Source organism: Sphingomonas molluscorum, assembly GCF_039522995.1.
Classification (GTDB): Bacteria; Pseudomonadota; Alphaproteobacteria; order Sphingomonadales; family Sphingomonadaceae; genus Sphingomonas; species Sphingomonas molluscorum.
The window spans coordinates 1-194,233 of record NZ_BAAAEL010000008.1 but is presented as its reverse complement, the minus strand read 5'-3'; the positions used below and the strand labels follow the sequence as shown (position 1 = coordinate 194,233).

Below are 194,233 nucleotides of genomic sequence, written 5' to 3'. Positions count from 1 at the left end.
TCTTCTCCGCAATCGCCCTCGCTGCCACCGTCATCTTCTGGCTGTGATCAACGAGTCCTGACCCTAGAAGCCGTCGGACACGGCCTCCAGGACCGTCCGCATCCGGCGCTCGTTGTCGGCGAGCAGACGCGCCTGCTCCCGCGTGGCGCTCACGTCCTGAACCAGGCTGTAAAAGCCCTCTGTTTGCCCGTCGGACGTCAGCTGGGGCAGGTATTCGGCTTGTACGATACGGCGCACCCCGTCGGGAAAGATCAGCTCCTGCTCGAAGGAGAGGTGCTCGCCCGCTAGCACGCCGTCGATGTTCGCTCTCCCCTGGGCGAGCGTTTCCGGGTCCACAACGTCGAACACGGACTGTCCGATCACGTTCTCGCGCTGCCGGCCAAACCACTGTTCGAAGGTCCGGTTCACGAACCGGTATCGCAGATCCTTGTCGACATGCGTGATGAGCACGGGCAGCGCGTCCGCCAGCATCCGCAACTGCTCCTCACTGTCGGCAAGCGCGGCCCTGGCCTGGCTGGTGGCGAGCTTCGCCTCGAGCACGCGCTCGCGGGACGCTGCTTCGCCGCGAAGGTCCGCCAGCCGAAGCGCCCCGGCCACACGCGCGCGCAGCTCCTGGGCGTTGAAGGGCTTCACGATATGATCGTCGGCCCCGGCCTCCAGGCTTTCCACCCTGGCCTCTTCACCAGCGCGTGCTGACAGAAAGATGATCGGGACGGCGGCCGTGGCCGGGTCCGCCCGCAGCTCCCGAAGCAGCGCGAACCCGTCCAGGCCTGGCATCATGATGTCCGACAGGACGAGATCGGGTGCGATCCGCTTTGCCGCCGCCAGGGCTTCCGTGCCGTTCGCGACCGCCGTCACCTCATAGTCGTCGCGCAACAGGCGCTCGACATAGGCGCGCATGTCCGCGTTGTCGTCGGCCAGAAGAAGATGCGGCCGCGCGTCGGGCGGTGACGTCCGCGACGCTACCGCCTCTCCGGGCAGCCAACGAAGCGCTTCTTCGACATAGGCGTCCGCCCGGGCGGACGCGGTAGCTGAAACCGCTGTGTCGCCGATGGTGCGGCCATAGGGGAGGATCACCCTGAAGGTCGCGCCGCGGCCCGGCCCCTCGCTCTCGGCCGATATCGTGCCACCGTGGAGTTGGACCAGCTTCTGGACCAAAGCCAGGCCGATCCCCGATCCTTCATGGCTGCGCGCGTTCTGGCCCTCGATCCGGTGGAACCGCTCGAACAGCCGGGGCAGTTCCTCCGCCGCGACGCCCTCGCCGGTATCCGTCACGGTCAGTTCGACCCCATCGTCCAACGCGGCCAGCCGAACCCGGATCGCTCCCTGATGCGTGAACTTGAAGGCGTTGGACAACAGGTTGAGCACGATCGTCTCGTACATGCTGCGGTCGACCGCCACGGGGCGAGGAAGGGGCTGAACGTCGACGGTGAAGTCCAGCCCGGCCTTCTCCATCGCGGATCGGAAGTTGGAGGATAGATCGGCGGTCAGCGTCGCAAGGTCCACGAGCTCGAAGCTCGCTTCGGCTCGATCGGCTTCTACCCTCGAGAAATCGAGAAGCGCATTGACCAGCCTGAGCAGACGTAGCGCATTGCGATGCGCCATCTCCAGCTCGCCGCGATGCGCAGGCAGGCGGTCAGGGCTGTCGGCCAGAGCGTCCTCCAGCGGCCCGAGCAACAGGGTGAGGGGCGTCCGGAACTCGTGCGACACGTTGGAGAAGAAGGCGGTCTTCGCCCGATCCAGTTCAGCCAACTCCTCGGCGCGCCGACGCTCGTCCTCGCGGGCGCGCGCGTTGCGCATGGCGACCGAAACCTGACCGGCCAGCAGCTCGAAGAACGAGCGATAGCCTTCATCCAGCGAGCGGTTCGGGGATACGCCCGCAATGATCACGCCCAGCGCCGTTCCCTGCGCCCCGGTGATCGGGAGGACAAGGGCACAGCGGACGGGATCGGCATAGGGTCCGCCGACCAGCGGGACCAGGGTCTGCACATGGTCGACCGGGGTCACCTGGCCGCGCAATGCCGCGGCGACGGGCCACACGGCACCCGCCCCCTGATGCATGCGGGGCGGTGCGGCCACGCTGTGCTCCGGGATGCCGACTGCCGCCGTGCGGATCAGCTCGTCACCCTCGCAGAGGTAGATGGCGGCGAAGGGCACGTCGAGCGGATGTTCGGCCATGGTCTCGACGAGGTCGCGGGCGGCCTCGGCGGGTTCGCGCGCTTCACCCGCCCTCGCACCGAGTTCTCTCAACAGGCGCAGCCGTCGTTCGCTCACCAGCTGCTCGGTCACCTCCGAACACACGGCCAGCATGCCGACGATGTTGCCGTCGTCATCTTCGGCCGGCGCATGGCTGACCGAGAAGTAGGCCTCTTCGCGATAGCCGGAACGATGCATCTCCAGCGGCAGGGCCGCCGTCCAGTTCGCCAGGCCCGTCCTCATCACCCGGTCGATCATGGGCCCCAGCGTGTCCCAGGCCTCGGCAAGGGTGATCCGGATATCGTTGCCGAGGCCCGCCGGATGCCGGTCGCCAATCAGCTTCGAATAGGCATCATTGTAGATCTGGGTGAACGCGCCTCCCCAGGTGAGAACCATGGGATATTGGGACGACAAAAGGGTACGCACCGTCGAGCGAAGGCTCTGCGGCCAGCGCTCGACGGGGCCCAGCGGCGTAGCCGACCAATCGATGACGCGACCAAGCGCGCGGATCTCACCGGGGCCGGCAAACAGTTCTTCCGCGGAGCGGGATCGAAGCGGGACAGGATCAGACAAGCTATCGTAACCTTCGCGGTACATCGGCATCGTTGCTTTAGCGGTAAGCCGGTGGGGCCGCTACAGCGGCTCGAGAATGCGCCGGGGCAAGACACGGGTTGGCTGCTCACCTGGAGGCGAGCACCGCAAAGACGGCGAGCTGAAACAAACCTCCGATCCTTCCACAACTTGGCAGACGGGACTCCTCGCTTATTCGCGAATACCGTGCCTATTAGTAACTCCAAGGGCCCGGCCGGGGAGCTTCACGATCACGTGCGGCATGGGATCAATCCTTCGCGACCGGGGCAAGATACTCCTCGTCCGTCACCTTCTCCATCCAGGTTACGGGGGAGCCGTTCACCGCTTCCTGGAGCGCGATGTGGGTCATTGCTTCGTGCTGGGTCGCACCGTGCCAATGCTTGTGCCCGGCAGGGCACCACAGGATGTCGCCGGCATGGAACTCGAGCTTCGGTCCGCCCTCGATTTGGGTCCAGCCCACGCCCTCCGTGACGATCAGCGTCTGCCCCGCCGGATGCGTGTGCCACGCGGTGCGCGCGCCCGGCTCGAAATGGACGATCGCGCCGCTGACGCGGGAGGGATCCGGGCGCTGGAACTGGCCGGTGATGGTGACCTTGCCCGTGAAATACTCTTCGGAGCCGTCCACGGTCTTCATATCTGCCTTGCGGGTGATTTCCATCTTCGGTTCTCCTTGCTGTGCATGCGCGATGGTCGAGAGAGCCAGTGAACCGGCCAGAATTGCCGGGGCGGAGAGCGAGTTGACGATCATCGTCAGTTCGCCGTGAAGCCGCCGTCGACGGGCAGCGCGATTCCGTGGACGAAGCTGGCGCCGGAACTCGACAGCCACAGGACGGCGGCCGCGACTTCCTCGGGTTCGCCAAGGCGCCCGATCACTTGAAGACGCATGATGTCCTCCATCGCCTCAGGCTGGGTTTCCAGCATGCTCGCCACCATCGGAGTGTTGATCGTGGCCGGACAGACTGCATTGATGCGGATGCCGAGCTTGGCGTAGCGCAGTGCGGCGCTTCTGGTCAGCCCGATCACGCCATGCTTGGTGGCGTTGTACGCGGCGAGATCGAGGTTGCCGATCAGCCCGCCGATCGAGGCCATGTTGACGATCGCACCCGATCCTTGCGCCCGCATCTGCCTCAGTTCGTGCTTCATACACGCCCAGGTGCCGCGCAGGTTGATCGCCATGACACGATCGAAGTCCTCGGTCGGCTGGTCGGCCAGATCGCTTGCGGGCGCCTGCACACCGGCGTTGTTGAAGGCGATGTCGAGGCGCCCGAACTCCGCAACCGTCCGTTCGATCGCTGCCGCCACCTGGTCCTCCTCGCGGACATCGCAGGCAAGGCCGATCGCTCTACCGTCGTGGACGCGAATCTCCTCGGCTTCGGCTTGAACGCGTTCTGCCTGCACATCGGTGAGCACCACGATGGCACCCGCTGCGGCATAGGCCTTCGCCGCGGCCAGACCCATGCCCTGGCTTGCGCCAGTCACGAATGCGACCTGGCCCGTGAAGTCGTAGGTAGGGTTCATTGTTGGCCTCCGAAGCTTGTCACCCGGGACGTAGGCCTCGAACCAGGGCGGGATTAGCCCGGCAGCCGTTCATGAGACGGTGAGCGTCGCTCATCGCCCGCGCTCACAAGCCCAAGGGCCGAACTTCGCGGATGAGCTCGATCAGGAGGCGAAGCGCGGTCGGCACCTGGTGGCGGCTGGAATAATAGATGTGATAGCCTGGTCCCTGGGTAGCCCACTCCTCCAGAACCAGACTGAGTTGGCCGCGGGCCACATAGGGCGCGAAGGCCGGTTCCAGACCATAGATGAGCCCCATGCCCTGCAAGCCCAGCGTCAACAGAGCCTGGGTATCATCCACGGTGATCTTGCTCTGAACCGGCAGGGCGAACTCGCCCTCCGGTCCTTCGAACTCCCAATGATAGATACGCCCGTTCCCTAGCCGCACGCCGATGCAGCGATGCTGCTGGAGGTCCTGCGGCGCACCAGGCACCCCGTAGCGCTCCAGATACGCAGGAGATGCCGCCACGACCCAGCGCAGGTTGGCGGAGAGACGCTGGGCGACCATGTCTTCGGGAACGGTGCCGCCATAGCGGATCCCCGCGTCGAAGCCGCTGCCGACCACATCGACCATGCGGTTGGTCGCAACGATGTCGACTTCGATGTCGGGAAAGCGCTCGGCGAACAGCGGCAGCACCGATCCGAACAGCAACGGGACCGCATCGGCGACGACATTCAGGCGGATGCGGCCGGTTGGCGCATCACGGTAGCGATTGAGATCCTCAAGCGCCCGGTCGATCGCGGTGAACGGCTGGCTGATCGCGTCGCGCAGTTCCTCACCCGCCGCAGTCAGCGTGACGCTACGGTTGGTGCGATTGAGCAGCCTGACGCCGAGGCGCCCTTCCAGTCCTTTCAAGGCATGGCTCAGCGCGGATGCGCTGACCCCTACCTCCAGTCCCGCCAAGCGGAAGCTGCGGTGCCTGGCGATGGCCAGGAAGTAGGTGATGTCGGCGAGATCGGATCGGTTCGCAGCCACGGGCTACAGCCGATCGCCTGGATTGATCAGCGTCTCGAAGGATCGAGCATTTTTCTCGAACGCCGCCTGATACATGCCGAAGCCGAGCACGGTGCTGTCGTCCGCAATCAAACGATGGAGCGCTAGACGGATCATGGCTCTAGATCTTTCTGCGCGTCAGCCCCGCCCCTTCGATAGGAACAACCGCATCGAAGGGGAGAAGCGTGGCATCTGTCCGCATCAGGCGATCGCAGGCAACTTCTCCAGATGCTTGTCGAGCGTGATGGGATAGTCGCGCACCCGGACGCCCGTCGCATTGTAGATCGCGTTGGCGACCGCCGCCCCGACCCCGCAGAGCCCCAGCTCGCCCACGCCCTTGGCCTTCAGCGGGTTCGCCGTCGGGTCCGCCTCGTCCAGGAAGATCACCTCCTGGTGCGGGATGTCGGCGTGGACCGGCACTTCATAGCCGGCAAGATCGTGGTTGACGAAGAAGCCGAAGCGCTTGTCGACCTCGAGCGCCTCCATCAGCGCGCCGCCGACACCCATCGTCATCGCGCCGATCATCTGGCTGCGGGCAGTAATGGGGTTCAGGATCCGGCCGGCCGCACAGACCGCCAGCATCCGCCGCACGCGGGTCACGCCCGTATAGGCATCGACCCCAACCTCGACGAAGTGGGCGCCGAAGGTCGACTGCTGCATCTGCTTGCCAAGGTCGCCCCATTCCATCTTGTCCTCGGCGACCAGCTCTCCGGCAGCAACCGCTTGGGCTAGGCTGGCCGAGCGATTGCCGCCGGTGACCTTGCCGCCGGTGAACTGCGCGTCGGCCGAGTTGAAGCCGAGCCGCTGGGCCACCGCCTCGCGCAGCTTGACGCAGGCGGCGTAGACGCCCGAGGTCGCGCTGGCGGCACCGAACTGGCCGCCCGAACCGGCAGAGATGGGGAAGCTCGAATCCCCGAGCTTCACGGCCACCTGCTCGATCGGCACGCCCATCATCTCGGCCGCGGTCTGGGCGATGATGGTGTAGCTGCCGGTCCCGATGTCGGTCATGTCGGTCTCGACCGTCACCACTCCGTCGCGGCCCAGTCGCACGCGCGCGCCGGACGGCAGGGCGAGGTGGTTGCGGAACGCCGCCGCCACGCCCATTCCCACCAGCCAGCGGCCGTCCCGCACCTGGGCGGGCTTCGCCTGGCGACGCGACCAACCGAAGCGGTCGGCGCCTTCCTCCAGGCAGCGGACGAGGTTGCGCTGCGAGAACCGGCGCGTCGGCGTCTTGGGATCGACCTGGGTGTCGTTCTTCACGCGAAAGGCGATCGGGTCCATGCCGAGCTTCTCGGCCACTTCGTCGATCGCGATCTCCAGCGCCATCATGCCCGGCGCTTCGCCGGGCGCCCGCATCGCATTGCCCTCCGGCAGATCGAGCACGGCGAGCCGCAGCGAGGTCAGCCGGTTGGCGCCGGCATAGAGCAGCTCGGTCTGGTTCACCGCGGTCTCTGGGCCGCCGCCGGGCAGATCGCCCGATCCGCTCTCGTGCGCGATGGCGGTGATGGTGCCGTCCGGGGTCGTGCCGATGCGGATGCGCTGGCGCGTCGCCGGCCGGTGCGTGGTGTTGTTCGCGATCAGCGGCCGCTGCAGCGCGAGCTTTACCGGCCGCTTCGCCGCGCGCGCTCCCAGCGCCGCCAGCACCGCGTCGGTGCGCAGGAACAGCTTCCCGCCAAAGCCGCCGCCGACATAGGGCGAAAGGAAGCGAATCTTCTCCTTCGGCATCCCCAGCGTCCTGGCGAGGTCCGAACGCCCCCAGTCGATCATCTGGTTGGACGTCCAGAGCGTCAGCTCGTCGCCGTTCCAGGCGGCGATGGAGGCGAACGGCTCCATCATTGCGTGGCTGTGGTCGGGCGTCGTGTACAGTGCGTCCAGTTTCACCGGCGCGGCGGCAAAGGCCTCCTCGAACTTGCCGACCCGGTGCTCGGGCGGGGATTCGCTGCCCTCGCCGCTGTTGCCCCCCGTCAGCGGTGCCGTCTTCAGCCCCTCGTCCAAGTCGAAGCGGCCGGCGCCCCGGTCATAGTCGACGCGGACCAGCGCGGCTGCTGCGCGGGCCTGCTCGAACGTCTCGGCCACGACGAGGGCGACCGCCTGGTGATAATGGTCGACCTCCGGGCCGCCCAGCAGCTTGGCCGTGTTGTAGTTGCCCTTGCCGAGCTTGCCGGCATCGGCGGCCGTTACGATCGCGATCACCCCCGGCGCCGCCTTCGCGTCGCGCAGGTTCATCGCGCGGATGCGGCCCTTCGCGACCGCGGCTCCCACCACATAGCCATAGGCTGCGTCGGCAATCTCGCGGTGGAACTCATAGGCATAGGGTGCCGTGCCGGTCGCCTTGAGCGGTCCGTCGATGCGGCTGTGGGCGCGGCCCACGACCTTTTGCTGATCGATCGGGTTGGTGCCCGCGGGCGTATCGAACTTCATGCGGACCTCGCTTCGGTCATCACCGCTGCCAGCGTGCGCTCGGCGAGCGGCAGCTTGAATGCATTGTCGTGCGTGGGCTTCGCCCCGGCGAGCAGCCTCGCCGAAACGGCCCTGGCGCCTTGCGGCATCGCCGCCTCCGCTGCCTCGACCCGCCACGGCTTGTGCGCGACGCCGCCCAGCGCGACCCGGCCCGTGCCATCCTTCTGGACGATCGCGGCGACGGACACGACGGCAAACGCATAGGACGCGCGGTCCCGCACCTTCTCGTACATCTGGAACCCGCCCACCGGCTTTGGCAGCGTCACCGCGGTGATCAGCTCACCCGGGGTCAGCACGTTCTCGATGTGCGGCGTGTCTCCGGGCAGCCGATGGAAGTCGGCGATCGGGATCGATCGCGTCTGCCCCTGCGGGTTGACCGTCTCGACCGTGGCGTCGAGCACGCGCATCGCCACCGCCATGTCGCTGGGGTTGGTCGCGATGCAGGCCTCGCTCGATCCGATCACCGCGAGCTGGCGCGAGACACCCCCGATCGCGCCGCAGCCAGAGCCCGGCTTGCGCTTGTTGCAGGGCAGGTTGGTGTCGTAGAAATAGGGGCAGCGGGTGCGCTGGAGCAGGTTGCCCGCGGTCGTCGCCTTGTTCCGAAGCTGGCCGGAGGCGCCGGCCACGATCGCACGGGCGAGCACGCCATAGTCGCGGCGCACGCGCGCGTCGGTCGCAAGATCGGTGTTGGTGACGAGCGCCCCGATCCTGAGGCCGCCGTCCGCGGTCTTCTCGATCTTGTCGAAACCCAGGCCCTGGACGTCGACGAGATGGGTCGGCGCCTCGATCTCCAGCTTCATCAGGTCGAGCAGGTTGGTGCCGCCGGCCAGGAACTTGGTGCCCGGCCGGGCCGCGGCCTGGGCGGCGGCTACCGGGTCCGTGGCGCGCTCGTAGGTGAAGGCCTTCATGCTTTGGCTCCCGCCACTTCGGCCATGGCCTCGGCGATGTTCGAATAGGCGCCGCACCGGCAGATGTTGCCGCTCATCCGCTCGCGCATCTCGATGTTGGTGAAGCCGGGCTTCTTCGTCACGTCGGCCTGCACATGGCTCGGCACGCCGCGCTTGATCTCGTCCAGCACCGCAACCGCCGAGCAGATCTGGCCCGGCGTGCAGTAGCCGCATTGATAGCCGTCGTGGCGCACGAACGCGGCCTGCATCGGGTGCAGCTTCTCAGGCGTGCCCAGGCCCTCGATCGTCGTGACCGTGTCGCCCTGGTGCTGGGCGGCGAGGCTGAGGCAGGAGTTGATCCGGACGCCATTCACGATCACCGTGCAGGCGCCGCACTGCCCGTGGTCGCAGCCTTTCTTGGTGCCGGTGAGGTGCAGGTGCTCGCGCAACGCGTCGAGCAGCGTGGTGCGCGGATCGAGGGTGAGATCGCGCTTCTGGCCGTTCACCTCAAACGAGACGGGCATGGTCGGCACCGCTTCCGCAGCGATTGTCGCTTGCGCTGCCGCGGCGCTCGCCGGCGCAGTCGCGGCGACCGCCGTTGCCGCCCCGCTGGCAAGAACGGTTCGGCGGGAAATTCCAAATTCAGCCTCTGCGGCCATGATAAAGGTTCCTTCCTTCGCCGGTCCGTCGGCGCCGCGCATACGCATGGCCGCACCGCCGTTGCGCGCACCTTCGGTCCTTCTAACGCTTGGCACAGGCGATCGCGCCTGCAAAGCAACTCAACGAAGCGATGAATGCTGCTCACCGAGAAACGGCACGGTGGGAGATCGCCGTCAGCTCGGACGGGCAGATCGGCGGAGGTGGCCCAGCCGCAGCGACAGGGCGGGTAGGTGGGGTGGGGCGATCAGTCAGCGGGAGGTTGGGGTATCGCTCAGCGGACCCTCGACATGGGTGCGGAGGGGGCCTGTGCCACAGCCTGCTCGAAACGAGTGGCGGCACGGCGGGCCAAACCTGCGTGAGGTGTTGGCCGCATGAGGACACCGGCCATCGGTGACAAACCATTGCGATGCCGGAGTTCAGGCGGCCAACAGGAAAGTTGCGCGCTTCTAGATCTGCACGACTCCCATTAGCGCCAGGATCAGCACGGTCGCGATGGCCGAGATCACCAGCGACCCCAGGCAGCCGATCCGGCGGGAGAAGAGCAGGAACAAGGGCCTAGCCCTTCAGCTGCTCAGCGGCGGCGTCGAGTGCGGCGCGATCATTGCCGATCCGGCCGATGAGTTCGCGGGCCTGCTCCGCATGCAAGCCGTGCTTGCGCGCGAAATACTCGACTTCGTAAGGTTCGTCGGCTGCCACCGTCCGGCGATCGCTGCCGCCAATCTTGGTCTTGTCGTCTGCCATTTCCTGCCTCCTGATAGGTAGAACTGGAATCCACGGCACTGCGGACGGGTTCCCGCGCATCGACCGAAGGAGCGTCAGTCGATCTCGATCCGCACCGTCTGCACCCCAGGCGCAACGACGATATCGACGACCTTCGCCCCGCCTTCCGACTTGATCACGCTGACCTTGCCGTTGCGTTCAAGGTGCGCCTGCTTCACGCCTGCGGGGTCCGCCACACCTTCCTCGCGCAGCGCCTCGCTGAGATCGCGGTCGGTCATATGGGCGGCACGGAGCATGTGCTCGTCGACGACGCCTTCGCGGATCAGGATCTCATCGCCTCCCTTGATGAGATGGCCGAAGCCATGCCACCGCACCGCGACGGCCGAGACCAGCCAGTGCAGCGCGACCACGGCCGCGATGGCTGCAAGTGATGGCAGGATGGGCGCGTTGCCGGTGATCGCGCGGCTGGCGATCGATCCTATGACGATGCCGACGATTACGTCGAACGCGCTCGCCCGGCTGAGGAAGCGTTTCTTGCCGATCCGGACGATCGCGAGCGTGGCGACATAGAGGACGACTGCGCGGCAGGCCATCTGTCCGGCCGAAAGCGCCTGCGCCTCACGCCCGATGCCCAGCAACAGTTCTGCCAAGTCCACGTCGTTCCCTTTCCTGCTGCCAATCCGATCGCTCAACGCGGGAAGCGGGCCGCAGTGCGGGCCGGCAGGAAAATAGAAGGGCGACCGGGCTGCGACGAGCGGGGCTCCGGAGCAAGGTGTAAAGACCGTCGACCCGGATCGGCCCGATCAATCGTCCTTGCGCTCAGCTGTCCCCGCTACTCCGAGCTTTGCCGCGACGCGCTGAACTTCTTCGTCGGAAGGCGCGGCCGGAAGCGCTTCGCCGGGGGCAAGGGCTTCGTCAGGGATGCCGGGACCCGTCCCCGCGATGCTTTCGTCCCGCGCGCGTTCGTTTGGGCCGTTGCTGATCTTGCGCTCGTCCATTGCGAACCTCCGTGTGTATCTGGTCAACGCACAGATGCCGCGGATTGCGCCATCGATGTCGCGGTTTTCGGGTTGGGGCGATCCTTGTCCCAGCATCGCGAAACCTTTGATGCTGCCGCCCGTTCGGGGTTTTCCCAATCAGGAGACAGACAGTGAGCACAGGCGAACCTTCGCGCCGGGCGTTGCTTGGCGGGGCGGCGTTGGGTTTGGCGGCGACTGCCGCTCCCGGATTGGCCCAGGGCGCAGGCCCAGGCGCGGCACCGGCTCCGCTGCGGGATCCGCGGAGCAAATATACAGCCGGGCCTTTTCCCGAACAGCGCCAGCCCTGGCCCGGCCTGCAGAGCAAGATGAGCCCGCGGCCGGATTGCGGGGAGACCAGCTACAAGGGCTCGGGCAAGCTCCTGGGCCGGAAGGCGCTGATCACCGGCGGCGACAGCGGCATCGGACGTGCGGCAGCCATCGCCTATGCCCGGGAAGGTGCCGACGTCGCCATCAACTACCACCCGGACGAGGAGCCGGATGCCCGCGAGGTCGTCTCCCTGATCCGCGAGGCCGGGCGCAAGGCAGTGGCCATCCCCATGGACATTCGCGGCCTCGACAATTGCAGGCGCATCATCGCGCGCGCAGTGGAAGGGCTGGGCGGCCTCGACATCCTCGTCAACAATGCCGCCTACCAGCAAAGCAAGGCCGACATCTCGGAGATCAGCGACGAGCAGATGGTCCGGACATTCGAGACCAACATCTTTGCGACCTTCCGCCTCAGCAAGAGCGCCATCCCGCACCTGAAGCCCGGCGCCGTGATCATCAACACGGGTTCGGTGAACAGCTATGATCCGGGCGAGGAACTGCTCGACTACGCCTCGACCAAGGGCGCGATCCTGATCTTCACCAAGGGTCTCGCCAAGCAACTCGCCAAGAAGGGGATCCGCGTCAACATGGTCGCGCCGGGCCCGTTCTGGACGCCGCTGCAAGTCGCCGGCGGGCAATTGCCCGGGAAGCTTGGCGAGTTCGGCAAGGACACGCCGCTGGGACGCGCCGGCCAACCGGCGGAACTGGCGGCGCATTACGTGCTTCTCGCCTCCGACGATTCGGGTTTCACCACCGGTGGTGTGGTCGGGGCGAATGGCGGGAAGGGGAACCCCTGACGCCGCCGGCCCGGTCGCGAGCGCGGGAACTCCTCTGGTTCCCGCGGCTTGAGCCGGCATGACCAAAAACGAATGGATCGCCGCGGGTTGGACGAGCCGGCAGGTGCGGGCGAACGGCATCGAGTTGCATGTCGTGGAGGCCGGACCGGGAGACGGGCAGCCGCTCATCCTGCTGCACGGGTTCCCGGAATTCTGGTGGGCCTGGCGCAAGCAAATCCAGCCCCTGGCCGATGCCGGCTTCCGGGTGATCGTCCCGGATTTGCGAGGCTATAATCTGAGCGAGGCGCCGCAGGGTCTCGCCTCCTACGATCTCGACGTGCTGGCAGCCGATGTGGTTGCCCTGGCCGAGGCTCTCCACGTGCCGCGTTTCAACCTCGTCGGCCACGACTGGGGCGGGGTGATCGCCTGGTGGGTCGCGGCTCGCCACGCCGGCCATGTCGAGAAGCTGGTGATCCTCGACGCGCCGCATCCGGACGTATGGGGAGCGCAGGCGCTCAAGCACCCGACCCAGGCGCTGCGGAGCAGCTATGCCATGTTCTTCCAGCTTCCGTGGCTGCCGGAAGCCGTGTTCGGAAGCTTCGACTTTGCAGGCTTGCGCACGATGATGGAGGGCTCGGCCGCTCCCGGCGCATTCGAGGCGGGAGCGCTCGACCGCTACATGCAGGCCTGGCAGCGGCCGGGGCGGTTTACCGCCATGCTGAACTACTATCGCGCGCTTCGGCATCGAAGGTCCGGCGGATCGGCGCGGATCGCGGTGCCCACGCGTATCCTGTGGGGCGGGAAGGACAGCTTCCTGGAGCCGCATGTCGCACGTGCGAGCCTGGGGCAGTGCGAGCAGGGTGACCTGGAGATCCTGGAGGATGCGACCCACTGGCTGCATCTGGAGCAGCCCGAGCGGGTGACGGCGCGGATCCTCGATCACCTCCAATCTTGAACCGGTCGCCACGACCGGCTGGCGGGGCGGGATAGAAGCGCCCTCGGGATCGTTCGGACGTCACAAGCTTGGATAGTGGGGCTGACGGCATGCGCTTTTCGGGACAGGTGGCATTGGTAACCGGCGCGGGCTCAGGCATCGGCAAGGCCGTTGCCCTGCGGCTGGCGGAAGAAGGCTGCGCAGTCGGGGTGCTGACCCACACCGCCGAGGATGCCGAACAGGTCGCGCGCCAGATCGCGGATGCAGGCGGTCGCGCTCTGCCGCTCGTCGCGGATGTCTCGGCCGAGGATCAGGTGAAGGCCGCGGTCGCCGATCTCGTGCGCGCCTATGGGCGGCTCGATCATGTGTTCGCGAACGCCGGCATCAACGGCGTCTGGGCGCCCATCGACGAACTCGGGCCCGACGAGTGGGACCGTACCATGAACACCAATCTGCGGGGCACCTATCTCACGCTCCACTATGCCGTGCCGCACCTGAAGCATGCGGGTGCCGGCGCCATCGTCATCACGGCATCGGTGAACGGCACCCGGATCTTCTCGAACGCCGGCGCGACCGCATACAGCTGCACCAAGGCGGCGCAGGTCGCGATGGCAAAGATGCTCGCGCTGGAACTCGCCAAGTTTCGGATCCGCGTGAACGTGATCTGCCCGGGGCAGATCGAGACCGATATCGAGGACAGCACGGTACACCGCGACGCGGCGGTCGCGGGCGAGCCGGTCGAATATCCGGAAGGGAAGATCCCGCTGACCGATGGGGAGCCCGGCACCTCGGACGAAGTGGCGGACCTCGTGCTTTTCCTGCTTTCGGATCAGGCGCGACACATCAGCGGCACACCGGTCTGGATCGACGGCGCGGAATCGCTGCTGGTCGGGTGAGGGAAGCGGTGGACGATCTGCAGCCCCGCTGGCTCGTCGAGCTCTTCCTGCCGACCACCTCCAATGAAGGCGCCCCCTTCGCACGAGAGATGTTCGACCGGGTACGCCATGAGCTTCTGCAGGCGTTCGGTGGCGTCACCCTGTTCAGCCGGAGCCCGGCCGAGGGGCTTTGGGCGGAGGGGCGCGGCGACGGCACCGCCCGTGATCGGATGATCACCGCAGAAGTCGTGGTCGACGACGTGGACCGGGACTGGTGGGCCCGGTACCGACGCGATCTAGAAGCCCGGTTTTCGCAGGAAGAGATACTGATCCGCTGCTATCGCATATGGACGCTCTAGGAGCGGGTAGCACAGCGGTGCGGTTGCGGATCGGTACCGCGGGCTGGTCGATCCCGCGCGAAGCCGCCGGGGTGGTGCCGGGCGAGGGAACCCATCTTCAGCGCTACGCGCGCCGGCTCGACGCCGCGGAGATCAACAGCAGCTTTCATCGCCCGCATCGCTCTTCCACCTACGCGCGCTGGGCGGCGAGCGTCCCGCCGCACTTCCGCTTCTCGGTCAAGCTGCCGAAGACCATCACCCACCAGCACAAGCTGGCCGGCTGTGGCGATCTGCTGGGGCGCTTCGCCGACGAGGTCGCGGGCCTCGGCAGCAATCGGGGGCCGACGCTGGTGCAACTGCCACCCAGCCTTGCATTCGAGCCGGCGGTTGCGACCGCGTTCTTCACGGAACTGGCCGCGCGGCTGGGGCCTGCCATCGTCTGCGAACCCCGGCATCCCAGCTGGTTCGAGGAAGCCGCCGAACGACTGCTCCGCGACCATGCCGTCTCGCGCGTGGCTGCCGACCCTGCGGTTCATCCCCGCGCGGCCGAGCCGGGCGGATGGGCGGGGCTGGCCTATTTCCGGCTGCACGGATCGCCGGTCATCTATCGATCCTCATACGATGCGGGCGCGATCGCTCGCCTTCATGACGCGATGGCCGCGGCGGGCACCACCGCTGCCGAGTGCTGGACGATCTTCGACAACACGGCGTCCGGCGCGGCCCTCGCCAACGCATTGCAGCTCATCGAGTCCTTTGGAAGCGAGGAGGATAGGGTCGATGGATTGGGGCGCAACCATTTGGGATAGTTGACGTTTCAGCTCCTCCGACCCGGCAGGGCAAGGCTGTCCGCCGCCCGTTCCCATCCCCTGTTGTCCGCGAGCGTCCATGCGTATCCTTGTCGCCGAAAGTGAGCCGCCCGCCGCCCGCGAGAAGCGGCGGGACAGTGTCGGCCGCAGTTCCGGCGAGACCTTCCTCAAGCGCCTGGGCGACCTGGCGCCGGACGCCAGTTGTGACCGCGTGAAGCCGGCCGACCGCGGAAGCAGGGTGCCCGATGCCGTCGGGCTGGAGGGCTATGACGCGGTGTTCCTCACCGGTTCGCCGCTGCATCTGTACGAGGACACGCCCGAGACACGGCGCGAGATCGACTTCATGCGCGCGGTCTTCCAATCCGGCACCCCTGCCTTCGGTTCGTGCGCCGGTTTGCAGGTGGCGGTGGTCGCGGCTGGCGGCACGGTTCGGGCGATGCAGGAGCGGCGGGAGGCGGGCTTCGCACGCCGGATCGCGCGCCAACCGGCGGGAGAGGGCCATCTCCTCCTCGACGGGCGCCCGCCGGTATTCGATGCGCCGGCGATCCACACCGACGAAGTCGCCGCGCTTCCCGAGGGTGCCCGGTTGCTGGCATCGAACTCGGTGACGCGGGTCCAGGCAGCCGAGATCCGCCACGGGAACGGCATCTTCTGGGGCGTGCAATATCATCCGGAAATCTCGTTGCGCGAAGTCGCCGCGGCCCTCCGCCGCCAATCGGAAGACCTGATCGAGCACGGTCTCGCCCAGAACGAGCAGGACGTGGAAAGCCATGCCGCGTTGGTGGAGGAACTGCACCGCCAGCCCGATCGGCGCGATCTCGCGTGGCGGCTCGGACTGAACGAGCAGGTGACGGATGCGACTGCGCGCATGACGGAGCTGCGCAACTTCCTCACCCATCTGGTGCTGCCGACCCGCTCCGCTCGCGGCCGCGCCTGAGCGGGGCCGACATCCGCCGGTCCTTCCGGCACGTTCGTGCGTTGAGCCTCGGCTTTGCCGCCATCACCTTTCCGGAAGGGAACCGTCCTACGTGAAATATCGAGCCGTATTCTTCGACGTCGACGGGACGCTGGTCGACAGCAACGACATGCACGTGCTCGCCTGGGAGGAAGCATTCCGGAGCATCGAAGCCGATTTCGACCGCGCGACCATCCACGGCCAGATCGGCAAGGGCAAGGACATGCTGGTGCCGACGCTCATCCCTGATGCGGACGCGGACTTGATCGAAAAGCTCGGGGAGGCGCATGGCGCGGTCTTCAAGCCCGACCTGCTGGAACAGGTGCGGCCGTTCCCCGGCGCGCATGATCTGCTCGCCCGCGTGCATGCGGCGGGGCAGACGGTGGTGCTTGCCTCGTCCGCGTCGGCCGAGGAGGTCGATCATTATCTCGACCTGCTCGATGCGCGCGACCTCGTCCAGGCGACCACGAGCTCCGGGGATGTCGAACATACCAAGCCGGCGCCCGACATCTTCGTGGCTGCACTGAAAAAGGTGGCACCCTTGTCGGCAGAGGAGGTGTTGGTGGTCGGCGACAGCCCCTATGACGTGGAGGCTGCCAGCAAATGCGGCATCGCGACGATCGCTTTGCTTTCGGGCAAGTTCCCCGAGGAGACGCTCCGCGAAGCAGGCGCGATCGCGATCTACAACGATGTCGCGGCGCTGCTTGCGGAGTATGACCGCTCCCCGTTGGGACGCTGAGCAGATGTCCGGCTCGCGCGACGAGGACCTGAAAAGCGAGGGCGGTCCAGAGGCCGAGCCCGTGGAAGGTCTGACCGAGGAGGAGGTTGATTCCGTCGACGAGCGCCGCTCGGGCTCGCCCAAGGTCGTCCACGAGGTTATCCGGCTCCAGGGAGACGAGGAGCTCGGAAGGCCGCTGGCCTCGCTGATCTTCTCCGGTTTTGCGGCAGGGGTGGGCCTCAGCGCGTCGATCCTGGCCGAGGCGTTCTTGCAGGAGAAGCTGCCCAAGGAACCCTGGGCGGAGTTGATCTCCTCGCTCGGCTATTCGGTCGGCTACGTGATCGTGATCCTGGGCAACCTGCAACTGTTCACCGAGAATACGGTGACGGCGGTGCTTCCGCTCGCCACTCACCCGACGCGCCGGAACCTTGCCCGGCTGCTTCGTCTCTGGGTCACCGTCCTCATCGCCAACCTGATCGGCACCTTCTTCGTCGCCTTGCTGGTCGCCCATCAGATCATCGTCGGGCCGGAGCAACTCTCCGCCACGCTGGAGGTCTCGCGCTCGCTACTCCGGCACGATGCGATGACGACGCTGATGCTGGGCATGCCGGCGGGCTTCCTGGTGGCGTCGATCGCATGGATCCTGCCGAATGCGCGAGGCAGCGAGTTCTGGGTGATCGTCCTGATCACCTATGTGATCGCCCTGGGTGGCTTCAGCCATGTGGTCGCGGGATCGGGCGAGGCCTGGCTGCTGTGGCTGCAAGGAGAGGTGGGTCTCTCCGATGCCATCGGCCGCATCGTCCTGCCGTCGTTGCTGGGCAACATCATCGGCGGCACCGGCCTGTTCGCGGTGCTCGCCCATGGCCAGGTGCACGGGGAGCTTGATCCGGACGAGGGCGAATAGCGGCAGTTCCTGAGCGCCGGAACCCTGGCGCCGGCCACGCGTCTGCACGGGATGGCAGCAAGGTTCAGGCACCTCGCCGGGATCGCCGTCCTGGCGCCCGCGGCGCTCCTTCCGGTGCCGGCGCTCGCATGCACCCTGTGTCATTCGCCCCAGGCAGCATCCGTGCGCGAACGCCTGCTGGCGGGCGACCTGTGGTGGAATGCCTGCGCGGTCGCGTTGCCGCTGACGCTCCTGCTCGCGGTGGTCGCTCTGGTCCTTCAAGAGCCTGAGGAAAGGTCCCGGTCATGATCGCCAGCCGCCGACCGCTTCTGTCCGCCGGCCTCGCACTCGGCATGGGCATGGGCGGCTTCGTGGACGGGATCCTGTTCCACCAGATCATGCAGTTCCACAACATGCTGTCCGGTCGCATACCGAACACCGACTATGTCGGGGCCAAGGTGAACATGGTGTGGGACGGCTTCTTTCACGCCGGCGTCTGGATGCTCACGGCCATCGGCATCGCGCTTCTCTGGCGCGCGGGGCGTCGGGGCGACGCCGACCTGTCTGGGCGCCTTTTCGGTGGGGCCCTGCTGATCGGCTGGGGCCTGTTCAACCTGGTCGAGGGGGTGATCGATCATCACCTGCTTCAAGTCCACCACGTCTATGAACCGGCCGGGCTCTCCGTGTGGGACGGCCTCTTCCTGCTATGGGGAGCAGGGATGGTCGCGGTCGGCTGGTGGCTGTGTCGGCGCCGCTGAAGGCAGCGAATGCCGGCCATCTGCCCGGCAGGGCGCAACGCTTGCGACCGCGCTGCGTTCTGGACTGGACGAGCGGCCCTTCAGCCACTCCCTCTCTGTCGCGACGAGGAATCCCCCAAGATGCCCGCGATGAACGATCGTGGCCTGTCGAGCCCGCGCCGAAGAGCCGTCCCCACCATTCCGTCGACTGAACAGGATTTCGGCCGACGACGCAAAGGAGCCGACCGATGAGCACGGAACGTAAGGCAACGCTGTACCGGATGGTGCTGCCGGAACACACCTGCCCCTTCGGCGTTCGCGCCAAGGCCATGTTGGAAGCCGCCGGCTACGAGGTCGAAGACCATCTGCTCCGGTCCCGCGAGGAAGTGGACCGGTACAAGGAGGAGCAGGGCGTTTCCACCACGCCGCAGGTCTTCATCGACGGGGAACGGATCGGCGGCAGTGACGATCTCGAGCGCTTCCTTGCCAGCAACTGAGCCCCGGCCAGAAATCCAGGACGTGAAGATCGTCCTGGTGCTTGGCGGCGGCAACGCGCTCGGCGCCTATCATGCCGGCCTGTACGAGGCCCTCCACGATGCCGACATCGAGCCGGAGTGGGTCGTCGGCACCTCGATCGGCGCGGTCACGGGCGCGATCATCGCAGGCAATGCCCCGGAGGACCGGGTGGACCGCCTCCGCAAGCTCTGGCGCCCAGCGGACGAGCAGGGCTGGCCGATGCCGTGGGACATGCTGCCGGAGGGGTGGCGCCGGACCGGTGCCGTAGTGGAAACGCTTCTGACGGGCCGCCCCGGACTGTTCGGGCCGCTCGGCTCCTCTCCCGCGTGGCGGCAGGGGGACGGGGGCGCCGGCTCGCCCGCCGTCTACGACACCCAGGCGCTGAGCAGCACGCTTCAGGATCTTGTCGACTTCGACCTGCTCAACCGCGGCCCGATGCGCATGACGGCCGTCGCGGTCGATATCGAAACCGGTGAGGAGGTTCTGCTGGATACCGCCCGGCAGCGGCTGTCGGCGGATCATATCCGCGCGAGCGCAGCCCTGCTGACCGCCTATCCGGCGGTGGAGGTGGACGGCCGCCTCCTCGGAGACGGCGGACTGTCGATGAACCTCCCGATCGATCCGGTGATGCTCGACTCCGGTTCCACGCCGATCCTGTGCATCGCGTCGGACCTTCTTCCGCTCTCCTCGCGCCGGCCCAAGACCATCGGTGAAGTTGCCGGGCGGATGCAGGATCTCGCTTTTGCGGCCCAATCCCGCAGGACGCTCTCGCGCTGGCGCACCTTTTTCGAGAACGGCTGCCCTGGGCGGGAGACGTGCCGCTCGGTAGCGCTGGTGACCACCGCCTACCGCGACCAGGAGCAAGAGGTCGCCGGCAAGGCGATGGACTTCTCCCCGCGGTCGGTGCTGCAGCGGTGGAACAGCGGACGCCGGGATGGCGACGCACTTGTGCGTAGACTGCGAACGGGCGAGATCACGGTCGGCCAGACCGGTCTCACCCTCCATGATGCTGCCGGTGACGGCAGGATTCCTGCTTGAACTAACGTACGTTAGAAGGCTCCGACAATTCGTCGTATGTTCCCTTTCCAACGGGAACAACCCGATCGCTGGCGGCATTTGAAAGCAGGGCGAAGCAGATCAGGGAGGTGTTGATGGCGACAACGGCGATCTCGAAGGAGATCCTGCCGGTCAGCCCCTACCTCCTGGCGCTGCGCGAAGATCTTCGTCGCCACAAAAAGCCTCTTTCCCGATTCCGCTCGGGTGAGCTCGAGGTGGAGGTGGTCGCCGCCCGGGACGGCGTCTTTGCGATCGTGCGGCGTCCCGGCAAAGGGGGGCTCGCGCTGCGGGCTGCCTTTATCGCCGCACCGTTCGAATGCGAGGTGCTGGATGCCCGGCCCGGCGAATCCGCTCGCCTTCGGGTGATCAGCGGCATGGGCGAGCATCACATTGTCTTCGGGATCGGATCGGAGGCGCTGGAGATCCTGCGCATCACCGTCTGCCTGACCCCTGAAACGTCGATCCTCATCCCGTTTGCGCCGCGGGATATCTATCCCCTCGGGCGCGAGGATGATCCGGTTGCCGCAAGCGGCACGGTCGAAGCGGCCCAGCGGGGTTTGAACGGCGGGCTGCTCTACTTCCGCATCGAGGAGCCGGACTTCGGCAATGTGCTGTATTTCCAGAACCTCACCGCGCTGAACGACTATTATCGGGACACGGGCACCAAGCCGGATGGGGTAGTGGGCGGGGAATGGCCCGAGCTCGGCTATCTCCTGCCGACGCCCGAGCGCGACCAGGATCCGGCGTCCGCGGCGCTGGAGGCGGGCAAGACCGTCACGATCTCCGATGCGATCGTGGTGTTCCGCTACACGGCACCGCCGGACGAACGGGAGTCCGCGCGCCAGTTCATCCAGATGCTGGGCACCGCCTACAAGGCCCTGGAGCTTCCGCCGGTTCAGTATCGCGACTGGGTGGATCGAGCGGAACGGGCTGCCCGCGACTTGGCGGAGGCGCCGGAGGCGACCATCCGCCACTACGGGCACCGCTACGTCCATCCGTATACCGCAGCGGAGTATCCCGACATCATGGTCCAGATGTCGGTAATCACCGCCTTGCACGACTGGGGCAAGTGGCGGGGTGAACCGCATCCTTTGGAAGCCGAACTGAAGGCGGGCCTGCAGAAGTTCTACGATCCGAAGCTCGCTACACTGCGGCGCTATCTTCCCAACGTCGGCAAGGACAAGGACGCCGACGCGGTCGACAGCTGGTACCTGTACCACCCGCTGCTCAACCTCGGCATCCTGGCGCTGGACGGCGACGCGGATGCGCGGGAGCTGTTCCTGTCCTCGCTCGAGTACGGCATCCGGGCCGCGCAGCATTTCGAATACCGATGGCCGATCCAGTACAACGTCACCGACTTCTCCATCATCGAGAAGACCGCGCCTGCCGACGGGCGGGGGCAGACCGACGTGGGTGGCATTTACGCCTGGGTCATGTTGCAGGCGTTCGAGCTGACCGATGACAAGCGCTACCTGGACGAGGCGCGGGCCGCGATCGAAGCGGCGATCGAGTTGCGGTTCAACATCAACTACCAGGCCAATCTCACGGCCTGGGGCGCCGCCGCCTGCATGCGCCTCTGGCGGATCACCAATCGCGAAGTCTATCTCCAGCAAAGCTACGTCTATCTCGCGAGCTTCTTCCACAACAGCGTGTTGTGGGACAGCCAGATCGGCCATGCCGAGAGCTACGAGACCTTCCTCGGGGTAACCTGTCTTCAGGATGCCCCGTACATGGCGATGTACGAATGCTTCGACACCTTCGTCGCGTTCGAGCGGTTTCTGAACGACAGCGGCCCGGAACTCGAACCCGAAGCGCGCATGCTGATCAGTGAGTATTGCAAATACGTCCTGTCGCGTGCCTGGTACTATTACCCGGACGCACTGCCGGCCGAGGCAGTGGCGGACCAGCAGCGCGAGTCCAACGGACACATCGACCCGAAGCTCTCCTTCCCATTGGAAGACCTGTATCCCGACGGGCAGCAGGCGGGGCAGGTCGGCCAGGAGGTCTATGGCGCCGGCGCTGCGTTCATCTTCGCATCACGAGCCTTCCACGATGTCGAGGGTGCACCCTTCCGGATCTACTGCGACTATCTGCTGCGACGGATCGAGCGCACCGGTGAGCGCGCCGTGACGATCACCCTCGACGGGGTGGAGACCTGTACCGCCAACCTTCGGCTCGTGCGGCTGAAGCGGCGCAAGCTTCCCAAGAGCAGCGTTACCACTGCGGGCGGCGATTCGGTCCGCCCACACAGCAGTTCGGAAGACCGCACCGACTACAACGTGCCGGCCAACGGCCGCATCGTCCTCAGCTGGGAATAGACATGGCGATCGAGCATACGTCGCTTGCGGGCAAGCGCATCCTTCTGACGGGCGGTACCACCGGCATCGGTCGCGCGACGCTTGCGCTCCTTGCCGGGCAAGGTGCGCGTGTCCTCACCTTCGGGCGAGACCAGCAGGCACTGGACCAGGCGCTCGCAAGGGCGGGCGGCGGGCAGGACCTGTTCGGCATCACCGCGGACGCAGCGACCAAGGGGGGGATCGACGCCGTCTTCCAGGCAGTCGACGAGAAGCTCGGCGGCGTCGACATGCTGGTCGCCTGCGCGGCACTGGGCGCCGATCCGCTGGACGAGATGGCGGACGAAGACTGGCGCTACGTGGTCCAGACCAACCTGGTCGGCTACCTTGCGTCGGCGAAGGCGGCGATGACGCGGATGGAGGCACAGGGCGGCGGGCACCTGCTCTTCGTCGGTTCGATCAGCACCGAGATCAAGGCGGAGGGCGAGAGCGTCTATTCCGCGACCAAGGCCGGGGTTCAGGCGTTCGCCGAAACCCTCCGCAAGGAAGTGGCGGACAAGAACATCAAGGTCAGCGTGATCCAGCCTGGCTCGGTCGACACCGACATGCAGGAGTGCAGCCCGGAAGAGAAGCGGGAAGCGGTGGCCAAGCAGGAGATGCTCCAGGCAGAGGAAATCGCCGAGGCGATCCTCTTCGTCCTCAGCCGCTCCTCGGCCTGCGACGTCGTCAATCTGCGGATCGAGCCCCGCGTGCAGAAGACGAGCTGAACTTCCCGCCCCATCCCACAACAAGGAGCCGGCCGCTCGATGAAGGCTGCACTCAAGACCGCCGAAGGCACGTTCGTCGTCACCGAGGTCGAGCGGCCGATCCTGCCCGCATCCAACTTCGTGCTGGCACGCGTGCGTGTGGCAGGGATCTGCGGGACCGACCTGCGCCACTGGAAAAAGCACGAGCCGGAGCTGGAATGCCACATCATGGGGCATGAACTGGCCGGCGAAGTGGTGGAAGTCGGCGAGGGCGTCACCAACGTGAAGCCCGGCGACCGCGTCGTGATCGAAACGGTCATGGGCGATGGCGTCTGCGACTATTGCCGCATCCAGCGCTACAACATCTGCGAGCACCTCTACGACGTGCGGACCCAATATGTGTCGCGTGCCTATGGCGAATATGTCGCCGGCCCGGCCGAGAAGTTCTACAAGCTTCCTGACCATGTGAGCTTCGAGGAAGCGTCGCTGATTGACACGTTCTCGGTGTGCCTGCACGCGCAGCACCTGTCCGGACTGGGCATCAACGACACTGTGGCGGTGATCGGCGCAGGACCGATCGGCCTCGGGCAGATGCTACTCGCGAAGGCAAGCGGCGCCGACGTGATCATCTGCGACGTGGTGGAGAGCGCGCTCGAACTGGCACGGGAACTGGGCGCCGATGCGGTGGTGAACAGCGCCACCGAGGATGCCGTCGAGCGGGTGAAGGCCTTCACCGGCGGACGCGGCGCGGACATCGTCTTCGAATGCGCGGGCGGCGAGTCGATGCCCCAGACGCTGCCGCAAGCCACCAAGATGGTGCGCCGTGCCGGCAAGGTCGTGATCGTCGGCGGCTTCGATGCGGGCGAGATCGCGATCCCGCTCGAATGGCAGCGGATCCAGATGTCCGAGATCCAACTGATCCCCAGCGCCAGCTTTGCCATGCACCAGATCTATCGCGAACAGGGGATGGTGCTGGACCTGATCGCGAAGGGACGCATCGACGTGAAGAAACTGATCACCCATCGCTTCCCGCTCGACCGCATCAACGAGGCCTTCGACACGGCCGATCGCAAGCAGGAAACCGGCGCCGTCTTCGTGGCGATCACGCTATGATCGACGGGGCGATCCTTGCGGGCAGGCGGGTCCTGATCACGGGAGGCGCCGGTGGTGTCGGTCGGGCGGTCGCTGCCCGCATGATCGCGGCAGGGGCGCACATCCTGATCACCGACCGCCCGGAGGCGGACCTTGCCGGCGCGGCGGCGGAGCTCGGCGGCGGCGCACCGCTTTACGCCTTCGCGGCCGATCTCTCCACCAGTGCGGGCATCGCTGCGCTCTTCGGGGCGGTGGACGAGAAGCTTGGCGGTCTCGACATGCTCATCGCCTGTGCCGGCGTCGGATCGGGACCGCTCATGGAAATGGACGATGCGGGCTGGCGCTACGTGCTCGAAAGCAACCTTGCGAGTTATGTCGGCTGCACCCGCGCCGCCATCGAGCGGATCCGCGCGGCCGGGATCGACCATGGCATGATCGTGCTCGTCGGCTCGATCAGCGTCCACATCAAAGCGGCGGGCGAGAGCGTCTACAATGCCGCCAAGGGCGGCGTTGCTTCCTTTGCCGAGACGCTGCGCAAGGAACTGATGCCGGAGCGCATCCGCCTGACGTTGATCGAACCCGGTGCGATCGGATCCGCGATGCAGCCCTATTCGGCCGAGGAGCGCAGCCGCTTCATCGAGGAATTCCAGATGCTGCCGCCGGCCGAGGTCGCCGATGCCATCCTCTATGCGGCGACGCGGCCTCGAGGCGTGGACGTGGTAACGCTGCGCATCGAGCCCCTGCACCAGAAGATCTACTAGGTCGTCCCCCTTCGAGCGGGGCGACGGCTCGCCCGAGACCGCCGCAACCCGCAGTATCGCTGCGCGTTCTGCCGCCATGTCCAGCCTCGCGCCATCGCATGCATCGCCCGCCGATTCGGCGCCTCGCATCGCCGTCATCCTCATGGCGGTTCTGCAGATCCTGACGCCGGTGCTTCCGTCACTGGGGATCGGTGAGCCGATCGGTTCCCAGTCCGACGAGGTCCGGACGCTGATCACGCCGGCAGGCTGGGCGTTTTCGATCTGGGGCCTGCTCTACCTCGGCTCGATGCTGTTCGCGATCTACCAGGCGCTTCCGGGGCAGCGGAACGACGCGCTGGTAGCGGAATTGCGGTGGCCCGCGGCGGGGGCGTTCCTGGGCAACGCCCTCTGGGCTGCTTACACGCAGGTTGCCGGGCTGACGGTGATCTCGGTGGCGATCATCGTCTGTACGCTGCTGTGCCTCCTCACCGCCTATCGCCGCATTTCCGATTGGAAGCCGCGCTTCACGACCGGCCAGCGCTGGCTTGCGGTTCTGCCGCTGAGTGCGCTCGCTGCCTGGCTGACCGCGGCGACCATCGTGAACATCGCGGCGGCGCTGCGCTTTCACGGGGTGGAGCTCGAAAACGGTGCCGTGGTGACGGCGCTGGTCGTGCTGGTGGGCGGCATCATCGCGGCAGCGGCGCTGATCCGCGGCTGGGGCAACCCGCCCTTTGCGCTCGTATTCCTCTGGGCGCTCGCCGCCATCTATGCCTCCGGCGGGCAGCAGGCCGGCGTCGTCGCGGCCTCCACTGCGGCCGCCGCGCTGCTCGTCGTCGCTGGCGCTTTGCTTGGTCTACGGCGTACTGGCGCTTCTCGCTGGTTCGGGTAAGTTCTTGTGAGAACGACTTTCCGGTAAGCCGAACGCCGCAAGAAGCCTTGTGCAGGGAAGCTCCGTGAACCGCAGGTGAGGAGGTACCGTCTGCCATGAGGCCGAGCGACGCACTCAGATATACCGGAAGGGCGTTTTCGCTGGCCCTGCTCGCGACCGGCCCCGCGGCGTATGCCCAGGAGGAGAGCGAGGAACGCGCTCCGTGGAGGACCCGCATCGCACTGGGGCCTCAGCTCGTGCCGAGCTTTCCGGGATCCGACTCGGTCAGCGTGCGCCCGCTGATCGACATCGCCCGAGCCCGGGGCGATGATCCGTTTCCGTTCGAGGCGCCGGACGAAGGCTCCGGCCCCATTCTGGCGCGGAGCAACGGGTGGCAGTTCGGTGTCGCATTCGGGTTCGAAGGCGATCGCTCGCGCAACGATACCGACGGGGTGCTGCCCAAGGTTGGCTTCACCGTCGAACTAGGCGGGTTCGTGCAATATGAGGTGGCGCCGGCGTTCCGCCTCCGGACCGAGTTCCGGCAGGGTCTGGGCGGGCATGAAGGGCTGATCGGTACCGTAAGTGCAGACTATGTCGCGCGCGACGGCGACCAGTGGCTGTTCTCCCTGGGCCCGCGCGCCACCTTCGCCAATGGTCGCTACCACCGCGAATACTTCGGCATCAGCGAGGAGACCGCGGCAACGACGGGGCTGCCCGCATACGACGCGGAGGGCGGCTTGCAGTCGGTAGGGGCGACGACCGGCCTCATCTTCCAGGTGACCCCACGCTGGGGGCTTTACAGCTACGCCAAGTACGACCGTCTGGTGGCGGATGCCGGCCGCTCCCCCGTCGTGCGCAACTTCGGCTCGCGCGACCAGCTGTCGGGCGGCGTCGCCCTGAGCTACACCTTCCGCTAGGCCGGCGCGGCTGACGGGCGCGGCATTGCCGCTGCGCGTCCGGCCGACCTCCGGTGATGCATCGCCCGCACCTTCCATTAAGGCTTTCGCGGGAAGGTGCCGGACATGCACCGTTCAGGATCAGGGCACGGCCTCACCGGATTGTCTTGCGCCAAGGCAGGCGCAGATTGTAACGGGCCCCGCCCGCCACGGAGTTCCCTTCATTCCCCAGATTGCCGCCCTGCCGTATCGTTCCGAAGGTCCCGCCAGGGACGCGTCCGTGCGCGTCCTGCTGGTGACTTCGCGCGAAACCAAGCGGTGGGTGATCCCGAAGGGCAACCTGGACAAGGGCGAGGCGCCGCATGCCGGCGCCGCGCGGGAGGCGGAGGAAGAGGCCGGTGTTCTCGGCCTCGTCTGCCCGACGTCCCTGGGCTCCTATCGCTATCGCAAGCGGCGGCGCAACGGCGCCTCGCTGATGATCGACGTCGAGGTGTTTCCGCTGGCGGTCAGCCAGGAACTCGACAGCTGGAAGGAACAGTCGGAGCGCGAGCGTCGCTGGTTCAGCTTGCCCGAGGCTGCGGCCGCGGTCGAGGAGCCGGACCTGCGCGAACTGATCCGTTCCTTCGGGCCTTCGGAAATGAAAGCAGCAATACGGCGCACCGATCTGCTCAGCACGGTGGCCGAAAAGTCTAAGGTGAATCGCATGTTCGGATGGTTTCAACGGCTGCTTCCGAAGACCGGAAATTTCTTCGATATGTTCGAGGCGCATGCCCGGACCGTGACGGCGGGTGCCGATGCCCTCGCGCGGCTGCTGCAGGACGGCAATCGCGACCACATCCAGGAGGTGATCGAGCGCGAGCACGACGCCGACGACATCATCCGGGAGGTGCTGCGCACCGTGCGCGAGACCTTCCTGACGCCGTTCGATCGCGGCGCGATCATCAGCCTGATCGGCTCGATGGACGACGCCATCGACGAGATGCAGGCAGCCGTGCAGGCGATCGACCTCTACGAGGTCACCGAGTTCGAGCAGGAGATGAAGGACATGGCGGCGATCATCGTCGACGCGTCCCGGATCACGGCAGAGGCGATGCCGCTGCTGCGCGACCTTGGAAGCAATGGCGGGCGTCTTCACGAACTGACCGAACGCCTCGTCCGCATGGAAAGCCACGCCGACGAGATCCACACGGCGGGGCTGAAGCGCGCGTTCAAGGAACTGGGGCCGGAGGATGCGCTGCGCTTCTCGGTCCAGCGCGAGATCTACAAGCATCTCGAGCGCATCGTCGACGCGTTCGAGGACGTGGCGAACGAGATCGACGGCATCGTCGTCGACCACGCCTGACGCACCCCATGCACGAACTTGCCCTGCCGCTGCTGATCGGGTTGATCCTGGTCGCGCTTGCGTTCGACTTTTTGAACGGCCTGCATGATGCGGCGAACTCGATCGCGACCGTGGTGGCGACGCGGTTGCTGCGTCCTGTCCACGCCGTCGCTTTTGCCGCGGTGTTCAACTTCGCCGCCTACTTCCTGACCATCGCTTTTCCGGCGCTGCACAAGGTCGCCGACACGATCGGCCAGGGGCTGATCGACAAGGACCTGATCACGCCGGCGGTGGTGTTCGGGGCACTCGTCGGCGCCATGTTCTGGAACGTCGTAACCTGGCTGAAGGGGCTGCCCTCCTCGTCCAGCCATGCGCTGGTCGGCGGCATGATCGGCTCGGGCGTCGCCCATGCCGGCATGACCGGCATCCAGTGGAGCGGCCTCAACAAGACCCTCATCGCGATCGTGCTGTCGCCCACCATCGGCATGATCCTGGCGATGCTGGTGATGCTGATCACGAGCTGGCTGTTCGCGCGTGCCACCTCGCGCAATGCGGAGCGATCGTTCCGGGTCCTGCACCTTCTCTCGTCCGGCGCCTATTCGCTCAGCCACGGGCTGAACGATGCGCAGAAGACGATGGGGATCATCACCGTGCTGCTCTACTCGACCGGCTATCTGCACGGCGCGTTCGAGGTGCCGCACTGGGTAGCGATCAGCTGCTACATCGCGATCGCGCTCGGTACGCTGACGGGTGGGTGGAAGATCATCGAGACGATGGGCTCGCGCATCACCAAGCTGTCACAGCACCAGGGGTTCAGCGCGTCCTTCGCCGGCTCAATCGTGCTGTTCTGCGCCTCCCTGCTCGGTATCCCCGTGTCGACGACCCACACTATCACCGGCGCGGTGATCGGCGCGGGAACTGCGCGGCGCGCCTCGGCCGTCCGCTGGGGCGTGGCGAGCAGCGTGGTCGTCGCCTGGGTCATCACCATCCCGGCGTCGGCCGCGGTGGGTGCGCTCTTCTACCTCCTGACGCGGCTGTTCTGAACGACAGCCGCGCTCATCGCGGCAAGCTCGCGTCGAGTGCCTGCGCGACGGCCCGCATGCCGTCGCGGTTGGGGTGGTACGGAACCGGGCCCCTTTCTTCCGCGGCATAGCCGGTCGTCCAGGGTTCCGCGTCGCAGACGTCGTGTTCGCGCGACAGTGCGGAGGCGCGGATCAGGCCGGCGCCCGCCCGGCTCGCGGCTGCCGCGGTCGCCTCCTCCAGGTGGCGCGCCGTCCTCCGCAGCTTTTCGGCCTGCTCCGGCGAGACCGGGGTGCCCGCACAGGGCTGACCGTTCGGCAGCAGGCTGAGATAGTCGACAAACACCAGCCTGGCACCCGGTGCGCGCCGATGCACCTCGGCGGCGATGCGATCGAAGCTCTGCGCGAGCCGCTCCCATGCCTCGTTCGTCGGCGGCTGAATCTCGCGTCCGGCCGAGGCGTTCATCAGGCTGCCGACATAGTTCACGTCGTTGCCGCCGATCGTGACCGTCACCAGCGCCGTGTCGGGCGTTAGCGCGTCCAGCTGCGCCGCCAGCTCGTTCCAGGGACCCAGGATATGCGCCGTGGTGGCGCCCGAACAGGTGACGTCGACCAGCGTCAGCCCCCGCATGCGGGCGAACTGGTGCGCGTAATTGTTCGTCGATCGGCCGCAGCGGGCAGCGGGGGTGGCGACAGGCTCGGGGATACCGGGGCCGGCGGCAAAGGAACTGCCCATCGCGACATAGCGGGCGTTCGCGCCGAGCGCCGGGCGGGCTGGCGCGTGCGCGCACCCGGCGAGCGCCGCCAGGGGCAATGCGGATCCGAGCCAGCGGCTGATGGAATGGCGCATGATCCTCTCCTTCTCTGATGCAGAGGGTAGCGGCCCCGCTGAGAGGCATGCAACCTTTCCCCGAGGTGCCCTTGACGTCCATGATACAAAGTATCATCTCCCGCGCTCGTTGGCGTTGAGGTGCAAGCATGGAACGACAGATGGCCGCGCGGCGGCAGCAATGGCTGGACGGCGCAGCAATGGGGGCATCGCTGCTCTGCCTGGCGCACTGCCTGCTGCTGCCCGTGCTCATCGTCGCGGTGCCGATGCTCGCCGCCTTCCTAACGCTGCCGGAGAGCTTCCACGCGCTCGCTTTCGCCTTCGCAGTGCCGACTAGTGCCGTGGCCCTGGGGCTGGGCTTCCGCCGCCATCGTCATCCGCTGCCGCTGGTGATCGCGGCCCTCGGGCTGCCGCTGCTGGGTGCCGGCGCGTTTCTGCCCACCGGACCCGTGGTGGAGACGGCGCTGAGCGTCGCCGGTGCGCTGCTGTTGGCCCTGGGACACGGCTGGAACTGGCACGCGAGCACCCGCCCGCCGGCCGTTGTCGGCTGAGCTAGAGCAGCACCGCATCCTTCGGAAGGAGCGGCGGCGGCAGATCGGTCCGTCCCACGGCTGCCAGCAGTTCCCGCTCCACCGTGCGGACGAGGGCGTCCAGCGGCAGGTCGTTCGTCTCCTGCCCGAACGGGTCTTCCATCTCATCCCCCAGCGCATCGAGCCCGAAGAAGGTATAGCAGACCACCAGTACGACTAGCGGCGTCCACCAGCCTAGCGATTGCGCCAGCGCGAAGGGCAGCAGCAGGCAAAAGGTATAGGCCGTGCGGTGAAGAAGCAGCGAATAGGCGTAGGGCAGGGGCGTCGCCTTGATGCGTTCGCATCCGGCCTGCACCTGAGCCAGGCCGGTCAGCGGTTGTTCCAGCACCGAGTAGCGGATGTCGCTGATGTGGCCGTCCTGTACGAGCCGGCTGCATGTGCGCCCCACCGACCGCAAGGCCGCATCGGTCGGGTTCGGCTGGTCTGCCCAGTCCTTCCCGTCAAACCAAGGGACGATCGCGGCCGCTTCGGGCTTGCCACGAAGGCGCGCTGCCAGACCGTGGCTGAACCCCACGAGCCCCATCAGCAGCGGCGTTCGGATCTCCGGCGAAAGGTGCGCGGTCTGGCGGGCGAAGGTGCGAACCTCGATGATCAGCTGGCCCCAGAGCTTCCGACCCTCCCACCAGCGATCGTAGCACGCGTTGTTGCGGAAGCTCATGAAGATCGAGAGTGCGAGGCCGATCAGGGTGAAGGGTATCGCGCCGAGCTGTGTGAGTATGGCTGGCGTGCGCGCGGCGAGCAGCACGGCGGCGCTGGCGATCAGCAGCATCGCTGCCAGGCGGGGGGCGATGCTGCCGATGATCGATCCGCGTACGCGAAACAGGATATCCCACAGCGTGGGCCGGCGAAGGACGATCATGGGCGATCCTCAGGAACGATCCACGCCGGTTCCGCCATGCGCCTGAGTCGGTGCAAGCCCCTCGTCAACGGCCGTAGATGCGGTCGAGCACCTCGGCACTGCGCACCAGCTCTTCCGCATCCTCGGTGAAGCGGGGCGAGCGGGCCAGGCGCTCGGCCCAGTCCGCGCCGGCGCGACCGCCCCACGCGTCTGGTGCCTCCGCAAGCAGGTGCCGAGTGGTGCCCTCGAAGCGTTCGGCGCGGAAGTCGTAGAAGGAGCCGTTGAGGTTGCGCAGCGCGGCCGCCCCGCCGGTGCCGTAGAAGCTCGCGTCGATCACCGCGTCCTGGCCGGCAGGCAGGCGCCAGGAGCAGGCGAGGCGTACCACCGTACCGCCCGTCAGCACCAGCGTGGCCACGGCATAGTCCTCTACCTGGCGATCTGGATCGGCGAGGGGGTGCCCCCCGCTCGACAGGTGAGACGTGACCTCCCGCACCTCCGGAAAGCCGAGCGTCCAGAGCGCCAGGTCGACCAGGTGTACCCCCAGGTCCATCACGCAGCCGCCGCCCGACAGGGCGGGATCGTAGAACCACGGCTTGTCCGGGCCATAGGCGTTGTGAAAGGTGAGGTCGATCGCGTGGACATGGCCGAGCGCGCCGTCGCGCACCAGCGGCGCGATCTGCTGCATGCCGGCCGTGAACCGGTAGGAGAAATCCACCGACAGCAGCCGGTCGGCTCGCCGCGCGGCATCGACCACGGCGCGTGCCTCGGCGGCGCTGCGGCCGAGCGGCTTCTGGCAGAAGACGGCGCAGCCGGCTTCCAGTGCCTCGATCGACTGGCTGGCGTGAAGCGCGCTCGGGCTCGCGATCACCACACCGTCGAGACCGAGCGCCAGCATCGCGCCGAGCGAATCGACCATCGCTGCATCCGGCGCGAGCTTCTGCGCCTCCGCCACCATCTCGGGTGAGGGATCGCTGATCGCCGCTGCCTCGACCACGCCGGTGGCGAGCATCGCCTCCATGCGGTGACGGCCGATCCAGCCGACGCCCAGGAAGCCGAGCTTCGGGCGGGTCATGCGGCGTCTCCGAACGTCACCAGCGCCTTCACGAAGCCGTCGGGCTTGTCGCGGGTCGCGAGCAGCGCCTCGTCCAGCCGGTCGAGCGGATAGCGGTGGGTATAGAGCGGCGTCGGGTCGAGCCGGCCGGAGGCCACCGCCTCCGCGGCTTCCCGCAGTCCGCGCAGGTTCACCGCTGGGTCGCGCTCGTGCGCGCTGGCGATGTCGATGCCCTTCCAGTTCCACATCTGCATGTTGACCTGGCGGGGACCGTCCTGGTGATAGCCCGCGATCACCAGCCGGCCGCCCTCGCGCACCAGCTCGCCCGCCAGATCGAGCGGCCACTGCTTGCCGACGCATTCGATCACCCGGTCGCAGCCGCGCCCGTCGGTGAGGCGCTTCACGTCCTCCAGGATGCGCCAATGGTCATCCATGACGATCGTCTCGGCCGCGCCATAGTGACGGGCGAGATCGAGCGACGACTGGCGCCGCGAGATCGCGATCACCCGTGCACCCGCCTCCGTCGCCAGCCGCGTCAGCACCGCGCCGAGGAAGCCGATCCCCACGATCGCCACCGTCTGTCCCGCCTGCACGTCCGCGCGGCGGAAGATGTTGAACGCGCAGCCCAGCGGCTCGCCGGGGAAGGGCTTGCCGGCTAGCGACTCTGGCAGCTTCACCAGCGCCCCGACGTCCGCGACGTCATATTCGGCGTAGCTCTTGCCCGACAGCATCGCCACACGGTCGCCGATCGCGACGCCGCTCACGTCCCGGCCGAGCGCGTCGACGATGCCCCAGCCTTCATGCCCCATGCCGCCCGGTTCGCCGGGGAACTGCGACCAAGGCTGGCCTTCGAACGGCTCGACGTTGGAGGCGCAGACGCCGCAGCCTTCCAGCTTCACCCGGACCTGGCCTGCGCCAGGCTCGGGCAGGGCGACCTGCTGCAGTTCCATGGTGGCGGGCGCGGCGAGCACCGCCGCGCGCATCGTTTCGGTCATCGTCATTCCTGGTTGGATCTAGGATCAGGCGCGCACTTCGAGCGCGGGCTCGGCCGTCGCCTGGATGCCGCCCGCGGGGGCATAGCGGTCGATCATCCACGCACAGAAATCGGCGAACTGCTGCGGCTCATACGGGGGGCTGGTGTGATGCTTGCCCGGCCCCAGGTGCTCGGGCGTGAAGCAGAAGGTGACGGTGACGTCGAAGTCGGCGATCGCCTCCATCTGCCGGTCGAACCAGTCGAGCGCGTTGGGGCGGAAGCTGTCGGCCCAGCTCAGGCCTGTGCGCAGCTTCTTCGTGCCCAGTCGCTTCATCCAGGCGACCGCCTCGTCCAGGCGCGGATCCTCATAATGGAACCACTGCATCAGCCCCATCTCGGAGGCCACCTTGGCATAGTCGTCGAGCGCGGGCTTGGGGGTGCCGTCTTCGCGGATCAGCCCCATGTAGAAATGGCGGTAGTAGCTCGACCCTTCCGCCTCGCGATGGCGGGTGGTGGCGCCCCAGCTCTGCGGGAGGTCGTAGAGCGAATACCAGAAGATGCGGGGCACGCGGCCGATCAAAAGCTCCGCGGTCTTGTTGACGCCGAACACCTGCACCTCTTCCGCCCCGAACGATCCGACGCCGACCTCGGTCACCCAGATCGGCTTGTCTGTCACCGCCTCGATCTCGGCGATCTTCTCGGGCCAGGCGTGGATCGGCCACAGGTTCCAGTCGAGCGGAAAGCCGTGCACCGCGACCGCATCGACGGCGTCGAGCACGCCGCGATCTTCCATCCGCTGCACCCAGGCCGGATCGATCGGCGACATGCCGCCGAGCACGCGGGTGATCGCCGGATTGATCGCCTGGATCGCATTGCCCGCCCGAACCATGGTGTCGGCGAAGATCGCCCACTCGGGATCGAGTTCGGGATCCCAGTGCGACTTGTTGTTGGGCTCGTTCCAGAGCATCGCGGCTTCGATCACTTGCTTCCCCCCTGTTCCGGCCCGCGGGCCGGGTAGACTGCCGCAGGGCCGTATTCCGCATAGGGAACCGGCGCCACGCGACACAGATAGACGTCGCGTTCCGGGCGCGCCTCGACCGTGAAGCCCGAGGCGCGCAGCATCGCCTCCGACGCGGCATGGTTGGGTGCCCACCAGTTGGTCCAGTCGTGCGCGTACTCGCGCTCGATGAAGTGCATCTTGGGATAGCCCGGATCGTCGAAATAGGGGGGCGCGTCATAGGTGCCCGGCACATAGAAGGGATGATCCTCCGGCACCTCGCACACCTCGTCCGACCCGCGCTGCAGCGTCTGGAACAGCATCATGTCGCCGGCGACATGCTCGCGGATGAGGTCGAGTGCCAGCAGCGGATGGCGCAGGTGGTAGAGCACGCCCATGAAGATCACGAGGTCGAACTTCTCGCCCAGCGACGCGACGTCGTAGACGGAGAGCTTGGCGAACTCGACGCCGGTGAAGCCCAGCGCTTCGGTCGCCAGCCGCGCCTGCGCCAGATAGCGTTCGTCGCTGTCGATTCCGAGCACACGGCTCGCCCCGCGGCGCTTCATCTCGACCGAGTAGAAGCCGGCGTTGCAGCCGATGTCGAGCACGGTCTTGCCCGTCATGTCCTCCGGCAGGGCAGGGCCGAAGCGCTCGAACTTGAAGCGCGGATAGTCGCCCAGGAAGTGATCGGGTGCGGTCTGGATGCCGTTCCCCAAGTCGATGTTGTGGAACCAGGGCGCGAGCCGCGCCACTTCCTCGCGGAGCCGATCGGTCGGCATCTTCGTCATTGCGGCACCTCGTTGAGCGTGACGATCCGGCCCTGGCCCCCTGCCAGCGCCAGCGTGGTAAGCGAGCCCGGCGCGCAGTCGAACGCGAGCAGGCGGTCGAGGCTGAGCCCCAGGAAGTGCGCTGCGGCCCCGCGGATCACGTCGCAGTGGCTGACGCACATCACCGGGCCGCCGGCCCCTTCGAGCGAGGCGATGTGCGCGACTGCGCGCGTGGTGGCGGCCGCCATGGTCTCCCCACCGGGAGTGGAGGCGGTCGCGCGCTCGGCGTTCCAGCGATCCCACTCGGGGTCGCCGTGGAGGCTGTCGAAGCTGCACCCGGTCCAGGCGCCGAAGTCGACCTCGTCCAGCGCGTCGACCAGCACCACCTCCAGACCGTGACGCGCGGCGACGATCTCGGCGGTTTCGCGGGTCCGCCGGCGCGGGCTGCTGTGGATTGCGGTGAGCGCGGTTCCGGTGAGGCGCTCGGCCAGCCGTTCGGCCTCGGCACGGCCCGCGGCGTTGAGCGCGATCTCCGACCGGCCGCTCAGGATCGCGCCAACCTCATCATGGCTTCCGTGACGCGCAAGAAGGACGGTCGCGCTCAATGCGCGCCCGCGTCGGGCAGGATCAACATAGATGCTGAAAGCGCATTGCGTCGTCCTTTGGTTCCCATTGTCAGGAAAAAGTTTCCGATCCGGAACGAACCTAGGGAACAAAGATGAAGAAGAAGCTTTTCCTCATCACGGACACAAGCCTTTGAACAGGCTTGCGCGAGCCAAGTCAACGCAGGTGCCGCTGGGGGATGCAGCCGGCACCTAGAGCGGGAGGAAGAATGGAACGAGTTCTCATTACCGGGGGGGCGGGATTCATTGGACGTTTCGTCGCCGACGAACTTCTGGCACGCGGCAACGAAGTGCGGGTGCTCGATAGCCTGATCGAGCAGGTCCATGGCGCGACCGACGGCTCGCAGATGCTCAACAAGGAAGCCGAGCTGATCCGCGCCGACGTGCGCGACAAGGACGCGGTGCTGAAGGCACTCGACGGCATCGACAGCGTCGTCCACCTGGCGGCCGAAGTCGGCGTCGGCCAGTCGATGTACGAGGTCGAGCGCTATACCTCGACCAACGACGTCGGCACCGCCGTGCTGTTCGAGGCGCTGATCGACAAGCCGGTGCGTCGCGTCGTCACCGCATCATCGATGAGCATCTATGGCGAGGGCCTCTATCGCGATGCCGATGGTGAGCTCGTCGAGAATGCCGAGCGCAAGACGCTGAAGGACGGGCAGAAGAACTGGGAGCCGACCGACGTGCAGGGCCGCCCGCTCAGCCCCGTCGCGACCCCAGAATGGAAGCGCCCGAACCTCGCGTCGATCTACGCGCTCAACAAGTACGTGCAGGAACGCACGACGCACATCATGTCCGAGCCGTACGGCATCGAGGGCGTGTGCCTGCGGCTGTTCAACGTCTATGGCCCCGGCCAGGCGCTGTCGAACCCGTACACGGGCGTGCTCGCGATCTTTGCCTCGCGCTTCCTGAACGGCCAGTCACCGCTGATCTTTGAGGATGGCGAGCAGCGCCGCGACTTCGTCCATGTCAGCGACGTGGCACGCGCCTTTGCCGACGCGCTGGTGCTGCCGCAGGCAGTCGGCGGCACGTTCAACATCGGCTCGGGCAATCATCGCTCGGTCAAGGAAGTGGCCGAGGAACTCGCCAAGGCGATGGGCAAGAACGACCTGACCGCCGAAGTGGTGGGCAAGGCGCGCATCGGCGACATCCGCCACTGCTTCTGCGACACGACGCTGGCGGCCGAGAAGCTCGACTTCCGCGCGAAGCAGGACTTCCAGCAGGGCTTGGCCGAACTCGCCGAGTGGGTCGCGCAGCAGACCGCCCAGGACCGCGTCGAGCAGATGCGCTCCGAACTGGAAAAGCGGGGCCTGGTGGCATGACGGGCGAGGGGAACGCTGCGGCGGACCCGCGGCCGATCCTGGTCACTGGCGGCGCGGGCTTCATCGGATCCAACCTCGCCGACCGGCTGGCCGGCGAGGGGCATCGGGTGCTCGTTTATGACGCGCTGTCGCGGGCGGGGGTCGACACCAACCTCGCCTGGCTGCAGCAGCGCCACGGCGACCGGATCGACTTCCTGCACGCCGACATTCGCGACGAGGCGCGGCTGGCGGATGCCGCCGCCGGCGCCAAGGCGGTGTTCCACCTGGCGGCACAGGTGGCGGTGACCACCAGCATGGTCGATCCGCGCGACGACTTCGCCATCAACATCGCCGGCACGCTCAACCTGCTCGACGCGATCCGCACGCGCGCGCCCGAGACGCCGGTGATCTTCGCCTCCACCAACAAGGTGTACGGCGACCTGATCGACCTCGACTTCGTGCTGGAGGACCAGGCCTATCGTCCCGTCGACGCGGAAGTGCGCGCGCACGGTATCGGCGAGGCGCGCCCGCTCGACTTCCACACGCCCTATGGCTGCTCCAAGGGCGCGGCCGATCAATATGTGCTCGATTACGCGCGCAGCTTCGGCCTGAAGACGGCGGTGCTGCGGATGAGCTGCATCTATGGCCAGCGCCAGATGGGCACCGAGGACCAGGGATGGGTCGCCCACTTCCTGATCCGCGCGCTCGAAGGAAAGCCGATCACGCTCTACGGCGACGGCCATCAGGTCCGCGACATCCTCGACGTGTCGGACGCGGTGGACGCCTATGTCGCGGCATGGCGCAACATCGATGCGGTCGCGGGTCAGGCGTTCAACCTTGGGGGCGGCCCGGACAATGCGATCAGCCTGCGCCAGCTGCTGGCCTATATCGGCGAAGTGCTCGGTCGCGACGTGGACCTGAGCTTCTCCGACTGGCGCGCCGGCGACCAGCGCTATTTCGTCGCCGACACGCGCAAGGCGCAGGCTGCGTTGGGTTTGGGCAAGCACGTCGACTGGCACGAGGGCGTCGCCCGGCTGGCCCGCTGGCTGGCGGAGGCGCGCGGCATCAACGCGCCCATCGGCGTCCCGGCGGCGGATGCGCCGGCAGGGGCTGCTTAATGGCGGCGCGGATCCTGATCACCGCCGATGCCGTGGGCGGGGTCTGGCAATATGCGACCGATCTCGCCTGTGCGCTCGCTCCCCTCGGCTTGGAGCCGACCGTAGCGGTGCTCGGGCCGGAGCCGAATGCCCCGCAGCGCGCGCCGGTCGAGGCGGCGGGCATTCCGATCCTGGAGACCGGCCTGCCGCTCGACTGGCTGTGCGACGGCCCCGTTCCGGTGCGCGAGGCCGGCGAGGCGCTGGCGGCGCTGGTCCGGGAGCAGGGCTTCGACCTCGTCCACTGCAACATGCCGACGCTGGCGGCGAGCGGCGCGTTCGGCGTGCCGGTGGTCGCGGTGGCGCACGGCTGCCTCGCCACCTGGTGGGACGCCGCCAACGGCACCAAGCTGCCGCCGGACTATCGCTGGCAGCGCACGCTGACCGAACAGGGTTTCCGCGCCGCCAGCCGTGTGGTGGCGCCGACCGCAGCCTTCGCCGCGGTGATCCAGCGCACCTATGGCCTCACCGACCTGCCGCTCGCCGTGCACAACGGCCGCCGGCCGCTGGTCGAAGGGGAGGGCGCGCCCACCGATTGCGTCTTCACCGCCGGCCGACTTTGGGACCAGGTCAAGCAGACGCGTCTGCTCGACCGCGTGGCCGCCCGGCTGCCGGTGCCGTTCCATGCTGCCGGCGCGCTGGTCGGCCCGCATGGCGAGCAGGTGCCCGCCGACCATCTCCAGCCGCTCGGCCTGTTGAGCGAGGCGGAACTGGCCGAGTGGCTCGTCCAGCGCCCGATCTTCGTCTCTGCCGCTCGCTTCGAACCGTTCGGGCTGGCGGTGCTGGAGGCGGCGGCTGCCGGCTGTCCGCTGGTGCTCGCCGACCTGCCGACCTTCCGCGAGCTGTGGGACGGCGCGGCGGTCTTCGTGGCGCCACAGGACGAGAACGGCTTCGTCGCCGCGATCGAGGCGGTCCGGGCCGATCCCGCGCGCCGCACTGCGCTGGGGGAGGCTGCGCAGGCGCGCGCGGGCCGCTACACGCCGGCGGCAGTCGCGCGCGACATGGCCGCAGTTTACCGCGACCTGCTCGAACCCGCCGCAACCCTCACGCGGAGTGCCGCGGCATGAAGATCGCCTATTTCACCCATTCGCTGCTGTCCTGCTGGAACCACGGCAACGCGCATTTCCTGCGCGGCGTGCTGCGGGAGCTGATCGCGCGCGGCCATGACGTCCGCACGCTGGAGCCGGAGGGCAACTGGAGCCTCGCCAACCTGCTCGCCGACGGTGGCGACGCGGGGCTGGAGCCCTATCGCACCGCCTATCCGGAGCTGTCGTCGCAGAGCTTCGCGCCCGGCACCGATCCGGCCGAGCTGGTCGGCGATGCCGAGCTGGTGATCGTCCACGAGTGGAACGACCCTGCGCTCGTCGCCGCCATCGGCGACCTGCGCAAGCGCGGCGGCCGCTTCACGCTCTTGTTCCACGACACCCACCACCGCGCCGTCAGCGATCCGGACGCGATTCGCGCCTTCGATCTCTCGGGCTACGACGGCGTGCTCGCGTTCGGCGAGACGCTGTCCGAGGTTTACCGCCGCTGGGGCTGGGAAGGGCGCGTCTGGACCTGGCACGAGGCCGCCGACACCCGCCACTTCCACCCGCCGGTGCGCGAGGGCACACCCGAGGGGCTGGTGTGGATCGGCAACTGGGGCGACGGCGAGCGGACGCAGGAGCTGGAGGACTTCCTCTTCCGCCCGGCCAATGCCGCGGGCCTGCCGCTCGACATCTACGGCGTGCGCTACCCGGACGAGGCCAAGGCGATGCTCGCCTCCCACGGCGCGCGCTATCGCGGCTGGGCACCCAACGCCAAGGCGCCGGAGATCTTCGCCCGCCACCTCGCCACCGTGCACGTGCCGCGCCGCTATTATGCGACGATCCTGCCCGGCATCCCCACCATCCGCGTGTTCGAGGCGCTGGCCTGCGGGCTGCCACTTGTGTCGGCGCCGTGGGAGGATGCCGAGGGGCTGTTCCGCCCCGGCACCGACTATCTCGTCGCCCGCGACGGTGCGGAGATGACCCGCCACCTGACGGCGTTGCGCGACGATCCGGACCTGCGCGCGAGCCTCGCCGCCGCTGGGCTGGAGACGATCCGCGCCCGCCACACCTGCGCCCACCGCGTCGACGAGCTGCTCGCCGTCGTCGCGAGCCTCGGCGCCCCGCAAGTTGAGAGGAACGTGGCGTGAAAATCGCCTTTTACGGATCGAGCCTGGTGTCGTCCTACTGGAACGGCGCCGCCACCTATTACCGCGGCATCCTGCGCGACCTGGCGCAGCGCGGCTACCAGATCAGCTTCTACGAACCCGACGCGTTCGATCGCCAGAAGCATCGCGACATCGACGCACCCGACTGGGCCCGCTCGGTCGTCTATCCGGCGACGGAAGAGGCGATGCGCGGCGTACTCGCGGAGGCGGCCGACGCGGACATCGTCGTCAAGGCGAACGGTGTCGGCGTGTTCGACCGCGAGCTGCTGGAGGGCATCGTTGAGCATGCCGCGCCGCATGCGCTCAAGATCTTCTGGGACGTCGACGCCGCGGCCACGCTGGACGAGATGCGCGCCGACGAGGATCATCCCGTCCGCCGCGCGCTGCCGGACCTCGACGCGGTGTTCACCTATGGCGGCGGCCCGCCGGTGGTGAACGCGTACAAGGGCTTCGGTGCTGCCGATTGTGTACCGGTCTACAACGCGCTTGATCCCACGACCCATTTTCCGGTCGAACCCGATCCGCGCTTCGCCTGCGACCTCGCCTTCCTCGGCAACCGCCTTCCGGACCGTGAAGCGCGCGTGGAGGAGTTCTTCCTCAAGGCCGCGGAGCGCTTGCCTGAGCAGCAGTTCCTGATCGGTGGCAACGGCTGGGAGACGAAGGCGATGCCCGGCAACGTCCGCCATCGCGGCCATGTCTATACGGCCGAGCACAACGCCTTCAACTGCACGCCGCGCGCGGTGCTCAACGTGGCGCGCGACAGCATGGCCAACGTCGGCTTCTCGCCCGCGACCCGCGTGTTCGAGGCAGCGGGCGCTGCCGCTTGCCTTATCACCGACGCCTGGGAAGGCATCGAGCAGTTCCTGGTGCCCGACGAGGAAGTGCTGGTCGCGCGCGACGGCCAGGACGTGGCGGATCACCTCGCCGCGCTCACGCCCGAACGCGCCGAGGCGATCGGCCAGGCGGCGCTCAAGCGCGTGCTCGCCGAGCACACCTACACGCTGCGCGGCGCGCAGGTGGACCAGCTGTTCCAGGCCCATGCCGAGCGGCAGCGGGAAGTCGCATGAAGCTCGTCGTCCTCGGCCTCTCGCTGTCGTCCTCGTGGGGCAACGGCCATGCCACCACCTTTCGCGCGCTGCTGAAGGCCTATGCCGCGCGCGGGCACGACATCCTGTTCCTGGAGCGGGACGTGCCCTGGTATGCGGCGCATCGCGACCATGTCGATCCCGACTATTGCCGGCTCGAATTCTATGCCGACTTGGACGGGCTGGACGCCTGGCGCGAGGAGATCGCGGGCGCCGATGCGGTGATCGTCGGCTCCTATGTGCCGGAGGGCGTAGCGGTCGCCCGCTATGTCCAGCAGGTCGCTGAGGGCGTTACCGCCTTCTACGACATCGACACGCCGGTGACGCTCGCGAAGCTCGAACGCGGCGACTTCGAATATCTCTCGCCGGAGGTCATCCCCGGCTATGACCTCTACCTGTCGTTCACCGGCGGTCCGACGCTGGAACGGCTCGAGCGCACCTTCGGCTCGCCGGCGGCGCGTGCCTTCTACTGCTCAGTCGACCCGGCGCTTTATGCGCCGACCGGCACGGAGAAGCGCTGGGACCTCTCCTACCTCGGCACCTACAGCGATGATCGCCAGCCCACGCTGGAGCGGCTGCTGATCGAGCCGGCGCGCGCGCTGCCGCACCGCCGGTTCGTGGTGGCGGGGCCGCAATATCCCGACACCATCGACTGGCCGGCGAACGTCGAGCGCATCGACCATCTGCCGCCGTCCGAGCACGCCAACTTCTACTCGGCGTCGCGCTTCACCCTCAACGTGACGCGTGCGGACATGATCGCGGCAGGCTGGTCGCCCTCGGTGCGCCTGTTCGAGGCGGGCGCCTGCGGAACCCCGATCGTGTCGGATCGCTGGGAGGGGATCGAAGACCTGTTCGCTCCCGGCCGCGAGATCCTGCTGGCGGATGATGGTGCCGCGGTGATCGCCGCGATCGAAGGGGCGGATGCCGCGGCGATGGGGGAGGCGGCACGCACCCGCGTGCTGGACGCCCATACCGCTGCGCACCGCGCCGCAGAATTGGAACTGCACCTCACCGAAGCGGCAGAACGACAGGTGCCGCAGTCTGCTTTGGCAGGAGCCGCCTGATGAACGACATAAGGGACAAGAAGGAGCGGAACATGGCGCAGAATGAAGCTGGAGTGGCGCTGGTCGCGGGTGGAGCGGGCTTTATCGGCTCGCATCTCTGCCGCGCGCTGGTGGAGCAGGGCTATGAGGTGCTGTGCCTCGATAACCTCCAGACGGCGCGCCCGTCCAACCTGCGGCTGCTGGAGGCGCTGCCCAACTTCACCTTCGTGGAGGCCGACATCGTCAACCCGCTGCCCCAGGCGGTGCTGGAGCGGGCCGATCGCATCACGCGCATCTACAATCTCGCCTGCGCCGCTTCGCCGCCGCAGTACCAGGCGGATCCCGAGCACACGATGCTCACCAACGTGGTCGGTACCAACCACCTGCTGCGCCTGGCTGAGAAGACCGGCGCGCGCTTCCTGCTGACCTCCACCAGCGAGGTCTATGGTGATCCGGAAGTGCACCCGCAGGCGGAGGGCTATCGCGGCTGGGTGAGCTGCACCGGCCCGCGCGCCTGCTATGACGAGGGGAAGCGCGCTGCCGAGGCGCTGACCTTCGACTATGCCCGCATGAACCGCGCCGACGTCCGCGTCGCCCGCATCTTCAACACCTATGGCCCGCAGATGCACCCGGACGACGGCCGCGTCGTCTCCAACCTGATCTGCCAGGCGCTGTCCGGCCGCGACATCACCGTCTACGGCGACGGCAGCCAGACGCGCAGCTTCTGCTACGTTTCCGATATGGTCGACGCGCTGATGCGGCTGATGGAAAGCGACATCAACCCCATGGAGCCGGTCAACCTCGGCAACCCGACCGAGTTCACCGTCAACGAGCTGCTGGAGAAGGTGCTGCTCGCGACCGGTGTCGAAGGCCGCGTGACCTACACGCCGCTGCCGCAGGACGATCCGCGCCGCCGCCGCCCCGACATCAGCCGTGCCAAGGCCGTGCTTGGCTGGCAGCCGACGGTCCCGCTGGAGGACGGGCTCGCCCGCACCAGCGCCTGGTTCGCGGAAGAGCTCGGCGTCGAGATGGCCCAGCCCGAGATCCAGGAGCCGCTGCGCGCCCGCGCCTGATCGGCCTCCTGAGGACCTACGTGCCCCGCTCCGGCAGCCGCCGGGGCGGGGCGTTTCATATCGGGACCCAGAACGTCGGCGACGAACGTGCAAATCGTAAACAGCGCGTTAAACTGTTCCTATGGAACAACGACACGCGCACTCGCCTGTGGCCGTTTCCGGCCCATCGCATCCTTTTCGCCGCGCCTTGGCGGATGCTCGCAAAGCATCGAAGGACGCCAGCAGCGAAGAGGATCTGAAGCTCTTCGTCCTGAGCTTCACCGCCTTCTTCGTCTGCTTCTACACCCTCCTGCTATAGCCGCGGTCGCGGGCCAGCGCGGCGGTTCAATCGCACGCGCAGTGCAGCTTCCAGGCCAGCCAGGCCGACAGCACGCACATGCCGGCGACCACCAGCAGCATGTCCTCCGGCGTCACGCCCGCCGCGCTGACGGCACTCACCACGATCGCGCCGATCGTCATCGCGCCGGCGTTGACGATGTTGTTGGCGGCCACCGTGCGGGCGGTCTGGTCCTTGGTGACGGTGGTGGTCAGGAAGGCGTAGAGCGGCACCACGAACATGCCGCCGGTGACCGCGACGGCAAGCATCGTCAGCAACAACCCGACCGCGCGCGGCAACGTGATGAAGTCGTAGAAGCCATACAACGTCCCGGCCGGCGCCTGCACCCAGCCACGCGCCTCCAGCGACAGCGCGATCACCGCGACTCCCATCGCGATCACCGAGCCCGGCGCATATTTCGCCGAGACCTTGCCGCGCAGCAGCGCGTTGATGACCACCGAACCGATCGCCACGCCGACCGAGAAGATCGCGATGGTGAGGCTGGCGACCCGCTCGTTGGCGGTGAGCACGTTCTTCACCAGCGGCGGGAAGATCACGATCATCACCGACGCGATCGTCCAGAAGAAGCTGATGGCGAGGATCGCCAGGAACAGCCGCCGGATGTGCATCGTCGCCGCGACCAGCTTCCACGAGGAGGTGATCGGGTTGTAGTTGAGCTTCAGTTCGGCACCCAGCCGGGGGGCCGCGGGCACCATGCGGCCCGTGATCCAGCCGATCACCGCAACCCCGATCACCAGGATCGCCGAAGCCTCGACGGAGATCCATCCTGCGATCACCGTTCCCAGCAGGATCGAGAGATAGGTGCCGGCTTCCACCAGCCCGGTGCCGCCCAGCACCTCATCCTCCTTCAGATGCTGCGGCAGGATCGCGTATTTGATTGGCCCGAAGAAGGTCGAGTGGGTGCCCAGCAGCAGCACGGCGCCCAGCATCATCGCGAGGCCAAGATTGATCCACCCTGCCTGCGCCACGAACACGCCGGCCGCGCCGAAGATCATGATGCCGATCTCGGCCGTCTTCACGATGCGGATGATCCGTGCCTTGTCGCTCGTGTCCGCGAGCTGGCCGGACAGCGCCGAGAGGACGAAGAAGGGGATGATCCCGATCGCCGTCGCCAGGGCGTTGAAATTCTGTTCTGCCTGCGCGTCCGAAAAGATCTGGTAGGTCGCGAACAGCACGATCGCCTGCTTGAACAGGTTGTCGTTGAAGGCACCCAGAAACTGCGTGACGAACAGGGGAAGGAAGCGGCGCTTCCTGAGCAGCCCGAGCGCATTCAGCATCGTGTCGTCAGTACCTTGTGTCGTTGCATCGCGCAGGCTTGATGCCCGCAGCCATAGCCCAGCGTGGCAAGCGGCTTCAATGCGCGATTAAAGCTTCTCCCCGCTCGCGCCCCGGTGCTAGACCCCGGCGGGTGCTGACGCTTCCCAATATCCTCACGCTCTCGCGGATCTTCGCGGTGCCCCTTCTGGTCGCGTTCCTCTGGTGGCCGCAATGGCATGCCGGCTACGCGATCGCCTTCGCCCTCTACTGCCTGATGGGCGTCACCGACTATTTCGACGGGTATCTCGCCCGCTCGAACGGCACGGTGTCGAAGCTCGGGGTCTTCCTCGATCCGATCGCCGACAAGATCATGGTCGCTGCCGTGATCCTGATGCTGGTGGGAACGCGGCACGATACCGCCCTCATCACCGGAATCCACCTGATCGCCGCGCTCGTCATCCTGTTGCGCGAGATCGCCGTGTCGGGCCTGCGTGAGTTTCTTGCAGGGCTGCAGGTCTCGCTGCCGGTCTCCAAGCTCGCCAAGTGGAAGACGACGCTGCAGCTCGTCGCGTTTGGGGCGCTGATTCTGGCGGGTGCGGTGCCGGACATCTCGTGGGTCCGCGCGGTCGGGCTCGCCTGCCTCTGGGGGGCGGCCGTCCTGACCCTCGTTACCGGCTGGGACTACCTGCGCGTCGGCCTCAAGCACATGGACAGCTGATGGCGCTTGCCATGCTTTATTTCGCCTGGGTGCGCGAGACGATCGGGACGGGGGCGGAGAGCGTCGATCCTCCCGCGAACGTGACGACGGTCGAGCACCTCATCGACTGGCTCTCGACCCGCAGCCCTGCGCACGCCGAGGCCCTGGCCGATCGCGCGCGGCTGCGTGCTGCGCTCGACCAGCGCTTCGTGCCGCTCGACGCTTCCATCAGCGGAGCCCGTGAGGTCGCGATCTTTCCCCCGGTGACCGGCGGATGATCTGCGCGCTGGTCCAGTTCGAGCCGATCGACCTCGCCGCCACGCTCGCGGCGGTGGAAGGCAGCGGTTCCGGCGCAGTCGCGAGCTTCTCCGGCTTCGTGCGCGAGGATGACGGCGTGCGCGAGCTCGCGCTGGAGCATTACCCGGGCATGACCGAGGCCGTGTTGCACGCCCTCGCCGAGGAGGCGGTCGCGCGCTGGCAGCTGCACGCGGTTGCGGTGGTCCATCGCGTCGGCCCCATGGCTCCCGGCGAGCGGATCGTGCTGGTGGCGACCGCCGCACCCCACCGGCATGCGGCGCTGGAGGCCTGCGCGTTCCTGATCGATCGGCTCAAGACCGATGTGCCGTTCTGGAAGCGCGAGCGTCGCGAAGAGGGTGCGCGCTGGGTGGCGGCGCGCGACGGCGATGCCGGCGCGGCGGACCGCTGGCGCTAAAGAAGCGGAGGAGGGCGAACCCTCCCCCGATAACGATTAGCCGAGCTTTGGCACCAGCACGCCGTTCACGACGTGGAAGACGCCGTTCGACTGGTTGACGTCATAGGTCGTCACATAGGCCTTGGTGCCATTGGCATCGGTCAGCGTGATCGCGCCGTTCTCGAGGCCCGCGGTGAGCGGCTGGCCGGCGACCGTGGTCAGCGTCAGCGTGCCGCCGGCACTTTCGATCTGCTTCTTGAGCGTCACGGCATCGAGCTTACCCGACACCACATGGTAGTTGAGAATCTTGGCGAGCGTCGCCTTGTTCTCCGGCTTCAGCAACGTGTCCATGGTGCCGGGCGCAAGCCGGCCGAACGCATCATTGTCGGGCGCGAACACGGTGAAGGGGCCGGGGCCGGCGAGCGCCGTATCGACACCTGCGGTCTTCAGGGCGTTGACCAGCGTCGCCAGGTTCGGCGCGGCCGCCAGGTTCTCGACGATCGGCTTGGTGGCTGCCATCTGTGCGCCACCCACGGCCGGGTTCGGCTTGGCGGCTGCTGCATCGGCCGGTGCGGCGGTGGTGCCGGGCGCGGCCGGCGTGGTCTGCGGAGCCGTCTGGGGTGCGGGCGTCGCGGTCGTGGTCTGCGCCAGCGCCGGCACCGCGGTAGCGGCAACGACGGCCAGAGCGGATACGATCGGAAGACGGAACATCAGTTTCTCCTCAACAGGGGCGGATTGCGCGTCAGCAGCGCAACGCCTGGGGAGGACGATCGGAGCTTCCAGGGGACATGCTGTCCACCCCGCCGGGATGAGCCGTGGTCAGTGCGCGGTGGAGAGCACGCCCGCGAGCAGTCGGAAGTCGCGCTCGCGCGGGGAGGCCCGGCGCCACACCAGCGCAATCTCGCGCGACGCTTTCGGAGCGTCGATCTTGCGGGCGATCACCTGCGTATGGTCGAGGATGCCCGCCTCCACCGCCATTTCGGGCAGCATGGTATGACCCAGGCCGTTGTCGACCATCTGGACGATGGTGTGGAGCGAGGTGCCCAGCATCGTCGCCCGTCCGCGCAGCTCCGGATGCGGGCAGGCGCGAAGCGCATGGTCCTTCAGGCAGTGGCCGTCCTCCAGCAGCAGCAGGCGCGCGGCGTCGATGTCGTCCGCCACCATCGGCCCGGCTCCCGGACGTGCCTCGCCCTGCGGCACCGCCAGGTAGAGCGGGTCGTCGAACAGCGGCGCCACCTCCACGTCGCCACAGGCAAAGGGGAGGGCGAGCAGCACGCAGTCCGAGCGCCCGTGATGCAGGGCTTCGCATGCGGCCTGGCTCGGCTCCTCGCGCAGGAACAGCTTGAGGTCCGGATAATCCTCGCGCAGCCGCGGCAGGATGCGGGGCAGCAGGAAGGGGGCGATGGTGGGGATCACGCTCATCCGCATTTCGCCCGACAGCGGCCGTCCGGCCGCGCGCGCCATGTCGGCCAGCTCCTCTGCCTCGCGGATCACCGTGCGCGCCTTGTCGACGATCGCTTCGCCGAGCGGCGTGAACCGCACCACCCGCCGCGTCCGCTCGACCAGCGTGACGCCGATCAGCGTTTCGAGCTCGCGAATGCCGGCCGAGAGCGTCGACTGAGTGACGAACGATGCTTCGGCCGCGCGTCCGAAATGGCCTGCGTCGCGCAGCGCGACGAGATATTGGAGCTGCTTCAGGGTGGGCAGATAGGTGGTGCTCATGGCGCCGTCTTATCGGCGGCGTCGATCAAGTTCCAGCGATTGAGCGAGCAGGGCGTTGATGCTCCGAAACGCCGCGCCGCGCGTTTCATACTGCGGTTGCTGGAAATTCCGCAGGAGGCGCCCTAAATGGCCTCGAAACGGGGAAGGGACTAGCATGGTCGGCCGGCTCGGCGCGTATCTGGATTCGATCAAGGCCCGGGACCCGGCGCCGCGTTCGCGTGCCGAGATCCTGCTGTACCCGGGTGTCTGGGCGCTCGGCTTCCATCGCATCGCACACCGCCTGTTCCAGGCGCGGCTGTTCTTCCTCGCCCGCGCGGTGAACCACCTCGCCCGGTTCCTGACGGTGATCGACATCCACCCAGGCGCGAAGATCGGCCGCAACTTCTTCATTGATCATGGCTTCACGGTGATCGGGGAGACGGCGGAGATCGGCGACAACGTCACCATCTACCAGAATGTGACGCTCGGCGGGACCAGCCCCGACAACGGCATCGCCGGCAAGCGGCACCCGACCATCGGCGATGGCGTGATCATCGGCTCGGGTGCGCAGGTGCTGGGGCCGATCCAGGTCGGCGCGCGCGCGCGGGTCGGCGCCAACGCCGTCGTCACGCGCGACGTGCCGGAGGGGGCGGTGATGGTCGGCATTCCGGCGCGGCCGACCCTGGTCGACTCCACCGCCTACCAGCGCGACTTCGTGCCCTACGGGACGCCGTGCCGGGAGATGCAGGACCCGCAGGCGCAGAAGATCGAGACGCTGCGCTGCGAGCTGGAAGCGCTGCGCCGCCGCCTGGATGCGGCGGTGGCCGAAGCCGAAGAGCATCGCAACCGCGCCTGATGGGAATCGTCACCCCCTTTCCAGCCAGCGCCGGGCGCCCGAGCCAGACGGGGTTCGAGCGTGCCGAACTGGCGCGCATCCTCGACCTCTACGGCCGAATGGTCGCAGCCGGCCATTGGCGGGATTATGCGATCGACCTGGGGCGCGATGCGGCCGTGTTCTCCGCCTTCCGGCGATCTGCCGAGCGGCCGGAGTTCCGCATCGAGAAGCGCCCGGCGCTCCGCAATCGCCAGGGCATGTGGGCGCTGGTCAACGAGGTTGGCGCGGTGCTGAAGCGCGGGCACGAGCTTGGGCCCGTGCTGGCGCCGGTGGAACGCCGCCTGATGAAGCTGGTCGAGGACTGACACCGCACTCGACGCGCGGCGTTCGCGTCCGGCACCCCTGAATGCACAAACGCGCGCCCTCCGCTGGGGAGGACGCGCGCTGCTGGCGTCTTCCGACGCTTGAAGGCTTACTTTCCGCCCGGATTGCGGCAGCTGTCCTTCACGGTGCGCGAGCACACCGGATAGTTCTGCTGTGCGGCCGGCGGCGGGGTGGTCGACGGCGGTGCAAAGGTCACCGGACCGGTGGTCGACGGCGTCATCGTCGACGAGGGCACGCCCGAGGTCGTGTCGGTGCCGGTGGTGGTGGTCGTATCGGTACCGGTCGTCGTGGTCGTGTCCGACGTCGTCGTGCCGGTCATGTCACCAGTGGTGGTCTGTCCGGTGGTGCCCGGGGTCGTCTGGGCAACCGCGGCGCCGCTGAGCGTGAGGGCGGCGGCAAGAGCAAGGAGTTTCATTGTATCTTCTCCTGGAACTGGTTCTGGCCGACCCTCAACGCGCGATTTTCGGAATCTTTCCGTAACGATTCTCAGTTTCCCGCATCCAGCGCATAGCCTGCCGACCGGACGGTGCGGATGATGTCCGGCATCCCTTCGCCATTGATCGCCTTGCGCAGGCGTCGGATGTGGACGTCCACCGTGCGCGTCTCGATCTCCGTGTCCCGTCCCCAAACCGCGTCCAGCAGCCGCTCGCGCGAGAACACCCAGCCGGGATGCTGCAGGAAGTGCTTGAGAAGGCGGAATTCCGTCGGACCAAGCGGGACGAGTTCGCCCGCGCGACGCACCTTGTGGCCCACGGTGTCCATCTCGATGTCGGCATAGCTCAGAGTCTCGCCGGCAAGGGCGGGGCGCACGCGGCGGAGCACGGCCTTCACGCGGGCGACCAGCTCGCGGGGCGAGAAGGGCTTGGTGACATAGTCGTCCGCACCCGTCTCCAGGCCGCGCACCCGGTCCTCTTCCTCGCCTCGTGCGGTCAGCATGATGATGGGCACGTTCGCCGTCTCGGGCGTGCGACGCAGGCGCCGGCACACCTCAATCCCCGACAGACCTTCCACCATCCAGTCGAGCAGCACCAAGTCCGGCGTGCCCTCGCGCGCCAGCAGCAGGGCCTCTTCGCCGTCGGGCGTGTGGCGGACGTCGAAGTCCTCGCGGCGGAAATGATAGGCGAGCAACTCCGCCAGTGCCGCGTCATCCTCGACGAGCAACATGCTTGGCTTGGCCATGGCGGGTCCCTCAGCGGTTCGATGTGTCGGCGGTCTCGCGGTCGGCGAGGTACCGGCCGGTCGCCGCGAAATAGACCATCTCGGCGACGTTCGTGGCGTGATCGCCGATGCGCTCCAGGTTCTTGGCGACGAACAGCAGGTGGGCGACCTGGCCCACGGTCCGCGGGTTCTCCACCATGAAGGTCACCAGCGTGCGGAAGATGCTGTCGTAGAAATCGTCCAGCGCCCGGTCGCGCTCGCACACCGCAACGGCAGCCTCCGCATCTCGTGCAGAGAAGGCATCGAGGACGTCATGGACCATGTCGCTCGCCATCTGCGCCATGGCCGGCAGCAGCGAGACCGCCTCGATGCGGTCGTCGCCCTGGTGGATCATCGGCACGCGCTTGGCGATGTTCTTGGCATAGTCGCCGATGCGCTCGACCACCGCCGCGATCTTGAGCGCCGCGACCACCTCGCGCAGGTCGTCCGCCATCGGCGCGCGCAGCGCGATCACCCGCACCACCAGCCGCTCGACCTCCGCCTGGATGGCGTCGATCTTCGCGTCGGCGCTGCGGACTTCCTTCGCCAGCGTCGGATCGTTGCGCTGGAGTGCGAGCATCGCGTCCGAGATGCCCTGCTCGGCAAGGCCGCCCATCTGCGAGATCAGCGCGCGCAGGTGCCCGATCTCCTCGTCGAACGCCTTGACGGTATGTTCGTGGCCCGTGGGCATGCTCGTCTCCTCAGCCATAGCGGCCGGTGATGTAATCCTTGGTCCGCTCCTGGCGGGGATTGGTAAAGATCTCGGACGTGACGCCATATTCCACCAGGTTGCCTAGATGGAAAAAGGCGGTGCGCTGCGACACGCGCGCCGCCTGCTGCATGTTGTGGGTGACGATCACGATCGCGTAGCGGCCGCGCAGCGCGTGGATCAGCTCCTCGATCTTGGCGGTCGCGATCGGGTCGAGCGCCGAGCAGGGCTCGTCCATCAGGATCACTTCCGGATCGACCGCGATCGCGCGGGCGATGCAGAGGCGCTGCTGCTGGCCACCCGACAGCGCCGTGCCGCTGTCCGAAAGCCGATCCTTGACCTCGTCCCACAGGCCTGCGCGCCGCAGCGAGCGCTCGACGATCGCCTCCAGATCAGCCCGGCTCGGGGCAAGCCCGTGGATGCGAGGGCCATAGGCCACGTTCTCGAAGATCGACTTGGGGAAGGGGTTCGGCTTCTGGAACACCATGCCGACGCGGGCGCGCAGCTGCACCACGTCCATCGACTTGTCGTAGATGTCCTCGCCATCCAAGCGGATGTCGCCGGTCACGCGCGCGTTGCCGACGGTGTCGTTCATGCGGTTGAGCGTGCGCAGGAACGTCGACTTGCCGCAGCCCGAGGGGCCGATGAACGCGGTCACTCGGTCCATGTCGACTTCGATCGACACGTCCTTGATCGCCTGCTTGTCGCCGTAGAAGACGTTGACGTCGCGCGCCGACATCTTCGGCGCTGCGGTGTCGGATGTGGAGCTATGGTTCACCAGCGGGTCTCGAAACGGTTGCGGAGGTAGATGGCAAAGGCGTTCATCGCGAGGAGGAACGCCAGCAGCACCAGGATTGCCGCCGACGTCTTCTCGATGAAGCCGCGGCTGACCTGGTCGGACCAGAGGAAGATCTGCACCGGCAGCACGGTCGCCGGGGCGCTCAGGCCGTCCGGCGCCTGAACGATGAAGGCGCGCATGCCGATCATCAGCAGCGGCGCGGTTTCGCCGAGCGCGCGCGCCATGCCGATGATCGTGCCGGTCAGAATGCCCGGCAGCGCCAGCGGCAGGACATGGTGGAACACCACCTGCACCGGGCTTGCGCCGACACCCAGCGCCGCGTCGCGGATCGAGGGCGGCACCGCCTTGATGGCGTTGCGCCCGGCGATCACGATGACCGGCATTATCATCAGCGCGAGCGTCAGGCCGCCGACGATCGGCGCCGAGCGCGGCAGGTTGAAGGTGCCGAGGAACAGCGCCAGCCCCAGCAGGCCGAAGATGATCGAGGGCACTGCCGCCAGATTGTTGATCGACACCTCGATCAGGTCGGTCCAGCGGTTCTTGGGCGCATATTCCTCCAGGTAGAGCGCGGAGAGCACGCCCACTGGGAAGGCGATCAGCAGCGTGATCGCCATGGTGAGCAGCGAGCCCTTGAGCGCACCCCAGATGCCGACCGCGGTCGGATCGGTGGAATCGGCTCCCGTCAGGAAGCCCCAGTTGAAGCCGCTTCGGATCGCACCGGCTGTCTTCAGGCGCTGGACCATCTGCTCGGCAGCAGGCTCGCCGGACGCCTTATACGCTTCCTCGATCCCGGGGGCCGCGGGCACGTAGAGCGCCGCGCGGCGCGTCAGCAGGGTCGGGTCGGCCTTGATCGCATCCCGCACCGTCAGCCAAGCGCTTTCGGCGATGACCGGCTGGTCCTCGCCAAAGGCCTTCACCGCGGCGAGGCCGGTCACCCCTTCCAGGCCTGCGCCGGACAGCGCCAGGTCGGCGCCCGCGGTTGCGAGCTGGGCCGGAGCCACTTCCAGCTGCGCTGCCGGGAAGTCGATGGGCAGGGCAACCTGCACCCGCTGGAAGCCGCCGATGCCGGCGGTCAGCATCGACACCAGCAGGAAGGCGAGGAAGCCGGCGGACAGCAACACCGCCAGCAGCCCCATCAGCCGGAAGCGACGCTCGGCAGCGTAGCGGCGACGGATGCGCCGCTGCATCGACTGCGTATTCCAGTCCGTCGGGCGGCGCTCGGCCGGCTCGTGGCCAGCGGCGGGGACGCCCGCGACGAGGGGGCTATTCATAGGCTTCCCGATAGCGCTTCACGACGCGCAGCGCGACGATGTTGAGGAGCAGGGTGACGACGAACAGCGTCAGGCCCAGGGCGAAGGCGGCGAGGGTCTTGGGGCTGTCGAACTCCGCCTCGCCGGTCAGCAGGTCGACGATCTGCTTGGTGACGGTGGTGGTGCTCTCGAACGGGTTGAGCGTGATGGTGGCGGCGCCGGAGGCGGCCATCACCACGATCATGGTCTCGCCGATCGCCCGGCTGACGGCGAGCAGCACGCCGGCGACCACGCCCGGCAGCGCCGCGGGGAGCAGCACGCGGCGGATCGTCTCGGACGTGGTGGCGCCCATCGCCAGGCTGCCGTCGCGCATCGAGCGGGGAACCGCCGCGATCGAGTCGTCGGCCATCGACGATACGAACGGGATGATCATCACCCCCATCACCAGCCCTGCCGAAAGCGCGCTTTCGGAGCTGGCATAGGGCATGCCCAGCATCACCGCGAGATCCCGGATCGCGGGCCCCACCGTCAGGGCTGCGAAATAGCCGTAGACCACGGTCGGAATGCCGGCGAGGATTTCCAGGATCGGCTTCATCCAGCGCCGGGTCGTCGGTCGGGCATACTGGGTGAGGTAGATCGCGCTCATCAGCCCGAACGGGATCGCGACCAGCATCGCGATCACGGCGCCGATGAAGAAGGTACCCCAGAACAGCGGCACCGCACCCAGCGTCTCGCCGGGGTCGCTCGCGCGGATCACCTGCGGGCTCCAGCGCGTGCCGAACAGGAAGTCGGTGATCGGCACGATCGAGAAGAACCGTCCGCTCTCGAACAGCAGCGACAGGAAGATGCCGAGCGTGGTCAGGATCGCGATCAGCGAGGCGCCGAGCAGCAGCAGCATGACCGCGCGCTCGACGCGGGTGCGTGCGCGGAATTCCGGGCGGATCCGCGTGAAGGCAAAGGCCGCACCGGCAAAGGCGAGCAGCAGCGCCACCGCCGTCCCGATCCAGCGATAGCGCGCCTGCGCCGTCGCGAAGACCGGTGCCAGCGGCTCCGAAGCGGGGTTGAACGCGCCATAGGCGGTGCCGTTGGCGAGCGCGCGTGCCTCCGCCAGCACCGCCGCACGCTCGAAACCGTCGGTGGGAAGGGTGGCCGCGGCCGGGCTCGCCAGCACGGCCTCCTGCGCCAGCTGCGGGGCGACCGCGGACCAGACGGCGAGGAACAGCAGCGCGGGGATCGCGACCCACATCGCCATGTACCAGCCGTGCTGGCTGGGCAGCGAGTGGACGCGCCCGGCACCAAGCCGCGCGAAGCTGCCGGCGCGCGCGCGGGCGACGATCCAGCCGATCAGCGCCAGGCCGATCAGCAGGAAGAAAAGGGCAAAGCTGCTCATGGGCGGATCAATGCAACGTCGTGGGATCGAGGGGCGTGCTCTGCGCGACCGTCGCGCGGGAAGCGGACCGGACCGCGTCCGGAGCGGCGATCATGCCGCGCCGGGTGAGCGGACCGTCGGGGTTCCAGGAGTCGGCATAGCGCGTCAGGAAGTCGGCCATGCCGGGGACCGCGCGCAGGTGCGCCTTCTTCACATAGATGAACAAGGGACGCGCGCCGGGATAGCTGCCGTCCGAGATCGTCTGGTAGGTCGGCGTGACGCCGTCGAGCGGCACCCCATGCAGGCGGCTGCGGTTTTCCTCCAGATAGCTGAAGCCGAACACGCCGATCGCATTGGGGTTGGTCGAGAGGTTCTGCACGATCAGATTGTCGTTCTCGCCCTTGTCGACGTACGCGGCGTCGTCGCGAATGCGCGTGCAGACGTCTTCGTAGCGTTCCTTGTTGCTTTCCTTGAGCGCCTTCGCCTCGGGCAGACCGGCCTCGCAGGCGGGAACCATCACCAGCTCGACCAGGGCATCGCGCGTGCCGCTGGTGGAGGGCGGGCCGAACACCTGGATCGGCAGGTGCGGCAGCGACGGGTTCACGTCGCTCCAGAAGCGGGCCTTCTGCGGCTTGCCCAGCGGATTGGCGGCGAGCGCCAGATACACGTCGCGGTCGTTGAGCTGGAGCTTGGGGCCGTTGTTCGCCTCTGCCAGCACCACCCCGTCGACGCCGACCTGGACCTCCATCACCTCTTTCACGCCATTGGCGATGCAGCCCTGCATCTCCGACTTCTTGATGCGGCGCGAGGCGTTGAGGATGTCGGGATGCTGCGGGCCGACGCCCGCGCAGAACAGCTTCACGCCGGCCCCGGTGCCCGTCGACTCGATCACCGGTGCGCGCAGCGCGGGATTGGCGTTGATCATCGCCTCGGCAACGGCAGTGGTGAACGGGAATACGGTCGAGGAGCCGACCACCCGTATCTGGTCGCGCGAAACGTTGCGATCGCACGCCGCGAGCGCGAGCAGCGCAGCGGTGGCAATCGCGATACGGCGGATCATCGTCGTCATCTCCACAGCGGGCGAGGGACTCGGCCGTCCGTTGCTGCCGCCCTTCCGTACGTTGGTTGCGCTTTTATGACACTGCGCCGTCATCCGCCCTCGGCAAAATCACGGTGACCGTCGTTCCGACGCCCACTGTGCTTTCGATGTCGAGCCGCCCGCGATGCCGCTCGACGATGTGGCGCACGATGGAAAGGCCAAGTCCAGTGCCGCCGACGGAACGGCTTCGGCCCGCATCGACGCGGTAGAAGCGTTCCGTCAGGCGGGGCAGGTGCTTGGCGGGGATGCCTTCGCCTTGGTCCATCACGCGCAGCCGGACCATGTCCTCCATCGACTCCAGCTCCACGCGCACCGGCGTACCCGGGCGCCCATATGCCATGGCATTGCCGACGAGGTTGTGGATCAGCTGCGACAGCTGGGCGCGGTCGCCCTTCACCGCCGGCACCTCCGCCACCTCCAGCACCAGGTCGGCACCCCGGCCGCCGTGCAGGTCCACCAGCGCGCCGCGAACCTCCCGTACCAGCCCGTCGAGTGCGACCGTCGTATCCGGCGCACGGAACTTGCCCGCCTCGATCCGCGACAGCGAGATCAGTTCGTCGATCAGCCGCTGCATGCGCCGGGTTTCGTCGAGCATGATGCCGAGGAAGCGGTTGCGCAGCTGCGGGTCCTCGCCCGCTTCCTCACGCAGCGTCTCGGCAAAGCCGCGCAGCGAGGCGAGGGGGGTGCGCAGTTCGTGGCTGGCGTTCGCCACGAAATCGACGCGCATCCGCTCGGCGGCATAAAGCTGGGTTTCGTCGACGAGTTGCACCAGGCGCCGCTCGTCGCCCAAGGGCCGCACCCGCATCTCCCAGCGCTGCTCGCGCGTGCCGATGCCGACCAGGTGCGTGGTGCTGCCGGCGTCTTCCGCCGGGTCCGCGATCAGCCGCTCGGCAGCAGCAGGGTGGCGGATCGCGATGCGGACGTCCTGCCCGACGATATGGGCGCCCAGCAGCGTGCGTGCCGCCTCGTTCGCACAAGCCACGCGCGTGCCCGCCGTCACCAGCACCGGGCCCGCCAGCGCGTCGATCAGCGCCTGGACGCTCGGTTGCTCTGGGCGCGGGCGGGTGGGAGGCCGCGGCACGCTTTCGGGCGCCTCGCCCGATGCCGCGATCAGGACGGCGGCGAGCCCTGCGACCGCGGCTACGACGACCGCATTGATGTCGGCGCCCAGCAGGAAACCGGCCGCGGCACCGCCAATCGCGACCCCCGCGGCGACGAGCGTGCGAATCCCTGAACCGATGGCCATGGGCGCCCTATAGGCCAGCCGGAGGCCAGCGGAAACGTCCCGCCGCGATACGGCGTATCCCGAGGCGACCCCGTGCTTGGGGATTGCGCATTCGCCTCGCTTCCAACACACAGGCCCTCGTGAGCGACGAGCAGACACCCGAGGGCCATGGCGCCCGCTCCGGCATGGGCCGACGCACGCTGCTGCTGGGGGCGGCAGGCGCCTCTGCGGTGGTGTCGATCCGCCCGGCGCTGGCGAACACCGCCGCGTCAGTGTCGCTGTGCGAGATCCCGGTGCCCGATCCCGGCCGCGCGGGCAGCTATGTCGCACCCAACGGCGACCTGGTGCCGCCGGGCACCCGCGGTGCCTATCCGGCCGCCCGCCGGCCGTTCAAGGCGGCGGACGTGAAGCGCGCGCTCAACAACGGCATCAACCTGCCGGGCACCACGACCGACCAGTCGCGCGCCTACACCAACTACATCCGCCGCCTGCAGTCGGGAACGAGCGGGTTCACCTGCTTCGCTTCCCTGCAGATGCCGCGCGGCTGAACGGCCCCGCGGCGTCCACCCGCATGGAGGCGGAGGCAGGCGACGGCCCGGTGCGGTTCCGCGCGCCCCCGGCGGGCGTGCTGCGCATCGTGCCGCTCGACGAACTCACGGCGATCTATCATCGCGCTTCCGGCCAGACCCATCTGGTCGCGTCTCCCGTGCCGGAGATCCTGGCCGCCCTGGCCCAAGCACCCGCCTCGATCGAGGATCTGCTCGTCCGGCTGGCGGCGCGCTACGACCTTGCCGATCCGGACGCGGAGGCTTTGGGCGCTCGCGTCGCCGAACTGGTCGGCCTCGGCTTGGTGCAGCGCGGGTGAGGCACGCCTTCCAGCTGCGGATCGGCCCAGTCGGCTTTCGGGTCGGTGCCGACTGGCGCGAACCCATCGAGACGCTGGCCGCGCTGTACGACGGTCATCCCAAGCCGCACGACGGCATACCCGATTTCTCCGTTCGCCTGTTCGCCGCGCGCCGCTGGCGGCGGTGGGTGCGGCCCTCGATCACGATCGGCGGTGACTATGTCCTGCCCGACGCCGCGCCCTTGCCGCTGCCGCTCGGGCTGCTCGCGGCGGAAATGGGCATGAACCTGCAGATGGCGCTCGGCCAGCGCCGCTACCTCCTGCTGCATGCCGCGACAGTCGAGCGCGACGGTCGGGCGCTGCTGATGACCGGCGTCTCGGGCGCGGGCAAGTCGACGCTGGCGGCGCTGCTGATGGCGCGCGGCTGGCGGCTGATGGGCGACGAGTTCGCGCTGCTCGATCCCGCCACCGGGCTGGTGCACGGCTTCCCGAGGCTGGTGAGCCTCAAGAACCAGGCGATCGGTGTCGTCGAACAGGCGCTGCCGGCGGGCAGGTTCGGCCCGCTCCAGCCGGACACCCCCAAGGGCGACATCCGCCACCTGAAGCCGGATGCCGCATCGGTCGCGGCGATGGACGTGCCCGCACAACCGGTGGCGATCCTCTTTCCAAGCTTCGGCCATGCGCCCGACGTGCGGCCGGTGGCGCCTGCCGAGACCTTCGTGCGGCTGACCCAGGCGTCGACCAACTATGTCGCGCTCGGAGAGCGGGGCTTCAACGCGCTCGCCCGTCTCGTCGCAACGGTGCCCGTGCAGGCCATCGACTATCCGAACACCGAGACTGCCCTGGCCATGGTGGAGCGGTTGTGGGAAGAGGCCGCGTGAGCGGCGCCACGCTGGTCCGGGCCCTCCGCGATCCCGCCACGACCCGCGAGCTGGACGCCGCCGGCTGGACCGGCCTCATCGCCGCGGCGCGCGCGGAACAGATCCTCGGCACGCTCGCCCACCGGCTGCATGGGCTTCCCATGCCGGCTACCGTCGAGCGGATCCTGGCGGACGCCCGCGCCACAGCCGAGCAAGGCCGCACGCTTGCGCTGTGGGAGGCGGAGATGGCGGCACAGGCGCTGCTGCCGCTCGGCATCCCCGTCGTGCTGTTGAAGGGGACCGCCTATGTGGCCGCCGGCCTTTCGGCGGGGCAGGGGCGGAGTATCGGCGACCTCGATATCCTGGTGCCCCGCGACGCGCTCGCTGCGGTCGAGGCGGCGCTGCTGGTGGCCGGCTGGGAGTGGGTGAAGCCCGACGCCTATGATGACGCCTATTACCGGCGCTGGATGCACGAGCTGCCGCCGCTGATCCACCGCGAGCGCGACCGGATGATCGACGTGCATCACACGATCCTCCCCCTGACGGCGCGCCGAACCCCCGACGCAGACGCGTTGCTGGCAGGCAGCGTGCCGCTCGCAAACGGCCTGAGCGTGCTGTCGGCCGAAGACATGGTCTGCCACGCCGTCGCGCACCTGTTCGCCGACGGCGATCTTGCCGGCGGGGTTCGGAACCTCTGGGATATTCACTGCCTGCTCGACGCCTTCGAAGCGCCCGAGGCGCTGGCGCGGCTGCGCGCGCGCGCATCGCTGCACCAGATCGCGACGCATCTGGAACGGGCATTGCGCTTGCGGGAGGCGCTGTACGGGGAAGGGGCGCGACTGAGCGCGACCGATCGCCTCTACGTTCGCCGCCTGCTCGCGCGCGACGGGTGGGGGCGACCGACCGCCAGGGCGACGCGCACCGCCTTCTACCTTCGCTCGCACCTGCTGCGCATGCCGCCGGGGATGCTCGCCCGCCACCTGTGGACCAAGTGGCGCAAGGGACATCGGGTCACGCCCTGACCATCATTCCGTGACGATCACCGGCTCGTGCTTGATCGGGAACCGGACCGAACGCGCGAGGAAGCATAGCCGAGCGGCTTCCTCGTGCAGCGCGCGGGCATGCTGGACATTGGCGTCCGCGCCAATGGTGACTTCCGGCCGCAGCGTCACCTGCGCGAACTGCCCGGAGCCATCGGCATTCTCCGCCATCACGCCGGTCGCCGCATCGCGATAGGCGAGCACGCGAATGCCCGCGCTTGCGCAGAGGTGGAGGTACCACAGCTGGTGACACGCGGCGAGCGCGCCGACCAGCATCTCCTCGGGATTCCAGCGACCCGGATCGCCGCGGAAATCGGGATCGGACGATCCCGCGATGTCGGGCTTGCCGGGCGTGGTCAGCAGGTGATCCCGGCTATAGTCGGCATAGCTCCCGGTGCCCGACCCGGTGTTGCCGGTCCATTCGACCGCCACGGCGTAGCGATGCTCCCGGCTGGCCACCTATCGCCTCAGTGATAGCGATCGGCGGTGCGGTCGCGCGAACTGTTGGGAGCGATCTTCGCCTCCGCAGCCATATAGGCTTCCCAGTCGCGAATGTCGGGCAGGGAGGGGATGCACACCGGCTCTTCCATCTCCAGCGCGCGCAGCGACGCGACCACCAGGTCGTCCGCCTGCATCACGCGCTCCGGCGGGAAGTTCTCGATCGCATTGCCCGCCACCGCGTGGAACTCGGTCGCGATCACGCCGGGGATCAGCAGCTGCACCCGGACACCGCTGTCGGCCAGGTCCAGCTGCATGGTGCGGGTGAAATAGGCGACGAACGCCTTGGTCGCGCCATAGCCGGCGTTGCCGGCGAACTGCATGAACAGCGTGCCCGAGCCGACGTTGATGATGGTGCCGCGGCCCTCCGCCCGCATCCGCGCCGCCGCCGCGTTGGCGAGCCGCGCGAAGGCAAGCACGTTCACCTGGATCATCGACTCCAGGGCGGCAGCATCGAGGCCCCCGACCGCGCCCCGCGCGGCGAAGCCGGCGTTGTTGACGAACAGGTCGATCGGATCGCCTTCCGCCAGCCGTGCTTCGACTGCGGCGACGCCTTCCGGCGTCTCCAGGTCGGCAGGCAGCACCTCGACCACGATGTCGTGCGCCTTGCAGAGTTCCTCCGCGAGCGCCTCCAGCCGATCGGCGCGGCGGGCGACCAGCACCAGGTCGTGGCCGGTGCGGGCGAGGTGGGTGGCGAAGCTCTTGCCGATGCCGGCGGAGGCGCCGGTGACCAGGGCGGCGGGGCGGGTGGAATTGCTCATGGGCGGCTCAACGCGCAACCGTGCCCAGCCGCTCCAGCACCGGCAGCAATTCGTCGTACCCGTCGATCACCGCGTCCGCCTCCAGCTCCTCGACCGGCTGCATCAGGAAGCCGAAGCTGCATGCGACGGAGGGGATGCCGGCGTTGCGTGCGGCGCCCGTGTCGTAGATCGAATCCCCGACGAACGCGGCGCGCCCGCCGCCGCAGCGCCGGATCATCTCGTCGATCGGCGCGCGGTGCGGCTTGCCGAAGCCCATGCCCATGGTGTCGCCCCCGATCAGGCAGGCGAAGCGATCGCGAATGCCGAGTTCGCGCAGCAGCTGTTCCGCGAGCGTCTCCAGCTTGTTGGTGACGACCGCCACCTTGACGCCGCGCGCCTCCAGCACGTCGATCGCCTCCATCGCGCCCGGAAAAGGCGCGCTCTCTACCGCGATATGGCTCTCATAATGGTCGAGCAGCAGGCGGTAGAGCCGGTCGAGTTCCATTTCGGAACAGCCGCCGGTGCTCGCCATCCCCTGCATCAACATATGTCGCGCGCCGCCGCCGATCATGGTGCGCACCGCGTCGCGCGCCAGCAGGGGGCGGCCGGCGTCGGCAAGCGCATGGTTGAGCGCATTGGCAAGATCGCCGCTGGTGTCCACCAGCGTGCCGTCTAGGTCGAAGCCGACGATGTCGAAAGGGAAAGCCGTCATGACTGGGCTCATGCGGGCAAGGCACTGGCAAAGGCAAGATCGGCGTGGCAGGGCGCAGATGCCTCGGAGACGTTCATGACCCCTCGACCCATCGCCGCGATCATCCTTGCCGCCGGCAAGGGTACCCGCATGCAGTCCGACCTGCACAAGGTGCTCCACCCCGTTGCCGGCCGCCCCATGCTGCTGCACCTCGTCGACAGCGTCGCCGCGCTGGCGCCGGATCGCACCGTCGTGGTAGTGGGCGCCGGCCGCCAGCAGGTCGAGGCCGCCGTCGCTCCGCTCGGCATCGCCACCGCGCACCAGGCGCAACAGCTCGGCACCGGCCACGCGGTCGCCCAGGCGGAGGCTGCGCTCGACGGCTTCGATGGCGACGTGATGGTCCTCTACGGCGACGTACCGCTGGTCTCGACCGCTACCATGCGGCGGATGCTGGACCGGCTGCACGGGGAAGACGCGCCCGCGACGGTCGTGCTCGGCTTCCGTCCCGCAGATCCGGGCGCCTACGGCCGGATCCTCGCCGAGGGCGACCGCATCGTGAAGATGGTCGAGTTCAAGGACGCGACGGCCGAGGAGCGCGCGCAGACCCTGTGCAATTCGGGCCTGATGGCGGTGCGCTCGTCGGATCTATTCGCGCTGCTCGCGCGCGTGGGCAACGACAATGCCGCCGGCGAATATTACCTGCCCGATGTCGTCATGCTGGCCGCTGCCGACGGGCGTCCCTCGGCCGTGATCGAGACCGATGCGGCAGAGGTGGCAGGCGTCAACAGTCGCGCCGAGCTCGCCGGGATCGAGGCTGCGTGGCAGGCGACGCGCCGTGCGCGCGCGATGGCGGAGGGGGCAACGCTGGCCGCGCCGGAAACCGTCTGGTTCGCGCACGACACGCAGATCGGCCGAGACGTCGTGATCGAGCCGAATGTCGTGTTCGGCCCCGGCGTCCGCATCGCCGACGGGGTGACGATCCGAGCGTTCAGCCATCTGGAGGGCGCGACCGTCGGTGAGGGCGCCGAGATCGGCCCCTATGCGCGGCTGCGGCCCGGTGCGGTCCTGGAGCCGGAGGCGAAGGTCGGCAACTTTGTCGAAATGAAGAATGCGGTGCTCGGCCGCGGTGCCAAGGCCAATCACCTGACCTATCTGGGCGATGCGGAGGTCGGCGCGGGCGCGAACATCGGTGCGGGCACGATCACCTGCAACTACAACGGCTTTCTCAAGAACCGCACGCGGATCGGGGAGGGGGCGTTCGTCGGCTCCAACAGCGCGCTGGTGGCGCCGGTCACGATCGGTGCCGGGGCAATCGTAGCGGCGGGGTCGGTCATCACCCGCGACGTGGAGCCGGATGCGCTGGCGGTGGCGCGGGGAAGCCAGCAGGTGCGGTCCGGCTGGGCCGCACGGTTCCGAGAAAAGATGGCGGCACTGAAGGCCGCGGGGAAGCGATAGCATGTGCGGAATTGTGGGTATCATCGGCGGCGGCGACGTCGTGGACAGCCTGGTCGACGGGCTGCGGCGGCTCGAGTATCGCGGCTATGACTCGGCCGGGGTCTGCACCGTCCACGACGGCGGGCTCGATCGCCGTCGCGCCGAGGGCAAGCTCGCCAACCTGATCCGCGAAGTGCGCGACGCGCCGCTCCCCGGCGCCACCGGCATCGCCCATACCCGCTGGGCGACCCATGGCGCGCCGACCACGGCCAATGCGCATCCCCATGCCACCGACGAGGTGGCGCTGGTCCACAACGGCATCATCGAAAATTTCAAGCCGCTTCGCGATGCGCTGATCGCCCGCGGGCGCGAGTTCCACAGCCAGACCGACAGTGAGGTCGTCGCCCATCTGGTGAGCGAGCGGATCGAGGCCGGCGATAGCCCGCAGGACGCGGTCAAGGCGGTGCTGCCCCAGCTCCACGGCGCCTTTGCCCTCGCGATCCTGTTCCGGCAGTTCCCGGACCTGCTGATCGGCGCCCGCCTCGGGTCGCCGCTGGTGGTCGGTTATGGCGACGGCGAGACCTATCTCGGCTCGGACGCGCTCGCGCTGGCCCCGCTCACCCAGCGCATCTCCTATCTGGAAGAGGGCGACTGGGTGGTCCTGACCCGCGAGGGCGCGCAGGTTTACGACAAGGACAACAACCCGGTGGAGCGGCCGATCACGATCAGCGGCGTCACCGGCGCGCTGATCGACAAGGGCAACCATCGCCACTTCATGCTCAAGGAAATCTACGAGCAGCCGGTGGTCGTCGCCCAGACGCTGCGGTCGTACCTCCGCCCGGTCGAGGAAAAGGTCGCGCTGCCGGACATGGACTTTGACCTGTCCAGCGTCGAGCGGGTCGCGATCGTCGCCTGCGGCACCGCCTCCTACGTCGGCATGATCGGCAAATACTGGATCGAGAAGTTCGCGCGCCTGCCCGTCGAGGTCGATGTGGCGTCCGAATTTCGCTACCGCGATCCGGTCTTGCTGCCGAACACGCTGGGCGTAGTCGTCTCCCAGTCCGGCGAGACCGCAGACACGCTGGCGGCGCTGCGCCACATGAAGGCGAACGGCGTCACCACCGCGGGCATCATCAACGTGCCGACGAGTTCCATGGCGCGCGAGGTCGACCTGCTGCTGTCGACCCACGCCGGGCCAGAGATCGGCGTCGCCTCCACCAAGGCATTTACCTGCCAGCTCTCGGTGATGGCGGCGCTCGCGGTCAACCTCGCCTGTGCCAAGGGCAAGCTGACGCCGGAGGAAGAGCGGGAGATCGTCCGCCATCTGGTCGAGGCGCCCGCGGCGATTAATGCCGCGCTCGGCCACGACTCCGAGATCCAGCGGATGGCAGGCACCATCGCGGGAGCACGCGACGTCCTCTACCTCGGTCGCGGGCCGGATTATCCGCTCGCCCTGGAAGGCGCGCTCAAGCTCAAGGAAATCAGCTACATCCACGCCGAAGGCTATGCCTCCGGCGAGATGAAGCATGGCCCGATCGCGCTGATCGACGAGCATGTGCCGCTGATCGTGCTCGCGCCGTCGGGACCGCTGTTCGAGAAGACGGTGTCCAACATGCAGGAGGCCCAGGCCCGCGGTGCCCAAGTGGTGCTGATCTCGGACGCGGACGGTCTGGCGCTGGCCGGCGAGGATGCGGTCGCGACCATCGAGATGCCGAAGGTCCATCCGCTGATCGCACCGCTCGTCTACTCGGTGCCCGTCCAGCTGCTCGCCTATCACGTCGCAGTCGCGAGGGGGACGGACGTCGACCAGCCGCGCAACCTCGCCAAGTCCGTCACCGTCGAATAGCTTTGAGGCGGCCGCCGCAGAAAAAAACCAATCCGGCGCGACGTTTACCTCGCTGTAACGCGCCGCCCGTTAAGCTTCCGTCCATTTGGTGAGGGAGTCGGGCCGCGGTGCGGGTACTGATTGTAGACGACGAACCGGCGATGCACGAATCCTACCGGCATGCGTTCCGCAGGCCGGAGGGCGAGCGCTCTCTGTCGGCCATGGCCGCCGCGCTCTTCGAGGAAGGTGACGCCGGGGCTGTGCCTCTAGAGCCAGCTGCGGAACTGGAACTCGTGCATGTTTCCCAGGGCCTGGAGGCAGTCGCTGCGGTCGAAGAAGCCGTTCACGCCGGCCGGCCGTTCGCCGTGGCGTTCATCGACGTCCGCATGCCGCCCGGCATCGACGGCAAGGAAACTGCGCAGCGAATCCGCGCCATCGATCCGGACGTGAACCTGGTGATCGTCACCGGCTTCTCGGACTTCGCGCCGGCCGAGATTTTCCGCGCCGCCGGCCCGGCGGACAAGATCTTCTACATCGCCAAGCCGTTCGAGGCGGTCGAGGTGGTGCAGACCGCAACCGCGCTTGCGCACCGCTGGCAACTGGACCGCGAGCTCGCGGCTACCCGCGCGGCCTTGGCGGAAAAGGTCGCGCAACTCGAGGAACAGGCACGGGAACTCGCCGCGAACGAGAGCAAGGCGGCCCATATCGCCAGCCACGATCCCCTGACCGAAGCGCCCAACCGGCTCGCCTTCCTGCGCGCGCTCAGCGAACGCGTGCATGTGCCGGGTTGCTTCGCCGTGGCGATGCTCGACATCGACCGGTTCAAGACGATCAACGACACCTTCGGCCATTTCGCCGGCGATGAAGTGATCCGCACCGTCTGCAACTTCCTTTCCGAGCAGATCGGCGAGGAGGGCTTGGTTGCCCGGCTCGCGGGCGACGAGTTCGGGTTGATGATGTCCGTGTCCGGCGAGGACGAGGCGGTGATGCGCTGCGAGCGGCTGCTGCGCGCCTGCTCGGGGACGCTCAGCATCTTCGGCCAGTCGGTGCAGAACACCGCTTCGATCGGCCTCGTGGTGGCCGACGCGGATCATGAGCGCGACTCGGTCGACATCATGCGCCGTGCAGACCTGGCGCTGAACGAGGCGAAGCGCGCAGGGCGGAACCTGGTCCGGGTGTTCGATGAGAGCATGGACGAGTCGGTCCGCTTCCGCCGCCAGATCGAGACCGGGCTCGGCCAAGCGATGGCTAACGGCGAATTGTCGCTCGTCTACCAGCCGATCTTTGCGCGCGGCGGATTGGAAGTGGTCGCGTTCGAGGCGTTGCTCCGCTGGTGTAGCCCCGAACATGGCATGATTTCTCCGGGTATGTTCATCCCGGTGGCCGAGGAGAGCGGCCTGATCCACGACCTCGGCGACTGGGTCGTGGAGGAGGCGCTGGAGGCGGCGAAGCGCTGGCCCGGACAGTTCGTTTCGGTGAACTTCTCCCCGCGCCAGTTCCGCCGGCAGAACTTCGTTGCGCAACTGGTGGCGCAGGTCCAGCGGGCCGGCGTTTCCCCGAACCAGTTGCAGATCGAGATCACCGAGACGGCACTTGCCGAAAACGCCGAACGTGCCGCCGACACCCTCTACCGGTTGCGGCAGATGGGCTTCCGCGTCGCGATCGACGACTTCGGCACCGGTTATTCCAGCCTGTACAACATCCGCACCTTCGCGCTCGATACGCTGAAGATCGACAGCAGCTTCGTGGACGGCATGGGACGGGAGCGCGAGTCCGCCGCGATCGTGCACTCGATCATCCACCTGGGCCGTGCGCTGGGCCTGGAGGTCGTGGCGGAGGGCGTCGAGAACGAGACGCAGCTCCAGGCGCTGCGCCTGGCAGGCTGTTCTCAGGTTCAGGGCTATTACCTCTCTCCGCCGCTGGTCGCCGATGATGCCGTGCGGCTTGCCCATGGCGGCAGTGTACTCGAACCGCAGACCCCCTGCGCACCCGATGCGCAGGTGCCGGGTACCGGCACTACCGGCTGATGCCGCGGCGCCGGCGCGCGCGTCAGGGCTGGCGCCGCCACCTGCGTAGGGCGGGCCCGACGTCCCTGTCCGGCAAGCTCGTGTGGATCCTCACCGGCATCGGTGTTGCGGGGACGCTCGGCATCGCCCTGATGCTGACGCTGGTGCTCACCCCCGGCTTTCGCCAGTTGGAGGATCAGGCGATCCAGCGCGAGACGGAGCGCGCCGCCGCCGTGCTCGACACGCTGCGCCTGCAGGTCGAGGCGGCTGCGCGCACGGTCGGTGAGACCGGTGGCGCCCAGAAACTGGCAGTGCGGCTGGTGGAGGAAAGCCGGCGTGCCCGGCTGCTCGTGCCGGATGATCCCCTCGACGCCCAGCGTACGGCCGAGGCCTTGCGCGGCATCGATCTGATTACAGCACTGTCCGGGGGGGACGCGGGCAGCTTTTTCGTCTGGAACGGCGGCACGCTGAGTGCCGTCGGCGTCGCGCGCGTGCTCGCGCCCGAAGCTGCCGTCCCCACCTATGTCGCGGTTGCCGAGCCCGTCCATCGCGCCCAGATCCAGCAGCGCCTCCATCGAGCGGTCCGGCTCGTGCCGATGGGTGCCGCCACTCCGCGGGTGGACCGGTACCGCGACGGTCTCGACCTTCGCGTGCCGGTCCCCGGCTGGGACGGCCGCCCCGTCGCGGGCGTTGCCTTCTCCATCGATCGGAACCTCTGGGGGCTCGGCAGCAAGCTGCTGATGTACGCCGCAGCGGGTGTCACCGCGCTGATGCTCCTGCTCCTGATCATGCTGCGGCGCATCTTCCACCGGCTGGTGCTGCAACGGCTGCATTCGGTCGAGCGGCACATGCACCAGATCGGCGACTCCGGCTCGATGGCGGCGCTCCCGGATCCGGTCACCCGGGATGAAATCGGCTCGCTCGTGGCCAGCTTCAATGCGATGCTCGGCCAACTTGCCAGCCTCCGCGAGCAGCTGGAAGTGCAGTCCTTCCGCCTCGGCCGGACCGAAAGTGCGGAGGCCGCGATGCACAATGTCCGCAACGCGCTGAACCCGATCAGCACCATCCTGTCGAAGGGGCTCACCCACGCGCTGCCCATCGAGCCGGCCACGATCGACCGCGCGCTGAACGAGCTCGGCGAGCCGGGGATTGACCCCGAGCGCCAGGTGAAGCTCGCCGCGTTCCTGCGCGCTGCGCTCGACGCCGAGCGGAGCGCGCGCGCGGAGCGGCTCTCCCAGCTCGAAATGGGGCGCGACGCGCTGCAGAACGTGCTGGAGATCATCGGCAGCCGCTCCCAACGGGATCAGGATCGGCTCCCGCTGGAGGTCTGCGACGTCACCCAGTTGATCGCCCGCAACGGCGCGATCGCGCGCTATTCGCGCGAGTTGTCCATCGCCACCGTGTTTCCCTCCAAGTCCTGCCTGGTGCGCGCGAACCGCGTAATCCTGAGCCAGGTCATCGGAAACCTCTTCTCCAATGCGGCGGAGTCGATCGCAGCCGCAGGAACGCCCGGCGCCAGCATCCGCGTCTCCATCACCGAACGAGAGGGGCGCGTGGAGGTGGTGATCCGCGACAATGGCGAGGGCTTCGACCCCGGGGATGCACCGGCGTTGTTCCAGCGCGGCTTCTCGACCCGCAAGAACCGGTCCGGCGGGCTCGGGCTGCACTGGTGCGCGACGTCGATGATGGCGATGGGCGGTGCGCTTCGGCTGGAGAGCGAGGGCTGGGGGAAGGGAGCGCGCGCGGTGCTGACGCTCCAGCGGGCGCAGGCGCCGGCCCAAGCGCCGGAAATCGCCGCCTGAAGAGCGGGGCGCCTGTCGCCTCGTTCCAGACTTTGGTAGGGGGCCCACGAGACGGAATGCCGCATCCGCGCGATGCGGTCGCGCGCCGCCGAGGCGGCGGGCGCATCGAAGAGAGGATGCACGGTGACGGCGATTTCCAAACCAGGCTGGGCGGCGCTTGCGCTGTTGGCGGCGGCCGCGCTCGGCGTGGTCGCCTTTTCCCGCGGTGAGGCGGTCAACGCGCTATGGATCGTCGTCGCTGCGGTCGCGATCTACCTGATCGCCTATCGCTTCTACGCGCTCTACATCGCCCGCCATGTGATGAGGCTCGATCCCGCGCGCGCGACGCCTGCGGTCCGGCGCGCGGACGGGCTCGACTATGTCGCTACCGATCGCAACGTGCTGTTCGGCCACCATTTTGCGGCGATCGCCGGGGCGGGGCCGCTGGTGGGTCCAGTGCTCGCGGCGCAGATGGGCTATCTCCCCGGCACCCTGTGGATCCTGGCAGGCGTCGTGCTCGCAGGCGCGGTCCAGGACTTCATGGTGCTGTTCATCTCGATGCGGCGCGACGGCAAGTCGCTGGGCGAGCTGATCCGCATCGAAATGGGCCCGATACCCGGCACCATCGCGCTGTTCGGCGCCTTCATGATCATGGTGATCATCCTAGCGGTGCTGGCGCTCATCGTGGTGCGCGCGCTCGCCGACAGCCCTTGGGGCATGTTCACCGTGGCGGCCACGGTGCCGCTCGCGATCCTGATGGGCATCTACACGCGCTGGCTGCGCCCGGGAAAGATCGGCGAGGTCTCGATCCTCGGCTTCGTCGGCCTGATCCTCGCGATCGTCTATGGCGGGCAGGTGGCGGCGTCGCCCACCTTCGGGCCGCTGTTCACCTTCTCGGCGGTCGAGCTGTGCTGGATCCTGATCGGCTATGGCGCGGTAGCCTCCGTGCTGCCGGTGTGGCTGCTGCTGGCGCCCCGCGATTATCTCTCCACCTTCCTCAAGATCGGCGCGATCGCCGCGCTGGCGATCGGCATCGCGATCATGGCGCCGCCGCTGCGCATGCCGGCGGTGACCCAGTTCATCGACGGCAGCGGCCCGGTCTGGTCGGGCGCGCTGTTCCCGTTCCTGTTCATCACCATCGCATGCGGGGCGGTCTCCGGCTTCCACGCGCTGATCGCGAGCGGTACCACGCCCAAGCTGATCGCCAGCGAGGGCGACGCGCCCTTCATCGGCTATGGCGCGATGCTGATGGAGAGCTTCGTCGCGATCATGGCGCTCGTCGGTGCCTCGATCCTCGATCCGGGCGTCTACTTCGCGATGAACAGCCCGGCGGCGGTGCTGGGCACCGACGTCCATTCCGCGGCGACGGCCGTGACGGCGATGGGCTTCCCGGTCACGGCCGAGACGCTCGCCCAGACCGCCAGCGACGTCGGCGAGACCACGATCGTCTCGCGCTCTGGCGGGGCGCCCACGCTGGCGGTCGCGATGGCGCACATCTTCAGCCATGTCGTGGGCGGCAAGGCGATGATGGCCTTCTGGTACCACTTCGCCATCCTGTTCGAGGCGCTGTTCATCCTGACCGCGGTCGACGCGGGCACGCGCGCGGGCCGCTTCATGCTCCAGGACCTGATCGGCCTCGTCGTGCCGCGCTTCCGGGAGGCGTCGGCGATCGTGCCGGGCGTGATCGCGACCGCGCTGTGCGTCGCCGCCTGGGGCTTCTTCCTCTACCAGGGCGTCACCGATCCGCTGGGGGGCGTGAACACGCTGTGGCCGCTGTTCGGCATTTCCAACCAGATGCTTGCCGCCGTGGCGCTGGTGTTGGCGACGGTCGTGCTGTTCCGCATGAAGCAGCAGCGCTTCGCCTGGGTGACGATGGTGCCGGCCGCGTGGCTGCTGGTCTGCACGGGCAGCGCGGGCTTGTTGAAGCTCTTCTCGGCCGATCCGAAGGTCGGGTTCCTGGCACACGCGGCGCGGTACGGGGAGGCGCTCACCAGCGGCAAGGTGCTGGCGCCTGCCAAGGACCTCACGGAGATGCGCCGCATCGTGTTCAACGATCGCATCGATGCAGGGCTCTGCGCGATCTTCCTCGCGGTGGTCTTCTCGATCGTCTTCTACGGCATCCGCACTTGCCTTCAGGCCCGCCGGATCCCCCGGCCGAGCGTGACCGAGATCCCGCCGACGCTAGCGCGGGTGGAGGCGGCGCAATGAGCCGGCTCGCGGCCCTTGTCGCACGCGTGCGGGAAACGGCCCACCTGATGGTCGGTATGCCCTCCTATGCTGCCTATCGCCTGCACATGGAGCAGCATCACCCCGAGAGGCCGACCATGAGCGAGGCGGAGTTCTTCCGCGATCGGCAGCAGGCCCGCTATGGCGGCAACAACGGCGGTCGCTGCTGCTGACCGGCGCGTTCGGCCCTTCGTGCGCCCCGGGAACCGTCAAACGGCTTGAGCCGGCCAGCCAAGCGTGTAGGGCCGCACGCCCATGTCGCACGCACGCCCCACAGCCCTCGGCCTAGATTTCGGCACCACCAACTCCGTTGCGGCGTTGGCGCGCGGCGGCGCGGCCGACCTCGTCCTGCTGGACGCACCCGATGGCCCGGATGCGGTGTTCCGATCCGCGCTCTGCTTCTGGCAGGACGACGCGGTGCCCGGCGGCGTCGCGTCCGAGGCTGGCCCTTGGGCAATCGCCGAGTATCTAGAATATCCGGAGGGCAGCCGTTTCCTCCAATCGTTCAAGTCGGTCGCGGCGAGCAGCGCCTTCGAACAGGCGACCGTCTTCGATCGGCGCTACCGCTTCGAGGACCTGGGCCGCCTGTTCCTCGACAAGCTCGCCGCCCGGGCCGGCGGCGCGTTTGGCGGCATCGGTCGGGTCATCGTGGGCAGGCCGGTGGAATATGCTGGCCATAGGCCCGACGAAGCCCTGGCGCGCACCCGCTATGACGCGATGTTCGCCGCGCTGGGGGCGGAGATCCACTATGTCTACGAACCGGTCGGCGCGGCGTTCAGCTACGCGGCGCGCATCGAGGATCCGGCCACCATCCTGGTCGCCGATTTCGGCGGCGGCACCAGCGACTTCTCGGTTGTCCGCATCGCGGCACCGGGCGCCGAGCGCCGGTGCGAGCCGCTCGGCCATGCCGGTGTCGGCATCGCCGGCGATCGCTTCGACTATCGCATTCTCGACCATCTCGTCCTGCCGCTCTTGGGCAAGGGCAGCAGCTATCGCTCGTTCGACAAGGTGCTGGAGATCCCGCGCGGCTATTTCACCGACTTCGCCGATTGGTCGCGGCTCGCGCTGATGCGCAACCGCCGGACGCTCGCCGAACTCGACAAGCTGCGCCGCAGCGCGCTCGATCCGGACGCGGTCGGGCGCATGATCGCGGTGATCGAGGAGGAGCAGGGCTTTCGCCTTTATGACGCGGTCGGCCGCGTGAAGCGCGACCTCTCTGCAGCCGAGAGTGCCAGCTTCCGGTTCGCCGGCGGCGGGCTGTCGATCGAGGCAGAGGTCACGCGCGCGCAGTTCGAGGCGTGGATCGCGCCCGACGTCGCCCGCATCGAGGCGGCCGTCGACGCTGCCCTGGCAGCGGCCGCCGTGCCGCCGACGGCGATCGACCGTGTGTTCCTGACCGGCGGCACCTCGCTCACGCCCCGCATCCGGCGGCTCTTCACCGAGCGGTTCGGCGAGGAGAAGATCGCCAGTGGCGGCGAACTGACCTCCATCGCGCACGGCCTGGCATTGATCGGCGAGCAGGAGGATGTCGCTGCCTGGGCAGTCTGAGGCGTCATCGCTGTAGAAGATGCGGGCGGAGTAGTTATGCTCCCCCTGGGGCGGCCGTGGCGGGTGCTGCGGTCCGCGTCGGGGGAATGGGCGATGGATCGAGGGACCGGCACTTCGCAGCCGCTGGAGCCGGCCGAGCGGCACCGGCCGAGCTTCTCGCTCGGCAATCGGCTGTCGCGGGTGGGGTGGGGACTCTGCTGGCTGTTGCTTGCCCGATGGACGCCGCCGCCGCTCCATCGCTGGCGTTGCATGTTGTTGCGCCTCTGGGGCGCGGAGATCGGCCGCGGTGCGCGCATCTATGGCTCGGTCCGGATCTGGCACCCTGCAAATCTCGTAATCGGTGACGGATCGATGCTCGGCCCGCGGGTGCGCTGCTACAACCAGGGACGCATCACCATCGGGCGGTCGGCGGTCGTCTCACAGGATGCCAGCCTCTGCGCCAGCACGCATGACGTGGTCGATCCCGTGTTCCCGCTCCGCCTGCGACCGATCCGGATCGGCGATCACGCCTGGGTCGCAGCCGAGGCCTTCGTCGGCCCGGGTGTGGAGATGGGGGAGGGGGCGGTGCTCGGCGCGCGAGGCGTGGCGATGCGCGATCTCGCGCCTTGGACCTTCTTCTCGGGCAACCCGGCTCACGCTCTGAAGCCACGACCGAGGTTGCCGTAACGAACCAGAAGGGTACGTTTTCACTTTCCTACATGGCGGCTTCCGGATCACACCTGCCGCGGACATTCATCCCGGGAGGCTCCGCATGTCTTCTTCCATCCCCATCGACGTACCCGCGCCGTTCGTTCCCGCCGTCGGACTTTCCTTCGGCCAGCCGGGAGCGGACGCCGTGTTCGTGGACGCCGCCAATCCGATGCCGGTACGGCTGGCCCGCGCCCCGGCTGCCGCCATCCCGCTGGCCGGGACCGCATCCGCGTCCGGCCGGGTCGGGCCGTTCGTGCCGGAACTCGATCGGCCCATCCACCTCACCCTGTCGGGAAGCTGGTCCGGTACGGTGCGGGTGCTGCGATCTGTCGACGGCGGCACCACGCTCGATCCGCTGACGCTTGCCGGCGAACCGTGGGCCGTCTTCACGACCAACGCCAATGAGCCGGTCGCGGAGGAGAGCGTCTCCGGCACGAGCTATTATGTCGAATTCTCGCTGCTCAGCGGCGCGGTCACCTACCGGGTGGCGCAATGAGCGCGGACCTGCTGGCGCGCGGGATCGGTGCGCGCGCGTATGCCGTCGCCCGACTCAGCGCGCGCGAAACCGCGATGCAGGCGGCTGCGGCTATGCCCATTGGCCCGCTCCCCTGCTTCACCGTGGCAGGAAGTCCGCCGCTCATCACCGTGACGGACGCTGCCGCAACCACCATCTCCGCCGCCGTCCGGGTGACTGCGACCGACGCCTGCTTCCGTGTGACCGGCACCCCGATCGTGGCGGTAGCGGCCGATCCTTCCACCTACGGCGCCTCGGACGGAGCAGGGGGCACCGGCTTCACCCGCCCGATCCAGTGGGAGTGGATGAGCGACGCTGCGCAAGTCGAACTGCTCGTGTTGAAGCACAATGCGCTGTTCGATCTCTTCGTCGACGGGCAGCTCATCCAGGAGGGCGCCTTTGCCACGCCCGCTACCGGAGATCGGCGGCTGGTGAAGCTCGACTGGAATGCCACCGGCGATCCCCGCCGCCCGCGGCACTATCGGCTGGCCGGGATCAACCTCCTGTTCGGTGGCCTGTATCTCGATGCTGCCGGCAGCGCCTGGTTCCCTGGCGACTCGGCGCGACGGGGGCTCATCGCCATTCTCGGCGACAGCTACAGCCAGGGCACCGGCGCACCCTCGGTCGCGCGGGCTTGGGCGGCCGCTGCCGCCGCTCAGCTTCAGATGGATCCGTGGAGCGATGGTGTGGGCGGCGCTGGGTGGAACAGCGGGGGCGCGAATGTCCCGGCCTTGCGGGTGGCGAAGGGCATCGCCGCCCTTACTCGGGCACCCGATCTGCTGGTGGCGGCGATGGGCTACAACGACTTCGCCGCGGATGCGTCCTCTCTGGTCAGCCTGCGCGCGCGCTATGATGCATGCTTAGCAGCGATGCGGTCGGCATGGCCGGCTGCCCGCGTCGTGACGCTCGGGCCGTGGACACCACTTGGGCCGACGATGGCGCTAGGGCGGGTCAAGGCGGCGCTGATCGAAGCAGCGGCTGCCAACCGAGCGGCGTACGTGGATATCGACAACTTCGTCGGCGTCGGCAATCGCGGCATCTACACCGCGCCGGACAACGTCCACCCGACCGCAGCCGGCCACCTCTACCTCGGGCGCCGCATCGGACAGGCGATCACCGAGGCGCTGGCATAGCCAGCTAGAGAGGCACGCCCGCCGGCCGCCCCCACGCCGGTCGGCGGGCAGGCGCCGCCCATGTCGGGGCGCTCGTCTCTGCGACAGGCCGGTACGGGCGAGCCGCGGTCCGACAGGCGACGATAAAATAGTAGGTGAGCAGGGAGGACTCGATCGACAGGAAGCTGCCGGAAAGCGCGGTGGACAGCAGCAGGTAGAGCAGCGCCGCGGCCGCCTCGCGCCGTCCGGAGAACACAAGCGCCGCGACCCCGACGAGGGCGGCGGCGAGTGCAGCGACGCCCAGCACGCCGAAGTAGAGCAGGACTTCGTAGATGCCGTTGGTGATCTTCGCCTCACCAGTGCGCTCGGCATAGCCGGTGGCATCCGCCACCAGTTCGGCCGCACCGATCGCGACGCCCGCCGGATTCACCGCGAGCGTCTCCACCACCGGCGCGAGGGGCGCCACGGTGCGGCGATAGGTGGATGCCTCCGCCTGGACCGCGGCGTCGTTGCGCAGGCGCTGCTCGAACGCGGCACCTTGCACCCCGGCAACCAGCACCGTGAGCGACGCCAGCGCCAGCGCGCCGCGGCGCGACCGGCCGAGCAGGATCGTGCCGATGGCGGCGGCCAGCACCAGCAGGCCGAGTGACTTTGTCAGCAGGAGCGCGGCGAGCAGCACCCCAGCTGCCCGCACCGCGCGGCGGTGCTGGAGGAAGTCGATGAAGGCGAGCGTCCCCAGCACCCGGCCGCACATCGACGGCTCGTAATAGAGGCCGATCGCCCGCACGCCCCAGCCGGGCTCCATCCGGAGATAGCCGTGCACCAGGTCGATACCGAGCAGGGGCGCGACAAGCTCGAACCCTGCGAGGCTCCCGGCCAGTCCTGCCATGAGCCACTGCCCACCCGCTACCAGGAGGATCATCGACGCGAGAGCGAAGGGCGCCGGCAGTTGCACCGGACGGATGCTGAGGAATGCCAGACCGATCAGCATCACGGATGCAGCCCACAGGGCATAGGATTGCAGAAACGCGTCGGCCGTCGGCAGCAGCGTCGCCTCCGTCAGCGAAGCGCCGAGAAACAGCAGCAGCGGGCACAGCAGCAGAACTGCGGCGATGGCCAGGGGCGCCAGCCGCAGGCGAACCTCGCGTAGGGAGACCAGCAGCACGACCGCCGCCGCGAGCCCGCCCAGGGTGACGGCGTAGCTCCCGACTTCCCCAACCCGCACATAGAGGCCTAGCACGCTCGCCCCGGCCAGCAGCCGGAGCGGCACGCGTTCCCGCAGATCGGCAGGGTGGAGGCGCAGCATCAGCGTGCCGATCCACGCGGCGCGATGCTGGTGAGCAGCGTGAACACCGCCGAATGGAGCGCACGCCGTCCGGCGCTCACCGCCACCTTCCATCGCGGCAGGCGCAGCACCGCACGCTGGATGGCAGCCGCTTCGCGGATCAACAGCCGCTTGTTGCTGGACATGGCGCCGCGCTCGAACCGGTTCACGCCGATGATTTCGGCGAAGCTCTCCATCCGCGCGCCCGCCATCGCCATGCGCGTGAGCGCATCATAGTCGCCGCACACCCGGTATTGCTCGCGGAATGGGTAGCGAAGGTGCAGCGTGCGCCGGACGAAGGTCGCCTGGTGCAGCCCGGGCTGGCCGTGCCACAGATACCCCGGTGGCTTGGCCTGTCGGGCAAGGATGCGCCCGCCGAAATCCATTTGCGACCCAAAGAAGGCGATGTCGGGGTCACCCAAGGCTGCCATCGCCGCCGTAGCGCGAGCGAGCGCGTCAGGACCGATCAACCGGTCACCCGCATTGAGGAACAGCACATGCTCGCCGCGGGCAAGCCGCAGCCCCTTGTTCATGGCGTCGTAGATGCCGGCATCCGGCTCGGATACGCCCCGCGCGACCCCCTGATCCAACAGTGCCTCCACCAGCGGCCGGGTTGCGTCCGTCGACGCGCCATCCACGAGGATCCACTCGAAGTCCCGCAGGCGCTGATCGCTGAGCGAGCTTCGGGTCCGCTCCAGTCCCGCCCGGTCATTGCGCACGATCGTGATGATCGACAGCGGGACGCTCATGCCGCGGCCTGCGTATCGGCAGGCGGAAGCGCCCGTGCGTAGACGCCCAGATAGGCGTCGAGCATCGCGGCTCCCGACCAGATCTGCCGCGCCCGCCGTGCCAGTTCGGCAGGGGAAATGCCGTCATAGAGCGTCGCCTCACGGCCGGAGCGGACCAGCGCCAGCGCTTCGTCCGCCGACTGCACGCAGCGCCCGCCGACCTGGGCGAGCATCTCGCGGGCCGCGCTGGAGGGATAGGCGAGCACATAGCAGCCTGCGCTCAGCGCCTCGATGATGGTGAGCGGGGCGTTGTCCATGCGGGAGGGAAACAGCAGCCCGCGCGCGCCTCCATAGAGCGTCGCCAGCGCCGCCCGGGCGCGGACCTCGCCATGCTCGAGGGCCGCGGTGTCGCGAAACGGGTTGCCGCGGCCGATGAGGCCGACCGTGACGCCGGGCTCCGCCGCCAGCGCACGGACGAGCCCGGGGTCGATCTTGCCCGGCGCGGCGAGATCCGATGCGCAGAACAGGTGTCCGCGCCGGTCCGACGTCGGGCGGACAGGGCCGAGCGCCGCTTCGAACTCGCGGTCGAGGGCATTGGGCACGCAGACGACCTCCAGCTCTGGAAGGATTCGGGCGTGGTCCTGCGCGAGGTGGCGGGAAGGGCAGACGATCGTCAGGCGGTCGCCGAGCATCCGCAGCGCTTCGTGCCGCGCCCGGCGAGTTGTCGCGGACCGGTCCAGCAGGCTCGGCAGGTCCTCGAAGCGCCGCTTCCCGCACTCGCCGCAGCGTCGCTCCCAGCCGGAACATTCGCGCACGAAGCCGCAGCGACCTGTCAGCAGCCACCAGTCGTGGGCGGTGATCACCACCGGCTTGCCGCTGTCCCGCAGCATCCGGACAAGGCCTGCCCATCGGACGTACCAATGATGTACCGCGTGCAGGTGGATCACGTCCGCTTCGGCGACGGCATCCCGGATCGCCGCGACTCCGGCCGTCGCGACCTCCCGGCCGCCCAGCAGATGCGCTGCGAAGTTCGCGAGCACGACGGGCCGGGAGCCGATCATCTCGATCTCAGGCTCTGCCAGTACCTGCGGGTCTGGCGCGATTCCTGACCCGTAGCCGTAGAGCAGGCGCGGCTGGTGACCGGCACCTCGTAGCCGCTGGTGCAGATCATAGGCTACGCGTCCGGCGCCGCCCTGAGTGGCGCGGATGTTGAGGGCCAGGATTCGCTTCGATGGAAAGGCCGCGCTGCCGCGCATCAGCCTTGCCGTTCACGCGGGCCGGAAACGGCGCGCAGCGCGAGCGCCGGCGTCCGCTTCAGCGCCCGCTGGGTCGGGCATCGGAGCAGCGAGCGGAGCATGTAGGGGAGCGCCGCGCGCGTGCGTTCGAAGCGGCTTTCGATCTCCGCGAGCGTCCATAGATGCTCCGCTGCGACATAGCGCTGCTCCGCCTCGCTCGACGCCATCGCTGCCGCGCGGCGATGGACCAGCGCATGTCCCGTCTCGACCGCCCGCGCCGAGGTCGTGATGCGGGCGTGCGGCCCCACGTCTAGGAAGGTGAGCGGTTCGGGGAGGAAGGCGAAGCGGCCGCGCCGGCTCAGCCGCAACCAGAGCTCCCAATCCTGGCAGCTCGGCAGTTCCGGATCGAAGCCGCCCACCGCCCGAAAGGCCTCGGCCCGGACGCAGACGCTCGAGCAACTGCCCACGAAGTTCCAGCCTGCGATTGCCACGCGCAGCGGCCACCGCTCGGGCGGCGCACGTCCTACCGTGCCCCGGCCCGTGCCCGCGCCGGACCGCGTGAGCTGGGCGCGGTTGTAGGACAGCATGGTAGCCGGGGAGGCGAGCGCGGCGCGGTGGTTCGCCAGCCGGCGCGGCAGCCACCAATCGTCGGAGTCGAGGAAGGCGAGTATTTCCCCCGACGCCTGTCGCGCCGCGAAATTGCGCGCAGCCGCTCCTCCGGCGCTGCGCTCCTGGCGCAGCAGTCGTGCGGCCGGCGTAGCCCCGACGAGCGCGGCGATCCGCGCGGCTTCCTCGGCGCAGGAGCCATCGTCCACGACCAGGATCTCCTGCGGGGGATCGGTCTGGGCCGTCACGCTGGCAAGCGCGCGGGCAAGCTTGTCGGCGCGATCGCGGGTAGGGATGATGACGGAGATGCGCGTGCCGCTCATGATGCGCGCGCTCCGATAGAGGGGAAGGGGCGGGGCAGGTGAATGTGCGCACCATGGCGCGCGACCGTGGCGACCAGCACCGCAACGCCCAGCGCCTGCCCCAGCAGCGATGCGTGGAGGACTGCCGCAAGAGGAGCACTGCCGGCCCGAGTGAGGATCGCTGCGCCGAGTGCGGTGACGCAGAGCGCGACGCTGCCGCTCGCGCACCGCTGCCACAGCCAGTCTCCGCCCAGCGCTGCTATCGAGCAGTGGCTGTAGGCGGCGACGCAGGCGGTGACCGCGGCGAGCGCGATCAGCTGCGGCCGCAGCGACAGCGCCAGCTGCACCATTGTGAGGTCGCCGATCTGCGGCAGCATTGCCGCGAAGGGCGCAAGCAGGAGCAATCCCGCAGCGTTGAGCGCGAAGACCAGCATTCCGGACGCGAGTGCCGGACGCAGGTCGAGCGTCCGCCGGCTGCCGCTATCGTAATAGCGCTTCAGCCGGGTGGTGACAGTTACCGACAGGAGGGCGACCTCCAGCCCCAGGATGCGCTGATACAGCGCCACCTGGGGTGTTGCCGTGCCGTTCCCCAGGCTCGCCACGATCAGGATCGGCGCGTTGAAGGTTGCAGTCGCGACGAACGTCTCGATGCCGACCAGGCTTGATCGACGGAGTAGGATAGCCAGGCCTGCCGCCACGCGGCGGGCCCGGGCGCGCGCCAGCATCGCCGCACCCTTCGCCCAGCTCGCCCCGTTCCGGGCAGCCGCGATCGACAGCAGGAATCCCACGAAGGTGGCGAGCAGGTACAGCAGCAGCGCCCCGTCGACGTCCAACCGCACGGCCCCCGCAAGCGACAGCGCCACGCCCACGCAGAAGAACAGCGCCGGCGCTGTCTCGACGAGGATCGCGGCGGCGACGCGCTCCTCCAGCAGCAACAGGTGACGGTTGAGGTAGGCCAGCTGGAACAGGAGGTTCGCCGCGAAGCCCAGCAGGAGCGCCGCCGTCGACACTTCCGCCCGCCAGCCGTGCACCAGCAGCAACGGCAGCAGCAATGCCGTCGTGGCAAGCCGGAAGCCAAGGCTCCAGAACACCAGCACTCGTGTCGCTCGGCCGCGATGGGCCAGCCGGAACTGGTAGCGGCCGATCCCGAAGTCGGCGGCTTGTGCCGCGACACTGGCGATCGACAGCATCAGCGAATAGCTGCCGAAGCCCTGAACCCCCAGGACCTGGGTGATCAGCACCAGCGTCGCCGCCTGCGCGGCAAGGCCCAGCGCCTTGATCGCAAAGCTGGCCACAGCCCCGGCCGCCCGCCCGCTCATGCGGCAACGGCCTCCACCTGCGCGACGAAGCCGTCCAGGATCGCCCGGCGGCTCCAGCGTGCCTCGGCCCGCCTGCGAGCTGCGACGCCCATGGCCTCCGACCTGGGACCATCGTCGATCAGCGTGGCGATCGCCTCGGCGAGGGCGGCAGGATCGCCCGGCGGCGTCACCAGCCCGCATCCCTCCACCTCGCGCGCGAGGCCCGACCCGGCGGCTGCGGTAGCCACGACAGGGCGCCCGCTCGCGAGCATGTTCGCGAGCTTGGATGGCAGCACCAGATCGGCTGCTCCGGCGGTCTGCGGCAGCAGGTGCACGCTCGCCAGGCCCAGCAGCGCACCCATTCGCTCGGCGGGTTGGAGGGGATGAAACCGGATGTTGGTGAGGGCCGCGGCCCGTGCTTCCAGCCGAGCCCGATTCGGCCCCTCGCCGCAGATTACGAAGACGATGTCCTCGCGATGGGCGAGCCGGTGCGCCGCCTCGACCAGGATCTCGATGCCCTGCTTGTTGGCGATGTTGCCGGAATAAAGCGCGACGTGCCGGTTCCCCAGACCCCATTCGCTGCGGTATCCGGATGGCACGCCCAGTGGCGTGATCGTATCCAGCTCTGCCCAGTTGCGGAACTCGACCACCCGTTCGGCCGGAACGCCCTTCTGCTTCAGGCGGCGGCACATCTGCGGCGAGATGCTGCTGACGATATGGGCGGATTTCAGCGTCGGTGCCTCGAAGGCGCGTGCCAGTCGCGCAAGCGGCTCCGCGCCCTCCAGCAGGCCCGTCGCAAACGCTGCCTCCACTTCGAAATCCTGGACGTGGATCCACAGCGGCGCGCCCGCGATCCGCGCCGCCAGCTTGGCGACCGGAACCGACAGGAGGGAGGGCGCCACGGTCAGCACCAGCTGCGGTCGAAAGCGGACTGCTGCTGCCAGCATCGGGGGCAGGGCCGCGAGCGCAAAGCTCAGGTGATGCGCCACCCGGCGGGCGCCTGATGGTTGCCTGGGCACATACAAGGGGCAGCGCCAGATCGTCGTCCTGCCACGCGTTTCGCGACTGTAGAGCGTGCGGGAACATCCCGGGGCGAGGGCCCAGCCGGGATAATAGGGCTTGGCGGTGACCAGCTGCACCTCGTGCCCCGCCGCTGCCAGCGCCGCAACGGTGCCTGCCGTATAGGGCCCAATTCCAACGGGTTCCGGCGCATGGTTGATGCCCAGGATCAGGATGCGCATGGCTGTACCTGCTGCTGATAGTGGGCGTACACCTGGGCGACGCCGTCGCGTAGCCCGATCCGGGGCTGCCAACCGGTGGCCCGTAGGCGGCGGCTGTCGAGCAACTTGCGCGGTGTGCCGTCGGGCCTCGTCCGGTCGCAGCGGATGCCGCCCGCGAATCCCACGACCTCCGCCACCAGGCGGGCGAGGTCGAGGATCGAGATATCCTCGCCAGACCCGATGTTTACGTGGCACTCTTGCGAGTAGATGTGCATCAGGTGCACGCACGCATCGGCAAGATCGTCCACGTGCAGGAACTCGCGGCGGGGTGTGCCGCTGCCCCAGAGCTCCAGCGTGTCGGCACCGGCCAGCTTCGCGGCATGTGCCTTCCGGATCAGGGCGGGAAGCACGTGGCTTGTCTCCAGATCGAAATTGTCGCCCGGACCGTAGAGGTTGGTGGGCATGACCGAGATGAAGTTGCAGCCGTGCTGGCGACGATAGGCCTGGCAGAGCTTGATGCCCGCGATCTTGGCGACCGCGTACCATTGATTGGTCGGCTCCAGCGGCCCGGTGAGCAGGGCTTCCTCCGGGATCGGCTGGTCGGCGAACTTCGGGTAGATGCAGCTGGACCCCAGCAGCATCAGCTTGCCGACGCCCGTGCGGTACGCCGCTTCCACCACGTTCGCCTCGATCAGCAGGTTGTCGTAGAGGAAGTCCGCGGGTGCGCGATCGTTGGCGAGGATGCCGCCGACCTTGGCCGCCGCAAGGAAGATGGCATCGGGACGATGGGCCGCCATCCATTGCTCGACGGCGTCCTGCCGCCTGAGGTCGAGTTCGGCACGTCCGGCGGTGAGGATCGTGCAGGCCTCGCGTCCGAGCCGCCGGACCAGCGCGGAGCCGACCATGCCGCGATGCCCAGCGACCCACACACGCTTGCCGGTGAGGGGGAAGCCGTCACTCGGCACTGCAACGCTGCTCCCGTGCGACGGCGACGAGGTCCTCGCGCACCATTTCGGCGCATAGGGCATCCCACTTGGTGCCGTGCTCCCAGCCCAGGCGCTCCCGTGCCTTGCTCGGGTCGCCGATCAGCAGGTCCACTTCGGTCGGCCGGAAGTAGCGCGGGTCGACCTCCACCAGCGTCCGGCCGGTACGCGCGCAGACGCCGGTCTCGGCCACGCCGGAGCCGCGCCATTCGAGCGGGAGTTCGACGAGTTCGAATGCCTTGGCGACGAAGTCTCGCACCAGCGTGGTCTCACCGGTCGCCAGCACATAATCGTCCGCCCAATCCTGCTGCAGCATCATCCACATGCCGCGGACATATTCGCGGGCATGGCCCCAATCGCGCCGCGCATCGAGGTTGCCGAGGTAGAGCTTGTCCTGGAGCCCCAGCTTGATGGCTGCGGCCGCGCGCGTGATCTTGCGGGTGACGAAGGTCTCGCCGCGCAGCGGGCTCTCATGGTTGAAGAGAATGCCGTTCGAGGCATGCACGCCGTAAGCCTCGCGATAGTTCACGACCATCCAGTAGGCGTAGAGCTTGGCGGCGGCGTACGGGCTGCGCGGGTAGAAGGGCGTGGTCTCGCGCTGGGGTACTTCCTGCACCAGCCCGTAAAGCTCCGACGTGGACGCCTGGTAGAAGCGGGTCCTGTCCCCCAGCTTGAGCAGCCGGATCGCCTCCAGCAGCCGGAGCGTGCCGATGGCATCGGCATTGGCGGTATATTCCGGCGTCTCGAAGCTTACCGCGACATGGCTCTGCGCGGCGAGGTTGTAGATCTCGTCCGGCTGCGTCTCCTGCACCACCCGGATCAGGTTGGTGCTGTCGGTCATGTCGCCATAGTGGAGGATGAAGCGCGGGTCCTCGACATGGGGATCCTGGTAGAGATGCTCGATCCGCGACGTGTTGAAGGAGGAGGATCGGCGCTTGATCCCGTGGACGGTGTAGCCCTTGGACAGCAGCAGCTCGGACAGATAGGCGCCGTCCTGGCCGGTGATGCCGGTGATCAATGCGGTCTTGCCGGTGCTCACGGTTCGTTCCCCCCCCCTGAATGATCGTCAGCTTCTGGTTGTCTGCTCCACGTCTCTTGCCCGCACGGCCGGAGGCGCTGCGGCCATCCGGACAATCGTGAGGTCGTCGACCCACACCGGCTGCGCGCCGTGGGTCGGTTGCCGGGCGGCTGCCACGGTCTCGAAGTTTCCGGCACGCGATTCCGTCTCGCTCAGCGGCGCGCAGGCCGCGCGCCACAGGTCAGACGCGGCTTTCCGGTCGCCGCGGTCGACCAGGGTCCGTACCGTCGCCGCGACGGCTTTGCAGTCGACGGGCATGCCGCCGGCGCGGGCCCGCTGCAGCACTGCGATCCGCCGGGCGAGTGCGGTGCCGGAGAGGGCGCCGGTGCTTGCGGTAAATGCTTCCCGCCAGTTCGACGCAACCAGGAGGTGCGCCGCCAGTGCCGAACGGCCGCCGGGCGAGGCTTCCAACTGCAAGATCGCCGCGTCGATCGCCGCGCTGCGCTGCCCGGTGCGCAGCAGCGCGTCGAGCCGCTCGGCCGCGAGCGCGTAGTCCTGCGCCTCCAGGCCGACACCCAGCCAATAGAGTTGCGCGGCCGGATTGCGCCATCCCAGCCGCGCGCTGACCGCAAAGGCTTCGTGCGCAGCTACCGGATTGCCCGCCTTCAAGGCCACCGCACCCAGCAAAGCGCTTGCGCCAGCGTCCATCGGGCTGGCGGCGACCGCGGCCGCCGCGCGAGCGCGCGCCGCCATCGGATCGGCCGAGACGAACGCCTCCCGCGCCGTCTGGATCGCGGCACCGGGCGCGAGACGTGCTGGCAGCAGGCCGAGCGGCACGCCCATACGGTCGGCGGCACTGGCGAGGCACGCAAGCGCCAGCGGCACCGCTCCCACGATCGTAAGGATCGCCCGCGCGCTCATTCGGCCGCCTGCCGGAGCGTGTCGGCCTCGCCATAGTCGTAGTAGCCGTTGCGGTAGTAGCGTTGACCGGCACCCGCCTTCCGCAGGTCGAACTTGGTGAGCACCACCCCCAGTATGGCGGCGCGTTCGGCGCGCAGCCGGCGCAGCGCCGCCTTGGTGGCGCCCCTGCCGCGACGCCCTGCCTCGACCACGAACACCGTCGCCTCCGCCTGCGCGGCGAGCGTCGGCGCATCCGCGAGGCCGAGCACCGGCGGCGCATCGAGCACGATCGCCTCGAACCGCTCGACCAGCCCGACCATCATCTCCGCCATGCTCGCGCTGCCAAGGAGCTCCGCCGGGTTCGGCGCCACCGGACCCGCCGTCAGGACCGGAAAGCCGAGCGCCTGCGCGTGCTGCAACGCGCTTTCCAGCCGTGCCTCGCGGGCGAGCACGTCGCTCACCCCGCAGCCGTTCGGAAGGTCGAGCATCCGGTGGAGCGACGGCCGGCGAAGATCGAGGTCGACCAGCACGACCCGCTTGCCGAGGCGCGCGAGGCCGGCGGCGATCGCATAGCTCGAGGTCGACTTGCCTTCGCCCGGCTGGCTGCTCGTCACCAGTAGCGTGCGGGGAAGCCCGTGCGGGCTGGCATGCAGCAGCGCGCTGCGCAGCGCATTATACGCCTCGCCGGCCGGAGAACGGGGCCGCGCCACGTCGACGGCGATGTCCTGGACCAGCGGAATGGCTCCCAGCAGGGGCAGGCCGAGCTTGCCCTCGACCTCATCGGGTGCCCGCACCGCGTCGTCGAACTGCTCGCGCACCAGCACCGCCGCGCCTGCCAGGATCAGGCCGAGTGCCAGCGCGACGACCAGGTTGAGCGCCAGTTTCGGTGAAGAGGGGGCAAGCGGCGGCTCGGCCATGTCGACGATCGACAGGTTGTTCGCGTTGATCCCCGCTGCGGCGCTCAGCTCCTTCTAGCGCTGGAGCAGCCCGTCGTAGAGGGTGCGATTGGTGTCCGCCTCCCGCGCCAGGATGGCGTAGCGCACGCTGCGGTCCTGCTCGGCAAGCGTAGCTCCCTTCAGCGCGTCCACCTGCTCCGCCAGCGCGCGTTCGCGGCCCTGCGCATGGCGATACTGGTCGTGGATCGAGCTGCGGATGGCCGTCGCGAGGGCGGAGACCTGCCGGCCCAGCTCCGCCTGCTGGGCCTCCAGCTGGCGTACGCCGGGATGCCCGCTCAAGTGCCGTGCGCGTTCACGCTGCAGCTCGGCGGCGCCGGCTGCGCGCTGCTCCAGCAGTCGTTCGACGGCCTGGTTGCCGAGCACCTCCGGTATGTTGAGGACGGGCACCTGCGCGATCGACCGCCACTTCTGCTCGGCGGAAATGCGGGCGGCGCGGGCGTCATTGGCAGCGGCGTTCAGTTGTACGAGGCTGGCCGCGGTGACCGAGCCCGGCATGGCGGTGTGCGATCCCTCGCCGGCGTCTGCGGTGCGGATGAGCCGTGCCGCTCGCGCATAGTGGGTCAGGGCGCGCTCCGACTCCTCCAGCCGCAGCTTTGCAGCCGCCAGCTGGCGCGAGAGGAAGTCGCGCGCATATGCGGAGCTGTCGAACTTCCGCTGAAGGTTCGCCTCGATGAACTCGCCGGCGTAGGCATTGGCGACCCGCGCGGCGAGCTCCGCGTCGGTGCTCTCGAACGCGACACTGGCCACGCGGGAATTGCGCGGCAGTTCGACGGCGAGATGCTCCTGGAGCAGCCGCAGGGTCGCTTCCCGGATGCGCGCGGTTCCGGCTGCGGTCGTCGCCTCCTGCGGCAGCGGAACCTCCATCGCGTGAAAGAAGGCGGAATCGCCGAACAGCTTCAGCCGCTTCGCCACGCGGATCGCGAGCGCCCGGCTCCGCAACACGTCCGCCTGGGTCTGGAGAAAGCGCTCCGCATCGGCATAGCCGGCCTGCGGTTGCACCTCGGCGCCTTCCAGCACGCGATCGGCTTCCTGGTCGATCTGGATGCTGGCGGTCGCGACATATTTGGGGCTGATCAACAGCGTCACGATCAGGCCGCCCAGCAGTGCCGTTGCCAGCGTCGCGGCGATGAGCAGGCGATTGCGGCCGAGCAGCGCGAGCAGCGCCGTCAGGTCGATGCGGAGGGTCGCGTCGGACGCCGGTTCCGCGGCGCGGGGCAAGGGAGCGACTGGCACGGAGGCGAGGGACAAGGCCGGCGCTCCTAGAAGGTGCGAAACGCGCTGACGAGCGGCGCGGTGGTGAGGAAGTCGCGAAAGGCGCCCTTCACGGCATCGAAGCCCACGACCACCACGTCGCCGCCGAGCAGCTCCGGATCGGGTGCCCGGCCGTTGCGGATCGCGGCTACGTCGAACACGGCGCCCGCGCGCCTGCCGTCGATCGTGCGGAACACCACCACTTCCTGCAGCCGCGCGACCCGCGTGGGGCTTCGGGCGCGGGCCAGCGCCTCCAGCAGGGTCGGGGCGCCCGTGATGTCATAGACGCCGGGCATGGTGACGTTGCCCTCCACCGTCACCTGCTGCGAGACGGAGGCGGTGACCGTTACGGTGACCTGCGGGTCGACCAGATACTCGGTGCCGAGTCGCCCGGCGATCTCGCGGGAGAGCTGATGCGCCGTCTTGCCGCGGGCCTGCACGGTTCCGACCAGGGGCATCAGCAGGTTGCCGGACGCGTCGACCTGCAAGTCGCGCTGCGACAGCTCCGGCTCCTGGAAGACGGTGATGGCGAGCACGTCGAGCGGGCCGATGCGGTACGCGCCGCGGGTGGTGCCCGCCGCAGGCGGCGGGATCACTGCATAGGCATCGGGCCCGTGCGGAAGCCCCGCGCGCGGCGACTGGCAGGCGGAAAGCAGCCCCGCGGCGAGCATCACGATCGGACGCAGGCGCATCATGCGACCTCTCCGCGCTGCGGCGGATGGGCGAGCATGCCGACCGCGATTGCCGCGACGCAGGCGAGCGTCATCGCCCGCATCGGGTAATCGACGAAGGCGTGCAGCGCGAAGATGCCGAGTGTGGCGAGCGCAAACAGCAGCTGGGCACGGCGCTCTCGCTCAATGCCGGCGCGCAGCAGCGGCGCGGCGCGCCGAAGGATCGCGGCGACGGCCGCGAGCAGCAGCAGCGGGGCGGCGGCTCCTGCTTCCAGGGTGAACTCCAGATAATCGTTGTGCGCGCGATTGGCGGGGGAAGAGTCCACCGTTTCCAGCCGCTCGGCCGCGGCAAAGACCGGGACGAAACTGCCGATACCGGTGCCGACGGGCCAGCTTCGCGAAATTGCATGCAGCGTGTCGATTCGGAGATCGGCGCGGTTGTCGGGCGCCAGCGCGAACCGGTCCCAGCTGTGGCGCAGTGCCGGACTGCCGCTGGCGAGTGCCAGCGCCGCGCCGCCGATCCCCAGTGTCGCAGCCGCCCAGCCGAACGCCCGCCGCCGGTCGAAGCGCCAGGGCCCCAGCGTCAGGGGCGCGAGCATCACCGGCACGAGCACCAGCATCATCCCGGCGCGCGAGCGGGTCAGCGCCACCGAAAGCAGCAGGAACAGTGCCAGCATCGACCAGGCGAGGCGCGCAGAGAGAGTGCGCAGCAGTTCCGGACGCGAGAAGGCCAATGCGAGCATCGCGACCAGCCCGGCGAGCAACAAGTCGGCAGCGGCGTTGCGATTGGCGAACAAGCCGCTGGCGTACGTGAAGCCTCGGCTGCCGTAGAAGCGGAGCGCTCCCGCACTCCCGCTCGCCACCTGCACCACTCCGACGATGGCCGAGAGCGTGGCGGCTGCGACCACGACCGCGAGCAGCCTGGTGCGCTCGGCGAGCGGAGCATGGATCACGAACGCGAGCACCACCAGCGGCGGGATCAGGGACAGCGTCGAGGCGAGGGTGCGGTCCGGGGTCATCGACAGCGGCATCCACTGCCCGGCCGCTCCGACGAGTTCGAGCGCCGCAAGCTCCGTCTCGCGTCCGGGGAGTCCCTGCCAGAGCTGGGGCGGCAGGGGCACGAGTTGCAGGAGCGCGACGCCCGGCAGTGCCGCGGCGAGGATGATCGGCAGCCGGTCAACGCGGGTAGGAGCCTCCGCGGGGAGGAGCGACCAGAGGATCGCAGCACCGATCGCAGCGAGTTCCACCACCAGTTCCGCACGGGGTGCCGGCGATCCGCCGCCCCCGATCAGCAGCGCGACCGTCACCAGTCCCAGGCACAATGCCGCCCGGACGTCCGGCAGGCCCGTCCTCCCGGCACGATCCGCGCGTGCCGCCGCATTCCACGTTGTTGCCGAGATCATGGACGCAACTCGCGCAAGCACGGTTCCGCTCCGGCTGGAGCGACCGCGACAGGAAGGGAGCGGGCGCCGGCGGTTGCCGGCGCGCCATGCGATGTGCGGATCGCGCCGGTTGGCGGCGCGATGCCGGCGATCAGCCTTCGCTGTCGGGTTGGCCCGAAGCCGCCATGGCGACGGTCACCGCGACTGCCGTGCCGATGCCTAAGCCGAGGAAGAGCGGCAGCCCGATCAGGCGGTTGGCTTCGGCCACCGGCGCGACTGCGCGCTGGGATGCCACCGATCGTTGCGCGGTCGCACGCATCCGTGGAAGCGAATCCTCAGACCTCTGGGCGGCCGCTGCGCTTGCGACGCTTCCAAGCGCCACCGCGATCGCTATGGCTGCTTTCAGCACTCCCCCGCTTTGCGACATCCGATCCCCCGATTCTTTGTCTATAGTTAACACTATCGTAATCGGATCAGTTGGCAACATGTACCAACAAGAAAAACTGCCAGTAAAGCATTGATGGACTGCCCCAAATCGGGTCAGCCTACAGGAGGTGCGGTTTCCTCTTCTTTCCCGTCGTTGCATCCGGCCAAGTAAATCGGAGTTGTGGGTCGAAGACCCGGGACGCGCGAAAGAACCACATCCGGTGCCGCGGATTGCGCGTGGGTAGATGACGCGGCGCTCGGACGGCGCTATCGGCGCTTGCCATGAAACACGCGCTCCCCGTCACCCGTGAGGCCGACTTCGCGGCCTGGTACCAGTCCGTCATCACCGAGGCCGACCTCGCCGAGGAATCCGGCGTCCGCGGCTGCATGGTCATCCGGCCCTGGGGCTATGGCATCTGGGAACGCATCCAGCGGCTGCTCGACGACCAGATTAAGGCGACGGGGCACGAGAACTGCTACTTCCCGCTGTTCATCCCGCTGAGCTATTTCGAGAAGGAAGCCGAGCACGTGGAGGGCTTCGCCAAGGAGATGGCGGTCGTCACCCATCACCGCCTGGTGGCGGACGGCAAGGGCGGGCTAGTGCCGGATCCCGAAGCGAAGCTGGAAGAGCCGCTGGTCGTGCGTCCGACGTCGGAGACGGTGATCGGCACCGCCTTCTCGCGATGGGTGCAGTCCTGGCGCGACCTGCCGGTGCTGATCAACCAGTGGGCGAATGTCGTGCGCTGGGAAATGCGCACCCGCATGTTCCTGCGCACCAGCGAGTTCCTGTGGCAGGAGGGCCATACCGCCCACGCAACGGCGGACGAAGCACGCGAGGAGACGCTCAAGATCCTGGAGCTCTACCGCCGCTTTTCCGAGGACTGCCTGGCCGTCCATGTGATTGCGGGCGAGAAGCCGGAGAACGAGCGCTTCCCGGGTGCGGTCGCCACCTACAGCATCGAGGCGATGATGCAGGACGGCAAGGCGCTGCAGGCCGGCACCTCGCACTTCCTGGGCACTAACTTCGCCAAGGCGCAGAACATCCGCTTCCAGAACGCGAACGGCGAGCTGGAACTGGCGAACACCACCAGCTGGGGCGTCTCGACCCGCATGATCGGCGGCGTCATCATGGTGCACGGCGACGACGATGGGCTGCGCGTCCCGCCCAAGATCGCGCCGTGGCAGGTGGTGATCGTGCCGATGCTGCGCGACAAGCCGGAGGACGAGGAGGTCGTCGCCTATTGCCGCGAGTTGCAGGCGGCGCTGGCCGGCCAGAGTTCGCTCGGCGAGCCGGTACGTGCGCTGCTCGACCTGAAGCCCGCCAAGGCCGCGAACAAGCGCTGGGGCTGGGTCAAGAAGGGCGCCCCGATCATCGTCGAGGTCGGCCCGCGCGATGCGGCGGGTGGCAACGTCTCGGTGCTGCGCCGCGACCGGCTGTACCGCGAGGACGGCAAGCTCGACAGCACGATCCTGCCGCGCGACGGCTTCGTAGGCGACGTCGGCGCAACGCTGGAGGCGATCCAGACCGCCCTGCACGACCAGTCGATCGAGAAGCTGCGCGCGCGCATCACGCCGGTGGACGACTGGGCGGGCGTGGAGGCGCATTTTGCGGAAGGCGTCGTGAACCCGGGTTGGGTGGACGTGCGCTGGGTGCGCCCGACCGGCGCCGAGCTGGACCAGGTCGTCGAGCGGCTAAAGGCGCTGAAGCTCACCATCCGCAACGCGCCCACGGCGCAGACCGGCCATGACGAAGGCCCGTGCGTCTTCACGGGCCGCCCGTCGGTCGAGCGGATCCTGATCGGCCGCGCCTATTGAGCGATCAGAGGTGAGGGGGACGTCCCCTCACCAAAGCCGTGTTCCCGCCTGCGCGGGAGCGCGACAGGGTAGCGGCCACACGGAGCGGGAGCCTCCCGCTCCGTGCCCTCAGCGGTGGTCGTCCGAGGTGTGGCCGGTGTCGCGGCGGCGCCACAGGAACAGGAAGGCCGCCGCGACGACCAGAACGATGAACACGACGATCATTTGATTGGTGGGCATCTACGCACCTCTTCTGAAGCCCCCGCTTCGCGAGCAGGCTAGGTGCCCAGGAGTTAACGGGCGGTAAGTTCAGCGACGGTCACGCAGTCCATTGGCCTTGCGGCCCCGGACGCCTATCTTTGCGCCACATGGCAAAGAAACAAATCGCCCCCGGCCTTCCGACGCGCGAGCAGATCCTCGATTTCATCACCACGTCGGACACGCCGGCCGGCAAGCGCGAGATCGCGCGCGCCTTCGGCCTCTCGGCCCAGCAGAAGATTACGCTCAAGGCGCTTCTGAAGGACATGGCGGACGAGGGGCTGATCGACAGCGCCCCCGGTCGTGCCTTTCACAAGATGGGGGGGCTTCCGAAGGTCACGGTGCTGCGGGTGGCCGATGTCGACGACGGCGGCAGCGTCTGGGCCGTGCCCGAGCGCTGGGAGGCGGAGACGCCCCCGCCGCGGTTGCGCATCCGGGAGAAGGGCAAGCGCTCGGCGCTCGGCGTCGGCGACCGCGTGCTCGCACGCACCGAGGAGGCGGGCTCCGGCTGGATCGCGCATCCGATGAAGACGCTCGCGCGCGGCGAGGAACTGATGCTGGGCGTCCTCCACGAAGAGGGCGGCAAGCTGTGGCTCCAGGGCGTGGAGAAGAAGGAGCGCCGCGACTTCATGGTGTCGGATGCCGGGGACGCAAGTCCGGGCGACCTGGTTCTCGCTGAAAAGGCGGGCCGTCCGCCGCGGATCACCGCGCGCGTCACGCAGCGGCTGGGCGATCCGTTCGAGGCGCGCAGCTTCTCGCTGATCGCGATCCACAAGCACTCGATCCCCGACGTGTTCGGTGCCGAGGTGATCGAGGAGGCGGAGCGCATCGCCAAGGCGCCGCTGGGCAACGACCGGGAGGACCTGCGCGACCTGCCGATCGTCGCCATCGACCCTGCCGACGCGCGCGATCATGACGATGCCGTCTGGGCCGCGCCCGATGACGATCCCTCGAATCCCGACGGCTGGAAGGCGATCGTCGCGATTGCCGACGTGAGCTTCTACGTGCGCCCGGGCGGCGCGCTCGACCGCGAGGCGCGCAAGCGCGGTAACAGCGTCTATTTCCCTGATCGCGTCGTGCCGATGCTGCCGGAGACGCTGTCGGCCGACGTCTGTTCGTTGAAGGAGGGTGTGGATCGCGCCGCGCTCGCCTGCCACCTGCAGGTCGCAAAGGACGGCAAGCTCAAGGGCTGGCGCTTCACCCGGGCGGTGATCCGCGTCGCGGCGAACATCGCCTACGAGGACGCGCAGGCGGCGATCGACGGCACCGGTGACAAGGTGGCGCCGGAGCTGGTCGACACCGCGCTTCGCCCGCTCTGGGACTGCTGGCGCGCGCTCTACAAGGCGCGCGAAGCCCGCGAGCCGCTCGACCTCGACCTGCCCGAGCGGCGGATCGTGCTCGACGAGAAGGGGCGCATCCTCTCGGTCGCCCCGCGCGAGCGGCTCGACGCGCATAAGCTGATCGAGGACTATATGATCGCGGCCAACGTCGCCGCCGCAAAGGCGCTCGAGGCGAAGAAGGCGCCGGTCATGTACCGCATCCACGAGCCGCCGAGCCGCGAGAAGCTGGTCGCGCTCAAGGACTATCTCGAGACCTTCGAGATCCCCTTTGCCCTCGGGCAGGTGATCAAGCCCGCCACCTTCAACCGCATCCTCGACAAGGTGGGGGAGGCGGCGTTTCGCCCGCAGGTGATGGAGCAGGTGCTGCGCTCGCAGACCCAGGCTTATTACGGGCCGGCGAACCACGGCCACTTCGGCCTGTCGCTCGGCAGCTACGCGCACTTCACTTCGCCGATCCGCCGCTATGCCGACCTGGTGGTGCATCGCGGCCTGGTCGCCTCCTATGGCCTTGGTCCGGGCGGCGTCGCCGAGGACATGGCGACGATGGAGCGCACCGGCGAAGTCATCAGCGCGTTGGAACGCCGCGCGATGGAGGCGGAGCGCGAAACGGTGGATCGCTACGTCGCCGCCTATCTGTCCGAGCATGTTGGCAGCGTCATGGAGGCACGCATCACCGGCGTGCAGAGCTTCGGCTTCTTTGCGACGGTGGACGGCATCGGCGGCGACGGGCTGGTGCCGGCCCGCGACCTCGGCCGCGAATATTTCCGCTACGATGAGAAGGGCCAGCGGCTGGTCGGCGACCACAGCGGTGAGGAATTCACCCTCGGCCAGCGCCTGCCCCTTCGACTGGTCGAGGCAAACCCGGTGTCCGGCGCGCTGCGCTTCGAGCTGGTCGACGGCAAGGGATCCGCTGGCGGAGCGCCTGAAGACAGCAGTCGCGGCGATCGAGAGCCGGGCCGCCGGCCGCCGAGGGTGCTGAAGCGCCGCGGACGCCCGGGCAACATCCGCCACCAGGGACGCAAGCGCTAGCCTCTTGCCCGCGCCCCCGCTTCCCGCCACACCCGGTGGCGGGGACATGGGGGGTGTTGATGAAGCGGATGCTGGTAGCCGTGGCCGTACTGATGGCGTCTACGGCCGCCGCCGAGGAGCCTGCGCGTGCTCCCGAGGCGGTGCGACAGCTGGAGGGCTGCTGGACGGGCAGGGGCGAGGTGATGGGCAAGCCGGTTACCATCGCCGTCGAGGCTCGCCCGGTAGCGCTCGGCGCGATGCTGGCCCTCGATGCGAGCAGCGTTGCGGTCGCCGATCCTTCTGACCGCTATGCCGCGCATCTGGTGTTCGGCGGCGGCAAAGGGGCTGGCGAGGTGATCGGTTTCTGGTCCGACAGCTTCGGCGGCAGCATGACGGCGAGCGGCAAGGGCTCTGTCCAGCCCGGCGGCTTCGACATCAGCTACCGCTATTCCGACGCGGAATTCGTCAACCGCTGGCGCCCGGCCGGCGAGCAGCTCGGATGGACCATCATCGCGCGCGACGCGAAGGGCGGCGAGCAGCCGTTCGCGAGCTATGCGCTACGCCGCGTCCGCTGCGCGCCCGCCAAGCCCCCGCAATAGGTCGCTAGCCGTACGGCCTTGGACAGCCCTGGCGCCCCTGCCGGCGAGACGGCAGGGGCCGGGTCTCTGTGCCGTTAGCGGGTGCCGCGCGACCGACGAGCCTGCTCCAGCGCGTCCTGGTTAGCCCTGTCGATCTCGGCCCATTCGGCCTTGGTATGGCAGACGCGTTTTCCCGCCAGGATGCTGCCGGTGACCTGCATTCGCCGGCAGATCTTCTTCTCAGAAGCCTCCGCTCCCGGCTGATCCACCGCCGCGCCTTTGTCGTTCCCCTGCGCGAGCGCGGTGCCTCCGCCCAGCGCGCCAAGAAGAACCGCAAGAATCATCGTCCGCATCATACCCTCCCGAAAGTCCCGAGCGGAAGGTAACGCGGTGACCCGGTAGAGGAAGCGCTATTCGCTTCTACGGTACTAGTGGGTCCTTCAGACGGCCTGGTTGAACTGCAACGCCGCGAGGCGCGCGTAGAGGCCGCCGCGGGCGATCAGTTCGCCATGGGTCCCGCTCTCGACGATCCGCCCTTCGTCCATGACAATGATGCGGCCCGCGGCCCGTACCGTGGCCAGGCGGTGGGCGATCACCAGCGTGGTGCGACCGGTCATCAGCCGCTCCAGCGCGTCCTGCACCAGACGTTCGCTCTCGGCATCGAGCGCGGAAGTGGCCTCGTCGAGCAGCAGGATCGGACTGTCACGCAAAAGCGCGCGGGCGATCGCGATCCGCTGGCGCTGACCGCCGGACAGGCGTGCGCCGCCTTCGCCCAGGAAGGTGTCGAGCCCTTCCGGCAGCGCGCGGAGGAACTCGCTGGCGTTGGCCGCATCCGCCGCTGCCCAGATCGCCTCGTCGCTCGCGTCCCAGCGGCCGTAGCGCAGATTGTCGCGCGCCGAGGCACCGAAGATCACCGTCTCCTGCGGCACCATGGCGATGCGCGCGCGCACTTCTGCCGGATCGGCATCGCGCACGTTCACCCCGTCGACCGACACCGCGCCGCTCGCCGGATCGTAGAAGCGCTGGAGCAGCTGGAACAGCGTCGACTTGCCGGCACCGGACGGCCCGACCACCGCCACCGTCTCCCCGGGCGCGACCTCGAGCGAGAAGTTCGTGAGTGCCGCCACGTCCGGACGGGTGGGGTAGCGGAACGCGACGTTCGCGAAGGCCAACGCGCCCTGTGGCGGCTGCGGCAGCGCCACCGGATCGGCCGGGGCACGGATCTCGGGCTCCTGGGCGAGCAACTCGGCGAGGCGGCCGGCAGCGCCCGAGGCGCGCAGCAGGTCGCCATAGACCTCCGTCAGCGCGCCGAACGAACCGGTCACCAGCGCCGCGGTGATGACGAAGGCGGTCAGCGCGCCGCCGGTCGTGCGGCCCGAGGCGACGTCGCTGACGGCATCCCACAGGATCAGCGTGATCGCACCGAACAACAGCCCGATCACCATCGCGGTCATGATCGCGCGGGTGCCGAAACGGCGGCGCGCCACGCCGAAGCCCGCCTCCACCGCCGACTGGAAGCGCTCCGCCTCGCGCTTCTCCTGCCCGAACGCCTGCACGATCTTCATCGCGCCCAGCGTCTCGGACGCGATCGCGCCGATATCGGCGATCCGGTCCTGGCTGGAGCGCGACAGCTTGCGCACCCGCGAGCCCATCCAGATGATCGGCGTCACCACCAGCGGAATGCCGATAATGAGATAGGCGGCCAACTTGGGTGCCAGCGCGAACAGGTAGATCACGCCGCCGATGCCGATCAGCAGGTTGCGCAGCGCGGTCGAGACGGTGGTGCCGACGATCTGCTCGACGATGGCGGTGTCGGCGGTCAGGCGCGACGCGATCTCGGACGGTCGGTTCTCCTCGAACCAGCGCGGCGGCATGCGCAGCAGGTTGCGATGGACCGCCGCGCGCATGTCGGCGACGGTCCGCTCGCCCAGCCACGACACGAAGTAGAAGCGGCCGGCGGTCGCGAATGCCAGCGCAACGACGACGAACAGCAGCCCTTCGAAGTAACCGCCGATCTGCGACGGATCGGCTCCGGCGGCAAAGCCGTTGTCGACCACTTTCTGGAAGGTGCGCGGGATCCACAGCGTCGCCATCGCAGCGATCAGCAGCGACACCAGCGCCGCGGCAAGCTGCAGCTTGTAGCGGATGGTGAAGCTCCACACGAGCTTGAGGGCGGGCAACATGCGCGTGGTCGGTTCGGCCGATGCGGCGCGCTGCGAGGAACGGAGTGCCATGCCGCCCGACTAGCGCGAACCGCCGCCGGGCGAAACCTCTGCGCGACGGCGTGCGTTCCGGTTGACGAGTGCCCGATGATTGCAGCCGCTTCGAAGTGGCTTATATCGTGGAACAAAGTGCCGTCCTGCGCGGGCGCGCTGGCGAAGGACGGTTTCTTGATGTTGTACGACGCTTACGAATTTCAACGATCGATGCTGGCCGGTGCCAGCGCCATGGCGAACTTCGGCGCGGGCCTGCTCCAGAACCCGGCGAACCCGTTTTCCTATTTCGGCGGCGGGCCGGTGCTTGCGTCTGCTTTGGAAGTCTTCGCGCATGCGGCTGCCCCGCGCGGCAAGCCGGCCTTCGGCATCACCCAGACGGTGGTCGACGGCCGCGAGGTCGCGGTCCGTGAAGAGATCGTGCTGCGGAAGCCCTTCGGCCAGCTCAAGCATTTCGTGCGCGAGGGGGTGACCGGTGGACCCAAGCTGCTGATCGTGGCGCCGATGTCGGGCCATTACGCGACGTTGCTGCGCGACACGGTGCGGCGGATGCTGGTCTCGGCCGACGTCTACATCACCGACTGGCGCGATGCGAAGCTGGTGCCGCTGTCGGACGGCCGCTTCGACCTCGACGACTATATCGACTACCTGACCGATTTCCTGGCTGCGATCGGAGCCGAGGGGGATCCCCGCGCGCATGTGCTGGCGGTGTGCCAGCCGTCCGTCCCGGCCTATGCCGCGACCGCAGCGATGAACCGCGATCGCCATCCGAACCGCCCCTATACGCTCAGCATGATGGGCGGCCCGATCGACACGCGCGAAGCGCCGACCGCCGTGAACACGCTCGCAACCGAGCGCCCGCACGCCTGGTTCGAACAGAACGTCATCGCGACCGTGCCGATGACCTATCCGGGCGCCGGCCGCCGGGTGTACCCGGGCTTTCTCCAGCTCGCCGGCTTCATGAGCATGAACCTCGGCAACCACATGATCTCCCACTGGGAGATGTTCAAACATCTGGTCGAGGGCGACGGCGACAGCGCATCCGCGACCAAGGATTTCTACGACGAGTATCGCTCGGTCTGCGACATGACGGCGGAGTTCTACCTCCAGACGATCGAGCTGGTGTTCCAGACCCACGCGCTGCCGAACGGCACGATGACGCACCGCGGCCGCCCGGTGGATCCGGCATCCATCACGGACACCGCGCTGCTCGCGATCGAAGGGGAACGCGACGACATCTCCGGCCTGGGGCAGACCCGGGCGGCGCTCACGCTCGCAAAGGCGCTTCCCGAGGAGATGAAGCAGTATCACCTGGCCGAGGGTGTCGGCCATTACGGCATCTTCCACGGCTCGAAGTGGCGCAACCGCATCGCGCCGGTGCTGGAGGGCTGGATCGCGCAGCACGGCGGCTGAAGCCGCCGCGAGCTTTCAGTCCCAGGCAGTTCTGGCCCAGTGCCACGCCGTCCAGGCGAGCACCGCCCACAGAATCACCACCATCGCCAGGCCGGCCCAAGAGACCGGGCGGCGAGAGGCCGCCTCTGCCGCGGCGCGGTGTTCGACTAGCAGCGACGCCGGCACCATCCGCGCGATCAGCCAGAGACCTGCAGGGATCAGCAGCGCGTCGTCGATCAGCCCCAGCACCGGCACGAAGTCCGGCACCAGGTCGATCGGCGACAGCGCATAGGCCGCGACCACCAAGCCCAGCAGCCGTGCGGCGAGCGGCGTGCGGGGATCACGCACCGCCAGCCACACGGCGTGCGCCTCCACCCGCACGCGGTGGGCGAGCGAGGGCCCGACGAAACGCCGGGCGCGCAAGCTAGAGCGTAACCCGCGTGTGGCTTCCGGCTTCCTCGTCATAGATGGTGTTGCCCGTCAGCATCTTGAGCTTGCCGGTGATGCTGTGATCGGTTTCCCAGATCTCGGCATCGGCCAGGTCGAAGCGCAGCATCAGCAGGTTCGGATCCTGGCGGCCGCCCTCGTACCAGGCCTCGACCTGCTTGTTCCAATAGCGATCGATCACCGCGGGGTCGCTCTCGGTCGTCAGCGTGCCGCGCAGCGACGCATAGAGGTCGTGGTTCTTGGATACGAACTGGACGGTCGCGGGGCCGCCGGCGGCTGCGCGATTGTCCTTCTTCGTGTAGAACCAGAACTCGCTGTCGGCGTCCTCGTCCAGCACCGCGTACATCGGCTCGAAGTGCTCGCGGTCGGTGGTGGTGCCCAGCATCACATAGGGGCTGGCGGCCATCGCCTTCCACATCTGCTCGCGGATTTCCTTCGGGCTCTTGTCCGGCATCATTGTCCTCCTTGAATGGCTCAGGGAGGACAACGACCGGGGACGCGGCGGTTTCCACGCCGTCCCGCATCACGCCGGGTTATGCTTGGCCAGGAAGCTCTCCAACGCCTTCAGGAACTCCAGCCGGTCCTGCTCGCGGGAGAAATGATGGTCGGCGAGCGGCTGCTCGATGTAGTCGACGGGCTTGCCCGCGCGCTTCAGCCGCTGGACCAGGGTCCGCGACTGCCGCACCGGCACTACCCGGTCCTTGACGCCATGTACCACCAGCAGCGGTGTGCCGAACCCCGTCGGATTGTTGATCGGCGATACCGCCGCCAGGTCCGGTGCCTGCCGCTTCAGCCAATCGCGCCGTGCGCCCGAATAGAGGAAGCGGCTGTCGTAGCGGCGCATCGCATTGAGGTCGGAGACGCCGGCAAAGGAAACGGCGCAACGATAGAGCGTCGGATCGCGCTCGGCGGCGCGAAAGGCCGCGTAGCCGCCATAGGATGCGCCCACCATGCACACCCGCTTCCGATCGGCGATCCCCTGCTTGGCGAGCGCGGACACCGCATCGTTCAGGTCGTCCTGCATCGCCAGGCCCCATTGGCCTTCGCCCTTTTCGGTGAAGGGCGTGCCGTAGCCGGACGAGCCGCGGTAGTTGGGCTGGATCACCGCATAGCCGCGATCGGCGAGGAACTGCGTCCACCAGTCCCATTCCTCGGTGTCACGTGCGAAGGGGCCGCCATGGGGCAGGACGATCAGCGGCAGGTCGCGGTCCGCGCCCTTGGGCGTGGTGAGCACCGCCGCGATCTCCAGCCCGTCACGCGCCTTGTAGCGGATCGTGCGAACCGGATGCAGCCGCTTCATCCCGATCTTGGGGTTGGTAAAGCCCAGGTCGGTGAGTGTGTCCGTCGCCTTGTCGTAGAGGAAATAGGCGCCCGGGGAGTCGGACCCGCTCGCCAGCAGGATCACGCGCGACTGGTCGCGGCTGAACGACACCAGCCGGACCTGCGCGCCGCGGATTCGTTCTCCCAGCTGCTTGGCCAGCTTGGCGATCTCCGGATCCATCCACTGCTGCTGCGGCCGGTCTGTGCGGATGCCGACGCCCAGCACTCTCGATTCGCCGCTGTCGGAGATCACGCCACCCAGGTCGAAGCCCTCGGTCGCCATCAACTGCTTGCCGCGGGTCATCGTCTCCAGGTCCAGCTCGTAGAGCGCGCTGAACCCCTTTTCGTCGTCGGCGATCGTCACCGCCTTGCCGGTGTTGCCCAGGAACAGCGCCGGGACCGTCAGGGAGCCGTCATCGTCGCGGTCGACCGTCCGGAAGCGCCCCCGGTCACCCGCGCGGTACAGCAGCCGCCGGCGGCGCCCGTCATCGGATCGGCCGATGCCCATGCGCACCGCGCCCTTGCCGTCGGCGTACCAGGCCATCACGCCGGGCTGGCCCTCCATCACGCGGGTGCGCTTGCCCGTGGCCAGGTCGAACAGGTCGACCCGCGGCCAAAAGCCGGGATCGTTGCTGTAGATGGACGTCTGGTAGCCCAGCAGCACCCGAGCCGTACCGTCGTTGGCAGCCCAGAGGATGTCGTCGCCGTTCTGTGCCGCGCTGTCCTTTGCCAGGACCTGCACCTTCTGGCCATCGGCGCCCACAGCCACCGCGCGGGTGACGTACCAGTCCTCGTCTCCGACCGGACTGGTCCGACCGATGCCGATCACCAGCCAGTCGTCATTGACCCAGCGCCACCAGTTCAGGTCTGCCTCGCCCAGGCCCGCGTAGCGCGGCGGCCCGCCGTCCACGGGGATGATGGCGAGGTAGAGCGTGCCGTTGAGCGCCACGCGCGCGGCATAGGTATTCCCGTTCGGGGAGAGCTCGGGCGATTGCAGCATCGGCAGGGCGGCGAAGTCCTCGATCGGCCTCGGCGCACGCTTCGCGGCGGCCTTCGTCTCAGCCTGCGCCGCCAAGCCGGCCGGCGGCAGCGGCTGTCCTCCCGCCGCCAGCGCCGCGCTCGCGAGTGCCAGCAGGCCCGCACCGGTCGCGGCTCGACCGGCTGCCCAACGTCCCTTGATCATCGTTCCCCCCTCAGCCGGCGCCCCCGCGCCGGACCCGCCATGCTGGCCAAGCACTCGGCACAAGGCAAGCCCGCGGGCGCACGTCGCCACCGGAAGGGATGAAGAATGGCGAAGGCCGCACGATGTGCCGTGCGGCGGGGAGAGGGTCAGGCGGCCTTGCGCTCCGTCGCCTCCGCCAGAACCTCCTCTTCGACTTCCGCCTCGAGGAAAGCGATCAGGCCGCGTTCGAAGCGGCTCAGATAGCGTTTCGCCCGCGGCAGCCGCAGCGTTTCCCGAAACTCGGTCTGGCCGTGTTTCACCAACTCGATCAGCCGCGGGTGGACATAGGATTTCCGAGCGATCGCCGGCGTGTTGCCGAGCGCCTCCACCACCGGTTCCAGCATCGTCTTGAGGCTGATGTCGTGCGGCGCCGTCGCCAGTGCCTCGAACGCCAGCACGCTCGCACCCCAGGTGCGGAAATGCTTGGCGGTGTAGTCGGCGCCCATCGCCTCGCGGATGTAGCAGTTGACATCGGTGGAGGTGACGGGATGCGTCTCCCCTGCGGCGTCCACCCAGCGGAACAGGTGCTGCCCCGGCAGGTCCTGGCACCGCTTCACGAAGCGGATTAGCGAGCCGTCGGTGACGGTCAGCGTGCGCATCTTGCCCGACTTGGCACGGTATTGCAGCTTCAGCCGATCGCCTTTCAGCGTCGCGTGCCGCTTGCGCAGCGTGGTCGCCCCGAAGCTCTTGTTCTCCTTCGCATAGCCCTCGTTGCCGACGCGTACGCGGCCCAGGTCGAGCAGCCGGACGACCGCCGCGACCGCGCGATCCTTGTCCAACGTGCGGTGGCGAAGGTCCGCTTCGACCTTGGCGCGAAGCTTGGGCAGCAGGTGGCCGAACTGGGCGCAGCGGTCGTACTTTTCCGCCTCGCGCGCTTCGCGAAAGGCGGTGTGGTAGCGATACTGCTTGCGGCCCCGCTCGTCCCAGCCGATCGCCTGGATATGGCCGAACGGGTCGGGCGAGAACCAGGCGTCGCGATAGGCGGGGGGCAGGCCGATCGCGTTCAGCCGGTCGATCTCGTCACGATCGGTGATGCGGGTCCCGTCCGTCCCGAAATATCCCCATCCGTGACGCATCTTGCGGCGGGTGATGCCCGGCTGCGCGTGGTCGATGAACTGGATTTCCCCGCCTGTCATTGAATCCTCTCGATTGTCGCTCCCAATGCGCCGCTCGTCGCTTCGTTCCGGAACCGCGGGGAGTGCGGCTTGTTCGACCTTGGCGTTCCCCAACAGGATAGGAGAATTCCAATGGCAGACCTTGGCGATGCGCGCGTGCTGATCCTGGCGGCCGACGGATTCGAGGAATCCGAGCTGTTCGAGCCGCGGCAGGCACTGCTCGATGCGGGTGCCACCGTCACCCTGGCCTCGATCAAGACTGATGCCATCCAGGGGATGGTGCACGACACGGAGAAGGGAAAGACGATCACGCCCGACCTCAAGCTGGAGGAGGTGGACGTCGACGACTATGACGCGCTGCTCCTGCCGGGCGGCGTCGCCAATCCGGACAAGATGCGGATGCAGGAACGCGCCGTCGAGATCGTCGGCGAGTTCATGGATGAGGGCAAGATCGTGGCCGCGATCTGCCACGCGCCCTGGCTGCTGGTGGAGGCCGACGTGGTCGACGGCCGCCGCGTCACCAGCTGGCCCTCCGTCCGCACCGACCTGGAAAACGCCGGCGCCGACGTGGTGGATGAACAGGTGGTCGTGGATGAGAACCTCATCACCAGCCGCAAGCCGGACGACATTCCCGCGTTCAACCGCGCCCTGATCGAGGCGCTAGAGAACGACCTCGCCGAAGACGAGTACGAGGTGGACACGGAGGCAGGCTCCGGCGACGACTGAGCGTTGCGGGTGGCCGGCTCGCCCGGCCGCCCGTTTCTGCTATGACGGTGGTGGCGGCGCGGGGCCGCTCCAGCTCGAGGATCGCCCATGCGCCTGTCCGCCGTCATCACCGCTGTCCTGCCCCTGTTGGTCGGAGCCGCCAGCGGCCCGCTCGCGGCCCAGTCCGGCGGCCCGTTCACGGTTGCGGAGACCGGCCGCAGCTACGCGCGCCTCCAGGATGCGGTGGGCGCGATCGGCGCCGGTACGGGCACCATCCGGATCGCACCCGGCACCTATCGCCAATGCGCGGTGCAGGCAGAAGGGCGGATCGCCTATGTCGCCGCCGAACTCGGCAGGAGCGTCTTCGAGCGGGTCACGTGCGAGGACAAGGCGGCCCTGGTGCTGCGCGGCGCAGGCGCACGGGTCGACGGGCTGGTCTTCACCCATCTCCAGGTGGCCGACGGCAACGGCGCGGGCATCCGCATCGAGAAGGGCGACCTCGCCGTGGCCAACACCCGCTTCATCGACAACCAGTCCGGCATCCTGTCCGCAAGCGATCCTACCGCCACGATCAGCGTGGACCGCTCGACCTTCGCTGGCTTGGGCAAGGACCCGACCGGCAATGGTGCGCACGGCATCTATGTGGGCGGCTATGGCGCGCTGACGGTCACGCGTTCCCGGTTCGAACGCGGCACCGGCGGACATTATCTCAAGAGCCGGGCCCCGCGCGTGACGATCGTCGACAACAGCTTCGATGACAGCGCGGGACAGGGGACCAACTACATGATCGACCTGTCCAACGGCGCGACCGGGCGCATCGCGGGCAACAGCTTCGAAATGGGCCCGAACAAGGACAACTACTCGACCATGATCACCGTCGCGCCCGAAGGGGCGGAGAACCCCTCGACCGGGCTGGTGATCGAGAACAACCGTGCCTGGCTGACCCCCGCCTTCCGCTGGAAGACCACCTTCGTGGGCAATTGGTCGGGTGATCGCGTGACGCTGCGCAACAACCAGCTGGCCGAGCGGATCGCGCCCTACGCCGATCGGTAGATCACGTCGCCAGCCGCGATCCCAGCCAGCCAGCAAGATACTCCAGGCACGCGATCCGCCGCCACAGGCCGGAATCGGTGATCCGTTCCATGTCGAAATAGCGCCGCATCGCCGGGAACGCGGGGTCGATTACCCGGTGCATATAGTCGGGCGACAGCAGCCCGCCGTGCTCGTCGCCCATCGGCCGCAGCCGGCGCTGGACCGCATAGCTGTGCTGGCGCACCCATGCCGGCCGGATGCGGGAGGACCATTCGTCGAACCGATGGCGCCGGCTCGGCGGCCCGGCGAAATCATGGCCGTAAGCCGATGGATAGCCGGCGAGCACGGGATCGATCGCCGCCAGCAGCCGCGCCTCGAACTCCCCGGCATGCTTCGCGGCCATGGGCAGCGTCAGCGCGGCCGACACCAGCTGATGGTCCAGGAACGGCATCAGATAGGTGCCGTGCTGCGCCTCCAGGCTGATCTCGCGGCCGAACAGCGCCCGACAGCGCACGCGCGGATAAGCCTGCTCGGCATGCGTGCGCGACATGCTGGTCCGCGCGTCCGGCAGGTCCAGGGCATCGGCGATCTTGTCCGCGATGCGGTCCAGGAACGCGCGGCCGTCGAACCCCGGTGTCGCGTCCCCGGGCGTGAAGCGGGCGAAGAAACTGCGGGCGATGGTCCTCGCGGTCAGCCGCCGGTCGGGCAGCAGGAAGAAGTCGCGATAGACCTCCCCACATCCACCGGAGGCGGCGAGCCCGCCGTTCGCATGTCGGCGAAGCTGGGCTGCGGCATGGCCGCCGTTTTCGAAGATGTTGCCATAGGTCGGCAGCCCGTCGAACTGGTGGAAGTTCGCCTCCACCTGCGCCGGGAACGCCTCAGGCGTCATCGGCGCGGCCGATTTGTCGATCCAGTCTACCTCGAAGCCCTCCGCCCGGCCGATTGCCTGTGCAATCCGAACGTCCGCGCTACCCTCCGGCCCATAGACATAGACGGATGGCGTGCTGCCGGCGGCGCGCAGCGCGGCGAACAGCAGCCGCGAATCGATCCCGCCGGAAAGCGGGCAGTGAATGCGGTCGCCGTACGCATCCACATAGGGTGCCACCGTCGCGCGCAGGCGTTCCGCATGCTCGGTCACGCAATCGGGAAGGCGGGCCCGGCTTGGCGCGTGAGGCAGCGGCTTCGCGGTCGCGTGGCGGGTGACCCCGTCGCGGGTGAGCTCCAGCACCCATTTCGGCCCCAGCGTCTTCAGTTCGGCAAACACCGTGTCTTCGCCGATCGGCACCACGTTGAACGCGTGTTCGTACACCCCCTGCGCATTGAAGCGGACGCTCGGCAGCCCCTGCAAGGCGGCGAGCAGCGAGGTCGAGAAGATGCGCTGGTCCGGGTCGTGGAACAGCTGGAACGCCGCGAAATAGTCGCCGAACAGGAACGCGCGGCCGTTCTTGCGGACCAGCGCCACGAACTCGCCGCCGATGCGCGACCAGTCCAGCGCCGGCAACTGCGTCTCGCGGAGCAACGCGGCAAGTGCCGGCGCGCCCAGCCTCCCATCGAACACCAGCGTCCCCGCGACCGCTACCAGGCCGTCGCCCGCGACCAGCAAGCCTCCGGCACCGCCGCTCGGCGGCTCGAAATGTAGCAGCGACCAGCCGGGAAAGCTGTGGCGGGTGGGGGCGGCTAGCCCAGCCCGTGCGCCTTGCGCCTGCGCCGCCGCGAGCGCCTGCTCGCAGGAGGGGCCGCTGTCCGTGCGTGCGAGAAACAGTCCCCCCATCGCTCCCCCTTATCCCTCCGCCGGCTGGAGTGGCGCCACGCCGGGCCTCGGTCGCGCCTGCCGGATCGGGCGCCACTGGCTCTCCGCACGCTTGCGCGCGAGATAGCCGTCGAGCCCCATCTGCGCGCCCAGCAGCATGAAGACGAACGGGTTGAACGCGATCGCAACGAACGCCGCGCCCAGCAGGTAGATGAGGTGCGCGTGCTGCAGCGCCGTCGCGAGCGGCGACGCCCAGGCAAGCTCCGGCGGCGCCTGGGAATAGCGGCGGCGCAGCAGCTCCATCCGGAACAGCCCGCCCAGGTGGATCGCCAGCCACAGTGCCAGCCCGAAATAGCCCTGCTCGCCCAGCATCTCGAAATAGGCGCTGTGGTAGGCGCGCGCCTGGTCGACCTCGAGCGCGCGCTCCACCGTCGCGTTGTTGCGGTCGCCGACGGTTGCGACCGTGTCGTAGCGGATACGGTTCTGGCGATAGGCGTCGAACCCGCCGCCCATCGGGTGATCCCGCACATAGTCGAGCGTCCACTGCCAAACGGCCAGCCGCGTCGAGGCGGACGTGTCGGCCTGATAGCTGCGAATGGTCTCCATGCGCTCGGTGAAGGTGGAGGGAAGCAGCGGCACCGCGACCAGCGCTGCCGCCCCCAACGCCGAGAGATAGAGCACCCGCCGCTTGACCTCGCGCAGCATCAGCACCGCGAGCAGCCCGACGCACAGCAGTCCCGTTCGTGCCGAGGTGCCGACCGGGATCAGCAGGCAGGCGAAGCTCAGCGCATAGCAATAGGTCCGCACGCGCCAGTCCGGCGGAAAGATCGTCCCATGCCGCGTGAACCACAGGATGATCGGAATGATCGCAATCGCGACGGTGGAGATGGTGCTGCTCTCGTAGAGCCCCGAATTGTTGGAGACCATGAGGTTCAGCTCGCCATAGCCGCCGCCGGTCACCAGCGTCTTGATGGCGCCCACCACGATGATCGAGGCTGCCGACAGGAGCATGAACAGCAGCAACGCCTCGATCCGCAGGCGCGTGCGCAGGGTCAGCGGCAGGAAGATGGCGAACGCCATCGCCTTCCATACCCAGTCCCACTTGTACCGCGCCTCCATCGGGAAGTCGGCGTGCGCCGTCGTGTACCAGCACCAGCCGATCAGCATCATCAGCAGCACCTGCCGAGGAGCGATCCGCAGCCCGCGCTTGTCATCGGCGAGCAGCCATCCGCCGACTGCAAAGGCGGCGGCGATCGCGGAGATCGGCACCGAGTTCAGCAGCAGGTACGTCAGTCGCTGCGGCGAGACTATGTCGATATAGGCATAGGCCAGCACGAACAGGAACGGCCGGCGAAAGCCGAAGGCGAACAGCGCTGCCAGGAAGCCGACAAAGGCAAGATCACGCACCGAAGCGGTTCCTGCGCCGCGGCTTGGCCCGTTCGGTATCGGCGTTCGTTTCCCGGTCCAAGTCCGGCCGCCGCAGCAGCAGCCACGCCGCCAGCAGCATCAACCCGTGCGAGAGACCAAGCGAGAAATTGTCGATCATCGTCCCGCTTTCTTACCTCTGGCCGCTCAGCGACTGCACAAGCACGGTTGACGCAGTGTTAAATGCTTTAGAGGCAGGACACCAGCCATGCGGATCCTGCACGTCCTTGATCATAGTCTGCCGCTGCACAGCGGCTATACCTTTCGCACGCGCGCGATCCTGAAGGCGCAGATCGCGCGCGGCTGGACCGTGGCAGGGGTGACGGGGGCACGGCAGGGCGGTCACGCCGCTCGCGAGGAGGACGTCGACGGGCTGCACTTTTTCCGCACCGATCCGCCGGAACCGGCGCGTGCGCCCCTGGGCGAAGTGCGCGAGGTGGCGGCACTCGCCCGCCGCGTCGAGCAGGCGGTCGAGCGGTTCAAGCCGGACGTGCTGCACGCCCATTCGCCGGTGCTCGACGGCTTGGCCGCACTGATCGTGGCACGCCGCCGCAAGCTGCCGCTCGTTTATGAGATCCGCGCCTTCTGGGAGGACGCCGCGGTCGGCAACGGTACCGGGCGGGAGGGATCGTTCCGCTACCGGGCGATCCGCCGCCTCGAAACCTGGCTCGTGCGCCGCGCGAACGCGGTCGCGGTGATCTGCGAGGGGCTTCAGCGCGACCTCGTCGCGCGCGGCATCGATCCCGCCCGCATCTTCGTGTCCCCCAACGGCGTGGACATGACGCTGTTCGGCGACCCGCCGCCGCCGGGCGCCGCGCTCGCCCGCGAACTGGAGCTAGAGGGGGAGACGATCGGCTTCATCGGCAGCTTCTACGACTATGAAGGGCTGGACGATCTGATCGCGGCGATGCCGGCGCTGGTGGCCAGGCGACCCCGGCTGAAGCTGCTGCTGGTGGGCGGCGGCCCGATGGAGGCGGCGCTGCGTGCCCAGGCCGCGGCGTCGCCGGCTTCCGACGCGATCCGCTTCGTCGGGCGGGTGCCGCACGAGGCGGTGGAGCGCTACTATGGCCTGGTCGACGTCCTGGTCTATCCGCGCAAGCACATGCGGCTGACCGACCTCGTCACGCCGCTCAAGCCGCTGGAGGCGATGGCACAGCGCCGGCTGGTGGCGGCTTCCGATGTCGGCGGCCACCGCGAGTTGATCCGGGACGGCGACACCGGCACGCTGTTCCCGGCCGACGATCCGCAGGCGCTTGCCGAACGGGTGGCCGCGCTGTTCGAAGACCGGGGGGAGTGGGACGCGATGCGCACCCGCGCCCGCGCTTTCGTCGAGCGCGAGCGTAACTGGTCGTCAAATGTTTCGCGCTACGAACCCATATACCACGCGCTTTTCAGAGGCTTCGCAACGGACGCACCATGGACGCCACAGTCGCTCCCCGACGCTTGAGCCTGCCCGCCGCCACCGCTGCCGCCGTTCTCGGCGGGGGCGTCGTCGCGCTGATCGTGCTGCTGCTGCCCACCGCGCTCCTGGAGCGGCAGGTCGGGGCTAGCGGGCTGCCGGCCATCCTCGCCGCAGCCGCGCCGCCGCTGGGGATGACGGCGCGCCTCGCGCTGATGCTGTTCCTCGGCGGCATCGCTGCGGGATTGATGTGGGGGCTGGGCCGGATCGTGTTCGGCAAGCTGCCCCTGGTGATGACGCTCCCGGCGATCCGCCGTCCCGGGCGCGCCGCGCCGCGGGAGATCGCGGCCATCCCGGTCCTGCGCCGCGGCGATGCGCATCCGGACGCCCCGGCGCGTGCGCCCGTGCTCGCGATGCGCGACCTCGGCACCCCCTTTCTGGAGGTGACGGCGGCGAACACGGTCGCGGCGGTTCCGGCCGAGCCGATCGAGCAGGCGCTACCGGAAGACCTCGACCTGCCGCTCGCTGCCTTCGACCCGGACGCCATCCCGGTGCCGGTCGAGCCGCCGCGGCCGCTGTTCCACATCGATGCCGCGTCGGGCGAGAGCGCCGACGCGGTGCTGCTCACCCGTCAGATCCGCGCCGGTTTCGCTGCGCCGCCCGAGCCCGAACCTGAGCCGCCGGTCGAGGAAAGCTCGACGCGCGCATTGCTGGTCCGGCTCGAGCGGGGGCTCGCGCGGCGGGAGCGGGGCGAGGGCGCCCCCCAGCTCGCGCGCGGCAGTGCCGGGGACGAGACGCTGCAGGCGACGCTCGCCTCCCTGCGACGCTGGGCCACCAGCGCCTGAGGATCAGCGTTCCTCCACCGTCAGCACTTCGATTTCGGCGCAAAGCCGCTCGCCATCTACCTTGCTCGACAGCAATTCGAGGTCGGCGACCAGGTGCCCACGCAGCGGCAGTTCCGCCTCGGGCAACGCCTGAAGCCACGCCTCTAGTTCCGCTGTCGCCCTCCCGGCCAGCCGGACCCGGTGGCGCGCGCCGTTGAAGGTGGCGCTCGCCCAGGGCGTGCTTTCGATGCCCCCGATCGTGATTCCGTGGCCGCCTGCCTGGCCGGCCAGCAGCAGCCGGCGTTCCAGCAAGGTCGTCACGTCCGGCCCGCGGCTCATGCGCGGCCCTCCTGCTCGGCAATATAGGTTTCGATCCGCGCCACCGTGTCGGGCCGCGGTTCGCGTCCGTTGCGCAGGTCGCCGACCAGTCGCGGGTCGTGCACCGCGTTCCGCCCGAACAGCGTTGGCGGCATGCCGCTCGCGTGCAGGAACCGGTCGATCTTCTGCAGAATTGTCACCTGACAATCTCCTGATTCGCGTCTTTCTGTTCCGGTTCTGTTCTCGCAAATCCAACTTGTCTAGGAAGATTCCTACGGCTAGGGAGAGGCGTGGAACCGGAGCAGCAACGCGCGGTGCTCGCCGCCCTGGCGGCAGAGCGGGGCGAGAGCCTGGCCGCGCTGTCGCGACTGCTCGGACGCAACGCCGCCTATCTTCAGCAATATCTGGAGCGCGGCAGCCCGCGCATGTTGCGCGAGGCGGACCGCGAGAAGCTGGCCCGCTACTTCGGCGTTCCGGAAGCGCGGCTGGGAGGTCCGGCGGTGCCGCACACGGTCGCGATCCCGCGCCTGGACCTTGCGGCGTCCGCCGGACACGGCGCCCTGGTGGAACTGGAATCCGCCGCACCCTGGCGCGTGGATAGTGAGTTCGTCCGCCGGCTCGGCGCGCGGCCGGAGGCGCTGTCGATGATCGCCGTACGGGGCGACTCGATGGCGCCCACGCTGGAGGACGGCGACTCGATCCTGGTCGACACCGGCTCGCGCGATGGTGGGGAGGGCGTCCAGGTCGTTCGCCACGAAGGCGTCCTGCTGGTGAAGCGCCTGCGGAAAACCACGGACGGCACTGCTCTCGTCAGCGACAATCCCGCATACCCGCCGATCCCGGTGCGCCCGGGCGACCGGCTGGAGATCGTGGGCCGTGTCGTCTGGCTGGCCCGGCGCCTGCGCTGACCGTCAGCGGCGGTCGACCAGCCACACCGCCAGCGCGATCGCGACGCCCGCCGCCGCGCCGACCAGAAAGCCGATCGTCGGCTGGTGGAAGCCGACGGCGCCGAGGATCGTGCCGCCGAGCACGCCGGTCGCGATGGCGAAGCCGCCGGCAGCGGTGTTGCGGGAGGGGCGCGGGTCCATGCCCTGCCTCTGCCATGTCGATGCCGCGCGCGCCAGTCATGCGACACCACCCTAGCGGACCGCCCCGTGCGTGCGGCGCATCGCGGACCGTCGTGCCTAAACGATTGGCGGGCGCCGTGGAGTCGGTCTAGGGAAGCCACTATGTCGTGGCCCTCCCGCCGGCTCGTCCTGCTCGCTGCCGCCGGGTGCGTCGCCGCACTCGCGTCCGCAGGCGCGCGTGCGCAGCAGGCGCCCGCTACGGCGGTCCCCTCGGACGACCTGGGCTCGACCCTCGATCCAGCCTCGCCGCTGTCGCCGATGCCTGACATCGGCGTCGACTGGCCCGATCTGTCGCCGGACCCCGCAGAGGCGACCGCTGCGACGGACCAGACGGCCGACCTGGCAACGGTGGAGCGCCGCTACGGCTATCGTGTCCTTGGTATCGAGGGGATCGGCGGCGACTTGTTCCGCGAACGCTTCGACGAACTGTCGACGTTGCGGGCGAACGAGGCGCATGCCGCCAACGTGGCCCAGATCGATCGGCGTGCACGCGAGGATGCGGCGCTGCTCAACGACCTGCTGCGCAACGAAGGTTATTTCGACGCGCGGGTGACGACGACGACGGCAGCGGAGGAGGGCAAGCTGCTCGTCACGCTGCAGGTCGAGCCCGGGCCGCTGTATCGCTTCCAGCAGGTGACGCTGCCGGGCGCCGAGGAGGCAGGCGCCAAGGCCCCGGCGCTCGCGACCGCGCTGGGTGTGAAGCCGCAGGACCCGGTCAACGGCGACGCGATCGAGGCGGGCGAGAAGCGGTTGCGCAGCGCCGTCGGGCGGGAGGGGTTTCCCTTCGCGCGGGTGCGGCCGCCGGTGGTGGTCGTGGATCATGCGACGCGCACCGCCACGCTGGAGATGCCGGTCACTCCCGGCGGGGAGCGGCGCTTCGGCCGCATCAGCACGCCCGACGCGCGCGTGTTCGACGGCGAGCATGTGCAGGAGATCGCCCGCTTTGCTCCCGGCGATCCGTACGACGCGGCGGAGGTGGACGATCTTCGCCGCGCGATCATCCAGACCGGTCTGGTGTCTTCGGTCCGCGTGCGGGAAGTGGAGGGGCTTTCGCCAGGCTCCGTCGACCTCAACGTCTTGCTCGAGCCGGCGCCGCCGCGAACCATCGCCGGCGAACTCGGCTATGGCACGGGGGAGGGCGCGCGCGCAGAAGCGAGCTGGACTCATCGCAACCTGTTCCCGCCAGAGGGGGCGCTGACGGTACGGGGCGTGCTCGGCACCCGCGAGCAGCTGGTTGCGCTCACATTCCGCCGCAACAACTTCCATGCGCGCGATCGGGTCCTCACGGGTCAGATCTCCGCCTCGCACGTGGAGCGCGACGCGTATGAGGCAGATACCTTTTCCGTCTCGGGCGCGCTGGAGCGGCAGACGAACATCTTCTTCCAGAAGACCTGGACGTGGTCGCTCGGTGCCGAGTTGGTCGCCACCGACGAACGCGACGTGATCGTCTCCACCGGCGAGCCGCGGCGGCAGACCTATTTCATCGCGGCTGCGCCAACCTCGATCAACTATGATGGGTCGGACGACCTGCTCAATCCGACCCGCGGCTTCCGATTGGGAGCGCGGGTGAGCCCGGAACTGTCGCTGTCGGGCAAGGCGTTCGGCTATACCCGCGCGCAGATCGACGCCAGCGCCTACCAGCCCGTTCGCGACGGGGTGGTGGTGGCGGGGCGCGTGCGGCTGGGCTCGATCCTGGGTGCGCCGCGCGACGCGGTGGCGCCGTCCCGCCGCTTCTACGCGGGTGGCGGCGCATCGGTGCGCGGCTATGGCTACCAGGACATCGGCCCGCGCGACCCGAACAACGATCCCATCGGCGGGCGCAGCCTCGCGGAATTTTCTTTGGAGGCACGCGTGCGCGCCTTCGGCAACTTCGGCGTGGTGCCGTTCCTCGACGGCGGCAACATCTACACCTCGACGCTGCCGGACTTTTCCGGCTTCCGCTACGGCGCGGGCTTGGGCGTCCGTTATTATTCCAGCTTCGGGCCGATCCGCATCGACGTGGGGACGCCGCTCAACCCGCAAAAGGGCGACGCGCGCGTCGCCGTCTACGTCTCTTTGGGGCAGGCATTTTGAGCGACGAGGAAACGCCCGAAGCGCCGGCCGTCGCCGTGCGTCGGCGCGGACGCTGGGCGCGGCGGATCGCGGGCGCGCTGCTGCTGGTGCTGGGCGCGATCGCGGCGCTCCTGCTGCTGCTCGACACCGGGCCTGGCCACCGGCTGATCGCCAACCGCGTCGCGGCGCTCCAGCCCAAGGACGGCATGCGCTATCGGATCGGCCGCATCGAAGGCTCGATCTACGGCCGGGCGCGGCTGATCGACGTGCGCGTCTACGATCCCAAGGGGCTGGTCTTCCGCGCACCCGTCGCCAACCTCGACTGGAGCCCTTTCGCCTGGTTTTCGAACCGGCTCGACATCACCCGCCTGGTGGTCCCGCGCGGCATCCTCGCGAAACTGCCGCAGCCGCGCCCGACGGGTCGCAAGGGTCCGATCCTGCCCGGGTTCGACATCCGTATCGGCGCCCTCCGCATCGATCGGCTTGAGGTGGGCCCTGCGGTCACAGGCGTGGCGCGCGTTGGCAAACTACAGGGTCGCGCTGACATCCGCTCCGGCCGCGCGCTGGTCGATCTCGCGGCGCGCATCGACGGCAGCGATCTGTTGCGCGTCCATCTGGATGCGGAGCCCGATCGCGATCGGTTCGAGGTCGCCACCCGCGCGATCGGCCGCGCCGACGGCGTGCTGGCCCGGCTCACGGGCATCCGGCGCCCGCTGACCCTGCGCATCGACGGCGACGGCACCTGGACCCGCTGGCAAGGCAGTGCGCTCGGGATCGCCGGCGACACGCGGGTCATCGACCTCACCCTCGGGAATCGTGCGGGCGCCTATACGCTCGGCGGCACGCTCGCCCCGGCATCGCTGCTCAACGGCAAGCTCCAACGGCTGTCCGCACCGCGCGTCCTCGTCAACGGCGCTGCGACGCTGGCCAATCGCCGGCTGGAGGGGCGGCTGGGGCTGCGCTCCCGTGCGCTTGCGCTGGAGGCGGAGGGCGGCCTCGACCTCGCACGCCGCGCCTATCGCGACCTGCGCCTTCACGCGCGGCTGCTTCAGCCGGCGGCGCTGTTCCCCAACATGTCGGGCCGCAACATCGAACTGCGCGCGATCCTGGAGGGGGAGTTCGCCACCGCCACGTTCGACTATCTACTCACGGCCGATCGCCTGGCGTTCGACGACACCGGCTTCGAGGGTGCTCGTGCCAGCGGCAAAGGGCGGCTTTCGGCAGCGCCCGTGACGGTGCCGATCCGGGTGACGGCCCAGCGCGTGACCGGCGTCGGAGACGTGGCGGGCGGCATCCTGCGCAACCTGTCGGTCGACGGCGCGCTGAAGGTGACCGCGCGCACGCTGACGGGCACGAACCTCCGGCTGCGCTCGGACAAGCTCAACGGCACGATCATGCTGGTGCTCGATCTGCGGAACGGCCGCTATGAAGTCGGGCTCACCGGCGGGCTCCGGCGCTATCTGATCCCGGGTCTCGGCATCGTCGACGTCCAGTCGCGGCTGACGGTGGTGCCGGGCCCGAACGGGCGGGGGACGCGGATCGTCGGGCGGGGTGCCGCGCAGATGGTGCGGCTGGACAATGGATTCTTCCGCTCGCTCACCGAAGGCCTGCCCCGAATCACCACCGGGCTCGAGCGGGGCGCCGATGGCGTGCTCTACTTCCGTAACCTCGTGCTGACCTCGCCGGGGCTGACGCTCAGCGGCAACGGCTTGCGGCGGCGTGACGGCACCTTCCGCTTCGTGGGCCAGGGCCGCCAAGGGACCTATGGCCCGGTGTCGCTCGTGCTCGACGGGCGTATCGAGAAGCCGACGCTCGACCTGCGCTTCCAGCGGCCGAACGACACGCTCGGGCTCCGCGACGTGACCGCACACCTCGATCCGACCGCGGAGGGCTTTGCCTTCACCGCTGAGGGCGGCTCTCGTCTCGGCCCGTTCACGGGCGCCGGGCGCATCCTGCTCCCGCGCGGCCAGGACGCGAGCATCGCGGTCGATCGCCTGGACGTGAGCGGCACCCGCGCGAGCGGCGCGATCGCGATCGTCGAGGGCGGGTTCGACGGTCGGCTGGCATTCGGGGGCGGCGGCCTCTCGGGCGAAATCCGCTTCGTGCCCCAGGGTGGCATCCAGCGCATCGACATCGCCGCCGATGCTCGCAACGCGCTGTTGGGCGGGCAGGGACGGGTGCGCACCGGCCGGCTGGAGGCAAGCCTGCTGCTCGATCCGGATGGAACCACGATCGATGCCACCCTGACGGCGCAAGGGCTGCGCCGGGGCGCGCTCTCCATCGCGCGGCTTGCCGCCAACGCCAAGCTGCGGGGCGGCGAGGGCGAGGTGCGAGCGTCCATTGCCGGTTCTCAGGGGCGCGCCTTCGCGATCCAGTCGGTCACCCAGGTCACCGCCGACGAATATCGCGTGCAGGCCCAGGGCAGCCTCGACGGCCGCACGCTCCGGCTCGAGACGCCGGCGGTGATCCGGCGCGAGGCGGACGGCGGCTGGCGGATCGCGCCGACCCGCTTCACCTTTGCCGGCGGGGAGGCGCAGGCGTCCGGCCGCTTCGGCGGCGGCGCCACGGAAGTCGCGCTGCAGCTCACCCGCATGCCGCTGTCGGTGCTGGACATCGGCTATCCCGGGCTGGGCCTCAGCGGCAACGCCTCGGGCAAGCTCGATTATGCCCTGCGCGACGGCGTGCCGAGCGGGCGGGTCAACATGACGGTACGCGGCCTGTCGCGCGCCAGCCTGGTGCTCGCGTCGCGGCCGATCGACGTCGGCCTGGCCGCGGTGCTCGACTCCAACAAGATCGGCGCGCGTGCGCTGCTGGCCAGCGGCGGCAAGATCATCGGCCGTGCCCAGGCCCGGCTCGCGCCGCTGGGGAGCGGCGGCACGCTGGCCAGCCGCATCGCCAATGCGCCGCTCGCCGCGCAGCTCCGCTACGACGGCCCCGCCGATACGCTGTGGCGGGCTACGGGGATCGAGCTGTTCGACCTTTCCGGGCCCCTCGCGATCGGCGCCGATGTCAGCGGCCGGCTGGCCGATCCGCAGATCCGCGGATCGCTCCGGGCCACCAACGCCCGGATCGAGAGCGGTGCCACGGGCACGGTCCTGACCCAGGTGAACGCGCAAGGCCGCTTCGGCGGATCGCGGCTGGTGATCGACCGCTTCTCCGCCAGCGACGGCCGCTCGGGGCAGGTGAGCGGCACCGGCACGTTCGATCTCGCGGCCGTGCGCGGCTTCGGCATCGACCTGGCGCTGGAGGCGCAGCGCGCCCGGCTGATCAATACGGACACGCTGGCCGCCACCGTCACCGGCCCGATCACCATCCGGTCGGACGGATCCGGCGGCACGATCGGCGGCGAAGTGCGCCTGAACGAGGGCCGCTATCAGCTCGGCAAGGCATCGGCGAGCGCACCCCTGCCGCGCATCGCCATCCGCGAGATCAACCTGCCCGGCGGCGACGAGCAGGACGAGGTTCCCCGCCGCCCGTGGCGGTTGAACCTGCAGGCGCGCGCCACCAAGGGGCTGATGGTATCCGGCCTCGGCCTCACCAGCGAGTGGTCCGCCGATCTTACCATCCGCGGCGAGCCCACCAACCCATCGATCCGCGGTCGTGCCGAACTCGTCCAGGGCGATGTCGAGTTCGCGGGCCGCGAGTTCGAGCTGGAGCGCGGCAACATTCGCTTTGATGGATCGGTGCCCGCCAACCCCGCGCTCGACATCTCGGCCGATGCGGACGCCGAGGGATTGAACGCCAACATCCGTGTGACCGGCACGGCGCTCAAGCCGGAGATCGACTTCACCAGCACGCCCGCGCTGCCGCAGGACGAACTGCTGTCACGGCTGCTGTTCGGCACCTCGATCACCAACCTCTCGGCGCCGGAGGCGCTTCAGCTCGCAGCCGCGGTGGCAGCGCTGCAGGATGGGGACACCGGGCTCAACCCGATCAATGCGGTGCGCCGTGCGACCGGGCTCGATCGCCTGCGCATCCTGCCGGCCGACCCGCAGACCGGGCAGGGCACGTCGGTCGCTGCGGGCAAGTATCTGACGCGGCGCTTCTATGCGGAGATCGTCACCGACGGGCAGGGCTACTCGGCGACCAACGTGGAGTTCCGCGTCACCCGCTGGCTCTCGCTGCTCTCCTCCATTTCCACCATCGGCCGCCAGAGCGCTAACCTTCGCGTTTCGCGAGATTATTGATCGGCACCTCCGGCCCGGTCGGGCGTTGAGCACAGCGGAAAACTGGTGCTGGGGGACCCGCGTTCGCATGACAACGCCGCAAATCCTGTCCGTCTGTGTGCTGACGGGCATGATGCTGCTCTTCATCTGGGGGAAGTTCCGCTACGATGTGACGGCGGTCATCGCCCTGCTCGCGGCGATCGGCTTGGGCCTGGTGAAGCCGGAGGATGCCTTCAGCGGCTTCTCCGACGACATCGTCGTGATCGTCGCCTCCGCGCTGGTCATCAGCGGCGCCGTCCAGCGCTCCGGGGTGATCGAACGGATGCTCCGGGTGGTGCAGAAATATGTGACCCGGCTGCCCTCGCAGCTCATGGTGCTATGCGCCTCGGTGGGGTTCGCCTCCGCGCTGGTGAAGAACATCGGTGCGCTCGCCATGTTGATGCCCGCCGCCTTTCAGATGGCGAAGCGTTCGAAGAGCTCGCCTTCCGCGCTGCTGATGCCGATGTCGTTCGCGTCGCTGCTGGGCGGCCTCATGACCCTCGTCGGCACCTCGCCGAACATCATCGTCAGCCGCGTGCGAGAGGACATGACGGGCACGCCGTTCCGCATGTTCGACTATCTGCCGGTGGGTCTGGGCCTGACCGTCATGGGGCTGCTGTTCCTCCGCTTCGGCTACCGCCTGTTGCCGGGCGACCGTCGCGCCGCGCCGACCATGGGCGAGGCGCTGGACATCCAGGACTATGTGACCGAGGCCCGCGTCGCGGAGCGATCCGAGGCGGTGGGGGAGACCATCGCCGCCTTTGTCGCCCGCCACGGCCATGACGTCACCGTCACGCAGGTGCTGCGCGCCGGCATCCGCACGACGCCCTGGCGTGAGCTCGAGCTCCGCGCCGGCGACGTGCTGATCCTCGGCGGCGCCCCCGACACGCTCGAACAGGTCATCGCCGGCGACGGGCTCGAGCTGGAGGGGCACGACCGCGCCCAGCCGCAGGGCAGCGAGCACGACGAGGTCGGCGTGATCGAAGCCGTGCTCGGCGCCGACTCGGTGCTCGTCGGCCAGACTGCGGGACGCATGCTGCTCCAGGCGCGCTATGGGGTGAACCTGATTGCGATCTCCCGCCGGGGCGAGCGACTGACGCGGCGCCTTGCGAACACGGTGCTCTGCCCCGGGGACGTGGTGGTGTTGCAAGGGCCGCTCGGACTGCTGCCGGAGCGGCTTCGCATGCTCGGCTGCCTGCCGCTTGCCGAACGCTCGCTGCGGCTGGGCAACGCGCGCAAGGGGCTGCTGCCGCTGGCCGTGCTGGGCGTGGCCATGGCCGCGACGGCGAGCGGGCTCGTCCCGGTGGCGGTCGCCTTCTTCGCGGCTGCCGCCGTCGTGATCCTCACCGGATCGTTGCCGGTGCGGGACGCCTATAGCCATATCGAATGGCCGATCCTGGTGATGCTGGGCGCGCTGATCCCGGTCAGCGACACGCTGCGCACCACGGGCATGAGCGACATCATCGGCGTCTGGCTCGCGCAGACGGCGGCGTCGCTTCCTGTCTGGGGTGCGGTGGGCCTGATCCTGGTCGCCGCGATGGCGGTGACGCCGTTCCTCAACAACGCGGCCACGGTGCTGGTGATGGCGCCGATCGCCGCCACGTTCGCAGGCGATCTGGGGTACCGGCCGGAGGCGTTCCTGATGGCGACGGCCGTGGGTGCGGGCTGCGACTTCCTCACCCCGATCGGGCACCAGTGCAACACGCTGGTGATGGGCCCCGGCGGCTACCGCTTCGGCGACTACGCGCGGCTGGGGGCACCGCTGTCGGTGCTCGTCCTGCTGCTCGGGACGCCCTTGATCCTGTGGGTATGGCCGGTGCACTGATCCGGCCTGGGAGGGTGCATCGGGTCGCGGCGCTATGGGCCGGGCGCTGTTGGAAACGGCAGGACCCCGGAATAGAGGCTGCCTGACGAAGTCGCTAGCCGCGCATCCGCCGTGCGATCAGGATCGCGACCAGCCCTGCGACGGCGGTGACGGTGCCGGTGAGCACCCAGTCATATTGGTCGATCATGAAGCTGGAGGCCGGCCAGCGGATGATGCCCACCCCCTGGCCGATCCAGAACAGCCCGACGATCGCCGCGACCGCGCCGGCGATCATCAGCAATCGTCGGGATACGCGCATCAGCGCTGGCCGATCTCGACATAGTCGCGCTGCGTCGGGCCCGTGTAGAGCTGACGCGGACGACCGATCTTCTGCGCGGGGTCCGAGATCATCTCGTTCCACTGCGCGACCCAGCCGACGGTGCGGGCAAGGGCGAACAGCACGGTGAACATCTCGGTCGGGAAGCCGATCGCCGACAGGATCACGCCCGAATAGAAGTCCACGTTCGGGTAGAGCTTCTTGTCGATGAAATACGGGTCCTTGAGCGCGATCTGCTCGAGCTCGCGGGCGGTATCCAGCACCGGATCGTTGATGCCCAGCTTGTCCAGCACCTCGGTCGCGGCCTTCGACAGCACCTTCGCGCGCGGGTCGAAGTTCTTGTAGACGCGGTGGCCAAAGCCCATCAGGCGGAACGGATCGTCCTTGTTCTTCGCACGCGCGATGTACTCGGGGATGCGATCCGGGGTGCCGATCTCGCGCAGCATGTTGAGCGCCGCCTCGTTGGCGCCGCCATGTGCCGGGCCCCACAGGCAGGCGATGCCCGCCGCGATGCACGCGAACGGGTTGGCGCCCGACGAACCGGCAAGACGCACGGTCGAGGTCGACGCGTTCTGCTCATGGTCGGCGTGGAGGATGAAGATCTTGTCCATCGCCGATTCGATGACCGGATCGACCTCATATTCCTCGGCCGGCACGCCGAAGGTCATGCGCAGGAAGTTGCCCGTGTAGGACAGCTTGTTGTCCGGGTAGAGGAACGGCTGGCCCACCGAGTACTTGTACGCCATCGCCGCGATCGTCGGCATCTTGGCGATCAGGCGGTGGCTGGCGATCTGCCGCTGCACCGGGTCCGTGATGTCGGTCGAGTCGTGGTAGAAGGCGGAAAGCGCGCCGACGACGCCGCACAGGATCGCCATCGGGTGCGCGTCGCGACGGAAGCCGCGATAGAAGTTCGCCAGCTGCTCATGCACCATGGTGTGGCGCGTGATGGTGTTGGTGAACTTGTCGAGCTCGCCCTGGTTCGGCAGCTCGCCGTTCAGCAGCAGGTAGCTGACTTCCATGAAGCTCGACTTTTCGGCGAGCTGGTCGATCGGGTAGCCGCGGTGCAGCAGCACGCCCTGGTCACCGTCGATGTAGGTCAGGCCCGACTCGCAGCTTGCGGTCGAGGTGAAGCCGGGATCGTAGGTGAAGGCGCCGGTCTGCGCATAGAGCTTGCGGATGTCGATGACGTCCGGTCCGACCGTGCCCGAGAGCACCGGATAGTCACCGTCCTTGCCCGCTACCTGCAACTTGGCGGTCTCGCTCATCGGGTGTCGTCCTTTCGTTCAGTGGTTGGCCGGAACGGCCATCTGGTCGGCGATGCGGCCGAGGCTTTCCTCGCGTCCGAGCAGTTCGAGAACGTCGAAGATGCCCGGCGAGGTGCGGCGACCGGTCAGTGCGGCGCGAAGCGGCTGTGCGACGGCACCCAGCTTCACTCCGGCTGCGTCCGCCACGCTGCGTACCGCATGTTCTGTCGTCTCCGTATCCCACCGCTCGACCGCGTCAAGCGCCGTGTGCAGCTGCGAAAGCAGCGCGGGCGCGTCGCCGGCCAACAGGGGCGCCGCCGACTCCTCGATCGACAGCGGGCGGGTGGCGAACAGGAAGGCGGTGTTGTCCGCAAGCTCGTTCAGGTCGGCCGCGCGCGGCTTCAACGCCGGCATGGCGCGGCGCAGCAGATCCAGCCCGGCTGCCTCCGGGGCCTGGGGCAAGCGAGCCGCGACCAAATCGGCGAGTCGGGCGTCGTCCGCCTCGCGAATGTAGTGGCCGTTGACGTGCGCGAGCTTCTTGAGATCGAAGCGTGCAGGCGAGCGGCCGACGCCGGCGAGATCGAACACTTCCACCGCGCGATCGCGGCTGATGATCTCCTCGTCGCCATGGCCCCAGCCCAGGCGCAGCAGATAGTTGTTGAGTGCCTCGGGCAGGATGCCGAGCTCGTCGCGGTAGGCGTCGACACCCAACGCGCCGTGGCGCTTCGAAAGCTTGGCGCCGTCCGCCCCGTGGATCAGCGGGACGTGCGCATAGACCGGGTCCGGCCAGCCGCCCTCGACCGAGTCCATGGCGCGGATCAGGGCCAGCTGGCGGAAGGCGTTGTTGAGATGGTCGTCGCCGCGGATCACGTGGGTGACGCCCATGTCATGATCGTCGACCACCACCGCCAGCATATAAGTGGGGGTGCCGTCCGACCGCAGCAGCACGAAGTCGTCGAGCTCGGCATTGGCGACGGTGACGTCGCCCTGCACCCGATCCGAGATGGTGACGGCGCCGTCCTTCGGCGCCTTCAGCCGCACCACATAGGGCGCGCCTTCCGGAGCGGTGGCGGGATCGCAGTCGCGCCAGCGGCCATCGTAGCGGATCGGCTTGCCCTCGGCCCGCTGCTGCTCGCGCAGCGCGGTCAGTTCCTCGGCGGTGGCATAGCATTTGTAGGCATGGCCGGCGGCGAGCAGCTGGTGCGCGACTTCGGCGTGGCGATCGGCACGGGAGAACTGAAATACCGCGTCGCCGTCCCAGTCCAGGCCGAGCCAGCGCATGCCGTCCAGGATCGCCTCGATCGCCGGCTCGGTCGAACGGGCGCGATCGGTATCCTCGATGCGGAGCAGGAACTTGCCGCCATGGTGGCGGGCATACAGCCAGTTGAACAATGCGGTGCGCGCGCCGCCGATATGCAGGAACCCCGTGGGGGAAGGGGCGAAGCGCGTGACGACTGCGCCTTCAGGCGAGGTTCCGGTATCCATACTTGCGCGCAATTGCGCCTGCTCCCAAGCTCGAACAATCATGGCCACATCAGCCGCGCCCGCCCCTAGCACGGCCCCTCCGAGGCTTCAAATCAACCGGCGGGTGTATTTTTTGCATGTGGTCGAGCGGTGGCTTGAAGCCGAGCGGGACCAGTTGCCGCTGTGGATCCCCGTGGCACTCGGCACGGGCATCGCCGCCTGGTTCGTGCTGCCCAACGTTTCCTCGTGGATGGCGTTCCTGCTCGGCGCGCTTGGAGTCGGGGCAGCGGGCATCGTCTTTCCGCCGGCCGGGCGGCTCGGCCGGATGGTCGCGGGTGCCGGGCTGCTCGCCGCGCTCGGCTGCGCGCTGGTGTGGTGGCGTGCCGAGCGCGTTGCGGCGCCGGTGCTGGCGCGGCCCGGTGTCTTCGCCTTCACCGCGCGGGTGGAGCGGGTGGAGCCCCTGCCTGCGCGCGAGCTGGTGCGGCTGCGGCTCGCGCCGGTCGACATGCCCACGCTGCCGCCGATCGTGCGGGTCAACGTGCCGCAGGAAGCACTTCCTGTCGGTGCGGGGCCCGGTGCCGTCCTGCGGCTGCGCGCGCGACTCGTGCCCCCGCCGCCGCCTGCCGTACCCGGCGCCTATGACTTCACCCGCGTGGCGTGGTTCGACCGCGTTGGGGCGACGGGCCGTGGCTTCGCGCCGATCGAGGTGGTGACGCCGGCGGTCACCCCCGGCGCTGGGCTGCGCAACCGCCTGACCGCCCACATCCAGCAGCAGGTGCCCGGCAGCGAGGGCGGAGTCGCGGCCGCGCTGGTGACCGGAGACCGGGGGGCCATCGGCGAGGACGCGGACGAGGCGATGCGCCGCGCGGGCCTCGCCCACCTTCTGTCGATCAGCGGCCTGCACGTCACGGCTGTGGTGGGCGCGACCATGTTGCTGTTGCTCCGCTTGCTGGCGCTGGTGCCGGCGCTCGCGCTGCGAGTGCGCCTGCCGCTGGTGGCGGCCTCGGGCGCGGCGCTGGCGGCGATCGGCTATACCTGGCTGTCGGGGGCCGAAGTGCCGACCATCCGGTCCTGCGTCGCAGCCCTGCTGGTGCTGGCGGCGCTGGCGATGGGGCGGGAGGCGATCACCTTGCGGCTGGTCGCGACCGGGGCCTTTCTGGTGCTGTTGCTGCTTCCGGAGTCGCTCGCCGGTCCCAGCTTCCAACTGAGCTTCGCCGCCGTCACCGCGATCGTCGCGCTCCACGAACACCCGCGAGTCCGCCGGTGGTTCCAGGCGCGCGACGAGAGCCTGCCGCGACGGCTACTGCGCGGGCTCGGCTCGCTGCTGCTGACCGGCATCGCGGTGGAGGCGGTGCTGATGCCGATCGGCCTGTTCCACTTCCACAAGGCCGGGCTTTACGGGGCGCTCGCCAACATCGTCGCGATTCCGCTCACCACCTTTGTCGTCATGCCGGCGGAGGCGCTGGCACTGCTGCTCGATCTCCTCGGCCTCGGCGCGCCGGCCTGGTGGGTGGTCGAGCGCGCCCTGTCGCTGCTGCTCTGGATCGCCCGCACGGTCGCAGCCGCCCCGGGCTCCGTCGCGGCGCTGCCGTCGATGCCGGGCGGAGCGTTCGGGCTGATGGTCGCAGGCGGGCTGTGGCTGGCGCTATGGCGCACGCGCACCCGGCTGCTGGGGCTGGCACCGTTTGCGGCCGGGGCACTGTGGGCGCTCGAGACGCCCGCGCCGGACCTGCTCGTCACCAGCGACGGCCGGCACCTCGCCATCCGCACGCCCGAGGGAGGCATGGCGATCCTCCGCGACCGAGCAGGCGACTACGTGCGGGGCACCTTGGGGGAGGGGGGCGGTGTAGAAGGCGAACTGCCCCCGCTCGCCGAGCAGCCTAACGCCCGCTGCACCGCCGACGTCTGCGTCGTCGATGTTGCCGCCCCCGACCGCCTCTGGCGCGTCGTCGCAACGCGCAGCGGCTACCTGCTTCCGGTGCGCGAACTGATCGCCGCATGCCGCGACGCCGACATCGTCGTCAGCGAACGCCGCCTCCCGCGCGGCTGCACGCCCCGCTGGCTTAGGCTCGACCGACCGGTGCTCGCCCAAACGGGCGGAGTCGCCATCCGCTTCGATCCACCCGAGGCGCGCCGCGTCCGCGCCCCTGGGGATCAGCACCCGTGGATCACCCCGTCGACAACGGCGCCCGTGGCAGACCGCTGGCCGCGGCGCAGAAGGAGCGGCTGGCACCGCCCGCATTCCTGACGCCGCACCGCGCCAGCTATCCACCTCCGCCCTCGTCATTCTGACAAAGGCCGGGGTTGCTAGCCTCTCCCACGGCACCTGCCACGCATGCTCCTGCGGAGGCAGAAGCCCAGGTTGGGGTGCTGCACGTCGTTGTCCTGCTTGGAACCGAGCCGCCGCCTACGCAGGGACTCGGCGTATCCGACCTCTGCTCCGATGGCGAGGGTCCCGCCTCCGCCGGGCAGGATGATGTGCGCCGGGCGACCTCCCTCGCGGAGCGAACTCCCACGAGCCGCACGCTATGCCCCTTTGGAGAGCCATCACCCTGCGCCCACACGCGCAATGAAGAGCGACATGAGCCGGGTCGCGGCGCGTCAATGGCCGCAACCCGGCTATAGGAGGATCCCAGCGTCCGCCTCAGTAGCGGCGCAGCAGTCCTGCAAGCTTCCCCTGCACCCGCACCTGATCCGGGCGATAGCGCTGCGGATCATAGCTGCGGTTCGCCGGGTCGAGGCGAATCATCGCGCCCTCGCGGCGGAAATACTTCAGTGTCGCCTCGTTCTCATCGATCAGCGCGACCACGATCTCGCCGTCGCGCGCCGCATCGGTGCGGCGGACCAACGCATAGTCGCCGTCGAGAATGCCGGCCTCGACCATCGAGTCGCCCGCGACCTCCAGCGCATAATGCTCGCCCGAGCCCAGCAGCGCGGCCGGCACCGGCAGCATCTGCTGGCCTTCCATCGCCTCGATCGGGACGCCGGCAGCGATGCGGCCGTGCAGCGGGATCTCGATGACGTCGTTGGCGGGAGCGGGCGGCGCGACCGGCGCGCTTCGGGCGGGCGCCGTCTTGACCGGCGCCTTCTTGGCCGTTTCCGGCCGGTCCGGCATCCGCAGCACTTCAAGCGCGCGGGCGCGGTTCGGCAGGCGACGGATGAACTGGCGTTCCTCCAGCGCGCTGATCAGGCGATGCACGCCCGACTTCGACTTGAGGTCGAGCGCTTCCTTCATCTCCTCGAACGAGGGGGACACGCCGGTTTCCTTCAACCGGTCGTCGATGAAGCAGATCAGCTCGTGCTGCTTGCGCGTGAGCATGCGGTCCTCCGTCGGAACAGATATGGAACCTTTAGGAAACGGAGCCGCCCCCTGTCAACCGATATCCAGGATTTCCACCGAGTCGCCTGCGTTTGCCGCGGCAGCATGGGGAGGACGCACGATCAGGCAGTCGGCTCGGGCGAGCGTGCGCAGCATGGAACTGTCCTGCGCGGGGGCGGGAAAAGCCACCCCGTCGCGCAGCTCCGCGCGCAGGTGATCGGCCCTCCGGTCGTTCGCGGCCAGCGGCGCGCCGAGCGGCACCACCCGCCGCCGCGGCAGCGGATCGGCCGCGCCCGCGAGCGTGCGCACCAGCGGCAGCAGGAACAGCGTTGCTGTCACGAATGCGGACACCGGGTTGCCCGGCAACCCCAGCACGACGGCGTCGCCGAGCCTGCCCGCCATCATCGGCTTTCCCGGCCGCATCGCGATGCGCCAGAAGTCGATCCGCGCGCCTGCCGCCTCCAGCGCCGGCCGCACCAGATCATGGTCGCCGACCGAGGCGCCCCCCGTCGTCACCAGCACATCGGCATCCACCCCGGCGAAGGCGGCGGTGAGTGCGGAGAGGTCGTCCGGCAGGATTCCCAGGTCGATCCGTTCGACGGGCAGCCGCCCGAGCAGGCCCGCCAGCAGCACGCCGTTGGACTCCGGAAGCCCGGCGTCGGGGGGGGAACCCGGCGCCACGAGTTCGTCCCCCGTGGCCGCGATCGCCACCCGCACCCGGCGCCGGACGGGAACCATGCCGTGCCCGCCCACCGCCAGCAGCGCTGCCGCAGCCGGCGTGATCGCCGCACCGGCCGACAGCAGCCGCTCGCCCGCGGTGAAATCCAGCCCGGCCGCACGCACGCTGCTGCCGCGCCGCGGCGGCCCTTCGCCCGCCAGCATCAGACGGCTGCTCTCGCGCGCTGCCTCTTCCTGCACCAGTACCGTGTCGGCGCCCTCGGGCAATGCGGCCCCCGTGAAGATGCGCGCCGCCTGGCCTGCTCCTACCAGGCCGCCGAACGGACGCCCGGCCCCGGATTCCCCGATGACCTCCCACGGTCCCGGCAGGTCGGCGAAGCGGATCGCATAGCCGTCCATCGACGACAGTGCGCGTTCGGGCTGGGTGCGCAGCGCCGGCAGATCGTCGGCTGCCCAGCGGCCGATGGCGTCGCGGATCGGCACCGTCTCGACGGCGACCGGCGCGGCCAGGCCCAATACCCGCGCCTGCGCCTCGTCGAGCGGCAGCAGGCTCACGCCTGCCAGTCTCCGGACTTGCCGCCCGACTTGGCGAGCAGGCGAACGCCGTCGATCACCATGCCGCGGTCGAGCGCCTTGGCCATGTCATAGACGGTGAGCAGCGCGACCGATACGGCGGTCAGCGCCTCCATCTCCACGCCGGTCTTGCCGTCCGTCGCGCAGGTCGCGGTCGCAACGATGCCGTCCGCGTCGATCGTCAGGTCCAGCACCACGCGGGTGAGCGGCAGGGGATGGCACAGCGGTACCAGGTCGCTGGTGCGCTTGGCCGCCATGATCCCGGCGACCCGCGCCACCGCAAGCACGTCGCCCTTCTTCACCAGCCCGTCGCGGATCGCCGCCAGCGCTTCGGCCGACATGGTGATGCGGCCGGTGGCGGTCGCCTGCCGCGCCGTCACCGCCTTGTCGCCCACATCCACCATGCGGGCATGGCCCTCGGCGTCGAGGTGGGTGAGGCCGGTCATCGGGTCAGGGCGCGGGTCGCCGCCTCGACATCGTCCTGCCGCATCAGCGCCTCGCCGATCAGGAAGCAGTGGATGCCGTGCTCCGCCATCGCGTCCAGGTCTGCGCGGCCCGTCAGCCCGCTTTCGGCCACGAAGGTGCAGCCCTCCGGCGCATGCGCAACCAGCTCATAGGTGCGATCGAAGTTCACGGTGAAGTCGCGCAGATCGCGGTTGTTGACCCCGATCAGCCGCGTCTTGAGCTTGAGCGCCCGCTCCAGCTCCGGATAGTCATGGACCTCCACCAGCACGTCCAGCCCGCGCTCCAGCGCCGCCGCCTCGATCTCCGCCATCTGCCGGTCTTCCAGCGCCGCGACGATCAGCAGGATCGCGTCCGCCCCCAGCGCGCGCGTTTCCGCCGCCTGCCAAGGATCGATGACGAAGTCCTTGCGCAGCACCGGCAGGTCGCAGGCCGCGCGCGCGGCGACGAGATACTCGTCGGAACCCTGGAAATACTCCTCGTCCGTCAGCACCGACAGGCAGGCCGCACCGCCCGCCTGATAGGCGCGCGCATGGGCCGGCGGGTCGAAGTCGGCACGGATCAGGCCCTTCGACGGGCTCGCCTTCTTGATCTCGGCGATGATCGCATGCCCCTGCTTGGCGTCGAGCGCGGCGCGAAAGCCCCGCGGCGGCGTCTGCATGCTTGCCCGCCGGTCAAGCTCCTGCACCCCTGCCATGCTCTTGCGGGCGGCGACCTCGGTCCGCTTGGTCTCGAGGATCTTCGAAAGCATCGTGCTCATGCGTAGGCAATCCATGCGTCCAGAAGGCGCCGGGCGGCACCGGAATCGATCGTGTTGGCGGCAAGCACCGCACCCTCGGCAAGGTCGCTCACCTTGTCCGCGATCACCAGGGCGGCCGCCGCGTTCAGCAGCACCGCGTCGCGATAGGCGCTTTCCTCGCCCGCCAGCAGCCGGCGCAACGCCAGCGCATTGTGCGCGGGGTCCCCGCCACGCAGCGCCTCGAGCGGGCTCGCCGGCAGGCCGGCGTCCGCGGGCGTGATGCGGTCGGGCAGGGCGACCGAACCGATGCGCACCACGCGGGTGGGGCCGGCGATCGAGATCTCGTCCAGCTCCTCCTCACCCGCGATCACGGCGGCGGCCGTCGCGCCCAGGCTTTCCAGCGCCTCGGCATAGAGCGGCGCATAGTCCGGCCGGGCGATGCCGATCAGCTGGCGCTCGACGTGCGCAGGGTTGGCGAGTGGACCCATCAGGTTGAAGACGGTGCGCCGGCCGATCTTCTGGCGCAGCGGCTGGATACGTCGCATCGCCGGATGGTGGTTGCCCGCGAACAGGAAGGCGATGCCGATGTCCGCCAGTGTCTGCTCGGCCATCGCCCCGGCGCGCATCATGTCCAGGCCGAGCGCTTCGAGCGTGTCCGCAGCTCCTGCCTTGCTGGATGCAGCCCGGTTGCCGTGCTTGGCCACCGGCACGCCGGTTGCCGCCACCACCAGGCTGACGGCGGTGGAGACGTTCAGGGTATGGTGCCCGTCGCCGCCGGTGCCGCAGACGTCGATCGCCCCGGGCGGCGCGTCGATCGGCACCATCCGCTGGCGCATGGCGCGCGCGGCCTCGGCGATTTCGATGCTGGTTTCGCCGCGCTCGGTGAGCCCGACCAGGAAGGCGATGATCGCCTCTTCCGACGCCTTTCCGTCGAGGATCGCGCCGAACGCTTCGGCCGCGCTCTCGTGCGATAGCGGCGTCTCCGTCGACGGCAGCAGGACGGTGGTCGTCATGCCGCGCGCTGCTTCGGCGAGATGCCGGTGCTCTTCAGCCAGTTCGCAAGCATCGCATGGCCATGTTCGGTGGCGATGCTCTCCGGGTGGAACTGGACGCCGTGGATCGGCAGGCTCACATGGCGCACGCCCATGACGCTGGCGTCACCGGCGGTGCAATTGACCACCAGCGACTCCGGCACCTCCGTCACGATCAGCGAGTGGTAGCGCGTGGCGGTGAAGGGGCTGGGGAGCCCTTCGAACAATCCGGTGCCGTCATGCTCGACCGGACAGGTCTTGCCGTGCATCAGCCCGCCGCGCACCACCTTGCCGCCGAAATGCTGGCCGATCGCCTGGTGGCCCAGGCACACTCCCAGCAGCGGCCGACCGGCCTCCGCACAGGCGGCGACGAGGTCGAGCGAGACACCCGCCTCGTTCGGCGTGCAGGGACCCGGCGAGATCAGGAAACCCGCGGCATTGCTCGCGAGCGCCTCTTGGGCGGTCAGCGCGTCGTTGCGCACGACCTTCACCGGCGCACCCAGCTCCATCAGGTAATGGACCAGGTTCCAGGTGAAGCTGTCGTAATTGTCGATGACAAGGATCATGGCTTTGCCATAGCGCCGCCGCAGTCTGGCGCAACGCTGCGCTGGACCCGATCGTTGGTCGGGCGTGTGTTTTGCGTTCAGGAGGTTGGCATGGTTCGTTGGATTCTCGTGGCGGCGCTGGCGGCATCCCCGGCCATGGCCCAGGAAGCCGAGAAGACCAGCAGCGCGCCCCCGCAGCGCACGCGCAGCGTCACCGTCTATGGCAAGGAGGAATGCCCCAAGCCCGAGACGGAAAATGAAGTGGTCGTCTGCGCCCGCAAGGACGAGAGCGAGCGCTTCCGCATCCCCAGCGAATTGCGCAACCCGCCGTCCCAGGAGGCCGCCGCGCAAAGCTGGGCGAATCGCGCCGAGACGATGATGGAGGTCAACCGCGTCGGCCTGCCCGACAGCTGCTCGCCAGTCGGCACCGGCGGCCAGACGGGCTGCAACCAGCAGCTGCTGCGGCAATGGTACCAGCAGCGCAAGGCGCAGCAGCAGGCGGAGCAGTTCCCCCGCGCCGGCGACTGATCAGAATCGCGAGGGGGACCGGAACCTGCATCGTACCCCGGCGAAGGCCGGGGTCCAGTTGCGGTGACTTGGCAGTCCTCGCTAACCGGCGGCCCGTGCCAGACTGAGCTGGCGTTTGCCGGCCCTCTCCCGATCCCCTGCTGTGCTCCCGCGAGGGGTTGCGAAAGCCAGCCGTCGCTGTCCTGCTAAACTCTGGATCTCCGCCTTCGCGCGCATACAAGATGGGGGGAGGGCCCCCGCTTTTCCGACGTCCTCTGCCGGAGCGGGCGGGGATTCCGCCCCCGCTATTGCCCGAAGCGGGGGCTGCTCGCCTGGGCGATCGCCTCGCGGGCGGCGGCCAGCAGCGCGCTCGCCTTGGCCTCGCACTCGCGCTGTTCATAGTCCGGGTTGCTGTCGGCGACGATGCCGGCGCCTGCCTGGACGTGCATGGTGCCGTCCTTCACCACCGCGGTCCGCAGCACGATGCACGAGTCCATCGATCCATCGGGCGAGAAATAGCCGACGCCGCCCGCATAGGCGCCGCGCGTCTCCCCCTCTAGCTCGGCGATCACCTGACAGGCGCGCACCTTGGGCGCGCCGCTGACGGTGCCCGCCGGAAAGCCTGCGAACAGCGCATCCAGCGCGTCGTGATCCGGCGAGAGCCGGCCGACCACGTTGGACACGATGTGCATCACATGGCTGTAGAACTCGATGCCGTAGCTGTCGGTCACCCGTACGCTACCCGCCTCCGCCACCCGGCCGACGTCGTTGCGGCCCAGGTCCAGCAGCATCAGATGCTCGGCGCGCTCCTTGGGATCGGCGAGCAGGCTCGCGCGATTCTCCGCGTCCTGGACCGCGGTCGCGCCCCGCGGACGGGTACCGGCGATCGGACGGATCGTGACTTCACCGTCGCGCACCCGCACCAGGATCTCCGGGCTCGATCCGATGAGGGAAAAGCCCGGCAGGTCGAGGTGGTAGAGGAAGGGCGACGGGTTGATCCGCCGGAGCGCGCGGTACAGCTCGAACGGCGGCAGGGTGAAGGGCGCCGTGAAACGCTGCGCCAGCACCACCTGAAAGATGTCGCCCGCGCTGATATATTCCTTCGCGCCTGCCACCATCTCCGCATAGCGGCCGGGTGCCAGGGCGGGGGTGAGCGCGATCTCGTGCGATTCCTGCCGGGCGGGCTCGGGAAGCGGCGTCCGGGCGAGCCGTGCCGCCACGTCCTCGATCCGCGCGGCGGCGGCTGCGATCGTCGCCTCCGCGTCGCCCGATCCGGGCCACACCGGCGCCACCAGGAACAGCGCGTCCGAAAGGCGATCGAACACCATCAGCAGCGTCGGCCGCACGAACACCATGTCCGGCAGGTCGAGCGGATTGGCCGGGGGCCGATCGAGCTTCTCGACCAGGCCGATCGTCTCATAGCCGAAATAGCCGACCAAGCAGGCGAGGGCGCGCGGCAGTGCCTCGGGCACGTCCATCCGGCACGAGGTGACGAGCGTGCGCAGCGCTTCCAGGGTCGGCTCCGCGCACGGCTCGAACGCATCGCGGTCGGAAAGCCAGTTGCGGTTGATCGTCGCCTCGGCGCCGGTCGCGCGGAACACCAGGTCCGGCGCGAGCCCGATCAGGCTGTGGCGTCCGCGCACCGATCCGCCCTCGACCGACTCGAGCAGGAAGTCGCCGCGGCCGGGCTCGATGAGCTTGAGCGCGGCGGCCACCGGCGTTTCGGTGTCCGCCACCAGCCGCTGCCACAGCAGTGCCGGCGTGCCCGCGGCAAGCGCTGCCTGCGCGCCCTCGCGTCCCTGGATCAAAGCTCCGTTCCCCAGCGTCAGTTGGCCGCGCCGCCCTGGCCGGCCAACGTGGTGCGGACGCGGGCGACGGCGGCGTCGTTCTTGGTCACGCCCACGTTGCGGCGAACCGCCTCGGCGAACTGCTCGGCATATTCCTGCCCGACGACCTGACCCAGGCCGCCGCGCGCGGAGGCGATGGCGCGCTTGTCGCCGCTCGCGTCACCGGGCGTGATGCTGTCCAGATACACCACGAACCAGCCGCCGTTGCCCGGTGCCGCGATCAGCCGCGCCTTCTTCGGCGCCATCGCGAACATCAGCTCGACGGGCGGGGGCACGTTGCCCTGCTGCGCGGCAAGCTGCGCACGGGTGGCGGTCAGCGGCGTCGGCGCCGGCACCTTCAGGCCGGATGCGGCCACCGCCTGGGCGAGCCGCGTGCCGCCGTTCACCTTGGCGAGGATCGCCGCTGCGGCCTTGCGCGCTTCCTGCTGCGCGCGCTCGGCGACGAACGCCTTTTGCACCACATCGCGGACCTGCGCGAGCGGGCGGGGAGCCGCCGGGAGCACCCGGTCGAGGCCGACCACCGCGAAGCTGCCGTCCTGCTCGATCTGCACGATCTGCGGCGCGTCGCCCTGCTCGGCGGCGAAGCCGGCCTCGATCACGCGGGCAAGCGCCGGGTCGGCCGGAACGTTCGGCTGGTCTGGATTGGTGCCGCCGCTGGTGACGGGCGCGGTGCTCTGTGCCGAGAGCTTGGCCTCGCTCACCACTTCCGCAAAGGTGGCGCCGTCGTTGATCGCGCCGTCGATCTTCTCCTGCACCGCGTTGATCGCGCCTGCCGCCTTGCTGCGGCTCAGCTCCGCGACCAATTCGGGACGGGCCTGCTCCAGCGTCTTGCCGGCCACCTTGCTCACCTTCTCGACGCGCAGCACGTGCCAGCCGAGCGGCGAGCGGACCGGCCCCACGACGGCGCCTTCGCCTGCCGCAAAGGCGGCGGCGGCGATCGCCTGCGAGGTCTGTGCGCCCAGTGCCGCCTTGTCGAGATCGCTGAAGCTTGCCGCCTCAAGCCCGGCCGCGCGGGCGGCGGCATCGATCGCGGTGCCGCCCTTTACCTTGGCGGCCAGCTGGTTCGCCGTATTCTGGTCGGCCAGCACCACCTGGCGGACGGTGCGGCGCTCGGTTGCGGCAAAGCGGCTGGCGGCCGCGCGATAGGCCTGCGCGATCTCCGCCTCGGTCGGCGTCGCCTGCGCCGCAACGCTGTCGGCACGCACCAGGGCATAGCGGATCACGCGCCGCTCCGGCACCGTGTAGCGCGCGCGGTTCTTGGCGTAGAAGGCGGTCAGTTCCGCATCCGTCGGCGGGTTGCCCTGCGACACCGCGGCAGAGGGGATCAGCACGATCTGCCCCGCGCGCTTCTCTAGCATCAGCGAGGCATAGGGCAGCGCGATCTGCTCCGGAAGCTGGGTGGCGCCCACGGTCGGGCTCACCAGCCACTGGGCGAGCATGTCGCGGCCGATCGCCTCGCGCAGACCCGCCGGGGTCATGCCGCGCTGCGCGATCGCGCGCTCGAAGGTCGCCTGGTCGAACTTGCCGTCAAAGCCCTGGAACGCGGGGATGCTCGCGATCTGCCCGTCGACCAGCTTGTTGTTCACCGCCATGCCGACCTTGTTCGCGAACTTCTCCAGCGCGATCGAGGTGACGAGCCGCTGAAGGATGTTCTCCACGCCGCCCGCTGCGATCAACTGCTGCATGTCGACGTTCGGGTCGCGCTGGCGGGCGCCTTCCAGCTCCTGCTGCACCTGCTTGGTCAGCTCGGCGTCGTGCACCTTGTGGCCGCCGACCTTTGCGACCACATCGCTGGATGCGCCACCCGGGCGCAGGCCGCTGATGTCGCCCGCGGCGAACGCCAGGGCGATCACGACCAGGAACGCGAGTGCGATTCCCTTGCCGAGGGTCGAGTTGAGAAACCGCCTGACGAATGCGAGCATCGAAGAGCTACCGATCCTGCCGGAAGAAAAGAACGGGTCGCTTTAGGGCGCAGGCTGCGCGGCTTCAAGCTTGTGCGGGCAGCAGGGCTTGGTATCGCCGGCAACAGACACAAAGGAGATGGGCGTGACGCGACGCAAGCTGGTGACCGGCAACTGGAAAATGCACGGGCTGCGTGCCCAGTTGAAGGAAATCGCAGCGATCGAGGCCGCCGCGGCCGCTCACCCCCATGTCGACGTGGCGCTGTGCGTCCCCACGACGCTGATCGCCGCCGCCGTCGATCACGCGCAAACGGTGCGGATCGGAGCGCAGGACGTCCATGAGAACGAGCACGGGCCCCACACCGGCTGCGTGTCGGCGGCGATGCTGGTCGAGGTGGGTGCCCAGACTGTGATCGTCGGCCATTCGGAACGCCGCGCCGACCAGAACGAGACCAGCCACGACGCATGGGCAAAGGCCGCAGCCGCCCGCAAGCAGGGCATGCACGTGATCCTGTGCGTGGGGGAAACCGAAGCGGAGCGCAACGCCGGCCGCGCCGAACGCGTCGTCCAGGCGCAGATCGAGAAGTCGGTGCCCGAGGATGCCGATGGCGACTGGTTCACGCTCTCATACGAACCCCGCTGGGCGATCGGTACCGGTCGTACGCCTACGACCGAGGAGATCGCCTCGATCCACGCGATCGCGCGCGCCAAGCTGCGCATGATGGTGGGCGACGCGGCCGATCGTATCCGCATCCTCTACGGCGGCTCGGTCACCGGGGAGAACGCGGCCAAGATCCTGGCGGTGGAGAATGTCGACGGCGCGCTCGTCGGCGGCGCCAGCCTGACTGCCGAAAAGTTCGTGCCGATCATCCAGGCGGCCGCGGCGATCTGAGCGCGCGCGGCGCCGGCGGTCTGCGCGGGCTCGGGCGGGGATCGAAGCGCGCCGACACGAACCCGCCACCCGTACCCCGGCGAAGGCCGGGGTCCGGTCGGAACGACGGTCGAAAAATCGCGCACCGGCGCGGCCCTCTCGCACCCTGCCGGATACTGTTCCAGGAGGGGGGCGCCATCTCCTACTTCCGTATCCCCGCGAAGGCGGGGATCCAGGGCCAAGCAGAGCAACGACTGACGATTTCCGAAACCCTGAACTCCCACCTTCGCGGGCGCACGGCGGGATTTGCAGCGAGTGTTCGTCCTACGCTCAAACAGCGCTAGCCAAACGGCAGAGGGTGCCGATCCGCTTCGGCCGGCTGCGCCTGCTCCCAGACTTACGCCGCAGCCCCGCGCCGGCGACGCAGCAGCAGGGCCGCCATTGCCAGCCCGGCAAGCATCAGCGCCCAGGTGCCGGGCTCCGGCACCGGCTTCGGGCCGCCGGGATCGGTCGGGGTCGTCGGCGTATAGCCGCCGGTATAGGTACCCAGGTGGAACTCGCCGTTCTGCACCAGGCTGCCGAACACGGCCGATCCCTGGATATAGTTGCCGGTGTTCGCAGCGGCGCCCGGCGCCAGCACCGATCCGCCCCAGGCGGTGGTCAGCGACAGGTTCTTCGCGTCGGCGAAGTTCCAGATGACATGCTCGCCGAGACCCTGGGTGCCGCCGAGAAAATTGTCGTTCAGCACAATGTTCGCGCCGCTGACGTTGACGATCGCGGTGTCGGCGCCGTTGAGGTCGAACTGGATTTCGCCGATGCGGTTGAGGTCGTCAGCCGTCAGGTTGAACACCGCGACGCCCTTTGCGTCGGGCTTCGCGTTGAAGGTCGCGCGATTGTTGGCGAAGGTGACGGTGCTGTTCGCCTCCAGCTTCGTCATGCCCTGCGACAGGTCGGTCATGCCGCTCGCGAGCAGGCTTTTCTGCTGCTGCAGCCCTTCGAGGAAGCCGGCGTTGGAGGCCAGTCCCGAGTTCACCGTGTTCTGGTTCACGTTGGTGTTGGCGATGCTGCCGCCGACCTGCACCGTCTGGGCTGCACCGTTCAGGTTGAAGCCGCTGCTGACGTTGCCGCCCACCACGGCGCCCGACCCGTTGTTGAGGTTCTTCGTGCCCCCGGTCACGTCGCCGACGACGATCAGGCCGGGCGTGTCATAGGAGGATGGCGGCGGCGTCTTGATCTGGTAGTTCGACGAATTGCCGTCGAGGTTGCCGCCGACGAAGGTCCGCCCCTCCACCTCGGAACTGGAGGTCAGGTCCCCCAGCACGATCAGGTTCCATTCCTTCAGCGCGTCGACGCCGACCACCGGCGAGGCGACCGCCGGAAGGGCGAGGGCGGTAGCCGAGAGGGCGGCTGCAAGGAGGCGGGTTCTCATATCTCCTGCGTACCCGCTTCGCGCGTGCCCTACACGTGAAGAATTGGTTAACCCTGTCCCAAAATGTGCCGGTTCAGCGACCGTCGTAGCGGCGGCGCAGCAATGCCCAGGCTGCGCGCAGGCCATAGGCGTCGCCGCCCTTGGGTCGGCCCGGCTTGGGGGACGGCCGCCACGCGAAGGTATCGAGATGCGCCCAGGCGATCTCCCCAGGCACGAACCGCCGGAGGAACAGCGCCGCGGTGATCGCCCCGGCGAAGCCGCCCTCGGGTGCATTGACCATGTCGGCGACGCTCGACTTCAGCATGTCGTCGTACGCGTCCCACAGCGGCAGCCGCCACAGCGGATCCCCTTCGGCCGTACCGCAGGCGAGCAGGTCGGCCGCCAGTGCCTCGTCATTGGCGAAGGTCGCGGGCAGGTCCGGGCCCAGCGCGACGCGCGCGGCACCGGTAAGCGTCGCGAAGTCGATCATCAGCTCCGGCTGCGATTCGGCAGCGCGGGTGAGCGCATCGCCCAGGATCAGCCGCCCTTCCGCGTCCGTGTTGGTATTCTCGACCGTGATGCCCTTGCGGGTGCGGAGCACGTCGCCGGGCCTGAAGGCGTCCCCGGCGATCGCATTCTCCACCGCCGGCACCAGCAGGTGCAACCGGACCGGCAGCCGCGATTCGATCACCAGCGTGGCAAGCGCCAGCGCATGGGCGGCACCGCCCATGTCCTTCTTCATCAGCGCCATGCCGCTGCCGGGCTTGATGTTCAGCCCGCCCGAGTCGAAGCACACGCCCTTGCCGACGATCGCGACGCGCGGATGCGCCGGGTTGCCCCATTCGACCTCGATCAGCCGCGGCTCGCGACCCTTGGCGGCGGCCTTTCCTACAGCATGGATCATCGGGTAGCCCCGCTCCAGCTCGGCACCCTTGGTCACCGTCAGCGTGGCGCCGTGCGCGCTGGCGAGGCTTGCCGCCTGCGCCTCCAGCTCGGCGGGGCCGAGGTCGTTGGCGCCGGTGTCGACCAGGTCGCGGACCAGCAGCGTGGCCGCCGCCTGTCGCACCACATCGTCGACCCGCGCCGGGTCGCCGGTAAGCAGGATACGAGGGCCTTCGCCACCCTCGTCCTTGCGGTAGCGGGTGAAGCGGTGCTGCGCGACGATCCAGCCGAACGCCGCCGCGCCGGTTTCGCCGCTGTGGAGGCGGTAGCTGCCGGCGGGCAGCACCTCGGCCAGCTTGGCCAGGCACCAGGAGGAGAGTTCGCTTGTGTTCGCCACGACAGCGACCACCGACCAGTCCTCGGCTCCTTCGCCGGGAAGAATGGCGTGGGCAAAGCCCGTCGGCTTCAGCCGCTGCGCGACGATCGCGGCGCGGTGGCGGGGCGGCTGAAGCCCGAGCCACGCGTCGAACCCCTGGGGGTCCACCAGGTGGATGGTGCGGGCAGGTTGGCCGCGATCGGCCTGAAGCAGCGAGGAAAGCTCGGACATGGAGGTGATCTAGGCTTTGGACCGGCCGAGTGAAAGACCTTGCTCCGTTCCGGATACGCTACCCGGTCGCCCGTCTGTTCACGCTTTGGGCACGCGGATAGGCAGGCGGCAGTGCCGGCGGGGGGGCTGGAGGGGCGAGGGGAGGCTGGTCTGTTCGAAGATGCGCGAATGCTCGGCAATGCGCCGCTGGAGGCCGATCTCTGCATCATCGGAGCGGGCGCCGCTGGCCTAACCTTAGCCTCACCTTTCGCCGGTACGGGGGTGCGCGTGCTGCTGCTGGAGAGCGGCGGCGAGGGGATCGAGCGGGAGGTGGAGCAGCTCAACGGCAATGCAACGGTCAGCGGGCTCCCCTATCCGCTGCAGGCGTCCCGCCTCCGCTACATCGGCGGGACGACCAACCACTGGTCGGGCCATTGCTACCGCTTCCTCGACCGGGACTTCGCGGCGCGGCCGGGCGTCCCGAACACCGGCTGGCCCATCGCCCTTGCTGACATCGCCGATTATCTGCCGGAGGCGTCGAAGCGGGTGCTGTTCCGGGAGGACACCGTCGATTGGTCGCCGGAAGCCTGGCGTCGGCGCCTGGCGACGCAGGGTTGGCCGCTCGACCCGCAGCTGTTCGAAACCCGGCTGACGTTCGTCGCGCCCCTCAATCCCCAGACCGGCAACCGCACTTTTGCCCGCTATGCGCCTTCCGTCGCCAAGGCGCCGAACATCCGCTTCCTCCACCACGCCAACGTTACCGAGCTGGTCGGCTCGGCGGATGGCACCAGGATCGAGGAGGCGACGGTTCGCACGCTCCCCGGCAGCGAGGCGAAGGTGCGCGCCCGCGTGTTCGTTCTGGCCGCGGGCGGGGTGGAGAATGCCCGAGTGCTGCTCGCCTCGCGTCGGCCGTTCGCGGCCGGCCTCGGCAACGCTCACGACCAGGTCGGGCGCTACTTCACGGACCATGTCGTGATCTACCAGGACTTCGCCCGCAACTCGGCCGTGCCGATGGACCGGCTGATGGCGTTCCAGGACTATCCGGGCGATACCCACACCGTCAGCCACTTCCTGCTCACCGACGCAGCGCTGAGGCGGGAGCGGATCGACGACGTCTTTCTGCGGGTGACGCCCGTCTACGAGCAGCCCACCGCCGGCGGTGCCGCTGCCAAGCGGCTCCAGGACGGCATCGCCGCCGGAGACGCCGGCAGCATCCGCGGCGAAGACCTTTCCACCGCGCTCGCCCATCCGCTCGACACCGCGGGCTGGGCGGTCGATCGCGGTTATTGCCGGGCGGAGCCCACCCGCTACCGCGTTGCCGCTCGGCTGGAGCCGCGGCCGATCCCCGAGAGCCGCGTGACCCTCACCGATGCGGTGGACGCGCTGGGCATGCCGATCCTCAATCTCCACTGGGCGCTGGCGGACGAGGGCAAGCGCTCGCTCCACCGCAGCCTGATGCTCTTCGGCGAGGAGACCGGCCGGCGCGGGCTCGGCCGGTTGCGCCTGCGCTACGATCCCGAAGCGCCATGGCCGGACTTTCCCGAACTCGACATCGGTTATCATCACACCGGCACGACCCGCATGAGCGACGATCCGCGCCACGGCGTGGTCGATCGCGACTGCCGCGTGCACGGCGTCGGCAACCTCTATGTCGCGGGAAGCTCGGTGTTCCCGACCGCGGGCAGCGGATCGCCCACGATGATGCTGACCGCCCTCGCGCTGCGGCTTTCCGATCATCTCAGACAGGAGCATTTTGCATGAAGCTCTCGCGCCGCGGCTTCGCCGCCGGGGCCGGTGCGCTGCTGGCCGGCGGCGCAGGCCTAGCTTTGCCACCGGTTCGCCGCACCTTGTGCGGCTCGCCGGAGCAGCGCTACCGCCAAGACGCAATGGCGAGACTCGGCCGCGCCTGCGTGCGCTGTGACCCTGCGCTCTCCCGCGATGCCGTGCGTGCCGACTGGCGGGCACTCGGCACGCCGGACGGCGAGCGCCTGGCAGGCTTGGTGGCGGCAGACTTCGCGGAGGGCCGGACCCGGCAGGTGGACGGCTGGCTGCTCGCCTCGACAGAGGTGCTGGCCTTCGCCGCCACCTATCACGGGATCGCCGCATGAAGGCGCTGGGCGGGACCGGCTTGCTGCTGCTGGCGGCTCTCTCCGGGTGCCGGGGCGAGAAGCCGCGCGCCGCACTTCCGCAACCCGCCGCATTCGCTGCCTGCCAGACCTGCCATCGCACCACGCCGGGCGCCGTTGCGCTCGGTCCAACCCTCGCGGGTCTCGCCGACCGGCGCGCGGGGAGCCTGCCCGGCTATGGCTATTCCCCCGCGATGCAGAAGCTGGAGGGCAACTGGGACGAGCCGCGGCTCACCGCGTTCCTGCTCAACCCGAACGGCGTCGTGCCCGGTACCCGCATGGCCTTTGCGGGGCTCGAGAACCGGAAGCAGGCGGCCGAGGTCGCCCGCTATGTGCTCAGTCTTCCGGGAGAGTGAAGCTTCGATCAGCCACTGCCCCGTATCCCGCGAGGCCGCGGATCAGGGGGCAACAGCGGTTCGCGCGCGGTACTCTGGGCTCCCGCGCGGGAGCACAAGCAGGAGGAGGGACCCTCTCACTGTCCCTTCAAAGGAAGGTAGGGCCCATGGATCAGGAGAGCGATCCGCGTACTTTGTCAGGAAGGTCGAAGATGGCCCTGACACCGGTAGGGCGAACTCGGCGTACCTATCGAATGCCCGCAACGGCGCCGACTTTCGCCGGACGCCGTGGTACTCAGAAGCCAGCCTGCTCTCGGCTCCCTACCGGCAAACCAGCCGCGGATCAGCGGTTGACCGGCACCCCGTAGAGGTCGTGCTCGTCGGCATCCTCCACCAGCACGGGGACGATGTCGCCCTGTGCGAGATGGCCGGAGTCGCGCAGGAACACCTCGCCGTCGATGCCGGGCGCGTCTGCCTGCGAGCGGCCGGTGGCGCCGCCCTCTTCATCGACGTCGTCGATGATGACGGGGATGGTGCGGCCGACCTTGGCTTGGAGCTTGGCCGCCGAGATCGCGGCGGTCTTTTCCATCAGGCGGGTATAGCGCTCTTCCTTCACTTCCTCCGGCACCGGGTCCGGAAGCGTGTTGGCAGCGGCGCCCTCGACCGGCTCGAAGCGGAACGCACCGACGCGGTCGAGCTGGGCCTCGTCCAGCCAGTCGAGGAGGTACTGGAAGTCCTCCTCGGTCTCGCCGGGGAAGCCGACCACGAAGGACGAGCGGATCGCGATGTCCGGGCAGATCGCACGCCAGCCGCGCAGCCGCTCGAGCACCTTGGCGTCGTTGGCCGGGCGCTTCATCGAACGCAGCACCTTGGGGCTGGCGTGCTGGAACGGGATGTCGAGGTAGGGGACGATCAGCCCCTGCGCCATCAGCGGGATGACGTGGTCGACGTGCGGGTAGGGATAGACATAGTGCAGCCGCACCCAGACCGGCTGGTCGGGCGTGCCGAGCTTGCCGAGCTCGCGAGCAAGGTCGGTCATGTGCGGGCGGACTTCGGCGCCCTTCCACATGCGCGGCTGGTCGCGGATGTCGATACCGTAAGCGGAGGTGTCCTGGCTGATCACCAGCAACTCGCGCGTGCCGGCCGCCACCAGCTTCTCCGCCTCGCGCAGGATCGCGTCAGGACGCCGCGAGGCCAGATCGCCGCGGATCGCCGGGATGATGCAGAAGGAGCAGCGGTGGTTGCAGCCTTCGGAAATCTTCAGATAGCTGTAGTGGCGCGGCGTAAGCTTCAGCCCGGCTTCGGGCACCAGATCGACGAAGGGGGAGGGGATCGGCGGCGCCGCCTCATGCACGGCCTCGACCACCGACTCATACTGGTGCGCGCCGGTGATCGCGAGGACGTTGGGGAAGCGGGCGCGGATCGCCGCGGCCTCGTCACCCATGCAGCCGGTGACGATGACGCGGCCGTTCTCCGCGATGGCTTCGCCGATCGCCTCCAGGCTCTCTTCCTTGGCGGAATCGAGGAAGCCGCAGGTGTTGACGAGCACGACGTCTGCGCCGGCATAGTCCGGCGACAGCCCGTAGCCGTCGCTACGCAGCTTGGTGAGGATCCGTTCGCTGTCGACGAGGTTCTTCGGACAGCCGAGCGAGACCATCCCCACTTTGGGGGCTTCAGGAAGTCTGGTTGCCATGATCGCCGCGCGACATAGTGATTTCGTGCGAAAAAGATAGGGGCAGGAGGGGTTTGCCGGCGCTCAACCCGTCGGCGCGCGAAACACGAACCACGCGCCCAGCGCGATCAGCGCGAAGCCGATCAGGTGGTTCACGGTGATCTTCTGCTCCAGGTAGAGCACGGAAAAGGCGCAGAAGATCGCCAGTGTGATCACCTCCTGCATCGCCTTGAGCTGCGCGGCCGAATAGACCTGCGCGCCGATGCGATTGGCGGGCACGGCCAGGCAATATTCGAAGAACGCGATGCCCCAGCTGCCGAGGATGATTAGCAGCATCGGCGCGCTGCGGACCTTCAGATGCCCGTACCAAGCGAAGGTCATGAACAGGTTGGAGCAGACCAGCAGCAGGATCGGCAGCAGGCGGGTCGCGCCCTCCGGCATCAGGGCAGCGTCGGCCCAGAGGCCGTTTTCCGGTTCGGGACGATTTCCACGATCAGGTCTCCCGCCTGGAGCGATGCCGCCTCGGATTCGGCGAAGCTGAAGAAGCGGTCGCCGCGATAGACGCGTACGCCAAGGCCGGGTGTGATCGCCGAGAGCGGCTTTCCGATCTCCTCCGGCCGGACGGGGCGCTCCGACAAGGCGACCGGGCCGCCGATCGAGGCGAGATCGTTGATGTAGTCCGCCATATGCGGTCCGCGGCAGGACCCCGCCAGCAGCAACCCGGCAAAGCTGATCGGGTTGATCACGGTCGTGGCGCCCGCTGCCCGCGCCGGCAGTTCGTTGTCCTCTGCCTTGACGATGATGCTGATCGGCACCGTCGGCGCCAGATGGCGCGCGGTGAGCGTGATCAGGATGGAGGTATCGTCCCGCCCGGCCGCAACTATGATCGTCCGGGCATTGGCGACGCGCACGTCCTGCAAGACCGTGTCGCGCGTTGCATCCGCCTGGAGAACGGTGCAGCCAAATGCCTCGGCCGCGGCAAGGTTGTCCTGATCGCGGTCCACGACGACGATCCGCTGCGGGATCTCGCCCCGCGCGATCAGTTCGGCGACCGCCTCGGAACCGGTCTTGCCGAAGCCCGCGACGATCACATGGTCTTCCAGATTCTTTTGGATGCGCGCCATCAGCCATCGGTCCCAAGTACGTCGAAGCACGAATTGATAGGTGGTGCCGATGAACAGCAGCACCACGAACACCCGGATCGGAGTGACGATCAACGCGTCGAACAGGCGGGCGCGCTCGGACACCGGCGCGATATCCCCATATCCCGTCGTCGTGATCGAGATCATCGTGAAGTAGATGACGTCGAGGAAGCTGACCTCGCCGTCGTAATTGTCCCGCAGCCCGGTGCGGTCGAACCAGTGAACGCTGATGGCGAGCGCGAGCAGCGAGAGAACCGCCACCACCCGCCAGGCGATCTGGGCCCAGACCGGCGTCTGGGACGCTCGCCTGAGCGTTCGGTGGGAGGGTTCGCGCCGGCTCACCGCGCGGGCAGCTTCGACAGCGGGTCGACGGGCGCGCGGCCCTGGCGGATCTCGAAGTGCAATTGCGGCCGGGCGGCATAGCCGGTCTCGCCCGAAACCGCGATCTGCTGGCCGCGTTTGACCGACTGCCCACGCTGCACGAGCAACTCCTTCGCATGCCCATAGACGCTGGTGTAGCGGTCACCGTGCCGGAGGATGACGACGCCGCCAAGACCCGGAACGCCGCTGCCGGCATAGGCGACGACGCCGTCCGCCGCCGCGAGCACCGGCGTGCCGAGCGGCACCGCGATCTTGATGCCGTCGTTGCGTTCACCGCTTTCGCCCGCGCCGAACCGCTTCACGACGGTGCCGCTGGCGGGCCACTGGAACTGGCCCGCCAGGCGCGCGGGCGGGGCCACCGCTGCACTGGGGGGCAGCACGCGCGCGGGCGAAGCGGTGGCTCGGGCGGGCTTGTCCTCCGGCTCGATCGCCGGTTCGCCGCCGGTCAGAATGTCGTCGATGTCGAGGCGGAAGGCAGCGGCCCGTTCGGCGACGCTCATGCCGGCAGTCGCCGCGGCGCCGGGGATCAGGATCCGCTGTCCGGTGCGGAGGATATAGGGGTCCTCCAGGCCGTTGGCGGAGACGATCTTCGACCAGGGCACGCCATAGGCGCGGGCAATGGCGATGCCGGTCTGCCCCTCTCGCACCAGATGGTAGCGGCCGCCCGGAATGGTGAGCTTCTGCCCCGGATAGATGGTGAAGGGCGGGGCGAGACCGTTGGCGCGCGCGATCGCTTCCGATCCCGCGCCCGTCTTGTTCGCGATCGCGCGCAGCGTTTCTCCGCGGGTCACGGTGTGGACGTCCTGGGCGACGGTCCGGGCGTCCGCCACGACGCGGTTGACCTCCCACGCGGGCGGCGCGGTCGGCGGCGCAGTGACGCCTTCCGCCTGCGGCTGCGCGCTGCCCGTCCGGTCGTCCGGCGGCCCCGCCACCGTCCTGGACGGGATCTGCTGCGGCCGGCCGCCGGGAATGCAGGCACTCAGCAGCCCCAGTGCCAGCAAGGGCAGGGCGCGGCAGCAAGCGCGTTGGCCGATCATGCGTTCCCCCTCGATCCCTTGCCTGGCCGCCAAACCGGTTTTCAGCGCGTCGGCGCGAGCGTCTCCAGTCCGCCCAGATAGGGCTGCAGCACGTCCGGCACGCCGACGCTGCCGTCGCCGCGCTGGTAATTCTCCAGCACTGCCACGAGCGTGCGCCCCACGGCCAGGCCGGAGCCGTTGAGCGTGTGGACGAAGCGCGTCGCCTTTTCACCCTCGGGCCGGAAGCGCGCGTTCATCCGGCGCGCCTGGAAATCGGTGCAGGTGGAGCAGCTCGAGATTTCCCGATAGCGATCCTGGCCGGGCAGCCACACCTCCAGATCATAGGTGCGCGCGGCCGAGAAGCCCATGTCGCCGGTGCACAGCTTCATGCGCCGGAACGGCAGGCCCAGGCGGGTGAGGATGTCTTCTGCCGCAGCGGTCATGCGCTCATGCTCCGCCTCCGACTGCTCGGGCGTCGTGATGGAGACCATCTCCGCCTTTTCGAACTGGTGCTGGCGGATGAAGCCGCGCGTGTCGCGACCCGCCGCACCCGCTTCGGAGCGAAAGCAGGCCGTAAGCGCAGTGAAGCGCAGCGGCAGCTCCGTCTCGCTCAGGATCTTGCCGGCGACGATGTTGGTGAGGCTCACCTCGGCGGTCGGGATCAGCCAGCGCCCGTCGGTGGTGCGGAACAAGTCCTCGGCGAACTTGGGCAGCTGCCCGGTTCCGAACAACGCCTCGTCCCGAACCAACAGCGGCGGCACGACCTGTTCGAAGCCGTGCGCATCGGAAAGCGTGTCGAGCATGAACTGGCCGAGCGCACGGTGCAGCCGTGCGGCGCCGCCGCGAATCAGCGTGAAGCGGGCCCCGGACAGCGCCGCGCCGGTTTCGAAGTCGAGGCCGATTGCGGGGCCAATCGCGTCGTGCTCCCGGACGGTGAAGTCGAAGCTCGGGCGCTGACCGCGCTCGTGCACCAGGGCGTTGTCGTCTTCGTCGGCACCTTCCGGTACGTCGGCCAGGGGAAGGTTGGGGATGGACGCCAGCCGGGCGGTGAGGTCCTCGCCGACCGTGCGCTCCTCCGCCTCCAGGGCGGGCAGCCTTTCCTTGAGAAGCGCCACCTCCGCCATCAGGGCAGCGGCGGTCTCCTCGTCGCGCTTTGCCTTCGCAGCGCCGATCGCCTTGGACGCTTCGTTGCGGCGGGCCTGTCCTTGCTGCAGCTCGGTCACCAGCGCGCGACGGCGCTCATCCAGGGCAACGAGCTCGGCAGATACGGCTGGCAGGCTACGGCGGGCGAGCGCTGCGTCAAAAGCTGCGGGATCGTCGCGGATCAAACGAATGTCGTGCATGGCCGCGGCTATGGCCGGGCGTTCCGCGCCGTGCAAGCCGCAAGACAAACCGCGGAAACCTGTACGGCGAACGATGCGTTGGGCTGGCAACTGGAACGAGAGGAGACCCTTCCATGCAGATCCCCCACGACGCCTTCGTGCTTGTCGCCGACGGCCGCAAGATGCTGTTCCTGCGCAACGAGGGTGACGCGGTGCAGCCGAACCTGCAGGTCGAGGCCAAGGAAATCCATCCCAACCCCAAGGACAGCGACCAGAAGCGGGATGCGTCCGGAACCGCGTCTTCCACCCAGTCCGGCCCCGGCGCCCCTTCGGTGGCCCGCAACGGCTCGATGCATGCCCAGGGTGGCGGTGCCCAATTTGCACCTTCGCGCGGGACCTTCGAGGAAACCGACTTCCACCAGCTGGAGGAGGATCGATTTGCCGCAGAGACCGCAGAGATGCTGCGCAAGCGCGCGCTCAGCAACGAGTTCGACAAGCTGATCATCGTCGCGCCGCCCAAGACGCTCGGCGAACTGCGCAAGCATTACCACAAGGAAGTCAGCACCCGCCTGATCGGGGAACTGGACAAGGACCTGACCGGGCATCCGGTGGATCAGATCGAGCGCCTCCTGCTCGACGCCTGACGCGCACGAGCGCCGAAAGAGGAAGGGCCGCGCGAGGCGATCGCGCGGCCTTTTCTATGCGGAGGTTTCCGCCTGCGACTTGCGGGCGAAGCGGCGGCGGGCGACCAGCGCCGCGGCGGCACCGCCGAACAGCAGCAGCATCGGCGGTGCGGGCACCGGCGCGGGCGGTCCCGGAGGTCCTGGCGGACCGGGCGGGTGGCCATGCGAGCTGCCGGAACTGGTCGATGTCGAACTCGACGTCGAGGAGGAGCTCGAGGTCGAGGACGAGGTGGACGTCGAGGATCCGCCGCTGCTGGTGGAGGTCGACGATCCGCCGGTGGAGGTCGATGTCGAGGACCCGCCCGTCGAGGTCGAGGAGCCTCCGGTCGACGTCGAGGTGGATGAGCCACCGGTGGAGGTCGAGGAGCCCCCCGTAGACGTGGACGAGCCGCCAGTCGAAGTGGAGGATCCCCCTGTCGAGGTTGAGGATCCTCCACTCGACGTCGAGCCCCCGCTCGAACTGGAACTCGTGGTCGAGGAGATGACGATGCCGCTTGATCCGCCGGTGCCGCCGACGAAGCCACCGCCGCCGAAGAAGCCGCCGCCGCCGTAGAAGCCACCGCCGCCCGTGCCGCCGACGACCACAGGACCGCTGCTCCCGCCGCTCGGCGCGATCGGCACCTCGCCGCTCGAACCCACATAGACGGGGGGCGGGACCGACGGCTCCGGCGCCCCGGCGACCGTCACCACGGGCGGCGGACAGGCGGCGGTCGCCACTTCCGGGTTGCGAAGCAGTCGCTTGGTGGGGGGGGGAGTCTCCTGACGCGCGACTCGCTTCTTCGGGACGATGCGTTTGGTGATGCCGTAGCTGGTCGGATTCTCGGCCACGTGTACGGCGCCGCCTCCGACCAATGCGCCCCCACAGGCGCATGCACAGAGTTTCGCCAAGGCCATACGAACCGACATAGTGCCACTCTTCATCTTTGGCAGGAGTCGCAGCCGTCGGATGACGGCCGCGCTACGCTCGCACGCACCGGGTCCGGCGCACCGTGCGGAGCGAGAGACCATTAACGCATCTATAACCATATAGTGGCGTGCGTTTACAGCCTTCTCGGCGCCGTCCGGGCGCCTGTGTCGTTATGGTACGGGCGCGGAAGTGTTCAGGCGGCCGAACATCTGCACCCTTCCAAGTTTTGATTGGCGGAATCCAGAATTTCCCCGAAGTCGATCGGGATAAAAGCTAGTGTTCCTGCGGTTTTGTGGCGCTTGTGATGGCTTGTGCTTGTCAGTATAGGCGCGCCAGGCACAGGCGGTTCCCCCGCCAGTACGTTCGGGCGGGAGACCGGGGTGGAGAGTGGGGATGGCAAGTGTATTTGATTTGACCGGGCAATCTGACACACCGCCCGTTGCGGCCAACGACCAGGTCGCCGATGGCTATCGTCCAAGTTCGGACGAGCCGTTCATGAATCTGCGGCAGCAGGCATATTTTCGACAGAAGCTGCTCGCGTGGAAGGAAGCGATCCACCGCGAGGCACAGGGCACGCTTTCGCAGTTGCAGGTGGACTCGCTTCGCGAAGCGGACCTGACGGACCGTGCATCGAGCGAAACCGACTGGTCGATCGAACTGCGCACCCGCGATCGCCAGCGCAAGCTGATCGCAAAGATCGACGCGGCCCTTCGCCGCATCGAAGATGGCGAATATGGCTATTGCGAAGTGACGGGAGAGCCGATCTCGTTGGGCCGGCTGGAGGCGCGGCCGATCGCCACCATGACTGTCGAGGCGCAGGAGCGGCACGAGCGGCAGGAGAAGATCTCTCGCGAGGAGTAGCCCTCACACCGCCGCACCGTTAACTTTTGGGTAAGGAGTTGCTGGTTGAGGTCTGCCGAAGCACGCGTTCGGAGTAGATAGGATCAGCGAGGATATTTCCCCCGACGGCCAGCACAAGCGCGCCCAGGATCGCGACAGCCTCCTGCTCACTGCCACGCTGCGGCGGGTGGGGCGCGGCGATCCGGTGCCGGTGCGGATCAGAAACCTCTCGGCAGGCGGACTGATGGCGGAGCACGGGCCGGTGCTGCCCGTAGGAGCCGAAGTGGAGATCGACCTGCGGGGCGTGGGCTTAGTGCGCGGGACGGTGGCCTGGTCCACCGAAGGGCGCATTGGTGTCGCCTTTGTCGAGGAGATCGACCCGAAGGCTGCACGCAAGCCCGTCACCGTTCGCAAGCCAGAAGCACAACCGCTCAAGCGGCCGCTTTGACCCTGCAGCTTTGGTGAGGTCGCCCGCGTTCCGTGCGCGCCTCGTGGGCGCAGGAGGATGCGGGGGAGCGTGAGGCGCGGATCTTTCGACCCGCGCCCGCAGGCATCACTGCGCCGTCATCTCTTGCTTGATCTGCAACTTGCGCTTCTTGAGCGTGGCGAGCGTCTCCTGATCCGGGGACGGGCGTCGCGACTCGGCCAGGATCTGGCTGTCGAGCAGTGCGTGCTTCGCCTCAAGCGCGGCGAGATGGCCAGTCTGCATGGATGCAATCCTCTGCTGTTGGGGTTGGGGGAGGAGCATTAGAACACGCGATTCTCCGCTTGTCTCCGCACTCGCCGTGCGCTTTCGACGCGCCGTGCGGAAAGTGCAGACGGAGCGTTGCACCCTTCTTCGACACAGGCAATGGTTAGCGGATGCACGAGCCCGAGATCACGACCCAGCTGGAGCACCTGCGCGTGGAGCATCGCGACCTGGATGATGCGATCGCTGCGTTGGTGGTGCAGGCAAATCCCAACCAGTTGCAGATCGCCCGGCTCAAGCGGCGCAAGCTGCGCCTGCGCGACGAGATCGCGGCCCTGGAAGACCAGCTGATCCCCGACATCATCGCCTGACGCGGGCGCGTTCCAGAACGGGACCGCATCCTTGTTCTTGATCATATCGCACTGCAACCAGCTGTGGCATCTCCACGGGCCATGGATCGCTTCGCTCCGCCTCCTGCGCTGCATCACCGGCTGATCGGGCCGCTCCACGTCGAGGCGATGCTGCTCGCCGACGAAGCGCGGGCCTATTTCGACCTGGCCGGCAAGCGCGACCGCGGGCGATTGGATCCGATCGCTCGGGTCGCCTTCTCCTGCGAATCGCTGAAGCTGACGACGCGGCTGATGCACGTGACCTCCTGGCTGCTGACCCAGCGGGCTCGGGAGACCGGAGAAGTGGAGGCACGACCCGTTCTGACGAGCAGCCGCGCGCTCGGGATCGCGCCGGAGACTGCCGAGGATGTGCTCGCGCTGCTTCCGGAGCCGGCCCGTGTGCTGATCGAGGCCAGCATCGACCTTTACCGGCGGGTAGAGCGGCTGGATGCCGCTCAAGGAGCGGATGCTGCCAGCCCGGCGCGCGTCATGCTCGCCAGGCTCTCCGCCAGCTTCTGATCGAGGCCCCGGGGCTACAGCAGCCCGGCAACTTGCCCCAGCAGCACGCAATTCAGCGTGATGACTGCGGCACAAATTGTCCACGCCGCAATCTTCATGACCGGGCCGTTGACGAAGCTGCCCATGCGCCGCCGGTCGCTCGTGATCTGCACCAGCGGATAGACGGCGAACGGAAGCTGAAGGCTGAGCACCACCTGGCTCGCCAGCAGCAGCTGTGCCGTGCCGCTCGCGCCAAACCAGGTCGCAACCACGGCCGCCGGCACGATCGCGATCAGCCGGGTGATCATGCGCCGCATCCACACCGGCATTCGCAGGTCCAGGAAGCCTTCCATGACGATCTGGCCGGCGAGCGTGCCCGTCAGCGTGGAGTTCTGCCCGGACGCGAGCAGGGCGATGCCGAACAGGATGCTTGCCACGCTCGCGCCCAGCATGGGTGTCAACAGGGCGTACGCGTCCTGAATCTCGGCAACATCGGTTCGCCCGGCGGTATGGAACGTCGCGGCGGCGAGCACCAGGATCGAGCCATTGATGAAAAGCGCCAGCATGAGCGCGACAGAACTGTCGATGGTGGCGAGCTTCACCGCCTCCTTACGCCCTTCCAGCGAGCGATCGAAGCGCCGGGTCTGCACGATCGAGGAGTGCAGGTAGAGATTGTGCGGCATCACCGTCGCGCCGAGGATGCCGATGGCGACATAGAGCATGGCCGGGTTCGTGACGATCTCCGGCTTGGGGATCAGCCCGGCAGCGATGCCGGCAAGGCTCGGCTGCGCCAGGAACAGCTCGACCGCAAAGCACCCGGCGATGATGATCAGCAACGCGACGATGAACGCCTCGAGCTTGCGGAAGCCATATTGCTGAAGAAGCAGGATCAGCATGACGTCGACCGCCGTCAGGCAGACGCCGAGCGCAAGCGGAATGCCGAACAGGAGCTGGAGCGCGATCGCGGTGCCGATCACCTCGGCGAGATCGCAGGCGATGATCGCCAGTTCGCAGAGCACCCAGAGCATCCAGCGGACGGGCGTGGAATATTGTTCGCGGCATGCCTGCGCCAGGTCGAGCTCGGTCACGATGCCGAGCTTTGCCGACAGCGCCTGCAGCACCATCGCCATGATGTTGGAGATCAGGATGACCGACAGCAGCGTATAGCCAAAGGCCGATCCGCCTGCGAGGTCGGTCGCCCAATTGCCCGGGTCCATATAGCCGACGGCAACGAGGTAGCCTGGGCCCGCGAAGGCGCCCAGTTTCCGCCAGAAGCTGCCGGCGCCTGCAGGCACGCTGATGCTGCGATTGGCGCCGGGGAGGCTGGGTGCCCGGGGTGCGGCGGCACCCCCGGCGAGCGGTGAAGAACTCGCCGGGGGTGGGGTCATTCTGCCATTCTTCCTCGGTATTCGCTGTTTCGCGCGAGCCTCAGAGCGCCGCGCTCGACTTGAGCAGGCCGTTCACACCCTTCGGGAAAAAGCCGCCGCTGGTTGCGACCTTGTTGCCGAGATAGACGATGTTGAGAACCTGCGTTGGGGTACGCGCGAACGCGATCCCCGTTCCGTCCGAAGGCACGATGTTCGACGCATTGTTCACCAGCCGAACGCCTTGATCCGTGTCGCTGCCGGCGCCGTCGAGCGCGTCGCGCGCATTGGAGATCTTGTCGGTGGCGTCCAGCAGCGACGCCATGTTGACGCCCTTGCGGTAGAGAACGGTACGGACGAGCCCCGCGTGATAGGCTTCCGACGCCTGGATGCCGGCCGTCGCGTCGATGTAGCTGGTGGTGCTCAGATACTGGATGGCGCCGCGATAGGCGGTGACGCCCACGTCCTCGAACAGGAATGACGCGAGCAGGAAGTTTTCGTCGTTCGCGTAGGGATCGAACGTCTGCCCCTGCTGGATCAGGCCTGCGGCGACCGCTGCGCTTGCAAAGGCGCTGGTGGCGGACGTGCCGAGGTCGATTGCCGGCTGCGCGATCACCGGAGTGCCGATCGTGCGGCGGAGGAAGGCGACGTGCGCCTGCTCGTCCGCTGCGATCTCGCGCGCATAGCGCGCCACCAGCGGATCGGTGAAGTTCACCTGGCGTCCACCCGTCGCCTCGCCCGCCGTACCGGCGCCCGAGAGAAGGTTCGACGGCAGGCCCGCACCGGTCGCGGCGAAGGCATAGAACTGCGCCTCGAGATATTCGAGGTTCAGCGCGAAGTTGAGCACGTCCGCTTCGGTTGCCGTCGGCGTCGGCGTCGGCGTTGCGGTTGCCGATCCGGTCGGCGTGGGCGTCGGGGTGGCCGCAGTGGTCACCGTACCCGCGTCGTCGTCATCGTTGCCGCCGCACGCCGACAGCACCGCGGCACCGGCCGCGGCGATGCCGAAGCCGCCTGCATAGCGGAAGAATTCACGGCGCTCGGCGCGACGCTTGTCGCTGGCTTCGAGCACCTGCTGGAGGGGTTCCTGCTGATCCATGGTAAGCTTCCTGCCTGTCGGTGCGTCAGTTGGCGTCGCTGGTCTTGACGGCGCCGTTCACCCCGTTGGGGAAGAAGCCGCCCTTGTCTGCTGCCGCCGCGCTCAAGAAGAGGACGTTCAGCGTCTGCTTGAACGAACGACCCAGCACCAGGCCGTCGTCGTTGGTCGGCACGATGTTGCTCGCGTCGCCACGGTTGCTGATCCCCTGGTCCAGGTCGCTGCTGCCGTCATAGCCGTCGCGCGCGTTCGACAGACCGTCGGCGCGCGTGATCAACTCGGGATTGGTCGCGCCCTTGGTATAGAGCGTCGTGCGAACCATGGCGGCGTGATACGCCTCGGTCGACATGATGCCGCTCGCCACCTGCAGCAGGGTGCTGCTCTTGATGAGAGTTGCCGCACCGCGATAGGCGCTGACCCCCAGATCCTCGAACAGGAAGGCCGCGAGAAGAAAGTTCTCGTCGCTGGCATAAGGATTGAAGGTCTCGCCGGTGCCGATGATGCCGGCCGCACGGGCAACCACCGAGAAGGCACTGGTGGCGCTGACGCTCAGGTCGATGGCAGGTTGGGCAACCGCGGAGGTGCCCAGGGCGCTGCGCATGAACTCGACATGGGCGAGCTGGTCCTGCGCGATCTCCCGCGCCATCTGGCCGACGACCTCATCGCTGAAGGTGACTTTCGCGCCACCCGTCACGCTGCCCTGCGTACCCGTACCGGTAAGAAGGGTGCTGGCGATCCCGCTGCCGGTGGTCGCCAGGGCGTAGAATTGCGCCTGGAGATACTCGATCTGGAGCAGGAAGTTCAGGATGTCGGCATCGCTGATCCCGCTCGTCGCAGAGGTCGTGGGGGTGGGCGTCGGGGTCGGCGTTGGGCTCGACGAGCCGCCGTCGTCATCGTCGTCGCCGCCACAGGCGCTGACCAGCGCCGCACCTGCCGCCGCGACGGTGAAGCCGCCCGCATAGCGCAGGAAATCACGCCGGTCGGCGCGGCGCCGCTCCTGCGTGTCCAGAACCTCGTCCAGCCCCGTGTCGTCGCTCATCAACGCCTCCCAATGAACACGTCGGTCCGCCGTTCTGCGGTGTTGCCGCGCTCAGCTCCCGACGGCACGCTCCGCCCATGCCGATCCGGCAAGGATGGTCCGTGTCCGAACCGCTGCTGTTACCGGCGATTGCGTCGATTACCAACTGTCTTTCGGCAGCATGCCAAACGCGAGCCACTACAGGCTGAAGGCTGACCAGCGATGTGGTGATTGGCAGGGGGCAGGCGGGATAGCTCCCGCTATCCAACACGCACACCTATCCTGCCGTCAGAATGTCATGTTTCTGAGGGAGGAAGGTGGTGGACGCACTTGGGCTCGAACCAAGGACCCGCTGATTAAGAGTCAGCTGCTCTACCAACTGAGCTATGCGTCCGTCGCCTTTGGCGAGGGCGGTGGGCTAGGCCCGCCGCGTTGGAGGCGGCCAACTAGCAACGTCCCCCAAGCCTGCCAACCCCAAAAATGCAGTGCAGCGAAGTTTTTTCACCAGCGCTGCTGATCGCGGTTGCTCCGGTCGATCGACATCAGAATGCCGAGCGACAGCAGCACCGTCATCTGGGCCGATCCGCCATAGCTGACGAGCGGCAGGGGAATGCCCACCACGGGGGCCAAGCCCATCACCATCATGAGGTTGATCGCCACATAGAAGAAGATGGTGGTCGCAAGCCCGGCCGCGGCGAGGCGGGCGAAGCGGGTGTTCGAGCGCACGCCCACGTTCACTCCCCAGCGAATGACCAGCAAGAATGCCAGGATCAGCAGCACGCCGCCGATCAGGCCCCATTCCTCGGCCATCGTGGCGAAGACGAAGTCGGTGTGACCTTCGGGGAGGTAGTCGAGGTGGCTTTGGGTGCCTTGAAGGAAACCCTTGCCGAAGATGCCGCCGGAGCCGATCGCGATCTTGGACTGGCTGATGTGGTAGCCGGCCCCCAGCGGGTCGCTTTCCGGATCCAGGAAGATCAACACCCGGTTGCGTTGGTAGTCGTGCAGGAGGAAGTTGAACGCCACGGGCACGATCACGACGAACGCCAACGCGCCGCCGATGAACAGCCGCAGCGGTAACCCTGCGAGGAACATGACGGTCAGGCCGCCCGCGGTGATCATCAGCGCGGTTCCGAGGTCGGGCTGCAGCATCACCAGCGCGGCGGGCACGCCGATCAGCGCGAGCGCAGGCCAGATCGCGCCGAAGCGCCGGATCTCGGAAGGCGGCAGAAGGTCGTAGAAGCGCGCCAGGGCCAGGACGATGACAGGCTTCATGAGTTCGGAGGGCTGGAGCCGGATTATGCCGATGTCGAGCCATCGCTGACTCCCGCCGCGCACCGCCCCCAGCAGTTCCACCAGCAGGAGCAGGACGACGATCACCGCATAGGCGGGAAGCGCGCCTTGCTGCCACACCGAGAGGCGGACGCGCGAGATCACTACCGCTGCGGCGACGAAGACCAGGAAGCGGATGCCCTGGCGGAGCGCCCACGGATTGATGCTGCCGCCGGCGGCGGAGAACAGCACCACCAGCCCGAATCCGCCGATCGCCAGCACCAGCACGAGCATCCGCCACGGCAGCTGGGCGAGCGCCGACGGAACGAGGCCGAGGCCGGTGCCGGAGTTCTTGATGCGCTTCATTCGGGTCGCTTCACTCCGGACTACGGCTGGTGTTGGACTGGGCGACGTCGCCTTCGGGCACGGCCTGGTTGGCGATCGCCGCGTCGACGGCGTTGCCGACCGCCTCCGGCGTGTCGACCGTCGCGGGGGCGGGCGCCACCTGCGCAGCGGCGTTGGCAGCCTGGAAGGCGGCGGCTTCCGCCCGCATGCGCGTGGCGATGTCGCCGCCCCAGGTCGGCTCGAACTCCGCCAGCGACTTCATCGCCCGCTCCTTGTCATAGAGATAGGTGAAGATGTCGCGGGCGATGATCGGCGTGTCGAGGTTCCGGATCAGGTGGGCGTTGTGCTCCAGCACGATGCCGGCCGCGTAGCGCGGGTTGTCCGCCGACGAGAAGCAGATGAACAGCGCGTGGTCGCGCAGCTTGAAGGGCAGCTGGGCGTTGCTGAGCACGCCGGAGCGGCGCTCTGCCATGGTGATGCGGCGCACCTGCGCGCTGCCCGTCTTGCCGGCGATGGTGACGCCCGGCACCTGCATCCGCGCCGCGCCGCCGGTGCCGCCGTCGTTGACCACGGCGAACATCGAGTCCCGTACGATCGCCATCTGCTCGGGCGTTGCCGAGAGCAGCGGTGCGGTGGGAGCGCGGCCGTTCAGCAGCAGCCGAGGCTGAAGCGCGCGGCCCGAGGCCAGCCTGGACGCCATCACCGCCAGCTGGAGCGGGTTGGCGAGCACATACCCCTGGCCGATCGACGCATTGAGCGAATCCGCCACAGTCCAGGGCTTGCCGTATTTCTTCAGTTTCCACGCCGAATCCGGCATGGTCCCGTAGCGCTGGGAGGAAAACGGGAGGTCGAACGTCTGGCCGAGCCCAAGCGAGCGGGCAACCTTGGCGAACATGTCGTAGCCGAACCGGCGCGCCATCTCGTAGAAGTAGATGTCGCAGCTCTGCGCCACCGCGCGGCGCATGTTGGTGGGGCCATGGCCGCCGCGCTTGTGACAGTGGAAGACGCCGGTGCCGACGCGCATCGCGCCCGAACAAAACACTGTCTCCTGCGGGTGCACGCCCGCCTGCAGCAGGGCCAGCGCGTTCATCGGCTTGACCGTCGAGCCGGGGGGATACAGCCCCTGGAGCACCTTGTTCATCAAGGGGATGTGGTCGTCTTCCGACAGCATCTTCCATTCCAGCCGGCCGATGCCGTCGGAGAAGCTGTTCGGATCATAGGCCGGCATCGACACCATCGCCAGGATGTCGCCGGTCAAGCAGTCGATGACGACCGCGGCGCCGGAATTGGTGCCCAGGCGGCGGGCCGCATATTCCTGCAGCCCGGCATCGATCGTCAGGCGTACGGTCTGTCCGGGGCGGTCCGGGCGGGTGGCCAGCTCACGCACCGGCTCGCCGCGGGCGGTGACCTCCACCCGCTTTTCTCCCGGCACCCCGCGGAGCCGAACTTCCAGCGTCTTTTCAAGGCCATCCTTGCCGAGCTTGAAACCCGGTGTGATGAGCAGGCGGTCCTTGGTCTCCTGATACTGCTCGGCCGACGCGGCTCCCACATAGCCCGTCAGGTGGGCAACGGCCGCTCCCATCGGGTAGTTGCGCGAGAAGCCGCGTGCCGGAACGACCCCCGGGAGGTCGGGCAGGCGAACGCTGAGTGCGGCATAGCGCTCCCACGGCAGGTTCTCGGCGACCTGAACCGGCTGCAGCCCGCGGCTGCGCTTCAGGTCGGTTTCGATCCGCTCCATGTCTTCGGCGGGCAGCGCGAGCAAATCCCGGAGCACCCCCAGAACGCGGGCAGGATCCTCCAGCCGGTCCGGGATGATGTCGACGCGGAAGTCGGTGCGGTTGTTGGCGATCGGCGCGCCATTGCGGTCGACGATCCAGCCACGACGCGGCGGCACCAGCGTCATGTTGACGCGGTTGCTTTCCGCCATCAGTTCGTAGTGCTCGTTCTCGGCGACGGCGAGCCACGCCATCCGCCCGGCGAGCAGCAAGCCCATACCGCCCTGCATCGCTCCCAGCGCAAAGGCGCGGCGGGAAAAGGTGAAGGCCTGGGTCGCCTCGGTAACCACCCGCGACGGGCGGCTCACCTGCCGGCGCTCCGGCGATACTGCCAGGCGCAGAGGCGGGTCATCGCGGGAAAGAGCAGCCCGGAAAGAGCCGTCTGGATGAGCAAGGGGCCGTCCACATAGGCCGGAAGCATGCCGGCGAAGACCCGGCCAAGCGCCAGGCAAAGCGCCACCGCCGCGGTTGCGATCAGCCAGTCCTGCCAGAAGTCGCGCTGGACGAGGCGGGTGTCCAGCACGTCGAGGGCGATGAGGCACAGCGACCAGAGCAGCATCGCGCTGCCGAGCGGCTGGCCGCTCACGAGGTCGTCGAACAAGCCCAGCGGTGCGGCCGCCCAGGCCGGCAGGGCATTCGATCGAAACAGCCGCCACGCGAGCAGGGCCAGCAGCCCGAACGGGGGCAGGAACGGGATGGTCGCGATGATCGGCACGATGGTGATCAGCGATCCGATCAGCACCATCACCACGGCTGGACGCCAATGGCGATAGGGCGGTTCGGGCACCGCAAGCTCGATCGGCACGGGCGTGCTCATGGAGCGGCGTCGGCGGCGGGGGCGGGGGGCGTCGATGCGCTCGAAGCCGGAAAGGCGGGGGGCGGCGGCAACGGCGGCAAGAAGGTCTGCAAGACCAGCGCATAATCCGCGCGGTCGGGCTGGGCGAAGACCCGCGAGGTCGCGGTGTCGCGCGCATTCTGAAGCACGCGGGCAACCGGGATCCCGGGCGGATAGATGCCGCCGATCCCCGACGTCACGAAGATGTCCCCCGCGAGGAACGGCGCGTTCGCGATGTTCGCCGACCGCACGTCCACGAACCCGTCGCCACGGCCGCTGGCAATCGCGGGCAGCCCGTCGCGAGTACGGCGAACGGGAATGACGCTGTCCGGGTCGGTCAGCAGAACCACGCGTGCGGTATTGGCGCTGGTCTCGACCACACGGCCCAGCAACCCTTCCGGCCCACGAACCGGCTGACCGGAGCGCACGCCTTGGCTGTAGCCGGCGGCAAGCACGGCATAGCGCCGCGTGCTCGACGCGCTCGAACTCACGAGCCGGGCCGTGGCCACGGCTTGGATCGGCAGTTCTCGCACCTCGAGAAGTCGCCGCAGCCGCGCATTCTCCCGCGCCAGCAGGCGCGCGCGCTGGATCAGGGTCTCGTCCTGCTTCAGCGTGGCGCGCAGCCGACGGTTCTCACTCGCGGTCCGAAAATGCTCCGCGACGGCCGCCGGGCCGCTCGCGAGGAAGTCGCGGACGTGGCGCAGCCCCAGCGAAACGGGTGCCGTTCCTTCGCGCACGACGCCGCGGGCGGCTGCGAACGCTGCGGGTTGGAACGTCGACAGCAGCAGCAGGGCAGCCGCGATCAGCGCCCCTGCCGCCGCCGCGACATAGCCCAGGAACAATCCATATTGCGCCCGGCGCGAGAAGCCCGGACGCCGGTCGCGTTGCGGCGCCATGGCCGGCAACCCCCCATCAGACGGCGAGCAGAACGCCCCGGTAGATCTCGTCCTCGAGCGCACGGCCGGTGCCCAGCGCCACGCAGGTCAGCGGATCTTCCGCAACCGAAACGGGGAGCCCGGTCTCGTCGCGCAGCACCTCGTCCAGCCCATGCAGCAGCGCGCCACCGCCGGTGAGCACGATGCCTTGGTCGACGATGTCGGCGGCCAGTTCGGGTGCGGTGTTCTCCAACGCGATGCGAACGCCCTCGACGATGGTGTTCACCGGCTCCGCCAGTGCCTCGGCGATCTGGCCCTGGTTGATCTGGATTTCCTTGGGCACGCCGTTCACGAGGTCACGACCCTTGATGTGGATCACCTTGCCGATGCCGTCCACGGGCGGCTTAGCGGTGCCGACTTCCTGCTTGATGCGCTCGGCCGTGGCCTCACCGATCAGCAGGTTGTGGTTGCGGCGGACGTAGCTGACGATCGCCTCGTCCATCTTGTCGCCGCCGACGCGCACCGAGGTGGAATAGGCGAGGCCGCGCAGCGAAAGCACCGCGACTTCGGTGGTGCCGCCGCCGATGTCGACGACCATCGAGCCGATCGGCTCGGTCACGGGCATGTCGGCGCCGATTGCGGCTGCCATCGGCTCCTCGATCAGGAACACCTGGCTCGCGCCGGCATTGGAGGCAGCGTCGCGGATCGCGCGGCGCTCGACCGAGGTCGAGCCCGAGGGCACGCAGATCACGATCTGCGGCCAGCGCACGAAGCGACGCTTGCCGTGCACCTTCTCGATGAAGTGCTTGATCATCTGCTCGGCGACATCGATGTCGGCGATCACGCCGTCGCGAAGCGGGCGAATCGCCTCGATCGAGCCCGGCGTCTTGCCCATCATCAGCTTGGCGTCGTCGCCGACCGCCTTCACCTTCTTGACGCCGTTGAGCGTTTCCACGGCCACCACCGACGGCTCGTTCAGCACGACACCGCGACCGCGCAGATAGACCACCGTGTTCGCGGTGCCGAGGTCGATCGCCATGTCGTGCGACATGAATTTGAAGAAGCGGGAGAAGAGCGCCATCAGTTGTTCCGTCTATCGCCGCGTCGCCCCCGTCGCGGCAGTTCGCACCTGTTCCGGACCCCATCGACTGGATCTCTCCGGCCGATTTACGTGGCGGATGCGGGTCGCGGGATGGCGCCGCTTGGGCTAGAGCGGCACCCATGTCAATACGACGCCTGCCCGAGCATCTCGTCAACCGCATCGCCGCCGGTGAAGTGGTGGAACGCCCCGCCAGCGCGCTGAAAGAAGTGGTCGAAAATGCGATCGACGCCGGCGCCACGCGGATCGCCGTCCGCATCGCGGGCGGTGGCATCGACCTGATCGAAGTGACCGACGACGGATGCGGCATGTCGCCCAGCGACATGGCCCTGGCGCTGGAGCGGCATGCGACCTCCAAGCTGCCCGACGAGCGTATCGAGGCGGTGGAGACGCTGGGCTTCCGCGGCGAGGCGCTGCCCTCGATCGCGAGCGTCGCCAGGCTGACGATGGAAAGCCGCCCCCGCGGCAGCGTCGGCTGGATGCGAACGGTCGACAACGGCCGGGTCGAGGCGGAAGGACCGGCGGCGGTGCCGCCGGGTACCCGCATCCGCGTGGAGGGGCTGTTCGCGCGGGTGCCCGCCCGTCGCAAGTTCCTGCGCACGCCGCGCGCCGAGTTCGGCGCCTGCCTGGACGCGGTGCGCCGGCTGGCGATGGCGCGGCCGGACATCGCCTTCTCGCTGGAGCATGACGGCAGGCGCGCCCTGTCGGTCCAGGGCGGCGAGACTCAGCTGGAGCGTGTGGCCGGGCTGGTCGACCGGGCGCTCGCCGAGAACAGCGTCGCGATCGACTATGTGCGCGATGGGATGCGGCTGGGCGGCGTCGCGGGGCTCCCGACCTTCAACCGCGGCATCGCCGACCACCAGTATCTTTTCGTCAACGGCCGGCCCGTGAAGGACCGCCTGCTCGCCGGCGCCGTTCGCGGCGCTTATGGCGAGATGCTGGCGCGGGACCGCCATGCGGTGGTGGCGCTGTTCCTCGACGTGCCGCCGGACCAGATCGACGTCAACGTCCACCCGGCCAAGACCGAGGTCCGCTTCCGCGACCCGGGGCTCGCACGCGGGCTGATCGTGGGCGGCTTGCGGCGCTCCCTGGACGCTGCCGGGCACCGCGTGGTCCAGCGCCCGCAGGCGGATGCGCTCGCGGCGTGGCAGCAGGAGCCGCTCGCGCCGGCGATGCCGGAGGGCGCGCTGTTCGCCGCAGCGGCGGCCGGGCAGGGGACGACACCCTATGTACCGACCCCTAGCTTTCACGAGCCGCGCACCAGCTTCTTCACGCCGCCTCCACTCCAGGCGCGGGCCGAGGTCGCGGAGGCGCCGGTACCCGCAACCGTGTCGCATCCGCTGGGGGTCGCCCGCGGGCAGGTGGCCAAGACCTACATCGTCGCGGAGGCGGAGGATGGATTGGTGCTGGTCGACCAGCATGCCGCGCACGAGCGGCTCGTGCTTGAACGCATGCGTCGCGCACTCGCGCAGGGCGGCGTCGCCGCCCAGGCGCTGCTGCTGCCCGAAGTGGTCGAACTGGACGAGCCTGCCTGTGACCGGCTGGAGGAGCGCAGCGCCGAACTCGCCGAATTCGGGCTGGAGCTGGAGCGCTTCGGTCCCCGCGCGATGCTGGTCCGCGCGACCCCGGCGATGCTGGGGAAGAGCGACATTGCCGGCTTGGTCACCGACCTCGCCGACGAGCTGGCCGCGCACGACACGGCGTTCAGCCTGAAGGAGCGGATCGACCATGTCGCCGCCACCATGGCCTGTCACGGATCGGTACGAGCCGGGCGGGTGCTCTCGGTCGCGGAGATGAACGCGTTGCTTCGCGAAATGGAGGTGACGCCGCATTCCGGCCAGTGCAACCACGGCCGACCGACGTGGGTGAAGCTGTCCATGACGGACGTGGAAAAGCTGTTCGGGAGAAAGTAGCCCCGGAAGAGGCGTTCAGAAGTGGCGATCGCAGAACTTCTTCTGCTCGGCAGGGTGAAGGCTATTCCATTGTCGCACGATGAAGTCGGCCGCCGCGAAGCATTGCCGGTAGAAGTCTCTCCCGTTTTCTTCCGCCGTTCTCGCGGAGGCGAGGCAAAGACGCGCCGTCTCTTCGCGCGAGAAGATCGCCGAGACATAGGGGCTGGGCACACCCCTGCTGGGGAGCGCGACCAGCAGGTCCGATTTGAAGCGCTCGATGCCCGATGCATCTTTCGCCCAGGAGGGGACGGCGGCGAACTGCTTGGGTTCCGGGCGTTGAGCGCTCCGTCGCGCTTCGGGAGCCGCCGGTGCAGGCTGTCCCCCCTGTGGCGCTCTGTCCGTCCAGGTTCTCAGCACGAGGGCGCCAACCACGGGAAGGAACGACAAGCCGTAGGTCGGAATGGCGAGCAGAAGCGCGACGAATAGCAACATCCACACGGTTGACGGCCCCCTGTCGGCGAGCAGCCCTCCGTCGATGCACCCCCATGTGCCGGATCAGCTGATTGCCGTAAGCCGCTCCTAGCGCGAGAACCCTAACAATCGGTAGCCAAAGGGTGCTGGCGGGGCACCGCGCCATCACAGCCCGGCAGCCCCGTACCAGCGGTAGCGCTATGCAGCCGCCCGCCGCCGCTCCGCCATCTCTGCGTTCAGCATCTCTGCCAGCAGGAAGGCCAGCTCCAGGCTCTGCCCGGCGTTCAGGCGCGGATCGCAATAGGTGTGGTAGCGATCGGCAAGCGCCTGCTCGGTCACCGCGACCGCACCGCCGGTGCATTCGGTGACGTTCTGGCCGGTCATCTCCGCATGGATGCCGCCCGCGAAGCTGCCCTCTGCACGATGGACGGCGAAGAAGCCGCGCACCTCGGCCAGGATCCGGTCGAAGGGGCGCGTCTTGTAGCCGTTCGCCGCCTTGATGACGTTGCCGTGCATCGGGTCGCAGCTCCACACCACCGGATGGCCCTCGCGCTGGACCGCGCGGACCAGCGTCGGCAGGTGCTTTTCGATCTTGTCATGCCCATAGCGGGTGATGAGCGTCATACGCCCCGGCACCCGGCCCGGGTTGAGCACGTCGAGCAGGCGCAGCAGCGCGTCGGGTTCCAGGCTCGGCCCGCACTTCATGCCGATCGGGTTGCGAATGCCGCGGAGATATTCGACGTGCGCCGAACCTTCGAACCGCGTGCGGTCACCGATCCACAGAAAATGGGCCGAGGTGTCGTACCAGTCGCCGGTCAGCGAATCCTGCCGGGTCAGCGCTTGCTCGTACGGAAGCAGCAGCGCCTCGTGACTGGTGTAGAAGCTGGTCGCCTTCAGCTGCGGCACGCTGTCCGCGTCGATCCCGCAGGCAGACATGAAGTCCAATGCCTCGCTGATGCGATCGGCGATGTCGGCATATTTCTGCGCCAGCGGCCCGCGGCCCATGAAGTCGTGCGTCCAGCGGTGCACCTGGTGCAGGTTCGCATAGCCGCCCGTCGCGAACGCGCGCAGCAGGTTGAGCGTCGCTGCCGACTGCGAATAGCCGCGGATCATCCGCTGCGGATCGGGGATGCGGGATTCCGGCGTGAAGGCGATGTCGTTGATGATGTCGCCGCGGTAGCTCGGCAACTCCACGCCATCCTGCGCCTCCAGCGGCGCGGACCGCGGCTTGGCAAACTGGCCCGCCATCCGGCCGAGCTTCACGGTCGGCAGCTTGGACGCAAAGGTCAGCACCACCGCCATCTGCAGCAGCACGCGGAAGGTGTCGCGGATGTTGTTGGCGCTGTGCTCCGCAAAGCTTTCCGCGCAATCGCCGCCCTGGAGCAGGAAGGCGCGGCCGGCCGCAACTTCCGCCAGCTCCGCCGTCAGGTTGCGCGCCTCACCCGCGAACACCAGCGGCGGGAAGCTCGCGAGCTGTGCGGTGGCGGCGTCAAGCGCGTCGGCGTCGGGATAGTCGGGCATCTGGCGGGCCTCGGCCCTCTTCCAGCTGTCGGGGGCCCAGTTCGCGGCCATGGCATTCTCCAGCGAGGGAGCCGGGATGAACCAGTCGGCGTGATGCGCGATGCCGTTCGCGGCGATCTGGTTGACCACCTTGGCATTCGCGCGCTTGCCGTCTTCTTCCCAGCCTTGGACGGTGCTGCCAGGCGTGTCGTACCATGCGCCAAAGCCTGCGCGGGTGAGCGCGCGTTCTTCGCGGAAACGTCGGATCTTGGCACCGGCTAGCGTCGTCATGCGCCGGCGTTACCCGAACAGGGTAAGGCTCTGCAACCCGCTTTGTGACGCCATCCTTTGATCGTGGATGGCGCCTTTATATCAGCGGCGGCCGTCCTCGCGCCGCTCCTGCTCGCGGTCGGAGGTCGCATGCGGCGTCGCCTGCGCCCTGGGGTTTGTCGAAACTGCCCGGTCGCCGCGCTGGTTGGCGGTCGGCCCCGTACGCCTCGGAGCCTCGGGCGCGGCTGCGGTGCGGGTCGGGGTCGGAGTGGGGCGCGCGGTATCGGTATCGCGGCTCCCGTGCTGGGTCGGCGCGGGGGCTTGCGTGCGGCCACTGCCTGTGGCGGTCGGCCGCGGCGAGCGCGACGCCTGCTGCCTGGCCTCGTCACGCTGGTTGCGCGCCGTCCGAGCGACCTGTTCCGCCTCGCGGGTGCGGGTCGCGTCCGGCTTTTCCGACCTGCCGTTGCGATCGACGACGCCGCGAACCTTGCCGCCTTCATAGGTATAGCCGCGGTCGTCGCGCTGGACGAAATAGGGGGCATCCTCGCCGTTGCGGAAATAGGCGACCTGCTTGCCGTCACGCGACGCGGTGCGGACGATCTGGCCGTTGCGCATCCACGCCCAGCCATCCCCGTGGCGAACGCGGGTGATGCCGGTGTCGGCCGCGATCGCTGCCGCCGTCGCCGCTGCGGCCGCCACTGCCGTGGCGTCTGCCGACGACGTGCTGCTGGTCACGGCCGGAACGGCTTCCACTTCGACGTCCTCGATGGTCGCCTCGTCAACGACATCCTCGTCGACGGCATTCTCGTTGAGGACCGCGTCGTTGAGGGCCGCTTCGCTGTTCTCGGCGGCAGGCTCGCTGGGGCTGTTGCAGGCGCCCAGCGCCAGCAGCGCCGCGAGCGCGCCAGCGGAAGCGAGCGTCCGAGCGCGTCGAGGAGGGAAGCCATAAGCCATACACGGTCCTTTCTTGCTGCCGCCGACCGGGCCATGGCCCACGTCGGAACGGCTGCTTGAATGATCCTGCGCCGCGGCCGGTTCCGTTTCGCCCCCGAAAGGATGTTGCTGCGCTGCCAGTCTACAGCGTCGGTTTCCAGTCCCAGCCCAGCGGATCGCCGTCCATCACCTCGATCTGTGCTGCCGAGAGTTCGTCGCGGATCGCGTCCGAGCGCGCGAAGTCCTTGTCGAGGCGAGCCTGCTTGCGCTCCGCCAGCCGAGCCTCGACCGCTTCGGCGGTCAGCGTGGCCACGGCCGGCCGCACCCGCAGGGTGGTACGCTCCAGGTGCAGCAGGTCGAGGCCGAGCACCGCATCGAACTGCGCGAGGGCTGCGAGGCGGTCGGCGGGCGACAGCTTCTTGTCGGCGAGCAATTCGTCGAGCACCGGCAGGGCGCGCGGCGTGGCGAGGTCGTCGGAGACCGCCTCGTCCAGGCGCGCGAGATAGGCTGCTGCCTCTTCCGCGTCGCCTTCCGCATCGCCCGCGCGCGCCTTGAGCGCGGAGACCGTCATCACCAGGCGCTTCAGCCGGGTGAGGGCAGCGAGCAGATTTTCGCCCGAGAACTCCAGCTCGGAACGATAATGGGCCGAAAGGCACATCAGCCGGTAGGCGAGCGGGTGGACGCCCGCATCGATCAGCGTCTGGAGCGTGGTGAAGCCGCCCTTGGACTTGGACATCTTGCCCGATCGTTCGACCAGGAAGTTGTTGTGCATCCAGAAGCGCGCACCGGTGAAGTCCGGATCGGCATCGGTGCAGCCGCAATAGGCCTGGTTCTGCGCGATCTCGTTGGGATGGTGGATCTCGCGATGGTCGATGCCGCCGGTGTGGATATCGAACGGCTCGGGCCCGAGATACTTCAGGCTCATCACCGAGCATTCGAGATGCCAGCCGGGCGCGCCCTTGCCCCAGGGCGAGTCCCATTCCATCTGCCGCTGCTCGCCCGGGGGCGACTTGCGCCAGATCGCGAAGTCCTGCGGGTGGCGCTTGCCGGCCACCGGATCGATGCGGCCTTCGCCGGCGTCGTCCTGGCCACCGGCAAGGCGGCCATAGTTCGGTACGCTGCTGCTGTCGAAATAGAGGCCGCTTTCGAGTTCGTAGCAGTGATCGGGCGCGATCTTTTCGGCAAAGGCGATCATCTCGGCGATGTGATCGGTCGCGACCGACCAGCGCGTGGGATCGGCGATGTTGAGATCGGCGAGGTTCTGCTTGAACGCGGCGGTGTAGTGGGCGGCGATGTCCCAGATGCTCTGCGCCTGGGCGCGCGCGGCCGCCTCCATCTTGTCGTCGCCGGCATCCGCATCCGACGTCAGGTGGCCGACGTCGGTGATGTTGATGACATGGGTGAGGGAATAGCCCTTCCACTTGAGCACGCGCGCGAGCGTGTCGGTGAAGACGTAGGCGCGCAGGTTGCCGATGTGCGCATAGTTGTAGACCGTCGGGCCGCAGGAATAGACCCGCACGCCGCGCTCGGGATCGGCGGGCGCGAAGCGCTCCAGCGAACGGGTCAGCGAATTGTAGAGCGTGAGCGGTGCGGTCGACATGCTGCGCGCATAGCTCTTGCGTGCGGCGCTGCCAACGCGCGTCCAAACGACTTTCGCGACGCTCGGCGGAACGGGCGCGCGCGCTGTCGGTTGGCAGCACAAGGCGATTTTCAAACGCCGCGAAGCAGAAACAGCCCAGGAGCGATGCGATGAGCGATGAGGCGAGGGACGACGCGCCCGACATCCTTGCGAAAGACGCCGAGGTACGGCGCAGTGACATGCCCGGAGGCCAGTCCTCGGTGAGCGGCGTCGCGGTCACGATCAACAAGCCCCGCCAGGAACTCTATGCCTATTGGCGTGACTTCTCGAACCTCGCCGGGGTCATGGAGAATGTCGAGTCGATCGAGGTCCTCGATCGCAACCGCTCCCACTGGAAGGTGAAGGGCCCGAACGGCCTCTACGAGTGGGACGCAATCGTCACCGAAGACGTCGAGGGCGAGCGCATCGCCTGGAAGTCGGCCGAGGGCGCGGATGTCGAGAACAGCGGCTGGGTGGCGTTCAGCGATGCGAACCCCGGGCGCGGAACGGTCGTGACCGCGGCAATCGCCTATGAGCCGCCGGGCGGTCTCATCGGCAAGGTGGTGGCCAAGCTCACCCAGAAGGAACCGCGCATCCAGGCGCGGCGGGACTTGCGGCGGCTGAAGCAGCTGCTGGAGACGGGCGAGATCGCGACGAGCTCGCCGCCCAACCCTGCGCCCAAGGCCTGATCCCTCTTTTCTCAAGGAAAACCAGATGCGAGCGCTCACCTGGCACGGCAAGCACGACGTCCGCGTGGATACGGTTCCCGATCCCGAGATCCTCAACCCACGTGACGCGATCCTCAAGATCACCTCGACCGCGATCTGCGGATCCGACCTGCACCTTTACGACGGCTATATTCCGACCATGAAGGCCGGCGACATCCTGGGCCATGAGTTCATGGGCGAGGTGGTCGAGACCGGCCCCAAGTCCACGCTCAAGAAGGGCCAGCGGGTCGTCGTTCCCTTCGTGATCGCGTGCGGCGAATGCTATTTCTGCGGCAAGCAGCAATATTCGGCCTGCGACAACTCGAACCCGGCCGACAACCAGGACATCGCCCCCAACCTCTGGGGCGCGGCACCCGCGGGGCTGTTCGGATACAGCCACATGACCGGCGGCTATCCCGGCGGCCAGGCGGAATATGTCCGCGTGCCCTTCTCCGACGTCGGCCCGATCGTGATCCCGGACGGGATCGAGGACGAAAAGGTGTTGTTCCTGTCGGACATCCTGCCCACCGGCTGGATGGCGGCGGAGAATTGCGACATCGAGCCCGGTGACACGGTCGCGGTCTGGGGCTGCGGTCCGGTCGGGCTGTTCGGCATCCAATCCGCATTCGTGCTGGGTGCGCATCGGGTGATCGCGATCGACCATTTCCCGCACCGTTTGGAACTGGCCAAGCAGATGGGCGCGGAGGTCATCAACGTCGAGCAGACCGACGTCTATGATGCGCTGATGACGATGACCGGCGGTATCGGGCCCGATGCCGTGATGGATGCGGTCGGGCTGGAGAGCCACGGGCTCTACCTCGACAACGTGGTCGACCAGATCAAGGCGTCGACCTTCCTCGGCACCGATCGGCCGCATGCGCTGCGCCAGGCGATCATGGCCTGCCGCAAGGGCGGCCGGGTGTCGGTGCCGGGCGTCTATGGCGGCTTCGTCGACAAGTTCCCGTTCGGTGCGGTGATGGAGAAGGGACTGACGCTCAAGACGGGACAGACGCACGTCCAGCGCTACCTTCCCGGACTGCTGCAGGCGATCCTGGAGGAGAAGCTCGACACGACCTTCCTGATCTCGGACCGGATGAGCCTGGAGGAAGCCCCCAAGGGCTATGCCAAGTTCAAGAACGAGCAGAACGAATGCACCAAGGTGGTGCTGAAGCCGGACTGGGCGAAGGCCACGGCCTGAACGCCGGAGAGGAACCCGAAGCATGGCAGAAAAGCTTGCAGTGATTACCGGTGCCTCGACGGGCATTGGGTATGAGATCGCGAAGATTGCGGCAGGGGAGGGCTTCGACCTGATCCTGGTCGCCGACGAGCCCCAGATCGAAACGGCTGCGGCCACGCTGGTCGGGACTGGCGTGACGGTGGAAACGGTGCAGGCCGACCTCGCGACCTTCGAAGGCAACGACCAGTTGCTGGCGAAGATCGGCGAGCGGCCGGTGGACGTGCTCGTCGCCAACGCCGGACGCGGACTGGGTCACGCCTTCGTCGAGCAGGACGTGGCGGCGTGGCGCAAGGTGATCGACACCAACGTCACCGGCACCACCTATCTGCTGCAGAAGATGCTGCAGCGGATGAAGGCGCGCGATGCCGGCCAGGTGCTGATCACCGGTTCGATCGCCGGGCTGATGCCGGGTGCCTACCAGGCGGTGTACAACGGCACCAAGGCGTATCTCGACAGCTTCGCCTATGCCTTGCGCAACGAGCTGAAGGACACGGGCGTGTCGATCACCGTGCTGATGCCGGGGCCGACGGAGACCGAGTTCTTCAAGCGCGCCAACATGATGGACACGCCGGTCGGCACCCAGGAAAAGGACGATGCCGCCATGGTCGCGCGCACCGGCTGGGACGCGATGCAGAAGGGCACCGCGCATGTCGTCGCCGGGACCAAGAACAAGATCCAGGCGGCGGTCAGCCACGTCGTCCCGGACACCCTGCTGGCCCGCATGCACGAGAACATGGCCAAGCCGGACGGGGAGTGACCGCCTCCCTGGGCTTCCGCCGCGGCGGAAGCCCAGGGGCGGCGCACGTCTGCTGCAGAGGGTGGGCGCCTCTTGGAGGTGCTCAAGGAAAGGGGGAGCGCGGCTCCCCCTTTTTGCGTCAGCCGGCGAGCGGGGTCGGTATCGCGGCCGGCGCGGCGCGCGGCTTTTCGCCAAGGGCTGCGCGGACCATCGTGTCCCAGATCTCGGCGGCGTCGGCGGTTCCCCGCGCATTACCTGCGGTCACCATCTCCTGGCTGGGTTCGCGCAGCGCGCGCAGGATCGCTGCGGCACGCGGCAATTCGTCCGCAAGCCGGTCGTTGACCTCGGCGCTGACGACCTCGTCCGGCTCGGCATCGCCGCGGCCGTTGGGGCTGAGCGCGTGCGCCACCAGCACGCGCGCGATGCGCTCGATCGGGGAGGTGGCGGCGATATGGGTCATGGGGCTCTCCTTTGACCGATCGAACGCGCCTGCGCGCCGCTGCGTTCCGCCGGCGGCCGTGGTTGACAAGCGCGTCCCGGACGGCACGTGGTGAGCGCGATGAACTCCCCCCAAGCTCCTGGCCCGGCTGACCGGACGGCGAGTCCGGCGAAGCCTTCGCTCGGCCGGATCGCTCTTTTTGCGACCGGCGATTTCGCCTGCAATCTCTACTGGCAGAGCCTCAGCTTCTTTCTGCTGTTCTTCTACACCGATGCGCTGCGGCTCTCGCCTGCGGTGGCCGGCATCGTGCTGCTGATTGGATCGGTGTGGGACGGGATCGCGGACCTGCTGGTCGGCATCCACGCCGAGCGCTCCCGCCGCGACTATCGCTGGTTCCTGAGCGCGGGGGCGGTGCCGCTGGGGCTCGGCTTCGTGCTGCTGTACGTGGCGCCGCCACTCGAAGGCGCTGCCTTGGTGGTGACGGTGCTGGCGATGCACCTTCTGTTCCGGGCGCTCTATGCCTTTGTGAACATCCCCTATTCCGCCATGACCGCGCGGATCACAGGGGACAGCGGGCAGCGGGCGCTGATCTCCGGCCTGCGCATGCTCTTCGGCACGGCGGCTGCTCTGGTGGTGGCGCTGGGGACCGAACGCATTGCGGCGATCCGGCCGGGAGGCTTGGGAGGGACGGAGGGGTATCTGACGGCGGCGCTGCTGTTCGGGCTCGTCGGCGCGGCGCTGCTGGTCGTCGTCGGTCGCGGATCGCCCGCCGCCTATGGCCAGGGGCAGGCGCGCGTCTCCATCCTCGCCGCGATGCGGGTGCTCGCCCGCAATTGCGCCTTCGTGACGCTCAACCTGGCGATGGCGGCGGTTGGCATGGCCGCGACGGCGCTCACCCGGTCGGTACTCTATTATTTCAGCTACGTCGTGGGCGACAGTGCAGGCGGCCCGGCAGCGCTGGCGATGATGGGCTTTGCGGGCGCGCTCTTCGTACCGATGTGGATGGCGCTGGGCGTGCGGACCGGGATGCGCGGGCTCTGGTTCGCTTCCGCCGTGCTCGGGACTGCTGCGGTCGGTGCATTCGCGGGGGCCGGAGGGTCGGATGCCTGGACGGCCCAACTGTTCCTGGTGGTGATGCAGGCGGCGCTGGTGGGCTTCAACCTCGTGTTCTGGGCCATGCTGCCGGACACGGTGGAATATGGCGAGCACCGCGCCGGGGTGCGGGTGGAGGCGCTGGGTTTCGGCGTGTCGGCGCTCGTCCAGAAATTCGCGCTGGGACTGGCCGCCGCCCTGATGGGGCTCATCTACCAGCTGGTCGGTTATCATCCCGGCGCCGTGCAGACGGCGGAGACGGTGACGGGCATCCGGTGGGTGATGCTGGCCATGCCGGCCCTGTGCTTCGGCGCTTCGGCCGTCGTGATGTGGGCGAACCCGCTCCGGCGCGGAGCGCATGCGAAGATCGTCGCGGATCTTGCGGCACGCGCGAAGGAGAAGTGAGGCACCGTGCCCCTGCTGGCGCAGGAGCACGGTGTCGGTGGCGCGCCTCAGCCCTTGGTGAGGGTGAAGCCGCCTGAAACGCCTTCCGCTTCGGCGGAGGGTGCCACCCACAGGCGGAACAGCCCCGCCTCGACAGTCGGGCGGCCGTCGAGGCCCAGGAACTGGAGGTCGGCGCGGGTGAGGGTGAAGCGCACCTCCTGCGACTGGCCGGGTTCGAGCTTGATCTTGCGATAGCCCTTCAGCTCGCGGACCGGACGGGTGAGGCTCGCCGTCTGGTCGTGGATGTAGAGCTGGACCACTTCCTCGGCGGTACGCGTGCCGCGGTTGGTGATCGTTGCCCCCACCGTCAGCGTGCCGTCCCAGGCAAGCGTGCCGCCGCCCAGGTCCAGGCCCGAATATTCGATCCGGCCATAGGTGAGCCCATGGCCGAACGGGAAGCGGGCTGCGTTGGACGCCTCGCGATAGTGTGCCTTGTACGGCTGGAGCGGCCCTGCCGGATTGGGGCGCCCCGTGCGCTTGTGCGCGTAGTAATAGGGCACCTGTCCCGGCACCTGTGGGAAACTGACCGGCAGGCGTGCGGAAGGACCCTCGCGCCCGAACAGGATGTCGGCGGTGGCGGGGCCGCTCTCCGAACCCAGGAACCAGGTCACCAGGATCGCCGGGGCGGCGAGCACCGCTCCTTCGAGGGCGAGCGCGCGGCCATTCTTGAGCAGCACCACGATCGGCTTGCCGGTTTTCGCGACGGCTTCAGCCAGGGCCTGTTGCGCGGGCGGGATCACCACCAGGTTGCGCGACTGGGCCTCGCCCGACATGTCCTGGCTCTCGCCGATCGCGAGCACCACGATGTCCGCGGCGTTCGCTGCGGCAATTGCAGCCTCGATGCCACCGGGCAGCGGGGCGGTCACTCCGGAGCCTGCGGTTGCCGTCACCAGCGACGGTTCCGTCATCGCCTGGCGCACGCCGGTCAGCAGGTCGACCGCCTCGGCATCGGAGCCATAGACGTTCCATGGGCCGATCAGGTCGTGCTTGCCCTGTGCAAAGGGGCCGATCAGGGCGATCCGCTTGCCCCCGCGGGGCAGGGGGAGCAGGTCACCCTCGTTCTTCAAGAGCACGATTGAGCGGCGTGCAGCCTCCCGCGCCACGGCGAGGTTCCCGGCGCTCCGCACCCGCGTCTTCTCGCGACGCGGGTCGATGCGACGGAACGGGTCGTCGAACAGGCCGAGACGCACCTTGAGCGCGAGCACGCGCCGTACCGCCTGGTCGAGCCGCGCCATCGGCACCTCGCCGGCCGCGACGAGTGCCGGCAGGTGCTGCATATAGAAGCCGCTCTGCATGCTCATGTCGACCCCTGCCAGGAAGGCGAGCTTGGTCGCCTCCCGCGCATCGGCGGCAAAGCCGTGGTCGATCAGTTCCATGTCGCCGGTGTAGTCGGACACGACCAGCCCGTCGAAGCCCCACTCCTTGCGCAACACGTCGTCTAGCAGCCAGGGATTGGCGGTCGCGGGCACGCCGGACAGTTCGTTGAACGAGGCCATCACCGTGCCGGAGCCCGCGTCGAAGGCGGCCTGGAAGGGCGGGAAGTAGATCTCGCGCAACGTGCGCTCGGAGACGTCGACCGCTCCGTAGTCGAGCCCGGCCTCCGCTGCGCCATAGGCGGCAAAATGCTTGGCGCACGACATCACGGAGTCATTGGCCCACAAGGATTTTCCCTGGAAACCGCGCACGCGCGCCGTCGCCATGTCGCGGCCGAGCCGTACGTCTTCGCCGGAACCCTCGACTCCGCGGCCCCAGCGGGCGTCGCGGGCCACGTCGACCATCGGCGCGAAGGTCCAGTCGATGCCGGCGGCGGCCGCCTCGATCGCCGCGACCCGTGCCGCCTTCTCGACCAGTTCCGGCTCGAAGCTTGCCGCCTCGGCGAGCGGTACCGGGAAGACGGTGCGAAAGCCGTGGATGACGTCTGCCGCGAACAGCAGCGGGATCTTCAGGCGGGATTCGCGAACCGCCACGCGCTGCATCTGGCGCGCCATTTCGGCACCATTGCCGTTGAAGACGCCGCCCAGCCGCCCGGCCCGGGTCTGGGCGAGCTGGGCATCGAAGGTGCCGTTGGACGCCGCGGGATTGAGCGCGTTGGCCGCGCCGCCGGCCCAGGCCGCAGCCATCAGCGTCAGCTGCCCGGCCTTCTCCTCGACCGTCATCTTTCCGATCAGAGCCTCGACGGAGGCGGGGAGCCCCTGGCTCTCGGCCGCGACCGTCCGCAGCAGTGCATGCGCGGGACTCGCGCGCCAAGCGGTCAACGCAGCCGCTCCCATCACCATCGCACGCCTGGAAATGCGCAGGTCGTTCATCAGAAATCCTCCCGGAAAATTGCGTTCCACTGCGGCTGTGGCCCGGCTTGTTTCGCCTTCTTGCCCACCGCGTCAAATTGATGTAACCGGTTACACATACAGTGATCAGCGGCGCAACAGCAAGCCGTTGGCGGGACCGGAAGTGCCGGTCTGGGTTTTGGAAGGACGTCGGGAAGGGCAATGGCGCACGCCACCATCCGTGATGTGGCTCGGGAGGCGGACGTCTCCGTTGCCTCCGTTTCGCGCGTCCTCAACGGACACAGCAACGTCCGGCCGGCGGTGCGCGAGCGCGTGCAGGCCGTTGCGGCGGCCCTCGGCTACGTCCCGCACGCGGGGGCCCGTAACCTCAGCCTGGCGCGCACGAACGCCATCGGCGTCATGCTCCCGGATCTTCACGGCGAATTCTTTTCCGAAACCGCGCGCGGCATCGACAGCGAGGCATCGGCGCGGGGGCTGCAACTGTTGCTCTCCAACGCGCATACGAACCCTGCGCGTGCGATCGAGACGCTGCGTACGATGCGCGGGCGCGTCGATGGCGTCATCATCATGGCGCCGGACCTCGATCCCGAGCAGTTGTTCGAGCATCTGCCGCCGAGCCTTCCCGCCGTGCTGATCAACTGCCCGGGGAATGTTGGGGGCCGCGCCGAACTGCGGGTGGACAATGTCGCCGGCGCCGAGGCGATGGTGGACCATCTGGTGTCCACGGGACGCCGCCGGATCGTCCACCTGTCGGGACCGGAAGGGAACTCCGAGGCGCAGGCGCGTATCGCGGGCTATCGGGCGGCAATGGCGCGCCACGGGCTCGTGCCGCGGATCCTGCCCGGCGACTTCTTCGAGGAGGCGGGTACTGCTGCTGCGGAAGCGCTGCTTAGCGAACTCGATGGCCCGGAGGCGCCCGACGCGCTGTTCGCGGCCAATGACATGATGGCGATCGGCGCGATGATGCGCCTTCGCCGCGCCGGGGTCGCCGTACCCGGGCGCATCGCAATTGCCGGCTTCGACGATGTGCCGCTCGCGCGGCTGATCTCGCCGGCTCTCACCACCATGCGCGTCGGCATCGCCGGAATCGGCGCGCGTGCGGTCGTCCGGCTCACGGCACTGATCGCGGGAGGGCTCGACCATGCGGTCGAGCCGCGAACTCCCGAACTGATCGTGCGGGAGACCACCGGGCCGACCATCAACACAGAACAACCGGCAGGCAGGGAATAAGGGCAAGAATCATGAGTAGGACCAAGGCTTTGCGGCTAGCGCTCGCGGGCGCGACGATGCTGGCGGCCAGCACGGCAGTGATCACGCCGGCAGCGGCACAGGTCGGGCAGGCATCGCTGCGCGGTACCATCACCGCCCCCGCGGACAATCCCGTGGTGGAGGTCACCGTCGTCGAGGTCTCGACCGGCTTCCGGCGGACCGTGGTCGCGGGCGCGGACGGCAGCTACAACTTCGCGTCGCTGCGGGCGGGCACCTACCGGCTCGAGATCAAGCTGCAGAACGGCACCCGCAACTCCGACAACTTCACCCTCAACGTCGGTCAGAACGCAGGCCTCGACCTCGACCTGAGCGCCGACCAGGGCGCGGGTGCTCCGGCAGCCGAGCAGCCGCAGGACGGCGGAGAGGCCGTCGATACGGCGGATACCAGCGGTGACGTGATCGTGACGGGCAGCCGCCTGCGCTCGCTGACCGGCGGGCAGGTGGGCATCAACATCACCACCCGGCTGATCGAGCAGCTGCCGCAGAACAGCCGCAACTTCCTCGCCTTCGCCGATCTGGCACCGGGCGTGCGCTTCATCGAGGGTTCGGACGGCTCCTCGCGCATCCAGGGCGGCGCACAGGGCAGCAACTCCGTCAACGTGTTCATCGACGGCGTCAGCCAGAAGGACTATGTCCTGCGTGGCGGCCTGACGGGCCAGGACTCGTCGCCGGGCAATCCGTTCCCGCAGCTCGCGATCGGCGAGTATCAGGTGATCTCCTCCAACTACAAGGCGGAGTTCGACCAGGTCGGATCGGTGGCGATCACCGCCACGACCAAGTCGGGTACCAACGAGTTCCACGGCGAAGGTTTCTTCGACTACACCGACGAGAGCCTGCGCGACCGTCGCCCGACCGAAATTTATCCGACCAAGATCGACAAGGTGAAGACGACCGACAAGCAGTTCGGCGTCGCACTGGGCGGTCCGATCGTGAAGGACCTCGCGCACTTCTTCGTGAGCTACGAAGGCAAGCGGCGTGAAGTGCCGGTCGACGTTCTGCCTGCAAACGGCATCTCGGTCGACAGCCTGCCGGAGCAGTACCGCGACCAGTTCGGTACCTACAGCTCCACCTTCAAGCAGGATCTGTATTTCGGCAAGATCGACATCACCCCGACCGACAGCGATCTGCTCGAGTTCACGGGCAAGTATCGCAACGAATCCGGCCTGCAGATCAGCAACGGCATCGCGGCCTATTCGACTGCGACGCTGAGCAAGGTCGAGGAAATCCGCGGCACCGCCCGTTGGCAGCATACTGCCGACAACTGGATCAACGACTTCCGCGTCGGCTACGAGGATGTGAGCTGGGCGCCCCGGCCGGCGACGGACGGCATCAGCCAGCAGTTCCGCCGTTCCGAGGTGAACGGTAGCTCGATCAACACCTACAACCTGTTCCGCATCGGTGCGGGCCTGAACTTCCAGGACAAGGGCCAGACCGGCTGGACCGTCCAGAACGACTTCACCTGGACCGGCTTCGACGGCCACACGATCAAGGCCGGCGTGAAGAGCAAGTGGGTCAAGCTCAATACGCTTGAGCAGAACCTCCTCAACCCGCTCTACAGCTACGACCTCAACCTTCCGGTGGCGGACGGCTTCAACGACGACATCCCGTACCAGCTTCAGTTCGGTGCGGTCGGCTCGCTCGGCGACCCGCGCATCCGTTCGAAGAACTGGCAGCTCGGCCTGTACCTTCAGGACGACTGGGACGTCACCGACCGGCTGACGCTGAACCTGGGCCTGCGCTGGGACTACGAGCGGACGCCGGCGTTCCTCAACTATGTCACCCCGGACGAGGATCTGACGGCGATCTCGCCGGAGAACTACCCGAACCTCATCAACGCCGACTACGACATCAACGATTATATCTCGAACGGGAACAATCGTAAGGCGTTCAAGGGCGCCTGGCAGCCGCGCGTGGGCTTCACCTATCGCTTCGACGAGGCGGGCCGCTTCTCGGTGTTCGGCGGCTACGGCCGGTCCTACGACCGCAACCAGTTCGACTTCCTGCAGCAGGAGCTGGCGACCGGCCGCTTCCAGCGTCGCACCTTCCTGTTCCAGGGTGCCGACACGCAGAACCCGTGCCTGCCGACCAACCCGGTCTGCATCGCCTGGGATCCAGCCTATCTGACGGAGGAAGGCCGTCAGCAGCTGGCGGCACGCGGCACGGCGGGCGGGCGCGAGTTCCGCTTCATCAACAACGACCTGAAGGTTCCGTACTCGGATCAGTTCAGCCTCGGCCTGCGCGGCCGGTTCCAGCCGGTCGAGCTGGAAGTCGGCTACACCCGCATCGTCAGCAAGGACGGCTTCGTCTACCTGCAGGGCAATCGTCGCCCGGACGGCTCGTTCTTCGCACCGTCCCCGACCACGGGCGCGCCGCAGGGCCCGGGCAACTTCTCGCCGGCCGGCTACGGGTCGATCATTATCGGCGACAATGGGCTGGAGACCAAGGCAGACTCGGCATATTTCAAGCTGACCAAGGTCTACTCGGCTGAATCGCCGTGGAGCCTGGATGCGACCTACACCTACACCGAGGCGGAGGATAACCGCCCGAACGGGGACCAGGCCGCTTACTTCCTGCTCGATTTCCCGAGTGCGGCCGATTACCCGTTCGTTCGCTCCGGTGCCGTTCCGCGGCATCGCTTCGTGGTGGCGGGCAGCGTCGATCTGCCGATCGACATGTCGATCTCCGCGAAGTTCCAGATCGAATCGCCGACCTACCTGCGGGCGCTGGTCGATCGGGCGGATCCGTACGAGCGCGTGATCGTCGGTGCAGAGGCGCTCGGCTCGGGCGATCGTTGGGGCCGTCGCCAGCTCGACCTGGCGATCACCAAGTACGTGCCGCTGAACTTCCTCTATGATCAGGCGCGTCTTCGCTTCCGGCTCGACATCATCAACCTGATGAACGACCGCAACTATGTCGACTTCAACAACAGCCCGGACGACACGACGCGGACCCCCGGTTCGCCGAGCGTCTATCGCGAGCGTTCCACCTACAGCATCGGCGGGAACCCGCCGCGCACGGTGAAGCTCTCCGCGGGCTTCTCCTTCTAACTCTCCCTACTCTGGCGGGTGGTGCTGTCGCGCCGCCCGCCAGTTTTGTTGCTCCGCGTTGGTGAAAGGTGTCTCATGTTCGACCGGCGACAGCTTCTTCTGGCCGGGGCGAGTGGTGCGACAGGCCTGCTGGCGGGCTGTGCGCAGACGGAGCGCCTGCTGAGCGCGGCGCTGGGGCCGCTTCCGACGCCCGTGCCCGAGGACGGCGTCGAACTGCCGAGGCTGGTTGCCGAAATCCAGCAGCGCACCTTTCGATATTTCTGGGAAACCACTGATCCGAAGACCGGTCTTGCGCCGGATCGCTGGCCGACTCCCTCGTTCGCGTCGATCGCGGCAGTGGGGTTTGCGCTGACCGCCTATCCGATCGGCGTCGTGCATGGCTGGGTGACGCGAGCCGCGGCGCGGACGCGCACGCTGGCGACGCTCGAATTCTTTGCCAACGCGCCGCAAGGACCGGGTGAAACCGGGTTCAGTGGCTACAAGGGCTTCTTCTACCACTTCCTGGGCGTGACGAGAGGGCATCGCTTCGCCCGAGCAGAGCTTTCGACCGTCGACACGGCGCTGCTGCTCGGCGGGATCCTGTTTGCCCAAAGCTGGTTCGACGGCGACCATCCCGACGAAGTGCGCATCCGCGCGCTCGCAGACCAGATATATGCCGCGGTCGAGTGGAATTGGATCACCCCGCGAGCGCCGTTCCTGTCGATGGGCTGGCACCCGGAGAGCGGGTTCATCCGCCACGACTGGGACATCTACAACGAGGGCATGCTGCTCTACGTGCTGGCGCTGGGCTCGCCGACCCATGCGTTGCCCGGGGAGACCTGGGATGCGTGGTCGCAGCAGTTCGAACCCAGCTGGACGGGGCGCTTCGGCGGCGACCCCTATCTGCACTTCGCCCCCATGTTCGGGCACCAATACAGCCACGTCTGGATCGACTTCCGCGGCATCCGCGACACCTACATGACAGGCAAGGACCTCGACTATTTCGAGAACAGCCGCCGGGCGACCTATGCGCAACGCGCCTACGCTGCCGACAACCCCGCCGGCTGGACCGGCTATAGCGCGGACGTGTGGGGGCTGACCGCGTGCGATGGCCCGGGTGACTTCAAGGTGCGCCTCGACGGACGGGAGCGGGAGTTCTTCAGCTATTCCGCCCGCGGTCCGGGCGACCGGGACGATGGTACGCTGGCGCCAACGGCCGCGCTGGGATCGATCGCCTTCGCGCCCGAGATCGTCGTGCCGGCGGTGGAGGCGATGCACGCCCGCTATGGCGCGGCCATCTATGGGAAATACGGCTTCCTCGATGCGTTCAACCCGACGATGACCGCGCCGAACGTGGGGCTGAAGCACGGCAAGGTCGTGCCCGGCGTCGGCTGGGTCGATGTCGACTATCTCGGCATCGACCAGGGGCCGATCGTCTGCATGATCGAGAATTGGCGTTCCGGCCTCATCTGGAAGACCATGCAGAAGAACCCGCACATCCGCCGCGGGCTTGAGCGGGCGGGCTTCACCGGCGGCTGGCTCTCCGCAGCCGGAGGGGCCGGCGCCTAGCTTTTGCTGGAGGCGCCGGCGGAGCGGCCTAGTTCTTGGTCGCGCCCACCTTGCTGTAGGGGACGAACTCGCTCAGGCCGATCGAGCCGGACGAGAAGCGGCTGGTCCGGCTCACCAGCTGGACGATGTCGATGCTGCACAGCTGCGACGTGAACGTCTTGGTGACGAGGATGTCGTCGTTGTCGAGGGTCGAGGCGCCGGAGGGACGATTGACGTACACGGTGCCGTTGTACATCCGATACAGGATCGCAGTCCGGTCGATGATCTCGGTCGATCGGATGTCCCGCAGGTTGATGCACTTGACGGGTTCTCCCGCTGTGCGCCCTTCGAGCGCCTTGGCGAGCTTCGCCTCGTAGCGGCTGTTGTCCTGGGGCGCGGCGGAGGCAGTACCGCCCGCAAGCAGTGCGGCGGCGAGAAGAGCGAAACGGAGACGCATCGCGGATACCTTTCGTTGATTGCTACGCAAATGCCACAGCGGTGCTGAACGATCGATGAGCAAGATTGTCCCGCGGCTTCATCCGGGTTAGTTGAAACAAAATTACAGGCAGACGGCCAGCAGACGCCGCGCCTGCGAGGAGAGAGAGCCGATGCGTTTCATCGACCATGTCGTCGCGCGAGCCGACGACGCGCCAGCCGGCGGCCGGACGGGCCGCGTGTTCGATCCCAACAGCGGCCAGGTGCAGGCGGAGGTGCGGCTGGGGTCGCGGGCCGACCTCGACCGGGCGGTAGCCGCAGCCGAGGCGGCGCAGCCCGGCTGGGCCGCAACCAACCCGCAGCGTCGGGCTCGCGTCATGTTCCGCTTCAAGGAACTGGTCGAGGCGGAGATGGACAGCCTCGCACGGCTGCTGTCCTCCGAACATGGCAAGGTGCTGGCGGATTCGCGCGGCGACATCCAACGGGGCCTCGAGGTGGTGGAGTTCGCCTGCGGCATCCCCCACGCCTTGAAGGGCGAGTATAGTCTGGGGGCAGGGCCGGGGATCGACGTCTTCTCCATGCGCCAGCCGATCGGCATCGGTGCGGGCATCACCCCGTTCAACTTCCCCGCGATGATCCCGATGTGGATGTTCGGCATCGCGATCGCCTGCGGCAACGCCTTCATCCTCAAACCCAGCGAGCGCGATCCCAGCGTACCGGTGCGTCTGGCCGAACTGATGCTGGAGGCCGGCGCGCCGGAAGGCATTTTGCAGGTCGTGCACGGGGACAAGGAGATGGTGGATGCGATCCTCGACCACCCCGCCATTGCCGGCGTCAGCTTCGTCGGCAGCTCCGACATCGCGCACTACGTGTACCGCCGCGGGGCCGAGGCGGGGAAGCGGGTGCAGGCGATGGGCGGGGCCAAGAACCACGGCGTGGTGCTGCCCGATGCCGACCTCGACCAGGTGGTCGCCGACTTGGCGGGCGCGGCGTTCGGCTCGGCGGGCGAGCGCTGCATGGCGCTGCCGGTGGTGGTGCCGGTTGGCGAGCGTACCGCGGAAGCGCTGCGGGAGAAGCTGATCCCGGCGATCGAGGCGCTTCGCGTCGGGGTCTCGACTGACCCGGAGGCGCATTACGGGCCAGTGGTCACGGCCGAGCACCGCGCGCGGATCGAGGGCTGGATCCAGCGTGGCGTCGAAGAGGGTGCCGAACTCGTCGTCGACGGCCGCGGCTTCGCGCTGCAAGGGCACGAGCAGGGCTTCTTCATCGGCCCCTCGCTGTTCGACCGCGTGACGCCGGACATGGCGAGCTATCGCGAGGAGATCTTCGGCCCGGTGCTCCAGATCGTCCGCGCGCCCGATTTCGAGACGGCGCTGAAGCTCCCGTCCCAGCATCAATACGGCAATGGCGTCGCGATCTTCACCCGCAACGGCCACGCCGCGCGCGAATTCGCCGCGCGGGTGAACGTCGGCATGGTGGGCATCAACGTGCCGATCCCGGTGCCGGTCGCCTATCACAGCTTCGGCGGGTGGAAGCGCTCGGGCTTTGGCGACTCCAACCAGCACGGCATGGAGGGCGTCCGCTTCTGGACGAAGGTGAAAACGGTGACCCAGCGCTGGCCGGACGGATCGGCGCTGCCCACCGGAAGCGAGGACGGCGGGCCCAGCCGCGTGCAGGACGCCTTCGTCATCCCGACGATGGGGTGATCTGCCCATCCAGCCGCAAGGCCGATCGGCCGGAACGACACAGACGAGTTGTACCCTGAACATGACAAACCAGTTCGACCTCACCGAGGACCAGCGCGAGATCCAGGATCTGGCGCGGCGGTTCACCGCCGATCGCATCACGCCGCATGCAGGCGAGTGGGACGAGAAGCACATCTTCCCGCGCGACACGATCAAGGCGGCCGCCGAACTCGGTTTCGCCGCCATCTATGTGTCGGAGGAGCAAGGAGGCATCGGCCTCGGCCGGCTGGAGGCGGCGCTGATCATGGAGGCGATAGCCTATGGCTGTCCCTCCACCAGCGCGTTCATCTCCATCCACAACATGGCGTCGTGGATGCTCGACCGTTTCGGCTCGGACGCGCTCAAGGCCAAGTACCTTCCGGACCTCGTCACGATGGAGCGGATGGCGAGCTATTGCCTGACCGAGCCATCGTCCGGCTCCGACGCTGCGGCGCTGCGAACGCGGGCGGTGCGCGACGGCGACGACTATGTGCTGACCGGCACCAAGCAGTTCATCTCCGGCGCGGGCGAAAACGACGTCTACCTCGTCATGGCGCGAACGGGTGAGGAGGGGCCGCGCGGCATCTCCTGCTTCGTGGTGGAAAAGGAGATGCCGGGCGTCTCCTTTGGGGCGCAGGAGCGCAAGCTCGGGTGGCACTCCCAGCCGACCGCGCAGGTGAACCTGGACGGCGTCCGCGTGCCCGCCGAGAACCTGGTGGGACAGGAAGGCGAGGGGTTCCGCTTCGCCATGATGGGGCTTGACGGGGGGCGGCTGAACATCGGCGCCTGTTCGCTGGGCGGCGCGCAGCGCTGCCTGGACGAGGCGATCCGCTACACCCGCGATCGCAAGCAGTTCGGCCGTGCCATCGCCGACTTCCAGAACACCCAGTTCACGCTCGCCGACATGGATACCGAGCTGCAAGCGGCTCGGGCGCTTCTCTATACCGCGGCGGCCAAGGTCACTGCTGAGGCGCCGGACAAGACGCGCTTTGCCGCGATGGCCAAACGCTTCGCCACGGACACGGGATCGTCCGTGGTCGATCGTGCGCTCCAGCTTCATGGCGGCTACGGCTATCTGATGGACTATCCGATTGAGCGTTTCTGGCGCGACCTGCGCGTCCATTCGATCCTGGAGGGGACGAACCAGGTGATGCGTATGATCGTGGGCCGGGAACTGGTGCGCGAATGAGCGGCGAGGTCCTGACGGCAGTAGAGGGCAAGGCCGGGCGTATCCGGCTCAACCGGCCGCGGGCGCTCCACGCGCTGAACGAGGCGATGTGCGCCACCATGCTGGAGGCGATCGAAGCTTGGCGCGGGGACGCGGCCGTGGAGATCGTGCTGATCGACCATGCCGAGGGCCGCGGCTTCTGCGCCGGGGGCGACGTGCGGCGTGCTGCCGAAAGCGGCAAGGGGGACGGCGTCGAGGCGCGGGCGTTCTTTGCGACCGAATACCGGCTCAACCATCGGCTCTTCGCCTATGCCAAGCCGGTCGTCGCCTTCATGGACGGGGTGGTGATGGGCGGCGGCGTCGGCATCTCCCAGCCGGCGCGCTACCGGATCGCGACCGAGAACACGCTGTTCGCCATGCCGGAGACGGCGATCGGTCTGTTTCCTGACGTGGGCGGCGGCTGGTATCTGTCGCGCCTGCCGGGCCGAGTCGGGCAATATCTCGCGCTGACCGGCGCCCGCATCGGCGGTGCCGAATGCCACGCGCTGGGCCTCGCCACCCATTATATCCCGTCCGAACGCCTGGAGACCGCCAAGGCGCGGCTGAGCGAGGCGCCGCAGGAAGCCGCTGGCATTCTCGACGCACTCTCGGATGAGCCCCAGCCCGCGGCGATCCTGGAGCATCGGGAGGCGATCGATCGCCTGTTTGCGTCGGATCGGCTGGAGGACATCCTGGCGGCTTTGGAGGCGGATGGCGGCGACTGGGCGACTGAGCAACTGTCGGTGCTGCGCAGCCGATCGCCGCTGTCGATGAAGGTCGCACTCAAGCTGCTGCTGGAAGGTGCGACCATGCCGACCTTCGAAGACGAGATGCGCCAGGAATATGCGGTGGCTGCTCACATCGTGCAGCGCCCCGACTTTGCCGAAGGGGTGCGCGCGGTGCTGATCGACAAGGACAACGCGCCACGCTGGGACCCGGCGACGCCCGAGGGCGTGACCGACCACATGATCGACCGCATCTTCGCCCCCCTGGACGCGGAGAGCGAATGGAGCCCCGAGGGCTGAAGGAGACCTGCATTGGCTGAATATGAGACGATCCTGGTCGAGCAGCGCGAGGCGGTGACGCTGATCACGCTCAACCGGCCAAAGGCGCTCAACGCGCTCAATGCGCAGGTGCTCGCCGACCTGATCGCCGTGCTTGCCGCCTTCGACGCAGATGCCTCGCAGGGATGCGCGGTCATTACGGGCAGCGAGAAAGCATTCGCCGCCGGCGCCGACATCAAGGAAATGGCGGAGATGGGCTTTGCCGACATGTACGGCACCAACCATTTCGCCGGGTACGAGCGCATCACCGCCACCCGCAAGCCGGTGATCGCGGCGGTTGCAGGCTATGCGCTGGGCGGCGGCTGCGAACTGGCGATGATGTGCGACTTCATCCTTGCCGCCGACACGGCGAAGTTCGGCCAGCCCGAGATCAAGCTGGGCGTTTCGCCGGGCATGGGCGGGTCGCAGCGGCTGGTGCGCGCCGTCGGCAAGGCTAAGGCGATGGAGATGTGCCTGACCGGCCGGATGATGGATGCCGAGGAGGCGGAGCGCGCCGGCCTCGTCAGTCGGGTGGTACCCGCCGCCGATCTCATGGAGGAAGCGGTGAAGACCGCCGCCACCATCGCAGGCATGGCGCCGCTGGCCGTCAAGGCGAACAAGGAGATGGTGAACGCCGCGTTCGAGACCGGGCTTGCCCAAGGCATCCAGTTCGAGCGTCGGCTGTTCCACGCGCTCTTCGCCACCGCAGACCAGAAGGAAGGCATGGCCGCCTTCGTCGAGAAGCGGCCGGGCAATTGGACGGGCCGCTGAGGCAGGCGGGGAGAGGGTAGAATATGGCACGGATCGGCTTCATCGGCCTGGGCAACATGGGCGGCGGCATGGCCGCGAATCTGGCGAAGGCGGGGCACGACGTCCGCGCCTTCGACCTTTCGCAAGAGGCGCTGGAGCGTGCCCGCAGGGCCGGATGCCTGCCGACGGAGAGCGCGCGGGCGGCTGCCGAGGGCGCCGAGGCGGTGGTGACGATGCTCCCGGCCGGGCAGCACGTCGCACAAGTCTATGAGGAAGCGGTGTTCGGCGTGGCCGCACCGGGGGCGGTTCTGATCGACAGCTCCACCATCGACGTCGCGACCGCGCGCCAGCTGGCCGAGGCGGCGACGGCCAAGGGGCTGCTCGCCGTCGATGCACCGGTCTCCGGCGGGATCGCCGGCGCGGCCGCCGGAACGCTGACCTTCATGGTCGGCGGAAGCGAGGAGGCATTCGCGGCCGCCCAGCCGCTGTTGCAGGCGATGGGCAGAGCGGTGATCCATGCAGGCGGGGCGGGAGCCGGGCAGGCGGCCAAAGCCTGCAACAACATGCTGCTGGGCGCGACCATGATCGCCACCTGCGAGGCGTTCGTCCTGGCCGAGCGGCTGGGCCTCGACCCGCAGACCTTCTACGACATCAGCTCGGCAAGCTCCGGGCAGAGCTGGTCGATGACGACCTATTGCCCCGTTCCGGGCGTGGGGCCGGAAACTCCTGCGGATCACGACTATCAGGGCGGGTTCGCCGCAGCGCTGATGCTCAAGGACCTACGGCTGGCGCTGGACGCGGCGAGCGGCGCCAACGTCGACACGCCGATGGGCGCGCGGGCGGCGGAGCTCTATGGCAGCTTCGTGGCACAAGGGGGTGCCGCCACCGATTTTTCCGGCATCATCCGAATGCTCGGCCGGCAGAGCTGAGGGCAAGCGCCGCCAAGCAGTGCTTGGCCGCGCAGCTCGTTTTTTGACTTGGCTTCCCGGGCACCGGGCGACAGGAGCCGGTCTTCCAACACGGTGGACCGATGCGCCTTCTCTTTGCTCCCATTCTTGCCGGTGCGAACCTGCCGGATCGCCTGCTCGCCTGCCTGGGCGGGGTGCTTGGGATCGCGCTCACCAGTGCGATCAGCTTCTGGGCGCTCGGCGACACGACGTCACTGCCGCTGCTGGTCGCGCCCATGGGCGCGGCGGCGGTGCTGGTGTTCGCGGTGCCGGCGAGCCCGCTTGCGCAGCCCTGGTCCGTCGTTGGCGGCAACATCGTATCCGCGCTGGTAGGGGTGACGGCGGCGAAGTTGGTGCCGGTGCCGCACCTGGCGGCGGGGATCGCGGTCGGCGGCGCAATCCTGGCGATGTCGCTGCTGCGCTGCCTCCACCCGCCAGGGGGTGCCGCGGCATTGACGGCGGTGGTCGGCGGCCCTGCGGTGCTGTCGGCCGGCTATGGTTTCGCGTTCGTGCCGGTGGGCATCAATGCCGTGCTGCTGATGCTGGCGGGAGTCCTGTTCCACCGCTTCTCAGGGCACTCGTACCCGCACCGGCCGGTGCCGGTCGCGCCACGTGCGCCCTTGCCCGTCGAGAGCGTCCCGCACCCGGAGGATCTGGACCGCGCGCTGGAGGACCTCGGCGAGACGTTCGACGTCAGCAAGGAGGATCTCGACCTGCTGTTCCAGCGGGTGGAGCATCACGCGAACGAGAGGCGCGCGCGCAAGTGATCCTAGGCGCGCTCCGTGCTCCCGTGTTCGCTGATCAATCGCGACCGGCGATCGTCGCGCCGACATGCTCCTGGCCGCGGGCCTCGGCGAGCTTCTCCTGTCGGTGCCGCTCGGCATAGCGGGCGCGGTCCTCGTCGCTGCGCTGATGGTAGCAGGCGGGGCAGCTGACGCCTTCCTCGAAGAGCGGTGATGCCTGGTCGGCGACGCTCACCGGCATGCGGCAGGCATGGCACAATGCGTGGCTGCCTGGCGCCAGGCCATGACCCACCGCGACCCGCTGGTCGAAGACGAAGCATTCGCCGTTCCAGCGGCTGTCCGCCTCCGGCACCGTCTCCAGATATTTCAGGATGCCGCCCTTAAGGTGGTAGACCTCGTCCACGCCCTCCGCCCGCAGCATTGCCGTCGCCTTTTCGCAGCGGATGCCGCCGGTGCAGAACATCGCCACTTTGCTCTTGCCCGCCAGCAGTTCGTCGCGGTGCTCGCGGAACCAACGCGGGAAGTCGCGAAAGCTCTCCGTCTGCGGATCGACGGCCCCTTCGAAGGTGCCGACCGCCACCTCATAGGCGTTGCGCGTGTCGATCAGCACCACCTCCGGATCGGCGATCAGGTCGTTCCATTGCTCCGGTGCGACATAGGTGCCGACCTGGCCGACGGGATCGACTTCCGGCTCGCCCATGGTGACGATCTCCTGCTTCAGCCGCACCTTCATGCGATGGAAGGGCATGGTCGCCGCGCGCGACTCCTTGTGCTCCAGTTCCGCGCAGCCCGGCAGTGCGCGGATGGCGGCGAGCGCCCCGTCGATGGCCGCATCCGTGCCCGCGATCGTGCCGTTGATCCCCTCCGGCGCGAGCAGCAGCGTGCCTTTCACGCCGAGGCTGCAGCACGTCTGGGCGAGGGGACCCCGCAACGCGGCCGGGTCGGCGAGGGAGGTAAAGCGGTACAGCGCGATGACGCGGATCGGCAACGGATCGAACACGGTGGTTCTCGGGAAGATGGGGATTGCCGCTGCTCTAGAGGATCGCGTCGTCGCCCGCCAGCAGCGCCACGACGCTTCTCGGCTGTTTCACGCACGCGCAACTTTCGTTCGCGAAAACCCATGCTACACTCGGGCAAAACAGAACGAATGGAGAGGCCATTTGACCCCCGACTTCGACTTCGCGCTCGGCGAGATGGCCGACGCGATCCGCGAGACCACACGCCGCTTCTCTGCGGATCGAATCGCGCCCCTTGCCGCGCGGGTGGATGCGGAAGACTGGTTCCCGCGCGACCTGTGGCCTGAGATGGGTGCGCTCGGCCTGCACGGCATCACCGTGGAGGAAGAGTTCGGTGGGCTGGGCCTCGGCTACCTCGAGCATGTCGTCGCGGTCGAGGAAGTCAGCCGCGCCTCCGCCTCGATCGGGCTGAGCTATGGCGCGCACTCCAACTTGTGCGTCAACCAGATCCGCCGCTGGGGCAATGCCGAGCAGAAGGCGAAGTATCTGCCCAAGCTGATCTCCGGCGAGCATGTCGGCAGCCTGGCTATGTCCGAGGCGGGCGCCGGCTCCGACGTGGTGTCGATGAAGCTGCGCGCAGAGGCGGCCGACGGCGGATTTCGCCTCAACGGCACCAAATTTTGGATCACCAACGCCGCCTATGCCGACACGCTGGTGGTCTATGCCAAGACCGGCGAGGGGAGCCGCGGCATCACCGCCTTCCTGATCGAAAAGGACGTGGCCGGCTTCTCGATCGGGCAGAAGATCGACAAGATGGGCATGCGCGGCAGCCCCACCGCCGAGCTGGTGTTCAACGACTGTTTCGTGCCCGAAGAGAACGTGATGGGGCCGCTGAATGGTGGCGTCGGCGTGCTGATGTCGGGGCTCGATTACGAGCGCGCGGTGCTGGCCGGCATCCAACTCGGCATCATGCAGGCCTGTCTCGACGTGGTGCTGCCGTTCGTGCGCGAGCGGCGCCAGTTCGGCCGGCCGATCGGCGAGTTCCAGCTGATGCAGGCCAAGGTCGCCGACATGTACGTCGCACTCAATTCGGCGCGGGCCTACGTCTATGCCGTCGCGCGCAGCTGCGACGCCGGGCCGACGACGCGCTTCGACGCGGCGGGTGCGATCCTGCTGGCGAGCGAGAATGCCGTGAAGGTCGCACTGGAGGCGATCCAGGCGCTGGGCGGGGCGGGCTATACCAGGGATTGGCCGGTCGAACGCTTCCTGCGCGACGCCAAGCTGCTGGATATCGGCGCGGGCACGAACGAGATCCGGCGGATGTTGATCGGGCGGGAGCTGGTCGGCAACAACCCGCCGGTGGCGCAGTGATCCTCCCCGGAACGGGGAGGGGGACCGCCGGCGCAGCCGGTGGTGGAGGGGGCTCGCCGCACACGCCCCTCTTGCCGCACGCCCCCTCCACCAGCCTGCGGCTGGTCCCCCTCCCCGCGAGCGGGGAGGAGCTGTCATGACCGCCCCCGTCCTCGCCACCAACGTCGCACCCGATAGTGAGGCGTTCAAAGCCAACGCCGCGCACAATCGCGCGCTGGCCGAGCGGCTGCGCGCCGACGTCGCTGCGGCCGCACAAGGCGGCGGCGAGCGCGCCCGCGAGCGCCACACCGCGCGCGGCAAGCTGCTGCCGCGCGACCGCGTCGAGCGGCTGCTCGACCCGGGCTCGCCGTTCCTGGAGATCGGCCAGCTCGCCGCGCACGATCTCTACGGCGGCGAGGTGCCGGGCGCCGGGGTGATCGCCGGCATCGGCCGCGTCTCCGGCCGGCAGGTGATGATCGTCTGCAACGACGCGACGGTGAAGGGCGGGACCTATTACCCGCTCACCGTCAAGAAGCATCTGCGCGCGCAGGAGATCGCCGAGGCCAACCGGCTGCCGTGCATCTATCTGGTCGACAGCGGCGGCGCCAACCTGCCGCACCAGGCCGAGGTGTTTCCGGACCGCGATCACTTCGGCCGGATCTTCTTTAACCAGGCGAACATGTCGGCGCTCGGCATCCCGCAGATCGCCTGCGTGATGGGCAGCTGCACCGCCGGCGGCGCCTATGTTCCCGCCATGTCGGACGAGAGCGTGATCGTGCGCAACCAGGGCACGATCTTCCTCGCCGGCCCGCCGCTGGTGAAGGCGGCGACCGGCGAGGAGATCAGCGCCGAGGAACTGGGCGGGGCGGAGACCCACGGCCGCACCTCCGGCGTGGTCGATCATGTCGCCGAGAACGACGAGCACGCGCTGACGATCGTGCGCGACATCGTTTCGACGCTGCCGCCGCCGGCGGAAGCGAGCGTCAACCGCCAGCCGCCGCGCCCGCCCAGGCACGACCCGGAGGAGCTCTACGGCATCGTGCCGCAGGACGTGCGCGCGCCCTATGACGTGCACGAGGTGATCGCGCGGCTGGTCGACGGCAGCGAGTTCCACGCGTTCAAGCCGCTCTATGGAAGCAGCCTGGTGTGCGGCTTCGCCCACATCTGGGGCCAGCCGGTCGCGATCCTCGCTAACAACGGCGTGCTGTTCAGCGAAAGCGCGGTCAAGGGCGCGCACTTCATCGAGCTCGCCTGCCAGCGCCGCGTGCCGCTGCTGTTCCTCCAGAACATCTCGGGCTTCATGGTGGGCGGCAAATATGAGGCGGAAGGCATCGCCAAGCACGGCGCCAAGCTGGTGACCGCGGTCGCCACCGCCTCGGTGCCCAAGATCACGGTGCTGATCGGCGGCAGCTTTGGCGCCGGCAACTACGGCATGTGCGGGCGGGCCTATAGTCCGCGATTCCTGTTCAGCTGGCCCAATAGCCGGATCAGCGTGATGGGCGGCGAGCAGGCAGCGAGCGTGCTCGCCACGGTCCACCGCGATGCTGCCACCTGGTCGCCGGAGGAAGCGGAGGCGTTCAAGGCGCCGGTTCGTCAGAAGTACGAGGATGAGGGCAACCCCTGGCATGCCACCGCCCGGTTGTGGGACGATGGCATCATCGATCCCGTGCAGACCCGCGACGTGCTGGGGCTCGCGCTGGCGGCGACGCTGGAAGCGCCGATCCCGGAGACGCCGCGCTTCGGCGTGTTCCGGATGTGAGTGGCGTGGTCGCATCGATTCCTCCCCAGAACGGGGAGGGGGACCAGCCGCAGGCTGGTGGAGGGGGAGCGCCGCGTACGCTTCGGCCGGAGGTCGCGCGGGCGCGCTCGTTGCGTCGGCAGATGACGACCCCTGAGGTGCTGCTGTGGCAGCAACTCAGGGGTCGCCAGCTCGGGGTGCGTTTCCGCCGACAGCATCCTCTCGGTCCTTACATCGCCGACTTCTTCTGCGCGTCTGCGTCTTTGGCGGTAGAAGTTGATGGCACCGCGCACGACTACGGAGACAGACCGGCGCGAGATGCGGAGCGCGACCGCTTCCTCAGCGACAACGGTATCGATGTGCTGCGCCTCTATGCCTCCGACGTACTGCGCGACATTGGTTCGGTGCTCGCCGCCATCGCAGCGCGCGTGGCCCGCCCCCTCCACCAGCCTGCGGCTGGTCCCCCTCCCCGTGCCGGGGAGGAGCAGGAGTTTCTATGATTCAGTCTCTTCTCATCGCCAATCGGGGCGAGATCGCGTGCCGGATCATCGGCACGGCGCGGCGGCTGGGGATTCGCACCGTTGCCGTCTATTCAGAGGCCGACGCCAACGCGCGGCACGTGCGGCTGGCGGATGCGGCGGTGGCGATCGGGCCGGCGCCGGCGCGCGAGAGCTATCTGGTGGGCGAGCGCATCCTTGCCGCCGCGCGCGAGAGCGGGGCGGAGGCGATCCATCCGGGCTATGGCTTCCTGTCCGAGAATGCCGACTTCGCCGAGGCGGTGGTCGCCGCCGGGCTGGTGTGGGTCGGGCCCGACCCGGCGAGCATCCGCGCCATGGGGCTGAAAGACGCCGCCAAGCAGCGGATGATCGACGCCGGCGTGCCGGTGACGCCGGGCTATCTGGGCGAGGACCAGAGCCCCGAGCGGCTGGCGGCCGAGGCGCAGGCGATCGGCTATCCGGTGCTGATCAAGGCGGTGGCCGGCGGCGGCGGCAAGGGAATGCGGCGCGTCGACGATGCCGCGCAGTTCGCCGAACTGCTCCAGTCGTGCCGGCGCGAGGCGGCATCGGCGTTCGGCGACGACCGCGTACTGATCGAGAAATACATCGCCCGCCCGCGCCACATCGAGGTGCAGGTGTTCGGCGACACCCACGGGAATGTCGTCCACCTGTTCGAGCGCGACTGCTCGTTGCAGCGCCGTCACCAGAAGGTGATCGAGGAAGCCCCGGCCCCCGGCATGGACCCGGCCACGCGCGAGGCGATCTGTGCGGCGGCGGTGCGGGCGGCCAAGGCGGTCGACTATGTCGGCGCCGGCACCATCGAGTTCATCGCCGACGCATCCGAGGGCCTGCGCGCCGACCGTATCTGGTTCATGGAAATGAACACGCGGCTGCAAGTTGAGCATCCGGTGACCGAGGAGATCACCGGGCAGGATCTGGTCGAATGGCAGCTGCTTGTGGCGTCTGGCGAGCCGTTGCCGAAGCGGCAGGAGGAACTGGCGATCGACGGCTGGGCCATGGAGGCGCGGCTCTATGCCGAAGACCCCGCTCAAGACTTTCTCCCAAGCGTAGGCACACTTGAGTATTTTCGTCTCCCAAAGCTGCGTCGCGGCAAGCGGTATCGGATCGAAACCGGTGTGGAGCAGGGCGACGAGATCTCACCCTTTTACGATCCGATGATCGCGAAGTTGGTGACGAAAGGGGTCAACCGGCAGGAGGCAATTGACAACTTAAAAGAGCTGACTGCGGACGTGCGCTGCTGGCCGGTCAAAACAAACGCCGGTTTCTTACACCTTCTTCTTTGGGACGGTGCGTTCGACGCGGGTGACATGGATACCGGTTTGATCGCACGCGAAGGGGAAGACTTGATCCCAGATGCACAAGCCCCTGAAGCCGTATTGCAGGCTGTTGCGCACCTTGTAGTGGATAATGCTTTCGGGGGCACGGCAACCGATATCAGGGGAACGTGGCTTAACGTCGACCGTGGCCCACGGAGTCTCCAAGGGTTCCGCCTCAATCAAGCTCCCGCTCCAGTCTTAGTCCGTTTGGACGACAGCAAACGAACATACGACGTCGTGTTTTCGGATCGAAGCATTGACCATTGTCCGTGGGTTGAAAGCCGGAACGGTGGGTGGGTTGTTACCGAAGATGGCGTAACGTGGCTCTTCCGCGAACACCGTGCTTCTGGAATTGTGGCCGGAGCTGCTGCCGACGGAGCGATCCTCAGCCCAATGCCGGGTCGCGTGACTTCAGTCGAGGTCACGAACGGAGCTATCGTCACGAAGGGCCAGCGGCTCGTGACGCTGGAGGCGATGAAGATGGAGCACGGGTTGGTCGCGCCGTTCGACGGGACGATTGCCGAGTTGCCGGCAGCAGCGGGTGCACAGGTGCGCGAAGGCTCGCTGCTCGTGCGCGTCGAGCGGGAGGAAGGCTGATGGCGGGACGCTTCTACGACCAGTGGCAGGTGGGCGACCGGCTGGCCCACGACATCCGCCGCACCGTGACCGAGACCGACAACCTGCTGTTCTCGACCATGACCCACAACCCGCAGCCGCTGCACCTGGATGCCGAGGCGGCGCGCGCCTCGGAGTTCGGGCAGATCCTGGTCAACGGTACCTTCACCTTCGCGCTGATGGTGGGGCTTTCGGTCGGCGACACGACGCTCGGCACGCTGGTCGCGAACCTGGGCTACGACAAGCTGGTCCATCCGCAGCCGGTGTTCCTGGGCGACACGCTGCGCGCCGAAACCGAAGTGGTGGAGCTGCGCGACAGCCGGTCGCGGCCCTATGCCGGGATCGTCACCTTCCGCCACCAGCTGTTCAATCAGCGCGACGTGGTCGTGTGCGACTGCCTGCGTACCGCGCTGCTGCGGCGGAGCCCGGCATGAGGCTGCGATCGCTGCTGTTCGTGCCTGCCGACCGGCCCGAACGCTTCACCAAGGCGGCAGCGAGCGGCGCGGATGCGATCATCCTCGACCTGGAGGACTCGGTGCATCCGGACGCCAAGGATGTGGCGGCGCGAGAGGTGGCGACGTTCCTGGGACAGCCGGCGGACGGTGTCCTGCGGCTGGTGCGAATCAATCCGTTGGATGGAGGGCGCCTGGATGCCGACCTTGCCGCCGCCCGACGTGCCGATGGCATCGTGCTGCCCAAGGCGGAGGGCGCGGCGAGCATCCGCCGGCTCGTGGATCGGCTTGGAGGCGACGGTCCCCGGGTTCTTCCGATCGCGACGGAGACGCCCGCCGCGGTCTTCGCGCTCGGCAGCTATTTGGAAGTCGCGGACCACCTGCTCGGGATCAGCTGGGGTGCGGAGGACCTGCCGGCAGCGATCGGCGCTGCCACCTCCCGGGAGGAGGACGGGCGCTACACGCCTCCCTATCAGATGGTACGCGCGCTCGCCTTGTTCGGCGCGCACGCGGCCGGTGTGGCCGCGATCGACACCGTGTACCCGGCGCTGGCCGATCAAGAAGGACTGGCGCGCTATGCGGCGCGCGCGGCGCGGGACGGGTTCACGGGCATGCTCGCGCTCCACCCCGCGCAGGTACCCGTCATCAACGCCGCCTTCACGCCGACGCCCGATCAGCTTGAGGAAGCGCGGGCGGTGATTGCCGCCTTCGCCGCTGCGCCGGGGGCAGGGGTGCTGCGCTACGAGGGGCGCATGCTCGACGCGCCACACCTGAAGCAGGCGCAGCGCCTGCTCGCCCGAGCGAGCGCTTAGGCTCCGACCTCCGGCACCAGCTGTACCCCCAAAGACGCCAGCGCGTCCCAATAGCCGGGGTAGGTCTTCGCTACGCATCCCGGATCGAGGATACGGATCCCGCCGATCTTCAGGCCCGCCAGGGAGAAGGCCATCGCGATGCGGTGATCGGCGTAGGTCTCGATCGCGGTCGGCAGCGTCTGGCCGGCAAGTCCTGGATCGCCATGGACCAGCAGGTCGTCCCCCTGTTCCTCGGCGAGGCCGCTGCGGATGCGGTTGAGTTCGGTTGAAAGTGCGCGGATGCGATCGCATTCCTTGACGCGCAGGTTCGCGATGCCCGTGAAACGCACGGGCCGCGCATTGAACGCGGCCAGCACAGCGAGCGTCGGTATCGCATCCTGCATCTGCGAACCGTCGATCACGCCCGGCATCTTGGGAAAGGCGGCGATCAGCGCCTGCGCCTTTGCGTCGGGTTGGCTGAAGCGATCCGGCGCCAGGCCGATGTCGATATCGCCGCCCGTTAGAACTTCCGCCGCCCAGAGATAGGTGGCTGCCGAGGCGTCGGGCTCCACCATCGCGTCTGCTGCCTGATAGCCCGTGGCAGCGACGCGCCACCCCGTTTCGCCCAACGGCGTGACGTGCCCCCCGAAGGTCTTCATCGCAGCGAGCGTCAGGTCGATATAGCCGCGGGCGCCGATGTCGCCCCCGGCCAGCACGACCTCGACCGGGCCCTTCGCGCAGGCTGCTGCGATCAGCAGTGCCGAGACATATTGGCTGGAAAGCCCCGCGTCGACGATTACCCGCCCGCCCGGGATGCCGGCTCCTTCTACACGGACCGGCGGGCATCCGCTCGGCGCGTCGATCGTAACCCCCATGCGGCGCAGCGCCTCCACCAGCGGCGCGATCGGCCGTTTGCGCATATGGGCATCGCCATCCAGGATCGTGGTCCCCTGGATCGTGGCGGCAGCGGCGGTCAGGAAGCGCATCGCCGTTCCCGCATTGCCCAGGAACAGCGGCTCGGCAGAAGGGCGCAAGGTGCCGGAAGCGGTCACTACGAAGCTGGTCGGGTCGGGCTCCTCGACGTTTACCCCCAGCATTCGCAGCGCTGCCGCCATATGTTTCGTGTCATCGCTCTTGAGCGCCCCCGTAAGACGGCTCGTGCCGCGCGCCAGCGCCGCGATCAGCAACATGCGATTCGTGATCGACTTCGATCCCGGCAACGCCACGCGACCGCTGAGCGGCGTCTGGGGCGGAACGATCGTCAATGCGGAAGCGGGCTTGGTCATGGATCGCCTTACTCATGCGCGGGGAATAAGAGGCAGATCACGCGCGGAGAGCCGATAGGCAAGGGGACGGACGGGTCGGAAATGACCCCGGAAGGCGGCGATTCGACCGGACGAGCCCTTCAAACAAGCTACGGGGCTTCAAAAAAAGCGCAGATTTCCGCGGCTTAGAGTGAAAAATGCAACATTTTTGAAAAATGGGTTTGACGGGTTTGGGTGATGCCTCTAGAGACCCGTTCACCGCAGCGGCGCACCGAACGGAGCGCTTGCTGAGGTCGCAGAAAACCTGGTGCTGAGCGCCTCTTGAAAGAGGGGTTTGCTGGAGCGCCGGCGTTTTGTTCTTTGACAT

General features: G+C 68.4%; 185 protein-coding genes and 1 tRNA gene. 90 read left to right on the top strand and 96 right to left on the bottom strand.

The features are described from left to right. Positions 1-63 precede the first annotated feature (63 nt). The 11 genes from ABDZ92_RS10260 to ABDZ92_RS10210 all read right to left on the bottom strand — a co-directional run bounded on the left by ABDZ92_RS10260 (position 64) and on the right by ABDZ92_RS10210 (position 11,060). A complete protein-coding gene (locus tag ABDZ92_RS10260) occupies positions 64-2,310 on the bottom strand; it encodes an ATP-binding protein (protein WP_425542288.1) in 2,247 nt (748 codons plus the stop codon). Between the two features lie 724 nt (positions 2,311-3,034). Next, entirely contained in the window at positions 3,035-3,445 is a 411-nt protein-coding gene (locus ABDZ92_RS10255) for a (R)-mandelonitrile lyase (protein WP_125960631.1), read from the bottom strand. A gap of 92 nt (positions 3,446-3,537) precedes the next feature. Then, positions 3,538-4,305, bottom strand: coding sequence for a glucose 1-dehydrogenase (locus tag ABDZ92_RS10250; protein ID WP_125960630.1), 768 nt, complete (start codon positions 4,303-4,305; stop codon positions 3,538-3,540). A 103-nt stretch (positions 4,306-4,408) separates the two neighbouring features. Then, the gene (locus tag ABDZ92_RS10245; protein WP_125960629.1) at positions 4,409-5,317 is read right to left on the bottom strand and encodes a LysR family transcriptional regulator; all 909 of its coding nucleotides are present in this window, start codon (positions 5,315-5,317) and stop codon (positions 4,409-4,411) included. A gap of 3 nt (positions 5,318-5,320) precedes the next feature. After that, positions 5,321-5,452: a hypothetical protein gene (locus ABDZ92_RS10240; RefSeq protein WP_272695625.1), complete on the bottom strand. Its 132-nt coding sequence runs from the start codon at positions 5,450-5,452 to the stop codon at positions 5,321-5,323. An 84-nt stretch (positions 5,453-5,536) separates the two neighbouring features. Next, complete coding sequence (gene paoC, locus ABDZ92_RS10235; RefSeq protein WP_125960628.1) at positions 5,537-7,756, bottom strand: aldehyde oxidoreductase molybdenum-binding subunit PaoC; 2,220 nt, start codon at positions 7,754-7,756, stop codon at positions 5,537-5,539. Further along, positions 7,753-8,703 (bottom strand): FAD binding domain-containing protein, encoded by a 951-nt coding sequence (locus ABDZ92_RS10230; protein WP_125960627.1) that lies wholly within the window; start codon positions 8,701-8,703, stop codon positions 7,753-7,755. The genes paoC and ABDZ92_RS10230 overlap by 4 nt, the downstream gene beginning before the upstream one ends. After that, entirely contained in the window at positions 8,700-9,341 is a 642-nt protein-coding gene (paoA, locus tag ABDZ92_RS10225) for an aldehyde dehydrogenase iron-sulfur subunit PaoA (RefSeq protein WP_125960626.1), read from the bottom strand. The genes ABDZ92_RS10230 and paoA overlap by 4 nt, the downstream gene beginning before the upstream one ends. 556 nt (positions 9,342-9,897) lie before the next feature. Continuing rightward, positions 9,898-10,083: a DUF3606 domain-containing protein gene (locus ABDZ92_RS10220; RefSeq protein WP_125960625.1), complete on the bottom strand. Its 186-nt coding sequence runs from the start codon at positions 10,081-10,083 to the stop codon at positions 9,898-9,900. A gap of 74 nt (positions 10,084-10,157) precedes the next feature. Continuing rightward, positions 10,158-10,718 carry a DUF421 domain-containing protein gene (locus ABDZ92_RS10215; protein WP_125960624.1) on the bottom strand — a complete coding sequence of 187 codons (561 nt, stop codon included), beginning with the start codon at positions 10,716-10,718 and terminating at the stop codon, positions 10,158-10,160. A gap of 147 nt (positions 10,719-10,865) precedes the next feature. Beyond that, positions 10,866-11,060: a hypothetical protein gene (locus tag ABDZ92_RS10210; protein ID WP_125960623.1), complete on the bottom strand. Its 195-nt coding sequence runs from the start codon at positions 11,058-11,060 to the stop codon at positions 10,866-10,868. Between the two features lie 347 nt (positions 11,061-11,407). On the opposite strand from ABDZ92_RS10210, the gene ABDZ92_RS10205 reads away from it, so the two are divergent. The 19 genes from ABDZ92_RS10205 to ABDZ92_RS10115 all read left to right on the top strand — a co-directional run bounded on the left by ABDZ92_RS10205 (position 11,408) and on the right by ABDZ92_RS10115 (position 29,002). Then, on the top strand, positions 11,408-12,205 hold the full coding sequence (locus ABDZ92_RS10205; protein WP_241211818.1) for an SDR family oxidoreductase: 798 nt from the start codon (positions 11,408-11,410) through the stop codon (positions 12,203-12,205). 58 nt (positions 12,206-12,263) lie between these two features. Beyond that, positions 12,264-13,139 carry an alpha/beta fold hydrolase gene (locus ABDZ92_RS10200; RefSeq protein ID WP_125960621.1) on the top strand — a complete coding sequence of 292 codons (876 nt, stop codon included), beginning with the start codon at positions 12,264-12,266 and terminating at the stop codon, positions 13,137-13,139. 89 nt (positions 13,140-13,228) lie between these two features. Then, the gene (locus ABDZ92_RS10195) at positions 13,229-14,014 is read left to right on the top strand and encodes an SDR family oxidoreductase (RefSeq protein WP_125960620.1); all 786 of its coding nucleotides are present in this window, start codon (positions 13,229-13,231) and stop codon (positions 14,012-14,014) included. A gap of 8 nt (positions 14,015-14,022) precedes the next feature. After that, entirely contained in the window at positions 14,023-14,352 is a 330-nt protein-coding gene (locus tag ABDZ92_RS10190; RefSeq protein ID WP_206432190.1) for a hypothetical protein, read from the top strand. Positions 14,353-14,369: 17 nt separating this feature from the next. After that, positions 14,370-15,137, top strand: coding sequence for a DUF72 domain-containing protein (locus tag ABDZ92_RS10185; protein ID WP_125960619.1), 768 nt, complete (start codon positions 14,370-14,372; stop codon positions 15,135-15,137). Between the two features lie 79 nt (positions 15,138-15,216). Then, positions 15,217-16,074, top strand: coding sequence for a type 1 glutamine amidotransferase (locus ABDZ92_RS10180; protein ID WP_125960618.1), 858 nt, complete (start codon positions 15,217-15,219; stop codon positions 16,072-16,074). A gap of 91 nt (positions 16,075-16,165) precedes the next feature. Beyond that, a complete protein-coding gene (locus ABDZ92_RS10175) occupies positions 16,166-16,831 on the top strand; it encodes an HAD family hydrolase (protein ID WP_164521247.1) in 666 nt (221 codons plus the stop codon). Beyond that, positions 16,806-17,714, top strand: a complete 909-nt coding sequence (locus ABDZ92_RS10170; protein WP_241211817.1) for a formate/nitrite transporter family protein — start codon at positions 16,806-16,808, stop codon at positions 17,712-17,714. The genes ABDZ92_RS10175 and ABDZ92_RS10170 overlap by 26 nt, the downstream gene beginning before the upstream one ends. A gap of 284 nt (positions 17,715-17,998) precedes the next feature. After that, on the top strand, positions 17,999-18,451 hold the full coding sequence (locus ABDZ92_RS10165; protein WP_125960616.1) for a DUF2243 domain-containing protein: 453 nt from the start codon (positions 17,999-18,001) through the stop codon (positions 18,449-18,451). A gap of 227 nt (positions 18,452-18,678) precedes the next feature. After that, the gene (locus ABDZ92_RS10160) at positions 18,679-18,927 is read left to right on the top strand and encodes a glutaredoxin domain-containing protein (RefSeq protein WP_125960615.1); all 249 of its coding nucleotides are present in this window, start codon (positions 18,679-18,681) and stop codon (positions 18,925-18,927) included. 22 nt (positions 18,928-18,949) lie between these two features. Continuing rightward, positions 18,950-19,984, top strand: a complete 1,035-nt coding sequence (locus ABDZ92_RS10155; protein ID WP_164521246.1) for a patatin-like phospholipase family protein — start codon at positions 18,950-18,952, stop codon at positions 19,982-19,984. Between the two features lie 113 nt (positions 19,985-20,097). Continuing rightward, positions 20,098-22,320: a hypothetical protein gene (locus ABDZ92_RS10150; RefSeq protein ID WP_125960613.1), complete on the top strand. Its 2,223-nt coding sequence runs from the start codon at positions 20,098-20,100 to the stop codon at positions 22,318-22,320. 2 nt (positions 22,321-22,322) lie between these two features. Then, positions 22,323-23,063 carry an SDR family oxidoreductase gene (locus tag ABDZ92_RS10145; RefSeq protein ID WP_125960612.1) on the top strand — a complete coding sequence of 247 codons (741 nt, stop codon included), beginning with the start codon at positions 22,323-22,325 and terminating at the stop codon, positions 23,061-23,063. Between the two features lie 39 nt (positions 23,064-23,102). Next, positions 23,103-24,155, top strand: a complete 1,053-nt coding sequence (locus ABDZ92_RS10140) for a zinc-dependent alcohol dehydrogenase (protein ID WP_125960611.1) — start codon at positions 23,103-23,105, stop codon at positions 24,153-24,155. Further along, complete coding sequence (locus tag ABDZ92_RS10135; protein WP_125960610.1) at positions 24,152-24,895, top strand: SDR family oxidoreductase; 744 nt, start codon at positions 24,152-24,154, stop codon at positions 24,893-24,895. Before ABDZ92_RS10140 ends, ABDZ92_RS10135 begins: the two co-directional genes overlap by 4 nt. Positions 24,896-25,037: 142 nt before the next feature. Then, entirely contained in the window at positions 25,038-25,763 is a 726-nt protein-coding gene (locus ABDZ92_RS10130; RefSeq protein ID WP_241211816.1) for a hypothetical protein, read from the top strand. Between the two features lie 95 nt (positions 25,764-25,858). Then, positions 25,859-26,659: a MipA/OmpV family protein gene (locus tag ABDZ92_RS10125; RefSeq protein WP_125960608.1), complete on the top strand. Its 801-nt coding sequence runs from the start codon at positions 25,859-25,861 to the stop codon at positions 26,657-26,659. 259 nt (positions 26,660-26,918) lie between these two features. Further along, positions 26,919-27,980 (top strand): DUF47 family protein, encoded by a 1,062-nt coding sequence (locus ABDZ92_RS10120; RefSeq protein ID WP_239435436.1) that lies wholly within the window; start codon positions 26,919-26,921, stop codon positions 27,978-27,980. 8 nt (positions 27,981-27,988) lie between these two features. After that, the gene (locus ABDZ92_RS10115; RefSeq protein ID WP_125960607.1) at positions 27,989-29,002 is read left to right on the top strand and encodes an inorganic phosphate transporter; all 1,014 of its coding nucleotides are present in this window, start codon (positions 27,989-27,991) and stop codon (positions 29,000-29,002) included. 13 nt (positions 29,003-29,015) lie between these two features. On the opposite strand, the gene ABDZ92_RS10110 is transcribed toward ABDZ92_RS10115, so the two are convergent. Beyond that, positions 29,016-29,828, bottom strand: a complete 813-nt coding sequence (locus tag ABDZ92_RS10110; RefSeq protein ID WP_125960606.1) for an SGNH/GDSL hydrolase family protein — start codon at positions 29,826-29,828, stop codon at positions 29,016-29,018. Between the two features lie 128 nt (positions 29,829-29,956). Between ABDZ92_RS10110 and ABDZ92_RS10105 the strand changes: the two genes are divergently transcribed. Then, positions 29,957-30,358, top strand: a complete 402-nt coding sequence (locus ABDZ92_RS10105; RefSeq protein ID WP_125960605.1) for a MerC domain-containing protein — start codon at positions 29,957-29,959, stop codon at positions 30,356-30,358. Position 30,359: 1 nt separating this feature from the next. On the opposite strand, the gene ABDZ92_RS10100 is transcribed toward ABDZ92_RS10105, so the two are convergent. The 6 genes from ABDZ92_RS10100 to ABDZ92_RS10075 form a co-directional block, all read right to left on the bottom strand. Beyond that, the gene (locus ABDZ92_RS10100; protein ID WP_125960604.1) at positions 30,360-31,256 is read right to left on the bottom strand and encodes a bestrophin family protein; all 897 of its coding nucleotides are present in this window, start codon (positions 31,254-31,256) and stop codon (positions 30,360-30,362) included. Positions 31,257-31,320: 64 nt separating this feature from the next. Beyond that, on the bottom strand, positions 31,321-32,307 hold the full coding sequence (locus ABDZ92_RS10095; protein ID WP_125960603.1) for a Gfo/Idh/MocA family protein: 987 nt from the start codon (positions 32,305-32,307) through the stop codon (positions 31,321-31,323). Then, the gene (locus ABDZ92_RS10090; RefSeq protein ID WP_206432189.1) at positions 32,304-33,287 is read right to left on the bottom strand and encodes a zinc-binding dehydrogenase; all 984 of its coding nucleotides are present in this window, start codon (positions 33,285-33,287) and stop codon (positions 32,304-32,306) included. Before ABDZ92_RS10090 ends, ABDZ92_RS10095 begins: the two co-directional genes overlap by 4 nt. 18 nt (positions 33,288-33,305) lie before the next feature. Then, the gene (locus ABDZ92_RS10085; protein WP_125960602.1) at positions 33,306-34,241 is read right to left on the bottom strand and encodes a glycosyl hydrolase; all 936 of its coding nucleotides are present in this window, start codon (positions 34,239-34,241) and stop codon (positions 33,306-33,308) included. Then, positions 34,238-35,044 (bottom strand): TIGR04290 family methyltransferase, encoded by an 807-nt coding sequence (locus ABDZ92_RS10080; RefSeq protein ID WP_125960601.1) that lies wholly within the window; start codon positions 35,042-35,044, stop codon positions 34,238-34,240. Before ABDZ92_RS10080 ends, ABDZ92_RS10085 begins: the two co-directional genes overlap by 4 nt. After that, on the bottom strand, positions 35,041-35,628 hold the full coding sequence (locus tag ABDZ92_RS10075) for a histidine phosphatase family protein (protein WP_125960600.1): 588 nt from the start codon (positions 35,626-35,628) through the stop codon (positions 35,041-35,043). Before ABDZ92_RS10075 ends, ABDZ92_RS10080 begins: the two co-directional genes overlap by 4 nt. Before the next feature lie 227 nt (positions 35,629-35,855). On the opposite strand from ABDZ92_RS10075, the gene ABDZ92_RS10070 reads away from it, so the two are divergent. From ABDZ92_RS10070 to ABDZ92_RS10040, 7 genes are read left to right on the top strand one after another with little or no spacing between them, the layout of a single operon-like run. Next, positions 35,856-36,968, top strand: a complete 1,113-nt coding sequence (locus ABDZ92_RS10070) for an NAD-dependent epimerase/dehydratase family protein (RefSeq protein ID WP_125960599.1) — start codon at positions 35,856-35,858, stop codon at positions 36,966-36,968. Continuing rightward, a complete protein-coding gene (locus ABDZ92_RS10065; protein WP_125960598.1) occupies positions 36,965-38,065 on the top strand; it encodes an SDR family NAD(P)-dependent oxidoreductase in 1,101 nt (366 codons plus the stop codon). The genes ABDZ92_RS10070 and ABDZ92_RS10065 overlap by 4 nt, the downstream gene beginning before the upstream one ends. Further along, entirely contained in the window at positions 38,065-39,168 is a 1,104-nt protein-coding gene (locus ABDZ92_RS10060) for a glycosyltransferase family 4 protein (protein WP_125960597.1), read from the top strand. Before ABDZ92_RS10065 ends, ABDZ92_RS10060 begins: the two co-directional genes overlap by 1 nt. After that, entirely contained in the window at positions 39,165-40,277 is a 1,113-nt protein-coding gene (locus ABDZ92_RS10055; protein WP_125960596.1) for a CgeB family protein, read from the top strand. Before ABDZ92_RS10060 ends, ABDZ92_RS10055 begins: the two co-directional genes overlap by 4 nt. Next, positions 40,274-41,362, top strand: a complete 1,089-nt coding sequence (locus ABDZ92_RS10050; RefSeq protein ID WP_125960595.1) for a CgeB family protein — start codon at positions 40,274-40,276, stop codon at positions 41,360-41,362. The genes ABDZ92_RS10055 and ABDZ92_RS10050 overlap by 4 nt, the downstream gene beginning before the upstream one ends. Next, positions 41,359-42,444 (top strand): CgeB family protein, encoded by a 1,086-nt coding sequence (locus tag ABDZ92_RS10045; RefSeq protein WP_125960594.1) that lies wholly within the window; start codon positions 41,359-41,361, stop codon positions 42,442-42,444. The genes ABDZ92_RS10050 and ABDZ92_RS10045 overlap by 4 nt, the downstream gene beginning before the upstream one ends. After that, positions 42,444-43,496 carry a UDP-glucuronic acid decarboxylase family protein gene (locus tag ABDZ92_RS10040; protein WP_241211815.1) on the top strand — a complete coding sequence of 351 codons (1,053 nt, stop codon included), beginning with the start codon at positions 42,444-42,446 and terminating at the stop codon, positions 43,494-43,496. Before ABDZ92_RS10045 ends, ABDZ92_RS10040 begins: the two co-directional genes overlap by 1 nt. A 324-nt stretch (positions 43,497-43,820) precedes the next feature. Here the strand turns inward: ABDZ92_RS10040 and ABDZ92_RS10035 are convergent, their stop codons facing one another. After that, positions 43,821-45,110, bottom strand: a complete 1,290-nt coding sequence (locus tag ABDZ92_RS10035) for an MFS transporter (RefSeq protein ID WP_125960593.1) — start codon at positions 45,108-45,110, stop codon at positions 43,821-43,823. Positions 45,111-45,241: 131 nt separating this feature from the next. Between ABDZ92_RS10035 and pgsA the strand changes: the two genes are divergently transcribed. Genes pgsA through ABDZ92_RS10020 form a run of 3 tightly spaced genes read left to right on the top strand, consistent with a single transcriptional unit; the run spans position 45,242 to position 46,499 of the window. Then, positions 45,242-45,808, top strand: coding sequence for a CDP-diacylglycerol--glycerol-3-phosphate 3-phosphatidyltransferase (gene pgsA, locus ABDZ92_RS10030; protein ID WP_125960592.1), 567 nt, complete (start codon positions 45,242-45,244; stop codon positions 45,806-45,808). Next, positions 45,808-46,065, top strand: coding sequence for a molybdopterin converting factor subunit 1 (gene moaD / locus ABDZ92_RS10025; RefSeq protein WP_125960591.1), 258 nt, complete (start codon positions 45,808-45,810; stop codon positions 46,063-46,065). The genes pgsA and moaD overlap by 1 nt, the downstream gene beginning before the upstream one ends. Continuing rightward, positions 46,062-46,499 carry a molybdenum cofactor biosynthesis protein MoaE gene (locus tag ABDZ92_RS10020; RefSeq protein WP_125960590.1) on the top strand — a complete coding sequence of 146 codons (438 nt, stop codon included), beginning with the start codon at positions 46,062-46,064 and terminating at the stop codon, positions 46,497-46,499. The genes moaD and ABDZ92_RS10020 overlap by 4 nt, the downstream gene beginning before the upstream one ends. Before the next feature lie 36 nt (positions 46,500-46,535). Here the strand turns inward: ABDZ92_RS10020 and ABDZ92_RS10015 are convergent, their stop codons facing one another. Beyond that, a complete protein-coding gene (locus ABDZ92_RS10015; protein ID WP_125960589.1) occupies positions 46,536-47,189 on the bottom strand; it encodes a fasciclin domain-containing protein in 654 nt (217 codons plus the stop codon). A gap of 108 nt (positions 47,190-47,297) precedes the next feature. Next, positions 47,298-48,200: a hydrogen peroxide-inducible genes activator gene (locus tag ABDZ92_RS10010; RefSeq protein WP_125960588.1), complete on the bottom strand. Its 903-nt coding sequence runs from the start codon at positions 48,198-48,200 to the stop codon at positions 47,298-47,300. A gap of 154 nt (positions 48,201-48,354) precedes the next feature. Between ABDZ92_RS10010 and epsC the strand changes: the two genes are divergently transcribed. Next, positions 48,355-49,035: a serine O-acetyltransferase EpsC gene (gene epsC, locus ABDZ92_RS10005; protein ID WP_125960587.1), complete on the top strand. Its 681-nt coding sequence runs from the start codon at positions 48,355-48,357 to the stop codon at positions 49,033-49,035. Further along, positions 49,035-49,379, top strand: coding sequence for a DUF2794 domain-containing protein (locus ABDZ92_RS10000; RefSeq protein ID WP_125960586.1), 345 nt, complete (start codon positions 49,035-49,037; stop codon positions 49,377-49,379). Before epsC ends, ABDZ92_RS10000 begins: the two co-directional genes overlap by 1 nt. A gap of 107 nt (positions 49,380-49,486) precedes the next feature. On the opposite strand, the gene ABDZ92_RS09995 is transcribed toward ABDZ92_RS10000, so the two are convergent. The 8 genes from ABDZ92_RS09995 to ABDZ92_RS09960 all read right to left on the bottom strand — a co-directional run bounded on the left by ABDZ92_RS09995 (position 49,487) and on the right by ABDZ92_RS09960 (position 57,067). Further along, a complete protein-coding gene (locus ABDZ92_RS09995) occupies positions 49,487-49,813 on the bottom strand; it encodes a hypothetical protein (protein ID WP_125960585.1) in 327 nt (108 codons plus the stop codon). Positions 49,814-49,884: 71 nt separating this feature from the next. Next, positions 49,885-50,577: a phosphate regulon transcriptional regulator PhoB gene (gene phoB, locus ABDZ92_RS09990; RefSeq protein ID WP_125960584.1), complete on the bottom strand. Its 693-nt coding sequence runs from the start codon at positions 50,575-50,577 to the stop codon at positions 49,885-49,887. Positions 50,578-50,587: 10 nt separating this feature from the next. Next, positions 50,588-51,286 carry a phosphate signaling complex protein PhoU gene (gene phoU / locus ABDZ92_RS09985; protein ID WP_125960583.1) on the bottom strand — a complete coding sequence of 233 codons (699 nt, stop codon included), beginning with the start codon at positions 51,284-51,286 and terminating at the stop codon, positions 50,588-50,590. 10 nt (positions 51,287-51,296) lie between these two features. Beyond that, positions 51,297-52,043: a phosphate ABC transporter ATP-binding protein PstB gene (gene pstB, locus ABDZ92_RS09980; protein WP_239435476.1), complete on the bottom strand. Its 747-nt coding sequence runs from the start codon at positions 52,041-52,043 to the stop codon at positions 51,297-51,299. 35 nt (positions 52,044-52,078) lie between these two features. Then, complete coding sequence (pstA, locus tag ABDZ92_RS09975; RefSeq protein WP_272695624.1) at positions 52,079-53,374, bottom strand: phosphate ABC transporter permease PstA; 1,296 nt, start codon at positions 53,372-53,374, stop codon at positions 52,079-52,081. Then, a complete protein-coding gene (pstC, locus tag ABDZ92_RS09970) occupies positions 53,367-54,743 on the bottom strand; it encodes a phosphate ABC transporter permease subunit PstC (protein ID WP_125960581.1) in 1,377 nt (458 codons plus the stop codon). Before pstC ends, pstA begins: the two co-directional genes overlap by 8 nt. A 7-nt stretch (positions 54,744-54,750) precedes the next feature. Further along, entirely contained in the window at positions 54,751-55,782 is a 1,032-nt protein-coding gene (locus ABDZ92_RS09965; protein ID WP_125960580.1) for a substrate-binding domain-containing protein, read from the bottom strand. A 73-nt stretch (positions 55,783-55,855) separates the two neighbouring features. Next, the gene (locus ABDZ92_RS09960; RefSeq protein ID WP_125960579.1) at positions 55,856-57,067 is read right to left on the bottom strand and encodes an ATP-binding protein; all 1,212 of its coding nucleotides are present in this window, start codon (positions 57,065-57,067) and stop codon (positions 55,856-55,858) included. A 164-nt stretch (positions 57,068-57,231) separates the two neighbouring features. Between ABDZ92_RS09960 and ABDZ92_RS09955 the strand changes: the two genes are divergently transcribed. From ABDZ92_RS09955 to ABDZ92_RS09940, 4 genes are read left to right on the top strand one after another with little or no spacing between them, the layout of a single operon-like run. Next, positions 57,232-57,594: a hypothetical protein gene (locus ABDZ92_RS09955; RefSeq protein ID WP_125960638.1), complete on the top strand. Its 363-nt coding sequence runs from the start codon at positions 57,232-57,234 to the stop codon at positions 57,592-57,594. Between the two features lie 23 nt (positions 57,595-57,617). Further along, complete coding sequence (locus tag ABDZ92_RS09950; RefSeq protein ID WP_125960578.1) at positions 57,618-57,911, top strand: HPr-rel-A system PqqD family peptide chaperone; 294 nt, start codon at positions 57,618-57,620, stop codon at positions 57,909-57,911. Next, complete coding sequence (locus tag ABDZ92_RS09945) at positions 57,908-58,771, top strand: HprK-related kinase A (protein WP_125960577.1); 864 nt, start codon at positions 57,908-57,910, stop codon at positions 58,769-58,771. Before ABDZ92_RS09950 ends, ABDZ92_RS09945 begins: the two co-directional genes overlap by 4 nt. Further along, positions 58,768-59,772, top strand: coding sequence for a nucleotidyltransferase domain-containing protein (locus tag ABDZ92_RS09940; RefSeq protein WP_125960576.1), 1,005 nt, complete (start codon positions 58,768-58,770; stop codon positions 59,770-59,772). Before ABDZ92_RS09945 ends, ABDZ92_RS09940 begins: the two co-directional genes overlap by 4 nt. A 3-nt stretch (positions 59,773-59,775) precedes the next feature. Here the strand turns inward: ABDZ92_RS09940 and ABDZ92_RS09935 are convergent, their stop codons facing one another. The 3 genes from ABDZ92_RS09935 to ABDZ92_RS09925 are packed head-to-tail and all read right to left on the bottom strand — an operon-like array spanning position 59,776 to position 61,740. Beyond that, the gene (locus tag ABDZ92_RS09935) at positions 59,776-60,249 is read right to left on the bottom strand and encodes an OsmC family protein (RefSeq protein WP_125960575.1); all 474 of its coding nucleotides are present in this window, start codon (positions 60,247-60,249) and stop codon (positions 59,776-59,778) included. 8 nt (positions 60,250-60,257) lie between these two features. Beyond that, positions 60,258-61,049, bottom strand: coding sequence for an SDR family NAD(P)-dependent oxidoreductase (locus ABDZ92_RS09930; protein WP_125960574.1), 792 nt, complete (start codon positions 61,047-61,049; stop codon positions 60,258-60,260). A gap of 7 nt (positions 61,050-61,056) precedes the next feature. Further along, a complete protein-coding gene (locus tag ABDZ92_RS09925; protein WP_125960573.1) occupies positions 61,057-61,740 on the bottom strand; it encodes an HAD-IA family hydrolase in 684 nt (227 codons plus the stop codon). 75 nt (positions 61,741-61,815) lie between these two features. On the opposite strand from ABDZ92_RS09925, the gene glmU reads away from it, so the two are divergent. The 10 genes from glmU (at position 61,816) to ABDZ92_RS09875 (ending at position 74,876) form a co-directional block, all read left to right on the top strand. Beyond that, on the top strand, positions 61,816-63,174 hold the full coding sequence (glmU, locus tag ABDZ92_RS09920) for a bifunctional UDP-N-acetylglucosamine diphosphorylase/glucosamine-1-phosphate N-acetyltransferase GlmU (RefSeq protein WP_125960572.1): 1,359 nt from the start codon (positions 61,816-61,818) through the stop codon (positions 63,172-63,174). A 1-nt stretch (position 63,175) separates the two neighbouring features. Continuing rightward, on the top strand, positions 63,176-64,999 hold the full coding sequence (gene glmS, locus ABDZ92_RS09915) for a glutamine--fructose-6-phosphate transaminase (isomerizing) (protein ID WP_125960571.1): 1,824 nt from the start codon (positions 63,176-63,178) through the stop codon (positions 64,997-64,999). 140 nt (positions 65,000-65,139) lie between these two features. Next, positions 65,140-67,005: a putative bifunctional diguanylate cyclase/phosphodiesterase gene (locus tag ABDZ92_RS09910; RefSeq protein WP_125960570.1), complete on the top strand. Its 1,866-nt coding sequence runs from the start codon at positions 65,140-65,142 to the stop codon at positions 67,003-67,005. After that, positions 67,005-68,786: a sensor histidine kinase gene (locus ABDZ92_RS09905; protein ID WP_164521244.1), complete on the top strand. Its 1,782-nt coding sequence runs from the start codon at positions 67,005-67,007 to the stop codon at positions 68,784-68,786. Before ABDZ92_RS09910 ends, ABDZ92_RS09905 begins: the two co-directional genes overlap by 1 nt. Positions 68,787-68,918: 132 nt before the next feature. Continuing rightward, positions 68,919-70,973: a carbon starvation CstA family protein gene (locus ABDZ92_RS09900; protein WP_241211821.1), complete on the top strand. Its 2,055-nt coding sequence runs from the start codon at positions 68,919-68,921 to the stop codon at positions 70,971-70,973. Beyond that, positions 70,970-71,164: a YbdD/YjiX family protein gene (locus ABDZ92_RS09895; RefSeq protein ID WP_125960567.1), complete on the top strand. Its 195-nt coding sequence runs from the start codon at positions 70,970-70,972 to the stop codon at positions 71,162-71,164. The genes ABDZ92_RS09900 and ABDZ92_RS09895 overlap by 4 nt, the downstream gene beginning before the upstream one ends. Before the next feature lie 82 nt (positions 71,165-71,246). Beyond that, positions 71,247-72,539 carry an Hsp70 family protein gene (locus ABDZ92_RS09890; protein WP_125960566.1) on the top strand — a complete coding sequence of 431 codons (1,293 nt, stop codon included), beginning with the start codon at positions 71,247-71,249 and terminating at the stop codon, positions 72,537-72,539. Between the two features lie 93 nt (positions 72,540-72,632). Then, positions 72,633-73,205: an LbetaH domain-containing protein gene (locus ABDZ92_RS09885; protein WP_125960565.1), complete on the top strand. Its 573-nt coding sequence runs from the start codon at positions 72,633-72,635 to the stop codon at positions 73,203-73,205. An 85-nt stretch (positions 73,206-73,290) separates the two neighbouring features. Then, entirely contained in the window at positions 73,291-73,725 is a 435-nt protein-coding gene (locus tag ABDZ92_RS09880) for a hypothetical protein (RefSeq protein ID WP_125960564.1), read from the top strand. Next, positions 73,722-74,876, top strand: a complete 1,155-nt coding sequence (locus ABDZ92_RS09875) for an SGNH/GDSL hydrolase family protein (RefSeq protein ID WP_125960563.1) — start codon at positions 73,722-73,724, stop codon at positions 74,874-74,876. The genes ABDZ92_RS09880 and ABDZ92_RS09875 overlap by 4 nt, the downstream gene beginning before the upstream one ends. Before the next feature lie 4 nt (positions 74,877-74,880). Here the strand turns inward: ABDZ92_RS09875 and ABDZ92_RS09870 are convergent, their stop codons facing one another. From ABDZ92_RS09870 to ABDZ92_RS09805, 14 genes are all read right to left on the bottom strand, one after another. Further along, entirely contained in the window at positions 74,881-76,161 is a 1,281-nt protein-coding gene (locus ABDZ92_RS09870) for a hypothetical protein (protein ID WP_125960562.1), read from the bottom strand. Beyond that, positions 76,161-76,928, bottom strand: a complete 768-nt coding sequence (locus tag ABDZ92_RS09865; RefSeq protein ID WP_125960561.1) for a glycosyltransferase — start codon at positions 76,926-76,928, stop codon at positions 76,161-76,163. Before ABDZ92_RS09865 ends, ABDZ92_RS09870 begins: the two co-directional genes overlap by 1 nt. Then, entirely contained in the window at positions 76,925-78,163 is a 1,239-nt protein-coding gene (locus ABDZ92_RS09860) for a glycosyltransferase (RefSeq protein ID WP_125960560.1), read from the bottom strand. The genes ABDZ92_RS09865 and ABDZ92_RS09860 overlap by 4 nt, the downstream gene beginning before the upstream one ends. Continuing rightward, complete coding sequence (locus ABDZ92_RS09855) at positions 78,163-79,071, bottom strand: glycosyltransferase family 2 protein (RefSeq protein WP_125960559.1); 909 nt, start codon at positions 79,069-79,071, stop codon at positions 78,163-78,165. Before ABDZ92_RS09855 ends, ABDZ92_RS09860 begins: the two co-directional genes overlap by 1 nt. Beyond that, positions 79,068-80,369: a hypothetical protein gene (locus tag ABDZ92_RS09850; RefSeq protein WP_125960558.1), complete on the bottom strand. Its 1,302-nt coding sequence runs from the start codon at positions 80,367-80,369 to the stop codon at positions 79,068-79,070. Before ABDZ92_RS09850 ends, ABDZ92_RS09855 begins: the two co-directional genes overlap by 4 nt. Next, the gene (locus ABDZ92_RS09845; protein ID WP_125960557.1) at positions 80,366-81,589 is read right to left on the bottom strand and encodes a WcaI family glycosyltransferase; all 1,224 of its coding nucleotides are present in this window, start codon (positions 81,587-81,589) and stop codon (positions 80,366-80,368) included. Before ABDZ92_RS09845 ends, ABDZ92_RS09850 begins: the two co-directional genes overlap by 4 nt. After that, positions 81,577-82,533 carry a GDP-L-fucose synthase gene (fcl, locus tag ABDZ92_RS09840; protein ID WP_125960556.1) on the bottom strand — a complete coding sequence of 319 codons (957 nt, stop codon included), beginning with the start codon at positions 82,531-82,533 and terminating at the stop codon, positions 81,577-81,579. The genes ABDZ92_RS09845 and fcl overlap by 13 nt, the downstream gene beginning before the upstream one ends. Further along, the gene (gene gmd / locus ABDZ92_RS09835; RefSeq protein ID WP_125960555.1) at positions 82,523-83,590 is read right to left on the bottom strand and encodes a GDP-mannose 4,6-dehydratase; all 1,068 of its coding nucleotides are present in this window, start codon (positions 83,588-83,590) and stop codon (positions 82,523-82,525) included. The genes fcl and gmd overlap by 11 nt, the downstream gene beginning before the upstream one ends. 27 nt (positions 83,591-83,617) lie before the next feature. Then, positions 83,618-84,454, bottom strand: a complete 837-nt coding sequence (locus ABDZ92_RS09830) for a hypothetical protein (protein WP_343762627.1) — start codon at positions 84,452-84,454, stop codon at positions 83,618-83,620. 32 nt (positions 84,455-84,486) lie between these two features. After that, the gene (locus ABDZ92_RS09825; RefSeq protein ID WP_286671064.1) at positions 84,487-85,434 is read right to left on the bottom strand and encodes a tyrosine-protein kinase domain-containing protein; all 948 of its coding nucleotides are present in this window, start codon (positions 85,432-85,434) and stop codon (positions 84,487-84,489) included. A 6-nt stretch (positions 85,435-85,440) separates the two neighbouring features. Then, entirely contained in the window at positions 85,441-86,673 is a 1,233-nt protein-coding gene (locus ABDZ92_RS09820; protein ID WP_125960553.1) for a GumC family protein, read from the bottom strand. An 11-nt stretch (positions 86,674-86,684) separates the two neighbouring features. Next, positions 86,685-87,371: a polysaccharide biosynthesis/export family protein gene (locus tag ABDZ92_RS09815; protein ID WP_125960552.1), complete on the bottom strand. Its 687-nt coding sequence runs from the start codon at positions 87,369-87,371 to the stop codon at positions 86,685-86,687. After that, on the bottom strand, positions 87,368-88,750 hold the full coding sequence (locus ABDZ92_RS09810) for an O-antigen ligase family protein (RefSeq protein WP_125960551.1): 1,383 nt from the start codon (positions 88,748-88,750) through the stop codon (positions 87,368-87,370). The genes ABDZ92_RS09815 and ABDZ92_RS09810 overlap by 4 nt, the downstream gene beginning before the upstream one ends. A 130-nt stretch (positions 88,751-88,880) precedes the next feature. Next, on the bottom strand, positions 88,881-89,024 hold the full coding sequence (locus ABDZ92_RS09805) for a hypothetical protein (protein WP_272695620.1): 144 nt from the start codon (positions 89,022-89,024) through the stop codon (positions 88,881-88,883). A gap of 413 nt (positions 89,025-89,437) precedes the next feature. Between ABDZ92_RS09805 and proS the strand changes: the two genes are divergently transcribed. The 3 genes from proS to ABDZ92_RS09790 all read left to right on the top strand — a co-directional run bounded on the left by proS (position 89,438) and on the right by ABDZ92_RS09790 (position 94,154). After that, a complete protein-coding gene (gene proS, locus ABDZ92_RS09800) occupies positions 89,438-90,970 on the top strand; it encodes a proline--tRNA ligase (protein ID WP_125960550.1) in 1,533 nt (510 codons plus the stop codon). Positions 90,971-91,317: 347 nt separating this feature from the next. Continuing rightward, positions 91,318-93,576 carry a ribonuclease R gene (gene rnr, locus ABDZ92_RS09795; protein ID WP_125960549.1) on the top strand — a complete coding sequence of 753 codons (2,259 nt, stop codon included), beginning with the start codon at positions 91,318-91,320 and terminating at the stop codon, positions 93,574-93,576. A gap of 92 nt (positions 93,577-93,668) precedes the next feature. Continuing rightward, complete coding sequence (locus tag ABDZ92_RS09790) at positions 93,669-94,154, top strand: hypothetical protein (RefSeq protein WP_272695619.1); 486 nt, start codon at positions 93,669-93,671, stop codon at positions 94,152-94,154. Between the two features lie 74 nt (positions 94,155-94,228). Here ABDZ92_RS09790 and ABDZ92_RS09785 read toward each other — a convergent pair whose 3' ends face one another. Both ABDZ92_RS09785 and ABDZ92_RS09780 read right to left on the bottom strand, forming a co-directional pair. Continuing rightward, positions 94,229-94,489 carry a hypothetical protein gene (locus ABDZ92_RS09785; protein ID WP_125960547.1) on the bottom strand — a complete coding sequence of 87 codons (261 nt, stop codon included), beginning with the start codon at positions 94,487-94,489 and terminating at the stop codon, positions 94,229-94,231. 84 nt (positions 94,490-94,573) lie between these two features. Beyond that, a complete protein-coding gene (locus ABDZ92_RS09780; protein ID WP_241211819.1) occupies positions 94,574-96,316 on the bottom strand; it encodes an ABC transporter transmembrane domain-containing protein in 1,743 nt (580 codons plus the stop codon). A gap of 210 nt (positions 96,317-96,526) precedes the next feature. Between ABDZ92_RS09780 and ABDZ92_RS09775 the strand changes: the two genes are divergently transcribed. Then, positions 96,527-97,759 carry a polyhydroxyalkanoate depolymerase gene (locus ABDZ92_RS09775; RefSeq protein ID WP_125960545.1) on the top strand — a complete coding sequence of 411 codons (1,233 nt, stop codon included), beginning with the start codon at positions 96,527-96,529 and terminating at the stop codon, positions 97,757-97,759. Positions 97,760-97,774: 15 nt separating this feature from the next. Here ABDZ92_RS09775 and ABDZ92_RS09770 read toward each other — a convergent pair whose 3' ends face one another. The 4 genes from ABDZ92_RS09770 to ABDZ92_RS09755 all read right to left on the bottom strand — a co-directional run bounded on the left by ABDZ92_RS09770 (position 97,775) and on the right by ABDZ92_RS09755 (position 101,863). Further along, a complete protein-coding gene (locus ABDZ92_RS09770) occupies positions 97,775-98,161 on the bottom strand; it encodes a YkvA family protein (protein WP_241211814.1) in 387 nt (128 codons plus the stop codon). 1 nt (position 98,162) lies between these two features. Further along, positions 98,163-98,639 (bottom strand): pyridoxamine 5'-phosphate oxidase family protein, encoded by a 477-nt coding sequence (locus ABDZ92_RS09765; RefSeq protein ID WP_125960543.1) that lies wholly within the window; start codon positions 98,637-98,639, stop codon positions 98,163-98,165. Between the two features lie 69 nt (positions 98,640-98,708). Continuing rightward, entirely contained in the window at positions 98,709-100,688 is a 1,980-nt protein-coding gene (locus tag ABDZ92_RS09760; protein WP_125960542.1) for an alpha/beta hydrolase family protein, read from the bottom strand. A gap of 146 nt (positions 100,689-100,834) precedes the next feature. Beyond that, positions 100,835-101,863 (bottom strand): DNA topoisomerase IB, encoded by a 1,029-nt coding sequence (locus tag ABDZ92_RS09755; RefSeq protein ID WP_125960541.1) that lies wholly within the window; start codon positions 101,861-101,863, stop codon positions 100,835-100,837. Positions 101,864-101,974: 111 nt separating this feature from the next. On the opposite strand from ABDZ92_RS09755, the gene ABDZ92_RS09750 reads away from it, so the two are divergent. Further along, on the top strand, positions 101,975-102,568 hold the full coding sequence (locus ABDZ92_RS09750) for a type 1 glutamine amidotransferase domain-containing protein (protein ID WP_125960540.1): 594 nt from the start codon (positions 101,975-101,977) through the stop codon (positions 102,566-102,568). 87 nt (positions 102,569-102,655) lie between these two features. Beyond that, positions 102,656-103,600: a right-handed parallel beta-helix repeat-containing protein gene (locus ABDZ92_RS09745; RefSeq protein WP_125960539.1), complete on the top strand. Its 945-nt coding sequence runs from the start codon at positions 102,656-102,658 to the stop codon at positions 103,598-103,600. 1 nt (position 103,601) lies between these two features. Here the strand turns inward: ABDZ92_RS09745 and ABDZ92_RS09740 are convergent, their stop codons facing one another. The 3 genes from ABDZ92_RS09740 to ABDZ92_RS09730 are packed head-to-tail and all read right to left on the bottom strand — an operon-like array spanning position 103,602 to position 106,875. Further along, a complete protein-coding gene (locus ABDZ92_RS09740) occupies positions 103,602-105,350 on the bottom strand; it encodes an asparagine synthetase B family protein (RefSeq protein WP_125960538.1) in 1,749 nt (582 codons plus the stop codon). A gap of 9 nt (positions 105,351-105,359) precedes the next feature. Beyond that, on the bottom strand, positions 105,360-106,736 hold the full coding sequence (locus ABDZ92_RS09735; RefSeq protein WP_125960537.1) for a putative O-glycosylation ligase, exosortase A system-associated: 1,377 nt from the start codon (positions 106,734-106,736) through the stop codon (positions 105,360-105,362). Beyond that, positions 106,729-106,875 (bottom strand): hypothetical protein, encoded by a 147-nt coding sequence (locus ABDZ92_RS09730; RefSeq protein WP_164521242.1) that lies wholly within the window; start codon positions 106,873-106,875, stop codon positions 106,729-106,731. Before ABDZ92_RS09730 ends, ABDZ92_RS09735 begins: the two co-directional genes overlap by 8 nt. Before the next feature lie 87 nt (positions 106,876-106,962). Here ABDZ92_RS09730 and ABDZ92_RS09725 point away from each other — a divergent pair, with 87 nt between their 5' ends. Together ABDZ92_RS09725 and ABDZ92_RS09720 are read left to right on the top strand one after the other, a co-directional pair. Next, positions 106,963-108,201 carry a TIGR04063 family PEP-CTERM/XrtA system glycosyltransferase gene (locus tag ABDZ92_RS09725; RefSeq protein ID WP_125960536.1) on the top strand — a complete coding sequence of 413 codons (1,239 nt, stop codon included), beginning with the start codon at positions 106,963-106,965 and terminating at the stop codon, positions 108,199-108,201. Further along, positions 108,171-108,998, top strand: a complete 828-nt coding sequence (locus tag ABDZ92_RS09720) for a hypothetical protein (RefSeq protein WP_125960535.1) — start codon at positions 108,171-108,173, stop codon at positions 108,996-108,998. The genes ABDZ92_RS09725 and ABDZ92_RS09720 overlap by 31 nt, the downstream gene beginning before the upstream one ends. Before the next feature lie 3 nt (positions 108,999-109,001). On the opposite strand, the gene ABDZ92_RS09715 is transcribed toward ABDZ92_RS09720, so the two are convergent. Both ABDZ92_RS09715 and ABDZ92_RS09710 read right to left on the bottom strand, forming a co-directional pair. Next, the gene (locus tag ABDZ92_RS09715) at positions 109,002-109,316 is read right to left on the bottom strand and encodes a hypothetical protein (protein ID WP_206432187.1); all 315 of its coding nucleotides are present in this window, start codon (positions 109,314-109,316) and stop codon (positions 109,002-109,004) included. Further along, positions 109,313-109,495: a hypothetical protein gene (locus ABDZ92_RS09710; protein ID WP_125960534.1), complete on the bottom strand. Its 183-nt coding sequence runs from the start codon at positions 109,493-109,495 to the stop codon at positions 109,313-109,315. Before ABDZ92_RS09710 ends, ABDZ92_RS09715 begins: the two co-directional genes overlap by 4 nt. A 90-nt stretch (positions 109,496-109,585) precedes the next feature. Between ABDZ92_RS09710 and ABDZ92_RS09705 the strand changes: the two genes are divergently transcribed. Next, complete coding sequence (locus ABDZ92_RS09705; RefSeq protein ID WP_206432186.1) at positions 109,586-110,203, top strand: LexA family transcriptional regulator; 618 nt, start codon at positions 109,586-109,588, stop codon at positions 110,201-110,203. Positions 110,204-110,206: 3 nt separating this feature from the next. Here the strand turns inward: ABDZ92_RS09705 and ABDZ92_RS09700 are convergent, their stop codons facing one another. Next, positions 110,207-110,383 carry a hypothetical protein gene (locus ABDZ92_RS09700; protein WP_164521241.1) on the bottom strand — a complete coding sequence of 59 codons (177 nt, stop codon included), beginning with the start codon at positions 110,381-110,383 and terminating at the stop codon, positions 110,207-110,209. 141 nt (positions 110,384-110,524) lie between these two features. Between ABDZ92_RS09700 and ABDZ92_RS09695 the strand changes: the two genes are divergently transcribed. From ABDZ92_RS09695 to ABDZ92_RS09685, 3 genes are all read left to right on the top strand, one after another. Continuing rightward, positions 110,525-112,495, top strand: a complete 1,971-nt coding sequence (locus tag ABDZ92_RS09695; RefSeq protein WP_125960533.1) for an autotransporter assembly complex protein TamA — start codon at positions 110,525-110,527, stop codon at positions 112,493-112,495. Continuing rightward, positions 112,492-116,661 carry a translocation/assembly module TamB domain-containing protein gene (locus ABDZ92_RS09690; protein WP_206432185.1) on the top strand — a complete coding sequence of 1,390 codons (4,170 nt, stop codon included), beginning with the start codon at positions 112,492-112,494 and terminating at the stop codon, positions 116,659-116,661. The genes ABDZ92_RS09695 and ABDZ92_RS09690 overlap by 4 nt, the downstream gene beginning before the upstream one ends. Positions 116,662-116,728: 67 nt before the next feature. Next, positions 116,729-118,504, top strand: a complete 1,776-nt coding sequence (locus ABDZ92_RS09685) for an SLC13 family permease (RefSeq protein ID WP_125960532.1) — start codon at positions 116,729-116,731, stop codon at positions 118,502-118,504. Positions 118,505-118,598: 94 nt separating this feature from the next. Here the strand turns inward: ABDZ92_RS09685 and ABDZ92_RS09680 are convergent, their stop codons facing one another. From ABDZ92_RS09680 to gltX, 3 genes are read right to left on the bottom strand one after another with little or no spacing between them, the layout of a single operon-like run. After that, positions 118,599-118,802 (bottom strand): hypothetical protein, encoded by a 204-nt coding sequence (locus ABDZ92_RS09680; protein ID WP_125960531.1) that lies wholly within the window; start codon positions 118,800-118,802, stop codon positions 118,599-118,601. Next, the gene (locus ABDZ92_RS09675; protein ID WP_125960530.1) at positions 118,802-120,085 is read right to left on the bottom strand and encodes a citrate synthase; all 1,284 of its coding nucleotides are present in this window, start codon (positions 120,083-120,085) and stop codon (positions 118,802-118,804) included. The genes ABDZ92_RS09680 and ABDZ92_RS09675 overlap by 1 nt, the downstream gene beginning before the upstream one ends. 18 nt (positions 120,086-120,103) lie before the next feature. Further along, positions 120,104-121,549 (bottom strand): glutamate--tRNA ligase, encoded by a 1,446-nt coding sequence (gene gltX, locus ABDZ92_RS09670; RefSeq protein ID WP_125960529.1) that lies wholly within the window; start codon positions 121,547-121,549, stop codon positions 120,104-120,106. 40 nt (positions 121,550-121,589) lie between these two features. On the opposite strand from gltX, the gene ABDZ92_RS09665 reads away from it, so the two are divergent. Then, positions 121,590-123,776 carry a ComEC/Rec2 family competence protein gene (locus ABDZ92_RS09665; protein ID WP_125960528.1) on the top strand — a complete coding sequence of 729 codons (2,187 nt, stop codon included), beginning with the start codon at positions 121,590-121,592 and terminating at the stop codon, positions 123,774-123,776. Positions 123,777-124,172: 396 nt separating this feature from the next. Here the strand turns inward: ABDZ92_RS09665 and lexA are convergent, their stop codons facing one another. From lexA to ABDZ92_RS09635, 6 genes are read right to left on the bottom strand one after another with little or no spacing between them, the layout of a single operon-like run. After that, positions 124,173-124,847, bottom strand: a complete 675-nt coding sequence (lexA, locus tag ABDZ92_RS09660; RefSeq protein WP_125960527.1) for a transcriptional repressor LexA — start codon at positions 124,845-124,847, stop codon at positions 124,173-124,175. Positions 124,848-124,901: 54 nt separating this feature from the next. Continuing rightward, positions 124,902-126,080: a molybdopterin molybdotransferase MoeA gene (locus ABDZ92_RS09655; protein WP_125960526.1), complete on the bottom strand. Its 1,179-nt coding sequence runs from the start codon at positions 126,078-126,080 to the stop codon at positions 124,902-124,904. After that, entirely contained in the window at positions 126,077-126,544 is a 468-nt protein-coding gene (moaC, locus tag ABDZ92_RS09650; RefSeq protein ID WP_125960525.1) for a cyclic pyranopterin monophosphate synthase MoaC, read from the bottom strand. Before moaC ends, ABDZ92_RS09655 begins: the two co-directional genes overlap by 4 nt. Further along, positions 126,541-127,320 (bottom strand): indole-3-glycerol phosphate synthase TrpC, encoded by a 780-nt coding sequence (trpC, locus tag ABDZ92_RS09645; RefSeq protein ID WP_125960524.1) that lies wholly within the window; start codon positions 127,318-127,320, stop codon positions 126,541-126,543. Before trpC ends, moaC begins: the two co-directional genes overlap by 4 nt. Then, positions 127,317-128,312: an anthranilate phosphoribosyltransferase gene (trpD, locus tag ABDZ92_RS09640; protein ID WP_125960523.1), complete on the bottom strand. Its 996-nt coding sequence runs from the start codon at positions 128,310-128,312 to the stop codon at positions 127,317-127,319. The genes trpC and trpD overlap by 4 nt, the downstream gene beginning before the upstream one ends. After that, positions 128,309-128,896 carry an anthranilate synthase component II gene (locus ABDZ92_RS09635; RefSeq protein WP_125960522.1) on the bottom strand — a complete coding sequence of 196 codons (588 nt, stop codon included), beginning with the start codon at positions 128,894-128,896 and terminating at the stop codon, positions 128,309-128,311. Before ABDZ92_RS09635 ends, trpD begins: the two co-directional genes overlap by 4 nt. A gap of 90 nt (positions 128,897-128,986) precedes the next feature. Here ABDZ92_RS09635 and ABDZ92_RS09630 point away from each other — a divergent pair, with 90 nt between their 5' ends. Next, entirely contained in the window at positions 128,987-129,403 is a 417-nt protein-coding gene (locus ABDZ92_RS09630) for a hypothetical protein (RefSeq protein ID WP_125960521.1), read from the top strand. Positions 129,404-129,687: 284 nt separating this feature from the next. Here the strand turns inward: ABDZ92_RS09630 and trpE are convergent, their stop codons facing one another. Both trpE and ABDZ92_RS09620 read right to left on the bottom strand, forming a co-directional pair. Continuing rightward, on the bottom strand, positions 129,688-131,190 hold the full coding sequence (gene trpE, locus ABDZ92_RS09625; protein WP_125960520.1) for an anthranilate synthase component I: 1,503 nt from the start codon (positions 131,188-131,190) through the stop codon (positions 129,688-129,690). Between the two features lie 17 nt (positions 131,191-131,207). Continuing rightward, entirely contained in the window at positions 131,208-133,151 is a 1,944-nt protein-coding gene (locus ABDZ92_RS09620) for a peptidylprolyl isomerase (RefSeq protein WP_125960519.1), read from the bottom strand. Positions 133,152-133,275: 124 nt separating this feature from the next. Here ABDZ92_RS09620 and tpiA point away from each other — a divergent pair, with 124 nt between their 5' ends. After that, positions 133,276-134,022, top strand: coding sequence for a triose-phosphate isomerase (gene tpiA / locus ABDZ92_RS09615; protein ID WP_125960518.1), 747 nt, complete (start codon positions 133,276-133,278; stop codon positions 134,020-134,022). Between the two features lie 376 nt (positions 134,023-134,398). Here tpiA and ABDZ92_RS09610 read toward each other — a convergent pair whose 3' ends face one another. Continuing rightward, a complete protein-coding gene (locus tag ABDZ92_RS09610; RefSeq protein ID WP_125960517.1) occupies positions 134,399-135,430 on the bottom strand; it encodes a choice-of-anchor A family protein in 1,032 nt (343 codons plus the stop codon). Between the two features lie 73 nt (positions 135,431-135,503). Further along, positions 135,504-136,898, bottom strand: a complete 1,395-nt coding sequence (locus tag ABDZ92_RS09605; RefSeq protein ID WP_125960516.1) for a leucyl aminopeptidase family protein — start codon at positions 136,896-136,898, stop codon at positions 135,504-135,506. A 168-nt stretch (positions 136,899-137,066) separates the two neighbouring features. Between ABDZ92_RS09605 and ABDZ92_RS09600 the strand changes: the two genes are divergently transcribed. From ABDZ92_RS09600 to ABDZ92_RS09590, 3 genes are read left to right on the top strand one after another with little or no spacing between them, the layout of a single operon-like run. Next, positions 137,067-138,638 carry a GMC oxidoreductase gene (locus ABDZ92_RS09600; protein WP_125960515.1) on the top strand — a complete coding sequence of 524 codons (1,572 nt, stop codon included), beginning with the start codon at positions 137,067-137,069 and terminating at the stop codon, positions 138,636-138,638. Next, positions 138,635-138,985, top strand: coding sequence for a hypothetical protein (locus ABDZ92_RS09595; protein WP_125960514.1), 351 nt, complete (start codon positions 138,635-138,637; stop codon positions 138,983-138,985). The genes ABDZ92_RS09600 and ABDZ92_RS09595 overlap by 4 nt, the downstream gene beginning before the upstream one ends. Further along, positions 138,982-139,359, top strand: a complete 378-nt coding sequence (locus tag ABDZ92_RS09590) for a c-type cytochrome (protein WP_125960513.1) — start codon at positions 138,982-138,984, stop codon at positions 139,357-139,359. The genes ABDZ92_RS09595 and ABDZ92_RS09590 overlap by 4 nt, the downstream gene beginning before the upstream one ends. A 322-nt stretch (positions 139,360-139,681) precedes the next feature. Here the strand turns inward: ABDZ92_RS09590 and rimO are convergent, their stop codons facing one another. The 5 genes from rimO to serS form a co-directional block, all read right to left on the bottom strand. Next, a complete protein-coding gene (gene rimO / locus ABDZ92_RS09585; protein ID WP_125960512.1) occupies positions 139,682-141,031 on the bottom strand; it encodes a 30S ribosomal protein S12 methylthiotransferase RimO in 1,350 nt (449 codons plus the stop codon). A 63-nt stretch (positions 141,032-141,094) separates the two neighbouring features. Beyond that, positions 141,095-141,451, bottom strand: coding sequence for a DMT family protein (locus ABDZ92_RS09580; protein WP_125960511.1), 357 nt, complete (start codon positions 141,449-141,451; stop codon positions 141,095-141,097). Beyond that, the gene (locus ABDZ92_RS09575; RefSeq protein WP_125960510.1) at positions 141,451-142,494 is read right to left on the bottom strand and encodes a potassium channel family protein; all 1,044 of its coding nucleotides are present in this window, start codon (positions 142,492-142,494) and stop codon (positions 141,451-141,453) included. Before ABDZ92_RS09575 ends, ABDZ92_RS09580 begins: the two co-directional genes overlap by 1 nt. Beyond that, positions 142,491-143,570, bottom strand: a complete 1,080-nt coding sequence (locus ABDZ92_RS09570) for a LysM peptidoglycan-binding domain-containing M23 family metallopeptidase (RefSeq protein WP_125960509.1) — start codon at positions 143,568-143,570, stop codon at positions 142,491-142,493. The genes ABDZ92_RS09575 and ABDZ92_RS09570 overlap by 4 nt, the downstream gene beginning before the upstream one ends. Positions 143,571-143,611: 41 nt before the next feature. After that, positions 143,612-144,892, bottom strand: a complete 1,281-nt coding sequence (gene serS / locus ABDZ92_RS09565) for a serine--tRNA ligase (RefSeq protein WP_125960508.1) — start codon at positions 144,890-144,892, stop codon at positions 143,612-143,614. Between the two features lie 113 nt (positions 144,893-145,005). Here serS and ABDZ92_RS09560 point away from each other — a divergent pair, with 113 nt between their 5' ends. The 4 genes from ABDZ92_RS09560 (at position 145,006) to ABDZ92_RS09545 (ending at position 147,749) form a co-directional block, all read left to right on the top strand. Next, complete coding sequence (locus ABDZ92_RS09560; protein WP_125960507.1) at positions 145,006-145,515, top strand: host attachment family protein; 510 nt, start codon at positions 145,006-145,008, stop codon at positions 145,513-145,515. 79 nt (positions 145,516-145,594) lie between these two features. Beyond that, a complete protein-coding gene (locus ABDZ92_RS09555; RefSeq protein ID WP_206432182.1) occupies positions 145,595-146,107 on the top strand; it encodes a hypothetical protein in 513 nt (170 codons plus the stop codon). 747 nt (positions 146,108-146,854) lie between these two features. Then, entirely contained in the window at positions 146,855-147,322 is a 468-nt protein-coding gene (gene dksA / locus ABDZ92_RS09550) for an RNA polymerase-binding protein DksA (RefSeq protein WP_125960506.1), read from the top strand. A gap of 52 nt (positions 147,323-147,374) precedes the next feature. Continuing rightward, the gene (locus ABDZ92_RS09545; RefSeq protein WP_274611244.1) at positions 147,375-147,749 is read left to right on the top strand and encodes a PilZ domain-containing protein; all 375 of its coding nucleotides are present in this window, start codon (positions 147,375-147,377) and stop codon (positions 147,747-147,749) included. 105 nt (positions 147,750-147,854) lie between these two features. Here the strand turns inward: ABDZ92_RS09545 and ABDZ92_RS09540 are convergent, their stop codons facing one another. Beyond that, positions 147,855-148,010, bottom strand: a complete 156-nt coding sequence (locus ABDZ92_RS09540) for a YdcH family protein (RefSeq protein WP_125960504.1) — start codon at positions 148,008-148,010, stop codon at positions 147,855-147,857. Between the two features lie 152 nt (positions 148,011-148,162). Here ABDZ92_RS09540 and ABDZ92_RS09535 point away from each other — a divergent pair, with 152 nt between their 5' ends. Then, entirely contained in the window at positions 148,163-148,360 is a 198-nt protein-coding gene (locus ABDZ92_RS09535) for a YdcH family protein (protein ID WP_125960503.1), read from the top strand. Positions 148,361-148,441: 81 nt separating this feature from the next. Next, positions 148,442-148,897 carry a DUF1465 family protein gene (locus ABDZ92_RS09530; protein ID WP_125960502.1) on the top strand — a complete coding sequence of 152 codons (456 nt, stop codon included), beginning with the start codon at positions 148,442-148,444 and terminating at the stop codon, positions 148,895-148,897. A 14-nt stretch (positions 148,898-148,911) separates the two neighbouring features. Here ABDZ92_RS09530 and ABDZ92_RS09525 read toward each other — a convergent pair whose 3' ends face one another. The 9 genes from ABDZ92_RS09525 to ABDZ92_RS09485 all read right to left on the bottom strand — a co-directional run bounded on the left by ABDZ92_RS09525 (position 148,912) and on the right by ABDZ92_RS09485 (position 158,531). Next, positions 148,912-150,264, bottom strand: coding sequence for an Nramp family divalent metal transporter (locus tag ABDZ92_RS09525; protein WP_125960501.1), 1,353 nt, complete (start codon positions 150,262-150,264; stop codon positions 148,912-148,914). Positions 150,265-150,304: 40 nt separating this feature from the next. After that, complete coding sequence (locus ABDZ92_RS09520) at positions 150,305-151,336, bottom strand: ferritin-like domain-containing protein (RefSeq protein WP_343762583.1); 1,032 nt, start codon at positions 151,334-151,336, stop codon at positions 150,305-150,307. 25 nt (positions 151,337-151,361) lie between these two features. Next, positions 151,362-152,372 carry a ferritin-like domain-containing protein gene (locus ABDZ92_RS09515; RefSeq protein ID WP_125960499.1) on the bottom strand — a complete coding sequence of 337 codons (1,011 nt, stop codon included), beginning with the start codon at positions 152,370-152,372 and terminating at the stop codon, positions 151,362-151,364. Between the two features lie 297 nt (positions 152,373-152,669). After that, a tRNA-Lys gene (locus ABDZ92_RS09510) sits at positions 152,670-152,745 on the bottom strand. Positions 152,746-152,852: 107 nt separating this feature from the next. Continuing rightward, the gene (gene rodA, locus ABDZ92_RS09505) at positions 152,853-153,986 is read right to left on the bottom strand and encodes a rod shape-determining protein RodA (protein WP_125960498.1); all 1,134 of its coding nucleotides are present in this window, start codon (positions 153,984-153,986) and stop codon (positions 152,853-152,855) included. 10 nt (positions 153,987-153,996) lie between these two features. Further along, positions 153,997-156,048, bottom strand: a complete 2,052-nt coding sequence (mrdA, locus tag ABDZ92_RS09500) for a penicillin-binding protein 2 (RefSeq protein ID WP_125960497.1) — start codon at positions 156,046-156,048, stop codon at positions 153,997-153,999. Then, positions 156,045-156,557, bottom strand: coding sequence for a rod shape-determining protein MreD (gene mreD, locus ABDZ92_RS09495; RefSeq protein WP_125960496.1), 513 nt, complete (start codon positions 156,555-156,557; stop codon positions 156,045-156,047). The genes mrdA and mreD overlap by 4 nt, the downstream gene beginning before the upstream one ends. Next, the gene (locus ABDZ92_RS09490; protein WP_272695559.1) at positions 156,554-157,417 is read right to left on the bottom strand and encodes a rod shape-determining protein MreC; all 864 of its coding nucleotides are present in this window, start codon (positions 157,415-157,417) and stop codon (positions 156,554-156,556) included. Before ABDZ92_RS09490 ends, mreD begins: the two co-directional genes overlap by 4 nt. A gap of 70 nt (positions 157,418-157,487) precedes the next feature. Beyond that, positions 157,488-158,531: a rod shape-determining protein gene (locus ABDZ92_RS09485; RefSeq protein WP_125960494.1), complete on the bottom strand. Its 1,044-nt coding sequence runs from the start codon at positions 158,529-158,531 to the stop codon at positions 157,488-157,490. Positions 158,532-158,671: 140 nt separating this feature from the next. On the opposite strand from ABDZ92_RS09485, the gene mutL reads away from it, so the two are divergent. Continuing rightward, complete coding sequence (mutL, locus tag ABDZ92_RS09480; RefSeq protein WP_125960493.1) at positions 158,672-160,462, top strand: DNA mismatch repair endonuclease MutL; 1,791 nt, start codon at positions 158,672-158,674, stop codon at positions 160,460-160,462. A gap of 15 nt (positions 160,463-160,477) precedes the next feature. Here the strand turns inward: mutL and ABDZ92_RS09475 are convergent, their stop codons facing one another. From ABDZ92_RS09475 to cysS, 4 genes are all read right to left on the bottom strand, one after another. Further along, on the bottom strand, positions 160,478-160,933 hold the full coding sequence (locus ABDZ92_RS09475) for a hypothetical protein (protein ID WP_164521240.1): 456 nt from the start codon (positions 160,931-160,933) through the stop codon (positions 160,478-160,480). A gap of 177 nt (positions 160,934-161,110) precedes the next feature. Continuing rightward, on the bottom strand, positions 161,111-162,484 hold the full coding sequence (locus tag ABDZ92_RS09470) for a class II 3-deoxy-7-phosphoheptulonate synthase (RefSeq protein ID WP_204991437.1): 1,374 nt from the start codon (positions 162,482-162,484) through the stop codon (positions 161,111-161,113). A 300-nt stretch (positions 162,485-162,784) separates the two neighbouring features. Further along, complete coding sequence (locus ABDZ92_RS09465; protein WP_125960490.1) at positions 162,785-163,636, bottom strand: hypothetical protein; 852 nt, start codon at positions 163,634-163,636, stop codon at positions 162,785-162,787. 121 nt (positions 163,637-163,757) lie between these two features. Continuing rightward, the gene (gene cysS, locus ABDZ92_RS09460; RefSeq protein WP_125960489.1) at positions 163,758-165,215 is read right to left on the bottom strand and encodes a cysteine--tRNA ligase; all 1,458 of its coding nucleotides are present in this window, start codon (positions 165,213-165,215) and stop codon (positions 163,758-163,760) included. Positions 165,216-165,364: 149 nt separating this feature from the next. Here cysS and ABDZ92_RS09455 point away from each other — a divergent pair, with 149 nt between their 5' ends. Genes ABDZ92_RS09455 through ABDZ92_RS09445 form a run of 3 tightly spaced genes read left to right on the top strand, consistent with a single transcriptional unit; the run spans position 165,365 to position 167,934 of the window. After that, positions 165,365-165,922, top strand: a complete 558-nt coding sequence (locus ABDZ92_RS09455; RefSeq protein ID WP_125960488.1) for an SRPBCC family protein — start codon at positions 165,365-165,367, stop codon at positions 165,920-165,922. Positions 165,923-165,947: 25 nt separating this feature from the next. Continuing rightward, a complete protein-coding gene (locus ABDZ92_RS09450) occupies positions 165,948-167,138 on the top strand; it encodes a zinc-dependent alcohol dehydrogenase (protein WP_125960487.1) in 1,191 nt (396 codons plus the stop codon). A 22-nt stretch (positions 167,139-167,160) separates the two neighbouring features. Then, on the top strand, positions 167,161-167,934 hold the full coding sequence (locus tag ABDZ92_RS09445; RefSeq protein WP_125960486.1) for an SDR family NAD(P)-dependent oxidoreductase: 774 nt from the start codon (positions 167,161-167,163) through the stop codon (positions 167,932-167,934). A gap of 118 nt (positions 167,935-168,052) precedes the next feature. Here the strand turns inward: ABDZ92_RS09445 and ABDZ92_RS09440 are convergent, their stop codons facing one another. Next, complete coding sequence (locus ABDZ92_RS09440; protein WP_125960485.1) at positions 168,053-168,373, bottom strand: hypothetical protein; 321 nt, start codon at positions 168,371-168,373, stop codon at positions 168,053-168,055. 99 nt (positions 168,374-168,472) lie between these two features. On the opposite strand from ABDZ92_RS09440, the gene ABDZ92_RS09435 reads away from it, so the two are divergent. Beyond that, a complete protein-coding gene (locus ABDZ92_RS09435) occupies positions 168,473-169,849 on the top strand; it encodes an MFS transporter (RefSeq protein ID WP_125960484.1) in 1,377 nt (458 codons plus the stop codon). A 47-nt stretch (positions 169,850-169,896) separates the two neighbouring features. Here ABDZ92_RS09435 and ABDZ92_RS09430 read toward each other — a convergent pair whose 3' ends face one another. Beyond that, a complete protein-coding gene (locus ABDZ92_RS09430) occupies positions 169,897-172,194 on the bottom strand; it encodes a glycoside hydrolase family 3 N-terminal domain-containing protein (RefSeq protein WP_125960483.1) in 2,298 nt (765 codons plus the stop codon). Positions 172,195-172,374: 180 nt separating this feature from the next. On the opposite strand from ABDZ92_RS09430, the gene ABDZ92_RS09425 reads away from it, so the two are divergent. The 3 genes from ABDZ92_RS09425 to ABDZ92_RS09415 all read left to right on the top strand — a co-directional run bounded on the left by ABDZ92_RS09425 (position 172,375) and on the right by ABDZ92_RS09415 (position 178,037). Continuing rightward, positions 172,375-173,403 carry a LacI family DNA-binding transcriptional regulator gene (locus ABDZ92_RS09425; RefSeq protein WP_125960482.1) on the top strand — a complete coding sequence of 343 codons (1,029 nt, stop codon included), beginning with the start codon at positions 172,375-172,377 and terminating at the stop codon, positions 173,401-173,403. An 11-nt stretch (positions 173,404-173,414) separates the two neighbouring features. After that, positions 173,415-176,489 (top strand): TonB-dependent receptor, encoded by a 3,075-nt coding sequence (locus tag ABDZ92_RS09420; RefSeq protein ID WP_241211811.1) that lies wholly within the window; start codon positions 173,415-173,417, stop codon positions 176,487-176,489. 75 nt (positions 176,490-176,564) lie between these two features. After that, complete coding sequence (locus tag ABDZ92_RS09415) at positions 176,565-178,037, top strand: glucoamylase family protein (RefSeq protein WP_125960481.1); 1,473 nt, start codon at positions 176,565-176,567, stop codon at positions 178,035-178,037. A gap of 28 nt (positions 178,038-178,065) precedes the next feature. Here the strand turns inward: ABDZ92_RS09415 and ABDZ92_RS09410 are convergent, their stop codons facing one another. Then, complete coding sequence (locus ABDZ92_RS09410) at positions 178,066-178,473, bottom strand: hypothetical protein (protein WP_125960480.1); 408 nt, start codon at positions 178,471-178,473, stop codon at positions 178,066-178,068. A 151-nt stretch (positions 178,474-178,624) separates the two neighbouring features. Here ABDZ92_RS09410 and ABDZ92_RS09405 point away from each other — a divergent pair, with 151 nt between their 5' ends. The 6 genes from ABDZ92_RS09405 to ABDZ92_RS09380 all read left to right on the top strand — a co-directional run bounded on the left by ABDZ92_RS09405 (position 178,625) and on the right by ABDZ92_RS09380 (position 184,889). Next, entirely contained in the window at positions 178,625-180,157 is a 1,533-nt protein-coding gene (locus ABDZ92_RS09405; protein ID WP_125960479.1) for a CoA-acylating methylmalonate-semialdehyde dehydrogenase, read from the top strand. Between the two features lie 61 nt (positions 180,158-180,218). Further along, on the top strand, positions 180,219-181,364 hold the full coding sequence (locus ABDZ92_RS09400; protein ID WP_125960478.1) for an acyl-CoA dehydrogenase family protein: 1,146 nt from the start codon (positions 180,219-180,221) through the stop codon (positions 181,362-181,364). Continuing rightward, complete coding sequence (locus ABDZ92_RS09395) at positions 181,361-182,407, top strand: enoyl-CoA hydratase/isomerase family protein (protein ID WP_125960477.1); 1,047 nt, start codon at positions 181,361-181,363, stop codon at positions 182,405-182,407. The genes ABDZ92_RS09400 and ABDZ92_RS09395 overlap by 4 nt, the downstream gene beginning before the upstream one ends. Before the next feature lie 12 nt (positions 182,408-182,419). Continuing rightward, positions 182,420-183,196, top strand: coding sequence for an enoyl-CoA hydratase (locus ABDZ92_RS09390; protein ID WP_125960476.1), 777 nt, complete (start codon positions 182,420-182,422; stop codon positions 183,194-183,196). A gap of 23 nt (positions 183,197-183,219) precedes the next feature. Then, on the top strand, positions 183,220-184,104 hold the full coding sequence (mmsB, locus tag ABDZ92_RS09385; protein WP_125960475.1) for a 3-hydroxyisobutyrate dehydrogenase: 885 nt from the start codon (positions 183,220-183,222) through the stop codon (positions 184,102-184,104). Positions 184,105-184,205: 101 nt separating this feature from the next. Next, positions 184,206-184,889: an HPP family protein gene (locus ABDZ92_RS09380; protein ID WP_125960474.1), complete on the top strand. Its 684-nt coding sequence runs from the start codon at positions 184,206-184,208 to the stop codon at positions 184,887-184,889. A 34-nt stretch (positions 184,890-184,923) separates the two neighbouring features. Here ABDZ92_RS09380 and trhO read toward each other — a convergent pair whose 3' ends face one another. Next, the gene (gene trhO, locus ABDZ92_RS09375) at positions 184,924-185,865 is read right to left on the bottom strand and encodes an oxygen-dependent tRNA uridine(34) hydroxylase TrhO (RefSeq protein WP_241211810.1); all 942 of its coding nucleotides are present in this window, start codon (positions 185,863-185,865) and stop codon (positions 184,924-184,926) included. A 160-nt stretch (positions 185,866-186,025) separates the two neighbouring features. Here trhO and ABDZ92_RS09370 point away from each other — a divergent pair, with 160 nt between their 5' ends. From ABDZ92_RS09370 to ABDZ92_RS09345, 6 genes are all read left to right on the top strand, one after another. Next, on the top strand, positions 186,026-187,192 hold the full coding sequence (locus ABDZ92_RS09370; RefSeq protein ID WP_125960473.1) for an isovaleryl-CoA dehydrogenase: 1,167 nt from the start codon (positions 186,026-186,028) through the stop codon (positions 187,190-187,192). 136 nt (positions 187,193-187,328) lie between these two features. Next, positions 187,329-188,930: a carboxyl transferase domain-containing protein gene (locus tag ABDZ92_RS09365; RefSeq protein WP_125960472.1), complete on the top strand. Its 1,602-nt coding sequence runs from the start codon at positions 187,329-187,331 to the stop codon at positions 188,928-188,930. Further along, entirely contained in the window at positions 188,813-189,409 is a 597-nt protein-coding gene (locus ABDZ92_RS09360; protein WP_343762558.1) for an endonuclease domain-containing protein, read from the top strand. Before ABDZ92_RS09365 ends, ABDZ92_RS09360 begins: the two co-directional genes overlap by 118 nt. After that, positions 189,406-191,340 (top strand): acetyl/propionyl/methylcrotonyl-CoA carboxylase subunit alpha, encoded by a 1,935-nt coding sequence (locus ABDZ92_RS09355; protein WP_272695557.1) that lies wholly within the window; start codon positions 189,406-189,408, stop codon positions 191,338-191,340. The genes ABDZ92_RS09360 and ABDZ92_RS09355 overlap by 4 nt, the downstream gene beginning before the upstream one ends. Further along, positions 191,340-191,792 (top strand): MaoC family dehydratase, encoded by a 453-nt coding sequence (locus tag ABDZ92_RS09350; protein ID WP_125960469.1) that lies wholly within the window; start codon positions 191,340-191,342, stop codon positions 191,790-191,792. Before ABDZ92_RS09355 ends, ABDZ92_RS09350 begins: the two co-directional genes overlap by 1 nt. After that, entirely contained in the window at positions 191,789-192,622 is an 834-nt protein-coding gene (locus ABDZ92_RS09345) for an HpcH/HpaI aldolase/citrate lyase family protein (protein WP_272695556.1), read from the top strand. The genes ABDZ92_RS09350 and ABDZ92_RS09345 overlap by 4 nt, the downstream gene beginning before the upstream one ends. Here ABDZ92_RS09345 and aroA read toward each other — a convergent pair. Both aroA and ABDZ92_RS09335 read right to left on the bottom strand, forming a co-directional pair. Then, a complete protein-coding gene (aroA, locus tag ABDZ92_RS09340) occupies positions 192,619-193,887 on the bottom strand; it encodes a 3-phosphoshikimate 1-carboxyvinyltransferase (RefSeq protein ID WP_272695555.1) in 1,269 nt (422 codons plus the stop codon). The genes ABDZ92_RS09345 and aroA overlap by 4 nt on opposite strands. 164 nt (positions 193,888-194,051) lie before the next feature. Next, a partial coding sequence (locus ABDZ92_RS09335; RefSeq protein ID WP_343762553.1) for a hypothetical protein occupies positions 194,052-194,233 on the bottom strand: 182 nt, incomplete at its 5' end.

Bases quoted from the DNA above. Each gene is read 5' to 3' on its own strand.
- glmS (WP_125960571.1), top strand. From the start codon at position 63,176: ATGTGCGGAATTGTGGGTATCATCGGCGGCGGCGACGTCGTGGACAGC.
- ABDZ92_RS09760 (WP_125960542.1), bottom strand. From the start codon at position 100,688: ATGATCAAGGGACGTTGGGCAGCCGGTCGAGCCGCGACCGGTGCGGGC.
- ABDZ92_RS09950 (WP_125960578.1), top strand. From the start codon at position 57,618: ATGGAGGCGGAGGCAGGCGACGGCCCGGTGCGGTTCCGCGCGCCCCCG.
- ABDZ92_RS09720 (WP_125960535.1), top strand. From the start codon at position 108,171: ATGGACGCCACAGTCGCTCCCCGACGCTTGAGCCTGCCCGCCGCCACC.
- cysS (WP_125960489.1), bottom strand. From the start codon at position 165,215: ATGTCGACCGCACCGCTCACGCTCTACAATTCGCTGACCCGTTCGCTG.
- ABDZ92_RS09725 (WP_125960536.1), top strand. From the start codon at position 106,963: ATGCGGATCCTGCACGTCCTTGATCATAGTCTGCCGCTGCACAGCGGC.
- ABDZ92_RS10250 (WP_125960630.1), bottom strand. From the start codon at position 4,305: ATGAACCCTACCTACGACTTCACGGGCCAGGTCGCATTCGTGACTGGC.
- ABDZ92_RS09755 (WP_125960541.1), bottom strand. From the start codon at position 101,863: ATGACAGGCGGGGAAATCCAGTTCATCGACCACGCGCAGCCGGGCATC.
- ABDZ92_RS10065 (WP_125960598.1), top strand. From the start codon at position 36,965: ATGACGGGCGAGGGGAACGCTGCGGCGGACCCGCGGCCGATCCTGGTC.
- ABDZ92_RS10220 (WP_125960625.1), bottom strand. From the start codon at position 10,083: ATGGCAGACGACAAGACCAAGATTGGCGGCAGCGATCGCCGGACGGTG.
- ABDZ92_RS09780 (WP_241211819.1), bottom strand. From the start codon at position 96,316: ATGTTGCCCGCCCTCAAGCTCGTGTGGAGCTTCACCATCCGCTACAAG.
- ABDZ92_RS10010 (WP_125960588.1), bottom strand. From the start codon at position 48,200: ATGAGCACCACCTATCTGCCCACCCTGAAGCAGCTCCAATATCTCGTC.
- rodA (WP_125960498.1), bottom strand. From the start codon at position 153,986: ATGAAGCGCATCAAGAACTCCGGCACCGGCCTCGGCCTCGTTCCGTCG.
- paoA (WP_125960626.1), bottom strand. From the start codon at position 9,341: ATGGCCGCAGAGGCTGAATTTGGAATTTCCCGCCGAACCGTTCTTGCC.
- ABDZ92_RS10180 (WP_125960618.1), top strand. From the start codon at position 15,217: ATGCGTATCCTTGTCGCCGAAAGTGAGCCGCCCGCCGCCCGCGAGAAG.
- ABDZ92_RS10240 (WP_272695625.1), bottom strand. From the start codon at position 5,452: ATGATCCGTCTAGCGCTCCATCGTTTGATTGCGGACGACAGCACCGTG.
- ABDZ92_RS10045 (WP_125960594.1), top strand. From the start codon at position 41,359: ATGAAGCTCGTCGTCCTCGGCCTCTCGCTGTCGTCCTCGTGGGGCAAC.
- mreD (WP_125960496.1), bottom strand. From the start codon at position 156,557: ATGAGCACGCCCGTGCCGATCGAGCTTGCGGTGCCCGAACCGCCCTAT.
- ABDZ92_RS09570 (WP_125960509.1), bottom strand. From the start codon at position 143,570: ATGATCGGCCAACGCGCTTGCTGCCGCGCCCTGCCCTTGCTGGCACTG.
- ABDZ92_RS09960 (WP_125960579.1), bottom strand. From the start codon at position 57,067: ATGGCCATCGGTTCAGGGATTCGCACGCTCGTCGCCGCGGGGGTCGCG.
- proS (WP_125960550.1), top strand. From the start codon at position 89,438: ATGAAACACGCGCTCCCCGTCACCCGTGAGGCCGACTTCGCGGCCTGG.
- ABDZ92_RS09910 (WP_125960570.1), top strand. From the start codon at position 65,140: ATGCACGAATCCTACCGGCATGCGTTCCGCAGGCCGGAGGGCGAGCGC.
- ABDZ92_RS10070 (WP_125960599.1), top strand. From the start codon at position 35,856: ATGGAACGAGTTCTCATTACCGGGGGGGCGGGATTCATTGGACGTTTC.
- trpC (WP_125960524.1), bottom strand. From the start codon at position 127,320: ATGAGCACGATGCTTTCGAAGATCCTCGAGACCAAGCGGACCGAGGTC.
- ABDZ92_RS09595 (WP_125960514.1), top strand. From the start codon at position 138,635: ATGAAGCTCTCGCGCCGCGGCTTCGCCGCCGGGGCCGGTGCGCTGCTG.
- ABDZ92_RS10165 (WP_125960616.1), top strand. From the start codon at position 17,999: ATGATCGCCAGCCGCCGACCGCTTCTGTCCGCCGGCCTCGCACTCGGC.
- ABDZ92_RS09455 (WP_125960488.1), top strand. From the start codon at position 165,365: ATGAGCGATGAGGCGAGGGACGACGCGCCCGACATCCTTGCGAAAGAC.
- ABDZ92_RS10145 (WP_125960612.1), top strand. From the start codon at position 22,323: ATGGCGATCGAGCATACGTCGCTTGCGGGCAAGCGCATCCTTCTGACG.
- phoB (WP_125960584.1), bottom strand. From the start codon at position 50,577: ATGGCCAAGCCAAGCATGTTGCTCGTCGAGGATGACGCGGCACTGGCG.
- ABDZ92_RS09810 (WP_125960551.1), bottom strand. From the start codon at position 88,750: ATGATCTCGGCAACAACGTGGAATGCGGCGGCACGCGCGGATCGTGCC.
- ABDZ92_RS09580 (WP_125960511.1), bottom strand. From the start codon at position 141,451: ATGCCGGAGGGCGCGACCCGCCTGCTGCCGATCCTGCTGCTGGTCTGC.
- ABDZ92_RS10130 (WP_241211816.1), top strand. From the start codon at position 25,038: ATGGCGGTTCTGCAGATCCTGACGCCGGTGCTTCCGTCACTGGGGATC.
- ABDZ92_RS09885 (WP_125960565.1), top strand. From the start codon at position 72,633: ATGGATCGAGGGACCGGCACTTCGCAGCCGCTGGAGCCGGCCGAGCGG.
- ABDZ92_RS09790 (WP_272695619.1), top strand. From the start codon at position 93,669: ATGGCGTCTACGGCCGCCGCCGAGGAGCCTGCGCGTGCTCCCGAGGCG.
- ABDZ92_RS09355 (WP_272695557.1), top strand. From the start codon at position 189,406: ATGATTCAGTCTCTTCTCATCGCCAATCGGGGCGAGATCGCGTGCCGG.
- ABDZ92_RS09590 (WP_125960513.1), top strand. From the start codon at position 138,982: ATGAAGGCGCTGGGCGGGACCGGCTTGCTGCTGCTGGCGGCTCTCTCC.
- ABDZ92_RS10080 (WP_125960601.1), bottom strand. From the start codon at position 35,044: ATGACGAAGATGCCGACCGATCGGCTCCGCGAGGAAGTGGCGCGGCTC.
- ABDZ92_RS09425 (WP_125960482.1), top strand. From the start codon at position 172,375: ATGGCGCACGCCACCATCCGTGATGTGGCTCGGGAGGCGGACGTCTCC.
- ABDZ92_RS10125 (WP_125960608.1), top strand. From the start codon at position 25,859: ATGAGGCCGAGCGACGCACTCAGATATACCGGAAGGGCGTTTTCGCTG.
- ABDZ92_RS09400 (WP_125960478.1), top strand. From the start codon at position 180,219: ATGACAAACCAGTTCGACCTCACCGAGGACCAGCGCGAGATCCAGGAT.
- phoU (WP_125960583.1), bottom strand. From the start codon at position 51,286: ATGCCCACGGGCCACGAACATACCGTCAAGGCGTTCGACGAGGAGATC.
- ABDZ92_RS09700 (WP_164521241.1), bottom strand. From the start codon at position 110,383: ATGGACCCGCGCCCCTCCCGCAACACCGCTGCCGGCGGCTTCGCCATC.
- ABDZ92_RS10140 (WP_125960611.1), top strand. From the start codon at position 23,103: ATGAAGGCTGCACTCAAGACCGCCGAAGGCACGTTCGTCGTCACCGAG.
- ABDZ92_RS09775 (WP_125960545.1), top strand. From the start codon at position 96,527: ATGTTGTACGACGCTTACGAATTTCAACGATCGATGCTGGCCGGTGCC.
- ABDZ92_RS10260 (WP_425542288.1), bottom strand. From the start codon at position 2,310: ATGCTGGCCGTGTGTTCGGAGGTGACCGAGCAGCTGGTGAGCGAACGA.
- epsC (WP_125960587.1), top strand. From the start codon at position 48,355: ATGGTCGGCCGGCTCGGCGCGTATCTGGATTCGATCAAGGCCCGGGAC.
- pstB (WP_239435476.1), bottom strand. From the start codon at position 52,043: ATGTCGGCGCGCGACGTCAACGTCTTCTACGGCGACAAGCAGGCGATC.
- ABDZ92_RS09995 (WP_125960585.1), bottom strand. From the start codon at position 49,813: ATGAAACTCCTTGCTCTTGCCGCCGCCCTCACGCTCAGCGGCGCCGCG.
- paoC (WP_125960628.1), bottom strand. From the start codon at position 7,756: ATGAAGTTCGATACGCCCGCGGGCACCAACCCGATCGATCAGCAAAAG.
- ABDZ92_RS09675 (WP_125960530.1), bottom strand. From the start codon at position 120,085: ATGAGCGAGACCGCCAAGTTGCAGGTAGCGGGCAAGGACGGTGACTAT.
- ABDZ92_RS09445 (WP_125960486.1), top strand. From the start codon at position 167,161: ATGGCAGAAAAGCTTGCAGTGATTACCGGTGCCTCGACGGGCATTGGG.
- ABDZ92_RS09600 (WP_125960515.1), top strand. From the start codon at position 137,067: ATGCTCGGCAATGCGCCGCTGGAGGCCGATCTCTGCATCATCGGAGCG.
- pstC (WP_125960581.1), bottom strand. From the start codon at position 54,743: ATGAGCAGCTTTGCCCTTTTCTTCCTGCTGATCGGCCTGGCGCTGATC.
- ABDZ92_RS09525 (WP_125960501.1), bottom strand. From the start codon at position 150,264: ATGACCCCACCCCCGGCGAGTTCTTCACCGCTCGCCGGGGGTGCCGCC.
- ABDZ92_RS09365 (WP_125960472.1), top strand. From the start codon at position 187,329: ATGACCGCCCCCGTCCTCGCCACCAACGTCGCACCCGATAGTGAGGCG.
- ABDZ92_RS09665 (WP_125960528.1), top strand. From the start codon at position 121,590: ATGGCCACATCAGCCGCGCCCGCCCCTAGCACGGCCCCTCCGAGGCTT.
- ABDZ92_RS10100 (WP_125960604.1), bottom strand. From the start codon at position 31,256: ATGATCGTCCTTCGCCGGCCCACGCTGTGGGATATCCTGTTTCGCGTA.
- ABDZ92_RS09420 (WP_241211811.1), top strand. From the start codon at position 173,415: ATGAGTAGGACCAAGGCTTTGCGGCTAGCGCTCGCGGGCGCGACGATG.
- ABDZ92_RS10035 (WP_125960593.1), bottom strand. From the start codon at position 45,110: ATGCTGAATGCGCTCGGGCTGCTCAGGAAGCGCCGCTTCCTTCCCCTG.
- ABDZ92_RS09350 (WP_125960469.1), top strand. From the start codon at position 191,340: ATGGCGGGACGCTTCTACGACCAGTGGCAGGTGGGCGACCGGCTGGCC.
- ABDZ92_RS10020 (WP_125960590.1), top strand. From the start codon at position 46,062: ATGATCTGCGCGCTGGTCCAGTTCGAGCCGATCGACCTCGCCGCCACG.
- ABDZ92_RS09520 (WP_343762583.1), bottom strand. From the start codon at position 151,336: ATGGATCAGCAGGAACCCCTCCAGCAGGTGCTCGAAGCCAGCGACAAG.
- ABDZ92_RS10055 (WP_125960596.1), top strand. From the start codon at position 39,165: ATGAAGATCGCCTATTTCACCCATTCGCTGCTGTCCTGCTGGAACCAC.
- ABDZ92_RS09435 (WP_125960484.1), top strand. From the start codon at position 168,473: ATGAACTCCCCCCAAGCTCCTGGCCCGGCTGACCGGACGGCGAGTCCG.
- ABDZ92_RS09450 (WP_125960487.1), top strand. From the start codon at position 165,948: ATGCGAGCGCTCACCTGGCACGGCAAGCACGACGTCCGCGTGGATACG.
- trpD (WP_125960523.1), bottom strand. From the start codon at position 128,312: ATGACGACCACCGTCCTGCTGCCGTCGACGGAGACGCCGCTATCGCAC.
- ABDZ92_RS09905 (WP_164521244.1), top strand. From the start codon at position 67,005: ATGCCGCGGCGCCGGCGCGCGCGTCAGGGCTGGCGCCGCCACCTGCGT.
- ABDZ92_RS10205 (WP_241211818.1), top strand. From the start codon at position 11,408: ATGAGCCCGCGGCCGGATTGCGGGGAGACCAGCTACAAGGGCTCGGGC.
- ABDZ92_RS09855 (WP_125960559.1), bottom strand. From the start codon at position 79,071: ATGAGCGGCACGCGCATCTCCGTCATCATCCCTACCCGCGATCGCGCC.
- ABDZ92_RS09485 (WP_125960494.1), bottom strand. From the start codon at position 158,531: ATGGCGCTCTTCTCCCGCTTCTTCAAATTCATGTCGCACGACATGGCG.
- ABDZ92_RS09870 (WP_125960562.1), bottom strand. From the start codon at position 76,161: ATGCTGCGCCTCCACCCTGCCGATCTGCGGGAACGCGTGCCGCTCCGG.
- ABDZ92_RS09380 (WP_125960474.1), top strand. From the start codon at position 184,206: ATGCGCCTTCTCTTTGCTCCCATTCTTGCCGGTGCGAACCTGCCGGAT.
- ABDZ92_RS09430 (WP_125960483.1), bottom strand. From the start codon at position 172,194: ATGAACGACCTGCGCATTTCCAGGCGTGCGATGGTGATGGGAGCGGCT.
- ABDZ92_RS09730 (WP_164521242.1), bottom strand. From the start codon at position 106,875: ATGATCGACAATTTCTCGCTTGGTCTCTCGCACGGGTTGATGCTGCTG.
- ABDZ92_RS09845 (WP_125960557.1), bottom strand. From the start codon at position 81,589: ATGCGCATCCTGATCCTGGGCATCAACCATGCGCCGGAACCCGTTGGA.
- aroA (WP_272695555.1), bottom strand. From the start codon at position 193,887: ATGACCAAGCCCGCTTCCGCATTGACGATCGTTCCGCCCCAGACGCCG.
- ABDZ92_RS09785 (WP_125960547.1), bottom strand. From the start codon at position 94,489: ATGATGCGGACGATGATTCTTGCGGTTCTTCTTGGCGCGCTGGGCGGA.
- ABDZ92_RS10160 (WP_125960615.1), top strand. From the start codon at position 18,679: ATGAGCACGGAACGTAAGGCAACGCTGTACCGGATGGTGCTGCCGGAA.
- pstA (WP_272695624.1), bottom strand. From the start codon at position 53,374: ATGAATAGCCCCCTCGTCGCGGGCGTCCCCGCCGCTGGCCACGAGCCG.
- ABDZ92_RS10210 (WP_125960623.1), bottom strand. From the start codon at position 11,060: ATGGACGAGCGCAAGATCAGCAACGGCCCAAACGAACGCGCGCGGGAC.
- ABDZ92_RS10230 (WP_125960627.1), bottom strand. From the start codon at position 8,703: ATGAAGGCCTTCACCTACGAGCGCGCCACGGACCCGGTAGCCGCCGCC.
- ABDZ92_RS09895 (WP_125960567.1), top strand. From the start codon at position 70,970: ATGAGCCGGCTCGCGGCCCTTGTCGCACGCGTGCGGGAAACGGCCCAC.
- ABDZ92_RS09465 (WP_125960490.1), bottom strand. From the start codon at position 163,636: ATGGCTTATGGCTTCCCTCCTCGACGCGCTCGGACGCTCGCTTCCGCT.
- mutL (WP_125960493.1), top strand. From the start codon at position 158,672: ATGTCAATACGACGCCTGCCCGAGCATCTCGTCAACCGCATCGCCGCC.
- ABDZ92_RS09925 (WP_125960573.1), bottom strand. From the start codon at position 61,740: ATGACGGCTTTCCCTTTCGACATCGTCGGCTTCGACCTAGACGGCACG.
- ABDZ92_RS09715 (WP_206432187.1), bottom strand. From the start codon at position 109,316: ATGAGCCGCGGGCCGGACGTGACGACCTTGCTGGAACGCCGGCTGCTG.
- lexA (WP_125960527.1), bottom strand. From the start codon at position 124,847: ATGCTCACGCGCAAGCAGCACGAGCTGATCTGCTTCATCGACGACCGG.
- ABDZ92_RS10015 (WP_125960589.1), bottom strand. From the start codon at position 47,189: ATGTTCCGTCTTCCGATCGTATCCGCTCTGGCCGTCGTTGCCGCTACC.
- ABDZ92_RS09395 (WP_125960477.1), top strand. From the start codon at position 181,361: ATGAGCGGCGAGGTCCTGACGGCAGTAGAGGGCAAGGCCGGGCGTATC.
- ABDZ92_RS10110 (WP_125960606.1), bottom strand. From the start codon at position 29,828: ATGCGCCATTCCATCAGCCGCTGGCTCGGATCCGCATTGCCCCTGGCG.
- ABDZ92_RS09410 (WP_125960480.1), bottom strand. From the start codon at position 178,473: ATGCGTCTCCGTTTCGCTCTTCTCGCCGCCGCACTGCTTGCGGGCGGT.
- gltX (WP_125960529.1), bottom strand. From the start codon at position 121,549: ATGGATACCGGAACCTCGCCTGAAGGCGCAGTCGTCACGCGCTTCGCC.
- ABDZ92_RS10040 (WP_241211815.1), top strand. From the start codon at position 42,444: ATGAACGACATAAGGGACAAGAAGGAGCGGAACATGGCGCAGAATGAA.
- ABDZ92_RS09415 (WP_125960481.1), top strand. From the start codon at position 176,565: ATGTTCGACCGGCGACAGCTTCTTCTGGCCGGGGCGAGTGGTGCGACA.
- ABDZ92_RS09695 (WP_125960533.1), top strand. From the start codon at position 110,525: ATGTCGTGGCCCTCCCGCCGGCTCGTCCTGCTCGCTGCCGCCGGGTGC.
- ABDZ92_RS09865 (WP_125960561.1), bottom strand. From the start codon at position 76,928: ATGAGCGTCCCGCTGTCGATCATCACGATCGTGCGCAATGACCGGGCG.
- ABDZ92_RS10135 (WP_125960610.1), top strand. From the start codon at position 24,152: ATGATCGACGGGGCGATCCTTGCGGGCAGGCGGGTCCTGATCACGGGA.
- ABDZ92_RS09610 (WP_125960517.1), bottom strand. From the start codon at position 135,430: ATGAGAACCCGCCTCCTTGCAGCCGCCCTCTCGGCTACCGCCCTCGCC.
- ABDZ92_RS09475 (WP_164521240.1), bottom strand. From the start codon at position 160,933: ATGTTGCTATTCGTCGCGCTTCTGCTCGCCATTCCGACCTACGGCTTG.
- ABDZ92_RS09930 (WP_125960574.1), bottom strand. From the start codon at position 61,049: ATGAGCAATTCCACCCGCCCCGCCGCCCTGGTCACCGGCGCCTCCGCC.
- mmsB (WP_125960475.1), top strand. From the start codon at position 183,220: ATGGCACGGATCGGCTTCATCGGCCTGGGCAACATGGGCGGCGGCATG.
- ABDZ92_RS09345 (WP_272695556.1), top strand. From the start codon at position 191,789: ATGAGGCTGCGATCGCTGCTGTTCGTGCCTGCCGACCGGCCCGAACGC.
- ABDZ92_RS09750 (WP_125960540.1), top strand. From the start codon at position 101,975: ATGGCAGACCTTGGCGATGCGCGCGTGCTGATCCTGGCGGCCGACGGA.
- ABDZ92_RS09470 (WP_204991437.1), bottom strand. From the start codon at position 162,484: ATGGCCGCGAACTGGGCCCCCGACAGCTGGAAGAGGGCCGAGGCCCGC.
- ABDZ92_RS09880 (WP_125960564.1), top strand. From the start codon at position 73,291: ATGTCTTCTTCCATCCCCATCGACGTACCCGCGCCGTTCGTTCCCGCC.
- ABDZ92_RS09515 (WP_125960499.1), bottom strand. From the start codon at position 152,372: ATGAGCGACGACACGGGGCTGGACGAGGTTCTGGACACGCAGGAGCGG.
- ABDZ92_RS10115 (WP_125960607.1), top strand. From the start codon at position 27,989: ATGCACGAACTTGCCCTGCCGCTGCTGATCGGGTTGATCCTGGTCGCG.
- ABDZ92_RS09965 (WP_125960580.1), bottom strand. From the start codon at position 55,782: ATGATCCGCCGTATCGCGATTGCCACCGCTGCGCTGCTCGCGCTCGCG.
- serS (WP_125960508.1), bottom strand. From the start codon at position 144,892: ATGCACGACATTCGTTTGATCCGCGACGATCCCGCAGCTTTTGACGCA.
- ABDZ92_RS10255 (WP_125960631.1), bottom strand. From the start codon at position 3,445: ATGGAAATCACCCGCAAGGCAGATATGAAGACCGTGGACGGCTCCGAA.
- glmU (WP_125960572.1), top strand. From the start codon at position 61,816: ATGACCCCTCGACCCATCGCCGCGATCATCCTTGCCGCCGGCAAGGGT.
- ABDZ92_RS09745 (WP_125960539.1), top strand. From the start codon at position 102,656: ATGCGCCTGTCCGCCGTCATCACCGCTGTCCTGCCCCTGTTGGTCGGA.
- ABDZ92_RS10060 (WP_125960597.1), top strand. From the start codon at position 38,065: ATGGCGGCGCGGATCCTGATCACCGCCGATGCCGTGGGCGGGGTCTGG.
- ABDZ92_RS09620 (WP_125960519.1), bottom strand. From the start codon at position 133,151: ATGCTCGCATTCGTCAGGCGGTTTCTCAACTCGACCCTCGGCAAGGGA.
- moaC (WP_125960525.1), bottom strand. From the start codon at position 126,544: ATGACCGGCCTCACCCACCTCGACGCCGAGGGCCATGCCCGCATGGTG.
- ABDZ92_RS09685 (WP_125960532.1), top strand. From the start codon at position 116,729: ATGACAACGCCGCAAATCCTGTCCGTCTGTGTGCTGACGGGCATGATG.
- ABDZ92_RS10150 (WP_125960613.1), top strand. From the start codon at position 20,098: ATGGCGACAACGGCGATCTCGAAGGAGATCCTGCCGGTCAGCCCCTAC.
- ABDZ92_RS09530 (WP_125960502.1), top strand. From the start codon at position 148,442: ATGGATCGCTTCGCTCCGCCTCCTGCGCTGCATCACCGGCTGATCGGG.
- moaD (WP_125960591.1), top strand. From the start codon at position 45,808: ATGGCGCTTGCCATGCTTTATTTCGCCTGGGTGCGCGAGACGATCGGG.
- ABDZ92_RS09405 (WP_125960479.1), top strand. From the start codon at position 178,625: ATGCGTTTCATCGACCATGTCGTCGCGCGAGCCGACGACGCGCCAGCC.
- ABDZ92_RS10095 (WP_125960603.1), bottom strand. From the start codon at position 32,307: ATGACCCGCCCGAAGCTCGGCTTCCTGGGCGTCGGCTGGATCGGCCGT.
- ABDZ92_RS09890 (WP_125960566.1), top strand. From the start codon at position 71,247: ATGTCGCACGCACGCCCCACAGCCCTCGGCCTAGATTTCGGCACCACC.
- ABDZ92_RS09815 (WP_125960552.1), bottom strand. From the start codon at position 87,371: ATGATGCGCCTGCGTCCGATCGTGATGCTCGCCGCGGGGCTGCTTTCC.
- ABDZ92_RS09680 (WP_125960531.1), bottom strand. From the start codon at position 118,802: ATGCGCGTATCCCGACGATTGCTGATGATCGCCGGCGCGGTCGCGGCG.
- ABDZ92_RS09535 (WP_125960503.1), top strand. From the start codon at position 148,163: ATGCACGAGCCCGAGATCACGACCCAGCTGGAGCACCTGCGCGTGGAG.
- ABDZ92_RS09605 (WP_125960516.1), bottom strand. From the start codon at position 136,898: ATGTCCGAGCTTTCCTCGCTGCTTCAGGCCGATCGCGGCCAACCTGCC.
- rimO (WP_125960512.1), bottom strand. From the start codon at position 141,031: ATGGCAACCAGACTTCCTGAAGCCCCCAAAGTGGGGATGGTCTCGCTC.
- ABDZ92_RS10105 (WP_125960605.1), top strand. From the start codon at position 29,957: ATGGAACGACAGATGGCCGCGCGGCGGCAGCAATGGCTGGACGGCGCA.
- ABDZ92_RS09850 (WP_125960558.1), bottom strand. From the start codon at position 80,369: ATGAGCGGGCGGGCGGCCGGGGCTGTGGCCAGCTTTGCGATCAAGGCG.
- ABDZ92_RS09540 (WP_125960504.1), bottom strand. From the start codon at position 148,010: ATGCAGACTGGCCATCTCGCCGCGCTTGAGGCGAAGCACGCACTGCTC.
- ABDZ92_RS10000 (WP_125960586.1), top strand. From the start codon at position 49,035: ATGGGAATCGTCACCCCCTTTCCAGCCAGCGCCGGGCGCCCGAGCCAG.
- ABDZ92_RS09740 (WP_125960538.1), bottom strand. From the start codon at position 105,350: ATGGGGGGACTGTTTCTCGCACGCACGGACAGCGGCCCCTCCTGCGAG.
- ABDZ92_RS09860 (WP_125960560.1), bottom strand. From the start codon at position 78,163: ATGCGCGGCAGCGCGGCCTTTCCATCGAAGCGAATCCTGGCCCTCAAC.
- ABDZ92_RS10170 (WP_241211817.1), top strand. From the start codon at position 16,806: ATGACCGCTCCCCGTTGGGACGCTGAGCAGATGTCCGGCTCGCGCGAC.
- ABDZ92_RS10090 (WP_206432189.1), bottom strand. From the start codon at position 33,287: ATGACGATGACCGAAACGATGCGCGCGGCGGTGCTCGCCGCGCCCGCC.
- ABDZ92_RS09875 (WP_125960563.1), top strand. From the start codon at position 73,722: ATGAGCGCGGACCTGCTGGCGCGCGGGATCGGTGCGCGCGCGTATGCC.
- ABDZ92_RS09560 (WP_125960507.1), top strand. From the start codon at position 145,006: ATGCAGATCCCCCACGACGCCTTCGTGCTTGTCGCCGACGGCCGCAAG.
- ABDZ92_RS09630 (WP_125960521.1), top strand. From the start codon at position 128,987: ATGGTTCGTTGGATTCTCGTGGCGGCGCTGGCGGCATCCCCGGCCATG.
- ABDZ92_RS09440 (WP_125960485.1), bottom strand. From the start codon at position 168,373: ATGACCCATATCGCCGCCACCTCCCCGATCGAGCGCATCGCGCGCGTG.
- ABDZ92_RS09765 (WP_125960543.1), bottom strand. From the start codon at position 98,639: ATGCCGGACAAGAGCCCGAAGGAAATCCGCGAGCAGATGTGGAAGGCG.
- ABDZ92_RS10195 (WP_125960620.1), top strand. From the start codon at position 13,229: ATGCGCTTTTCGGGACAGGTGGCATTGGTAACCGGCGCGGGCTCAGGC.
- ABDZ92_RS09955 (WP_125960638.1), top strand. From the start codon at position 57,232: ATGGGCCGACGCACGCTGCTGCTGGGGGCGGCAGGCGCCTCTGCGGTG.
- rnr (WP_125960549.1), top strand. From the start codon at position 91,318: ATGGCAAAGAAACAAATCGCCCCCGGCCTTCCGACGCGCGAGCAGATC.
- ABDZ92_RS10200 (WP_125960621.1), top strand. From the start codon at position 12,264: ATGACCAAAAACGAATGGATCGCCGCGGGTTGGACGAGCCGGCAGGTG.
- dksA (WP_125960506.1), top strand. From the start codon at position 146,855: ATGGCAAGTGTATTTGATTTGACCGGGCAATCTGACACACCGCCCGTT.
- ABDZ92_RS09635 (WP_125960522.1), bottom strand. From the start codon at position 128,896: ATGATCCTTGTCATCGACAATTACGACAGCTTCACCTGGAACCTGGTC.